Origin of the sequence: Nocardia sp. GCM10030253 (assembly GCF_042675075.1) — a bacterium.
In the GTDB taxonomy this organism is placed as follows: domain Bacteria; phylum Actinomycetota; class Actinomycetes; order Mycobacteriales; family Mycobacteriaceae; genus Nocardia.
Genome location: NZ_JBHTDL010000004.1, coordinates 57141 through 287826 on the forward strand (window position 1 = coordinate 57141; position 230686 = coordinate 287826).

The window sequence follows — 230686 nt, forward strand, 5'->3', positions numbered from 1 at the left end:
GCCGAATAACCTCTACCAGCTCCACGGCGGCGTCGGACGTCCGGGAATGCCGATGATCGTGTGCGTCGAACTCCGTGGTGCTGATCACACCATGGGAGGGTGCGGCCATCTCCGCGCGTTGAGCAGGTTTCCCCGTCACGGGTGGGGAAGCGAAACTCTCTGCTGTGTAGCAAATTTGGACATTCGACCGATAGGGGACTCGGGTGCGGCGAGCGCGCTTATCTTGAGTTGGAGGTCAACGATGTCTCATTGGAGGAGAAGTCCGCGCACGGTTCGACAGTCGGTCCTGCTGGCCGCAGTCGCCGGGACGGTGGTGCTTGCTCCGGCCGCGCTGGTCATACCTGCATTCGCAACCCCTGATCAACCCCCGGCTACTACCGCACCTGTCACCATCGCGCCCGTGACGACGGTGCCGCCCGTGACGACCGCGCCGCCGGTCACCACCATGCCGCCGGTGACGACCACGCCGCCGGTCACCAGTGTTCCGCCGGTCACGACCGAACCACCCGTGACGACTCCGTCATTTCCGAAACCTGTTGAGCCGGAAGACCCCTACGGCCCCGACGGCTTCGATGTCTGGGGCTACGACCGGTGGGGTTACGATCGCTGGGGTTACGACAGGTGGGGCTACGACCGGCAAGGCTACAACGAACGGGGCTACACCTCGCAGGGCTGCGCCCGTTCCGGCGAGGACCGGCCGGACGCCGACCGGCTGGCCTGCGAACTGCGCAGGGCGCGACCTTCCACCGGCAGCGCGGGCAGCTGAAACCCATACCGCTGCTGTTCAACACCTCGCACATCGACTCGTAGCGCAGAAAACCGCGCCGCGGGTCGATGCGCGGTTAACCGATGCCAGCTGTGCAGTTCGGCGAGGAGATCATCGAGCGCCTTGTGGAGTTTCTCGGAGTTGGCTGGATCGAACTACGAGAACACCCAGACCGGGCCGCACCGATAGACGTGAGCTCTGCCGAGGGAGAGCGCGGCAGTTCCATCCGATCGAGCTCTGCGCGGACGGCCGTTCCGAACGCACGCAGATCAGCGTAAGTCGTTTTGTGTCAAGTGGTTCGGTCGGTGCCTCGTCCGTCGTCGTCCCTGCATAGCGGTGATGGGGTTAGCCCCGGCAGCGTGTAATCGGGTTGAGGTGACGACGGTCGGGGCTGCCCGTGATGTGCGTCGAGATCACGGTGTGTCTCTATGCCGCGTGGGGCTCGCCCCGACCGGCCACTCGGTAGTTCGCCGAAATATTCAGGCGGCCACCGTGATTGGGTGCTGGTTGGTCGTGTGCCGGGTTGTAGCGGTCCCCAGGGTGGCCGACTGGACAGTCCCGACGGGATTCATCCTGCGGTTCTTGGAGCGGGCTGCATTGTGTTGGTACAGGTTAGGGCTCGAGCACGATTTTGCCGTGGGTGTGTCGGCGTTCGAGTTCGGTGTAGGCCCGGCGGACCTGTGTCAACGGGTAGACGTTCGCGATAGGAACTTCGAGGTGTCCCTCGGCGATCAGGGCGGCCAATTCGGCGAGTACCTCGGCGCCCGGCCTGGCGTTGGTTCCGGGTTCGGTCTTGACTCCGTACTTCGCGGCCGCTGCGAAATCGGCGATGGTGTCGATCTGCTCGACCGCGACGCCAAGGGCAAGGGCCAGTTCGACGTACCCGCCGCCGTGGGTGTCGATGAAGGCGTCGATGCCGCCCGGTGCGGCGGCCTTGATCCGGTCGATGGCGCGGTCACCGTATGCGACCGGGATCACGCCGTGGCTTTGCAGCCACTCGTGGTTGTGATGGCTCGCCAGGCCGATGACCGTGGCTCCGGCACGGCGAGCGAGCTGGACGGCGAGCGAGCCGACTCCTCCGGCTGCTGCGGAGACGACAACGGTCTCCCCCTTGTCGAGTTGCACGGAATGTACTGCCCCCCAAGCGGTCACCCCGGCGACGTACAGGCCGCCAGCCACCTCCCAAGGGACGCCGTTCGGTTTGGGTGTGAGGTTGTCGACGTCGACCAGGACCAACTCGGCCTGGGCGGCCCGCTTCTCGGAGAACCCGATCACCTCGTCGCCGACCGAGAATCGGTCGGCTCCGACGCCGACCTCGGCGACAACCCCGGCGAGATCGCTGCCTTGCCCGGACGGAAACGTCGAGGGAAAGATGCCGGCCATCGCGCCGGTTCGAATGGCCGCCTCACCGGGGTTGATGCCAGCCGCCTTTACCCGAACCAGGACCTGCCCGTCGTCAGGTACGGGGCGATCGACATCGTCGACCCGCAAGACCTCGATTCCGCCGAACTCGTCGTATCTGACTGCCTTTGCCATGGTCTTTCTTGTCCTCCGATGTGTGACGCGCGGCTGATCTCGAGAACGGGAATGGTGGCGCCGGTGTGCCCGTCACCAGGGCACCGTTCCGGCGTCGTCGAAGAATCCGCCGGTCGGTCCGTCGTCGGGCAGGGTCGCGAGGCGAATCGCGATGGCCGCACCCTGTCGCGGTGTACGGACGCCGCGAAAGCCGTTGAGGTCGGTGGCGGTGAAACCGGGACAGCCGGAGTTGATCAGGATGTTGGTATCACCCAGTTCCTTGACGTATTGGATAGTGAGGGCGTTGAGGAAGGTCTTCGAGGCCAAGTAGGCGGCGGGAACCTGGCCCATGTCGATGCCGGGCGTGGTTTGCAGGGCGAGCGAGCCGACGCTGCTGGACATGTTGACGATCCGCGGTGAGGCCGAGGCGCGCAGCATCGGCAGCATCGCGTTGGTGACCCGGATGACCCCGATCACGTTGGTTTCCACGACAGCTCGCACGGTCGCGGGATCGACCGTGGTCGGCGTCTGCGGCATACCGCCGGTGATCGCGGCGTTGTTGACCAGAACATCGAGCCCTCCGGCATGGTCGGCGATCAATTCGGCCGCCGCGGCCACACTTGCGTCGTCGGTCACGTCGAGCGGCACACCGAACGCATCGGTCCCGGCCGCGCGCAGCTTCTCCACCGCGGTGTCGCGGCGTTGCCGATCGCGCGCACCCACACCGATTCGCCAGCCGAGCGCGCCCAAGCCAGCGGCGATCTCGTATCCGATTCCCTTGTTCGCGCCGGTCACCAGCGCAATCGCCTGTTCACTCACACCTCCGATCCTGCTGCGGCTCCGGGTGCAGCGTCCAAGACCGATCGGGTGGGCGGCGATACCGCACGGGTATTGGTCGTGGTCATCGCCGGATACCATGACCTGGTGGAGACCCGGGAGATGCGATACTTCGTCGCTGTCGCCGAGGAGTTGCACTTCGGGCGGGCGGCACAACGGCTCGCGATCGCGCAACCACCACTATCGCGAGCCATCCAGCAGCTCGAACGGCGGCTCGGAGTCGTCCTGCTGCACCGCACCGCTCGCGCAATCATTTTGACCGAGGCCGGGGCGGTGCTGCTGCGGGAGGCCCGGACCGCGCTCGACGCGGTCGAAGCCGCCGAGCGGCGAACCCGCCGTGCCGCTGCCGACCAGCCCGGGGTGGTGCTGGCCACCAAGGCCGGAGCGTCCAGCGAACTATTGTCGAAGCTGCTGCACGCCTACGCCGCCGAACCGGGCGCCGTGGCAGTCGAGGTGATGCTGTGCGGGCCAGGCCAGCCGGAAAGTCTGCTGCGCAACGGGCGTGCCGACGTTGCTCTGCTCCACCGGCCTTACGACACGACAGCCGGATTCGACACCGAGGATCTGCACACCGAACAGCAGGTCGTGGTCCTGCCCGCGGGTCATCCCCTCGCCAACCGGACGCATGTGCCGTTGGCCGAGGTCAACACCCTGACGAACCTGCCCCTGCCGCGCTGGCCTGGACGGGATGGCAGCTATCCGGACGGCCCCGGCCCGCAGGTGCGCGACCATACCCAACTATTCCAACTGATCGCGCTCGGACTGGCCTGCGCGGTCGTGCCCGAGTCGCTGCGAACCCAGCTACGCGACGATCATGCCGTCGTGCCCGTGCCAGACGCACCGGCCGTCACGACCGTCATCGCTTGGCCACCACACAGCAGATCCAAAGCCGTTGCCGACCTCGTCCACACCGCGACACGCCTCTAACCGACACCACTGTTCGCCGGCCGTATCGAGCATCACCAATCTTTCGGGATACATCCGGATTCGGGGATACATCCGGAAATGCCGCGGGGCGCGCGTTCTCGAACGTCCGCAACTGCCGATGACCGCGCACGCAGAAGGGCCGCCGTCTCGGGATCGGTGTACCGCGGCCTGGCGCCGTGACAGGGCGCGAAACCACAGAGATCTCTCACAAGTCATGGGAGCGACGCCCGACCCGGCCCGGTAGCGTCCAGGGCGAACGAAGGAGATCGAACATGACTGGTGGGCGCAACGGATTCCTGCTGCTCGGTGGTGCGGCGTCGGTCGGGGCGGGTGCGTTGCACCTGTTCGCCGCGGGACTGCATACCGAGCACGCCACCCTCGCCCGGCTGATGGTCGTGCTCGCGGCAGCACAATGCGCGGCCGGGCTGCTGGCGTCGGTGAGCACGCGAAAGGCCATGCCGGTCACGGTGATCGGGGCGAATCTCATCGCGGTGGCGATCTGGGGGTACACCCGGTTCGCGGGGCTGCCGTGGCCCGACGGCCTCGGCACGGCGGAGGCGCCGCAGTTCCTCGACAGCACCTGCGCGGCACTGGGGGTGCTCGCGATTGCCGGTGCAACCGTCGCCCTGGCGCGCCCTGGCGCGTCATTGCCCACGGCATCGACCGCGACCGCCGCGGGTCTGGCCGGCGCCCTCGCCGTCGCGGCGATGCTCGGCGGCGCCGGACATGTGCACAGCCACGACGAGGGCGACCACACCCATGCCGCAGGCGGCGACCACACCGACCACACCGACCACGGGACCGGCACCGCATGGCCGCGGCCGTGGGATCCGGCGACCCCGATCGACGTGTCCGGCGTGTCCGGCGTGACCGCCGCGCAGGAGCAGCGCGCGACCGCTCTGATTCGCAGCACCCTCGACCAGCTGCCCGCGTTCGCCGACGTCGGTTCCATCGGTGCACTGGGCTTTCGCTCCATCGGCGACTCGGCCACCGGTTACGAGCACTACATCAACACCGGCTACATTCGCGACGACCGATTCCTCGACGCCACCCACCCGGAGTCGCTGGTCTACCGGGTAGACGGAGCCGGTCGGACCCTGGTCTCGGCGATGTACATCGCCAAAGGCAAGAAGATCGACGACCGCGAGCTGGTGGACTACGGCGGGTCCCTGATGCAATGGCACGTCCACGACAACCTCTGCTGGAAGGCCGGCGCCGACGGTCCCCAGGTCGCCGGTGTCACCGACGCCCAGGGCAACTGCCCGCTCAACTCGATCAACCCCGGCGCGGGCAATCCGATGGTCCATGTCTGGATCACCGCCAACCAGTGCGGACCGTTCGCGGCCCTGGAAGGCCACGGCGCAGGGCAGGCGGCCACCACCGTGGACGGCCGCCGCACCGACACCTGCTCCCACGATCACACTGGCGGGCACCGCTGAGCCGCCCCGCGCCCTGGCGTGAACTCGTGTGCAGCCCGTTCCTCCCGAAAAGGCCAGCGCTGCTGCGGAACTCACTAGATCAACGAATGACAAGCTGTCGGCGTCGCCTGCAGCGGAGCACGACAGAACTCGCCAGAGTCGTCGAGGCTCCGCTCGGCGCGGTCTCCGTACACGTCCAGTTCCACGTATCGTCCCTGGCCGGCGAACCGCACCGTACGGCCCTCGACCGAGGACGACATCCACTCGGACCGCTCGACCGTCCACTGATCGGCCAGCGCTTCGCGGATCGGGATCGGTAGCGGGCGGGGGATGTGGCTCAGCACGAAGTCGCGGCCCCATTCCTGCGCGAGTGGCGAGTGCGAGGTGATGTAGGGAAGCTCGCCCTCGTCACGCACTTCGGCCGTCACCGGTGTGCCGAGTACGTCCCACGGTTGGATGATGTTCGCGAGCGTGCCGCTGACGCGCAGGTTTGCGTACGCGGGGCTGTCCCACACCTGGAAGGCCCGCTCGGCGTCCGCGCCGCTGATCTTCATCCACGACCCGAACACCAGCTCGACACCGCCGGTGAGGCGGACCGGCAACAGACAGCGAAGGAAAGCGCCATGGCCCTTCGCCAGGATCATGTCGGCGATCGGCGACACCATGTCCTTGTCGGGCAGGCCGATCAACGCCTCGGGACGAAGCCGACGAATTACGTTCGGCGACAACGGAAACACAGCGCACAGCGAGGAACTCCCGTCAGGACGAACTGCACGGCCTCCCCACCGGGCCACCCCGAACGCACCCCCACAACGGATACTCAACCCACAATGACCCGCTCGTCAGAACATCAAGTCGACCGGCGGCAACCCAGCCTCACGGCCCACCGCGTCCAAGACGGTCCGTGACACCCGAGCAGACGACTGAGCAGGAAAAGGCTACGCGACCGACGATGCCCCTTCGGCTCCGCGAGCAGTCCTCCCCCTGTAGGCACCCCACATCGACGTCACATCGATGACTAAAGAGTGGGGTAACCGTGGGGGCCAGCTCAAGTCTGCGCCCACACCCGTGAACCGCCACCAAACGATACGCAACCCGCACCGATGAGCGGATACGGGCTGATCCGGCGTCAGGGCATGGGCTGGGGCCCTCGTGCTGGTCGTCAGCAGCTTGTGTTTGCGGCCGTGCCTGCGATGAGAACGAGGAGATACCCGGCCACCATGACGAGGATCCCGGTGTTGGTCAGCACGAGTGATAACGAGTTGACGCGGAGGTGATTCGTCCACAGATAGATCAGCAGGAACAATCCGACCTCGAGCATGATTATCGAGCCCGTGGTCTGAATGCCCTCGAGTAGCGCGTAATCCCGGTCTCGCTGCCCGGAGCTGCCGTGCGGGCTCACATCGCAGTAGTCGCCGTTGGCCGGGGTGATCACGTATCCGGCCACGGCGATCGCCGGTCCAATGAAGATCGAGCCGACGATGTAGATCACTGCAAACAACAATGGCCGGTTCTCGGTCATGGTGTCAGACAATAACCATCCACTAAGGCGGCCCTGCGGTTGTCGTGTGGAGGTTCTGTGTCCGGTAAACATCCGCAACTGCCGCATATCGCGCTGTTCGGACCTGGGCTGGCCGAATAGCGTGGTCGGTGTGCCTGCGCTTAGGCTGCTGCCAGCGACGAGAGGATGCAGACGGGTACTTGGGAGCACGGGCCCGTTCGACAACGATTGTGCCGCCGATACCCCGACCTGTGGCGCTGCCGTCGGCTAGTCGTCGGGGGAGGCGCGGCGGTTGCGTTTGGTGACGCCTCGCCGCTTCTTCGCGGCAATGCGACGTTCCTTCGCTCCGCGCGAGGGCTTGGTGGCGCGGCGAACGGGTGGCGGGGCGGCAGCGGCGTCACGCAGTAACGAGGCCAGGCGTTCGCGGGCGGCCGCGCGGTTCTGCAGCTGTGCGCGTTGCTCTGATGCGGCGATCGTGAGCACCCCGTTGACCAGGCGGGTGGCCAGGCGGTCGAGCATCCGGGTGCGCAGCCACTCCGGCACGGAGGGCGAGTTGGCGAGGTCGAACGACAGCTCTACCCGGCTGTCGGTGGTGTTGACGTGCTGCCCTCCGGGACCGGACGACCGTGAGAACCGCTCGCGTAACTCGGACGCGGGTATCACCAGCACCCGAGTCACGGTCAGGTCCTCTGCCATGATCCGACGCCGCTCTTTCCGATCCGCGAGTCGACTTGGCCACGTCGGTCTAGTTGCGACTGAACGGTGACCTTGTCGTTCACGATAGCGATGACCTTGTCGACGTGTAACAAGCAGGCCGTCCGCACATGCCGCTGGGCGGGCGACTGGTGAACGAGACGCGCCGCGGCTCGAGACATCCCATAATGCCGATTACCGCGTCCTCTACGGCTGCTGGCAGTACCGGCGCCAGACCGTAGTTTCGGAAAGTTATGCCCGACTCTCACCGCGACAGCGATAACCACCGTTACGCCGGTCGGCCCTGACGGCCCATGCCAGTGCAGCGCAGAGGCCGCCGAACATTATCACTCCAGCCAGCAAGATTCCCACGCCGACGATGGCGGTAGCGAGCGCAGGAACGCCGAAGCCGAAGTACACGGCCAACGGACTCGACAGCATTGCGCCGATGAAGCCCCCGATCAGGGCCGCGACGAGGACAGGCCGACGTTTCATGAATCCGACTCTAGCCTTCGAGCAGTCGATCGCTCCGTCCACGACGCCAGCATCACAGACATCCGCTCATGGCTCCCCTTTATGTCAACCCGTTGAAGCGGGTGTGGGGTTAGCCTGTTTGGTGGGTCCGGGTTGTGGTTTGTCCGAAGGATCGGTGTTGGGGTTGGAGCCGGTCGCGCTGGAGTCAGTAGTCGTTCCCGATTGCCCTCCCGGGCCCGCCAATTCGCGGCGTTGCTGGTCAGCGAGCATGCGGGTGTAGACGACGTTGGAGAGTCGGCGCTTGAGTGCGCGCATCGCCTCCATCGATGTTTTCCCGCCCGCCTTGCGGGCGTCGTAATAGACCCGACCCGCGGTCGGGTTGCGCAGCTGGACCACGGCCATGATGTGCAGGACTCGGTTGATCTTGCGGTTGCCGGCGCGGGAAAGCCGATGCCGCTGCTGATCTCCGGAGGAAGCGTCCAAAGGTGCGGTGCCGTTCCAGGATGCGAATCGGTCCCGGGTGCCGAAACGGTGGATGTCGGCGGTATCGGCCAAAAGCCTTGCCGCCGAGGAGGGTCCGATGCCATGTAGATCCATCAGGGTGGAACCGTGATCGGAAACCAGCTGCCGCAATTCCTTGTCCGCGGCCCTGATCTTGCGATCGATGGTCTCCAGTTCCTCGATCAACTCGATGACCAGCCGCGACTGGACCCGACCGACCGGATCTTGTGGCCGCAGGGTGGCGATCAGGTCGCGGGCCTGGGTGGCGGACAGGAATTTCTTGGCGCCGCCTGCGATCAGTTCGAGCAGCAAGCGGTGCAGGCGGTTGATTGTTTCTGTGCGGGCCCGGCCGAGCCCATCACGGCGGTCGGCGAGCAAGCCCAGCGCCACGAGTTCTGGATCGGCGTGGACGCGGCGCAGATCAGGTGCGTGCAGCGCCGCCAGGGCGACCGAGTGCGCGTCGACCGGATCGGTTTTGCGACCATTGCCGGTGGAGAAGACCCGCACCTGCGCCGAGAGTTTCGCCGGGACATCGATCACTGTTTCGCCGTCGTGGACCAGGCGGTGCGCCAGGTGGCGGCCGATGCCGTTGCAGCCCTCGATCGCCCAGATCCGATCACTGAATTCTTTTGTGGCCGTGAGCATCTCTGCATATCCGGTCGTGTCGGTGGCGTACCTGCCGGTCCTCAGGACCCGCCCGGATCGGTCGATGATTTCGATGGTGGCCGAGCGTTTGTGCGGGTCCATGCCGATGATGACGGTCATCGGTATCTTTCCTGCCTCGCTGTGGATGGTGTCCGTGCGAGGAGGGCACCGCTACTTCGAGCCGGGCAGACCCCTTTCCAGCCACTCCCGCACGGCACCCGGTTGAGAGGCAAGCCATGAGAGAGCCACACCGATCACGATGGCGGGCAGCCGCATTGGGGGAGCATCTCACCGGGCACCTGAACCGAATCCTGGCCGGGACCCGGTCCTGACACCAGTCTTAAGTAGCCGCATACCGCGCGGTCGATTCGACGCGGCACCGATGAATTTCGGGCGGATCCGTCGTCAATGTCTCTGGATATACCGAACGGGATGATCATGTGCCTTCCCTCAGGAGGGGCTGCCCGGTGATCTCGTCGACGCAGAGAGGAATCCAGGCATGACGAGACTGTTTCGATTCGGGGTCGTTGCCCCACTCAGAACTGACCTGCCGACGTGGCGAGATCGCGTGCGCCGCATCGCCGACAGCGGCTACTCGACGCTGCTGGTGCCCGACTTCCCGCAGATGCAACCGGCGCCCGGTCCCATGCTGGCCACCGTCGCGGCCCTGACCGACCTGCGCGTGGGAACGTGGGTGTACGCCTCTCCGCTACGCCCGGCCTGGCTGACGGCGTGGGAAGCGCACTCGCTGTCGCTTCTGACCGAGGGTCGCTTCGAGATGGGCATCGGCACCGGCAGACCGGGAATCGAGGACGAACTCCGCGAAAAGGGACTGCCCGTCGTACCGCCGCCGAACGAGCGGCTCGCCCAGGTACGTGAGACCGTCAGGACGCTGCGAGAACTCGACGGTCCCGACCTGCACACGCCCGTGGCGATGGCCGTACTCGGTCCGAAGGCCCGTGCGCTGGCGGCCGAGGTCGCAGACACGGTCACCTTCGCGCTGGGGGATCAGCCTCGGGGCGAAGTCGAGCGGCTGGCACGCGACTTCCGCACCATCGGGGACGTCGAGCTCGCGCTCGCCGTGCCGGTTATCGGTGACGCTGTCGCGCCGCACATGGCGCGCCCCGACACCGACCCTGCTGCGCTTCGCGCGGCGGACGCACTGACCGTACTTCCGGATGATCCGGCGGCCGCCGCCGAGGAAATCCAGCGGCGACGGGAGGAGATCGGCTTCTCCTATTTCATCTTCGGCGCCGACTTCGCCGACAGGTTCGCTCCGGTCGTAGCCGAGCTCGCCGGACGGTAGTCGGGCGTCGATGACGCGAGCCTGGCGGCACGGCTCGAATACGCGCGCCCAGGCGACGCCGTCGTCCTTGGCACCGAACATCCGCTCATGCCTGCTCCGCCGGGGATCAGTTCCAGCAGTAGCCGGTGCAGGCGGTTGACGGTGTCGGTGCGAGCTCGGCCGAGCTCGTCACGGCGATCGGCCTGGCGTCAGCGCGACCAGTTCCGGATCTGCTTGCACGCGGCGCAGATTCGGTGACCGCAACGCGGCCATCGCGACCGAGTGGGCGTCGACGGATCGGTTTTGCGGCCGTTTCCTGTTGCGAATACCCGGACCTGTGCAGACAGTTTTGCGGGCACGCCGATCACGGTTTCTCCGTCGTGGACCAGCCGGTGGGCCAGATGGCGGCCGATGCCGTTGCAGCCCTCGATCGCCCACACCTGGTCAGTGAATCATTGTGCGGTGGTGAGCATTTCGGTAAGCCAGTGGTATCGGTGGTGTATCGGCCTGTACCCAGTATCTTCGCGTCGCGGTCGACGATCTCGATTGTGGCGGTGCGTTTGTGTGGATCCATTCCGATGATGACCGTCATCGATGTGCCCTCCCGGGGTCGGCGTGTGGTGTCCGTGCGGGAGGGCACCGCTACTTCGAGCTGGGCAAACCTCTAGTGGTGCAAGGGAATTGTGCCGTCAGTGACCGATGGTCCTGCTGAATCAGATCCCCACTACCGTAGCGAAGGTCGGCGTAACCGATGTCGTGGTGCCCGGTCTCACTCGACGCGGTCCATTCCGCTCACTGCCGGAGGGTCGGTGACGGCCTTTCTTGTGGGATCGCCCACGATGCCTGACTACTCGGCGCCGCGACTGGTGAAGTCGAAGGATCCGCCGTCGATGCCCCAGGAGATGACCCGTTCGGGGTGAATTCGGATGACCGCGCGTTCCTGGGGTTGGAACGGTGGCTCCTCGTCATCGAGCGCCTCGGCCGTGCCGCGTACCTCGATGCCGCGAATCACGTATGGCTCCAATGAAACCTGCTGGTCGATGACGAACGACACCCGGCTGCCCGCCTCGACATTGCGGTACTTTCGACTGGCACGCATCCGCATGCCCCCGATGTCGATCGTGCCGTCGGCGTTCACCCGATAGCTGGTCGGGTTATTCTGCACAACGCCGTCGGGCGACACCGTGGCCAGCCGACCGATCCCGGCCTCCGCGAGGAACTGCTGTTCATTGATGGTGAAGGTCATGTCAGTTACTCCTCAGTGAATTCGATATCAGGTGTGCCCCCGGCGATCAGCCGGAAGTTGTTGGGTGCGGGAAGCGCAAGCTGTTGCCTGCCGCGTCCCGCGCGTCTTGCGTCGGCGGTTCAGCGGGACCGCGACATCGCGCGACACCGCCTACCCCGTGCTCTGAGATCAGAACAGGATCAGCGCGGCGCACAGTCCGGCAATGGCAATGAACTGCAGGGTGACCCGGTACTTCAGAATGCTGTCCCACTTGTCCTGCAGCGCACGGGCATTGGCCGGAATGATGCCGCTCTGCGCAGCGGCGGTCTGCTGGGAATTGATCGGCTTGGCGATGCGGAAGTAGAAGGCGAGCCAGGTGAGCAGTGCCGCCACCGTGATGCCCGCCGCGACAGCGGCGCCGATCTGCCCGGCCAACAGCGCGATCAGCAGCGTGAGCACCGCGGTGACCACACCGCCCACACCGACAACCGGCATGCGCTTATCGCCGTAATAGTGACCCCATCCCGCCTCATGGTCACGGCCGCATCATCGAGCTTGCGGTACACCGACCGGGTGATCACGGCCCCGCAGACATCGGTGCCATAGACGACGGCATTGGCGAGAACGGCGACGGCGGCAATGATCTGGCCGGTGATGATGAGCATTTTTCGGCTTCCCTTCCTAAATTCTAGCAGCGCTAGAAGCTGAAGCAACGATAACATTCGCCCGATAGCTTGTCTAGCGTTGCTAGATTTCAGATCGCTACCGCGGGATCGCGCTCGGATCAGCACGCTGCACATGCCCGTTCCGGCCGAGCGGACGCTGTCGCCCGGCAAGCCGGTGACCGAACGCTGGATCTTCGGCCTGCCGGTTCCACTGGTGGTGCTGGGGCTCATCGCGGTCCCGGTCCTCGTCGACCGGGGTTGCGGGCAGCCTGACCGCGTCGGGGTCGGCGATCGGCGGCGCCTGGCAACCCTCGCCTTGACTGCGGTGAGCCGACCTGCCGCCCATCACTGCCACGCACCGAGGCCACCCGCAGAAACGCACTCATCTGCCGCGTGGCGCGCGGTTCGTCCGGCCACGCGGCGCACCCCAAGGATCAACGGGCCGTGACTATCTCGGTATCGGCAGCGCACTGAGTGCCGAATTCCGTGCGCCACACGTCCCATCGCCTACAGAGCCATCGCTACACATGGCACTACAGTGGCGGTCGATCGTGGCATGGACTCGCCGCGGCAAGCCAGAGCCGCAGCACCCCGAGTGGAGTTCCGAAGCGGAATAATCTCTGCCGCAAGGGCTTTGTCTTCGTCGCCGGGGCATCAATCCGCCTTCGACTGGGTGCGACGGGCATACGCGCGGGCGGCACGGACGCGGTCGCCACAACGAGTGGAACACCAGTGGCGGCGGCCGTGGCGCAGCAGGTACCGATTGCAGGGGGCGGAATCGCAGGTGGTGAGGCATTCGGCATCGGGGCCGGTGAGGAGGTCGGCCGCGTCCGCCGCGAGGGTCGCGAGAGCGCGGTCGAGGATCTCGTTGGGCGGACACACCGCCATGCGATGGGGGCCGTTCTTCTCGTCCCAATACAGCAGAGCAGCCGTAGGGACCCGGCTCAGCGCGTCATTGACGGCGGACAGCGCAGCGGGTACGGGGGCCAGCCCGGCAACACGGGCGGCGAACAATGCCCTGAGGTGTTCGCGCAGCACGCGCAGCTGCGTCGCGCACATCTCCTGCACGCCGGCGTCGGCCGGGGCGAGGTCGCGATTCGCGAGCCACTGATTCGTCGCCTCGGGAGTGCCGAGGAGATCGAGGAATTGCCCACCGGGCAGCGCGATGGCGCTGTTGACGAAGTCGAGAGCGAGATATCGCTCCGCCCCTGGTGCGGGCGGCAGCACAGACTCGGCAGCCAAGGTCTCGCTCATGACTCTCATGTTACAGCTTGCATTTATCCGTGATAGATGCTTACTGTTCTCACGGATGTACAAGCTTTCTTCCGTGAGGAGTTCTCGTCGTGGCTGCTGCCGACACCAACCATGCGCAAATCCCCGTCCGCGTCTTCGGTGGCCCGACCGCCCTGTTCGAATACGGCGGGTTGCGGTTCCTTACCGACCCGACCTTCGACGCTCCGCGCGAGTACCAGCAGCCGGGCGGCGTGCTGACCAAGACGGCGCCCGCCGCACCGGCCGACCTCGGCCGCATCGACGTGGTCCTGCTCTCCCACGACGAGCACCCCGACAATCTCGACAATTCCGGTCGGGCCCTGCTTGCCGAGGTCCCGCTCACCCTCACCACGCCCGGGGGCGCGCAGCGCCTGGGGAATGGGGCCAAGGGGCTGGCAGATTGGGAGTCGATCGAACTGGACCGCCCCGGCGGCGGCACGATCACGGTGACGGGCGTGCCCGCCATCCACGGGCCCGGCGCACGCGAGGAGGTCGAACCGATCACCGGTCAGGTAGTCGGATTCGTCCTGACCGGTACGGACCTGCCCACGTTCTACGTCAGCGGCGACAACGCTTCGCTCGAGGCGGTTCAGGAGATCGCCGATCGCTGCGGCCCGGTGGACACCGCCATCCTCTTCGCCGGGGCTCCCCGCTTCCCCATCCTCTTCGACGGCGCGCCGATCGTCCTCGACAGCGGCCAGGCCGCCAAGGCTGCCGAGATCCTCGGCGCGCGCCGGGTAGTTCCCGTCCACTACGACGGTTGGGCCCACTTCACCGAGGGCCGAGACGAACTGGTGGCCGCTTTCACCGACGCCGGGCTGGGCGACCGTCTGGACCTGGGCGACCTCGGGTGACCGGGCATCGATGGAACTCTCTCGTGACAACTTCCGCGGCTGCCCGGATCGAGGACCTCCCGCACCCACAGGCGCAGCGCCGCGTCTTGATCGTCTTGGTCGCCGCTCAGGTCCTCAGCGGCGCCGGACTGGCGGCCGGGGTGACCGTCGGCGCCCTGCTCGCGCAGGACATGCTCGGCTCCACCGGTCTTGCCGGTCTGCCCAGCGCCCTGGGCACCGCCGGTTCCGCGCTCGCGGCCGTCGCCGTCGGCCGCATCTCACAAGTCCGCGGCCGCCGCCCCGGCCTTGCCGCCGGGTATCTGACCGGCGCCGTCGGCAGCGCGGGCGTCATCGCGGCCGCCGTCGCGGGCAACATCGTCCTACTGCTCCTCGCACTGTTCGTCTACGGCGCGGGCACAGCCACCAACCTGCAGGCTCGTTACGCCGGAGCCGATCTGGCCGCCCCCGCCCACCGCGCCCGCGCCATGTCCACCGTGCTGGTCGCCACCACTCTGGGCGGCGTGGTCGGCCCCAATCTCACCGCGCTCACGGGCGACCTCGCGCAAACCCTTAGAATCCCCTACCTGGCCGGGCCATTCCTGCTCGCCGGGACCGCCTACGCGATGGCCGCATTGGTGCTGGCCGTCTGGCTGCGCCCCGATCCATTGCTGTTGGCCCGCACCCTCGAGGACGAACGCACCGCCGCGGCGGACACGCGGCCGGGCGATGCCGGCCCACTGCAACCCGCGACCGAACGGCGCCGCTCCGGCGTGCTGGTCGGTGCGCTGATCATGGTGCTCACCCAGCTGGTCATGGTGGCGATCATGACGATGACGCCCGTCCACATGCACGACCACGGCCACGGCACCGCCGCAGCCGGCCTTGTCATTGCCATCCACATCGGCGCGATGTACTTGCCCTCACCCCTGACCGGCTGGCTCGTCGACCGCTACGGCCGACTCCCGATCGCCGCCGCCGCCGGATTGACGCTGCTGGCCGCCGGGATCGTTGCCGCCGGCGCCCCCGACGACTCCATCGCCCCGTTCGCAGTGGCCCTCGCGCTATTGGGTCTGGGCTGGAACTTCGGTCTCGTCACCGGCACCGCGATCATCACCGACGCAATCCCGCTGGCCACCCGCGCCAAAACCCAAGGTTTGGTCGACGTCTCCATCGCCATCGCCGGCGCCACGGGTGGCATGGCTTCGGGTCTCGTCGTCACTGCCGCAGGCTTCCCACTCCTGGCCCTCGGAGGCGGCATCCTGGCGCTGGCCATCCTGCCGACAGTCGCCGCCGCCGCACGCCGCCGATGAGCGCCGCCCGCGCGAGCGCCGGGCTCCCGCGGCGTCGATCGAAGGGGCGAAACCGCCGAAAGTCGCCCGGAGCCGATCTACCCTCCTGGCAACGAACGGCTTCCACCCGATGCGGAACCACAACTTCTGAACGTCGAGTGACGAGAAGCCCAAGGGCTCGGGCTGCGTACAACCATTCACACGCCCTGGCTGAGGCGATTGTGGAGCGAAGTGGTTGTCTTCCGGTTCACCGTTGGCTTCTGCACCCGCTGTTGAACGGAATCGTCGAGCTCGGTGCTGCACATCGGCAGGCGTTGAACGTAATCATGGGGTTGGAACCGGGGGCGATGCCATCGCAGCTGATCGCGGGCGCGGCGACGCTGGCGCTGCTGCGAGCGGCAGCGGGACAGGGAGCTGCGCTGCTGATCGTCGACGATGTGCAGTGGCTCGATCTGTCCAGCACGATGGCGTTGAGTTACGCGGCCCGGCGCTGGACAGGCAGCGACATCCGAATGGTCGTCGCGGTGCGCGTGGACTCCGATGATGGCTTCACCCGCAGCGGTTTCCGTGTCCATGACCTGGTGCCGCTGGACGACAGCAACTCCGACGCGCTGCTACGCACCGCGTATCCGGCGCTCACCGCGAATGTGCGTCGACGCTTACGCGCCGACGCACACGGTAATCCGCTGGCGCTGCTCGAGTTGCCCATTGCGTTCGAGAATGGCAGTCCCCCGGCCAATTTGCCTGCGGTGTTGCCGCTGACCGACCGGTTGCAGAGATTGTTCGCCGATCGTCTCGCGGGGTTGTCGGAGGGAACGCGGCGGATGTTGTTGTTCGTCGTTCTTGCCGGTGCCGAAAACAGCATGACCCTGGATGACTGTGCACCCACACCGGAGGGGCTGGCCGATCTCCCGCCTGCCGAGCGCGCGGGGATTGTCCGCGTGAACCCTCGCACAGGCAGGTTGGAGTTCCGTCATCCGCTGATTCGCTCGGCGGTCATCGAACAGTCGACGAGCGAGGAACGCCGCCAGGTCCATCGCACCCTCGCCGAGGCCTTCGCCAGCGAACCACAGCGACGGGCCTGGCACCTCGGACAAGCGGCGGTCGGTCCCGACGACGAGATCGCCGCGTCGCTGGAAGCGTTGTCGCAGCAAATGATTCGTCATGGCGACAGCAGGCGCGCGACAGCTGCGATGCTGCGGGCCGCTGAACTGAGCACCTCGGATTCCGATCGCGCCCGGCGCACCGCTCGCGCGGCCTATCTGGGGACGCTGATCACCGGCGACATCGCCGACACATCCCGCTTGCTGCTGGATGCGAACCGCACCGAGGTCGGCGAAGCACCGTCGTTGGAAGCGGCGGTCGCCGCGGCCTCCCAGCTCCTCAACGACGAAGGCGACGCCACTACCGCAGGCAGGTTGTTACTCGCGACTATTCGAGTTCACGATCGTGATATCGATTCTGGCGATGACACCATGATCGAGGCCTTGCACACGCTGCTGTATGTCGGCTTCTTCAGCGGACGGCCAGAACTCTGGGACGACATCAGCAAGGTTCTCGAGCGCGCCGAGCCACAGCCGACGGATACGCTTTCGTTGCTACACAACATCTTCGTCAACCCGGTCGGAGCCACGCAGGAAACTCTGCGACAGCTCAGCGACGCACTCGACGGATTGCGCTTCTCCTCCGATCCATTGCGGATCATCCGCGTCGCGACTGCGGCCGCCTACGTCGATCGCATCGGTGTTGCCCGCGAAGCTTTGTGGCGAGTGATCGCTGACGGTCGCCGTGGCGGTGCGATCGCCAAGGCTATCGAAGCGCTGTTCTTGATCGCACAGGCCGATTTCTTCGAAGGCGACTGGGATGAACTGCTCGAGGTCACCGATGAAGGGCTGCAGTTGTGTGACGAGCTCGGCTACACATTGCTCGCGGGACCCGGCCGATTCCTGCGCGCACTCGTCGACGCGGCCCGTGGCCATACCGACACCGCCGACCTTGCCGCCGAGGAACTGCTGCTCTGGGCCGCGCCACGGCACCTCGTGACTTATGCCGCCTACTCATCCCACATTCGATGCTTGTCCGCGCTCGGTCGCTCGAGTTTCGACGAGGCGTACCGGCTCGCTGCGTCGGTCAACGCAGCAGGGCGTTTTTCGCGCTACACGCCACACGCGGTGTGGCTGGTGCTCGACCTCACCGAGGCAGCTGCCCGCAGCGACAGGGTTGTCGAGGCGCGAGCCCACGCCGAGGCTGCTGTCGCGGCTGGTTTGCCCGGGCTTTCCTCCAGGCTCCGGATGCTGACCAACGCCGCGCTCGCCCTCACCGATCCACACGACTGGCGCAGACTATTCGAGGACGCGCTGGCCACTCCCGACAGCGATCGGTGGGCATTCGACCGTGCCCGAATAGAACTGCTCTATGGGCAACAGTTGCGTCGAGAGCGCGAACCAGCGACAGCCCGAGCCCATTTGACCACTGCGGCGCAGGCATTCGAACGGCTGCAAGCGATTCCATGGTTGGAACGGACCCGGTCGGAACTGCGAGCGGCCGGCGAGCCCGCGCCCGCCGAGATCCGTGACTCTGTGCTGACACCACAGGAGCGTGTAGTCGCCGAACTGGCGGCATCGGGACTGACGAACAAGCAGATCGCCGAGCGACTGTTCCTCTCGGCGAGGACGGTTTCCACCCACCTGCACCGCGTGTTCCCGAAACTCGGCATCACCACCCGCGGCGCACTGCGCGACGCGATGAGCAGACATCCCGGCTGATCTACGTCAAATGACGGATTCACCATCCCTGCCACGAACCTAGATTCGGTTGTGCCGAACAGCAATTCAGTGCAGAGGAGACCCGGAATGAGTGCGAAGAACAAGACCGTCGTCCTGGTTCACGGAGGTTTCGTGGACGGGTCCGGATGGCGGGCGGTCTATGACGAGCTCACCCGAGACGGAACCAGCGTGCGCGTCGTGCAGAATCCGACCAAGTCGCTCGCCGACGACGCCGCAACCACCCGACAGATCCTCGACGACATCGATGGCGAGGTCGTCCTCGTCGGACATTCCTACGGCGGAGCGGTCATCACCGAAGCAGGTACCCACGACAAGGTCGCCGCCCTCGTCTACATCACCGCTTTTGCCCCCGATAAGGGAGAGTCGGTGAACACACTCATCGCCGGCTTCCCCCAAGACGGGCCTCAGCCCCCGATCCTGGCACCTCAGCAGGGATACCTGTTCCTCGACAGGACAAAGTTCCACGAATCATTCGCCGGAGATCTCTCCCCGCAGGAAGCGGCGTTCCTGGCCGACTCCCAAGTTCCGTGGGGCTTGGACGCGCTCGGCGGGACTGTCAGTGAGGCCGCCTGGCGGCTGAAGCCCAGCTGGTATCTGCGAGTCACCGAGGACAAGATGATCCCGCCCGCAGCGCAAGCCTCGATGGCCGAACGGATCGGGGCGACGGTCATCGAGACCCCGGGAAGCCACGCCGTTTATGTCTCCCGCCCCGACGTGGTCGCGAACATCATCCGAACCGCAGCGGGCGCGGCCTAGCCTCGAACAGAGGCTCTGCGCGCGCGTCCGCTCGGCACCCCGCCGGTGGCACGGCGCAAGGCTTGCACGACTCCCCGTACCTGCTCAAACCAGGGCGGCACGGCCTCGTGCGTACGCGATGAGATTCTCTGCGTAGGCCGACGAGTCCCGCTCCCCGGGGCACGCCAGGAATTGGGTGAAGGCGTCGTCCAGTTGCGGTCCTGGTCCGCGCTCCGCGAGCAGGACGACGATTGCCTCCCAGGTCTCGATCTGCGGATCCGGGTGGGCCAACAGTTCGTCGAGGTACCGGCCCGGTTCCAGCAGCCGCAGCGCCCGGCGCGCATAGGCGTGCACGCGCCGGGGCAGCTCGGCACGGATGGCGTCGACGTCTGCCTGCAGCACGTGCCGGCCCGGTTGTGTCGGGTCGAGCCGCAGGGACCACAACTCGGTCAGGTCATCCGGCATGCCGTGGTCATTGATCAGGCCGGGGCCGGTCGCCTGCTCGAGCGGCGTGAGCGGGAGACCCAGCTGCGCATTGCGCCAGTTACGGAATTCCCACCAGGCGGTCGGTGTAGCGCTCAGGCCCAGGCCGAATCTGAGCACCTGCTGCCCGCCGGTCCAGGTGCGCAGTGTCCGGGTGCGGCCGACCGACGCCACACCACCCGGCACGACTCGCACCCACATAGCCTCCGAGCCGTGAAAGCCATACGGTTGCAGCAGCTTCCCCGCCTCGCGCATCAGTCGGCGCAGCGCCGAGTCCGGTCCGACCATGCCAGCAGACTAGCGGCACGCACCGACACGAACGGATCAGCAAGCATCCCACTATGTTTCGCCGCCACACTAGTGATTGAGGACCGCGCTCAATCGCTCGCTGGAATTCTGGATGACCTTCCAGACCCGCTCGTTCGGGTCGGTCATGCCAGTAACCGGATTGATTTCATAGCCGTCAGTGCGCTCGGCTGATGTCATTCTGGTGACATTCACGCCTCGGCGGCCTGGATTACAATACCTTTGGTAGAACCATTACCGCCGATACCCACGACAGTCGGCCGTCGCACTCTAAGCTCCTGGGGAATATCGAGCTCGGCGAATTCTGCTAGCACCGTTCGACGGATGGCGCCCTCGATCCGCTGCAATGTTTGCTCGTCGAGTTCCAGCTCTAGCGCAGGAACCCGCTGTCACGTGGTAATTGATTGATCTGGCGCGCGGTGCCGCAAGCGTTTCTTCCGCGGTGATGTCTTGACCGGTGTCCCTTACCTCGCCAGAAAGTGCCAGCCGAGCCACGCCCAGGCGAGCACGACGACAATCCTCACAGCTCGAGTCCGGGCGAGGTATGCGATTGTGTCCCCGAGGGGAGCGACCAGATCTCGGCGCAGGTGCGTGATCACGACCGCGCCGAGCATTGCCACCAGCAGCAGGGCGAACCCGAGGATGATGACCGCTCGATCGCTCATCGGGAGACCAGCCACCAGCCGACGCCCAGCCACACCAGCCAGCCCGCGAACCGCAGCGGCCACTGCTCGAGCGCCGGATCCAGGAGCGTGGACAGCGTTGGGTGCGCGGCGCTGGGACGGGTCCAGTCCGGTTGCCGTACGAACGCATACGCCTCCCACGCCGACACCGCGACCAGTAGCACCGACCACACGGCCGTTCCCCTCCGGAGCCGGGCGGTGCGGGGTATCCGCGACGGTGTCGGGCGGATCGTCAGTATGAGGACCACAGCGGCAGGGACAAGCACCAGCGTTGTCGCCACCCAACTGAACGGTTGGGTGGCGGCCCCGGCCGCGGCCAGCACGGCACCGGCGGCGACCAGCGTCGCCCACCGTCGTATCGGTGGACGAGCCGAGTCCGTCGACTCCCTTGTCACAATCGCAGAATACGACCTCGGGCGGGAGAAGGCCTCGAGCCCTCCTACGGTCGCGCCTGCGAGAGTAAACAACCACCGCGCGCCAGGGTGGGCGCGGTGAGAAACATCCCCGCCGCGGTGGCTGGTTGGTTGCTGCATGACGTGCGGGCGTTGATGTCCGGCGGTACACTCCCGCTGGGCAGCGGGCAGGCCGGATGCGTTATGGATTGATGAGGGAACGGATTTGGTTATAGGCACGGACACGGCTTGGGTGCTGTTGTCTTCCGGGCTCATCTTCCTATGGGCACTTGTACTCGGCGTGTGGAAATGGCTGGCGATGACCACCTCGCCGGACGGACTGGCGCATCCCTACGTCGACATCGCCCACCGAGCCGCATTGCTGTACTCGTTCGCAACCGGGTTGATCGCGGCATTCGTCGAACTGTCCGGCTGGCCGACCGCGGTGAATTCCGCTGCGGCCGCGACGATTGTCCTGCTTTTCGTGGTGACCATAGCGAACTATGTTCGGCTCGGATTGACGCGCGAAACCGATAATCAAATGCACAATCCGCCGTCCGCGATGCGTTTCGTCCTGGCCGCCCTGATCATCGGCCAGATCGGCGGCTTCAGCGTCCTGCTCGTCGGCTTCGCCACAACGCAGCTGTAGCCCGCGATGCACAGCCACGCGCAATACGGTTCGCCGATCGGCACTGACGGGCCGCGGATCTCGATCTACGCACCGGAGTTCGCGGCGGATCCGCATTCCGCCTACGCGGCGATGCGGGAGCAGTATGGGGCGTTGGTGCCGGTGGATTTGGCGCCGGGGGTGCCTGCCACGTTGGTGGTCGGGTATTACACCGCTGTCCGAATCTTGAATGATCCCGACCATTTTCCGGCCGATTCGCGTGGCTGGCAGGAGAATGTGCCCGCTGACTGTCCGGTGTTGCCGATGATGGAGTGGCGGCCGAACGCGTTGCGCACCGCGGGGCTCGAGCACGCGCGATACCGGCAGGCGAATATCGCGGGGCTCGGCAAGGTGGATCAGTACGGGCTGCACGACACCGTGGAGCAGATCGCGGTGCCGCTGATCAATTCGTTCTGCGCGGACGGAGCCGCCGATCTGGTGCGGCAGTACGCGTTTCCGCTTGCCTTCGCGGTACTGAACGCGCTACTCGGTTGTTCGGCCGAGATCGCGGAGCAGTCCGCGAGGGGGATGGCCGCGATCTTCGAGGGCGTCGACGCCGAACGCGGAAATACGATGCTGCTCGACGCAATGCTGAGGCTTGTCCTGCTCAAGCGGGCCGAACCCGGCGACGACATCACCACCCGATTGTTGGAGCACCCGTCCGGACTCGACGATACGGAAATGGTGCATCAGGTGGCCACGCTGTACGGCGGCGGCATTGAGCCGCAACAGAATCTGATCGTCAACGCGCTGCTGTTGATTCTCACCGACGAGCGGTTCGCCGGAGAAGTGCTGGGCGGGAGCCTGTCGACCAGGGACGCGCTCGACGAGGTGCTGTTCAACGATCCCCCGATGGCGAATTTCTGCATCAGCTTTCCGCGGCAGCCGATTCTGATCGACGGCGTGTGGTTGCCCGCGCACCAACCGGTGGTCATCAGCATGGCCGCGTGTAACAACGATCCGCAGATCATCGGAAATCACCATGCGGGCAACAGATCTCATCTCGCATGGGGCGCCGGGGCGCACGCCTGCCCCGCGAGTTCGATAGCCTACCTGATAGCTCAGGCCGCCATCGACCAACTGCTCGACGCACTACCCGAGCTACGCCTGGCCGTGGCACCCGGCGAATTGGCCTGGCGGCCAGGACCATTCCATCGAGCACTGAGCACCCTGCCGGTTGTCTTTCCGAAATCGCCACCATTACCTCAGCACTGACGCACCACGGTGCTGTCCGAGCCTGGAGCCATGCCGGTACCACCGAACGTGCGCACAACCTGCTCCGGCAACCGACCGGAAGGAAACCGTAAACCCTTGTCGGCACAGTTGGGTCAACGCACCGAACACACCCGATAAAGGACAGACCAATGCGCAAACTCATCGAATCCACCTTCGTCACCACCGACGGCGTCATCGCCGAACCGCACAGGTGGGGCGCCCCGTACTGGGACAACGAGCATGCCGACTACGCCGCCGGACTGCTCTTCGCCTCCGACGCACTCCTGCTCGGCCGCGAAACCTATGCGGGCTTCGCCAGTGTTTGGCCGACCCGGCCCGCAGGCGACGAGTACACTGACCGGATCAACGCCATGCCCAAATACGTTGCCTCACAAACCCTGCGGCAAGAAGATGCGACCTGGAACGCGACCATCCTGCGGGGCGACGTCGTCGAAGCGGTCCGCACGCTGAAAGAACAGGACGGGGCCGACATTCTCAAATTCGGCACCGGCTCTTTGTCGCACACCCTGCTCGACAACAAGCTCGTCGACGAATACCACTTCTGGATCTTCCCGGCCATCGCGGGCGCGGGCACCCGCCTCTTCGAGGGCCGCGACGTCGCCCACCTCGAACTGCTCGACACGACCACCTTCAAGTCCGGCATCGTCGTCCACCGCCTCGCCCCGCGCTGAACAGCCCGAAACCCTGAGGCCCGGCCCCATGTGGACCGGGCCTCGCGCACTGACGATTTCGCCACCTGCGACGTCGGGGCCGGCAGGCCCCGACGGACGCGAAGGGCACCTGAGCCGAGTTCAGGGAGTGTCGTGCAGCGGCTCCGCGCGTCCGCCGACCGTCACGAGGGCGAGCGTCGGTTTCGGTGTCCAGTAGATTCGGCCGTTTTCGAACTCCTGGTAGGTCCCGGTGTCGAAGGGGATTTCGTCGGATGTCGGCCAGCCGAGGGGCCCGTTCTCGAATCCGCTTCGGTTCCATCGCTCACGGATTTCGCCGTGCACGCGGTGCACCGGCCGACCGTTGCGCCGGTAGAGAGCCCCGTTCTGAAAGCCCTGCACCTCGCCCCATACTTCGTCCTTCGGGTCGCGCAGCACGGTGTGATCGGTAATCGGATAGCCCAAAGGTCCTGCTTCCCAACCTGTTTCCGCGTACTTCTCGAATAACGACCCCGGGATCGGATGCGCACCGGTGGACGGATGCCAGTAGATGTATCCGTGCATGAACTGAACGAATCGGCCCACCCCGTCAGCTGTCTTCATTTCCCCCTCCGGGCCCAGCCGCGGGCCCAGCCAGGGCGATGCGGCCGCCTTCGCGCCGATTTCTCCGGCTATCGGTGTGCCACCGGCGAACTCTCGGACGTGGCTCTCGAAGACACCCCATGGAAAGTTCCAGCCAACGTCGGTATGAGTGCCGATCCCGAGGCACTCGGTCACGTATTTATGATCGGAGATGCCGTCCCTGCGCGTATACGGCGGGGCGATGACATCGGAGGCGAAGCCATACTTCTTCGCGTCCTGAACGGCCAGCCAAGCGGCTATCCGAAGGTCATCCTCGATGGCCAACCAGTCGTCCCTCGACCAGGACGCCCGGCTGCCCGCGAAGCAGAGATTGATCGTATGGCTGTTGGCATCCAAGACCGACCACGACGCGTAATCGGTATCGACGACAGCGCAGACGATCCCGTCCCTGAGCGTGTAGTGATACGAGACGTCGTTGGCTGTGTTGTTGAGATACGCCGCGAGCGATTCGGCTGTGCCGTTGCCTTCCTGGGTGTGCAGCAGGAAGTTGGTGACACGAGCTCCCCAGCGCTCCGAGCGGGAGTTTCCCATTCTGTCGAGTTCGGTGTATGCGGGAGCGTTCACGATGTGTTCTCCTTGCGTCGCAGCGCGAACGATGGACCACTGCCCGAAGTCGGCAGCCAAGATGTCGTTGACGTCGACCGAGCTACCGTCGATGAGCGGGCCCGGATTGGACGGGGTGTCGATGACGCGTTGATACAGGACGGCCTCAGGGGTATCGAGCCGGTTGCCGGACCATGCGCGCGTCTGCCAGGCCCAGTACCGGCCCTCGGAAGTCCGACCGATCACGCCGTCTTCGATGGCCCAGGCGCACACCTTCGACGAGCCGTAGATGCCGGTCCACTCCCCCCCGATCGAGTCGTTGACACCCCGGAAAAAGTCGACTGCCCGGTCGTTCCATTCGTTCAGCCCGATGTCCTCGTCCACCGCGAAGAAGATCGGGCACCGGTCGGACCCGCCGGCAGCGGAATGAATCTCCCTGGCCTGACGGCCCATCCGATGCCCGCCGTCGTAGCCCGTGGTCCAGTCCGAGGGTGCCTGGGCATTACCGGGCTTGCCGTACTGCCATATCGAAACAATGTCGAGGCCAACGGCTTTCAGGCGATCGGCATATTCCTTGGTCACCGGCTTGGCGCCGAAACCGGCTCCGGGTCTGCTCGGTGATACGTAGACGAGGACAGCACTATGACCGGCAGCCTTGATGGCCACGGGGTCAATCAAACGTGCGGCGAAATCAACTGCCGTCGACATGCGGGAACCTCCATTGGTCGAGGACGGTGGGTCCACGGCTTCGGCCAGCAGCGGCAACGGGTCGAGCCGGTCCGATCCGGGCGGTGCCCAGGAGTGCCGATGCCATTCGAAGTGCAGGTGCGGGGCGACGCCGCCGTTGGATATGTAATCCGGGTTGATCCGGGCGATGCGCTGCCCGGCTTCCACCCGATCGCCCACTGCGACTTCGCGAATCACGTGTCCGTACACGGTCGCACCGCCGCCGTCTTCGGTGGGATGGTCGACGACGACCCAGCCCGCTGGGTCGGGCCCGCCGAACCCGGATGCCGGACCCGCGAAGGCCACCGTGCCGGCTTGGACCGCATAGACCGGTACTCCGCCACTGCCGTCCGGCCGGCCGAGATCGACACCCCAGTGGAAATCGTCGCCACGGGAACCGAATCGGGAGGTGACGATTCGGCCACGCGGCAAGGGCCAGTATCTGGTCATGTCGGGCCCGCAAGAATCCGGTTGTCGGATGCCTCAATCACGATGCCCTCCAGGAAGACACAGCCGACCGGCTGTAGCGAAGCGGTTGCCCTACCGAGTAGAGCAGGGCTCGTGACGCGGTTCCTCATCTGAACGGATGAGAGCGCGGGCCCTGTCGATGACGTTCAGAGAGTAGAATCGAGTATCGGATTACTCGTGTGACGTGCCTCCCGAACACCTATCATCAGCACCCATGTTCAACTCTGGATGATTGCCGTTTCTCTTGAGCCGCAGGTCATTTCATATGGCGATGACAATCGAGAGGTTCTCCGCGATCGTTGCGCGAATCAACCGCGCGGCGCTGCATCCCCGTGACTGGTCGCAGGCGGTGCACGATATCGTCACGGCGCTGGGCGCGAACCACGGCGGCTTGGTCGTGTCCGGCTCGAGTAGCCGGCGGATGACCGCCTGTTCGCTCGGGGCGGACGATCTGCGCCGCAGCTACAACGCCCGATTCTGGCGTATCGATCCGATCGTGCGTGCGCTCGAACACGAACCCGCCGGTGTCATCACGACGTACGAAGAGCTGCTTGGGCCGGATTACCTGCGCCGGCATCCATTCTTCCGCGACTGGATGGTTCCACACCGGCTCGGCAACGGGATGCTCGCGCTTCTCACCAGTGGCGCCAGTACATCGTGGATCGGGGTGTATCCCGATCCGGGCCGCGACCTCGACCGATCACAGGCGACATCGACAATGCGCCTTCTGCTCCCACATCTGCGGCACGCACTGAACGTCCAGTCCTGTTTGACAGACGTCCAGAACGAGCGTGACCAAGCCATCGCCGTGCTCGCTGTGCACCGGCACGGGCTGGTGATCGTGTCGAGTTGCGGTGCGATCAGCTACGCGAACCCGGCGGCATTGTCGATCCTGGAATCACGAGACGGCCTCGGTATGGGACGCCGCGGCCACCTCGAATCATCGGACAACCGATCCGCGGTCGGGCTGCGCGCCATCATCGATTCGGCACTCCGCGAATACCGGCCGTACGTCGGACGGCGCGCCCTCATTCCGCGGCATAGCGGTGGCAGCTCGTACGCACTGCTGGTGGTGCCGCTGGATCCGAAGGTCGGGTGTCGCGACGAGCGCACGCCGGCGGCACTCGTCGTCATCGTCGACCCGGATCAGGAAACATCGGGAGGACCGAAGGCGCTGCGGCAACTATACGGGTTGACCGCGGCCGAAGCGCGCGTCGCGGCGGCGGCACTACGCGGCGAAGGGCTGCGCTCGATCGCGGAAGAACTGGCGGTCTCGGTGAACACCGCGCGCACCCACCTGCAACGCGCCTTCGAAAAGACCGGAACGCATCGGCAGGCCGAACTGGTTCGGATGCTGACAACGGTGCTGTCCGGAACCGGCCAGTTCGAAGGAACTGCGAATCACGGTATGCGCGCCACCACCCCCGGTCCTCCCCTACAACCCGAGTCCGACGGGAGGGCTGGACACGACGAGGGAGGCAGCGTCGAACACGGCAAGGACCGACCGCAGTCGGGATAGGGCAGCGCCGACCGTTCATCCGCGAGAAATCCAGTGTTGCGCTGACCCATTGAGAGCGCAGACTCGAATGCGTTTCGGATTATTGTTCGTTATTTCCCAACGCTTTTGGGAGAGCACGAGCACAATTGCATGTGCTGCTGTTGCGATTCTGATCTGGCCGGACCTGCCGGGTCTCGGCCATCCAAGCGTCGAGCGCATAGAGGGGCAGAAATTCATGACAGCCGATAACGCACATATCGAGGGGCGACCATGGCGGCTGCTACGCAGGCAGGCTGTGCCTGTCCGCGTATCGCGGGTCGGCGGTCTCTGAATCCGCGTAGTTCGGTACGCGGGTGCGGAGTACGCGAGGCAGATACGTTCTGTTCGATCAGCTGACAGTTCCGTTCGGGCGGCAGCTGAGGGCATCGGGGAGATCGCATGAACGGACATCCGCTTTTGCCCGCGCCGCGGCTGTCGCAGACCGCCGCAGACAAACGTTGTGTTTCCGTGGCCGAGGTTCGGCCCGAGACACCTTCTGGTGAAGACTCGACTTCTGGTGGGGAGACACCACGATGCCTGACCTGATCATCCTTCGGCTTTTCCCGGCCAAGCCGATGGCACCGGCCGACTTCACCACCATATTGACAGGCCTGAAGATCACGGCCAACGACCTGACCTTCGCCGACAGCGTCGATGGTGTGGAGCTCGGCTCCGCCTCCGGCCTTGCCGACCCGCATCTGGGCAGCACCACGAACAATCAGGTCAACATCAACAACACCAAGCTGCTCCAGCACTACATCGACGTCACCGACCCGCTCGGCACCACCACTCGGGAGCTGGAATCGGTGGCCACCGCGGTGATCGTGGTCAACACCCCCGGCGGGCACACCGAGTATCCGACGCCCACCTCGTTCGACCTGCGGCTCGAGCTCACCAAGGGCGGATTCACTATCCCCCACCACCGACTGCACTACAACGTCGAAGTCACCACGCGGCCGAATCTGTCGAACAGCCAGAAGATCTACTTCGGCATGGCGACCAGCGCCTACGTCACCCTGCCCGCCACCGACGCCGGACTCGACCCGAATCTCGCCTTCGTCGACCTGCCCGCCAACGGCCAGCCACCCGCCTTCGCGCAAGTGGTGCGCGCCATCGACACCGTGCTGGCCGACGACCCCGGTGGCCCGAACGGCACTCTGATCCGCCGATCGCCGCTCACGGTCGCCGAGAGCCGCCAGGTCGCCGCCGAGATCATCTGGAACCGCACCGCATATCCCCCGCCGACGCCGGATCCACGGCTCGGGATCGACCCGTTCGGCGCGCTCTACACCGACCCGCCCGCCGAAGATCTGCTCGGCGCCGACGATATCGAAAAGGCCCGTGCCCGCTTCGAAGCCGAACTGAATGGCTACTACGGCACACACGAGGCCGAGGCGCTGCGGCTGGCCGGGTTCGTGTACTCCGCATCGGCCGCGGTCGCCCAAGAGGTACTGAGCATCACAGCCCAGCGGGCCCGCTTCGACTTCCCGTTGATCACCGCCGCCGCGTCACCGACCACCAAACAAGCCGCGGGGGTCGTGCTCGTCGAAAATGGCGGTCTCACACCGGCTTACGTGGTACCCGCGGCGTACTTCTATGCGCTCGGAGCGCAAATGCCCGGGCAGGTCGGCCCGCAGCAGCGTTACGACATGGCCCGATTCGCGCTGGAACCGCAGGTGCTTTCCGCCTTCGAGACAGCAGTGGACGGCGGCGTGATCACCGTACCCGCCACACCGTTGACGGTGGCCGGGCCCGCGGTCGCGGCGACCCAGGCGGCGCGGCGGCTGCGCGCACTGGGGGCGGCGGCGAACACGCTGACCGAGGTCCCGCTCGTAGCGCCGATCGAAACCCTGGTCGCCGACTGGCTGGCGCACACCGGCGCGAGCGCCTCCATCAATACCGACTTCTGGGCGCCCGAGGTCGCCGCCCGGCCCGGGCCGTACCTGGAACTGTTGTTGCAGGGCATCACCGCCAATTCCGGGCCATTGATCGCCGCGATCAAGGCGCCGCCGCTGAATGTGGCGACGGTGGCCGATCTCGTCGCCGTGAACGATGAACAGTGGCGCGACCTCTTCGCCGCGAATCCTGCTCTGCTCCCGCCGTTCACCGTTCCCGGCACGCCCGCCGAACGCACCGAAGCCTTCATCCGGCACCTGCGCACCTTCTTCGACGTCCAAGCCGACCCGGGCACCGGCGCGCCACCGGTGGTCGGTGCGCCTCCGGAGCTGACCCGCTCGCACAGCGACGTGTTCGAGGATTTCATGACCGCCTACCCGGTGTACTCCGGCGGCGTCGACTTCAGTTTCGCGACCGATCCGGATGCGGCCGCCGTCATAGCGGCGGTGACCGAGGTATTTCCGGACGACCAGGAGGCGCGGCAGTGGCTGTTCTTCGCGCTCAACGCGATCCGCGCGCTGTGGGTGGTCACCGACATCGGCGCGGGTGAGCTGCGGTTCGCACTAATCGAGGCGCTGTATGCCCGTGGGTTCACCGCGGCCGCACAGATCGCCGCGCTGTCGGCAGCGGACTTCCGGTACGGGTTGTCAGGGACGGTCGCCTACGGGTACGCGTTCGACATCTACGAGAAAGCCGCCTCCGAACAACCCGATCAGCCCTTGCCGCCCGGACCGTTCAATCCGGTGAATCCGGATGGATCGCTGGTCGACTGTATTCCACCCGAACACCTTTCGCCGCTCGGACCGGCCGCGTACCTGCAGGAAATGTTGCGTGTCTCCGCCGGGTCCAGCTGCGCAGACCCGGTTCCCTATGCCGAGGATACCCTCGGCGGTCTGCTCGGCGCCCGCCGTGGCGACCTCGGCGAGCTGGCGGTGACCAAGGCGAACCTCGCGACCAGGATCCCGGTGATCGACCTGGTCAACGAAAGTCTCGAACAGCTGGTCACCACGGTGCCCGGCGCCACGGCAGGCGCCGTGCACGACACGGCGACCTACGAACTCGCCGGGCACCGGCTCTCCCATGACGGCACCGTTGGCGGCCACCCGTTGGCACACGATCCGCAGACCTTGTTCGCCACCGTGCCGGAGCACTCCTCGCCCGCCACTCCGGTCGCGGTGCCCGCCGCTTATGACGCGCTGCGCACCGATTTCACCCATCCCGAGCTGCCCTACCCGCAGGCGCTGGATATCAACCGCAGCTATCTGAAAGGGCTTGGCGCCAGTCGGTTCTCGGCCATGCGGCACTTCCGCGAAGACATCACCGAGTTTGCCGTCGACGCCGCGCACGAGCCCGCTACTTTCCGCTCACACTATTGGCGCTACCCGCTGCGGCTGCCGATCGCGCTGGAGTACCTGCGGATCACGCCGGAGGAGTACGAGCTGCTCTACAGCCACGACATCGGCACCGAACCGGCCGAGGGTCGATTGGTGCTGCATGAGGTGTACGGCTATCCGCAGCCGGAGATCGGTGGGCGCTCCTGGACCGAATTCGTCCGGGTGGTGCCGGAATTCCTGCGCCGCACCGGACTGGACTACTGCGAATTCCTCGAACTGTGGCGCAGTGGCTACGTGCCGTTCCGGCGTGAGTACGACGGCGGGGAGACCGATTCCGATGCGTCGGAGGGTGGTGGATTCCCGGACTGTCTGCCCTGCTGTCCGGAAGACCTGGTGATCGATTTCGGCGAACTGGACACCTCGGACGCACTGCGCCACCTGGCCGTATTCATCCGATTGTGGTGCCGACTGCGCGAACATCCTTGCGAGGCTGTCACTTTCGCGCAGCTGACCGACATCTGCACGACCCTGGAGCTGTTCCGCGCCGGCGCCGTCAACCCGGACTTCGCGCGGCAGCTCGGCGCACTGTTCGTGCTGCGGGAATTCCTGTGCCTGCCATGGGAGGATCCCGATGCGCCGGACCCGACCGCCGAATCCAGCGCGCCCCGAACGCATCTGCTTGCCCTGTGGATCGGATCCGCGTCCCCGCATTGGGATTGGGCAGTGCGCACCCTCATCGAGCGGATCGACGCGACCGCCGAACGCCTGCACCCCGAGTTGTCCGCGCAACCCGAACTGGCCAAGCTGATGGCGCAGAACCTCGACGCACTGTCCCGGCTGGCCGGATTAGACCCCAACACCGCGACCGACACCTGGCATCGGCAACCGACCAGCACAATCCGTTTCGCCGAGGTGCTGCTGAAGATCTACCTGTCCGAGTTCACCGTCGGCGAGGTGTTGTTCTTGTTCGCCGATGCGCATCTGCGTGGCGACGATCCGTTCCCGTTGCCCTCGGCGAACGAGGCGATGGACAACCCCCTCGGCCTGCCCGACGACGACGATGAACACGGTCTGTGGGCGCTGCGCCACAAACTGCTCGACGCCACCGCCGAGGATGTCCAGACCTGGAGCTGGGGCCGGATCACCGATGTGATGGAACGCGAATTCGGTTATCTCGCCACAACTCCCGACGACGCACTACAGGCAGTGGGCGAGCATTTCTTCCCCTCGGTGCTGGAGCGCGAGGGCATTCCGGTCACCGCCGACCGGCGTCGGTTCAGCGCGCCGCTGACGGCGGCCGACACCACACCGGCGATGTGGAACTCGCCGCCGGACGGACCGTTCCACTACGACCGAGCCGGCCAGACCCTGTGGACCAGGCTGCCGCTCGACGACATCGCGGTCGCCGAGCGACTGAGCACCTTGCGTCCGCTCACCGCGGTCGAGCAACAGGCCGTCCAGACGCTGTACTTCGCGCCACGCACGCTGCTGGCGCCGTTCGGACTGATCTTCAGCGGGTTCGAGGCAGCTGTGGAGCGCCTGGTACAGGAGCCGGACGAGCAGGAACGCTTCGACTTCGTGCAGCAGGAGTTCGCGCTCTTCTATCGCCGCACCCGGATCATCGTCGAACATCTCGCCGAGCACGTCCGCGGCGCCGCGCCGCAGCGCGATCCCGGCCTGAGCCCGCGCGAGGTGGCCCGGCTGCTGCGCTCGCTGTGGGGCGACGAGAACGCCGGGACGACGCCATGGGAGGACGACTCCGGCACACCGCCTGCGGTCACTTGGCCGACCGCACCTACCGGTGGCGCATTCGCCGCGCTGCTCGGGTTGGTCGGTACCGGGCTGGCCGGCGAGTTCGCGGTGGCAGGTCTGGATCCGGCGTGGCGGGAGCTCAGTGGACCGCTCACGGTGTTCGGTTCCGACCGCAACACCTGGAATGCGCCCGCCCCCACCGTCATCCCGGAGATGGGGCTGACCCTGACGCCCAAGCAACTGCGTCACGTGGCCGTGCGCAACGGCTTCGCGCTGCGCGACCTCGACGGCGAACCATTACTCGGCGCACAGCCTTTCACGGTCACCTGGTCCGGCGCGCTGCTCGTGGAAGCCAGCGGCCGCTACGAGTTCGCCGCAGGCGATCCCACCCCGGATGGCGACGAACCCGACTGCGAACGCTGTGAGGACCACCGCTGGCGGATCACCCTGCGGCGCGGGCAGCGGTCGTGGATTCTGTTGAACCGCAACTGGCCCGGTGAGAACGCACCCGACTGCCACTCGGCGCCGATCGAGCTGCGCAGGGGTAGCTACGAGATCACCGTCGAGCTGCGGCAACCGGAGCCGATATTCGACCGTCCGGAAGAGGTTCGGCCGCGGCACACCGGGTTCCAGGTGAAGTACACCGGTCCCGACACCGAAGACCGCCTCGTCGCCGTACCCCATCGGCGGCTGTACCGCATCCACGTCGAAGCGCCGCTCGACGTCGGTGTCGTTGTGGGCGATCCGGCGGCGGCGTACCTGCGGAGCCGGTATACCTCCAGCCTGCGCGATATCCGGCGTACCTATCAGCGCGCGTTCAAGGCGGCCCTTCTCACGCATCGATTGCGCCTGTCGGCGGCGACCTTGCCCAGGGAGCCCCAGTCGGAACTCGGCTACCTACTCGACCACGCGGAAGGCTTTGCCGGGCAGAGTCATCCGCGCACCGGGGCGACCTCGTTCGGCACCCACCGTGCCTGGTTCGATCCCGATCTGCTGCCCGTCGCCGACCCGTTCGACACCCCGGCCGCCGACCAGCGGTCCGCGCCGAGCGCCGCCCGCCAAGCCGCGCTCTTCGATGGGTGGGAACGGCTCTACGACTACACCGCGCTGCGCCAGGAGACCTGGACGGCCCGGGAAAAGCCCGCATGGCGTGTCTTCCACGAGGCCTCCGAACGCCAGCCGGACGATCCGGCACAGCTGGTGCGTCATCTCGGCGTGGACGTCCGGCACGCACTGCTCGTCCTGACCTACTTCGACTACGTCGTGGGCGTGCCGGATCTGGAGAACGAGGCGTGGGCAATTCGTGCCTGGCGTTGCGAGATGTGGCTGGATCGCCTGGAACGGTGCTTCCGGGTGCTGCACATCGACGCGGCGCTGCCACACCGCTGGGCCGCCGACCGCCCCGAACTCGGCCCCGACGCCGGTAACGAGAACCTGACCAGCTTCGTTCGCGACGGATCCTTCGAGAGCGGGGCTCCCCGGCGATATCTCGACGTCCAAACACTCAACGACGGATTACGCGTGCGAGCTCGCGACGCGTTGGTGACTTGGCTGTGCGGGATGCAGCGGGTGCCGCTGCCGTTCGATCCGGGCCGGTACGCAGTCCGCGCAACCGATCTCAGCGACCTGCTGCTGCAGGATGTGGCAACCGGGACGTGTGCGCGTGCCAGCCGGATCGAGGATGCGATCAGCGGCGTGCACGGCTTCGTACAAAGGGCCCGGCTCGGCCTGGAACCGGATCTCCCGGTCTCCGCGCCGTTCGCGCAATTGTGGGACGGCCGCTACGAGACCTTTCACACCTGGCAGTGCTGCGCCGAGCGAGAGGTGTACCGGGAGAACTGGATCGAGTGGGATGAACTCGACAAGGCCCGCCGGGTGGAGGCTTTCGTCTTCCTCGAGGACCGGCTGCGCCGCGGGAGGCTGACCACCGCGGTACCCGGTGGGCTGGAGTGGTGGCCCAACCGCCGCCCGCCTGCCCACCCCGGGCTCACGGTGCTGCAGGAGGCCGAGCCATCGGTAATCCACGCGTTGCTGCCGGGGCCGGTCCCGGAAGGGATGGATCTGCAAGGCACCCCGCAGACCGACGCCCAGCCGTCCTGGCTGGCGCCGCTGCGCCGGATCACGCACACCGACGACGGCGAACCGACGGACAACGACAACGGTGACGGTGACGGTGACGACAACGACGACACGGATCCTGTGGTCGTACACTCCGCGGTCGCGCACGAACTCGCCACCGCCGACCGCGATCGGTTGCCGTTGTGGATCCAGACAGCCGTCCGCTTGGGCGCTCGCTTCGTCCGGGTCGCCGCGGCGGGTACCCCACCGGCCGCCGCCGGTTTCAGTCCGTGCGTCTACGACGAGGACGCTTGCTGCTGCGGTTGCGGACGCGACCACGAGCCGCTGGTCGACGAGTACTACTTCTGGCTCGAGCACGGTGTGGTGTACGAGCCGGTAGTGCAGTCGGCCGAGGCCGGCCGGACCACGGCGGACGAGATCTCCGACTGGCACCGTCCGGACAAACTGCCCACCGTCTTGCATTGGCCCGCTGTACCGGTCGTGCACCTGTGCTGGTCGCGTCAGCGGGGCGGGCGGTTCGAGCCGCAGCGACGTTCCGGGCAGCCTGTCCGGGTGCAGTCGGCGGCGCACGCTCAGCTCGAGTTCAAGGGCCGGACAGTGGATTCTCTGCGGTTCGAGATCATCGGTGGCATCCGGCCGACCGGCTACGACGCCGACCCGACGCCGCCCGGTTTCCGCTACGACCTGGCCACCGACAGCACAACCACGCTGCCGCTGATCGTCGCACCGCCGCCGCCGGAAGTCTCGGTCGGTGGGCTGGACGCCTATCCCTTCTTCGCTTACGTATGCCCCGGTGCGCCGCTGGAACCGCTGTCGCTGTTCTCGGTCGCGCTCACCGTGGGCGCGACACTGCGCACCCACTGCCGGTACGAGGCGGCGTTGAAGTGGTATGAGCTGGCGCAACGGCCCGGCACCACGGATAACGCGTGGACCGAGTGCCGCCGTACGCCACCGCCGACCAACGGCAACGGCAACGGTGACGGTGACGGTGACGGCAACGGTGACGGTGGTGTCGTCGTCGTCCTGGTCGAATCGGCCGACGTCGACGTCGACGCAGCGATCGCCGACCACCGCCGTGAGGGCGACGTGGCCTGTTGCTCGACCACCGCGATCGATGACCGGCGGGCGCGCGAACGTGCCCTACTGCTGCGCTATCTGGAGACGATGCTCGATTGGGCCGACACCCTGCTGTGCCGGAGCACGCCGGAGTCGATGCGGCGCGCCGACGTAGTGCTTGCCCAGATCGACCGGATACTCGGTGCCCGTCCGGATACTGTAATGGGACAGGATGATTGGTACGAACACACGGTGTCGTCGTTCGTACCCCGCGAGGCGCCGCTCAATCCGCGGCTGACGGTGCTCTACCAGCGCACCGCGGACCGCCTTTCCCTCATTCAGCACTGCGTAGACGGACGTCGTCTGCCCACCGGACGGGCCGGCGTCGACCGGCCGTACTTCGGCGCCGACCCGCGACCCGACGGCTGGTGCGACGGTGACTGCGGTTGCGGTGACGACTGCTGCGGATCCTGCTGCGACGCGTACCGTTTCACCGTCCTGGTCCGGCAGGCGAGGGAGCTGGCCGGTGACGTCCGTTCGCTCGGCGCGCAATTGCTGGCCGCCTACGAAAAGGGCGACGCCGAATACCTGGCGGCGCTGCACTCGACGCAGGACCATCAGCTACTCGAGCTCACCGTCGAGCAGCGCAGGCACCAGTGGCGCGACGCCGACTGGCAGGTACAGGCGCTCGGCAAGACGAAGGAAGGCGCGCAGGCGCGACTGCGCTACTACCAGAACCTGATCGCCAACGGCCTGAACGCGGGTGAGATCGGCTACGAATCACTCACCGGCGTCTCGGTCGGATCGCGCGTCGCGGGCAATGTCGTGGAGGCCATCGCACAAGGCATCGGGATGACACCGGACTTCTGGATCGGTGTCGCGGGCATCGCCGGGTCACCGTTGCAGTTCAACCAGATACCGATCGGCAACAAGCTCGCCTCCGGATTCGCCACCGCCGCGCGGATCATGAACGGGCTCAGCGAGATCGCCACCAGCGGTGCCAACCTGAGCAACCAGGAGGGCACGTGGGACCGCCGGTTGGCCGAATGGCGGCACCAGGTAGACACCATCACCATCGAGCTCGAACAGATCGAGCGCCAGATCCTTGGCGCCGAACGCCGCCGCGATCTCGCACTGGGGGAACTGAACAACCATCAGCGACAACTGGAGAACTCGGCCCGCGTGCGGGACTTCCTGCGCGACAAGTTCACCAACCACGAGCTGTACCTCTACCTGCAGCAGGAAACCGCGGCGCAGTACTACCGGATGTACGAGTTGGCGCGCTGCGCGGCACGCAAGGCCGAGCGGGCATTCAACTACGAGCGGGGATATACCGCACGGAAGTTCGTCGGCGCCGACGACTTCGACACCCTGCGTGAGGGTTTGCTGGCGGGCGAGCGGCTGCACGTAGCAGTGGCACGCATGGACAAGGCCTATCTGGACGAGAACTGCCGGGAATACGAACTCACCAAACACATCTCGATGCGCTTGTGCTTCCCGCTGGCCTACCTGCAGCTACAGACCACCGGATCCGCCGAAATCGAAGTACCGGAATGGATGTTCGATCTCGACTATCCGGGGCACTACATGCGCCGGATCAAGAATGTCTCGGTCACCATCCCGTGTGTGGTCGGCCCGTATACAGGCGTGCACTGCCGTCTGACGCTCCTGAGCAGTTGGACGCGAGTCGATCCCCGCCTGATCGATCCGCCGAACACCTGCTGCCACGAGCCGCCGCGATCCGGATGCTGTTGCGCGGCGGCACCGAACGGCTACACCGCAACCGGAGACGACAGCCGGATGGTGCGCTCGTACACGGCGACCGAGGCGATCGCGACCTCCACCGGCCAGAACGATTCCGGCATGTTCGAGCTGAACTTCCGGGACGAGCGGTATCTGCCGTTCGAGTTCGCCGGTGCGATCAGCCGCTGGCGCATCGAATTGCCGCCGGAGACGAATGCTTTCGACTTCGCGGCGCTCGGCGATCTGGTGATGCATTTCAACATCACGGCGTGGGAAGGCGGGGAACCGTTGCGCGCGGCCGCGCTGGCGGCGGCCCGGTGCCGGTTGCCGGGCGACGGATTGCGTCTGCTCGATGTACGGCGCGACCTGCCCGATGCCTGGTCCGGCCTGCGCGTGCCGCGCCAAGGGGGCGGCCCGTGGAACCGGCGGCTCGACCTGCGATTGTCCGGCGCGATGTTCCCGTTCGTGCCGGTCCGCCGAGTGCGGTGGGTGGATTCGCTCCAATTGTTCGTGCAGGCTCCATGCGCAGAACCGAGCGCCTCCGTTGTCGTCCGGTTCCGACCGGTCCGCTATGACCGATGCGCATGCGAGTGGATCGACGTGCACTGCGTGGCAAGCAGCGAATTCCCCGGCCTGTACTGGGGTGTGGTCGACCTGGACGGAACCCGGCTCGGCCCACTCGACGACGACAGCGCCGAACGGTTGGGCGCCTTCGAGTTCCCGGACGAACTCGGCGAAATCTGTGAGGCATACCTGGTTTTCGGGTATTGCGCGGAAACGGCGCGGTCGTGTGGCGGCGATACCCGGTGCGACTGCCGCGAATCCGAGTGCAGCTGCGTGGAGGGTCCGCGATGACTGCGAGCCCGAGCGATACGGTGCGGGGGTGACGTGATGGACGCTGGTTCTCCCGGTCGCACCGCACCCGACGACCCGCCGCATTCGCCGACCGAGGATGAGGGATCTGCTCCGGGCGGCTGGTTCGGCAGCGCCACCGATGGTCGTCCGCCGGTGATCTCGCTGCCGAAGGGCGGTGGAGCCATCCGAGGGATCGGCGAGAAGTTCACCGTCAACGCCGCCACCGGCACCGCTTCGGCGAGTATTCCGCTGGGTGTGAGCCCTGGCCGTCGCGGCTTCGGCCCCGCATTGTCGCTGAACTACGACTCCGGGATCGGGAATGGTCCGATGGGGTTGGGATGGCGGCTCGGCTTGTCTGCGATCACCCGGAAGACGGATAAGGGGATACCCACATATCGAGACGGCGGCGAGGTCGACCCGGGCACAGACTCCGCGCGGGATGGCGCGGCCGATACGTTCGTGCTGTCGGGCGCGGAGGATCTGGTGCCGCGACTGGCGGAGCGAGACGGGCAATGGCTGCCGGTCCATAGCCCGCGCGTCGAGTCGGGACGAGAATTCACCGTGTATGAGTACTGTCCGCGCGTAGAAGGGTTGTTCGCCCGTATCGAGCGATGGGTGGATGCCGGGACCGGGCAGTCGCATTGGCGGTCCATCGACCGGGAGAATGTGACGACCACATATGGTCGGGATGCGAACAGTCGTATCGCCGACCCACGAAATCCGGCGACGGTGTTCAGCTGGCTCATATGCGAGACCTACAACGATATCGGCGACATCATCCGATACGAGTACAAAGCCGAAGACGCCGCCGGTGTGGGTGTCGACGCCGTCAATGAACGGAATCGAGATGACGCCGACCGGTCGGCACAGCGATATCTCAAACGCATCCGCTACGGCAATCGGATCTCACGATGGTTGAATCCGGAACCCGCCGCAGATGATTGGCTGTTCGAGGTCGTGCTGGATTACGGCGAACACGATCCGTCCGCGCCGACCCCGGCCGAGGAGCGGCCGTGGACGTGCAGGCTCGACCCGTTCTCGAACTATCGCGCCGGATTCGAGGTTCGCACCTACCGCCTGTGCCGACGCGTGTTGATGTTCCATCACATCGATGAGCCAAACGTCGGTGCCGACTGCCTGGTATCGGCGACGGAGTTGACCTATCGGGGTGAACCGACCCGGGGTGAATCCGTCGTGTCGGTCATCGATTCGGTGTGCCAGCGAGGATTTCGGCGGCGCGCGGGGGGCGACTATGTGACGCGAGCGCTGCCGCCGGTGCAATTCACCTACAGCGAGGCATGCATCGACACCTCACCCCGCACACTCGATGCGGAGAGTTCGACCAACCTGCCGATCGGACTGGCCGGATCGAACTATCGGTGGGTAGATCTCGACGGCGAGGGCTTGTCGGGAATCCTGACCGAACAGGCACACGCCTGGTACTACAAACCCAATCGTGGCGACGGCCGATTCGGTCCGCTGCGTACGGTGGCGCGCCCGGCGCAAGCCGCACTGGGTAGCGGGCGTCAGCAGTTGCTGGACCTGGATGGCGACGGGAACCTCGAGCTCGTCGAGTTCTCCGACGCCACATCGGGTTTTACCGAACGATCACCGGATGGCGGTTGGACGGTGTTCCAGCCCTTCCGGCGCCGCCCGACTATCGACTGGACCGATCCCAACCTGCGGTTCATCGACCTGAACGGGGACGGCCATCCCGATGTTCTGATTGCCGACGACCAGGTGCTCAACTGGCACGCCGCCTTGGGGACAACGGGATATGGTGCCGCGCAACGGGTCCCGACGGCCCGCGACGAGGAACGCGGCCCCCGCGTGGTATTCGGCGACGGCACCCAGTCCGTCCAGCTGGCGGATATGTCCGGCGATGGGCTGACCGATCTGGTCCGCATCCGCAACGGCGAGATCTGCTATTGGCCCAATCTCGGTTACGGCCGATTCGGCGCGAAGGTGGCGATGGACAACGCCCCCTGGTTCGACAGGCCCGACGCATTCGACCCTGGCCGCATCCGGCTGGCCGACATCGATGGCTCCGGTACCACCGACGTGATCTACTTGCACGCCGACAGCACCCGTCTCTTCGTCAACCGCAGTGGCAATAGTTGGAGCCCGGCACACGATCTCGGCGTCGCGTTCCCCCGGCTGGACAGCGGAACGACGGTGACGACCATCGATCTGCTCGGGAACGGGACAGCCTGTCTGGTGTGGTCCTCTCCGCTGCCGAGCGAGTCCGGACGGCAGCTGCGATACCTGGACCTGATGGGTGGACAGAAGCCACATCTGCTGGTGGAGATGCGAAACAATCTGGGGGCGCACACCCGGGTGAACTATGCGCCGTCGACCCGCTTCTACGTCGCCGACGCCGATGCCGGTAGACCATGGGTGACACGACTGCCCTTTCCCGTCCACGTGGTGCATCAGGTGGAGACGGTGGACGCGGTGGGCCGCAACCGCTTCCACACCCGCTATGCCTACCACCACGGCTATTTCGACGGCGTCGAGCGAGAATTCCGCGGCTTCGGCATGGTGGAGCAGTTCGACACCGAACACCTTGCCGCGCTGGGTAACAGTGTGCCACCGGATAACTCGCACAACTGGGACGAACGCACGCTGGTCGCGCCCGCCGTGACGAAGACGTGGTTTCACACCGGCGCGATGCTCGACGACCGTGGAATCTCTCGCCAGTTCGCAGACGAATACCATCCCGATGACCACCCGTTGCCCGACTCGACCGTGACGAGCGGACTTACCGCGGATGAGAAGCGGCAAGCCGCGCGCGCGTTACGTGGCAAACCGGTGCGACACGAGGTGTACGCGCTCGACGGCAGTGCCGCACAGGATATTCCGTATCAGGTGACCGAACACAACTACACCGTCACCATGCGGCAACCGGCACGCCGCGAGCCCGACTCCGCCGGATTGCGCAACGCCGTATTCCTGGCCTCGCCTCGCGAAACCCTCACGGCCCATTACGAACGGCAGGCCGACCCTCGGATATCGCACGAGGTGGTGCTCGCGGTCGACGATTACGGCAACGTCCTGCGATCCGCGGCAGTCGGCTACGGCCGCCGCCATCCCGACCCCGACCCCGCGCTGACGGATATCGACCACGCACAGCAACGGCGGCACCATCTGGTGCTGACCGAGCACGACTACACCAACCGCGTCGAACTGCCGGACGCCCATCGCGTTCCGCTGAGCGCCGAGACCCGGGTATTCGAGGTGCTGGCGCTGTCGCCCACGAAGCGACTGTTCGGATTCGCCGAACTGCGCGCCGGTCTCGACGACATCCAAACAACGGTGCCCTACGAGGTCTTCGATCTCGACCCCGGCGAACTGCCCCGTCCGGCCCGCCGTCTCGTCGAACAGACACGTACCTTGTTCCGTCGCGACGATCTGTCCGGGCCGTCGCCCGCGGGCGTCCTCGAGTCGATGGCCCTGCCCTTCGAAAGCTACCGCAAGGTGTTCACGCCGGGACTGCTCGACGCCGTCTACGGTGATCGCATCGATGCGACCGTCCTTGCCGAAGCGGGCTACCTCGGAATGGACGACGATTGGTGGATTCCATCAGGGCGGATCTTCTACTCGCCCGAAAAGACTCCCGGGCCTGCTGAATTGGAGTTCGCCCGCGAGCACTTCTTTCTGCCGTACCGTTTCCGGGATCCGTTCGGCGCGGTCACCTCGGTCACCTACGACCGATACGACCTGCTGGTCACCGGCACTCGCGACCCGCTGGGCAACCAGATCACGGTCGGAGAACGCGATGCGGCCGATCGCCTAATCAGCAATGGGAACGACTACCGGATCCTCGCGCCCGGTCTGATCACCGACGTGAACCGCAACCGGCGCGCGGCCGCCTTCGACGCGCTCGGGCGATTGGCGGGGACCGCGGTGATGGGTAAACGCGAAGAGAGCCTTGGTGATTCACTCTCCGCATTCGACCCCGACCCACCTCCCCGCGATATTCGAGACTACTTCGACGATCCGCTCGCCGATCCGGCCCAGCTCCTCGGCTCGGCGACCACCCGAATTCTCTACGACGAACTCGCGTACTGGCGCAGCCGCGATCACGCTCGGCCGCGGCCGACAGCGACGGCGACCCTCGCCCGGGAAACGCATGACGATCAACTCGCCGATGGCGATATCGCCCGGATCCAGCACAACCTGTCCTACTCCGACGGATTCGGTCGCGAGGTACAGCAGAAGGCGCAGGCCGAGCCGGGACCGCTCGCCGATGCCGCGATGAGTCCCCGATGGGTCGGCAGCGGTTGGACGATCTTCAACAACAAGGGCAAGCCGGTGCGCAGTTACGAACCGTTCTTCACGGCGAGTCACCGGTTCGAGTTCGCCACGATCGTCGGTGTCAGCTCGGTGTTGTTCTACGACCCACTGGAACGGATCGTCGCCACCGTCCACCCCGACGGCACCTACGCGAAGACCGTATTCGACCCCTGGCGTCAGGACAGTTGGGACGGAAACGACACCGTATTGCTCGATCCGCGAGACGATCCGGATATCGGCGACTTGGTCCGGCCTTACCTCGACAGCCTGCCCGGCCGGCGCACGTGGTATCTGCGGCGGATCGACGGCGCGCTCGGACCCGCACACCAGCGCGCCGCCCGCCTCACCGCCGCGCATGCGGCAACACCGTTGCGGGCCTGGTTCGACACCCTCGGACGCACCTTCTTGTCGGTGGCGCACAACCGTTTCCGACGCGGTGATCACGTCGAGGACGAGCGATACGCCACCCGGACCATGCGGGATATCGAGGGCAACGAACGCGAAATCCGCGACGCCGCGGACCGCGTCGTCATGCGCTACGGATACGACATGCTCGGTCGCCGGATCACCCACGCGGGCATGGACACCGGCGGCGGACCGGCATTGCCCGACGCGCTGGACAACACCGTCTACCACTGGACGGCGCGCGAGTTCCGCTTCCGCACCGAATTCGATCGTCTCCGGCGGCCGGTGCGTACCTGGATGCGCGGGCCCGAGCAGACGGAGGAATCGCTGTACCTGCGTACCGAGTACGGCGAAGATCAACCGGATGCGGCCACCCACAACCTGCGCGGTCAGATGTTCCGGCGGTTCGACCAAGCGGGCGTGAACATCCACGGCGACTACGACTTCAAGGGCAATCTCGTCGAAGTCGGCAGGCAACTCACCGTCGAGGATCGTGAGGTCGTCGACTGGAGCGATGACGTGCCCGTGGAGGAGCACGTCTACCGCGGACATACTCGCTACGACGCGCTGAATCGGCCTACCGCGGTCACCACGCCCGACGGCAGCGTCGTCTATCCCGGCTACAACGAAGCCAACTTGCTGGAGCGGATCGACGTCGCGCTGCGAGGCGCGAGCGAATGGACAACCTTCGTCGCCAACCTCGACTACAACGCCCGTGGCCAGCGCACCCTGATCGACTACGGCAACGGCGCGAGTACCGGCTACGAATACGACCCGGCCACCTTCCGGCTGGTCCGGCTGACCACTCTGCGCGCTGCCACGCGACTGCAGGATCTCGACTACACCTACGACCCGGTCGGGAATGTCACGACGCTGCGTGACGACGCCCAGCAGACTGTCTTCTTCCGCAATCGCGTCGTGCATCCCCGCGCGGAATATGTGTACGACGCGGCCTACCGGTTGATCGAAGCGACCGGCCGCGAGCATGTAGGGCAAGGCTCTGCCACTCCCCCGGATGCCGCCGACGCACCACGGGAAGGGGTGAGCCACCCGGCCGACGCCGCGGCCATGGGCCGATACCTCCAGCGGTACTGCTATGACGCCGTCGGCAATATCCTGCGCATGGCCCACCGAACCGACGACCCCGCTCGTGGCGGATGGACCCGCGACTACCTCTACACCGAACCGAGCCTGCTACAGCCCGACCGGGCGGGCAACCGACTCTCGGCCACCGCGACGCCCGACCAGGTGACCACACCAACGCCGTTCCACTACGACGTCCACGGCAATATCACCGCGATGCCGGAACTTCCCACGATGCGGTGGGATCCGGACGATCACCTGCAGGACACCGCACGCAGCACCGGTGGCGAAACCACCCGCTACACCTACGATGCCGCGGGAACGCGGGTGCGCAAGGTCTCCCGGCACGCCGACGGGCGGCGCCGGTCCGAGCGAATCTACTGGGGCGCCTTCGAGATTCATCGTGAATACGGCGCCGACGGCGCGGTGACGCTGGCGCGCGAAACCCTGCACATCGTCGACGACAATCAGCGCATCGCGGTGGTGGAAACCCGCACCGAGGGCACCGACAACGGGCTGGCGCAACTCGTGCGCTACCAGTTCGCGAATCTACTCGGTTCCGCCGTGCTTGAACTCGACGGCACCGCGCAGGTCATCACCTACGAGGAGTACTACCCCTATGGCAGCACCTCGTATCAGGCGGTCCGATCACAGACGGAAACACCCAAGCGCTATCGATTCACGGGTAAGGAGCGCGACACCGAAACCGGGCTGTACTACCACGGCGCGCGTTACTACGCTCCGTGGCTCGGCCGGTGGACGAGCCCCGATCCGGCGGGTGTGGTCGACGGCCCGAATCTCTATGTGTACGTCCGGAACAACCCCGCCAAGCTCACGGATCCGACCGGCCACCTGAGTTGGGGCCAATGGGCGGGAATCGCCGCGGCGGTGGTGATCGGCACCGTCGTCACCGTCGCGACCGCAGGCCTGGCCGGTCCCGTCGTGGGGACGGCCGCCGCCGCGGTCATCGGTGGAATCGTCGGTGGCGCAGTGGGTGGCGGTGTCGGCGAAGCGCTGGAAGCACACATCGACAAACGGGAATCGCATATCCTCCGGTCGGCGATCATCGGCGGCGTTATCGGCGGCGTCTTCGCCGGTGCGGGAGCCGCCATCGGCGCCGTCGCGAAAACCACTGTGGCACAGGGAGTTGCCAACCGGTTCGTCTCTTCGGCGGCCGCCCAGTTCGTGCGGTCCGCGGCGGCAAGGATCGGCCAATCCGCGGCCGGGCAGGCCGCGCGCCGTGCCGGGACCAAGCTGGGTGAATCGTCTGTCGGCAAGGCGACGGCGGGGGCAGCCGCGCGAGTGGGTAGCGCGTTGCGTTCGGTGCACGAATTCGGCGAACGCGGGGGCTCCAAGATCGCCGGCCGGTTGGCGGGCACCCCGGCGGAGAAAATCCTGCCCGCGCCGGTAGTACCCGGCGTACGGCCCGGTGAGGGGGCCGGTATCGCACAGAACTTCAAACGAAGCTTCGGCGAGAGCCCGGAGGCCATCGACGTGGTGGGTAGTCGGGCCGAGGCCCAGGCGACCGGGAATTGGCCCGACGGTTCCGGGCCGGCCGCGAGCGATATCGACGTCGTGATAACGACCAAACTGCCCGATCTGGACAAGGCCTCGGGAGCGGGCTTCGAATTCTTCAAGCAAGTCAATCCGGGAAAGGTGCCGACGGGCGTGACGGGAATCGGCTACGGGCCCGACAAGGCGTACATCGGACCCGGCCAAGGCGCCATCCCCAAAGGCGGGACCATCGACCCGTTCTTCAGCCCGACCGGTGCCGATACCACGGTGGGACCGGCGTACCGGATCTGGCCTACGCCGATTACCCCACCGACCGGAGGCGTCGGTGCGGGCGCAACCTTCTTCGGCGGTCAACCGGATAAGCCTGCGGTCCTGCCGGGGCTGACAGTTCGCTTCTGATCCCGGTCGCTGCCCGCACGATACGCCCGTCACCGCTCGGGCCCGGGCAACGCACACCACGATCCCGTGTGGCGGGATCAGTCCAGATGGGCCGACAGCAGCCAGGCCGGAACCGACTTGCGGCCACTGGGCTCGTCGCGCATACCCTCGAACCGGAAACCCGCGTCCGCCGGCAACACCGCAGGCAGATTGCCATGAATTCGCGCCGGCCTGATCTCATCGATCACCCAGTACTTCGACACCACCTCACGAAGCTCGTCGGCGGTGACCGGCGATGGTCCCGGTTCAGGCACTTCGGGCAGAGCGGCCCGGTCGAACACCAGCACGAAATACGCCGCGCCCGGCGCGGCGGCGCGCACAATCGACTGCTGATAGCCCTCCCGCGACTCGACCGGGATCGAATGGAACAACGTGCTGTCGACGATGGTGCCGAAACGGTCGTCGTAGCCGGTGAAGGAGGCGATGTCGGCGACCTCGAAGGAGGCGTTGACCAGGCCGCGCCTGGCGGCCTCGACTCGGGCCAGCTCGACCGCGGTCGGCGATAGATCCAAGCCGACGGTGGTGAAACCCCGCTCGGCCAGATACAGCGAGATCGCGGCCTCTCCGCATCCGACATCGAGGACATCGCCATGGAATCTGCCCTGCTCGATCAGTGCGGCGAGTTCCGGCTGGGGTTCCCCGATACTCCACGGCGGCTTGACGCCCGGCCCGAACGGGCCCCCTGTACCTCGGTAGATTTCTTCGAATTCGAAATCATGAGGGGTAGTCATAGCCCACAAATATCAGGGAACCTGATATATGTTCGGGACCTGGCCCGCGACGCGCTCGAACTGCTCAAGAGTCGGTGTGTCAACTCCGGTGCAAACGTGACCCGTATCTTCCGGGGCAATCGTGACCCCGGCCGCCTCAGTGAACGTCCGCTTAAGTAGCCGAAGAGCGTGCGTGCATGGCGTCCGCCGACGAGTGTGCAGCATGTCGGTACCGGCAGACACAATGGCGGACATGGAAAACGGTGATGACAACGACGCTGCCCAGCCCTCCCCGGCTGTGAACAGATGGATGGTGGGTCTGACCTGCGCCGCGATCGTCGCGACCGGCTACCTCATCGCCTGGCTGGTGCACGAGCCGGAGCCGTCGGGGCCCACGGCTCGGGCCGAAAACTCCTATGTCACTCCGCCGGTCGCGTTTCCGGTGCAGATCCCGGGTTGCGATGTCGTAGAACCTCCGCGGGAAGGGCAAACGTTCGGGATGGTTCACTCCGTCACATACGAATACGATAATCCGTCCTATCCGTGGTTCTCCGGTCCCAAGGCGGTCGCGATGACGCAGGCGCTGCAGGATGCGCTGCCCGGTGATGTCGAGATCGCCTTCGCCCCGGTAACGCGCTCGCTGGTGTTCCAGCCGATCCTCGGCGATGCCACGCAGAACAAGGGATTCGGCGGTTGGACCAGGGCGAACGCCACGCTGCTGCGCGGTGACCGAGAGGGCGCGCTGTCGGTGACCGTGCGCCAAGCCACCAAGCCGATTCCACCGTGCGTCGCCGGCGAACTCGACGAACGGCGCCACCTTCCCGATGGCACGATCGTCGATACCGATGACACCTGGTATGAGATCGAGGGGGTTCGCACCCTTACGCGCGACGCCACCGCTTATCTGCCCGACGGATCCGTCGCCCACGCGAACGCCACCGATCAAGCCGCTGAGGGCAGCGGCCGTCCCCGAGCCGTCCCCTTGGCCATCGATGAACTCGTCGCGCTCGTGACCGATCCCGAACTACGCATCAGCGCGCCGGTTCCGCCCGGAACGTCGAGCCCGCCCGAGGTCTGCCTGCCCTTCTCGAAATCCGGCGCGGTGATCGATCAGGCCCATGCTCGTCGATGGGGTGCGGTGCTGGCGCAGATCCCGCTCGACGGTGTGACCCTGGACCGGCCATTGGGGGCGCTGCTGCAAGGAGAGAGGGGCGGCGGCGTGTGCCAGGCGGTTCAAGTAACCACGCCCGGCCGGCAATCGCGGTTGGCCATCGTGATCAGCACCGAGCAACCCCTGCCGCAGGAGCCCGATACTTCCTCTTACGGCGGCGCGAGGCGGCGGCTGCCGGACGGGACTGTGGTCGAGACCCACGAAGAGCGAAGTGCGGCGCTGGCGTCCACGCCGCGAACTGACCGTACGGTCACCGTCACCCGCCCGTCCGGGACACAGATCGAAATCTCCTTCGCCGACGCACCCGCCGAGCTTCTGCCGTTAGCGCTGCTCGAGGAGATCGCCCTGAATCCGGGACTCGACGTGTCGTGATGAGAACGATCCGTGCTGACTTCAGTCAGCGCGAGTGAGCGATAATGGCTCCCCTTTATGTCAACCCGTGGATGCGGGTGCGGGGTTAGCCTATTGATTGGGTCCGGGTTGCGGTTTGTCCGAAGGATCGGTGTTCGGGTTGGAGCCGGTCGCGCTGGAGTCAGTAGTCGTTCCCGATTGCCCTCCCGGGCCCGCCAATTCGCGGCGGCGCTGATCGGCGAGCATTCGCGCGTAGACGACGTTGGAGAGCCTGCGCTTGAGTGCGCGCATCGCCTCCATCGAGGTTTTCCCGCCCGCTTTGCGGGCGTCGTAATAGGCGCGGCCGGCGGTGCGGTTGCGTAGTTGAACGACGGCCATGATGTGCAGGACCCGGTTGATCCGGCGGTTGCCGGCGCGGGAAAGCCGATGGCGTTGCTGGTCTCCAGAAGAGGCATCCAGGGGTGCGGTGCCGTTCCAGGACGCGAACTGGTCGCGGGTGCCGAAGCGGTGGATGTCGCCGGTGTCGGCCAAAAGCCTTGCCGCAGAAGAGGGGCCGATGCCGTGCAGTTCCATGATTGTGGAACCGCGGTCGGTGACGAGCTGTCGTAATTCTTTGTCGGCAGCCTTGGTTTTCCGGTCGATGGCTTCCAGGTCCTCGATCAATTCCAGAACCAGCCGCAACTGAACCCGACCGACCGGATCGGGTGAACGCAACCCGGTGATCAGGGTGCGGGCCTGGGTTGCAGACAGGAATTTCTTGGCGCCGCCGGGGATCAGGTCGAGCAGGAGCCGGTGGATGCGGTTGAGAGTTTCGGTGCGGGAACGGCCGAGTTCGTCGCGGCGGTCGGCCAGCATGCCCAGGGCCAGCAGTTCCGGATCGAGTTGGACGCGACGCAGATTCGGGGCGTGCAGTGCGGCCAGGGCGACCGAATGGGCGTCGACGGGATCGGTTTTGCGGCCGTTGCCGGTGGCGAAAACACGCACCTGCGCCGAGAGTTTCGCCGGCACGTCGATAACGATTTCGCCATCGTGGACCAAGCGGTTTGCCAGATGTCGCCCGATGCCGTTGCATCCCTCGACCGCCCAGACCCGATCACTGAATCCTTTTGCAGCCGTGAGCATCTCCGCGTAGCCAACGGTGTCGGTGGCATATCGGCCCGTCTTCATGGGCCGCCCGGATTGGTCGACGATTTCGATGGTGGCTGAACGTTTGTGTGGATCCATTCCGATGATGACCTTCACCGGTAGCCCTTTCTGCCTCGCAGTAGTTGGTGTCCGTACGAGGAGGGCACCGCTACTTCGAGCCGGGCAGACCCCTTTCCAGCCACTCCCGCACGGCACCCGGTGAGAGGCAAGCCATTATCGAGCCACACCGATCACGACGGTGGGCAGCCGCTGTGGGAGAGCATCTCACCGGGCACCTGAACCAGATCCTGGCCGGGACCCGGTCCTGACACCAGTCTTAAGTAGCCGCGGGGCGCGGGTTCTCGAACGTCCGCAACTGCCGATGTGGGTGCGATCAGTGAATGTTTCGAAGCGCTTCTTCGCGGTGTTATATCGGTCCTGATGCAGGTGGGCGTCGTGCGCAGCGCGATCATCGGCGAATACCCGGCACTGCGCGCTCTGCTCGGCACCATCTCCGAGCGCCTCGCCGACCAGCTCATGCAGGACCTCAACTGCCGCGTCGACATCGACGGAGAAGACCCCGCCGATGTCGCCTACGACTGGCTCCGCAGCGAAAAGCTGGTCGAATAGCGGAGCTGCTAGAGGGCGCAGCCGATCACACGGGCATCCTCGAGCGGAACACCGTGCCTGTTCACACAGTCGATTGCGTCGTCGACCCCCATCAGGCGCCACCCCACCGGTGCGGAGTACTTGAACATGTACACGACCGGGTGCAGGGTGCCTTTCGGTTGGCTCAGCGCCGTCGCGTAGTTCCCGCTGCACCGCGCATTCTGGAGATCGGCCAAGGGAATGTCGGGCGATGCCGTCATTCGCAGCGTGGTGATGAGGTATTCGCGGGTTACCACCGCGCAAGGTTCGGCCGTCGTCGGTGCGGCCGTCGTCGGTGCGGCAGTCGTCGGTGCGGCAGTGGTCTCCGGCGCCGGCGAGGTAGCCGGCTCCGGCTCCTCGTCGGCAGGTGATGTGGTGTCGGTCGTGGGCGCGACGGTTCCGGGGGCGGGGGCTGTGCCCCGAGCGGATGTGGAAACGGTGCTCGATGCCGAAGGGGCGGCATCGGAGGCGCCCTCGCCACCGCACGCCGTGAGAGCCACCGCGAGGGTGGCCGCCGCGGTCGCGAGCAGAACAGATCGGGTCATATTTCCTCCGCACTAGAGGCCGCCCAACTGGCGGCCGCTTCCAGATCATCTGAGCGCGTGAAGATTTCATTACAACCGCGAACTATGGTGGAACTCACAGGACGAATCCGAAGGGGGACACCTTCGTGAACACCGACATGCGAGAGCGTGGCCGGGTGGTGCCGACCGCTCAGCCGCGACTCTGACGCGGCGAAGGTCGCTTCGAAGGTTGAGCGTCCGCGAGTGCACTGACCATGTTGCCCGGCAGGGCATCTTCGCCTGCCGGGCAAAACCCGCACCGCATATCGCGCGTTTAGTCAGTCGTTGGTCTTGGCCGCGGGAACTCGGCCGAGTTTGATCAGCTCTGCCTGCAGTTTTCCGGCCTGGTGTGACTCAGCGAGGCGGGCGACCCATTCGGCGGCAGTCGCGAACGCCACTCGATGCCCCGCTTGGCACGCGCGGATACTGAGCCCGATCGACAGATGTGTCTTGCCGGTTCCGGGTGGGCCGAGGAAGACCACGTTGTCGCGGGCGGTGATGAAATCCAAGGTCCCGAGGTGGGTGATGGCATCACGTTTGAGTGAACGTTGATGGTCGAAGTCGAACTCCTCCAAAGATTTCCGTGACGGAAAGCGAGCGGTGCGGATGCGGCCCTCACCACCGTGGACTTCGCGGGCAGCGACCTCACGTTGCAAGCACGCGGCCAGGAACTCCTCATGGGTCCAGCCTTCCGAGCGAGCACGCTTGGCGAGCCGGTCGTTCGTCACAGGGTGGGTCAGCGTTCGCCCGGAACTACCGGGTCAGGATCGCACCGGAACCGACACGGTGCGCCGTTGTGGGCACGAACTGTTCAGGTGGCGACTATCCCGGAAGGCGTACCGCAACTGGACCGATGCGCTCAGCCTGGCCGTTCACCTCGTTTGTGAGCAGCGTTTCATCCCCGCGTCGATGCCGGTGGTGAAGTTGTCGCCGCGTTCCGGATTCCACCATGTGTCGAGCGGGTACAGCGACGGTATGTCCGCGTGCGCGACGGGTGCGGCAACGAGAGTAGGCCCATCCTTTCGTGTCACGTGTAGGCGCCGCCGCGAAGCCAGTCGGACCAGGGGATACTCCAATCGCCGTTCTGCCAGATGTCGAGGGGGTCACCGCCGGTGTTGCGGACCTCGACGACGTCGCCGGGGATGACGAAGTCGTAGAACCATGCGGCATCGTCGGGGGAGATGTTCAGGCAGCCGTGTGAGACGTTGGTGTTGCCTTGGGCCCACATGCTTGCGGCCAGTTCGTGCACGAAGATTCCGTCGTGGCTGATGCGGACCGCGTGGTTGATGCTCGTGCGGTAGCCGCCAGCGCTGGTCGGCAGGCCGTAGCTGGCGGAGTCCATGATCACCGGGTCGTTTCGGTCCAGCACGGTGTAGATGCCGGGGCGGGTCCAGAACGACAGATATCTGGACCCGACGGCCGTGGTGCCGCCCTTGCCCATCGATGTGGGCATGGTTCGTACCAGGTTCCCGTTCTCGAAGACCTCGATCTGTTTGGTGTCGTCGTCGGCGATCGCGACGTGCGCGGGGCCGATGATCACCGACACCCGTTGGTCGCGCAGGCCGTAGCGGCCTTCGCCGAGCGCGAGGCCGAACAGTTCGGCCGCGATCGTGATCCTGGTTCCCGGTGCGTGATAGTGCTCGGGTCGCCAGTGTGCGTTCTGATCGTCGAGCCAGTACCAGACACCAGTGACGGCGGGCTGGCTGGTGACCTTCAGGTGGCGTTCCGCGGCCGCCCGATCGACGGGCTGGTCGAAATGGGCGACGAGCACGAAACCCACTCCGTAGGTGTCGTTTTCGGCCAGCTCGACGAGGTTGGCGGAGCGCAGGGAGACGTCGACGAGCTGTTGCGGTTGTACCGTGGTGCAGGTTGTCGTCGTGGTGACGTCGCCGGTTTCGCCGTGCGCCACGGCTTTCGCGGTGTAGGTGTGTCCGTAGCCGAGTGGTTCGGCGCTGGTCCAGGTTCGATGATCAGGTGCCCATGCGCCCGGCAGTGGTCTGCCCGTTTCGTCGATCCATTCGACCAACCGCAGCGTCCCGTCGGTGACCGTGACTCTGCCGGGACTGCGCGCATCGACGTCGTGGGCGCCGGGTGGGGGATCGAATCGGATCATGGCGGGTTCAGGGGGCGCGGGTTCTCGCTGCCCGCATCCGGCCAAGGCGAGGCCACCCGCACCGGCGAAGCCGATGAGCAGCCGACGACGTCCCAATGCCACCGAGTATCTCCCTTCGCTGGGTGCAGGGCCGACCTCTGTCCGCCAGCATGTGGCAGCTACGCGCCAGCCGAGGCAACAACGAGCGGTATCTCCACCGATCCGTCGCACAACCGACACCGTTCTGCGATCGCTCCGAGTGCTCGTCCACGACGGTCAGGGTGGTCTGCAAGACCCCGGACATCACACGTGCCGCTGGCGCGAACTGGCAGCCGAAACCGGCTCAGGGCCGCACGACGGCGACGCGGTTGTTCGATTGCTCTGCGGCAGGCGTGTGGCCGAGGTCGCGGATGTAGTGGTGAGGTACACGCGCTCGCCGGTCCACCCGCGGTCGGTGAACCATTCGGTGACCTCAGTCGGGCAGTCCTGCTTGGGCGACAACGACTTTCGCAGCTGCGGTTGCCACCCGGCGGGTCACGTCGATCCCGGTGAGAATCCGCTAGCGGCGGCCCAGCGTGAGGCGCGCGTGAGGCGCTCCCGGCAACCCGGCGGGGCCGCGTAGAACTCGACCCGGCCGCCAGTCGGAAGATCGTCGCCAATCCTCGCGCTAATCCCGCCAGACGGGTGGGCGCTTGGCTAGGAAGGCCGCCATCCCTTCGCGGGCGCCGGGAAGTTGCGCGGCGGCGGCCATGACTTCCAGGGCGAGGGCGTAGGCATCTGCTTCGGGGCGGTCGAGTTGCGCGTAGAGGGTTCGTTTGCCGAGTGCCTTGCTGGCCCGGCTGCCTCGGGTGGCGCGGGCGAGCAGCTCGTCCACTGCGGTGTCCAGCTCGGCGTCTGGCACCGCTCGGTTGATCAGGCCCCACTGTTCGGCGGTGCGGGCATCGATCGGGTCGCCGGTGAGGGCCAGTTCCATCAGGCGTTTGCGGCCGACGGCGCGGGCCACCGGCACTGCGGGGGTGTGGCAGAACCAGCCACCTTTGCCGCCGGGAAGCGCGAACCCGGCCGATTCGGCGGCGACGGCCAGATCGCACGAGGCCACCAGCTGGCAGCCGGCTGCCGTGGCCAGACCATGCACCCGCGCGATCACCACCTGCGGCACCGACTCGATGGTCGACATGAGCTCGGTACACAGTGTGAGCAGTTCCCGCACGCCGAGCAGGTCGCGCGCGGCGACGTCGGCGAAATCATGTCCTGCGGAGAACACCGGACCGTGCGCCCCGAGAACTATCCCGGTGGCGTCGGTCTCGCTGGCGGCCCGGAACGCGGCGAGCAGTTCGGCCAGATGCTCGCTCGACAGCGCATTGCGCCGCTCCGGCCGGTTCATGGTGATGCGCAGAGTGTCGCCATCCCGCACGACCATCAAATGCCGATACTCCAAGGCGGTCATATCTCCACCGTAGATCTCTACGGGCAACGACACGACACCTCCGGAGTGATCCAGAACAGCCCGCACGGCTCATGCCCTCTACCGGAGGCACCGACTAAGTGCCGTACGTGTTCACGGTGTAGGCCGACCCAGCCAACCGAAGCTGGACCCCGATTCCACATGCACTCGACTCCTTCGCGACAACCGATTGTTTGGGTGCTTGAATCACATCAGCTGTACCTGAGCATGATCAAACAACCGGTTCCCTACGAGCCACAACGATCAGTTGGGTATGTATAGGATGGAGCAATGGATACCGAGGCGGTGCGATCGTTCGTCCGCGCGGCCGAGCTCGGACAGCTCCAACACGCGGCCGACGAGCTGGGCGTGACGCAGCAGGGGGTCTCGAAGCGGATCGCCGCCCTGGAGCGCGAGCTGAAGGTCCGCCTGTTCACCCGGACCTCCCGAGGGGTCGAACTGACGCTCGACGGCCAGGCATTCCTCCCACACGCACGCAGCATCGTCGCGGGCGTCGAGCGCGCCATCACCGCGATCAGACCGAACTCACGGGCATTGCGGATCGACGTCCTCGGGTTTCGAACTGGGCAGGCCGTCATCCTCCACGACTACTGGCGGTCGCATCCCGAAACCGACCTCGACGTGGTGACCTTGAAAGCCAGCGACCCACGCGTGGCGGTCGCTGCCATCCAAGCAGGCGATATCGACGCCTCGTTCCGCACCGTCACCGACCCGGCCACGCTGCCACGCGACGTCCAAATGACCCATGTGCTCGACTTCCCGCTGGAGCTTCTCGTCGGCCCGAGACATCCGCTCGCTCCCGCGCGAACGCTGACACCAGCCCAGCTACGCCAGCATCGAATCTGGGTGCCAGGCATCGCACCCCGAAGCGAATGGGCAGAGTTCTACGACCAGCTCGCCACCGAGTTCGACCTCCGCATCGACGGTGCAGGCCCGAACTTCGGTGTCGAAGCACTCCTCGACACCCTCGCGGACTCCGCAGACGTGGCCACCCTCGTCAGCACCCGCGACCGCCTCATCTGGCCGACCACCTACGACCTACGCCGCATCCCGGTCGTGAATCCCACGATCGCATACCCGCTATCGCTCATCTTCCCCAAGACGAATCCACACCCTGGCCTGCGAGCGATCATCAACCACTTCGCAAGCCTGACAACGCTCTCCGACACGACCTGGCTCCCATCCTGGACAACGACGCCACGGCGCATCGGAGGCGACATCGTTTCAGTCGGCGCGTTACCGGGCTGACGCGACAGTCCGGTCTAATGTTGTTGCCGGCCAACCGTTCCGGAGTGAGCCAGATGATTGGCGGAATGCCTGCTCCGCGGCGATACAGTACTCCGGCACGCGAGGATCACATCATCTGATGCGGTCGCCCGCCGCGCGATGCGGGCTGAGCGGACCGGTGCCACCCATCGGTTCGGCTTGCCGAATCAATGTGTGGGTATGAGTGGTCGTAGCGCCTGGGCGATGAGTTCGATGGTGTCGGGTTGGTGGCCGTTGACCGGGGCTGCGGCGGTGAATCCGTTGATCCCGGCGGCCAGGACGCGGGTGCGGACTTGTTCGGCGACATCGTCGGGCGTGCCGACGAAATGGGTGGAGGTGATCATTGCTTTGTGGTCGTCGGACAGGGTGTCGAATCCGCGGGCGTGCATGTAGTCCTGGTGGTGCCGGTGAGCGGTGGTGCGGTCGGCGGCAATGAACACGGTGCCGAAGACGCTGGTGGTGAGAGTGGAAGGGTCGCGGTGTTGTTCACGGCAACGTTGGTGGAGCGCCTCGAGTTTGCGGGGCAGTTCCGCTGGCACGGCCATGATGTCGACATGGGAGGCGTGCCGCGCAGCCAGGGCGAAGGTCTTCTTCTCACCACCACCGCCGACGAGGATGGGCAGGTTGTCGCGCAGGCGCGGCTCGTTGATGGCGTTGTCGGTGTCGTACCAGGTTCCGGTGAAGCTGGAGCGTCCGGTGCGCAGCATCTGCTCGATGATCTGCAGGGCTTCGGCGAGTCGCTCGAATCGCTCGCCGGTGGTGCCGAAGTCGTAGCCGAGTTGCCGGTGTTCGAGCTCGTACCAGCCTGCTCCGATGCCGAGTTGCGCGCGGCCGCCGCTGATCACGTCGAGGCTGGTGACCATCTTGGCCAGCAGGGCCGGGTTACGGTAGGTATTGCCGGTCACGAGGGCGGTCAGTTGCACCGTCGAGGTGGCCGCCGCCAAGGCTGCCAGGGTGGTATAGGACTCCAGGATCGACGCGTTGGGCGGGCCCCAGTGCGGGATTTGGGAGAAGTGGTCGATCACGGCGACGGTATCGAAGCCGGCGGCCTCGGCACGGTGTGCTTGCGCCATCACCGTCGGGAAAAGGTCTTTCACCGGTACCGCATAGTCGAAGGCAGGAATGACGTAGCCCAGCTGGATTGCCATCGTTCTCCTCGGATCGATAGTGGGGGGCCGCCGGAGAACCGCGCCGACGCATCAACGCATCCGGACAACCCCATGTTGACCAGCAGAATGAAATCAGGCGATGCACCAGGCAATCAAACAACCAATCCTCGGCAAGCCACAGCGATCGGTTGTGTGACCAGATCGTGTCGGCACCTGTGATGTGTTGGGACACATGCTGATCGAACGGCTACCACCCCACCCCACCCGCGACGACTCGACCGCTCGCGGCGTCGCCTGCACCCACCCCGCCACCGCCTACCTCTTCGGTCACGAACCAGACGGCTAACGCAGGCACAGGCAGTTTCGTCTCCTACGTGGGCATGAGCAAGACATTGCCCGCAGCAGGTGTGGGGCCGAAGGCCAAGCTCAATGCGGGCCAGACGCTGTACATCTACACCAAGAAGTGCGAGCCCGAGGACATCGACACTTCGACCGAACCCGTGCCGCCGACCACGACCACCCGCGCCGCGCCGCCCTCGTCGACGACGAAGCCGCCCACCACCACATCGCGCACCGGTGGCTGACAACGCACCCGGCAACCGGCAGGTCGGCCGCGAATCGTCGTTCGCCGATCTGTCGCAACTGGCACAGCTGATCGCGCAGTTCGTCGCCCCCGCAACGCTATTGGCGGGGTTGTTGTACTACTGGGGGTTCTTCCATGCCAAAGGCTTCTGCGCCCATTTCGGGGTGGAGTCGACATCGCTGGGGTTGAGCACCACCGACTATGTCATGCGCAGCGCGGACGGTTTGTTCGTTCCGCTCGCGACGTACGCGGTGGCCGCGCTCGCGGTCATGTGGGGACGGGTGGCGCTGCCACAACGACTCCGTGAGGGTCATCGACCACGGTGGCTGATGATCACTGCGACCGTTGTCGCGACGCTATTGCTGCTGAACGGATTGTCCCAGTTGTCGTTCGAAACACCGATGAATCGCGGGCTGGGAGTCGCACCCTTCTGCGTGATCACCGGAGTGCTGCTGTTATGGGCAGTCGTGCGCGCACGGCGACGACAGCTCACGACAGGAGCGACCACAGCCCCACCGGTGACGACGCCGCTCGAGTGGGTATTGGTCTTTCTCCTCGTCGCGGGCAGCTTCTTCTGGGGCGCGACGGCCTACTCCTTGGCGGTGGGCAAGGGGCGGGCGATCAAGTTCGAACGTTCTCTGCCCAGCGCCGCGGTACTCACTCTCTACACCGAGAAGGCGCTCGATCTCAATGTCGGCGGCGTGCGGAAAGCAGCATGCACCGATCCGGGCTCTGCCTACCGTTACCGCTACGACGGCCTGGTTCTGGTGATGAGCACCAGCGAGAACTACGTCATACTCCCACGGACCTGGACCTACAAACAGGGCACAGCGATTGTGCTGCCACGGAATGGACCGGGAGCGCACCGACTGGAATTCGCCCGGTCGGTACCCGACGCAACACCGCCGGCCTGCTAACCCCAGGCGGAGGATTCATGTCCGTCGGCGGAAAGGGACGTACGGTCGCCCGTCAGCCGAAAAGCATCGACAAGCTCACCGATGCTCGAGCGTGCGGCGATCCGTTGTCGGGTGGCACCGGTGCCGTGACGATGCAACGCGGTCAGCAACTGTCGTGTGACGGCGGTGTCATCGGCTTCCTCTATTTCGTCGGCGATCCAGGCGATCAGCGAGTCCAGCATGTGCATAGCGGGGACCCGTACCTGCGCTATCGGATCGATCGCAGGCCCGGTCAAGCCGTATCTGGCCGCGGACCACACCGCGGCCGCGCCCACCTGATCGTCGATACGCGGTCCTTCGATTCCCTCTGCCAGCTTGCGCAACGCCGTTTGCACCAGGCCCCGGGTGAGCACCGCTTGCAGCACCGCGTCCTCGACGGTCGCGGCGGTGTCAGCCGCTCGCACCTCCACAGTGGGATATTTCTCGGAGGGACGGGCCAACCAGAACGACATGTGCTGGTCGATGAACACACCGCATTCGACGAGGGTCGCTACGCGATTGTCGTAGTCGTCAGCCGAACGAGCGTATGGTGGCAGGCCCCATCCGGGAAACCGTGCTTGTTCAGCGACCCGCCATGAGCTGTAACCCGAGTCGCGCCCGTCATGGAACGGTGAGTTGGCGCCGACTGCGATCAGGGTCGGCAACCAGGGTCGCAGGTGGTTCACCACCGCGACGGCCTGATCCAGATCGTCGACGCCCACATGCACGTGCGCCCCGCACGCGGTATAGGTCCGTGTCATCTCCCGATATCGGTCCGCGATCAGCGCATACCGGCCGACCCCACCGATGCCACGGTCTGCGCCGTAGTGGGTTGGTGCGGATCCGACCGGTAGCACCGCCAGTTTGCAGTCGTGTCCGGCCTTGGCCAGCCTCCCGCGTGCGGTGCTCAAATCCGTTCGCAGCGCTGCGATGTTCGTGTGCACGAGGGTGACCGCTTCCACCTGGAACGGTTTCAGCTCGGGTTTGAATCGGGCGGAATCGTCGGCCCCGAGATGGGCGTGGAGCCAGCTCAGTACCTCATCGGCCAGGGGAAGCGGCGCGCCGTCGACATCGACCAGCAGAAACTCTTCTTCGAAACCTACCGTGAGCATCGGAACCGCCCTCTTCCTCGACCTGAGCCATGTCGACATACCCATAGGCCGATCTTGGAAACAGCGGCTCACCGTGCGATTGGCGCCTCGACTTACGGACTGGGTTGCGGAACGTTGCAATCGGTGACCTTGGGGTTGACCCCCGCATAGTTCAAGGGCCCGGCGATGACCGTGACCGCGATGGTTCCCACGCTTGCGCAGTTCTGCTCCCGGTCGGTGAAATATCCACGCTGACCCGCCGCGATCACCCCGATGATCAACCACACGAGCACCAGCAATGACACTAAACGACGCATCACCCACCTCCCCCGGACACTGGTCGAACGCCACCGCCATTCGCTCGAGCGGTATCTCGCATTCGCTTCTCGCGGATCGCGTCCGTCTCGATCCGGTTGTCGAGTGCAGATCGCTTCATCTGTTTCCTCCTTCGTTCACGCGCCACAACGGATAATCGCGGGCACGGCCGATGTCGACCGGCAGTGTATCGATCAGTAATAGTGGCGTCTGCCGCCGACGGGGCGACCAGCCATACCAGCGATCATCAACACCACACCGATGAGTAGGACAACTACTCCGACAGTGGTCAGCAATGGAATTCCGAGCAGAAATCCGACCACCAGCAGGATTACTCCGAGAATGATCATGAGAAACACCTGATTTCAAAATACGCTGATACGACGCAGCTACCACCGCCGGTCGACACACGATCGTCGATAGATCGAGACGAACCCGCTGATTCAGTCCCGCAGAGCGTTCTTGACGTTCTCACCGGCGTTCTTCACATCGCCCTTGGTTTCCTGGACGCGACCCTCGTTGGTCTTTCCTTTGTCACCAGTTACCCGGCCGACCTTGTTCTTGATATTGCCGAGGAACTCGTCGGCTTTGTTCCTCGCTTTGTCGATGGCACTCACTGTGCCTCCTCACATAGGCGACCATGCCGTTTCGGCGCGGTCAACAAGTGACTTCCCCGGTGCTGCTGTTCGAAACAGGTCGGGCGATACCGCGGACGGCGACGCCGCGGCGGTTACAGCAGACGGCGACAGTCGAGGTCGAGCCGATTTCGATCCGCGACCTGGGCACGCAGGACCAGAAACACGACGTAATCGGCGACGACCCCGTTCTCGTGCGGGATCGATGAGGGCGGCAGCGATCGTGGACGATCGACGACGCGATCAGCCGATCGTCACGCAAGAGGCAGCGGCCAGAGGGCGGGCACAGGCACACGTTGACAGCAGAGACGGCTCGCGCATACTTAAGCTTAGGCGTACTGCGTACGCCTAAAGAAGGAGTTATGACCGGATGCTGACACGATGATCACTCGCATAGCAGCGCCGGCAGACCTGCGAGTGGGAATTCTCGGTCCCCTCGAGGTACTGGCCGGTCCAGCAACCATCACGGTGGGCGGAGCGCGGCTACGCATGCTATTGACGCGACTGGCCCTCGACGTCGGCCGCGTGGTGTCGGCAGACGCGCTCGCCGAGGCGGTTTGGCCGAGTGGCACAGGGCCCACCGACCGGGTGAACGCCCTACAGTCGTTGGTGTCTCGACTGCGCCGGACACTGCCGAACGATCGACTGCGGTTGGAGATCGGAGGCTACCTCCTCGACCTGCCGTCCGATGCCGTGGATGCTCACCGATTCGAAAATCTCGCCACCGAGGGGCGCCGCGCGGTGACGAACGGGCGGCCCGAGTCTGCCCTTCGCCTCCTCGACGAAGCCCGGAGCTTGTTGCGCGGCGAGTTCCCTTCGGAGGTACCAGACTACGCACGACAACGACTGGAGGAGCTGCGCCTGCAAGCAGCGGAGGATCGCGCGGATGCCGCCATCACTGTGGGTCGCCGCGATGGCGTTGCAGCAGAAATCGCACAACTCGCCGCGGCGCATCCATTTCGGGAACGGTTGCACGCATTGCACATTCGAGCGTTGCAGGCGGACGGTCGCCGGGCGGAGGCGCTCGTCGCGTTCGAGCAGATCCGGGCCGTGCTCGCCGATGAGCTCGGCGCCGATCCAGGCCAAGAACTGCACGCCGCGCACCTCGCCGCCGTCCGGGGAGCAGGACCATCCGCACGGCCACGCGGAAATCTACGCGCCGCTCTCACCAGTTTTGTCGGCCGTGATGCGGAGCTGGCACGCCTTCGCGAGCTGCTCGAAAACAGCCGTCTCGTCACTTTGACCGGCCCTGGTGGCGTGGGGAAAACCCGTCTCGCCCTTGCCATCGCCGCCGAAACCACAACCGGGGCATGGCTGGTGGAACTGGCTGCCGTACACAGCCCTCAGGAGGTGGTCCGGGCCGCGACATCTGCTCTCGGAATCGGCGCATCGGGCCTGCTCGAACCACCGCCGGATCCGATCGAGCGCTTGGTCGATGCCTTGGCCCGCGCGGATGCGGTACTGGTCCTGGACAACTGCGAGCATCTGATCGATGAGGCCACCCGGTTGGCCGTCGAACTGCTCAGCCGCTGCCCGAGATTGCGGATCATCGCGACTAGCCGAGAGCCGTTGGGGCTCGCGGGCGAGCATGTCTGCCCAGTGTCCCCGCTGCCGCTGGACGCGGCGACGCGACTGTTTGCCGACCGCGCCCATGCTGTGCACCGCGATTTCGAGCTCGACGCGGACATGATGGCGAAGGTCGAACAAGTGTGCTCGAAATTGGACCGACTGCCGCTTGCCATCGAGTTGGCCGCCGCCCGACTTCACGCTGTTCCCTTGCAGGAGTTGACTGTTCGGCTCGATGCTGGGTTCGCGCTGCTGGCTCGAGCAGATAGGGCGGCCGAACCCCGGCACCGCACGCTGCGCGCGGTGGTCGCGTGGAGCTGGAAACTGCTCGATGCCGAAGATCGTGCCGCCGCGCAGCGGTTGGCCGTCTTCCACGGTGTTATCAGCGTGGACAGCGCGGCAGCCGTGGCAGGAGCGGGATTGGACCGGCTGGCCCCGCTCACCGACAAGTCCCTGCTGCAGTTCGATGGGCAGCGTTACCGAATGCTCGAGACCGTTCGGAACTTCGCCCTCGAGGAACTGACCGTGGCCGGAGAACTCGCCACCGCCCGAACTGCACATGCCCACTTCTTCCTCGCTCTCGCCGAACAAGCCGAGCCCCACCTCCGCGGCTGCGGCCAGCGGCCATGGGTCGCCCGGCTGGAGTCCGAACGCGATAATTTCTCCGCTGCGCTCCGATATGCGCGCGACGCGGGCGACGCCGACACCGCTGTCCGACTGTGTGCGGCCCTAGGTATGTTCTGGCTGATCAGAGGCGATCAACAGGCCATGACCCATTGGCCACGGACAGCTCTGGCGATACCCGGGAAAGCCTCCGAGCAAGCCCGGGCAGCCACGATTGCGCTCGACCTGCTGGCGACCGGGATCTGGATCGGTCGTGACGTCGATCGAAACGTGATGGCCGACCTCGCGAGGTCGGCCGCGACGCATCCGCTCATCACCCTGATCGAGCCCTGTCTTGCTTATGCCGGTCAGCATGTGGACGCGGGCTTGGCCGTCATCAATCGACGGTCACCGCACCCGGATGGGTGGACCGAGGCCATATTGCGGTTGATGCGAGGAATGCTGCACGGTAGCGCAGGCAACTTGGCCGCGACGCGGTCCGACCTCGAGGCCGCCCATTCCGGTTTCCGAGCAGTGGGTGACCGTGCTGGACTGTCCTGGTCCCTGACCGCCCTGGCAGACCTACGGGCCACCTTCGGCGAGTTCGACCGTGCCATCGAAGATCTCACCGAGGCGGTACGGCTGATGGACGAGCTCGACCCCACCGATACGGCAGTGCTGCACCGGGCACGGATTGCGGCACTGCAGGCCCGGATGGGCGACACCGATAGAGCCCGAGCCGATTTGGAACAGCTCCTACGCACCGCCGGGATGCCGGGTGCAGGCGACTACCTGGCATTCGCCCACCTCACCCTTGCCAGTCTTGCCCGCGACGCGGGCGACCGGGCCGAGGCCACCTACCAGGTCCGGCTGGCCGCCGACGGACTGGACGGGACGCTGTGCGTCGCGCCGCTGTACCGAGTCAGTCTGGATTGCGCACGAGCAGATCTGGCGATGGACGTCGGTGATATCGCCACCGCGCGTCAGCACCTCGCGGCAGCGTTCGAGCAGGCAGCAACGACGGCCGACGGTCCGCTGGCAGGCCTTGTCGCCGCTCGATTGGCGCGATGGCGATCCCTCGCTGCGGATACGGCAGGCGCCGCGGAACTCGTCGGCACCGCCCACGCCCTGGTCGGCGCGCTCGATGCCCGAAACTCCGACCTGGTGCGGCTGGCGCTCACCCTGCGCGACACGCTGGGCGAGCACCACTACGCCGAGGCCTACGCCCGCGGCCTCGACCGTGACACCGCCATCATCCGGATCGCTGCCCAGCTTCGCACTGTTGTTGTCTAGAGAACGAGCAACTCCAGCACGATCACGACGACGACAGCGAGCGTCGCGAGCGCCAGTCCTGCTTTGACCGTAGGAGATTGGCGGTCGAACCAGCGACGGGCCCGGATAGTCTGCCGCTCCACCCACCCCTGTGCCCTGGTCGCCCATTCGAATTCGAGAGCGAGCAGGCGAAGGCTGACCATCACCAACGGCAGACCGAATTCCGGAATCAACAGCAGTGGCACGCCGGCAATCCCCAGAACCACACCAGCACCAGCGACCGGTACCCGGATGAGCCACGATCGTTGCCGGTGCTGTTGGCGGCGTGCGGCTACACGACGAGCGGCCGTTTCCCTATCGACGTTCCTATCGAGCGAGGTCAACGAAAACCCTTCCAGTTGAGTAGATTCTGCGGCTCAACTCGAACGTGCTGCGTTCATCCATCCGCCATCGGCAAACGAACCGTGCCATTGGTGACGACATCGCTCATGCACCTTCCGCCACTGCGGTGAACACCCAGCTCGGACCACTGAGCCGTACCGCGCCATCAATCTCGAAGGTGCGCAACGCATCCGCCACGCTCTCCCGCGCTGCTGCGACGTCAGCCGACGATGCGTTGCGCAGCCAGTGCCTGACCGGGCCCCAGCCGAAGATGAACGTCGTGGCATCCTCGGCGTCTCGGCCGAATACCGAAACACTCTCCCTCGGTTCAGCGGTCACCTGGGCGAACCCGGCCTCGGTAAGCACCGAGGTGATCTGGCCGGAATTGGTGAAGTTCACCGGCCCCGGCGCGTTGTCCTCGGCTGGATCGGGCAGCTCGACATGCCGCATCATCGCCTCCCAGATGCGGTCGAACTCGTTCTCGCCGTAGTCACGACCACAGCCGAAGACGAGGCGTCCGCCGGGCACGAGCGCGCGCCCGATATTGGCGAACGCAGCCACCGGATCGGAGAAGTACATAATGCCGCCCCGGCTGATCGCTAGATCGAATCCCGCCGTGGGAAACGAATGCACCTGCGCATCCGCCTGTTCGAAGGTGACGTTGCTGATGCCTTCCTCGGCTGCGATCCGACGCGCCCGATCCAACATCGGTTCGGAGAGATCGACTCCGACCGCGTGCCCCTGCGACGCCAGCCCGGCAGCCAGCCGAGTGGTCTGCCCGGCGCCGCAGCCGATATCGAGCACCCGGTCGCCAGGTCCTACCTTCGCTACGGCGAATAGATGCTTGTTCAGCCCGCTGACCAGTGTGTTGTACCGGTCGTGATTGTCGGCCCAGTGCTGGCCTTCGTAACCGTTCCATGCCTGCGCCTGATGGCTATTGACGATTTTCATACCGACGACGATCTCAACGTGCCCTGTCAAACTGCGCACAAACAGCTGTCCCCCGCCGCACATACCACCGGAGACGTAAGACGATGGTGCCGCCAGCAGCAGTGACTAGATCGCCCTAACGAGCCACCACCGCTTCGACGCGGTTCGTAGAGGCGGATGGCGTACGTTGTCCCCGCGTAACCGGGTGCGTTGTGGGTATGCGCCGAGCATGATCGACATCGAGTTCCCGTCCCTGCCGCCGCCGCGCGGGCCGCTTTCGCGCGCGGTCGTGGACCTGCTACGCGGGCGAACCGGCGCCCCTATCGCCGTCGCCTCCGATGACGCTGATCCCTACGGCGAAGATCTGCAGCTGGCGCTGCATATCTGTTACGAGCTGCACTACCAGGGCTTCGAGTCGGTTGATCCGGCCTGGGAATGGGACCCCAACCTGCTTGGGTTCCGCGCGGAACTGGAGCACCACTTTTTGGCGGCTCTCCGGCGGGACGTCGCGGGCGGCCAGGAGCTGAAAGAGGAGCTGGAGGGCTTGCTCGTGGAGCCCATCGACCCGGCTGGAGTCAGTCAGCACCTACGCGAGGACGGCGAATGGTGGCATGTCTGTGAATATTTTGTGCATCGCTCGATCTATCACCACAAGGAGGCCGACCCACACGCTTGGGTGATTCCGCGGTTGCGCGGACAGGCCAAGGCATCACTGGTCGCTGTTGAATTCGACGAGTTCGGCGGCGGGCGCGGCGAACGAATACATGCCCGGCTGTTCGCGGATCTATTAGCGGGCGCCGGACTTGCATCCGGCTATCTCTATTATCTGAATGTCGTTCCCGCTCCAATGCTGGCGGTGGTGAACATGATGTCGCTCTTCGGGCTGCATCGCGACCTGCGCGGAGCATTAGTCGGTCATTTCGCCACGGCGGAAATCCTCTCGTCACCCGGAGCACGGCGGATGGTGGATGCACTGGAGCGGTTGGATGCAGATCCTGCATGCGTGCGGTTCTACACCGAGCATGTCGAGGCCGACGCTGTACACGAACAGGTCATGCGCCGCGACGTCATCGAGAATCTACTCACTCAGGAACCTGAACTGACAGCATCAGTTGTCTTCGGCATCCAGGCAACGAATCTGCTGGAGGATCGATTCGCAGGCCACGTGCTCGGAAGCTGGCAGTCCGGGCACAGTTCCTTGCGCGAGCTCGACCCCGGTTGTGCCGAGATGTCCAGTGACTAAACCGATACGGTGCAAGAAGCGGTGCATTTTCAGTCCGCGGCAGGTTTGCTTCGATGCTTGCGATGACTGGTATCGCAGAACGGATAGTTGCCTGATCGGCGGCACATGCAGATGGCGACCAGGAACCGGTCGGACGTGACAGTGGTGCCGTCATCCATGACCAATTCCACGGGACCTTCGATCAAAGCGGGCCCGTCTCGAGTGAGGGTCACCCTGCGGCGCTCACGATTGTGTTCGGTCGGCACGGATCACCACCAACTCTTCGTGTCGTTGTCCTGGCTCGATGAGTCCAGCCGATTCCAGCCAGTTCACGCGTTCACGCATTACTGGCCCGAAAGCCACCTTTTCGCGTGCCATCACCGCAGCTTTGAGTCCACCCTCGCGGAGCTGAGACAAGGTGGCCTCTGGCCCGCAAAGCGCCGAATGGACTATCAGACCGATGCCGTGGCTATCGAGCATGCGCGGCATCATCCGGCACAGGACATCCAGCACAGCTCGGCCTCCTGCTCCAGCTTCCCATGCTCGTGCAGGACCACGGGAGGGAACTTCTTTCGGAGAAGGCACGTACGGCGGATTGACAACCACCAAGTCGAATAACCCGCGGTGCAGAATCCGCGCAAACTCCCCGTGCAGCAATTCCAGTCGGACACCGCGTGCTCGACTATTGAGCCACGCCGAAACGATAGCGGGCCACGAGGCGTCCACGGCTGTCACACTGCGAGCGCCCGCCATCGCTGCTCGAATGGCCAGAGCGCCTGTGCCGGTACACATATCGAGGACTCGTCCGTCGAGTGGAATCCTGGCAGTGAGCATTGCCTGCATCAGCAAGGTCGTATCGGCCTGCGGTCGATACACACCTGGCATCCGTATGAGCATCACAGGACATGGATACCCGCTCACGGCAAGTTAATCATCGGCAATATGTTTGCTCAAACAGGCCAGCTAGCAGGATCGCCTGGCAGGTCTGAACGCCGTGCTGAAAGTCGACCACCAGGGCCGGACGGTGTCGCCGCGCCGATGGAAAATCCGCTCGGCGACACCTCGCGTCGCCCGGCCGCGAACAGCTTCCTTCCTCTACCGTTCGACTACCTGTGTTCCCAGCGCATACACGCCCCGTTCCGGGGTATTCGGACGAATGCCCTGTTCGACGGTTCGATCCGAAAGGACACACTATGCACGGCGAACCGAACGATTCGAGCCGAAACAACGCCATCGACCGGCCCGAACACGATTTTCCCGACGACTCACGCACCACGAGAACCCATGCCGGTGAATCCATAGCAGATACCCGTAACTGGCCGGGAATCATCCTCTTCGGCGTCGGTCTCGCCTTAGTAGCGCTCACCCTCACCGCCGCGGGATACGGATTTGCCGGCTGGGCGGTTATCGGCGGTATCGCATGCGCCCTGTGCCTGGCAACAGGTGCGGTTCTGGTGATCGCCGAGCACCGGCGGGTCAAGAACCAGGAAGGGCTCGGCCTCAGCGAACCACGCGGCCATTGATCTCTATTCTCGTCAGGAGAATCCGACATGAGAACAACCGAACGACCCAACAGGGTGGCGATCGCCGCGTTTGCGGTCGCCGCCGCGACCGCCGTGTTCACCAGCGGCTGCGACGAGGCGAAGAAGGCAGTCAACGCCGGCGGCGACACACCGTGCAACGAGTTCGTCGCGCAGGACAAAGACAAACAGCGCGTCACCGTGACCAAGTTCCTCGAGCAGGAACGGAGCGACAAATCCGCACCGACGAACGACCAGACGATCGGCGCCGCGATTGCGTCCATCGAATTGATGTGTAAGGCGCAGGCCAATCCGGATACGCCGATCAGGAAAGCCGATCTGACGGGCATATTCGTTCCCAAGTAGAATACTGACCGCGTTGATACGCGCGCTGACGCTGTTCGTCCACAGTAGCTTTGGCACGTTCCGCGAATAGCCGCATCGAGGAGATGCCGGTCGAGCTGACCAGTACCTATTTCGACACCGCCGAGCGAGACCTGCTCGCCCACGACCTGACGTTGCGTCGCCGTGAGGGCGACGACGAATCCGGCTGGCAGCTGAAGGTCCCCCACTCGCGTGGTCGCGTCGAAGTAACCGCCCAGCTGTCGAAGTAACCGCCCAGCTGTCGGACGAGCTGCCGCACGAACTCGCCGAGGTCGTCAACGGCGCTGCGCTGCTGGCTCGGCAGTTGCCGAGCCGCAATGCTCTCGCTGAGGCAATGAACCCGCCCCGCTACCTGCGACTGCTCGCGACCCTGCAGACATGGAAATCACAGCCGCCGTTCGAGCGACGGATCCGGGGGCGCCAACTCGTGAAGCGGGCCCGTCGGGCCGCGGGCAAAGCCGACCGCCGGTTAGTGACCGGTTTGCACAACCACCGACACGAATCGCTGCACCGCGCGCGTAAAGCCGCCAAACGCGCACGCTACGCCGCCGAATTACACAAACCCGTTCGAAAGCCCGCGCGTGCAAAGTCGAACATCAAGTACTACAAGAAGATTCAGCGCCTACTCGGCGACTACAACGACAGCGTCGTGTCGACCGAATTCCTGCGGCGAACCGCTACAGCAGCGGGCACGGCAGGCGACGAGAACGGTTTCACCTACGGCCTGCTCTACGCGAACGAGATGCACGCCACCGAGCGCGCGCCAGAGTGTCACGGCAGTTGCCGCAGGCGAATAGATACCGGCCACCGCCTGCCTCCTGCGGGTTCGATGGTCGTCCGCTTGTTCCTTGGCTCTCAGGTGACCGACCGCTTCACTCGACCGACCACTGACGCCAGTGAAATCCATCGACGCCCTGCTGCCACATTCCCTGGTCAGTAGTAATGGCGTCGGCCGCCGACGGCCCGGCCCATCGACCCCAACAGCAGTAACACGAGCCCGATGACGAGCACCACGATCCCGATGGTCCAGAGGATCGGGATACCGAATATGAACCCAACGACAAGAAGGATGATTCCGAGAACAATCATGGCCAGCTACCTGGTTTCGCTGCTGTATTCGAAGGGCCGAGAAGCCCTCCAGTGCTCCTATTTGATCGTGTGCGCAATGTCAGCACCAGTCACGACGCCCACTCAACCACGGCCACGGGAAGACCAAAGCCATGATGATCAACCCGATGTCCTGCATATTCCAGTAGACGCCTCAGGAACAGGGATGTACACCCCCTGTTTTATCGAAGTCGCAGCTCGACAGTGTTGCGCCGCGTGTTGTTCCTGGCGATAGGTCTGGAACCTGTCGCGTCGTGTCGTGGCTGGTTCAGCCATGGTTCCCGCGATGGGCCGCAGTGACCGCAGTAGTCGGTGGCGATCGGCTTGCTGGCACTCGCTTCCATCTCCAGGATCGAGTCCAGGAAGGGCTCGGGTCCGCCCTCGAAGCTGGCCGGAGGACATCCCGGTCGCTGCCGCGGAGCTGCTGATCGTCGATGAAACGGTGTTGCCGTCTCGGGACGAGCGTCAGCTATTCGGGTTCGGCTCAATGTGGGCGCGGCGCGGGCAGACCAACGCGACAACGGTCGATGCGGACTCGATCCAACCTCTCTGGGTGAAATACGCTGGTGGACAGCGGGATCGACGTGCGTCGAGCGGATGACCTCGGAGGGTCACCCGCTCGCGATCGACGCTGGCGAGCGTCGAGTCAGTGGCGGAAGGCGTCCTTGACCTTCTCGCCCGCACCCTTCAGGTCGGACTTGGCCTGATCGGCCTTGCCCTCGTGCTGCTTGTTCTTGTCGTCGGTGGCCTCGCCGAACTTTTCTTTGGCCTTACCGGCGAGTTTCTCGGCCTTGTTTTTTGCCTTGTCTACACCGCTCATCGTGCGAGCCCCTTTCTTCGAAGGTGCCCGGCCTGCGTTTTCAGCCGGTCCTCTTGCGAATAGCCCGCATTTGCGCCACCAAACAACGGTGCAAGGACACGACCGAGTGACGGTGCGCACCTCTGCACACGGTGGCACAGGCCGAGCAGCTTGCCCAGCAGGCGCACGCGCATCGCAGCGAAGCGGCGGATTCGCGAACCGAGCTGTTGCCTTCAGCGGTCGGCGTGTGAAGGCGAACTGGAGATCCTCGATTGGTCGTCCGAATACCGGGTAGGAGCCAGCTATGGAACTACTTGTGATCATCGGTATCGCGTTACTCGTCGGTGCAGTAGTGCTGTACCGCAAGCTCGCGGGCAAAGGCGGGGACACGCCCCTGTCTACCGGCAACCCCTCGGCCAACGACGAGAGAACCGACGGGAGATCTCCATGAGTCAGCAAGTTGGTGACTATGTCCTGCAACGATTGCGCGAATGGGGTGTGCGCCAGGTTTCGGATATCCCGGTGATGGCATCAACGGTGGTCGCCGGAAATGGCGGCCTTCCAGGCCACCGGCTACGCCAAGTTCAGCGGCTGCGTCGGCGTCTGCATGGCCACCTCCGGACCCGGCGCGATCCACCTGCTCAATGGTCTCTACGACGCCGAACTCGACCATGTTCCTGTCGTCGCGATCGTCGGCCAGACTGCACGTAGCGCAATGGGCGGCAGCTACCAACCGTCGAGCCCACCGGCGATCTCCGCGTCGGCTACGGTCACCGCACCCCGTGCCACCGATCCCGCCCCACGCGACGTTCGAGCAAATGAAAGATACCGCGGAGGCCGTCCTGCGCGGTGATCCCAGAGCCTGGCACCGCATGGCTCAGGGCACCAAAACAAAAGCACAGGAATTCATTCCGCGCATAAGCGAAAGGAACTCCTCATGACCACCGAACAACATCAGGATGTCGTCGAGCTGCTCACCGCACAGCACGAACAGATCAAAGATCTCTTCGCCCAGTTGAAGTCGGGCAACGGTGACAAGCAACAGCTGTTCACCGAACTTGTGCGACTACTCGCGGTCCATGAAAGCGCCGAAGAAGAAGTGGTTCATCCGGTAGCCGCCCGTGCCCAATTCGGGGCTGACCACTTGGTGGCCGAAAGACTGGAAGAAGAAAACAAAGCCAAACAAGCACTGGCAGAACTATATTCGCTCGGAGTCGACCACCCGGACTTCGACACCGAACTGGCCGAATTCGCCGAGGCGGTGACCGAACACGCGACTCACGAAGAGAACGAGGAGTTCTCGCTGTTGCGCAGACAGTACTCGGCAACCCAGCTGGAGCACATGGCCGGTTCAGTTCGTGCCGCCGAAGCGATCGCCCCGACCAGACCGCATCCGCACGCGGGAGAATCGAGGTTGGCGAACCTGCTTACAGGTCCGCCCTTGGCATTGTTCGACCGTGCTCGCGACGCGGTGCGCGAGTGGCATCGAAAAGACGGCAGGTGATGGGGGAAGTCGGTGCATGGCGGGCGATACTGGTTGCTGCTGTAGACGTAGGGCACCCGAATCGGATAGCCAAACCCTGCTCACTCAGCAGGCCCAAATCGGTCGCGGCTACGGCGAATCCAACGGTCCGGCCCAGTCATTGTCGTCGAAGCCGGATCTCGATCGGCGGTGCGCGTCGCGCAACTGGTGCTCTGCCTTGATCGACATCGGATGATCCGAAACGAGGGCGCGCAGGCAGCTGGCGTGGGTTGCCATATACCAGTACAGAGCTTCGTCCTGCTGCCCCGATACCCAGCACGCATCGGCGAGTATCAACTGGGCCCCGAGCGTGCGCGCATCCTCCGCGCCGAACGCGTCGATACATTGACCGACTTCCCACCGGCGCTGGGCAACATCTGGATTCGCTGTCGGCGCGCGCTCCGCCGCCGCCGTTCGCACACCCAGCCGGTTACCGAACCACCACGCGATTACACCGACGACCCCGGCTGCCGCATAGGCACGCCAGTAGCCGTTGTCGGCAAACCACGATCCGACCGCGAAGATCGCGCAGTACACGGCCACCCCCACCCCAATCCTGCTACCCCAGAACCAGAACGCCGACCTGCGCATTGATCTCCTTCACGACGGGTAATTGGTGCGTACTACGCATCTGTTCGTAGCCGAAGGGGCTCACGATTGGTGCCCACACCGACGTATCGCTGGGCCAGCGGCTCCACCCCGACCGCTGCGGACCGCGACGGGCATCGAGTCGATCTGCACCGCACTCACCGAACGCGGCGTCGAAGCCAGGCGGGATGAAGGCAGGTACCGAGGACACACTGGAGCGTCTGCTGAAAGAGCCGATTCGAAGGAACTGCGAATCACGGTATGCGCGCCACCACCCCCGATCATTGCCCGACAGTGCGGTTCGGGCTTGCGTGCCGAGCTGGCATCAACGATCGGCTCGCCGTCGTCCACGCCCGACGGCGCAGCCTGTGCGCCACTATGTCATTGATCTGTGGCGATGGAATTGCGGAATCACGGCTCGGTAATTTCGGCACGGAGGTCGTTTTTGTGGCGACAGCAGCAGAAATCTGTTGCCGACAAGACGATCGAAGCGGTCGGCTCGGCGAACGATGTGGCTTCGAAGTGCCCGGACTCTATCCGCGTCGGCGCATCGAAATTACGTATTCCGTTGTGGCACACAGAAATAACGGAACCGCAAATTCGGCCCGATCCAGGCGTCGGTCGCTTCATGTCTGGCCGAACACCGCCCGCCAGCGCATTTGGATCAGATACGAATCGGTGCCGTGGAACTGACATGCCGGGCTTTCACAGAATCTCGGTGACATGTGATGGCCGTGCGGGCCAGCAGGCCGGGTTGCGATCCGGGCGGAGAGCCCGGAAGAAACAGGGTAGGGACTTCTTCACCCTTGGGTGGCTATCTCCGTGGGCGCAGGTCTCCGACTATTAATACACCGCCGCAGAGCGCGACGGAAACAGAGAAAGGAATAAACGATATGAACACCATCGAAATGGCCGAGGTTGTCGACGTCGAAATCGCGTTGGAGTTGGACGCGCTCGAGGAACTGCTCGCGACTCCCGCACTCGACCCGGATCGGCGTGGCTACATCTTCTCCTACAGGTACTGATCCATAAGCCGGTTTATTCCGGGGGCGAAGCGGGATGCTTCGCCCCCGAACCAGAAGGAGCTGTGCATGAGCCTCGGACGTGCCCAATCCGTCCAGCAGCTGGCCGACTGCAAGTATCTCGTTTCAGGGTATTCCGACGCGTTGACGGTGCTTGCGGACCGGCGACTGTCCAACGACCCGTCCAACGGCGAGATTTTACACCCGGAGATCGCGTCCCAGATGGTGGCGAACCAGCGCCGCAGCACCAGCATGCAGCTGTGTGATGCCCCGCGTCATCCTCAGCTTCGGCGGGCGGTCGCCCCCACGCTGACGCCTCGTCGATACGACGTGCCGCTGGCGCGGATGGAAAAGGACGCCGAGGAACTGCTGGACGCGCTCTTCGCCCGCGGTGCGGGTGATCTTGTTTCCGAATTCGTGCTGCCACTGGTCTTCTCGGTGATCTGCGACCTGCTCGGTGTGCCTGCGGAGGACCGCGATCGCGTGCTTGCCTGGTCGGAGGCCTCGACGATGCCGGACCCCACGGTCAGCGGGGACGGTGGCAGCGCCCTCGACGAATACCTTGCTTCGTTGCTGACTGCCAAGTCCGAGCAACCGGACAATGACTTGTCCAGCGAGCTCGCCGCCGCGCGGCAGGCCGGGCAGCTTTCGGACTCCGAAGCGGTGGGCACCGCCTCCCTGATGATGGTCGCGGGATATGAGACAACAGTCAGCTTCCTCAGCACGAGCGCTCTCACGCTATTGATGGCTCCACGGCTGCAGCAGCTGCTGGCGCAGCGACCGGAGTCGCTCCCATCGGTAATCGAGGAGCTGTTCCGCTACATCACACCCACCCGAGGTGCGTGGACACGTTTTGCCATCGAGGACTTGCCGATCGGTGGCACCGTCATTCCGGCCGGCAGCGCCGTGACGGTGGATCTTGCCGCAGTCAACCGGGACCCGCACCGTTTCGCTGGACCGGATCGCCTCGACCCGTCCCGTGGCGACAAGAAACATCTGGCGTTCGGGCATGGTCCGCATTACTGCCCGGGAGCCACCTTGGCTCGTCGGCAGGCTCAGATCGTATTGCGGGTCCTGCTCCCGCGCATGGCCCAGCTGAAGCTCGCAACTCCGATCGACGAACTGCGCTGGCACCAGAACCGATTCAGCCGACGACCACAATCGTTGCTGGTCACCGTGGTCGACTCCAACCCCGAGGTCACCGCGTGAACGCGAACACCAAGACGCTCACCCGCCGCTATGTCGTGCTCAACGTGCTCGGCTGGCTGCCGACCGGGCTGTGCGCCCCCGTTCTCGTCCTGCTGTTGGCCGCGCGCGGGATCGATGTGGCCACCATGGGCACGCTGCTCGCCGCATACGGGCTGACGGCGGCGTGCCTGGAACTGCCGACGGGCGGGATCGCCGATGTCCTCGGCCGCCGTCCGGTGCTTGTGGCCGCGTCGGTGCTGTTCCTGCTTGCCACGCTCCTCGTGGGGCTCGGCACGAGCATCCTCGTCATCGCCGCAGGAATCCTCCTCGAGGCTGTCGGCCGGGCACTGGACTCGGGCCCATTGCAGGCCTGGTACGTCGATGCCGTCCGGGCCGTGGACAAAGAGGCAGACCTCACCGCCGCGTTCGCAAAGGGCCGAGCGGCGGGATCGGTTGCGCTGGCGATCGGGGCGCTGGTGGGTGGTGGGGTGGCAGGCGGAGCTCTGGCGGGGTGGATGCCGTTGCCCACGGGCGGCGACGCGCCGATACTCGCACTGTCTTTGCCCTATCTGTTGGCCGCGGGGATCGTCGTGCTCCGCGCACTCACCCAGGTGGCGTGGGTTGCCGAGGCGGAACGCCGCCCGCGTGCCGTGCTCCGCACCGTACTCGCCGATATCCCGCGGACAGTGCGCGACGGGGTCGTGATCTGCACCCGAAACAGCGTGCTCCGCCGGATAACAGTCCTGTGCGGTGTGATCGGCGTCGTGCTCGCAACGGTCGAGTTGCTCGCTCCGCTGTGGATAGCCGAACTCCTCGGTGGGAACGGCCGGGCCGTCGTTGCCTACGCTGTCTTCACGGCGCTGGGAGGTTTTGCGATGGCAGCCGGTGCGTCGATGTCGCCCACGCTTACGCGGTTCCTCGGATCTGTCCGTCGCACGGTGGTTGCGGCGCTGATCGTGGCCGCGATCGCCGTTGCCGCACTGGGCGCCCCGATTTTTCCTCTGGCCGCCGCCGGCTACGTCTGCGTGTACCTCGCACTCGGCGCCCCGGAACCGTTGTTGGATGCGTTCACTCACCGCGCGGCCACGTCGCGGGAACGCGCGACGGTGCTTTCGGTGCAGTCGCTGGCCATGCGGCTGTGCGGCAGCGCCGGCGCGTTGGTGGCGGGGCTGCTCGCGGCGAATACCTCCATCGTCTACGCCTGGGCGCTTGTCATAGGTGTACTCGGGGTCGGAGCGCTTGTCGCAGTAGGGCTTTCGAGCAGCGATCGGTCATCCGACGAGCCAGCCAATGCATCGGCCGAGGCCGACGCGTACCCCAGCCCGGCGCTCGAGCGCGTGTAACCGAGGTATGACGCACTCCGCGCACAGCACAGCACCGCATCGGACATCGTCTCGCATCCGTGGTGGAAGCCGAATCTGTTGCGGATGACAGGCATAAACATGGCGACCGGCAGGTTTACCGTCGAACTCTCGCCTATCCGCGATGCATACGCCATGATGAGAGAGCGAATATGAGCTCTCAATCGACGACGGGGTTTCGAGGTGGCACTGTTCCGCACCCTCACCCAGCAGCGGGCAGAACTGGAAAAGGAATGGACCCGTTGGGCGATGGCGCCGACCGCGGCGGCGGAAATTCCTGCGGAAACCAGCCTGCTGCGCGCTGAGGTCGCGCGATCTTGGCAGCGTTCACTGCACACCGTCGACCCAGGCCGCACCGGGGCGCCCGGCCTCGACGATGTCGGCGACCGCTGGTCGGAATCATCTTTGCGCGCACCGATCACCGAACTGGCAGGCCAACTGCGCAGCATTGCCGAGGAGGCGGGTTATGTCGCCGCCGTCACCGATGAATCGGGCACCATTCTGTGGTCCTGTGGCGATCGCGCGGTCCGGCGGCAGGCCGAGCAGGTGAACTTCGCCCCCGGCGGTTGCTGGGACGAAAGCCATATGGGCACCAACGGTTTATCGCTCGCGCTGCACGACGACCGCCCGACCACCGTGTTCTCCGCCGAGCACCTGGTCGCCGCACTGCACGGCTGGGTCTGCTACTCCGCACCGATCCACGCGCCCGACGGCAGACAGGTCGGCGTGCTCGATTTGTCCAGCTCCTGGAACCGCTCCCATCCGGCGGTCATGACCTCGGTGCGGGCCCTTGTCACCGCGGTCGAGACCATGCTGCGCGCCGCGGCGCCGAGCTCGAAGCCGGGGGTGCGACTCGAATGCCTCGGCGCCGCGCGACTCTTGCGCGAGGGCAGACCTGTTCCACTGCCGCCGCGCCAACTCGAAATCCTGGCCCTGCTCGCGCTGGAGCCCGACGGCTTCACCCCCGAGCAACTGCACGCCGCCGTCTACGGCGATCGCCCTGTCTCCACCAACACGCTGAAAGCCGATGTCTCGCACCTGCGCCGGACCACCGGCGGCGAGATCACCAACCGCCGCTATATGCTCACCGGCGCGTTGTCCTGCGACGCGGTGGACCTGCTTGCCGCGATCGCGGCGGGCGACGCGACCTCGGCGCTGTGGCTGTATCGCGGACCACTGCTGCCCGGATCGGACACGCCCGGCGTGGTGGAATGGCGGGCGTATCTGGATGTCGGCGTGCGCACGGTGGTACTGGCGAGCGACCGCGCCGAGCATGCCGTGGCGCTCGGCGAACGCGTCCCCGACGACATCGAAGTACATGAGCACGCGCTGCGATTGCTGCCCGCCGACGACGTGCGTCGCGCTGTAGTCGCCGCCCGCCTCTACACCGCGCTACACGCTTAACTTTCGCGATTGATCGCCACCAACCTCGCACCAACCTTCGCGGGTCATAGTGGCTCCCGCAGAGGAAGATTCCGCGAGGAGTGAGCCATGATCTACGCCAAACCAGGGTCCGATACGGGCATCGTCAGTTACGCCGCCCGGTATGACAATTTCATCGGCGGCGACTGGGCGGCTCCCATCGAGGGACGGTATTTCGACAACCCCTCCCCCGTCGACGGTGCGACATTCTGCGCGGTTGCCCGGTCCACCGCCGCCGATATCGACATGGCGCTGGAAGCCGCACACCGCGCCGCCGAGGGTTGGGGAGCGACCTCGGTCACCGAGCGCGCCAATATTCTCAACAAGATCGCCGACCGGATCGAGAACAGTATCGAGCCGCTCGCGGTCGCCGAATCCTGGGACAACGGCAAGCCGGTACGCGAAACCCTCGCCGCGGACCTGCCTTTGGCGGTCGACCACTTCCGATACTTCGCCGGTGTCATTCGTGCCCAAGAAGGCAGCATCGCCGAAATCGACTCGGACACCATCGCTTATCACTTCCACGAGCCGCTCGGCGTCGTCGGGCAGATCATCCCGTGGAACTTCCCCATCCTGATGGCGGCGTGGAAGCTGGCGCCCGCGCTCGCGGCGGGAAACTGCGTGGTGCTCAAACCGGCCGAGCAGACACCGGCCTCGCTGCTGTTGGTGGTCGAGCTCATCGCCGACCTGCTGCCGCCCGGTGTTCTCAACGTGGTCAACGGTTTCGGCGTCGAGGCGGGCAAGCCGCTGGCCTCCAGTCCGCGGGTGGCGAAGGTCGCCTTCACCGGTGAGACCACCACCGGCAGGCTGATCATGCAGTACGCCAGCGAGAACATCATTCCGGTCAGCTTGGAGCTGGGTGGCAAGAGCCCCAATATCTTTATGCCCGATGTGATGGCCGCCGACGACGACTTCCTGGACAAGGCCGTCGAGGGTTTCGTGATGTTCGTGCTCAACCAGGGTGAGGTGTGCACCTGCCCGTCCCGGGCGCTGATCCACTCGTCGATCTACGACGAATTCCTGGCCCGCTGTATCGAACGCACCCGGGCCATCAAGGGCGGCAACCCGCTCGACGAAACCACCATGATCGGAGCACAAGCCAGCAACGACCAATACGAAAAGATCCTGTCCTACATCGACATCGGCAGGCAGGAAGGCGCCCGCGTGCTCACCGGAGGGGAAGCACGGAAGGTGGACGGACTACCCGGCGGGTACTACATTCAGCCGACGATCTTCGAGGGCAACAACACCATGCGGATCTTCCAGGAGGAGATCTTCGGACCGGTGGTCTCGGTGACCCGGTTCGACACCGTCGAGGAAGCGGTGCGCATCGCCAACGACACCCTCTATGGACTCGGCGCCGGTGTATGGACCAGGGACATCAATACCGCATACCGGATGGGCCGAGCGATTAAGGCAGGACGAGTATGGACCAACTGCTTCCACGCGTACCCGGCACACGCCGCGTTCGGCGGCTACAAAAAGTCCGGCATCGGACGCGAGAACCACAAAATGATGCTCGATCACTACCAGCAGACCAAGAACCTGCTGGTCAGCTACACGCCAACCAGACTCGGGTTCTTCTGATGCAAAACCGGGTCCATCGTGTCGCCATCACCGATCGGGCACGAATCGTGTTGCGACGGTTGATAGAACAGAACGGCCCGGTGCTGTTCCATCAGTCCGGCGGTTGCTGTGACGGCAGCTCTCCGATGTGCTTCCCGGTCCGCGAGTTCCGCATCGGCAGCGCCGACGTCCTGCTCGGCCGACTGCCGTGGCACACCGAATTCTGGATCAGCGGCGACCAGTACGAGCGCTGGAAGCACACCCATCTCACCGTGGATGTGGTCAGCGGCCGCGGCAGCGGCTTCTCCCTCGAAGCACCCGACGGCGTGCGCTTCATCATTCGGTCTCGGCTGCTGACCGACGAGGAATCGGCTGTGCTCGCAGCCGGGCCACCACCGCACACCGGAGCCGACCGGATGACCTGAAACCACCAGAACGGGTGACGGTCCGGGGATCCGCAGCCCTTGGCCGGCACCGCACGGCCTCGTCGTCCCGGTATTGCGCCGGGGCGACGAGGTGCCGTTTTCCGCGAAGTCGTCAGCGACCGGGCAGGAACCGGAAACTGCGCGCGAGAGTCATCAGCAATCGCTGCCACTTGTCCTGCGAAATCATCCGGGGCGCATCCAGGTTCATGAATCGAGTGACGACCACCGTCTGCGGTTCGGTGAACTTCAGCAGCCCGTCCGGGCCGTGCCTGCGACCGACACCCGAGATCCCCATACCGCCCATCGGCGCCGCGGTGGTGCCCCAAGCCGGTGCGTATCCCTCGTCGACGCACACGGTGCCGGCATGCAGTTGCTGAGCGATCTGCTCGCCTTCGCTCTTACTCGCCGCCCACACACTGGCGTTGAGGCCGTACTCGGTGTCGTTGGCCAGGCGGATGGCTTCGTCCACCGTGTCGACCGGGTAGATCGATACCAGCGGGCCGAAGGTTTCGTCGCGGCCGCATTCCATCTCGTCGGTCACATCGGCGAGCACAGTCGGCTCGAAGAACAGCGGGCCGAGATCCGGACGCGCCTTGCCCCCCGCGAGCACCTTCGCGCCCTTGGACGTCGCGTCGGCGACGTGCTTGGTCACGGTCTCCAACTGCGCCTCGGAGATGAGGCTGCCGATACCGGCCGAATAGTCGTAGGCAGCACCGAGTTTCGCGGCCTGCACCGCGGCGACGAACTTCTCGGTGAACTCCGTGGCGACCGACCGCTCGACATACAGTCGCTCGATCGAGATGCACAGCTGCCCGGCATTGGAGAAGCACGCGCGCACGGCCGCCTTGGCGGCCTTGTCCAGCTTCGCACCCTTGGTGACGATCATGGGGTTCTTGCCGCCCAATTCCGCAGAGAACCCGATCAGCCTGCGCCCGCACTGCTCGGCGAGCGCACGGCCGGTCGCCGAGGAGCCGGTGAACATCAGATAGTCGCAGGCATCGACGATCGCGGTACCGACAACGGTGCCGGGCCCGGTCACTACCGCGAGAAGGTCACGCGGCAGCCCGGCCCGATACAGCAGTTCCGCGCTTGCCAAGGAGGAGAACGGCGTTTGGCTGTCCGGCTTCACGACCACGGCGTTGCCCGCGAGCAGCGCGGGGATCGAGTCGCCGATGGACAGCAGCATCGGATAGTTCCACGGTGCGATGACGCCGACAACGCCCTTGGGATGGGTGCGCACCGATGCCCGATTGAGCACGGGGAAGGCGCCGGGTACCGAGTGCGGTTCGAGTAGTCCGGGCGCCGCCTTCGCGAAGTAGCGCGCGGCGAACATCAGGCCCAAGATCTCTTCTTGCGCGGCCCACCGCGCCTTGCCGGTCTCGGCCTGGACCACGTCCATGAGGAACTCGCGGTGCTCGACCACCAGCGTCCGATACCGCTCCAGCACGGCGGCGCGCTCCTTGGCCGAACGCGCGGCCCACCGTGCCTGCGCCGCCCTCGCCCTGTCGAACGCGGCCGTCACGTCTTCGGCGGTGCCCACCGGCACGGTGCCGAGCGGCTTACCGGTGAAGGTCTCGACAATCGTCTTGGTCGAACGGGCCTCGGGGCTATCGATCGCGGCCAGGGCGCTCAGACGAGCAAAAACTTCGGCTTCCGGCGCGGGCATCGTTGCCTCCTACTTGTGAGTAACCGCGGATTACACACAATCTACGCCGCTGCGCGCCCGCACCGCACACACCCGGCCGGGTTCGGCCGCTCATACCACCGATTCGGCGGAAAGTGTCGGCTTCGCGTCTGTGTACGGAACGGTCCGAGCAGGGGCGGGCTCCGAATGCCGGATGACTACCGCAGAAACCAAGGCGTCCAGGGGAATTCATCGCTGCGGCGTAGCAGCCTCAGATCTTGCTCCAAATGTCAAATCGAGTCTCGCTCAGCGGGACCCGATCGCCGTACTGGTCGGCATCTCGATTAGGTTGTGCCGATGTTCAGAGCGAGGCTCGGTGTCCGAACACGGATACTGGCGATCGCGCTCATCCCGAGCCTGACTCTGCTCGTGGTCGGCGTGGGTGCAGCGGGATACCTGGTAGCCCAGGGAAACAAGGCCCAGGATTGGGCGTCGCAGAATCAGCAGGCAATCCCGCCGACCAGGGAGTTGCTCGAGGCCGTCCAGCAAGAACGTCATCTGACGATCGCCGCACTGACCGGCGACGATTCGGTCACGCCGACACTCGGCGCGGCGCGGGTGCGGCTCGACAGCGCACTACGCGGACTGATCGAGGCCTCGGCGGGTCTGCGCGAGGTCGATGATTCGAAGATCGGCGACGATGCCGCGAACTTCATGACGCTCGGCGCCCAGATGACACAGGTGCGCACCGCAACCGACGCGGGCCAGCTCCCCGTGCCCGACGCCTACATGTTCTATAACCGCCTGCTCGACGTCATCACTTTCGGCACCCAGATCGCCGAGCAGACGGCTCCCGACGCGGAAATCGGCGTGCGCATCGCCGACGGGATGCGAATCTTCCTTGCCACGGAAGCGATGTCGCGCAGCAACGCGCTGGCGGACATGATCGCCAACGCGAACGGACCCACTCCCATCCCGATGGAGGAGTTCCTGCGCCAGATCGGCTTCTACCACACCGAAGTCGCGAATCTGACCGCCGAACTCGACCCGTCGCTCCGCGACCGGTTGCATGCACTCACCAACAGCACCGCGTGGCAGCAACTGACCGCCGTGGAAAATGCTCTCGCCCAGCGCAATACGACCAGCGCCGCCAACTCCTCCAGTTCGTCGAGTTCGACGAACAAGCAAACCACAACCCCGGCCTTGCCGGTGAACGACCCCGAATGGCACAACGCCGCCGCCGAGGTGAACCGCGGACTGATCGACGTCTGGATCGCGCAGAACAAGCACGCGCAGAAACTGGCCGAGGACAAGGCCGCCGACTCCGCGGAGACCTCCGCGTGGGCAGGCGGCGGCGTCGTCGCGGTCAGCGTCCTGGCGTTCTTGATCGCCCTGCTGCTGGCCAACCGCATTATCCGCAGGCTCAAGCGTCTGCGCGGGGAAACCCTCGCACTTGCCGACGAGCGACTGCCCGAGACCATGCGGCGGCTGAATGAGGGCGAGATCATCGATCCGGCCACCGAATCGCCGACCCTCGACTACGGCCACGACGAAATCGGTCAGGTGGCCAAGGCATTCGAGCACGCGCACGCCGCGGCCATCGCCGCCGCGGTGAACGAGGCCCGCACCCGGGAGGGCGTGAAGGCGGTGTTCCTCAATATCGCCCACCGCAGCCAGATCGTGGTGCATCGGCAGCTGGAGATTCTCGACGAGGCCGAGTCGAAGCAGGAAGATCCGGCCATGCTGGACACCCTCTTCCGGCTCGACCACCTGGCCACCCGCGAACGCCGCAATGCCGAGAACCTCACCATCCTCGGCGGCGGGCAGCCGGGCAGACAGTGGCGCAACCCGGTGCCGCTGATCGACGTGGTGCGCAGCGCCGTCAGCGAAACCCTCGACTACACGCGGGTTCGGGTCGCCAGACTGCCCGAAACGCACGTCATGGGCACCGTCGTCGCCGACCTCATCCACCTACTCGCGGAGCTGGTGGACAACGCGACCGCCTTCTCCCCGCCGCAGTCGCGGGTCGAGGTGACCGGCAATGTGGTCGGCAAAGGCATCGTCGCCGAGATCAGCGATCAGGGCATGGGCATGTCGGATGCCGATATGGCCAAAATGAACGACATGCTGCGCAACCCACCGGATTTCGGTGTCGCGGCGCTGTCCGCCGATTCCCGGCTCGGCCTGTTCGTCGTCGCACAGCTGGCCACCCGCCACGGCATCTCAATCCGGCTCGCGGAGTCCGACTACGGCGGGATCCGGGCCATCGTGCTCATCCCCACCGCCCTGATCGCCAGTGAAACCACCGCGCTCGCATCGGGATCCGAGACCACCGACGCCGGGCGACGGCGGCGCCACCCGGTGCCGTTCGTCGAATCCGCGGCGCACGGCGCAGTCGAACCCGAATCGGCGGTGCTGACCGCGCCACCGGAGGCGCCACCACTGGTGGAACCACCGCGGCCGACTCCCGCGAACGGAGCACGGCCGAGCGCACCGGCGCCGCACGCGGGACCCGAGGGCAGACCAGCCCTGCCGCGCAGGAACCGGCAGGCCAGCATCGCACCGCAACTGGCGCAGCCAGCTCCGCCCGAGCCGGTCGCCGAGCCGAGTACGAAGCGGGCGCGCACCGCCGAACAGGCCCGAGATCTCATGTCCGCCATCGAGATCGGCACGAAGCAGGGCCGCCGGGCGGTGCCTGAGGACCGACGCAGCGCCGTCCCCGATGAGCTCCCAGCTACCGCGGCCGCCAAATCCGCGGACGAACAGGAAGGCAATGGTGACTTCTTCCAACACCGGTGATCTCAACTGGCTGCTCGACGATCTGGTCGACCGGCTGGCCGGCGTGCGTCACGCGGTGGTGCTGTCCACCGATGGCCTGCTGCTCGGCAGATCCACCGCCATGACCCGCGAGGACGCCGAACATTTCGCCGCTATGTCCTCCACCCTCTATGGATTGGCGCGTAGCGCCGGCAGTCGTTTCGACGGCGGCGGAGTCCGGCAGGCGGTGATCGAACTCGATCGCGCGGTGCTGTTCGTGACCTCGGCGGGCGACAACGCCTGTCTCGCATTGCAAGCGGCCGAGACGGCGAATCTCGGCATGGTGGCCTACGAAATGAACGTCACCGTCCAACGTGTCGGCACCTACCTCTCCACCCCCGCGCGCCTGCCATGACACGCAAGGGTGAGCCGTGGTTCGACGAGGCCGCCGGTCCGCTGGTCCGGCCTTACGCGGTGACCCGTGGCCGCACCATCGGTGCGGGTCATGATCTGGACATGCTCACGGTGGTGGTCACCGCCGACCGCGCGCCCACCCTGCGGCGGACCGAACCCGAGTACACGGACATCGTTCGGCTCTGCCGCGTCCCACAGTCGGTCGCCGAGGTGGCGGCCCATGTGAAACTGCCCTTGGCGGTGACCAAGATCCTCGTCGGCGACCTGATCGGCGAGGGACATCTGATCTTCCGGGCTCCGGTACAGCCGGAGGCCGGCCCCGGTGATCTCAACATATTGCGAGCGGTACTCGATGGCATCCGAAAACTCTGACCCGCACTTGGCCGCCTCGGTCAAGATTCTCATCGCCGGTGGGTTCGGCGTCGGCAAGACCACCATGGTCGCGGCGATCAGCGAAATCACCCCGCTGCGCACCGAGGAACTGATCACCGAGGTCAGTACCGGCGTCGACGATCTCTCCGGCGTCGAGCAGAAGACCACAACCACGGTGGCGCTGGACTTCGGCCGCATCACTATCGACCGCGATCTGGTGCTGTATCTATTCGGCACGCCGGGACAGGATCGGTTCTGGTTCCTGTGGGACGAGCTCGCCCGCGGCGCGCTCGGCGCGGTCGTGCTCGCCGACACCCGCCGCCTGGGCAATTCCTTTGCCGCCGTGGACTTCTTCGAGCGCCGTGGCCTCGCGTTCACGGTCGCGGTGAACTGCTTCGACGGCGCGCCCGTCTACACCGTCGACGAGGTCCGTGACGCACTCGACCTCGACGACCACATTCCGGTGCTGCTGTGCGACGCCCGCAGCCGGGAATCCTGCAAGGACGTGCTGCTGAACCTCGTGCAGCACCTCATCGAACGGGCAGGCAGGCCGACCGTCACCACTTGAGCGTCCGCTGTTGGGCCCTCCGGCTCCAAGGCTCCACTCTGCTGATCGGCTTCATACCTGGTGTAGCCACGAGATGAAGAGCAGGACGCCCGAGGCGCCCAGCACGAGGGACACCGGGACCGGCCACCACGGCCCGGTGCGCCCGAGTAGCTGACGACTCAATCGCACTTGCACCACGCCGAGCCCGGCCAGCAAGGCCAGCCACGCGGGCAACGACACCACAGCCAGCGCGTGCACCGCCCACGCTCCCGCCAGCGTCGGCCCGCCCCAGGAATGTTCGAGGTCGTTGTCCCCGATCAGCGGATAGGCGATCCCGCGCACCGCGGCGAGCGTGGCCAGAAACGCCAGAAACCAGCTCAGCACGCAGACGATGATCGCGAGCACGGAGTGCACAGCGGCACGAAGACCGGACCGAGCACCCATCGGGAAGGAAACACCGAGCATCCGGCGTGGCACCCGCAACCTGACAGCCACCGGCCGGCACGCGAGCGGACCCGCCATCAATGCGTAACCGGCCCAACGCAACAACGAACGCACCGACTTCATACAGGCGACCGTATCGCGGTGCATGGTCGCCGTGGCACCGCGCCGGCCGATGACACGTCGAACCGCGGCTGATCCGAGTGATCAGGCCAGTCGCCCCGCGTCGACGAGATCGTCGAACAGCAACTGATCGACCGGCGGCACCAGGTCACGATCGGCGTAGCTGAACCAGGCGACCTCCTCGATCTCGCTGCTCGCCGCGAGTGTGCCGTGATAGTCCGCCGTGTAGCAGCTCATCCGCACCACCACACCGCTTTCGGGTCCGTGCACCGCCGCCTCGTAGGTGCCGACGTGCGCGACCGTCTCGGGAAGCAGCGCGACGGTCAACTCTTCTTCGATCTCACGCAGCAGCGTCTGCAGATCGGACTCGTCACCCTCACGCTTGCCGCCGGGAATGTAGAAGATGTCCTTCCCGCGCGGCCGCGCGCAGAGGATGCGCCCGGCTTCGATGCGTACCCACGCGACCGTATCGATCAACTGCCCCACTCGCCCATCCGCCACCGCCGCAGCCTAATGCAGTGCCGCGCGGCCGGACGGTGTCAGCGGGCGGTGGGAATCAAGGAGGGGCCTCGAACTCCCGGGCCGTCGACCGGCCGGAGGTCGCGACCGTGCACCCTTTCGCCGCATTCGGAGCACACCGGCGCGAGCACGGTGAGGTGACCGCAGGTCTTGTGCAGGGACTGCACCGGTGGGCCGTCCGGCGCGGCCCATTCGTCACCCCACTGGCGCATCGCGGTGAGTACGAGCCATAACGAACGCCCCTTGGGGGTGAGCCGGTAGTCGTAGCGGATCGGGTTCTCCTGATACGGCACCTTCACCATGATGTCGTGGGCGACAAGGTGTTCCAGACGCTGCGTGAGCACATTGCGGGCGATGCCGAGACGTTCGCGGAAGTCGTCGAAGCGCGTCACCCCCATCAGCGCGTCGCGCACGATCAGCAGGGTCCACCACTCGCCGACCACCTCCAGGCACTGGGCAATCGAGCAGTTCATGTCCTCGAAGCTCGTCCTCCGCATCACCCCAGCATAGTCGGTTGCTTCAAAGAACTCACTAGCTTAGGGTTCGTTGCATGATGCAACTCACTCATCGGCTCGGCGACGAATTCGCGCTGACCGAGCTCGACTACCGCGTCTGGCGGGCACACGTCGACGACAGCTGGCGAGGCTGGACCGGGCCACACGGCGGCGTCATCGCCGGTCTGCTGATCGAGGTCGCACGCCGCGCGGCAGCCGGTGACCTGCCGGTCCGGGTGGTCGACCTACGCTTCCTCGGCCGACCCACCGAGGGGGACTTCACCTTCCGGGCAACCGAGCATCCGGTGGGCCGCAGCACCACCATCGTCGATGTCGTCGCCGATCAGGAAGGCGTGCTCGTCGCCTCGGCGGCGGTCACCTTCGGGCGGACCACACCTACCAAGCTGCCCGAGCGCAGCGCGACGCACGCCCCGCAGGTCCCGCCGCCCCACGACTGCCAGATATTCCACCTACCACCCGAAATCGTGCCGGTCGGCGCCCATTTCGAGATCCGTCCGGCCGCGGGCCCACTACCGCTGAGCGGGTCGGACGAGGCGTGGATGTGCGCGTGGATCTCGCTGATTCCTGGAATGCCGACCGACGCCGCGGTGCTGGCGGTGCTCGCCGATGCGCTGCCGCCGGGCTTGTTCCCCACCCTGACCACACCGGTCGCGGTGCCCACCGTCGCGTTCTCGATGCACCTGCACACCGCTGGCGACTGCTTGCAGGTCGCTGGAAATGGCACCGATCGCGCCCGGCCGGTATCGCAGGAGGTGCTCGTGCGCGCCAAAAACGTCAGCACCGGCGGCGGCTGGTCGGTCGACGACGTCGAGATCTGGGACCGCGGCGGCCCGCTGCTCGCCACAGCCCGCCAAACTCGCCGAGTTCTCGGCTGAATCGGAGAACTCCTCGTGAATACCGTTGTGACAACCAAAGATCGCCCGGGCGTCGATTCGCGGATGGTACTGGCCATTGTGTCGGTCGGCGTGCTGCTGTCGAGTCTGGATCTGTTCATCGTCAATGTCGCCTTGCCGGATATGGGGAAGGATTTCGGCGACACCCAGCTGTCTGGACTGTCCTGGGTGCTCAATGCCTACGCGATCGTGTTCGCCGCACTGTTGGTGCCTGCGGGGCGGCTCGGCGATCGCGGCAGCAACCGGACCACCTTCCTGATCGGCCTCGCCGTGTTCGTGCTCGGCTCGGGGCTCTGCTCGGCCGCCTGGAATGTCGAGTCGCTGGTCGCTTTTCGGGTGTTGCAGGCGGTGGGCGGCGCCATGCTGACCCCGTCTTCGCTCGGCCTGGTGCTGGCCGCGACCCCGGCCGAACGCCGTCCGATGGCCGTTCGGCTATGGGTGGCCTTCGGTGGCCTCGGCGCCGCGCTCGGGCCGGTGGTCGGCGGACTGCTTGTCGAGATCGACTGGCGCTGGGTATTTCTCGTCAACGTGCCGATCGGGATTGCCGCGCTGGCCCTCGGCGTGCGCCTGCTGCCGCGCACCCGCGGCGACGGTGGGCCGCTGCCCGATGTGTTCGGTGCGATCATGCTCATCGGCGCGATCGCCGCGTTCATCCTCGCCTTGGTGAAAGGCGAGGACTGGGGCTGGACTTCGGCAGGTGTCCTCCTATCCTTCGCCGTTGCGGCGGTACTCGCGGTCGCCTTCGCGATCTCCTCGGCTCGTCACCACAGCCCCGTTGTCGATCCCGCACTGCTACGCGCGCCCAATTTCGCACTGATGGCAGGTAATTCGCTGTTCTTCCAGATCGCTTTTGCCGGCATGCTGCTGTCGGTGGTGCTCTGGGCGCAGAACGTCTGGGAATGGTCGGCCTTGCGGACCGGGCTGGCGATCGCGCCGGGACCACTGGTCGTGCCGGTCGTCGCCATCCTCGCCGGTCGGCTCATCAACCGGGTCGGTGCCGGTCCGGTCATCGCCGCCGGTGGTGTCGCATTCGCCGCGGGCATGGTGTGGTGGGCCGAGGCCATCACCCTCGAACCCGATTATGTGAGTGGCCTACTCGGCGGAATGGTCATCAGCGGCCTCGGCGTCGGGCTCACACTGCCCACCGCATTCGCCGCGGGCAGCGCGGGTCTGCCACCACAACGATTCGCCACCGGGTCGGCGGTGCTGAGCATGTCCAGGCAGATCGGTCTCGCCGTCGGCGTCGCCGTCGTGGTGGCAACCCTCGGCTCCCCCACCGGACCGCAGGAGACACTCGACGCCTTCCATCGCAGCTGGTACGTGACGGCAGCCGTCGCGCTGGTCGCCGGACTCATCGGCCTCGCGGCCAGAATGCCGCGTCCCGCTGTCGCACAACCGAATCCGGTAGGCGACACCGACGCCGTCTGACTCGCCGACGCACCACAGTGCCCGGCATTCCGCGGAATGCCGGGCACGTGTCCATGTCAGCGGCTCAGGCGCTGGAATCGCCGCACCGCCAGCGGCAGGAAGATCGCCGTGAGGATCAACGGCCACACCATCGCCATGAGCAGTGCGTGTTGTTCGATCCACGAATCACCGCTACCCACCGGGGTTCCGAACAATTCACGGGTGGCAGCCACCGTGGACGAAATCGGGTTCCATGCGGCGATCGCACCGAGCCAGCTCGGCATCAGCTGCGGTGCGACGAAAATGCTCGAGATCATCGTCAGCGGGAAGGCCACCGCGAACAGTCCACCGGCCGCTTCCGGATTCGGCACGAGCAGTCCGAGCCAGACGCCGACCCAGATCAGGGCGAACCGCAGCAACAGCAAGAGCCCGAAAGCCGCTAGGCCGTTGAGGATTCCACCGTCCGGCCGCCAGCCGATCGCCAGTGCGGTGAGCATGAGGATCGTCAACTCCACACAGGCCAGAATCAGATCGGTGACGCCGCGCCCGGACACCACTGCCGACGACGCCATCGGCATGGAGCGGAATCGGTCGATCACGCCGTTGGTCGCGTCGTACACGACCACCGTCGCGGTGTTGATGAACCCGAACGCCATCGTCATCGCGAACATGCCCGGCATCAGGAAGCTCCGGTAGTCGCCGCCGCCGGGCACGCTCATCGCACTGCCGAACACATACCCGTACAGCAGCACCGACAGGATCGGGAAGCCGAGCTGCCAGGCGATATTCACCGGCTGGCGCTGATAGTGGGTCAGCCCGCGCCGCACCACATTCCAGCAATCGGCGACGGCCCAGAATGCCGGCGAACGGGTCGGTGTCACATCAACGGTGCTCATCAGGCAGCCTCCTCGGCAACAGTGCGGTGTCCGGTCAACTGCAGGAAGACGTCATCGAGGCTCGGCCTGCGCAAGCCGATGTCCTCGACGCCGATCCCCTCGTCCTGCAGGGCGCGTGCCACCTCGGTGAGCGCGGCGACGCGGTCGGTGACCGCCGCGTGCACGCGGCGCTCGAGGTCGTCGGTCTCCGGCTCCCCCGCGCAGACCCTGGCAACCACCTTGGCGACGGCGGGCAGGTCGGCGACCTCGGCGGCGACGACCTCGATGAGATCGGCGCCGACGGTGTTCTTCAGCCCGTCCGGTGTGTCGTCGGCGATGGCCCTGCCCTGATCGATCACCGTGATGCGGGAGGCGAGCTTGTCCGCCTCCTCCAAGTATTGGGTGGTCAGCAGCACGGTGGTGCCGTCGGCGACCAACGCCCGCACCGACTCCCACACCTCGCCGCGGCTGCGCGGATCGAGACCGGTGGTCGGCTCGTCGAGGAAGAGCACGTCGGGCGACAGGATCATCGATGCCGCGAGGTCGAGCCTGCGCCGCATACCGCCGCTGTACTTGCCGACACCTTTGTCGGCGGCATCGGCGAGATCGAAGCGCTCGAGCAATTCGCTCGCCCGCTGCCGAGCCCGGCGTCCACCGAGATGAAAGAGCCTGCCGAACATTTCGAGGTTCTGGCGCCCGGTCAGCACCTCGTCCACCGCGGCGTACTGCCCGGTGAGCCCGATGCGCGAGCGCACCAGCCAGGGTTCGCGTGCCACATCGAGCCCCGCGACCTTCGCCTGCCCGCCGTCCAGCCGGACAAGTGTCGACAAGATCCGCACAGCCGTGGTCTTGCCCGCGCCGTTCGGGCCGATCAGTCCGTGCACCGTCCCACGGCGGACGGTCAGATCGAAACCGTCCAACGCCCGCTTGTCCCCATACCTCTTCTCGAGCCCCTCGGCCCGGACCGCGTACTCGTCGCTCACTGTCGTCCTCCGCATCGCACTTCGATTTCCTAACTGGGTACATCGTACCCTAATTAGGGTACAACGTACCCAATTTTTCGCCAACCGGTTAAGCTGAGTCTCATGACGAGCACGGAGGCCAGCGGCAGCGGCGATATCGCCCGCACTCTCGACCTGCTCTGGGACACCGGCCCGCGGCCGAGTCGTGGCCCCAAACCGGCACTCACGCTTGACCGAATCGTCGAAGCGGCGATCACGGTGGCCGACACCCAGGGCTTGGAGGCGCTCACCATGCGCCGCGTCGCCACCGAGCTCGGCACCGGCACCATGTCGCTCTACCGGTATCTCCCCGGCAAGGCCGAACTACTCGACGTGATGCTGGATCGCGTGCAGCGGCCGTCCGCCGATGCCTACCGTGGCGATGGCTGGCGTGGCGCGTTGGAGGCCATGGCCTACCAATCCCTCGCCCTCTTCCGCCGCCACCCATGGCTGCTCCAGGTCAACCAGTCCCGACCGGTGATGGGTCCGAGCGCTGTGGAAGGCATGGAGCTCGTGGTCACGCGCATCAAGCCGATGGGCCTGACCGACCCCGAGCTCGTCTCCGTGGTCATCCTGGTCAGCGACTATGTCGCGGGCGCCGCCCGCACCCAGCTGTATCAGAAAGAGGTAGAACGCAAATCCGGCATGACCGACGCGGAGTTCTGGCAATCTCAGATTCCGGTCCTGGAACGCGCCATGGCCAGCGGCCGCTATCCGACGATGGCCGCACTCTCCGATGAAGCATTCGATCCCGGATTCGACCACTTCGGATTCGGCCTGGCGCGGATCCTCGACGGACTCGAAGTCCTGGTCGCCGCACGCACCGCGGCCGAATAGCCGCTACTGGGCTCGGACGGACGCGATGTCCTGTCCGAGCGCGACGGCCAGGTGGTCGGCCGCCGTGGCGAGGTGCTTCTTCGGCGGTGCGGCGCCGTCGAACATCGCGACCACCAGGTCGCCGTCGACGATTTCCCAGGTACCCGCGATACGGCCGCCCACAACGACGATCGGGGAGATCCAGCCCGCCGCCCGACTCACCTTCGACCGATGTTCGGCAGGCAGCAACTCGGAGTCGGAAGTGCCTGGGCCGAGGACGTATTGGTCGAAGGCGCCGAGCAAGTGGACCGAGGCGACGGGTTGGGTGGCGGCCAGTTCGTCCGCGTGCTCGGTGAGCACATAGGCGCGGCGGCCTGCCACCTCGACCTCGGTGAGGGCGTCCCCCAGCTCCGCGAACCACTTACGGACGATCGTCTTTCGCAGGCTGTTGCGACTGAGCCATGCATCGAACGACTCAGGAGTGGCCGGGCCGTAGGCGCGCAGATAGCCGGTGATCGCGATCGGTGCGGCGGCGTCCGGCTCAGGGAGCCCGCGCCACCCGGAAACCTGATGCGCCGGAGTGGTGAAGGTGATCCGATTGCCTTGGGCTGGACCGTGACACAGTGCTCCCTGCCAGGCCAGCGGCTTGAGCAGTGCACCCCAACCGGATCGCAACTCCTCGCCGAGGCGGTGCAGCGCCGGATCGGCGACGAGTGCCTCGACAAGCTCGTCGCGGGTGAGCACGGCGCCGTCGAGTATGTTCGACACCGACTCGACCAGCGCGGCGACCTCCGCGGGCGACGCACCGAAATTGCGCTGCCACACGGGTTTTTCCCAGGTGCGAGCCGAGGCGATCACGGCGAGAGCGGCGGCCGCGAAGTCAGGAGCAAGCGCGTGCAGGGTGCCACGCATCGCCCAGGTCTTGATCAGTGTGCCCGAATTCAGCTCACGCACCACCGCATCCGGCTCGGGTTTGCCTCGGCGCAGTGCCACCGCCAGCTCTGCCGACGAGGTGACCTGGGCCTGCACTCCGCACAGCCGATCGACGATCTCGGGAACGCCCGCATCGGTGCGTGGTGCGACGAACTGCCGACCCAACCGCCATGCGAAGACCTGATCCCACGTGAGCTGCACCGCCCGCCTCCTAATCCACGAAATGCATTGTTGCCCAGACTGCCGTGCACCGGTCGGTGCGCGATGATTCTCGTCCTCGATGTCGGCCTCAGCCGAGACGATCCAACTGCAGATCAACAATCCGGCGGCGACCTCGAGCATGCCCGTCATCGTCACGGTGATCACGCCGAGCAAATGCGGTGCGGTTGGTCGCCCTGCGTACCGCGCTCGCCGGTGACACCAGCCGTTCGACTCGGGCCACCACCGCGGTGCCCGCGGCACCCATGGCATTCGCCGGGGTATCCGGAGCAAGCGCGTCCAGTGCCGCGCTGGTGACGACGATCGCGTCCGGCCGACCAGCGACGCAATATGCCTGCGGTTCGGCCGAATCCAGCATGACTACGCCGAGATCGAGCATCGCACGCCCAGCAGGCAGATGGCTACGTTCACGGGGCTTCGGGTGGCTTGTGCGCGGTCAGTCTGCGCAGCGCCGCGCGCAAACCCGCCGATTCGTCGGCGCTGATGCGGTCGACGAAATGGCTGAGCACCAGGTCCGACCGGCCGCCGGAGCCGAGCGCCTCCAGCATCAGCCGCGCGCTGTGCTCCTCGCGGGTGAGAGTCGGCCAATATCGGTAGGCCTTGCCCGCGCGCTCGCGCGCCAGCCAGCCCTTGCGATGCAGGTTGTCCATGGTCGACATGACCGTGGTGTAGGCAATGCCGCGTTGGGTCGCCAGTTCGTCGAAGATTTCGCGGACCGTTGTGGTCTGCGCGTCCCGATCCCAGATACGGTCCATGATCACCGCCTCCAGGTCCCCGAATCCACGCACCGTGCCGACTCCTCATCGCTACTCGTCCAACAGGCGTCCCAGGATAACGGCTTCGCCCGCTACCTACGTAGGTAGGCCGTAGATTTTGTCAGCGACGACCGCGGCAGGTCCTGCGGAGATCATCGACCCACAGGTCGGGGATTTCCCACGGGATGAAGTGACCGCCCTGGTCGTGGACGGTCAGGTTGACGTGGTTGTACCAGGAGGCGCGGTCGCTGTCGAGGAAGCTCTGGACCCGGCGGTCGGTGCTGACACCGGGTGGGTTCTCGTAGCCGACGAAGGTGATGCCGGTCGGCGCTTCGATCACCGGCTGTCGGTCGTGCGACGGCGTCCAGGGGTAGCGATTGTTGTTGGCATAGGTGCGAATTGATGTGCTTATCGAGTTGGTGACCCAGAAAATCATGGCGTGGGTGAGCAGATCGTCTTTGGTGAAGACGGTCTCGATGTCGCCGCCGTTGTCGCTCCATTTAACCCAGCGTTGCAGTACCCAGGCGAGCATCCCGGCCGGCGAGTCGGACAGTCCGACGGCGAGCGTGCTCGGTTCCAGCACGTGCGCGGCGAGGTGGACCGCAAACCGCCGTTCCATCTCGATGATCCGGTCGCGGACATCGGCGGGCAGACCGTCGGGAATTGGCCTGCCGCCGCTGACATCCCAGGCCCGGTCGCCTTCGAACAGACTCAGCTTCTGGCCGGAACCGATGTGGATCGCATGCAGCTCGTCCGCGTACTTGTGCCCGAGTTGGCCGGTGACCAACGCTCCGACGTCACAGCCCGCGGCGGCGTACTTGGCGTAGCCGAGCGTCTCGGTCATGAGGGTGTGCCAGAGGTCGGCGACCTTCCAGAAGTTCATGTCCGGGTTGTTCGGGAGCGGTGCGGAAAACCCGAAGCCGGGGAAGGACGGAACGATCACGTCGAACGCGTCGGCCGGATCGCCGTCGTGCGCGCCCGGGTCGGCCAGCTGGTCGACAACCTTGGACCAGTGCCAGAACGTCCACGGCCAGCCGTGCGTGAGGATCAACGGCGTCGGGTTCGGGCCGACTCCTGCCTTGCGCATGAAATGTACCGGTACGCCGTCGACCTCGACGCGATAGTGCTCGTAGGCGTTGATCGCAGCTTCGGCCTTGCGCCAGTCATAGCCGTCGCGCCAATATTCGACGAGTTCCCGCAGGTAGCCGCGGTCGACGCCGTAGGACCAGTCCTGGTTGCCCGCGTCGACCGGCCAGCGGGTCAGGTCGAGGCGCTGCCGAAGATCGGCGAGCACGCCATCCGGCACGCCGACTTACCTCGATAGCGGCACTCGCCCTTCACTGAATCGAACACATGTGCGAACATTGGAGTGTGTCCCACTCCGCATCCGCAGCCACTCGATCCGGCAGACCCCGGATCGAAGCGCGCGCGGAAGCGTCGATCCTGCATGCCGACCTCGATTCCTTCTACGCCTCGGTAGAACAGCGCGACGACCCGCGACTGCGCGGTCGCCCCGTCATCGTCGGCGGCGGCGTCGTACTCGCCGCGAGCTATGAGGCGAAGGCGTTCGGTGTGCACACCCCGATGAACGGCGGCGCCGCCCTGCGGCTGTGCCCGAACGCGATCGTGGTACGACCACGCATGTCCGCCTATGCCGAGGCGAGCAAGGCGGTGTTCGAAGTCTTCCGCAACACCACACCGATCGTCGAAGGCATCTCCATCGACGAAGCCTTCCTCGATGTCGGTGGTCTGCGTCGGATCGCGGGCGAGCCCATCGATATCGCGCACCGACTGCGCGCCGACGTCCGCGATCAGGTCGGTCTGCCCATCTCCGTCGGCATCGCCCGCACCAAGTTCCTCGCGAAAGTGGCCAGCGCCGTGTCCAAACCGGACGGCCTGCGCCTGGTCCCGCCGGACGGCGAACTCGACTTCCTGCACCCACTGCCCGTCGAAAGACTCTGGGGAGTAGGCGAAGTCACCGCGCGCACGCTGCGCGACCACGGCATCACCCGCGTCGGCCACCTCGCCGAGCTCGGCGAACCCATGCTGCGCTCGATCCTCGGCCCGGGCGCCGCCCGTCACCTGTACGCCCTCTCCTGGGCTCGCGACCCGCGCCGCGTCGAGACCGGACGCCGCCGTCGATCGATCGGCGCCCAACGCGCCCTCGGCCGCCACCCGCGCCCGCCGGACGAAATCGAGGCCTACCTCCACGGCCTCACCGACCGCCTTGGCCGCCGCCTCCGCGCCGCCGACCGAGTGTGCCGAACCGTGGTGCTACGCATGCGCTTCGACGATTTCACCCGAGCCACCCGCTCCCACACCCTCCCCGAAGCGACCGATCACACCGAAACGATCCTGCGCGCCGCCCGCACCCTGCTTGCCACCGCCATGCCGATGATCCAAGAACGTGGGCTCACCCTCGTCGGCCTCGCCCTCACCAACCTCGAGAACGCCGACGCCGTCCAACTGACCCTCCCCCTCGAGCACCGCGCCACCAACACTCTCGACTCGACCCTCGACGACCTCCGCCAACGCTTCGGCTCCAGCGCCGTAACCCGCGCCGCCCTCATCGGCCGCGGCGAGGGCCTCTCGGTCCCTCTACTCCCCGACTGACCGGCGAGTTTCCAGCCGTCGAGCTGCGCGAAAGGATGAGTGTCGACCAGCCGGCAAACACGAGTGGCCCCATCGAGGCGGTATTCCGCACGCCGCAACGCGACATGACCGACCTACGCCGAGCCCGCCTATTACAAGTCCGCCTATTACAGCCGCTCGATGATGGTCGCGTTGGCGAGGCCGCCTGCCTCGCACATTGTTTGCAGGGCGTAGCGGCCGCCGGTCTGTTCCAGGTGGTTGAGCATGGTGGCGAGGATGCGGATACCGGAGGCGCCGAGGGGGTGGCCGAGGGCGATGGCGCCGCCGCGAGGGTTGAGTTTGGCCGGGTCGGCGTTGAGGTCGTCCTGCCACACCAGTGGGACGGGAGCGAAGGCCTCGTTCACTTCGTACGCGTCGATGTCGTCGATGGTGAGGCCGGCCTTGGCCAGGACCTTGCGGGTGGCCGGGATGACGGCGGTGAGCATCAGCAGCGGATCGTCGCCGGTGACCGCGAAGGAGTGGAAGCGGGCGCGGGGACGCAGGCCGAGGGCGTTGGCCTTCTCTTCGCTCATGATCAGTGCGGCCGAAGCGCCGTCGGTGAGCGGGGAGGAATTGCCAGGAGTGATCGACCATTCGATCTCCGGGAACCGCGCTTTGAACTCGTCATCGGCGAACGCGGGCCGCAGACCCGCCAAACCCTCCGGGGTGGTGTTGGCACGAATCGTCTCATCGGCGGTCAGCGTTCCTGCGGCGACGAGCTCATTGTCGAAGCCGCCTGCCGCGGCGGTCGCGGCGGCCAGCCGATGTGAACGAGCGGCGAACGCATCCAACGTTTCCCGATCGAGCTTCCATCGTTGGGTGATGATCTCCGCCGCAATGCCCTGTCCGATAAGGCCTTCCGGGAAGCGATGCGCGAGCGGACCGCGATTCGCATCCTTGCCTTGCGCATTGGAGAACATCGGCACCCGACTCATCGACTCCACCCCGCAGGCGATCGCGATGTCATAGGCCCCCGCGATCACTCCCTGCGCCGCGAAGTGCGCCGCCTGCTGACTCGACCCGCACTGCCGATCCACCGTCGTCGCGGGCACCGTCTCGGAGAACCCCGCCGCCAACACCGCCGTCCGCGAAATATTGAACGCCTGCTCACCACTCTGCGTGACACAACCACCGATCACATCATCGACAAGTACCGGATCCAGACCATTCCGCTCGACAAGCGTCCGAAGCACATCCGCCAACAGCGTGGCCGGGTGAACTTCCGACAGCCCACCACCCGCTTTCCCCTTCCCAGAGGGCGTGCGCACCACATCCACAATGACCGCGGAAGTCATAACTACTCCTTGTCAGTATCAGCAATCATCACGTGAACGACGATTAACTTATGACACTGTACGCCGGACGACCACTCCCCCGCGACCCCCGGTCCCGTGCGACAACGACCGAGAAGATCTACCGTCATGCCCCATTCGGCGATGGGTTGGCCGCTTGGGTGGAGTACGACGAGTGATCATCGAGAACGTTTGGGGCGCTTGTCCATCAGACGCAGGATCAGTGGCGTGAAGATCAGTTGCATGGCCAGTTCCATTTTGCCGCCGGGGACGACGATGCAGTTGGGGCGGGACATGAAGGAGTCATGCAGCATCGATAGGAGGTAGGGGAAGTCGATTACCTTGGGGTCGGCGAAGCGGATGACGACGAAGCTCTCGTCGGCGGTGGGGATGGTGCGGGCGATGAAGGGGTTCGAGGTATCCACGGTGGGCACTCGCTGGAAGTTGACGTAGGTGTGGGAGAACTGGGGGCAGATGTACTTCACGTAGTCCGGCATGCGCCGCAGGATCGTATCGATGACGGCTTCGCTGGAGTAGCCGCGCTCGGTCTTGTCGCGGATAACCTTCTGCGTCCACTCGAGGTTCACGATCGGCACCACGCCGACCAGCAGATCCGCGTGTTGCGCGACGTTCACCGAGTCGGTGACGGCAGCGCCGTGCAATCCCTCGTAGAACAGTAGATCGCTGCCGGGAGTCAGATCCTCCCAAGGCGTGAAGGTGCCAGCGGGCTGTCCATAGGGTTTGGCTTCGGAGTCATCGTGCAGATACTTGCGGACCGAACCGACCCCGGTTTCGCCGTAGTCCCGGAAGAGCGTCTCCAGCTCTTTCAGCAGATTCGCCTCCTCACCGAAGTGCGAGAAGGTGAGATTGCCGTTCTGTTCGGCCTCCGCCATCGCGAGCTTCATCTCGTTGCGGTCGTAGCGGTGGAAGGAATCCCCTTCCACCACTACCGCATTGATGCCCTCGCGGCGGAATATCTCCTGAAAAGTCCGTGTGACGCTGGTCGTTCCCGCACCGGATGATCCGGTGATGGCGACGACGGGATGCTTGACCGACATGGCACCTCCTCGATTCTCAATGCGGAGCAGGCCGGAACAGCGACCGGGAACCGAACAACGAGCTGTCGAAGCTCGGTCCTTCGTCGGGCTCACTGTGATAGCGCTCGATCCGCTCGACCTCGTTGCGCGAGCCGAAGATCAACGGCACCTGATGGTGCACATGCTCCGGCGGCACCTCGAGCACCCGCTCGCCGCCCGTGGTCGCCCAACCACCGGCCTGCTCGACAATGAACGCAATCGGATTTGCGCCATATAGCAACGCCACCCGTCCTGGTCGCAGCGGCGGCCGGGCGTCGTGGGGGTACAGGTAGACCCCACCGCGCGTGAGAATATGAAAGGTGTCGGCGACCAGCGACGCCACCCAGCGCATGTTGAAGTCCCGGCCACGCGGCCCGTCCACGCCGTCGAGGCATTCGTGCACGTATCTGCGCACCGGCCGCTCCCAGAACCTTTCGTTCGCGGCGTTGATCGCGAAACCCGAAGTGTCCTCGGGGATTCGCATTCGCGGATGCGTCAGCACGAACGCGCCGATCTCCCGGTCGAGGGTGAACCCGTCCACGCCGCTGCCGGTGGTGATCACCAGCATCGTCGCAGGTCCGTAGAGGGTGAACCCGGCGCAGACCTGCCGCACCCCGGGTTGCAGGAAGTCGTCGGCGATCGGCGCGGCGCCGCTGCCGGACGCGCGCACCCGCTCGGGCGCCCGCAGCACGCTGAATATCGTTCCCACGGGCAGATTCACGTCGATATTCGAGGACCCGTCCAACGGATCGAACGCCAGCAGATACTTCCCACGCCGGTGCACATCGGGCACCGGACGGATGACGGTCATCTGCTCCGACAGCAGCGCAGACAGATGCCCCGTCCACTGGGTCTCCGCCACCATGATGTCGTTGGCGATCGCATCGAGTTTGCGATGCACCGTCGGTGGCAGGTTGTCCGGCTCCGCGGCGCCGAGCGAGCCGACGATGGCTCCCCTCATCACCTGGTTGGCGATGATCTTCGTCGCCGTCGCAACGACATTCACCAGGGCGGAGAACTCACCGGACGAGCCCGGGTGCCGGTGCTCCTCCTCGATGGTGTAGCGGGTGAGGGTCTTCAGTCCTTCTGGCATGGTGACTCGATCTCGTCAGGCGGGGGCCCTTGCGGTCGGCCCGTCCGGCAGCTTTGCGGCCCCGAACACGCTGCTGCCGTATATATCTCGGTCGGTCAGCGTGATCAGGTCGGTCTTGGTGAGCGGTCGCCGCAGCTCGACCAGGCGTTTGGCCTGGCGCAGTCGGCACCGATCGAGCGCGTTGCGGACGCTGCGCGCGTTGGAGAACCGCGGCCTGCGCATGCGCAACGCGAGGTATTCGGCGAAGGCCGATCGCGCGGGCTCGTCGAATTGAAAGTTGTCCCGCGCCACCATGATCTCGGCGATCCCCAACAGCTCATCGTGGGTGTAGTCGCTGAATTCGAGATGATGCGCAACCCGCGACGACAGCCCCGGATTCGCGGAGAAGAAACGCTCCATCCGATCCGCATAGCCCGCGAAAATCACGACCAGACTCGCACGTTCGTTTTCCATTTCCTGCAACAGGATCTCGATAACCTCTTGCCCGTAGTCCCGTTCGTTTTCGGGACGGAACAGGTAGTAGGCCTCGTCGATGAACAGCACACCCCCAGCCGCCTTCGCCAGTGCCTCTTTCGTCTTCGGTGCGGTGTGCCCGATGAACTGACCGACCAGGTCGTCTCGGGTTACGGTGTGCACCTTCGGTTTACGGATGTAGCCGAGGGCGTACAACATTTCGGCCATCCGTAGCGCGACGGTGGTCTTGCCGGTGCCAGGCCCCCCGGTGAAGCTCATGTGCATGGTCGGCCGCGACGCCCGCAGCCCGAATCGCTGACGCGCCCGGTCGACCAGCAGCAGCGCCGCGATCTCCCGGACGCGCAGCTTCACATTCGCCAAGCCGACCAGCTCCGCGTCGAGCCTGGTCAGTACGTCCTCGACGTCATTGCCCGCGATATCGGTCGACAGGTCGAGCACCGCGGCATCGTCGAGGACCTCGGCGTCCGCGTCTTCGAGCGTTACTGCCTCGGGCGGCACCGCCCGAACCGGCCTGGGATCGTCGACCCCAGGCCGGTGCAAACGGAAACCGCCGGCCCGCTCAACCGCCATACCGCGTCCCAGGACGGTCGTTGGTGGCATAGGAATGCAGACCGTAGGTCTGCCGCCGATCGGCTCCTTCGTTGCGGGTCAGCAGGAACCCCGGCTCGTCGGCGGGCCGCTGCACCAGGAAGCTCAGTGCCGTGGTCTGCCTGCCGTAGCGGGCGTCATAGGCCAGCAGCCGAATATAGTGTCGCGGAAAGGTTTTCCGGCAGGCGTCGAGCTCGACCAGCACGCCGTCGGGCTCGTCGAGATCGAAAAGCGGCAGCCCCCACATTTCCCAATAGGCATTGCGCGGATGCGGGTCATCGGTGTATTCGATGGACACCGGCCAGTTGTTCAGCAGCGCGTAGCGCACCTGCGCGGCGATCTCCGCATCGGTGAGTTCGGGCAGGTACGAGAAGGTTCCCTGACGCAGATACATGGCACGTCCTTCGGAGATTTCGGCCTCAGTGGCTTGCCGTCGGCACGGCGTCCGGGGCATCGGTGGAGGTGTAGTCGAAGGTGACATCGCCCCAGGTCGCCAGCGCGACATCGAGGGGCCGACAGGATTCGGCCGCCTTGCGCAGCACATCCGGGCCTTCCTTCAGCAGATCGCGACCCTCGTTGCGAGCCTTGACGATTGCTTCCAGCGCCACCCGGTTGGCTTCGGCGCCTGCCGCGATGCCGAGCGGGTGACCGATGGTGCCGCCACCGAACTGCAGCACCACATCGTCACCGAACAGATCGACCAACTGATGCATCTGGCCCGCGTGGATACCCCCGGAGGCCACCGGCATCACACCGGGCAGGCTCGCCCAATCCTGATCGAAGAAGATGCCGTTGCCCAGGTTGGCGGGAATGTGGTTCTCCCGCAACGTGTCATAGAAGCCGCGGGTGGTGGCCGGATCACCCTCCAGCTTCCCGACCACGGTCCCCGCGTGCAGGTGGTCGACCCCGATCAGCCTGCACCATTTGGCCAGTACCCGGAAGCTGACACCGTGCGTCTTCTGCCGTGTGTATGTCGAATGACCGGCCCGGTGCAGATGCAGCAACAGACCGTTGCGCCGCGCCCAGTGCGACATGGACTGCATAGCGGTGTATCCCACTGTCAGGTCCATCATGATCACGACACTGCCCAGTTCCTTGGCGAACTCGGCGCGTTCGTACATGTCCTCCATCGTCGCCGCGGTGACATTGAGGTAGTGGCCCTTGATTTCGCCGGTCTCCGCCATGGCACGGTTGACGCCCTCCATGGCGAACAGGTACCGATCGCGCCACCGCATGAACGGCTGCGAGTTGATGTTCTCGTCGTCCTTGGTGAAATCGAGGCCACCCTTGCACGCCTCGTAGACCACTCGGCCGTAATTGCGTGCAGACAGACCGAGTTTCGGTTTCACCGTCGCACCGAGCAGCGCTCTGCCGTATTTATTGAGGTATTCCCGTTCCATGACAGTGCCGTGCGGCGGACCCTGGAAGGTCTTGACATAGGCGACCGGAATGCGCATGTCCTCCAGCCGCAGCGCCAGCAGCGGTTTGAAGCCGAATACGTTACCGATGACGGACGAGGTGAGGTTGGTGATCGAGCCTTCCTCGAACAGGTCGAGGTCATAGGCGATGTAGGCGAAGTACTCCCCCGGCCGTCCTGGCACCTCATCGATCCGGTAGCACTTGGCCTGATAGCGCGAGTGCGCGGTCAGCCGGTCAGTCCACACCACGGTCCAGGTTGCCGTGGATGATTCGCCCGCGACCGCGGCCGCCGCTTCGATCGGATCGACGCCCTGCTGTGGCGTGACCCGGAAGACGGCGAGGACATCGGTGTCCTTCGGCTCATAGTCCGGCGCGTAATACCCCATCGATGCATAGGATTGGACACCCGGATCCCAGCGGTCCCGTTCGGTTTCCTCGGCCATCATTCCTCCAGATCCTGAGGGTGTGCGCCTTGCGATTTCCAGGATGACGGGGTGGACGACGACAAACAATTTGATTGTTTCTCCGAATACTCAACGGTTTCTTTGAGTTTGGTACCGTGGAATATGGGTATGGTGAGTGCGTCGCGGATGGAAACATTCCTGGCCGTGTCTCGCCAGGGCAGCATCCGCCGCGCCGCAAGCCAGCTGCACATCACCGAGGCGGCCGTGTCCGCGGCGGTCGCGCACATCGAGAAGCAACTCGGCGCGAAGCTCATCACCAAATCCGGTCGCGGCATCATGCTCACCGAGGCCGGGCGGGTCTACGCCGAGTACTGCCGCACCATCCTCGGGCTCATGAAGGAAGCACACGCGGCGGTCCGCCGCGCCGAGACAGGGCGGCTACGTATCGGAGTCGTCGCCACCGCCGGTGAATACGTGCTGCTACGACTGCTCGCGTCTTTCCGCAACCGCTACCCCGACATCGAGCTGAGCCTGTCGGTCCACCCCCGCGATGTCCTCTTCCTCGAATTGCACCACCACGAAACAGATCTCGTCATCGCAGGCCGTCCCCCACGCGACACCGGCCTCGTCATCCGTGGCCGGCGAGCCTGCCAACTCGTCGTGGTCGGCGCCCCCGAACACTGCCCCGACCCACTCCGCAGCACCTGGCTGCTGCGCGGCCGCGGCTCCGGTACCCGAGACGCCACACTGAACCTGCTCGACCGACTCGAAATCACGCCACCCACTCTCACCCTCGGCAGCCACGGCGCAGTCCTTGCCGCAGCCCGCGAGGGTCTCGGCGTCACCCTCATGCACAGCGATGCCCTCGTCGGTGACCTCGAAACTGGTCTGCTGCAAGCACTTCCGGTACAAGGCACTCCACTCGACCGTCCATGGCACGCCATCACAACCCGAACCCCCACGCCAACCACTCGACTGTTCCTCGCCCACATCCTCGACCCGGCAGAGGTCGGCGCAGCCGCCTTCCACCCGGGGTGAGGTCACGACATCGCTGCGTTACCGGTCTCGGACCGACATCCCCAGCTTCTTCGCACCGGAAAGGCAGCACCGGTGCCATATGTGAGCATGAATCCATGAGCAACCGGGCGAGCCTCGTCAGCGAACAGACCGCGGAGCTGGCGATGGACTACGGGCAGTTCCTTATCAGTGGCGGCGCGGGCGATCTGGATAACCGATCTGATTACTACGAATTGGAACTGCTCGACCAAGCGATGGCATCGCGACCGTGTGCGGGAGACGGCATCACGGTGATGGTGCTCAGCCCGCACCAGAACAATTTCGCTATGCCGGTGACGGTGCAGGTATGGGACGCCCGCCCACCGGCCGATCGTGACGCCTGGCAGCAAGTGTGCGAAGCGCGGTTGCAGATCGGCGATGTTGGAACGCTGTTTCTCGAATCACCGACCCTCGATATGATCGACGCTGCCCAGGTACCGGAGGGCGCGTATCTGCTCGAGGTCAGTGGGACCGGCTTCCTGAACTACGGGTGGCCGGGAAGCACCACTCCCGGGGACCGATGGCGGATCCGTCTTTGGCCCGACGACGGCAGCGATCCATTGCCACCGCAGCTGTGGAGCATGCCCGGATACGGTGTACCAGAGAATATTCCGATTCCGGAGCACACCTCGTCGACGGACGACGAGGAATCCACCGTCATGGTCGAGGTCGAGCGCATCCCCGAACTGAAGGCGCACATCGAACTGAAGGCGCACCTGCACGCACCGCCCGCAACCACCCGCGAGCAACAGGAATAACTCCGCGTCGAGCGGGGCCGGAGCGCCGCGCACCCTTGGGTGCCCGGCACTCAGCACGGCCGAATTCTGACCGATCCGAGCACATGAGGGCGGTGGCTGCGAACAGCCGCCGCCCTCAACGTTTTTCGCGCCTATTTCGCCGTGGGCGCCTCGTCGGGATCGACCAGGTTACACACACAGAGCTGGACGTTATGAGCCAGGATGCCACCGAAGTAGGTGTTGCAGAACTCGAGGTACCCGACCGGGTCACACTGATGCGCATGCCACGCCGAATCGACCTCGAGGTCGTCGGGGAGGTAGTTGCCCTGCATGCCGCTCGCGCGGTACCGCTGCAGCGACGCCCGGTAGCGCTCCACCCGATCGGCAATCTGATCCTCGGTCAGCGCCGAGGAACCGGGCCAGAACAGATGCCCCCAGCGCAGGTTCTCCTCGAGGTTGGTCGTGTCGAAGTCCGCGGGCGGAGCCTGGGTCGGATCCGTCAAATCCGCCTTGGGTGCGTTGATCATTGCAGTCATGTTCGTACCTCGATTCGCAACGGACATCCACCGGGGCCGGTCGACCCCGGCATAATGTTGTTCCTGCATCAGATTCGATCTTTTGCCATCACGCGTCAACCTCCCAATTCCCCAGTCTGGGAACATATTTCGAACTCACCGGTAGGTACTTGATCGATCTTGACACCAAGCGTCGGTGTGGTCTACAACGCACTCTCTCGCGCGCTGTTGCAGTATCGACCGGCGGGCTGTGTCGCCAGCATGGTTCAGATCCATTGCCGCGCTTGGACATAAGAAAACGAAGGTGCCAAATGGGAGCCGAAGCTACTGCCATGCACCATGATTGGATGATCGAGGAGCGCTGGTGCGCCCGTCAGGAGGCGGCACCGCGGCAGGCGGTTCGCGTTTACCCGGCTCGACCCGCGGCGCACCGCACTGATCCTCGGCGCGCGATGCGAGCACGCTCGGATTCCGGTGGCGGACGCCGATGCCGCGCCACGCGACTACGAGCACAACGCCACACTGCACACCATCTATCGGTCATTCGGAGATGTGCGCCCGACATCCGAGGTACTCGAGCTCATCGAAGCGGGCCACGAATGATCGGGCGGTGAGGTCCGGGGGGCGTGCACATCCCGGACCCCACCCGATCGGCGATCCAGCGACTATGAAGTCGTCGGGTTGCGAAGCCTGCTGTGACGATTGTGGACCACATACGGCCTGAGCAGCGGGGTTCGCTGTTACAAGCCGGTGAATATCCGTGTCGGATCGTTAACGCGGGTAGCGGTGTGGCCTTCCCCGGGTCCGGCACCGTGCTGTGCAAGACTGCCCGCATGGCTGGCGAGGACCCGCTGATATCGAACGTGTCCGATACCGCGCGTTGGGTGGCGGCGTATCGCGCTGTCGAGAGCGCGCGACCGGATGCCCTCTTTCGCGACCCGCTCGCCGATCGACTGGCCGGAGAACGTGGACATGCCATGGCGGCGGCCGCACCACGGATCATGCGCAATGGCTGGCCGGTGGTCACTCGGACCAAACTCATCGACGATCTCATCGCGACCTCGATCCAGCAGGGCTGCGATCGGGTGTTGAATCTCGCCGCCGGTCTCGACACTCGGCCCTATCGCCTGAACCTGCCGGAAGACTTCGTGTGGGTAGAGGCTGACCTGCCGGCGATAACCGCGGAAAAGGGCACCGCGCTGGCCACCGAGACGCCCCGCTGCGCTCTGATTCGCCGCGGAGTGGATCTTGCCGACACCGACGCTCGCGCGAAGTTCCTCGACGAGGCGCTCGGTCCGCTCGGTCCGAATGCCGCGACCACCACCAAGGCACTGGTGCTGACCGAGGGTTTGCTGATGTACCTCGACGAGGACACCGTCGCCGATCTGGCCCGCGCATTGGCTCGCCCCGAGATTGCCTGGTGGCTGGCCGACATCACCGTCGGCATGAAACGCATGCGCAGCAACGCGTCGATCTTCGAGAACGCGCCACTGCGTTTCGAACCCGCGAACGGCATCGCGTTCTTCGACGACCTCGGCTGGCAATCGCTCGAGGTCGAGCACCTATTGGTGCACGCCCGAAAGTTCCATCGGGCGCCATGGTTCCTGCGGCCGTTCACCTACCTGCGGCAGCCGGACCCGCGCAAGCCGGGTCGGGCACCGTGGTCCAGGGTTGTGCGGATGCGGCACCGCGCGGCTCAGAACTGAGTGTGCTGTGAATCGAACGTCAGCACGCGACCGCCGAGCAGTACCTGCGCGCCGGCGACGAGCGTGGTCGGATGTCCCTGAATCGTACGGGTCCACTCCTGTTGGCCGGGCCGCCTGACGAAGGTCCCGTTGGCGGAGCCGTGGTCGACCACGGTGACGTCCCAGTTGACGAGTCGAATCTCCGCGTGCGCCCGCGACATTCCACCCGAGCTGTCCGCCAGCCGGATCGGCCGCGCGCCCCGCGCCACCGCATCGGCATGCTCCGGTTCCCGGCCGAGCACGCAATCGGTGTCGAGCACGATCGAGGTGCCGTCGTCGAGCAGCAGCAAGCCGAGCGGCGGCCGGACACCGTCGGTCAGCACGCAGGTCAACTGATCCATCCGGATCCCGCAGACAGCACAGAACGACACCCGCGGATCGTTCAGATGATGACGAGAACACTTGAAGCCCTTGACGACGGCGCCGGGGCCGACTCCGCGGGCCGCCTCGGCAACGGCGCGAGCCACCACCTCTGCGGCTGGCACCAAGGTCTCCTCGAAATCCTCCTCGAACACCGGGTCCGGTCGAGTAACGGGCTCGGTGTCCAAGGCGGACGCCGATCCCGCCGGGGCCGCAGGCGACACCGCCTCGACGGGTTCCGCTGCGACAGCCTGACGTTCGTCCTCGGCCGCCCGCCCAGTGCCCTTACGCAGCACCGGCCGCTCCGACGACGCGGCATTCCCCGCCACACCGGACTCCCCCGACCACAGCACCACCCCGGCTCCCGGCACCGTCCCCGCACCCAACGCGTAGATTCCCCGCCCACCAGGCAGCGACTCCCGACTCGCCCCACCCTCGTCCACGAACACCCCGACCCCGATCGCGGGCGCGGGCATCACCACACGATCGACCGTGAACCCGGCGTCTCTGCCCCGCAACACCTCCGACCGATCGGCGCCGACGACCACCGCTGTCACCCCGCCGTGCAGGAACACCGCAAGCCCGGTCTCACTCGGGGTCAGCACCCCGAACTCCACCGAGTCCTCATCGTCCAGCCCCATCAACCAGTTCGTGGCAAGCCGCGCAAACACACGCCCGCTGGGCCGTTTCTCCTTGCGCCCAGCCTCGTCCACCAACCCGAGCAGCGCCGTCAATGCCTGCCCCGCAGGCGATGCCACCGTGGCAGGCGTGTCGAGACGATGCGCGACAACGATGATCACCCCGTCGGAATTCGCCACCAGGTGCGCACCGCCCGGCAGCACTTCCAGCTGCGAGGTCACAGGAATCGCCCGCCCTGCAACCGCCACCGGTGGAACACCAACCGCATCGGCCCGTTCACGATGAGCCAGAACACCATCCACGTCACGATGAACTGGAGGAGAAACGCCGCGAGCGACGGATGCAGATTTCGTGGCAGCACCAGCGTCGTGGAGTGCACAAGGAACCACATCAGCGCACCCTCGTTGACGATGGTGACGAATCCGAACAGCGTGGGCCAGTCCTTCTCCCACCGGAACTGTTGCAGAAAATGGTAGAGCAATTCCCACAGCACGCCGACGAGAACGGTGCCGAGCAGCACCGACAGCGTCACCCGATAGGCCTGTCCCAGCGACAGCGAACCGGTCGGCAACACCGGTGTGATCACCAGAGCGACGACGAATCCGATAATGCCGAGCGAGAGAATACGGGTCTGGATTCGCCCGTTCAGGGTAGGAAGCATTGTGTCAAATCTTCTTGTTCGTCACCCATGACCACCACTGACGCGTCGACCGCAGCGGACCCATGCGATGGCAGAATCCCACCGCGGCAAGGTCGTCAGCGATCTCCTGCGCGGCGATCTGCAAGCCGAGAAAGGTATCCACCCCGACGAACGGACCACCCAGCGTCGCGGAACCCGATGCATAAACGCGTCCGGTGCCACTTCGCGTGCCGATGAGCTCGAAGGTGGTGTCCACATCGAGCCTGCCGACCGGATTGCGTCCCGCCCCGGCATGGTCGAGCAGATCCGCCAGCAACCGATGCTCCCGGATATCGGCCTCCAACCCGGTGCAGTCGATAATGTAGTCCACCGTCATATCGAACGGCCGGGTCGGCGGCGGGAACGGCAGCGGCGCGTTCGGATCCGGATCGACGGTGGTGACCACGCCGGGCCGCCCCGGTGCGGGCCGCAGATCCCGGGCCGTCCCGGCCATCACCTGGTACCAGCCTTCCTTCCGGCCGCGCCGCAGCTGTTCCTGCCACGAATCCCGGATGGGCGTATTGGTGCCGCTGAACTCCTTATATGCGCGGGCGCGTTCTTCTCCTTGCAGCGCGCGCATTTTTGCCTTCAACTGCCCGCCCCATACCGATTTCGGATAGTTGAAGCCCTGATACGCCCAGCCGTCACCGCCTCGTCGCCTGTTGAAGACATTCGGGCCGTGCGCCCCGGCCACATAGGTGCGGAACAAGTGCAGGATTTGCGTATTCAAACGGAACTTGTCGCGGTCGTCGATGAGCCGCTGCAGTACTCGGCTGGCCACAATGCCGCTGCCCCTGATCATCACCGAGCCCGCCCTGCGCTGCAAGGCCTGATAGACGTGCTCGTGCGGCTCGTAGGCATTGACCACCCGAGTCGGATCGCGATATGTCTCCCGATACTCCTGTAGATCCGGCAGCAGCTTCAAACCCGGATATCCCACACCGATATGGACATAGTTGCTGCGAAAGGCCAGCCGCTTGGTCGGCGTCCGGCCCGATGGCGGGGTGAGGATCGTGAAATAGCCGCCGCCGTTGCGTTTGCGCACCATGCGAACGTGCCCTTTGTGTAAAGAGCTCGCATAATCGATGCGATGGAATTCGCGCTCCATCGCCACGAACGCCTGCCCCGCCTTCGGCGTGTAGTAGTTGGCGAAAATCGGCTCGACAAACACATTCCAGAGCGGTTTGATCGATCTGTCCGCGATCGCCTCACGCACCGCGTACGAAGGGAAACCCCACATATTGTCCGGCGTCGAGCTGGAATCGCTGCGCAGCCGCTCACCGCGGGGAATCTGCGAGACCCGCGTGAGGTACTCGTAGGACGACCACGGCACCTGCTGTGGGCCGAGTACGGCCATCGATGCGGCAGGCACCCCGTAGATTCGGAGTGCGTCATAGGTGACGAATGATCCGATCCCGCTGCCGATGGTCACGAACGGTACGTCGATCACCGGGATCCCGGCGGCGCCGATCATGTCGTCGGTCCAGACGTCGGTATCGACGAGGGCCTGGGTGATATCTCCCCGCATGTGTCGGAGACTACCGGCGGGCACTTATGAAACTCTTGCGATCCGCAACCTCTCGCGACGCGCGAAGCAATCTATGCCAACCTGCCACGGCGGGCGCCCTCTCCGACGTACTATCCCCTCCGTGGCCGATACGGTTCGTTCGACCCCGCTGCGGGTCCTGGTGTACAGCAACGACGCCGATACTCGGCGCCAGGTCATGCTGGCGCTGGGCAAACACCCCCACCCTGAGCTACCCGGACTGGAGTACCTCGAGGTCGCCACCGCGCCGGTGGTGATCGACCAGATGGACGCGGGCGGTATCGACCTGGCCATCCTGGACGGCGAGGCAGCGCCGGCAGGCGGGCTCGGCATCGCCAAGCAGCTGAAGGACGAGATCGACCGGTGCCCACCGGTTCTCGTGCTCACAGGCCGTCCGGACGACGCCTGGCTCGCGAATTGGTCACGAGCCGAGGCGGCCGTCGCGCACCCGATCGATCCGATCCGGCTGACCGAGGCCGTCGTCGCGCTACTGCGCAACCGCTCCGCGGCCTGACCCGAACCACACCCCGTAGTCCCGGCAAGCGCCGGGACTATTTTTTGCATCCCTGAATCCGGCATCCGCCGAAATACCAGGTGAAGCCCTCATTACGGTGCACTGATTGTCACGTGACGACATCTCGATTACCCCCGTGTCAGTCATAAATAGCAGTCGCGAATTCGATCAAAGACCGCTTCGAAACAGGGCTCACCCAGGTGCGCCAGTTGTAGTGTGTGCCCTAGCTCACATGAGTGCGGACGCGGCATGAGACCCGCTACGGCAGGTCTCTACCCACCGAACCCGCGCTCACCCGACACGCTGACTCCAGCTCGCAGGAGGGGAAGTGCAGTAGTGAATATCGAAATGCCGACGCTTGTGCTCGGCGCGATCGGCGCTGCGTTCGCGGTCTTTTCCATAGTGATGGCCGCCCTTATCGGCCCGAAACGCTACAACCGGGCCAAACTGGAGGCGTACGAGTGCGGCATCGAGCCGACACCGCACGCCGTCGCGGGCGGGCCGGGAAACATTACCGGACAACGCTTTCCGGTGAAGTACTACCTCACCGCGATGCTATTCATCATCTTCGACATCGAGATCGTGTTCCTCTACCCGTGGGCTGTCCACTTCGATGCGCTCGGTCTCTTCGGTCTCGCCGCGATGGCGCTGTTCATCTTCAACGTCTCCGTCGCCTACGCCTACGAATGGCGTCGCGGCGGTCTCAGTTGGGACTGATACCGCGTCGGTCGTCTGCACGCCGTCAAGTCGACACAGTGGAAGTGAGAAGTAGTCCAATATGGGTCTCGAAGAAAAACTGCCCAGCGGCTTTCTGCTGAGCACGGTCGAGGATTTCGCCGGATATCTGCGCAAGGGTTCGCTCTGGCCCGCCACCTTCGGTCTCGCCTGCTGTGCGATCGAGATGATGGCCACCGGCGCCGGACGTTTCGATATCGCCCGCTTCGGCATGGAGGCCTTCCGAGCCTCCCCACGGCAGGCCGATCTGATGATCGTCGCGGGACGGGTCAGCCAGAAAATGGCGCCGGTGTTACGTCAGGTCTACGACCAGATGACCGAGCCGAAATGGGTGCTGGCGATGGGTGTCTGCGCGTCGTCGGGCGGCATGTTCAACAACTACGCCATCGTGCAGGGCGTCGACCATGTCGTGCCCGTCGACATCTACCTGCCCGGGTGCCCGCCGCGCCCTGAGATGTTGCTCAACGCGATTCTGGCACTGCACGCGAAGATTCAGGAGATGCCGCTCGGCGTCAATCGCGACGAGGCGGTCCGCGCCGCCGAGCAGGCCGCGCTGGCATCGACACCGACCATCCGGATGGAGGGTCTGCTGCGATGACCTTCGACTCCCCGGACAATACCGAGACCCGTCCATCGGAAGACCTGGCGGGGGGCGGGGCCGCTGGGCCGGAAGACACTGTCCCCGACGAAGAGTCGGCGTCCGCGGGTGCCGAGGTGATCGGCGTGCGCCGCGGCATGTTCGGTGTCAGCGGCAGCGGTGACACCTCCGGCTACGGCAAGCTGGTCCAGCCGGTCACCCTGCCCGGCAGCACCCCGGCACCGTACGGCGGCTACTTTGACGAGGTTGTCGACGCGCTGCACACCGCGCTCACGGCGACCGGCCTCGGCTTCGAGACCGCGATCGAGAAGGTGGTCGTGTTCCGTGGCGAGCTCACGGTGCACGTGCGCCGCGAACACCTGCCCACGGTCGCCCTCGCGCTGCGCAACGACGCCGCGCTGCGTTTCGAACTCTGCCTCGGCGTCAGCGGCGTGCACTACCCCGATGACGAGGGCCGCGAACTGCACGCGGTCTACCCGCTCATGTCGATCACGCACAACCGCAGGCTGCGCATCGAGGTGTCCGTACCGGACGCCGACCCGCATATCCCGTCGCTGTACAGCGTGTACCCGACTACCGACTGGCACGAGCGGGAAACCTACGACTTCTTCGGCATCATCTTCGACGGCCACCCCTCGCTCACCCGCATCACCATGCCCGATGACTGGCGAGGCCACCCACAGCGCAAGGACTACCCGCTCGGCGGGATCCCGGTCGAGTACAAGGGCGCGCGCATCCCGCCGCCCGACGAGCGGAGGACGTACAGCTAATGAACGAGACCGACATTCGGCCCGACGTCGCAGATGACGCCGGGCAAGACCCCGCTGAAGGAACAGCGCCGTCGCCTGCTGAGCCAACCGTGGTCACGGTGGCCGGACAGGATTGGGACCAGGTCGCCGAGTCCCTCGACGGTGCGGGCGAAGAGCGCATCGTCGTCAATATGGGTCCGCAGCACCCGTCCACGCACGGCGTGCTGCGGCTCATCCTCGAGATCGAGGGCGAGACGGTCACCGAGGCACGCTGCGGAATCGGCTACCTGCACACCGGAATCGAGAAGAATCTCGAGTTCCGGAACTGGACGCAGGGCGTCACCTTCGTCACCCGCATGGACTATCTGTCGCCGTTCTTCAACGAGACGGCGTACTGCCTCGGCGTCGAGAAGCTCCTGGATATCACCGAACAGATCCCCGAGCGGGCCACCGTCATCCGGGTCATGCTCATGGAGCTCAACCGCATCTCCTCGCACCTGGTTGCGCTGGCCACCGGCGGCATGGAGTTGGGCGCGCTGACCCCGATGCTGTTCGGTTTCCGAGAACGCGAACTGATCCTGGACGTCTTCGAGACCATCACCGGCCTGCGCATGAATCACGCGTACGTCCGACCTGGCGGGCTCATCCAGGACCTGCCGGACGACGGCGTCACCAAGGTCCGCGAGCTGCTGGAACTGATGCCCAAGCGGCTGCGGGACATGGAGAAGTTGCTCACCGCCAACCCGATCTGGAAGGCGCGCACCCAGAACGTCGGCTATCTGGATCTCACCGGCTGCATGGCGCTCGGTATCACCGGTCCGGTGCTGCGTTCCACCGGGCTGCCGCACGACCTGCGCAAGGCCCAGCCCTACTGCGGCTACGAGACCTACGAATTCGACATTCCCACCACCACCGGCTGCGACTGCTACGGCCGCTACGTGATCCGGGTGGAGGAGATGAAGGAATCGCTCAAGATCGTCGAACAGTGCCTCGACCGGTTGCGGCCTGGTCCGGTGATGGTGGACGACAAGAAGATCGCCTGGCCCGCCGACCTCTCGATCGGCCCGGACGGTCTCGGCAACTCCCCCAAGCACATCGGCAAGATCATGGGCACGTCCATGGAGGGACTCATCCACCACTTCAAACTCGTCACCGAGGGCATCCGAGTCCCGGCGGGGCAGGTGTACACGGCCGTCGAATCGCCGCGCGGCGAACTGGGCGTGCACATGGTCAGCGACGGCGGCACCCGACCCTTCCGGGTGCACTACCGCGACCCCTCGTTCACGAATCTGCAGGCGGTGGCGGCAATGTGCGAGGGCGGCATGCTCGCCGACGTGATCGCGGCGGTCGCCAGCATCGACCCTGTCATGGGCGGAGTGGACCGATGAGTGAGATTCTGTTGAAGCTGACCACTCGGCCCGAGCCGTTCCCGCCCTATGTGCGCGAACGCCTGGATGTCGACGCCAAGGAAATCATCGGCCGCTATCCGCACCCACGCTCGGCGCTGCTGCCGCTGCTGCATCTGGTGCAGGCCGAAGAGGGGTACGTCACCGGCACCGGCATCGAATTCTGCGCCGACCAGCTCGGATTGACCGGCGCCGAGGTGACCGCGGTGGCCACCTTCTATTCGATGTACCGGCGCACCCCGACCGGCGACTACCACGTCGGAGTCTGCACCAACACGCTGTGCGCGGTGATGGGTGGCGACGCCATTCTCGCCACCCTGCAGCGGCACCTCGGCATCCAGCACGGTGAAACCACGCAGGACGGTTCGATCACGCTGGAACATGTCGAGTGCAACGCGGCCTGCGATTTCGCGCCGGTCGTCATGGTGAACTGGGAGTTCTTCGACAACCAGACCCCGGAATCCGCCCAGGCACTGGTGGATTCGCTGCGCGCGGGCGAGCAGGTGACCCCGAGCCGGGGCGCGCCACTGTGCACGTTCAAGCAGACCGCGCGCATCCTGGCCGGATTCCCCGACGAGCGACCCGGCGCCGTGGACGGCCCGGCGGGCGAGGCCACCTTGGCCGGCCTGCGCGTCGCCCAGGAACACAACATGAATCCGCCTGCGCCGCAACCGAATATGGAGGGCGCCTGATATGACGTTGACTCCGGTACTCACCCGATACTGGGACGACCCGCGGTCGTGGACGATGGACACCTACCATCGCTACGACGGCTACCAGGCGCTGCGCAAAGCATTGCGGATGGAGCCCGATCAGGTCATCCAGACCGTCAAGGACGCGGGCCTGCGCGGCCGCGGCGGTGCGGGCTTCCCGACCGGCATGAAGTGGAGCTTCATCCCGCAGGGTCCCGGGCCGGACGGCACCATCAAGCCGCACTACCTCGTTGTCAATGCCGATGAGTCGGAACCCGGTACCTGCAAAGATATTCCGCTCATGCTGGCCACCCCGCACACACTGATCGAGGGTGTGATCATCGCCGCGTACGCCATCCGCGCGGCGCATGCCTTCATCTATGTGCGCGGCGAGGTGGTGCCGGTGCTGCGTCGCCTGCAGGCCGCCGTGGCCCAGGCTTACGAGGCCGGATACCTCGGGCGCAATATCCTCGGCACCGGCTACGACCTCGAACTGATCGTGCACGCCGGTGCCGGCGCCTACATCTGCGGCGAGGAAACCGCGCTATTGGACTCGCTGGAAGGCCGCCGCGGCCAGCCTCGTCTGCGGCCCCCGTTCCCTGCCGTCGCCGGGCTCTACGCCTGCCCGACCGTGGTGAACAATGTCGAATCCATTGCCAGCGTGCCGCCGATCATCCTCAACGGCACGGCCTGGTTCCGGTCCATGGGCACCGAGAAGTCACCGGGCTTCACGCTGTACTCCCTGTCGGGCCATGTCGCCCGACCCGGCCAATACGAGGCACCGCTCGGCATCACCCTGCGGGAACTCCTCGACTACGCCGGTGGCGTGCGCGCCGGACATCGAGTGAAATTCTGGACGCCGGGCGGCTCGTCGACACCGCTCTTCACCGACGAGCACCTCGATGTGCCCCTCGACTACGAGGGCGTCGCGAGTGCCGGATCCATGTTGGGCACCAAGGCATTACAGATCTTCGACGACACCACCTGCGTGGTGCGCGCCGTCCTGCGCTGGACCGAGTTCTACGCCCACGAATCCTGCGGCAAGTGCACGCCATGCCGCGAGGGCACCTACTGGCTCGTGCAGCTGCTGAAGCGCATCGAGGCGGGCCGTGGCACCGAATCCGATCTGGACAAGCTCCTCGATATCAGCGACACCATCAACGGCAAGTCGTTCTGCGCCCTCGGTGACGGCGCCGCCAGCCCGATCATCTCCTCCCTGAAGTTCTTCCGCGAGGAGTTCATCGACCATCTGCGCCTCGACGGCTGTCCGTTCGATCCCGCGCGCTCGACCGCCTGGGCCGAAGGAGTCCGATGACTGCCACCGTGAACGCGAATACCAGCGGGGTGGTCCCCGCCGACCTGGTGACCGTGACCATCGACGGCACCACCGTCAGCGTGCCCGCGGGCACGCTGGTGATCCGGGCCGCCGAACTGATCGGCATCCAGATCCCGCGCTTCTGCGACCACCCGCTGCTCGACCCGGTCGGCGCCTGCCGCCAGTGCATCGTCGAGGTGGAGGGCCAGCGCAAGCCGGTCGCTTCCTGCACGATGGCCGTCACCGACGGCATGGTCGTGCGCACCCAGCTCACCTCCGCCGTCGCCGACAAGGCGCAAGAGGGTGTGATGGAGCTGCTGCTCATCAACCACCCCCTCGACTGCCCCGTCTGCGACAAGGGCGGCGAATGCCCCCTGCAGAACCAGGCGATGTCGAGCGGTCGGCCCGAAACCCGGTTCGACGGCGTGAAACGCACCTACCCGAAGCCTATTCCGCTGTCCACGGCCGTGCTGCTGGACCGGGAACGCTGTGTGCTCTGTGCCCGCTGCACGCGCTTTTCCCAGGAGATCGCGGGTGATCCCTTCATCGAGCTCATGGAGCGTGGTGCGCTGCAACAGGTCGGCATCGCACAGGCCGAGCCGCTCGACTCGTACTTCTCCGGCAACACCGTCCAGATCTGCCCGGTCGGCGCGCTCACCGGCACCAGCTACCGGTTCCGCGCCCGCCCGTTCGACCTGGTGTCGAGCCCGAGCGTCTGCGAGCACTGCGCGTCCGGTTGCGCGCAGCGCACCGACCATCGCCGCGGCAAGGTGCTCCGCCGCCTTGCGGGCGACGACCCGCAGGTCAACGAGGAATGGAACTGTGACAAGGGCCGCTGGGCATTCGCCTATGCCACCGAACGCGACCGGCTGACCACACCGCTGGTGCGCGGCTGGGACGGGAACCTCGCCCCGGCCTCCTGGTCGGAGGCACTCGCCGCCGCCGCGGAAGGCTTGGCCGCCGCGTTCGGCAGCGCCGGTGTGCTAATCGGTGGCCGCGTCACCGAGGAAGACGCCTACGCCTATGCCAAGTTCGCGCGAATTGCCCTCGGCACCAACGACATCGACTTCCGCACCCGGGTGCATTCGGTCGAGGAGGCCGATTTCCTTGCCGCCCGCATCGCCGGGCAGGGCGTCACCGTCGACTACGACAGTATGGAAAAGGCACCGATCGTCCTGCTGGCCGGCTTCGAGCCCGAAGAGGAATCACCGATCGTCTACCTGCGGCTGCGCAAGGCTGCCCGCAAGCGCGGACTGCCCGTCTACTCGTTGGCCGCCTTTGCCTCCCGCGGTCTCGACCGCATGTCCGGCACCCTGCTGCAGGCGATGCCCGGCGCCGAGCCGCATCTGTTCGACACACTGCGCACCGGCGAAATCGCCACCGCCGGAATCTATTCCGCGCAAGTGACCGAGGCGTCGCGGCTGCTGCGGCAGCCGGGCGCGGTGATCATGGTCGGCGAGCGGCTCGCCGGAATCCCCGGTGCGCTCTCGGCCGCCGTCCGGCTCGCCGACGAGACCGGCGCGGCCCTGGCCTGGGTGCCGCGGCGCGCGGGTGAGCGCGGTGCGGTCGAGGCGGGCGCACTGCCCGGCCTGCTCCCCGGCGGCCGCCCGGTCGTGGATCCTCGTGCTCGCCAACAGGTTCGGGCAATCTGGAATGTGCCGGACCTGCCGGTGACCGTCGGGCGTGACACCGCCGCCATCCTGGAGGCCGCGCCCACCCTCGGCGCGCTCGTCATCGGCGGTGTCGACCTCGCCGATCTGCCGGACCCGCAGGCCGCGCTCGCCGCCGTCGACGCCGCCCGATTCGTGGTCAGTCTGGAACTGCGCCACAGTGCCATCACCGATCGCGCCGACGTGGTGTTCCCGGTGGCGTCGGCGATGGAGAAGTCCGGCACCTTCCGTTCCTGGGAGGGCCGGGCGCGGCCGTTCGACGCCGCACTGCGCGACTCCACCGTGCGCCGCGAGGCGGCGCCGCTGTCCGATCAGCGGGTGGTGCAGGCGATCGCGGACGAGATGAAAGTGCCTCTCGGCCTGCCCGATACCGCCGCCGCACGTGCCGAACTCGCCGAGCTCGGCGTCTGGGACGGCCCGCCCGTCGCGCCGCCCGCGCATCGCGCGCACCCGGTCACCCAGCCCGAACCGGGCACGGCTGTCCTCGCGGGCTGGCGAATGCTGTTGGACCAGGGCCGGATGCAGGACGGCGAACCGAATCTGGCGGGCATCGCGCGCCCGCCGGTGGTGCGCCTGTCCCCGGCCACCGCCGCCGAAATCGGTGCCGCCGAAGACGATCCGATCAGCGTTGTCACCGACCGCGGCACCGTCACACTGCCGCTGATGATCACCGACCTGCCCGACCGGGTGGTCTGGCTGCCGCTGAACTCGCCGGGAAGTTCGGTCTTCGAACAACTCGCCACCCAACCGGGCGGCGTGGTTCATCTGCGACGTGCGGACGAGAGGATGAAGGAACACCGTCATGAGTGATCTGTCCCTCTTCGGTCACGACCCGCTGTGGCTCGTGATCGGAAAGTCCCTCGCCATCTTCGGCTTTCTGCTGCTCACCCCCTTGATGGCGGTTTATCTCGAGCGAAAGATCGTCGCGTGGATGCAGATGCGCGTCGGCCCGAACCGGGTCGGCCCCAAGGGCACGCTGCAGGCCATCGCCGACGGCGTGAAGATGGCGCTCAAGGAAGACATCATCCCGACGATCGTGGACAAGCCGATCTTCATTATGGCGCCGATCATTTCGGTGATTCCCGCCGTGATGGCGTTCGCGGTCATCCCGTTCGGGCCGGAGGTGTCGATCCTCGGACATCGCACCGCGCTGCAGCTGACCGATATGCCGGTCGCCGTGCTCTACATCCTCGCCATCACCTCGGTCGGCGTGTACGGCATCGTGCTGGCCGGTTGGTCGTCGGGCTCGACCTACCCGCTGCTGGGCGGTTTGCGCTCGACGGCGCAGGTGATCTCGTACGAGATCGCGATGGCGCTGTGCTTCGCGACGGTCTTCCTGCTCAGCGGCACCATGGCCACCTCCGGCATCATCAAGGCGCAGGAGGGCACCTGGTACGTCTTCTTGCTGCTGCCGTCGTTCCTCATCTACTGCGTGTCGATGGTCGGCGAGACCAACCGGGCGCCGTTCGACCTGCCCGAGGCCGAGGGCGAACTCGTCGGTGGCTTCCACACCGAGTACTCCTCGCTCAAGTTCGCGATGTTCATGCTCGCCGAATACATCAACATGGCAACGGTTTCCGCGCTGGCGACCACGCTGTTCCTGGGCGGCTGGCGTGCACCGTGGCCGCTGAGCATGTGGGACGGCGCCAACTCCGGCTGGTGGCCGGTGCTCTGGTTCACCCTCAAGGTGTGGACATTCCTGTTCGTGTTCATCTGGCTGCGCGGCACGCTGCCGCGGTTGCGCTACGACCAGTTCATGAATCTCGGCTGGAAGCTGCTGATTCCGACCTCGCTGCTGTGGGTGATGCTGGTTGCCACGGCCCGCGTATTGGAGGCCGAGGGCTACCACGTCCAGACGCCCGCGCTGGTCATCGGCGGGCTGATCATCTCCGGGCTGATAGTGGGAATGTTCCTGCGGGCAGGGCGCGCGGGCGGCATGCCACCGCCGGAGGAGGAACCGAGCCCCGAGGTATCCGGCGCGAGCGGATCCGCGGTATTCCTCGGGTTCCCGACACCGCCGATGCCGGACCCGTCGCTGGCGCAGCCCACCCCGAAACCCGGACTGCTTGACCCGCTTGCCGGGTTCGTTGTCACCGCCTCGACGATGTTCAAGAAGGCCAATACCGAGTTCTACCCGGAGCAGAAGGTGCCGACCGCGCCGCGCTATCACGGTCGCCATCAGCTCAACCGGCACCCCGACGGACTCGAGAAGTGCATCGGCTGCGAGCTGTGCGCCTGGGCCTGCCCGGCCGACGCCATCTACGTCGAGGGCGCGGACAACACCGAGGAGGAGCGCTTCTCCCCCGGTGAACGCTACGGCCGGGTGTATCAGATCAATTATCTGCGCTGCATCGGCTGTGGTCTGTGCATCGAAGCGTGCCCGACAAGGGCGCTGACGATGACCAACGAATACGAGATGACCGACGACAATCGAGCAGATTTGATCTACGAGAAGGATCAGCTGCTCGCCCCGATGCAGCCGGGCATGAGCGCGCCACCGCACGCGATGTATCCCGGCGCCGACGAAGGCGACTACTACCGAGGCAACGTGCCGGGTGGCGCCGCCGAAGCGGAACCAACTCCCCCGAGGCTGCCCGCCACCGCGGGCGCGGAAGGAGGCGCGCTGTGAACGAGTTGATCCTCGCCGCCGAGCCACTCACCCGAGTTTCCACCGGTGAGGCCATCAGTTTCTGGATCCTCGCCCCGCTGGCGGTGATCGGCGCGCTCGGCATGGTCTTCGCGCCAAAGGCAGTGCATTCGGCGCTGTGCCTCGCGTCGACGATGATCGCGCTCGCGTGCATGTACATGGCCCAGGACGCCCTGTTCCTCGGCGTGGTGCAGATCGTCGTCTACACCGGCGCCGTGATGATGCTGTTCCTCTTCGTGCTGATGCTGGTCGGCGTCGACTCGGCCGAATCACTGCGCGAAACCATTCGCGGGCAACGGCTTTCCGCCGCCGCGGTCGGTCTCGGCTTCGGTCTGCTGCTCACGAGCGGCATCGCCTCCGGCATTCGCAACTCCGGAATCGCCTATCCCGCCACCGGATTCGCTGGCCGTGACGTGATCGGCGAACTGGCCGAGTTGATCTTCGTCCGCTATGTGTGGGCCTTCGAGCTCACCGGCGCACTGCTCATCGCCGCCACCATCGGCGCCATGGTGCTCGCGCACCGCGAGCAGTTCGGGCAGCGCCTCGGTCAGCGCGAAATGTCCCAGCGCCGGTTCCGCAGTATGGGTGACCCGCTGCATCCCTCCCGCCGCGCGACCCCGCTGCCCACGCCGGGCGTCTACGCCAGGCACAACGCGGTCGACATTCCGGCAAGGCTGCCGGACGGGTCCTTCGAAGAGTTGTCGGTCAGCACCATCCTGCGCCACCGCCGCACCCGCGCGCTCACCGAAGCGGCCGTCATCTCGGTCGGCTCGACGAGCAAACCCGACGGGACCGAAAACCACGCGCCCGCCGACGATTCCCCACAGAGCTGACGAGGAAGGCATACGGTGAACCCCCAGAACTACCTGTTCCTGTCCGCGCTGTTGTTCACAATCGGCGCCGCGGGAGTCCTACTGCGGCGCAATGCCATCGTCGTATTCATGTGCGTCGAGTTGATGCTCAACGCGGTGAACCTCGCCTTCGTCACCTTCGCAAGGCTGCATGCGAATCTGGATGGTCAGGTGTTCGCGTTCTTCACCATGGTGGTCGCCGCGGCCGAGGTCGTCGTCGGTCTCGCCATCATCATGACCATCTTCCGCGCCCGCCGCTCGACCTCGGTCGACGACGCCAACCTGCTGAAGTTCTGACATGGACAGGGAAAATCTCTGGCTGCTGCTGCCCGCGCTGCCACTGGCAGGCGCCGTCATCCTGCTGCTCGGCGGGAAGTACACCAACAAGTGGGGTCACCTGCTCGGCACCCTCGCGGCACTCGCGTCGTTCGCGGTCGCCGGGGTGGCGTTCTTCGACATGCTCGACCGCGCCGACGCCGAACGGGCTATCCACAAGGACCTGTTCAGCTGGGTGCCGGTGCCCGGGCTCGAGGTCGACTTCGGGCTCCAATTGGACCAGCTCTCGATCTGTTTCGCGCTGCTGATCACCGGAGTCGGATCGCTGATCCACATCTATTCCATCGGCTATATGAGCCACGATCCATCGCGACGACGGTTCTTCGCCTACCTCAACCTGTTCCTCGCGGCCATGCTGCTGCTGGTGCTCGCGAACAACTATCTGGTGCTCTACGTGGGCTGGGAGGGCGTCGGCTTGGCGTCCTATCTGCTGATCGGGTTCTGGCACGAAAAGCCCTCCGCCGCAACGGCGGCCAAGAAGGCGTTCGTGGTCAACCGGGTCGGCGACATGGGGCTGGCGATCGCCATGTTCACCATGTTCACGACCTTCGGCTCGATCAACTTCGCCGATGTGTTCGGCGCCGCGCCCGCCGCGAGCGAGGGAAAGCTCACGGCGATCGGGTTGCTGCTGCTGCTCGCCGCGTGCGGCAAGTCCGCACAGGTGCCGCTGCAGTCCTGGCTCGGTGACGCGATGGAGGGCCCGACCCCGGTGTCGGCGCTCATCCACGCAGCGACCATGGTCACCGCGGGCGTGTACCTGATCGCTCGGTCCGGCCCGATCTTCGACCTGGCGCCCAACGCCAGGCTCGCCGTGGTGCTGGTCGGCGCGGTGACGTTGCTGTTCGGTGCGATCGTGGGTTGCGCGAAGGACGACATCAAGAAGGCGCTCGCCGCCTCGACGATGAGCCAGATCGGCTACATGGTGCTGGCCGCCGGACTAGGCCCGGCAGGCTATGCCGTCGCCATCATGCATCTGCTCACCCACGGCTTCTTCAAGGCCGGATTGTTCCTCGGTGCGGGTTCGGTCATGCACGCGATGGACGATGAGACGGATATGCGGCGCTACGGCGGATTGCGCACGCTGCTGCCGATCACCTACGTCACCTTCGGCCTCGGCTATCTCGCCATCATCGGGGTGCCACCGTTCGCCGGGTTCTTCTCGAAGGACCGCATCATCGAGGCGGCGTTCAACCAGGGCGGTATCAACGGTTTGGCGCTCGGCACGGTGACGCTGCTCGGGGCCGGGCTGACCGCGTTCTACATGACGCGGGTGATGCTCCTGACCTTCTTCGGCAAACGCCGCTGGAAGCCCGACACCCATCCGCACGAGTCTCCCGTGGTGATGACCGGGCCCATGATCCTGCTGGCCGTGGGATCGGTCGCCGCGGGCGGGCTGTTCGTACTCGGGTCGTCGCTGCAGAACTGGCTGGAACCCGTCGTCGGAGCGCATCACGGCGAGGAGGCGGTTCCCGCCGCGGTCGTCACCGCGCTCGCGCTCATCGTGGTCGCCGTCGGTGTCGGTGTCGCCTACCGCCAGTACGCACAGCGTGAGATCCCCGAGACCGCGCCGGAAACGGTGACCGCACTGACCGTCGCGGCGCGCAAGGACCTCTACGGTGACGCGCTCAACGAAGGCGCGTTCATGCGTCCCGGCGCGTACCTGACGCGGGTACTCGTCTTCCTCGACAACCGCGGCATCGACGGGATCGTCAACGGCACCGCCGCGCTGATCGGCGGTCTGTCCGGCCGCATCCGGCGAGTCCAGTCCGGATTCGTGCGTTCTTATGCCCTGTCCATGTTCACCGGCGCGGCCCTGGTGGCCGCAGCCCTGCTGGCGGTGAGGATCTGGTGACCGATTTTCCCTGGTTGACCATTCTGTGGGTGTTGCCCGCGGTCGGCTCTGTGGCTGTGCTCGTGCTGCCTGCTGCACAACGCACGCTGGCCCGCTGTTCGGCGTTCGCCATCTCGATCGCGGTGCTCGTGGTCGCCGTCATGGTGGCGGTGCGCTTCGATCCCGGTGGGGCGCAATATCAGTTCGTAGAGGATCACGAGTGGATACCGGCCTTCGGCGCCGGATACACGGTGGGCGTGGACGGGATCGCACTGGTGCTGGTGCTGCTCACCACGGCGCTGGTGCCACTGCTGATCCTGGCGGGCTGGAATGACGAACGCGAAGTCGCAAGCGGTGCCGTTTCGAGCGACCCGCAAGCAGTCGCAAGCGGTGGCCGCCGTGTAGTGCACACCTACGTCGCGCTCAGCCTCATGGTCGAGGCGATGGTGCTGGTTTCCTTTGTCTCGCTGGACATCCTGCTGTTCTACGTGTTCTTCGAGGCCATGCTCATCCCGATGTACTTCCTCATCGGCGGCTTCGGACCACGCAGTGCGGATGTGCAGCTGCGCCAGCAGCGGTCGCGGGCGGCGGTGAAGTTCCTGCTCTACAACCTGTTCGGCGGGCTGATCATGCTGGTCGCGGTGATCGGGTTGTATGTGCTCACCGCGCGGGAAGGGCTCGGCGAGGGTTCGGCGGGCACCTTCGACTTCCGCGCCGTGGTCGCCGCCGCCAATGCCGGACAGCTCGGCGCCGGTCCAGCCGTGCTCAACGCGCTGTTCCTCGGGTTCATGTTCGCGTTCGCGGTGAAGGCCCCGCTGTGGCCGCTGCACACCTGGCTGCCCGATGCGGCGGTCGCGGCGACTCCGTCCAGTGCAGTGCTGATGATGGCGGTGGTCGACAAGGTCGGCACCTTCGGCATGCTGCGCTACTGCCTGATGCTGTTTCCGGATGCCTCGGGCACTTACGCGCCGCTGGTGATCACCCTCGCGGTGGTCGGCATCATCTACGGTGCGCTGCTTGCCGTCGGCCAGACCGACGTGATGCGGCTGATCGCCTACACCTCGATCTCGCACTTCGGATTCATCATCCTCGGCATCTTCGCTATGACGAGCCAGGCGCAGACCGGGGCGACGTTGTATATGGTCAACCACGGCATTTCGACCGCCGCACTGTTCCTGATCGCCGGATTCCTGGTCTCGCGCAGGGGAACCCGCGTAATCGCCGAGTACGGCGGGGTGCAGAAGGTCGCGCCGGTGCTTGCTGGCACCTTCTTCATCGCCGGTCTCGCCACCCTGTCGCTGCCCGGTCTCGCGCCGTTCGTCAGCGAATTCCTGGTCCTGGCCGGTACGTTCAGCCGCTACCAGGTCGCGGCCGTCATCGCGACCGGTGCGCTGGTGCTCGCTGCGCTGTATGTGCTGTGGCTCTATCAGCGGATGATGACCGGCCCGGTGAAGGAAGGCAACGAACGGCTCCACGATCTGGTCCCTCGCGAACTCGCCGTGGTGGTACCGCTGATCGCCGCGCTGCTGTTCCTCGGCGTCTACCCGAAACCGGTGCTGGACTTCATCAATCCCGCGGTCGGGCAGACGCTGACCACCATCGGCCACCACGATCCCGCGCCATCGACACCGTCGCAGCCCGAAGCGGGCGCGGAAGGACGGCATAAGTGACTTCCTACGAATACGGAACTGTGCTCGCCGCGACGGTCCCCGCACCGAGCATCGAGTACAGCAAGCTCTCGCCGATGCTCATCGTTTTCGGTGTCGCGGTGGTCGGGGTTTTGGTCGAAGCGTTCCTGCCACGGCCGTATCGGTACGCGACGCAGGTGGTGCTCGGACTCGCCGGTTTGGTAGCGGCACTGGTTGCCGTCGTTCGACTCTCGGGCACCAACGCCACCGTGATGGTCGGTGCGGTGTCGGTCGACGGTGTCACGCTGTTCCTGCAGGGCACGATCCTTGTCGTCTCGATCCTGGCGCTGCTGTTCATCGCCGAGCGTGGCGCGGAGCCGCGGCCGGAAGGACGTTCCGGCCCCGGCACGTGGAGTCTGGCGGCGGCGACCGTCGGGCGCGGGGTGGACGCGTTCACTCCGCAAGCCTCCGCGGTGCCGGGCAGTGCGGGCGAAATGGCGGCCATCCGAGCGGGTGTCGCGACCACCGAGGTGTTCCCGCTGACCATACTGGCGATCGGTGGACTGCTGCTCTTCCCGGCGTCCAACGATCTGCTCACCATGTTCGTCGCGCTCGAGGTGCTGTCGCTGCCGCTGTATCTGCTGTGCGGGCTGGCCCGCCGCAGGCGGCTGCTCTCCCAGGAAGCGTCGCTCAAGTACTTTCTGCTCGGCGCGTTTTCGTCGGCGTTCTTCCTCTACGGTGTCGCGCTGCTCTACGGCCAGGCGGGCACCGTCCGATTCGGCGGGATCGCCGAATCGATAGCGCAGCACCCGGAGAACACCACTCTCGCCGTGCTCGGTGTCGGTCTGCTCGCGGTCGGACTGCTGTTCAAGATCGGCGCGGTGCCCTTCCAGTCCTGGGTGCCCGACGTGTACCAGGGTGCACCGACGCCGATCACCGGATTCATGGCCGCCGCAACGAAGATCGCCTCGGTCGGCGCCCTGCTGCGCCTGCTCCAGGTCGCCGTCCCCGGTCTGCGCGACGAATGGGGGCCGATACTCGCCGCCATCGCCATCGCCACCATGCTCATCGGCGCGGTCATGGCGATCACCCAGACCGATGTGAAGCGAATGCTCGCGTACTCCTCGGTCGCCCACGCCGGCTTCATCCTCATCGGCCTGGTCGCCTCCAACGACGCGGGCGTCTCGGCCGTCCTCTTCTACCTGCTGGCCTACGGCATCGGCACCGTCGGCGCCTTCGCGGTCGTCAGCCTGGTTCGCGAAAGTTCCGGAGACGAAGCGACGGCCATGTCCCAATGGGCAGGTCTCGGGCGCCGATCACCCGCCCTGGCAACGGTGTTCGCCCTCTTCCTGCTCTCCTTCGCCGGCCTCCCCCTGACCAGCGGCTTTGTCAGCAAGTTCGTCGTCTTCCAAGCCGCGGCGTCCGGCGGCGCCACCCCCCTGGTCATCATCGGCGTCATCTCCAGTGCCATCGCCGCCTTCTTCTACATCCGAGTCATCGTCCTGATGTTCTTCACCGACCCACCGACGGATGCCCCCGTGGTCGTCACCCCATTCCTGACCACCACGGTCGTCACCTTCACCGCCGGAGCCACCATCCTGCTCGGCATCCTTCCTCAGCCCCTGCTGGATATCGCCGAACGCGCGGCCACCTTCGTCCGCTAGTTCCGCACCGACCAGTACCGCCGCACGTCATCGTGCGGCGGTACTTTCGTATCGGCGGCAGTTCCTTGGACGTCAGTGCAAGTACGAGGCGCCGTTGACGTTCAACACGGCGCCCGAGGTCCAGGTCGCTTCCGGGGAAGCGAGATACCGCACTGCCGAGGCGATTTCCTCGGGTTCGGCGACTCGGCCGAAGGGGCTTTGGGCTCGGACCTCGTCGGTGACGCGGTGCACGACTCGTTCGGTCGCTACGAAACCGGGTGCGACCGAGGCCACCGCGATGCCGTAGGGAGCAAGGTAGACCGCCAGCGACTGGCCGAGCGCGTGCACCCCCGCCTTGCTCGCGCCGTAGGCGGGGTAGTCGGGCTCGCCGCGGAAAGCGCCGCGGGAGCCGAGGTTGACGATGCGGCCCGCGACACCCCGGTCGATCATGTGCCTGGCGGTGCAGTAGGAGACATTGGCCGTGCCGAACAGGTTGACATCCATGGTCTGACGCCATGCCTGCTGCCAGTCCGCATAGGTGGTCTCCGCCAACGGATGCGGGATGTTCACCGCCGCATTGTTGACCAGAACGTGCACGGTACCCAGCCCCTCGACAGCCTCGGCGACGATCGACTCGGCCCCGTCCGGTGACCCGATATCGCCGCGGACCAACACATGCCCCGCTCCGGGCAACCCGCGCAAGGTCTCTTCGGCGTCGTCCTTGCCGGACGAGTAGTGCACTGCCACCCGGTCCCCGTTTTCGGCAAACGCTCGCGCGATCGCCCGTCCGATCCCCCGCGACGATCCCGTCACCAACACGCCACGACTCATTCGTTCATCACCACGCCCCAAGCCTGCCATCACCACTGATCGTCGACACAGCCCGCCCGCAGGCCACGGCAAATTCCCCGTGTGATCGATAGCAGCTCAGCATATTCGCGAGCCCGTACACATCCCGCATCGATGGCACGCACTGTTACCGCATCGAGAGATACTTGCCTGCAATGCTGCTAATCTGGGCCAGTCGTCGGGTTTCGGGCGGCTGGAAGGGCTTGCTTGTTCGGTCGGTGATTGTCGAAATCATCTGTCCTGCAGGGACTGTGAGGGTGGCGATGGTGAGACTGCGAGTGGCCTCACCAGTACCCCGGTCCTCGACACTGACCTCATTGCCGGGGTCACGATGGTCGGTACTGCGAGGAAGGCTGAACGAAGCGATGTGGCGGGAGGCTGTAAGTCGATGAACGAAGAGCGCAGCGCGCCATCGGAACCCCGGCGCACCTCTGACCTCGCTCGGCGCATCGTGATCGAGACGCCTGCCCGCGTTCACTGATCATTCGTCGAGTTCGTTCCATCGTCTGGAGTCCACGCTTTGACCACGCCACATTCGCCATTGTCGGCCGCGCCCAACGCAACCACGACCGGAACCTGCCCCGTCGCACACGGCTCACCGATCGATTCCGACGGCCGCCCTCGCGTCTCACTGAATACCCCCGAGTTCGCCGCCGATCCGCACCACGCCTACCGCGACATGCGCAGTAAGTACGGCTCGATGGTGCCGATGGAGCTGGCGCCGGATGTGCCCGCCACCTTGGTGATCGGTTACAACACCGCACTGCGGATCCTCAACGACCCGGACCACTTTCCGGCCGATCCGCGGACCTGGCAGCAGCACGTTCCCGACGACTCCCCCATTAAACCGATGATGGAGTGGTATCCGAACGCACTGCGCAACAGTGGGGCGGCGCACGCTCGCTATCGGCAGGCATACACCGCGAGTATCGACGGGATCGACCTGCATGCGCTGCATTCCACCGTCGAGAAGATCGCTGTCCCGCTGATCAACACCTTCTGCGAGACCGGTTCGGCCGATCTGGTGTCCCAGTACGCGCTTCCGCTGGTCTTCGAGCTGCTCAACCAGATGGTCGGCTGCTCGACGGAGCTCGGACAGCGGGTCGCGACCGGAATGGCCGCGCTCTTCGATACGGTCAACGCAGCGTGGGGCATGCAAACGCTCAGCGAGGCGCTGATGGAGCTGATTCACCTGCGCCGCGCGGAGCCCGGCGACGACGTCACCTCACGCCTTGCGCATCACCCTGCCGAGCTCGATGACACGGAGATGCTCTCCCAGCTGATCAGCTTCTACGGTGCGGGTATCGAGCCGCAGCAGAATCTGATCACCAACACCCTGCTGCTGATGCTCACCGATGACCGGTTCGGCGGCGAAGTCCTCGGCGGCAGCCTATCGACCCGCGACGCGCTCGATGAGGTGCTGTTCAACGACCCGCCGATGGCGAACTTCTGCATGAGCTACCCACGGCAGCCGATCCTGATCGAAAACACCTGGCTGCCCGCACATCAGCCGGTCCTCATCAGTCTCGCGGGCTGCAATAACGACCCCGAGATCCGCGGCGGCGACCGCGCCGGTAATCGGTCGCATCTGGCGTGGAGCGCCGGACCGCACGCCTGCCCGGCCAAGTCCGTGGCGTACCTGGTCGTGCAGGACGCCATCGATCAACTGCTCGACGCTCTCCCCGAAATGCGACTAGGCGTGCCGCAAGACGAGTTGGTCTGGCGGCCAGGTCCTTTCCACCGGGCGATGGCCGCGTTGCCGGTCGTCTTCCCCAAGTCCCCTCCGTTGAACCTGGTGTAAGGAGCGTCTGATGGAGCATGAACCGATCGTCCTCGACACGAGCGGTGCCGATATCCAAGGCGAGTCCGCGCGAATCCGTGCGCGTGGACCTGTCGCGCTGGTGGAGTTGCCCGGTGGCGTGCCCGCGTGGTCGGTGACCGACGCCGTCGTGCTCAAGAGCCTGCTGGCCGACCCCCGGGTGTCGAAGGACGCTCGGCAGCACTGGGCGGCGTACCTGAACGGCGAGATCACCGAGGCCTGGCCACTGCTGCCGTGGGTGGCGGTGGACAACATGTTCACCGCGTACGGCGCCGATCATCGACGCCTGCGGAAGTTGGTCGCACCCGCGTTCACCAATCGTCGCACCACCGCGCTGCGTCCGCGCATCGAGGCGATCACCCAAAACTTGGTGGAGGAAGTGTCGGCGACGCCGCGCGGTGAATCTGTCGATCTGCGAGCGCGATTCGCCTATCCGGTGCCGATCCGGATCATCAGCGAACTGATGGGTGTGCCGGACCACCTCGGCTCCGCCATCCACAAGTGCGTCGACGGGTTCTTCGACACGTCGTTCACCCCGGAGCAGGCGCAGGCCAACTACCTCGAGATGTACCGGCTCATCAGTGAACTCGTGGCCTACCGGCGCGAAAGGCCCGGCGACGACATCACCAGCGTGTTGATCGCCAACCGCGACGAGGACGACGGCTCGCAACTGACCGAGAAAGAACTTGTCGATACGCTGATGCTGGTCATCAACGCCGGCCATGAGACCACTGTCAACCTGCTCGACCAGGCGATCTTCGCGCTATTGACCCACCCGCAGCAGCGCGCCGACGTGGTCGAGGGCCGGGTGCCCTGGTCGGATCTGGTGGAGGAAACGCTGCGCTACGAGGCGCCCGTCGCGCATCTGCCATTGCGCTATGCCGTCGACGACATCGACATCGACGGCATCCGCATCCCCAAGGGCGACGCGATCCTGGCCTCGTACGCGGGCGCCAGCCGCGACCCGAAGGTACACGGCGCAACAGCCGACGAGTTCGATGTACGCCGCGTGACCAAGGACCAACATGTCGCCTTCGGCCACGGCGCCCACCATTGCATCGGCGCCCCCCTCGCCCGGATGGAGGCAGCGATCGCGCTCCCCGCACTGTTCAACCGTTTCCCGAACCTGAGTTTGGCGGTGGACCCGGCGGAGCTGGCGCCTATAGGCAGCTTCATCTCCAACGGCCACGCAAAGCTCCCGGTATACCTGGATACGGCGGAGTAGATCTCTGCCGAGTGGGGTGTCGTCCGCGAGCACCCCACTGAATCCGTGCAAGCCGAATTCACCCGCAAGGGCCAAACCGGTCGACGCGTTGGCGGCAGCCGCCCTGGTGCACGAATTCGGCTGCACGGCAATGAATCCCAGCCCATCGGCACTGTCCGTGCCATCAGCACCCACCTTGTGGGTCCCGGATGCCCGTGGTTCGATTGACGTTCGTGGATTTCTGCGACGTCGACCCGGAGGCCCGGGCGACGGATGTCGGACCTCCCCAGATCTTGGTGTCCACGGTGCCCTCGACGATCGCCCTGGCGAGATCGGACAGGCGTATGTTGTTGCCGCGGGCATGTTCTCGCAGGCGGTGGAATGCCTCGTCCATATCGAATCCGCCGCGTTCGGCGAGCACACCCTTGGCCTGTTCGATGACTATCCGGGTATTCAGCGCCACCTGCAGTTGCCGATTGACCGCTTCGGTGCGGGTCAGCACACGCTGATGCAGAATCCCGATCGTGGCCATATCGGCCAATGCCTGTGCCACCATCACGTCCCGCGCGGGTAATGCGCCCGCGGCCGTGCAGAAAAAATTCAGCACGCCGACCCGTTCGTCTCGCAGTTGCATCGGGACCGCGCACACCGCATGAAAGCCCGCATCGAGCGCACGCTCGGCAAACGCGGTCCAGCGCGCCATTTCTGCCGTGAGGTCTTCGACGACCACCACCCGGCCGGTGTTGTAAGCGAGCACGCATGGACCCTCCTCGGCCCGCACCTGAAACAGTTCCAGCAGTCTGGCCTGCTCGGTGGTCGAGGCAAGTACCTGCAATCCGACTCCGGGTGCGGCGAGCAGAATGCCTGCCGCGTCGACCGTCAACAGGTGCACACAGTCGTCGACCAGCCGCTGCGCCAGTTCGATGACGTCGTAGTCCGCAACGAGAGTGTCGGCCAGTTCCACCAATGCCCGGACAAGCGGGCCTTCCCGTCTCTCCATCGCATCCTCCTGACGGATGGTCGGCGTCTATCCGACCAGGGGTGTCGCGATGCAGGTTCAGCACGCCGACGCGCGCGACGCCTTTCGGTGGGTCCAGTGCCACACCGAGCAGCCGCCGCCGGCGTGCGGCCAGCGTCATCCGATGAAGACCGACGCACCATATTCGATGCTAATCCCGAGTCGCGCTACTGGCGTCGAGGGCCCTGAGCGGCGGGCCGCTGTTTTCGACTCATGGCAGCAGAGCCCGGTCGCGGACAGCCATAGTCGACACAGGTCAGCACTCGCCTCTGGCGCTGACCCGTCGACGCTGTCCGCCCGTACGCTACGCCCGCAGCACCTCGCGCAAACGGGGGGCGAAGGCGGCCGGGTCCTCCGCGAAACCGGTATGGTCGCCTGGGAACAGCACTGGTTCGACACCGAGGATCTCCCCCAGCGCCTGCGACGTGCGATCGCACAACTGTCCGGCGGAATCGGCGCCGATACCGATCACGATGCGTGCGGCCGTCGCGCGCAATGCTGCCGAATCGGGTTCCCACGAGGTGGTCGCGCGGAGTTCGTGCGCGAACCAGTAACTCTCGCTCGCCTGCTGCCGCGGCTCGCGTTCCCCTCCGAAGATCTGCTCGAGCATCGGCTCCGGCATCTGAATGTTGGCCTGCGCCATAAACTTCCGCCAGGCACCCAAGGTGTCGCCGGCCTGGTAGGTGGCGATGATGTCTTCGGTTTTCGCATGCTGCTCCGCACGGTCGTCGAGCAGCGCGAGCAACGGCGGTTCGTGCGCAACGATCGTCGTGACCAGATCGGGGTGGGCTTGCGCAAGGGCCAGCGCCGTGACGGCACCGCCACTGGAGCCGAACACCACCGCCGGGCCCGCGGCGACGTGGGCGATCAGGCGGGCGAGGTCGTCGGCCCGTAATTCCGGGGTCGAGTCCTGCTCCGGGTCGTCGAGCACGCTGCTCTGGTGGCCGCGCGGGTCGGTGGTGAGGACGGTGTGATCGGTGGCGATCAAGTCCGCCAGCGGCGCGAAGGCCGCCGCATCCATGGGAGCAGCCACCAGCACGACCAATGGTCCCGTGCCACGCAGCTCGTAATACAGGCGGGCGCCGGGTACATCGAGTTCGGCGGCGGTAGCGGAGGCGGTCGAAGTCTGGGTCATCGGTTCTCCTCGAGGAGTAGTCCAGCGTGTCCATATGTTGACTGCGGCCGCCCCGAAAACTCATCGGTCGCGCGAATATCCCCAGGACAATGCCACTTGCACCTAGAGCTATTAGGTTTTAACCTAGGAGTCCTAGGAAGGAGGTGAATATGTCCCCACGCGCCGGTCTCACGGCCGACAAGATCGTCCTCGCAGCGGCCGAGCTGGCCGACGAAGTCGGCTTCGACAACATCACCGTGTCCGCACTGGCACGAAAGTTCGATGTCAAGGACGCGAGCCTGTACTCGCACATCAAGAACATCAAAGACCTGCGCTGCCGGGTATCCATGCTTGCTGCCGAGGAGAAGACCGACCTGATCTCCGCGGCGGTCGCGGGTCTGGCGGGACGCGACGCGCTCGCCGCCTACGCCAACGGCTGGCGCCAGTACGCGCTGACACACCCGGGTCGCTATGCGGCGACCCAGATGCCACTGGATCCCGTCGTGGCCGCGGCCTGGCCCGGCTGGCGCCGCGGCATCGACCTGACCTACGGGATGCTGCGCGCCTACGGCCTCGAGGAACCTGATCTCACCGACGCGGTTCGCTTGCTGCGCAGCACCTTTCACGGCTACACGAACTTGGAGGCGACCGGCGGCTTCGGACATTCCCGCCCAACCGCGGCCTCCTGGGAACGCATCATCGACGCACTGCACATCGCACTCGAACAGTGGCCGTCGACCGACAAGGAGGACCAGAAATAATGCGAAGCGACACCATAAAGGTGCCCGGCGCGACCATCTTCTACGAGGTCCGCGGCAGCGGCCCGGTGCTGCTGATGCTGGCGGGCAGCGGCGGCGATGCGGTCATCTTCGACCAGATCGCCGAGCCACTCGCCGAGCACTTCACCGTCGTAGCTATCGACCCGCGCGGCTATTCACACAGCACTCTCGACAATCCGGAACGCGGCGATCTGACCGCCGAGGTGCTGAGCGACGACGCCTACCGCATCCTCGAACACCTCACTCCCGCAGGCGAAGACGCCTATGTCTTCGGTGGCAGCGGCGGTGCGGCCGTCGCGCTCGACCTGCTCGCCCGGCACCCCGAGCGAATTCGACTGGTGATCGCCCACGAACCACCGTTGTTCGGAATCCTGCCCGACGCGGCGGAGCATCGAGCGTTCGTCGAGGAGGTCTACCAGCTTTTCCGCACGGAGGGTCCCGCGGCGGCGGGCGCCCGGTTCGTCGAAGGCGTCGGTGCCACCATGAAGGGCTTCCCCAACCCTGACGACCTGCCGCCCCGCACAGCCGGGTTGATTCGCAGGATCTTGGCCAACGTGCCATTGATGATGGCGCACGAATTGCGACCGATCACCTCCTATCTGCCCGATGAGGCGGCGTTGGCGGCCGTTTCCGATCGCCTGGTCCTGGGTGCGGGCGATCTGACCCGCGGAAAGCTGTCGCATCTTCCGGCCGCTGCCCTCGCGGCGAACCTGGGTCTGCCGCTGACGGTGTTCCCCGGCGGCCACAGTGGATTCACCGACGAACCAGCGGCGTTCACGCAGCTCATGCTGGACCTGCTGCTCGGTGCCCGCAGCGCCACGAGCTGATACCGGACCGGACCGGTGCTACAGCACCGGGCCGGTCTCGGCTTAGGGTTGCGGTATGCGCGCCAACAAAGGTTTGACCTTCGGCATCTACGCAGCAAGCCAGGTAGGCACCAGCATCGGAGCCCCCGACGAGCCGACGGCGATCGACAAGCTCATCACCGCGCTGCAGTCCGGCAAACCGTTCGTCGTCCGCGAATACCTGCACTACCTGGGCGCCGAACCCGAGCCCGAACGCGTCGCAGTAGTCGATCCGGAACGGGAGCTGCGCACTCTCACCATGCCCGACGAGTGGTACGTAACCCAACGCCGCCAACTCGACCTGGTCCTCAGCTATCTGCCGACCACAGCGGACATCGCCGGCTGGCTGGCGTTCATCGACCGCGCCATCCACCGCTACGGCCCGATCACCCGCTTCCTGCAAATCACCCTGGAACCCAATTTCGCCATCCCCTGGATCGACGGCAGCTCACCCGGCGTCCTCGACGCACTCACCGAGGGCATCGCACACGCTCGCCGCGAACTGGACCGACTCGGACACAACCAGGTCGACCTCGGATTCTCGGTAGCCGAACCACCGGAATGGCTCGGCGGTGACGCGGACTTCTGGCAACACCTGGCCAAGATCCCGACCGCGGAATTCGCCGACTTGATCGACTACGTCGGCCTCGCCCTCTACCCCGACGCCTTCTCCCCCGCGGCCCCCGCGGGCGCACCGGGCAACATCATCGAACTCACCGAACACGCCATCCGCCACCTACGCGAAACCAGCCTCCCCACAGCACATCTGGATTCCGTCGCCCTACACATCGCCGAAAACGGCACCCCGACCGGACCGGACCGATCGCCCCGCCGGCAAGCCGACGGCCTCGAGCAGATGATCGAAACAATCATCGACGTCGCGCCCGGCCACAACGTCACCCACTACGAACTGGTCGGCCTACGCGACGCCAACTCCGCAGCCCCCGAACCCACCAACCAACTGGGCATCGCTACCGATGACTACCGCCCCAAGCCCGCATTCACGCTGTACCAAACACTGATCGACGAACACTCGGTGCACTGAACGACGCAGCGTTCAATCAATCCCTCATGGAGATGGGGCCGTTGATGCGCTTGTACATGTCCTCGAGATAGGCCAGGTCCTCTGCGTAGAGACACTCGATCACCCCAGCACCGACGCTGTCCAGGGTTCCCAGCTTGGTTATAACCGGGGCGATCAGAACCACGGCAAAATAGCCGGGATTGTCACGCATCCGCTGCTTGTCGACTGGCGCGAGCTCATCCTGTGGGGTCGCTCGGCGCATCATCCCGGTCCGGTGCACAACACCCTCGAGGTCGACGTATCCCCGGGGCAGCTCGAATCGGAACTCGGTGGTGCTTGCTGCAGTCATGAGACGGTCCTTTCGAAGTGATCGGCGATTGCACAACTCGACCTTCGACCTACTCAGAACCCGTGCACTCTTCGACAGCGCACACCCCCATCGTCACACGCCGAACCGACTGTGACACCCGAATCAGTGAACGTCCACCATCGCTGAAATACCGGCACGCGATGACGATAATTCTCAGATGCGCGCCGCAATCACCGAAATCATTGCCCGGGCCGTCGTCCGCGAGGGCAACCGGCTACTGGTGGCTCGCGAGCGCGGTAAGCGGTGGGTCTTCTTGCCTGGCGGCCACGTCGAGCCCGGCGAGCCGGTCGAGTCGGCGCTGGCCCGTGAGCTGGTCGAAGAGCTCGGGACAACGGGCCGGATCCTCCGCCTCGTCGGCGTCGTGGAACACGGCTATATCGATGACAACGAGACCACTCGGCACGAGGTAAATCTCGTCTTCGATGCCGAGCTCGACGGCATACCGGCCGGCCGAGAGGAGCATCTCGAATTCGACTGGCTACCAATGGATCAGCTTGCCACGACCGATCTTCGGCCGAACGCGATGAAAGGGGTTGATCGCCAGCGGTGCTGGCTCGCTCTGGCACGGATGGGGCGGCTGACACCAGCCGTCAGGTGAGTTCGTCGACTTCCAGGTAGATCTCCTCGGTGACCTCGACAGCGACAGCGAAACCGTGCGCCCCACCGAGCGACGCGGTCGCGAAGAATGAGCCATGCACGGTTTCCCCGACCGCGAGCCGAGCGCCGGTGAACTCGCGCTGCCCGAGTTCGACCGGTTGCGCGTGTTCGAATCCGCGCTGGCTGAGGTCATCAGGCAGTGGCTTGCCCGCCATGTTCGTGGCGCTGCCGGGAACCAGGCGGGCGGCGACGATGTGATCGAAGCTCGGGCGGCCGTTGATGGCGTGGGCCAGGTAGAGGCGGCCGGGTCTGCCGAAACACAGGTAGGTCAGTGGCTCGCCACCATGTTGTTCGTTCGGATCGAGATCGGCGAAGTACAGGACCATACGAATGGTGGCGAGAACTTCGTCGGCGATCGGGGTGCCGCCGCGCTCGAAGTGACCGCGTACCAGGGTGCCCCGGATGGTCGTGCGCACGGGGCCGGTGCGCGGATCCAGTTCGGCCAAGGGGAATTCCATGGGGTCGAAAGTGTGGATTCCGGCGACCCCGGCTTGCCGGTCGGCGTGCAACGCCGCCGCACCGCGCTCATCGAGCTCGACGTCGAGCAGAACCTGCGCGTTGTGCGGCGCCATGAACATCGGCAGGTGCGAGAAGTACACATCGTCACCGGTCCCGAAGACCAGCATCCCGTGAGTGCCCAGGGTGGCCATCGCGTCGGGTGCGGCGTCGTGGGTATGTGTATCGCTCATAATGACACCCCTTTCTGTGATCGGACGGATTCCGGGGCGGAATCGACCACAGCCAGCGTCGCAAGGAAATCTCGGGCAACCACGAGTGTGCTGCTACCTGATTCACTGTGGAAACGGCGCAGCTACCTGTTCAGGCCATTTTGTTGTGGTGCCGGGCTGCGCCGCCACGACGGAATCGACAGGTAGGTCACGGCGCGCAGCAACCACTCGAAGACGGATTCCCACCCTGGCTGATGGCGCCGATCGCCGCGACCTACGGCGTAGTGACAAGCCGTCAGGCCAGGTCGGCGACCTCCAGGTAGACCTGCCGTTCGACCGCGATCTCGGCGAGGAACCCGTCCGTTTCACCGGCCGACGCCGTCGCATGGAACGCCGCCACAGCGATCTCCCCGGTCCGCAGCCGCTGCCCGGTGAACTCGCGCCGCCCGAGGATGATCGGCTGGGCACGCTCGAACTCCAAATCCCGCACGTCGATCGGCAGCGGCGCACCGAGCATGTCGGTCACGGTGCCCGGGATCAGCCGCGCCACCACGATCTGGTCGAAACTCGGCCGCCGGCCGATCCGGTGCGCCAGGTACAGCCGCCCGGCCCGCCCAAAACACAGGTGGGTGAGCAGCTCGCCGCCGCGGTGCCGGTGTGGATCCAGCTGGGCGAAGGAAACGACCGCCCGAACCGTCGCGAGCACATTCTTCGCGATCGGCACCCAACCTCGCTCGCGGTGGCCGCGAATCAGGGTGCCGCGGAACGCCGTCCGTGGTCGCTCCCGGCGTGGGTCCAGCTCCGCGACGGCGAATTCCTCCGGATCGAAGCAGTGGATGCCGCCGAACCCGATGCGCCGGTCGGCGCCGAGCGCCCTGCGGCCGCGCTCATCCAGCTCGATATCGAGCAGTACCTGAATGTCGTACGGCGACGAAAACATTGGACGATGCGAAAAATAGCAATCAATACCGGTGCCGAACACCACCATGCCATTCGTGCCGGCCGCGGCTGCGGTGTCGCACTTGTCCCCGAACCTCAGCGTGCGGGTGCTGATCCCGTTCATGAGGAGGCTCCTTTCCCTCCAGCCCTTGGCTCAGCATGCCGGGGACCGACCGCGCTGCAACGAGTGTCGAGCTACTCGAATCGGGGCGGGTCGGCTACTCACCAGCCGGGATTCAGCAGTGCGCAGCGGCCCGACGTCGTCGAGTACGGCCGAGGAAGGAGCGATCGACGCTCAGTTGTAGGTCTGCGCGACGCCGTCGAGCAGGTGCTCGAGTGTGTCGTAGGTGGGTGTGTCGATCACGTCGATCAGATCGGCGGGTACCGGGACGTGGTTATCGGCGGTGACCTTGGCGAACGTGGCGGTGTCCCCGGTGCGGAAGCCGTGCTCGGCGGCGAGGCGTTGCAGCTGCGGGTCGGTGGACAGCAGTCGCCCGATCCGGTCACCTTCGGCGTTGAGCGGCACCAACGTGTGCTTGGACAGCACGGTCGGCGACGGGTAGGTCAGCACCATCCCCGGCTTGATCTGTCCACGCGCGGCGGCCTCCACGAACTGGGCCTCGTAGATCAGCACCAGCGGAGTCGGGCCCATGCCAGCAGCGAGGTACTCCTGGAATGGGCCCTCACTGGAGTTCTCGGTGTAGCCCTGGCGGACGAACAGCTTCGATACTGCGGGCAGGACGGCCTGCTCGGCGGCAGGGCCCTGCACGACCGTGTTGTCGTTGGCGACGTAGCTGGCGATGGCGAGGTACATCGCGGCGGAGTTCGAACTGCGCGGGTCGGTCGTGGACACCACGATGTTCTTGCGCACCTGATAGGCCGTGTTGCCCGGCAGGTAATCCCACTGTGTGTCGGTGCGAGCGAGCTCGAGATAGCGGGCCATGTCGAAGGTGGCGACCGGGCCGGGACGCACGACACCCGCCGCGGTCAGTAGGTCCGCGATCGGCTGGAAGGTCGCGATCGCCATGGGCGAGGAGAACGGCGTGTATTTCGCGTTGATGTTGCGGGCGCGCTGGATTCGTTCGGCGGCAGGCCCGCTCGACGGGAACGCGAAATCGTATTTGCTCAGGTCGACCGAAGTGGCGATCTGCCGCGAGCCTGCCGGATCGACCTCGATCCGCACGCCGTTGCGGGCCAGCGCCTCGACGACCTCGGTGTCGGAGAAGAACGCGACCTTCTCCGACCCGACCACACCGCGCAGCGTGGTCACTGATTGCGCGGCGGGCGTCGTGGTGGCGGGTGAATCGGGTTGGCGCACACCGACAGCCACCACGATCGCGGCGACCACAATGGCGGCCGCGACCGACAGCGGCACGATGCGGTTCTTCGTGAAGACCGAGCCGATCGACTGCCGAAGATCCATATTCAGGCGTTGATCTGTCACGGATTGCGGTGTCGCTGACGCTGATTCAATATCGCTGGACGAAGCCACCAGATCTCCGGCCTCAGCCGCTGCCGCTTCCGTCTCCAGTTCGCGTCGGGCAACGCGTTCGACCAGAATGGGAACGAACTCCCGAACAGGATGCCCCTCGAAGCGGCGACGAGCGGTTCCCACCGCGGCCTCGACGCGCTCGACAGGGTAAGTGTCGGTGTAGGTTTCGACCAGATGATCGGTCAACCGGCGGATCGCCTGCTCTTCGCGAACTTTAACGACACCCACCACAATCTCCTCGGCCTCGCATCGGTCTGGAGTCGCGAGAAAGTCACCTGGCCTGCTCGCGCCGCGCCGAACGCTACCGGGATTTCCGAGGCGTCGACACCGAGACATTCACCACGCGTGGCGAGATCCGACTCGATATTTCGTGCTCCGGTACCCCTCCGACGGACCCAGACAGAGCAACTCACCCCAGGTCAGGGCATTCGCACCATATCGATCGCCTGCCCGAACGCCGAAGCGCATCGACAACAGGGCCGCATCCGGCCAGCCCCTGGGGCACGCAAAGTTCAACGCCGCCTAGGAAACTCGCCACCCGATGTTGCCCTTATGTTTGCAGTGCCGCGACAATTCCCACCGCTGCGAGCACCGCGAGGTACATCAGCACAAGCCGGGTGTCGCGCAGCCAGCATTTGCTCCGCCGCAACCCTTTTCGCCACGCCCGCCAGTATCCGACGAACCCGAGGACGGCGAACCCGGTGACCGCCCACGGTCCGATCAGCCAGGTCAGCACTGCGACGGTGGCGACGATGCAGAGGTTCAGCGGATCGTGCGGCGGCTGCCGCGTCGCTTCCTCGTAGTACACGCCGCGACCCTCACGCGCTGTCATCGCACCGTCACCGGCAGCAGCGCCCGATCGACCGGTGCGGCCGCCGACAGTCGCTGCCGAGCCAATGCGGGCCAGGCCTGTACGGCGCAGAACGGGGCGCACTGATCGGCCTCTGATCGCGTCCCCACATGCACACAGCATTGGGTGAGGCGTTCTTCGATCATCGTCGACATATCCATGAACGGTTTGACGGTAATCCGCACGACGCGCTCCCCCAGCAGGGTGCGCAACCGCTTGCGGCGACCTGGCAGCGCCGACGAAGCGAGGGTCAGCAGGGTAGACATGCCGAGATCGCAGTTCTCGCAGATGTTCTGCCACACCCGCCCTATCTCGGGATGCGACAGCGACGACTGCTCCGACAGCAGACCCATCAGCGATTCCTTGACCGCAAGCCGCAATTCCGCTGGCAGCGCGGAATCCGCGATCCGATTCGACACGAGCCCCAACTGATCCTTCAACCGTTCGTGCCCGATCAGCGACACCAGCGACCGCCATTGCCCGGCGTCGTCGCGCAGCAAATACCCGACCGAACAGCAGTGTGGATGCGAGCACGGCAACGCCGTCAGGTCGCGCCAGGTGACAAGGCCGTCGGTCTGCGGCCCGAGGCGGCGCAGCACCCCTGTGTGGGTGAGCCGGTTCATCGGATCGATGGCATTCGAACGGCCCGAACCGAATTGGGGTTGGATCGAGACGCCACCGACGAACGGGGTGTCGAGCGCGACACGCACCACGTCGCCGATTTCACCGTCGTTGATGCCGAGCGCGGTGGTCATCACCAGCGTCGTGAAGACTTGGTTCGCCGATAACCGTTGCAGTGCTTCGTTTTTGCGCCGCCGTAGATCGCCGCCGCGATGATGCCGTGAGGCGGCCGCGGTGACGCCGTCGAACTGCAGATAGACCTCGACCCGCTCTCGATACTCGGTGAGCAGCGCAAGCAGCTCATCGTCCTTGGCGATCCGGATCCCATTGGTGTTGATCAGGATTCGGGTAATCGGTCGCGCCGTCAGCTCGGCCAGCAACTGCGCGAGGGCCGGATGCAGAGTCGGTTCGCCCCCGCTGAGCATCAGCACATCGAGCTTGCCGTTCTCGCGCGCCAGCCGCTGATCCACATTGGCGAGCACGTCGGAGACCGCGACCACGCCGCGCAGATCTGGCGACGAGTCGGCGAAACAGGTGGGGCAACGCAGATTACAGCTTTCAGTGATGTCTTCGAGCAGGATGCAGGTGTGCTGGGTCTGCATTTCGGGCAGGCCGCGCAGATACGCCGAGGGCACCGGATCGAAATTGCCGACCGCATCGGGCAGGTGCGCTTTGGTGGGAGCGGTCCACTGCTCGAGGTACGCCAGGATTTCCGGGTCCTCGTCGTACAGGGTGCGCACCATGCCGTGTCGGTGACAGCCGCGTTCCAGATAGACCTGTCCGCCGCGATCAGCCAGCCAGCCCGACAGCCGCGGCACCCCCGACAACGGCGTGTCCGGTGTCTCGTCGTGGCAGCGCGGGCAGAAAGCGTTGACATAGCGCAGGATTCGATCACCGCGCAGCGGCATACCGGTCACAGCGCTGCCGATCCGTAGAGACCGGGGTTGACACCGGTGCAGAACCCGACAGTGCAGACGGTGACCAGCGCCCAGCCGATCATCAGCCCGATGCCCATGCCCTTGGCGATCGTGTTCCTGGTCAGGATCAGCAGGGTGCCCCCGCCGAATGCCACCAGCGCGCTGCCCACGGCCGCGGTGGCGATGACAGCATTGTTCGTAGTGCTGTCGGCGGCGCTGATCAGCACGAAGAAACCGACGACCGCATTGACGGCGATGAAAAGGGCCGCACCGGTCGCGGCCATACCCGCCAACAGCGCAGCGTTGTCGCCGGGGCGCGGCGGCTGGTTGGGCTGCCAGCCGGGCGGTGGTGGAGGCATGTTCATGCCGCGACCTTTCGTCGTAGGACAACGTCGTAGTGCCCGCGGCGGTGCCCGATCCGCAGGCGGACCACGACCAGCACCAATCCGGGCAGCAGGAACCATTGCGGCCGGGTCAGATCCAGCCACACCGTCTCGTTCGCGCGAGTGAACTCGACCAGGAATCGGAACACCGCATACGCACTCACGTAGAGGGTGAACAGCTCTCCAGGTGCGCTGATCCTGGTCCGCAACCACCACAGCAACCCGAATGCCGCGAGTTGGAAGGCAATCTCGTAGAGGAAGCTCGGATGCATCGCTACCCCGCTCACACATCCCGGGCACGACGGCAAAGTGGTGGGCGCGTGCACCCCCCACGGCAGGCCGGTCGGCCGCCCCGGCGCCTCGGTGAGATGGCAGCCGACGCGACCCACCGCCATCCCCAGCGCGACGGCAGGCGCGAACAGATCACCGGTGCGTTCCCGATACCCGATGATCCGTTTGGCAATCAGCACACCCACATACGCGCCGAGCAGCCCGCCTAGAACGCTGCGCGCCCCGAACATCCAGCTCTCATACGGGTCGAGCGTTTCGGCAATGCTCGACAGCCGCATTCCGATCGCACCGCCGACCAGCGCCCCGGTGACCGCGACAAGCGACTCCTCGCCCAATGCGCCGCGGCGCCGACATTCCAGGACGAACACCGCCGTCGCGACGGCCACACCCAGAGCAACGAAAAACCCGTGCGTCGGGATCCCGAAGATCAGGTTCGGCACCATTGGCTGAGATTAACCGCCGAGCCACGGCCGCAACATGAGTGGAACTACGCGTCGGGCGTCGTTTCGATCAGTGCGCGCAGGTCGGGCAGGGTGCCGATGCGCTGGGTCGCGGGCCGCTGCGGCGCGTCCGTCTGCGGCGATCCGGTCGCGCGCAGTCGCGCTCGGATCTGCGCGGGTGTCTTGCGGCCCGCGCCCGCAGCGGATATGCCCTGGTAGGAGGCGACAGCTCCGACAACGATCGGCGACGCGCTCGAGGTGCCGCTGAAGACGTCGGTGTACCAGAAGTCCTCGTCCGAGCCGCCCTGCAGGTCGCCGTACCCGGTGGTGGTCACCTCGCGCCCCCAGCCTTGCACGTCGATGCGAGAACCGTAGTTGGAGAAGGCGAGTCGCGACCGCGCCGGTCCATGGTCGCGGCCGTGGAAGCCCGGCGGCGGGGCGCCCGCGCCGACGACAATGGCGCCGGAGTCGGCGGAGCCGCCACGGAACGGGTTGCGCCAGGAGATCGGGAAGTCGGCCGGACGGGTGTCGTAGAGCGCATCGTCCAGGTTCTCGGCGCCGTTTCCGGCCGCCTCCACCACGATAACGCCGCGGCCGATGGCGTAGCGGATCGCGGCATTGTCGTCCGGCCACCATTCGATCGCGATATAGCCGCGCTGGTCGGGCCGTCCCGCGTAGTTGAATCGGGGGCCCGGCCGGTGCAGTTCGAGCAGGATGATGTCACCGGCGCTCAGCGCGTCCGCGGCCGTGCGAATCGCGGCCGCGGAGCCCGCTCCGCCGAAGATCGACACCGCCCGGATGCTGGCCTCGGGTGCGATTCCGGTGATGCCGAAGGCATTCACGTCACCGCTGATCTCGCCGGCCACCGCGGTGCCATGGTCACGCCAGCCCAGGTCGCTGGATGGGCTGCCGCCGATCACGCCGCCCTGGTTGTCGAGCAGATCCTCGTGGGTGAACCGCCAGGCGCCCTCGACATCCACGATGCGAATCCCGGTGCCGCGCCCGCCCGGTCGCGTCCAGGCCAAGCGCGCGTCGACGCCCTGCGGCGCCGCATCCAGATAGCCCTGGCGCGCTTCGAAATTCGGAGTTACCGGCGGCGCGTCGGCGAGCGAGGGCGCGACATCGACGCCCGCATCGATCGGCGGCGCGATGGGCGGTTCGGCGGGCGGCTTGACGTAGGCGGCCGCCACCGAGTCGTCCGCGCGCAGTCGCGCGGCGACAGCCTCCGGGTCGGCGACCCCGTGCACCGAAAAATAGTTCAGATAGTCCGCGCCATCCTGCTCCCCTGCCGTGCCAACCAGTCTGCGGTGGAGTCGATTGGCAGGCCCGAAGATTCGGACAATCTCGGCACCCGCGGGCAGTAGGTCGGCCACATGCGATTGGGTGGACCGGCTGGTGTCCAGTGCGATCTGGTCGATAGCCGATATCGTGCGTTCGGTGACGACGATCAGCTCCGCGGCCGATCGAGTCACCCCGGCCTGCGCCGACCCATCCGAACTGTGACGCCGGTGTGTAGATGCCATGTGCAACAGTCAACCTGTTGCACGGCCGACTCGCCAGCTCAGTTGGGCGCCAATGGAACCCGAGCCGCCGCCGGCAGGCTCACCACATCGCCGCGGCCACGGGCTCCAGTGAGGATCTCCAACGCGCCGAGCACCACCAGCAGACCGCCCGCCGCCAGCGCCAGGACGTCCAGCGAATCGAAGGGCACCACGATCACCACAATCCCGATCACCATGGTGAACAGGCCGAACAGCTCCTGCTTGCCACCTTCGGGCAGACCGTCGTGCCACACCGCAACGGTGGCCTGGATGACCCCGCGGATCGCCCAGGCGATGCCGATCCACAACGCAAGCAGCAACACGGAATTCCCGCTGCGGAAGCACAACACCGCCAGGCACACCGACAACGCGCCGCTGACGAATACCAGCACGCGCAGCGGCATCGCGAACCGCGAGCCCACCGCGATGATCAGCTGTAGCGCGCCGCTGAGCACTAGATATAGCCCGAACAGCAGCTCCGCGATCGCCACCGATTTGTGTGGCCACCCCGCGATCACCACACCGAGCATCAACGAGCAGACACCGGCGACCAGCACCACCTGCCGGGTGCCATGAAAAAGCACACCTGCACGCCCCGCACTCTCGTTTTCGGGCATAGCAGCATGATATGACCACGAACTACAGATAGCCGATCGTTTGCGATCAGACTCGCGCGGTAATGACAACCCCGCGCGTGTCGGAGCCGTCCCGAAACTGCCACGGTGCGGTGACGTGCGGGCCCTCCGGCACGCCGTCGGGGCGCAGGACCGCAGTGCTGGTGATGGCACCGCTGGCCGGGGACGTCTGGTGATTCGCCGTCGCTCGCCGGTTATTCGGCGAGTAGCGAAGCGGCCGTGGCCATCGCGCCGCCGGTGAGCTCCACGGACCGCACTCGATCGTCGATCTGCGTGGCGTGGTGAGCGAGGATGAGCTCGTCGGCGTGGATGGAGGCGCCGAAATCCTCCAGGTAGCCACGGACTTCGGCGGGTGTGCCGACGGCGGTGTAGCGGGTCATCGAGGCAAGCTGGCTGCCGTTCGGCGAGGCCAGGAACGCGTCGATCTCCGCGTCGGTGAAGGTATTTCCGCCCGCGCCCCGCGAGACCATCGCCCGGGCTCGAGCCCGGTAGGCGATTGCCTTCTGCGCCACCGCCTCCTCGTGGTCCTCGGCCGTGAACACATTGACACCGGCCATGACATACGGCTCGGCCTGCTGCTCCGACGGCTGGAAGCTGTCGCGGTAGACGGCGACCGCCTGGTGCAGGGCGTCCGGCGCGAAGTGGGAAGCGAAGGCGTACGGCAGACCGAGCTGAGCGGCGAGCTGAGCGCCGAACAGCGATGAGCCCAGAATGTAGAGCGGCACAACACCTTCCGCCCGCGGAACCGCCTGCACGCCAGGTATGCGCGACCTTCCGGTCAGGTATCCATGCAGCTCCAGCACGTCCTGCGGAAAGGAATCCGCCGAGTTCGGGTTGCGTCGCAGCGCCAGCATGGTCTTCTGGTCACTGCCCGGCGCCCGGCCCAGCCCGAGGTCGATCCGCCCGGGAAACAGCGTCTCCAGGGTGCCGAACTGCTCCGCGATCACCAGTGGCGAGTGGTTCGGCAGCATGATGCCGCCCGAGCCGAGCCGAATGGTGTCGGTATGCGCCGCGACATGGCCGATGAGAACACTCGTGGCACTCGAGGCGATGGAGGGCATGTTGTGATGCTCGGCGTACCAAACGCGTCGGTAGCCACTGCGTTCGGCGGCCCTGGCCAGCGCGACGCTGTTGTCGAAACTGTCGCGCGCGGTCTGGCCGGGCGCGATCGACGCGAGGTCGAGGATGGACAATGCGGTGGGCATAACGGCTGCCTTTCGTGGATCAGAGGACGCGGTGGAGTTGTTCGGTGAAGGCGCTGATACGGGCGTCGTCGCGCCGGTAGTACGTCCACTGCCCCCGCCTGGTGGCACTCAAGAATCCGACGCGCTGCAAGATCGCCAGATGCGCCGACATGGTCGACGCCGAGGTCCCCGCCTTCTGTTGAAGGAGACCGACACACACCCCGAGCTCTGCTGTCTCCCCCGCCCGTTCCGGGAAACTCGCATCCGGATCCTTGAGCCACTCCAGGATGCGCAGCCGGGTCTCGTTCGCCAACGCCTTGCACTCGTCGAGCACACCCACCACCCTTCGCCATTTCGCTAATTAACGAACTTACTCCGTGCGCGACCGATGGACACCATGACGCTGCTCACTGGCATGGAGAACAGGCAGGCGGCCCCGCCGGTTCGCACATGTGCAGACCGCGAAGCCCGAGGCAGCGCGGCACGAACGAGAACACCGATCGACTGCTGCGTCAGTACGTGCCCAAGAACGCTGACCTCCGCCGGTATGGCTAGCGGTCGACTGCCGTGGGCAAGGGATGTTCGGGATCCAACGCGGGCAGGCCGTCGATGCTGTGCCCGTTGTCGCCAGCGATCCGCCGGGCGAACTTCTCATCGGGCTGTCTGGCGTGGTAGGCGTCGAGCACAGGGCGCTCGCCGACGAGGTCGTAGTAGGGCACCGAGTACCCGCACGAGTCGGCGATGCGATCCACCGCGATAACAATCGCCATCCGAACACCAGGATGATCACTGCCGAAATGCTGGCGCAGGGTATCGAACTCCGCATCGACGGGCCGGACAACCCGGCCGGTACCGAACAGGCGCAGAATCCGCGAGTTGTGGGTGAACGAGCAGAACATGATGGTAATCCGACCGTTGTCGCGCAAGTGCGCGATGGTCTCGACTCCACTGCCGAACAGATCGAGGTAGGCCACGGTGTGATCATCGAGCACCGCGAAGGTATCGCGGTACCCCTTCGGAGACAGATTCACTCGGCCGCCCGTCGACGGCGCGGTCGCGACGAAGAACATCGCCTGCTTTCCGATGAATTCACGCAACGACTCATCGATATGCGAAAAAACCTTCGCCACCGGGCTCCTCTTCCCACGCCATCCCGATGCAGGACTGCGAACGGAGGCTAACATGCGCCCCGCAGATGGTTTCCGGCGTGGTCCCTGACGGCGACAGTATGCGTAGCCGTCCAAAGGATCGGCGAGGCGGGAGAGCTACCCGCCGCCGCTGCGCGCGACTACGCACAGCTATAGCGCGGGAACCCGCGCGAAACCCAAAGGGGGCGTTGGGTTCGGGCCGGTGCGCAGGACCGGGCGGAACTCTGGGAGTGCGGGTAGGACGTCGACGTTGCGGGCGGCGTAGCAACGGACGTGGGGTAGGGCGCGCTGGACTTCGGCGCGTTCGATCGGCTCCGCGTCGAGGAAACCGATGGTGTCCAGGGTGAGGCCGAGGGTGGTCGCGATTCGGACCAAGGAGGAGGACTTGCGGCCCCAGCCGATTTCGATGGCGGAGAACATCTCGTACAGGCCGTGTCGGTAGAGCTTGTCGAGGGTTCGTTCACGGTCGCTGCGGCTGGCGACGGCATGCCAGATGCCGCGGTCGCTCAGGTTCTGGAGCGCACGCACAGCCTCGGGCCGCGGTGCGGTGCTCGTCGCATCGCACACGACACCGTCCCACAGGGTGTTGTCCAGTTCCCAGACAAGACATCTCAGAGCCGGTCTCATCGGCCTGCCCCTATCGCTCGGTCACCGCTGCCTTTCCCACCGTGCCGAGCACAGCAGATGGGTACTGCACACCATCCAGGGCACGGCACGTACCGGGCAAGCCCCAGGTTTCCTGGGAGCCGTTCCGGCTCAGGCGATACTACCGGTGCCGCTGGTGGTTGCTCCTGTCAAAAACCGTAGTAGCGGAGAACTAAACGTTCATAAACCCTGGCGGGGACGAGTCGGCGGGTCCAGAACGACAGCCGAACATCGCTGCCGCACAGGTAGGTCTGACGTGGTCGGGCCGCCTCGAGAATGCCGCGTACCTTCCTGGCGACCGCGTCGGCGGGCTGGCCGGCCGCGAGATATCCGGTGACCCGCTCGAGCACCGCGCCGCGATCGGGCGTATAGGCGTCGATGGGGTCCGCCACGCGCACCGCCGTATCGATGATCGGTGTCACCGTCCAGCCCGGGGCCAGCACAGAGACGTGGACCCCGAAGGCCGCGGTTTCCATGCGCATGGCTTCACCGAGACGTTCGATCGCCGCCTTGGTCGCCGAATACCAGCCGCCATAGGGTTCGGCGATGGCGCCCGCACCGGAGCTCACCACGATCACTCGGCCGTGGCCTTGTTCGCGCATGATCGGCAGCACCTCGCGCAGCACGCGGTGGGTGCCGATCACGTTGGTGTCGAGGATCGCCGCGGCCTCGTCGGGGTCGGTTTCTTCCACCGAGCCGACCACGCCGTAGGCGGCGAAGGTGACGACGGCGTCGATGCGGCCGTGCTTGGTATGCGCGGCCTTTACCCAGCCGCGGACCGCCTCGATATCGCGGACATCGACGGCGGCTATGCCATCCCCCGCGACCCTGTCGCTGCCTTCGACCGTATAGCCCACGCGCGCAAGGTATTCGACGGTCGCGGCACCCATACCGTTGGCGGCGCCGGTCACCAGAACGACGGTCATGCGGCGCACACCTTCATGGCTCGGGGCAGCACCTCGAGCCGCGCCGATGCGACAATCGTGATTTCGCCATCGAGCTCGAGCGGAGTGGGGTGTGCCGGGCGCAGTGCGACGGTGCTGTCCCGGTAGCAGGTGGCCAGGGTCGAGCCCGAGAATTTCCCGCGGTAGAGACCCGCGATGAGGCCGAGGATTCGGGCGCGGCCCGCGGCTTCCCAGATGTTCACATCGAAGCGGCCGTCGGTGCGGGTGACCGGGGTGTCGTAGTACATGCCGCCCGCGAAGTGCACGCTCTTGAGAACGCCGACATTGGTGATCGGTGCGGTGTGCTCCCAGTCGCCACCGCGCAAGTGGATGGGTAGCGGTCGGTGCGTGGCGATATTGCTCAACGCGGTGGCCACGATGGCGGCCTCGACATTGCGCGATTTGAGCCAGCCGATCAGGCCGCGCGCGTTGTTGAACGAATGATTCCCTGCCGCAACGAGTCCCATGCTGGCGTTGAGCAGGAAGTAGCGAACGGTGCGGGTGCCGTCGGGCAGCAGCATGGTGGCTTTGCCGATGTCGACGAGTTCGGCGCGTTCGGCATCGATACGCACCGGTACGTCGGCGATGACAGCTTCCCGGCGTGCCGGTTTGTGGAAGTCGTTGGAGCTGCCGAGTCCGATGGCGCCGAGGGCAAGGGTTTCCGCGCCGCGGCGCGGCCGATCGGTCTCCGGATCCATGATCGCGTTGAGCACCAGATTGACCATGCCGTCACCACCCGCGGCCACGATCACCTCGGGTGTCATGCCGTCGAGGGCTTCGATGCGGGCGCGCACCAACTTCGCGGCTTGTTCGGCGTCACCGGGCATTTCGACGGTCAGGTCGGTATTACGTCCGCGCAGTGTGCGTTCCACCGGCAGCCATCGTTCCAGTGCCGTCCCGGCATTGGACAGTGGATTCAGGACGACGAGCATGACTCCTCCTCGATATCCAGCCACGCACGCAGCCGGCGCCAGTCCCCGGTGCGGACCAGACCGGTCCGTGCACAGTCCGATGGGACAACGGATTCCGACGCGCCGACCAGGAACACGGGTATGCCGATCCGGGCCGCTGGCGCGTCTTTGGCGGCGTCGTTGCCGATCATCACGCATTCCCCGGGTTCGGCGCCGAGCCGCTCCAGGAGTTCGCGGTAGAACTCGACGCGTGGTTTCGAGCTCCGCATATTTCCCCCGTTGGTGTGGAAGGCGAAGATCTCGGGCTCGTAGCCACCCCAGCGCAGCCGGGTGGTGACAGTGCTCAGCGGCCACAGCGGGTTGGTGGCGACGACCTGCGCTACCCCCGTGGCCTGCAGCAGATTCACCGTGTCGATCGCTTCGCGCTGCGGAGCGAAGCATCGGTGCAGGCGTGGAAAATCGACCTCGGCCAAGCGGTGCAGACGTTGTGCCGCAGTGGACTGTTCGATGCCCATCCGTTCGGCCAGCAGCCGGATCATGAGATCGGTGTTGGTGTGCTCGGTGTCATTGGCACGGACGTTCGCCAGCACACCGCTCAGCATGCGCAGAAACCGGTGCGGCGGCATCAGATCGCGGAATGCGCGCGCGGCCGCCAGCGGCATCAGCACCTTGAACGTACGCTGGCGGAGGCCGACGAGAGTGCCGTCCAGATCCCACAGCACCGTGCGGTAGCCGGTCATTCCTGACTGTCCAGGACCGCTTGTAGGTCGGCGCGGGTCAGGCCGAGCTGTGCCGCGTATTCGTCGATTCCCGGCCGATCGCCGTGGGCTGCGCCGATACCCGCTTTCCCCGCGAGTTCCGAACTGTAGGCGGCGCCGAGGTCGAACACGGTCTTCGCCAGGGCCGCCGGAAACAGCCAGCGGCCGAGGTCGCGCTGGAAGACCCGGGTGAGCCGGTACGGTGCGGCGACCCTGGCGCCGAGGCCGGAGAGCATCGACGGCTCGCGCAGCGAGCTCATCTTTGCCGCTTCATCGGCGGGAACCAGCAGCAGATCCGACCACAATCGACCGAAGGTCGTGCGCTTCTCGTGCGCGACCGCTGTCATGTTGAACTCGGTGTAGGCCTTCTCGATTCGTGAGGTGTGCGTGGACCGGCTACGCAGCAGGGCGTGCATGTCCGCGGTCTTGCGGGCGGTGTCATAGCGGGTGAAGCGGTTGACCCGCGGCGCGATTCGTTCGATCAAGGCAGCGAATTCCGGGATCGGAACCAAGCGGTGAGTCAGCGAGAGCGCGTGGTACATCAGGCTTTCACTGCCTGCCTTGGCAATTTCGGCGGCGAGTAGGCCGTAGTCCAGACCGGACGCGGCATGGCGGGCCAGGTTCCAGATATCGGCGAGTTCGCGGACTCCGGTCTTGTAGTAGGGCAGATGAACACCCAGGTGGTGGAGGTTGTCCTCGTTCGACATGGCCCAGGCGGGCACACCGTAGAAGTCGATGCGGCGCACGCGATCCCAGATCGCGGCATAGTCGATGGTGTATCCGGCCAAGGGGGTAATCAGGCCCCAGTGCGTGCCGACTACGAGCGCGCCGTCCCTGGAGACGAACGACGGGAGGTGATGCGAACGTTCGGCACGCACTTTGGGCGCTTTGCCGAGCAGTTCGGACGTCGCGAAAAGCCCCATCTCCCGGTAGATCTCGATGACGGTGTCCACCTGGTCGAGTTCCACGAGGATGTCGAGGTCGTTCATCCGCTTGTAGCGCGGATCGTGGTAGATCTCCGAGGAAAACAGCATGCCCTTGAGCACGACGCAGCGCACACCGCGTTCGTCGCATCGGCGCAGCAGTTCCAGCGAACCCGTAAGACGCCGATCATTCACGGCGGCAATGTGTTCGGTGATGTGGGCGAAATCCGCACGTATTGTATCGGGGGCGAGGTGGTACAGGTCTTCGGCCGCCAACCGGCGTTGCACCAGCGGCACCGTCGCATTGATCCGCGCGAGCTCGAAAACCTCTGTCCAGTCCGATATTTCATGTGCGCTCTTGGCCATTTCGGCGCGCTCGTCGTTGGTCGGTGCGGCCAGCGCCGCGTGTACAAGCAGCCGTTCGGCGGCAGTGCCGCCCGCCGCGATCTCGGGTCCGGTCATGTCCTGCCTTCCTGTTCGGGGTGGAAGCCGAAGCGGCGAGCGACGGCCGAGATCTTTTCCAACGCGAAGTCCAGTTGCTCACGGCTGAGGGTGGCCATCATGCTGATCCGCAGCCGTTGCTGATCCCGTGGCACGGCGGGGAATTCGACACCGTTGACGAAGACGCCCTCGGCGTGCAGCGCGGCCACAACCTCCGCGACCGCCAAGCGCTGCGGCACCAGGATCGGGATGATCGCGGTCTGCGGGTCGACGGCGAAACCCATCCGGCGCAGTTCCCGCACGAAATAGCCCACATTGTCGTGCAAGTGGCGGATCCGCTCCGGATGCGCGTCGATGAAATCGATCGAAGCGAGCACTGAGGCGACCACCGCGGGCGCCAACGACGCGGAGAACATGTAGGAGCGCGCGAAGAAGCGCAGGGTGTCGACCAGATCGGTGGACCCGGCGACGAATCCGCCGGTGGTTGCGAACACCTTCGAGAAGGTGCCCATGTACAGCTCTACCGACCCGTCGCCCATGCCGAAATGCTCGGCAGTGCCGTGTCCACGGTTGCCGAGCACGCCGGTGCCGTGCGCGTCATCGATGGCGAGCCAGGCGCCGAAGGAATCGCACAGTGCGCGGATCTCCGGCAGCGGTGCGATGTCGCCGTCCATGGAGTACACGCCCTCGACGGCGACCACGATATTCGCGCCAGGATTGCGCCAGCGGATCTGCATCAGCCGGTGGCGCAGATGCCGCAGGTCATTGTGGTCGAAGGCCATCGAGCGCACCCGACCGAGCTGGATGCCGTCGTAGAGACTGGCGTGGCTCTGCTCGTCGTAGAGCAGGATGTCGCCCTTGCGCAGCAACCCGGTCACCCAGCCCACGTTGGCGGCGTAGCCGGAGGAGAACACCAGCGCGGATTCGCAGCCCTTGGTTTCGGCGAGGCGCTCCTCCAGCCGCCGGTGCACCGAGGTGGTGCCGTTGAGCAGTGGTGGTCCGCCACAGCCGATCCCGAATTCGCGGGTCGCTGCGACGGCCGCCTCGACAATCTCGGGTTCGTTGCCGAGACCGAGATAGTTGTTGGAGCCCAGCATGATCAGGTCGCGGATCTCGGCACTGCCCGGATCACGCACCCGCACAACAGCGCCCGCGGGGCCGGTGATCTCGCGCAGCACGAACCCGGTGCCGCGCGCATTGGTGACGTAGGGCCGGAATTCGTCGAAGCGCTGCTCGAAGGTGTGGGCAGCGGGATCGAGGTAGTGCTCTAGGCTGAAATTCTCGCCGTGAACGGCTTCGGTGGAGGTCATGGCCCTTCCTCCTGAACGATGGTTACGGTTCCGGCCTTGCCGTCGAGGATCAGCACGTCCCCGCCGGATACCCTGCGGGTGATGCCCGCGACGCCGACGACAGTGGGGATGCCGAGCTCACGGCCGATAATGGCGGTGTGGGACAGCACGCTGCCCTTCTCGCTGACCAATCCGCCCGCCGCGACCATCAGGAAAACCCAGCCGGGATCGGTGGTCGAGGCGACAAGGATTTGGCCGTCGATGACGACATCCGGGTCCGGGGTCGCGAGGACCAGTGCGGGTGCCTCCACTCGGCCCGGTGCGCAACCGATTCCGCGCAGCACGGCACCGGAGTCCACGTCGGGCACGGGGTGATCGAAGGACGGGTCGTTGATGGTGGTAGCCGCGATTCCGGCGGTGATGATCCGCGACGGCAGGTCCTCGGTGCGCCAGCCTTCGTGGTCACGTTTGCGGGTGGCAACGGTGCGGGCCGCGTTGGTGTCGACCGCGGTGCCGCGGGTCAGCGCCGCGATCTCCTCGTAGGTGAGCCAGAAGATGTCGCGCGGTTGCTCCAGCAAGCCCATCGCGTGCATCTGTCGGCCGTACTCGCGGAACACCCTTTTCACGAGACCGAAGGACCGGCTACGACCCAAGCGCATGTTCTCGCGCTGCTTCACGTGCTCACGGGCCCGGGCCAGCGCGAAACGGAACACCATGCGCTGGGTGAACTTTCCACGCAACAGCGCGGCCGCGGTGTCTTCGGCATCGCGGCGAATAAGCTTTTCCCTGGCCGCCATCTCGTCGATGTTCTGACCGCCGCGCAGGTAGTTGCGCAGCATCGGCACCAGTCGTTCGGGATGTTCGCCGAGCGGATCGGTTTCCAGTTTCAGTTCGTCGACGGTGCGATCACCGAACAGGGCGATGTGCCGCAGGCAGGCGGCACGGAAGTTCGTGAAACCGGTCTGCGCCAGCGCCTTCCACACTTCGAGCGGCTCCAGCGGGCCCTCGAACAATTCGCGCAGGGCCGCATCGTCGCGGACGGTGGCGGTCAGCGTGAGCGCCGATCGAACCGGGTCGACGCTGTCGACACCCTCCTCCCCGCAGAACAGCTCGTTGCGCAGCGTGATCGCTTCCGCCTCGTCGAGCCCTTCTCGTTCCAGCAACAGACCGACAATATGGAACATCTGCTGTGCGATGAAGTCATTGAAGATCTGCACCGAGTACGCGGGCACGAGTTCGTGCAGGCACCGTTCCATCCACTCCAGCAGTGCGTGCGGATCGCGTTCCCGCTCCGGTGTTTCCGGCGCGAGGCGGTGGTCGAGGTCGGCGGTGAACGCGGCGAGTTCGACGAAGAACGCACGCAGCCTGCGTCGCAGCCGCAACCAGCCGAAAGCGACGATCGCGATGACGCGCAACCGCAGCAGGTACATCCGCACCCGTGCCATACCGCGTTTCGGCGCGGCACGGCGCTGGTAGCGGTTCTCGATATTGAGCGCCGCCTCCCAGCCTTCGATGGCGAATTCCATCCCGGGGATCTGCAGGAACAGCCGATACCAATTGCTGATGTTGTAGTAGATGCGACCGTGCGCGGTGCCGACCAGAAACGGGTAGAGGCTCGCGGCGTTGCGTTCCACGATGGTTTCGGTGGCGCCGAAGTCCCGGTGGCAGGCGCGGAATACCTGCTCGTAGGCGGCTCGCAGGATGGAGAACGTCAGCGGGCTGGACATGCCGGGATAGGACTCGGCGACATTGACATTGTCGAAGATGGTTTCGCGGGCCCCGGTCGCGGTGACCGGTCGCGCCTGGAGCAGGAACAGGGTGCCTTCGGCGTCGTAGGCCCACTCGACATCCTGTGGTGCACCGAATGTCTCGGCGAGCCCGGTCGCGACGGCAGTGAGCTCGAGTACCTGAGCGTCGGTCAGTGCCGCGGTGGCGACAGCGGCGGCCAACTGCTCGATCGTGGTGCCGGAATCGGATTCCGGCACGACTCTGCTCCGCTTGTCCGCAACGACGCGTGAGGTGATGGTGCGCGACCCGTTGTCCACGAAAAAGGTGTCGCATTCGACGGTGCCCGCCACCACGCCCTCGCCGAGGCCGAGGGCCGCCGAGACCACAGCCTCGGCAGGGTCTCCGGTCTGTGGGTTGCAGCTGAAAACCACGCCGGACACGGCGCTGTCGACCAGGACCTGAACCAGGACGGCGCAGTCGATGCTCGCGTTGTCCAGGCCGCGATGTGCGCGGTAGAAGAGTGACCGTTCCGAGTATGCCGAGGCGAGTACGTCCAGTACCGCCTGCGCCACGTCGTCAGGCGCTACGTTCAAGAGGGTGTCCAACTGGCCCGCGAAGGAGTCCGTCGCTGAATCTTCGCCACTGACCGAAGACCGGACGGCAAGCCGAATTCCGCCGCCGCGTGCCGAACCTGCTGCGCCGTTGCGGGCTACGACTGCCTCCACACCGGTAGGTATCTCAGGCGCGGCCGATCCCTTGCTCAGACCAAGAGGGGCTCCGGCCGTCTCCGGTGCTGTCTGCACCTCGCGCGCGGTCGATCCCATACTCCTGGCGATGATGGCTTCGACCTCCGCGTCGAGCTCGACGCGGAGGTCGTCCGGGAATGGCTGGGCAGTGACCATCGCGCGGATCGCCGCCGAAACAGTGCGCAACGATTCCGGGGCGGTGTGGTCGAGGGTCGCCAGTAGGTCGGCGATGGAGTCGGCAATAGGGCCGATGATCCGGGCACACGCGTCCGCGTTCAGGACGACGAAGGCAGGAACCCGGTGTCCGGCAGCCAAAAGTCGTCCGAGATTGGCCGCCTTGGCCCCTACCTGAGCGGTATTCGCGTGCGTGGTGGCCGAATCCGCCAGCACGGCGGCGGACACGATCGCGCCGAGAGTTGTTTCGGTCATTGGGCAGCCTCCTGTATCGCCCTGGCCATCGGGACCGACGGCTCGCGCCGGGTCAGCCGCACCAGGACCGGGTCGGGGGTGTTGGAGATTTCCGGGTTCTCCCGTACGCGCATGCCGTTCACCAGCTCGATGTCGTAGCGGGACAGCAGCATCGCGATACCGACGCGCACCTCCATGAGCGCCATGTGCTGGCCGACACACAGGTGTGCGCCCCAGCCGAACGGGAAGTAGCGGAACGGCGGACGGGCCTTGTTCCGTTCTTTGGTGAACCGGTCCGGGTCGAATGTCAGTGGTGAGTCCCAGAATTCGGGCCACCGGTGGTTTACGAACGGGCTGATCACCACGATCGAGCCGGGTTCGAGGTCGAAGCGGTCGAAACTATCCCGCTCGAGCACCGTGCGGCTGAACGCCCATGCGGGCGGGTGTAGACGCATCGCCTCATCGATCGCGCGACCGGTCAGTTCGAGGGACGGCAGCGTGTGTGTGGAGATGCCTCCGACGCTCTCCGACGTTCCGAGCACCGAGTCGATCTCCGCACGCATCTGGCGGAGTACCAGCGGATTTCGACATAGCTCATAGATCGTCCACGCCATCGCGCCACCGGTGGTCTCGTGGCCGGCCAACAGGAAGGTCAGTACCTCGTGGCGCAGTTGTTCGTCGTCCATGGCATGGCCAGCATCGTCGCGGGCCGCGAGCAGCCGGGCCAAGAGTGAGGTGGATTCGGTGGATTCGGCCTGTCGATGCCGTTGAATGACGTCATCGACCACCCGGTGCAACCGGGCGAGCACGCCGTTGAAGCGCCGGTTGGCGGGCGTTGGCACGCTTGGTGCCAGCTGAATGGGCGCGGCCATGTGCCCCATCACCCACGAGACACCCTCGCGCACATCGTCTTCGATCTGCGGCAGTACGCCGTCGATATCGGCGCCCATCACCGCGCGGCAGACCACGTCGGCGGCGAACCCCATCACCTCGGGGACCATGTCGAACACGTCGCCGTGCTCGGCAAGCGCGTCCAGCCTGGTCAGCATCCGCTGCCCGCACTCCACCATCAGCGGTATTTCGGTGTCCACGTGACGGCGGGCGAAGGCCGGTTTGATCAACGCGCGCTGGCGTTTCCACAGTTCGCCGCCGCTGGTGAGCAAGCCGGGGCCGAGCAGGTAGTTCAGGCTCTGGTAGCTGATCCCCTTCTCGTATTTGGCCGCGTTGCCGACCAGCACCTGGTTGATGTGATCCGGCTCGACCAGCAGGTGTACCTGCTGGTGGACCAGCCGCAACCGGACGCTGCCACCGTGAGCGACGGCCTGCTCGTAGAACAGCGTGAGCGGATCGTTGCGGTATTCGAGGTAGGCGCCCAACGGATGTCGTAGCGCCGGGCCGTCAAGACGCCGCGATTTCGCCGATACAGTCACGCCGCACCCCCGGCATTGACCAGACCTTCCTCGACCAGGCTTTCCTGGAGCAAGAACAATCGCCGTGCCTCGGCGCGCTGTACCTTGCCGCTGGTGGTCTTCGGAATGCTGCGCGGCGGCACCACCCGCACCCCGGCGGGCAGCACGCCGGTCCGCTTGCTGACCGCGACTCGTACTGCCCGCCGCAGTGCGTCGTGTTCGGCTGCCTCCGAGCCGGATTCGACGATGAGATGCAGTTCCTCCGACAACCCCTCGGTATCGGCGTGACCGACGGCAGCGACACCGCCGAGCCGTACGCCCGCCACCTCCTGGGCCGCGATCTCGAAATCGGTGGGCAGATAGTTCGCGCCACGGATGATGATCAAATCCTTGTGTCTGCCGGTGATACGAAGGCGTCCGCCGCGCAGGTAGCCGATATCGCCGGTGTCCCACCAGCCGTCGCGGGTGGCCGCCGCGGTGGCATCGGGCAATCGGAAGTAGCCGATCGTGGTGGACGGGCCGCGGAATTGGACGCGTCCGACGATGTCGTCGCCGCACGGCGCGCCATCCGCGTCGACGATCCGCATCTCGGTGCCCACCACCGCCGCACCGCAGTCCACGATCTGCATCGCGTCCGGATCACCGGCCGGAACATCCAGCGCCACGCCATTTCCGGTCAGTGCATCGCGCGACACCGAGTCGAAGGCGACCGGCGCGTGCGGGCGGGCGACGGTGACCGCGAGGGATGCCTCGGCCATCCCGTAGCAGGGCACCAATGCGTCCTTCGGCAGCCCCCATGCGGCGAAGCGGTCCACAAAACGCTGCACGGTCGGCGGGTGGATCGGTTCCGCGCCGCAGAACAGGAACCGCCAACTGGACAGGTCCACGCCGGCCAGTTCCGCGTCGGTCACCCGCGCCGCCGCATAACCGTAGGCAAAATTCGGTGCGGCGGTGAAGGTTCCGCGATAGCGACTGACCGCACGCAACCAATCTCCCGGGCTGCGCAGGAACCTGCTCGGCGGTATCAGGACCGCGTCGAAGCCACGGAACATCGGCGTCAGGAAGCCGCCGATGAGTCCCATGTCGTGGTGCAGCGGCAGCCAGCCGACCCAGGTGTCGCCGCGGCCCATTGCCGCGGCCATGGCGATCTGCTCGCAATTGGCGGCCACATTGCCGTGGGTGATCTGCACGCCCTTCGGTGTTCCCGTCGAACCCGAGGTCGCCTGGATGAAGGCCAGGTCGCCGGGTGCGGGCAGTCGAGGCGGCAGTGCGGGCGCGTCCGGTGCGCAGGCCAGTGCGTGCAGCACTTCGCCGTCGATCGCGGCGACGGTGTCCGGCACCGGTGCGGCGTTCAGCACCGCGGCGCTCGCCACCACCGCCGCCGGTTCGAGATAGGCAAACAAGCGAATGAATCTGTCCAGGAAGATGTCCGCCGATCCGAAACCACCGGGGGTGGCGACCGCGGTGGGCACCGCGCCGAGCAGCAGCGCACCGAAAAACGCGGTGACGAACTGTGGTGATGTGGGCAGGCACAGCATCACCCGGTCTCCGGGCCCGACCCCTTCCGCGGCCAATCCGGCGGCGACACGGGTCGCTGCCGCCGCGAGATCGTCGTGGCGCCACGTCACTTCGCCCGCACCGTCGACTGCGCGCTCCGGGACGAAGATGGTCGACGGTGCGTCGGTCCCGAGTTCGGCATTGGCAAGTAGCGCGTGCACAATGCTGGGCTGCTGGGGATCCAGCCGGGCGGTCATGACTGGTCCTTTACGTAGCGCACGATCTGATCGACCGTGTTCAGTTGCGCTGCGGCGTCTTCGGGGATGTCGATCCCGAATTCCTGCTCCAGCTGGATGGTCAATTCGATGGCTGTCGGGGAATCCAGTCCGTAGTCGATCAATTGCGCGGACGTGTCGAGGTCGTCCGCCGAAACCCACAGCACGGCACCGACGATGGCGCGCACGCGCGCCTCGACTTCGGCGGCCGGGGTTCCCGCGTTGTCGCGAGCCTGAGTGTTCAACCGAGTAACTTCCCTTCCGTCACGCAGGCGCGCACCGACTCCTCGATATCGACACCGTCGCCGGTGTCGACGCGGTGGAATCCCACTTCGGGGAAGGCCGCGGCGAGGGTGTCGCGCACCCGTAGATATCCGTCACGCAGGGCGCCGAGCCGCTCCGCTGTTTCATGGGCCTCCGTTGGCCCGTCCCCCGAGCGTTCGGTGCACCGTGCCGCGGCCTGCTCCGGCGGAGCGTCCAGCCAGAGCACGGCATCGGGCAGCGTGGTGCGAAAGCGGTCGGCGAAACCGGGAACGGACGCGGTCACGTCCCGTCGCACCAGATCCGCGATTTCCGACAGCAGATCCCAGATATCGGGCGAGCTGCCGAGGCGGGTCGACTCCGATCGCTGCCAGGCCAGGATGTCGGCGAAGGTGCCGGGCCGGTGGCGCTCCAGTACCGCGGCGATCTCGTCCTGCCGGTCGTGGCCGTTCCAATCCGGACGCGCCAGGGCCACGTACAGCGGACCGTAGACGAGCAGTTCGATCAGCGGATGCCGTTCGAACACCAGCACATCCGGCGACCAGGTCTGCACGAAATGTCGTTCGACCGGACCGAAAAGCGTCATCTGCAAATACATCGCGGTGGCCTTCATCTCCAGACTGGAGATTTCGTCACAGCCGACGCTGAATGCCTTGAGCTGCTTGGACAGATCCGTCAGCGGCACGTCCCTGGTGTTGTGGAAGTCCGGGCAGGTCATCGATGCGAAGGTGCCGTCCCCAGCAGGTGCGAGCTCACGCAATCGGGCCATCACCGAGGACTTCCCCGCGCCGTCGATACCGACGATCGCGACGCGGCGGGTGGACGTTGTGGTCATCGGTCGTCCTCCCGCAGCTGGGCGAGCACGGCTTTGGTGATCTCGGCCGGTGGCGCAGTGCCGTCGAGACGCACCCAGTCGAACTCCTCCGACAGCGCCTCCAACGCGCAGTGGCTGCGCTGCTGGAAGGTAAGAAATGCCTCTTCGTCGCCGTAGCCGCTTTCATAGTCACTGCGTAACTGTTTGCGGCCCAGCGCATCCTGTGGGGTGACGGTCAAGTAGAAGGTGCGGTCGGGTTCGGGGAAGCCCGCCGTCAACTGTCGCAGAATGGCGGGGTCGCCGCCGTGCGCGACCTCGGTGGCGAAGTACTTGTACCAGTAGGCATTCGCCAGCATGATGTCCACGCCGCGCTCGGCGGCCAGGTCGAACGACAACTGCATGGCGTGGAACAGGAAGTGCGCGCGGCTGAGCGGGGACAGGATCTTCAGGTAGCCATAGATCTCGGAGGGACTGCGCCATGGCAGCTTCGAGGACACCTTCGGGTCGAGGAACGCGTCCCAGATGGTGACCGCGGCAACGCTCTGGCCCTGTGCCTCGAACTCCGCGGCAATCCGGGCGACCTGAGTGGTCTTGCCCGAACCGTCGCCACCGGCGATGCAGATCAGGCGCTTACGTGCGGTCAGTGGTTCATCCCTTCTCGGCGTCGGCTGGGAAGCCGTGGATATCTCCGGTACGTCCGACGCGGACGTGTCCTGCTGCGGCGCCGACGATGCGTTCGATAGGGCCGCCGGTGGTGATGCGGGCGCATCGAGGTCGAGCACACTGACCACTCCGGCGCGGCCGTCGACCCGGATGTGCTGACCGGAGCGAATAGCCGTAGTGGCTCCGGCGACATTGAGCACCGCGGGAATTCCGTACTCGCGTCCGATGACCGCGGCGTGCGAGAGCATGCCGCCGACCTCGGTCACCACCGCGGCGACCAGGCCGAGCGCAGGGGTCCAGCCTGGGTCGGTGAAGCGTGTGACCAGGATGTCGCCCTCGCGCAACTGGTCGATGTCGGCCGGTGACGTGATCACCCGCGCGGTGCCCTCGGCGACGCCAGGGCTGCAACCGAGTCCGGTCAGATCGCCGTCACCGATTTCGCGAACCGCGCCGACGGTGACCCCACCGCCGAGTTCGTGCGGCGGCACGAGATCGCGGTATCCGGCGTACACCGCACGGCGGTAAACGATCTGCGATGTCAACGTCGCGGCTTCGACGCGTCCGGCCGCGAGATCGCTCAGCTCGTGGATGGACAGCTGGAATACGTCATCGGCCCGCTCGAGCGTTCCGGCCGCCGCGAGCCGGACACCGGCCTCGACGACGTAGGCGCGCACGATCGCGTAGCACTGCGAGGAGAATTCCCGCATCCGTTCGCGTGCGACGAGATACCTGCGCATCTGGTCGACCTGTTTGTCCAGTGCCTTGGCGTGCTTGAGTCGAGTCATCGGCTTGGCGCGCACCCGCTCCCGCACCGCCGCGAGCTCGTCCTCGTAGCGTCGGCGCTGATCGACCAGCGTCACATCGGGATCCGCGGGCGGTGTGCCGTGTTCGAGCATCACCGCGATCATCGACCGCACCCGTTCGGGCGCCTCCGACCAGCGCGGGCTGGTGAGATCGAGTTCCGCGTCGGCGTGGAAGCCCTGCTCATCGACAAACGCGTCGAGCGCCTTGGTCCACTCGGCGCTGTCGAGGCCGTGATCGGTCGCCACCCGATGCAATTCGACGATGCCGCGTTGCAGCTGCATGTGGCTGATGTCGGCCAGGCCACCCATCAGATCGATGGCCGAGGTAGTGCCGCCGGTCGCGGCGTCGACCTTGTCGAGGAGCTGTTTGAAATCGGTCTGCACGCTGGAGTTGTTGTAGATGGTTGTGAAGTAGGTGCGTTCGGTTGTGGCGTGGAAGGTGAGCAGACAATCGGCCAGGTCGGCGACGAAGGTGGCCTCATCGGTATGCGGAAGCCCGCGCACCCGATCCCGCCAGATCGCGTACTTCGCAGGCCATTCGGCGGCGAACGCGTCGACCGCGTCGAGCTGGCCGCGGTAACTCTGCTGCACCGCCAGAGCCACCGGCAGCGCGCGGGCAATGGTTTTCGGGTTGTTCGGGGTACGGATGGGGCCGTCGGGACCGTATTCGTTGAGCACGCCGAGGTCGTCGTCGAAGTGCTTTTCGTCGAAGCCGGGGATGCGCACGAAGCACTTCTTCACCGCGCTGACATTCCAGTAGGCGCGGCCGTAATACATGGCCATCCAGTCGGGTTCCGCGCCGGGGTCTGTCAGCTTGAGCCGAGTGAAGAACTGTTGCATCGAATACTGGAAAGCGTTGTCGTACAGCGAGAACATCATCGGCGTGCAGACCCGCGCGGAGACACCGCCGTCACGTAGGTCGGCGTCGGAGAACTGGTCGACATCGGTGCGCCACGCGATCGCGGTGATCGCCCGTGACTGCAGCAGCCACAATTTCCCGTCGCCGTCGATGGCCCACTCGATGTCCTGTGGGCGGTGCCGGTGGGCCTGCACGGCCAACATCAGCGCGGCGAGTTCCGCCGTGGCGGTGGATTCCAGCCCGACGTCCTCGCCACCCGCATCGCGCTCGACGACCTCGCCGCCGAACAGACGCAGCGTGTACCTGGTCGGCGTGACCTGCCCGGAGACGAGGCGTTCACCGAGGCCGTGGCAGCATTCGACGACCGCATGCTCTTCGATACCGGTGAGTGCGTCGATACTGAAACCGACTCCGGCATAGCGGGCGTCGACCATCCGTTGCACGAGCACCGCGACCGATGCGTCGGCTTCGGTGTAACCCTGCCGGGACAGGTAAGCGGCGACGCGTTCGTTGTGCGCCGACTCGCGGCATTGCTCGATGTAGTCACGCAGCGTCGCGACGTCGGTGATGTCCAAGAAGGACTCGTACTGGCCCGCGAAGCTGGCATCGTCGAGGTCTTCGAGTACGCCGCTGGAGCGCGCGGCGACCGGAAAACCGCCCAGCGCCTGCACCCAACGTTGCAGGTCGTCGTCGGTGACCGCGGTGAGGTCGAGATCGGCGGTGACGACGAATCCCGGCGGCACCTCGAATCCGGCGACGATCAGTTCGTGCAGTGTTCCTGCCTTGCCGCCGGCTTTGTCGGCCGCGAAATCGGCTGCGCCCAGGTACATCGGGCCTGGTATCGGCGTGGGAGCGGTTTCGGACACAGTGGGAGCTCCTGTCGGAAGCAGAACCGGGCGCACATCGTGGCGGGCGGCCAGGTCGCGGGCAGCGCGCACGCCTGCCGCGGTAAGTCCGCCGTAGGAGGGGCTCGCCGTGTGCGGTTCGAAGCCGAGCAGAATGGTTTCGGCCATGCACGCGTAGACGACCCCGCCGGGCAACCCGGTTTCGGGAAACGGAGGTGTCTGGCCGAGCGGCAGCGCCATGCGGCCGCCGGCGACCAGGGTGATATTCGGACGGTGGGACACCGCGGGATCCACGTCGCCGGGGACCGCGAGATCGACCACGAGCACCCGATGGTCGTCGGCCAGCGACTCGGCGGTGACCACAGGCACGGCCGAGTTGGTGGCGGTGAGGACGATGTGGCAGTCGCGCAGCGCGGTCAGGTCCTCACTGACCTCGACTGCTGCTCCGTGCAGCGTGGCGGCGACTCGGTCGAGTCGCTTCGCCGATCCGGCGCGCCCGATCAGGATCACCGAATCCGCCAGCGGTGCGATGAGTTCGGCCATCACCGCGCCGATATTGCCGAGCGCGCCGAGAATACCGACCCGGCGTCGTCCCGGCTCCAGCCGGGCGAGCTCAGCGCGTACCACCTCGTAGGCGCAGGCCGCGGTGAGCGAGTTCCCTGAGGTCACCTTCACCGCGTCCTCCACCACGTCGCGCGAGGCGTCGGTGACGATGGAGGTGTAGCCGCCGAGCCCGATCACGGTGGCGCCCAGCCCGATTGCCTGCTCCACCGCCTCCAACACCAGATCGCGCAACCACGCTCGATGCCCGGCGCGCCGGCATTCGATAATCTGCTCCGCCGAGATCGGCACCGCGATCAGGCATACCTCCACCCGGGCGCCGGTCGGCGAGGTGACGATCTGCCTGGTCAGTTCGAACGGCTCGGCCACCCCACGCAGGCGTTCGAACAATGCGGCGAATTGTGCGTCCGACCAGGTGGCGAGTTCGGGAGCGAACCGGCGCAGGTCGGTGGCGTCGGGCAGATTCGCGAGAAAGACCACCCTCGTCGGCGCGCTCCAGTCCCGCGCGACCTCGTGGGTACGCCGGGCCGATGGCGATGTCCGTTCGGGCAGTGGCCAATTCGTTGTGACGGGGCTTGCCAGGTGTGCGAGCAGGGTGGCCAGGTCACCGCGATGCAGCAGTGCTGCCACATCGTCCAGCGCCGTCTCCAGCCGAGCCATATCCGGCTCGGCGAGGAAAGCCGACGGCTGGATCCGCAGGGTGGTCGGTGCGGATAAGGTCGGCAGCATCCGAATGTCGTGGGTGTGCAGGAGGTAGCCCGCGACCACGTACCCGAACATGTCCGGATCGCAGATTTCGCGCAGCAGTGCGGATTCCGGCTTCGGTGGGATCAGTTCGATGCCTTGCAATAGCCCGCGGCCGCGCACTCCCGCGATTGCGCGCGGCCAGCGCCGCGCCACCGCATCCAGTCGGGCCCGCAGTCGAGCACCGGTGTCGGATATCCGAATCTGGCTGTCCCGCAGTAGATCCAGTGCCGATTCGGCGACCGTGCTCGACAACTCGTCGTCGGCGAAAGTCGAGGTGTGATACCTGCCGAAATCACCGATCGACCGGGCTCGATCGACCAGCAGGGCCGAAATCTTCACCAATCCGCCACCGAGCGACTTGGACAGCAAGTAGTAGTCGGCGACCACACCGGAGGGCGCTGATGCCAGGAAGGTTCCGGTCCGGCCCATGCCCGACTGGATCTCGTCGAAAACCAGGGCAGCCGTGTGCAGATCCGCCAACTCACGCAGCGCGCGCAGCGTCTCGGCCGGTACCTCGCGGACACCGCCCTCGCCCTGGATGGGTTCGGCGAATACCGCCGCGATCGGCGATATCGACATCCAGGACCGCATCGGGCGACCCGCGCCGTCGATGATGACCCGGCACACCGGCCGCAGCTCGGCGGCGAACGCGGCCGCCACTTCGCGCGGCGCCCACGTGTCGAGCCGGTGACGTTCCGGACCGGGCACCACCAGATCGGCCGGGGTGTCGGCCTGTTCGGTCAACGCGAACGCGCCTGCTGTCTTGCCGTGGAAGGCGCCGGCCAGCGAGACGAAAATCGGTCCACGACGGCGCATCTCCTCGATCTCCCGCAGGGATTCGGTGAGCAGTTCGGTCACCGATCGCAGGTCGTCGTCGGCGTCCTCGGACCCGGCAACGGAGATCGGGCGAACGTCGTGCAGCCCGTCACGGCGGGCGCGGCGCAGGGTGCGCCGCAGCTCGGTCTCCAGGTCGGTGAGCGCGCGAGCATGCGCGACCGCCGCGTGCCTGATGGCGGCCTCCACCGCATCAGCGCCGGTAGAACCGAGGGTAACCACGTACTCGCGATCGGTGGACGCGCCAACCGACTCGGACAGTCGACGGGCCAGCCGCGCCGCGCCGGGCCGGACACTGCCCTGAGACACAAACGGCGACTGCTGATTCAGCCGCGCCGTCGCCACCCGCACCAGCGCCGGGTGGTTGTGCCCGAACAGGGCCGCGCCGAAGCCGCCGACCAGATCGAGCACGCGGGAACCGTCGGCGCGAATCAACCAATCACCCTCGGCACCGGTGTAAATCACATCGAGGTGACAGGCGCGCAGTAGCCTGGCCAGGCCGGGGCGGTTGTGCCGCGCAAAGTCATCGAACACTTCATGCCCCATCGGGCTGGTCGACGTCGTATCCGAAAACTGAACACTCGGAGTCACGACTACGCTCCGACTCCTGCGCGCCGGACTGTTGTGTGCCCGATCTTCGCCGACACACAGTCGATCACCGCGCGCGCGGTGTGTAGCGTCGAGGTCTCCGCGTCGGAGATCTCGATACCGAAGGCCAACTCGAGATCGATCACGAGTTCGGCCGAACGGACCGAGTCCAAGCCATAATCCAGCAACGGTGTATCTATATCGATCTCGGTCACCTGAAGACCGTGTCTAAATAGTTCACACACGCGCTCGCTCACCATCTGCGATGTCATCATTTCGCACCTCCCGTTGCGCTGAAATCTTCCGCTTCCCCCGTGTGCAGAATGCGGACCGACGGGTTTGCCATCGGCTCGCGGTAAAAGTGTTTCCCCTGGGTAGCGCAGGATTCGGCGCCAGCCGAGACTGCGATCACTTGCCCTCCGATATCGGCAACCAAGACTGTTACGTCTCATATCTCGTCAACCTGCACCACCGTTATCGACAACAGCGGTGCATGCACCCATCTGTACACCGCCGATTTGCGGCCTGCAATCCGAAAATGCCTGTGGCGCAGACAGTCTGACGGATTGGTTACCATTCGGCTAACTCTGTCGAGCAAAGTGCGCGAAACACGTTGTCACGCCCCGGAAACACAGTGTCGAAGCGTCGTGTCTGAGACAACAAATTCTGAGATTCGTTGTCACAGATAATTTCTCGATTCCGCTGCACGAGAGTGGAACATGTCCTATTTTTGTGAAGTTCGCTGTTCACGCGAGGTTCACCGAGCGGTCGACGGCATTTTCGTACCAACCCATCGGTACTTTTCAATTGAATTGGGCGCTAGCACAATTCGAGAAGAATACGAAGTCGCTTAACGGCATTTTTACCTCCCTCCCGGCGACGACAGCTTCAGCGGAAGACCCCGCAAACTTCCGGGCCGACAGCCGGGTGTGACGGCTTTCATTACCCGCCAGTAGCCCCCATGACGCCTGTGGCCCTTCACAAGGGCACACCGACCGGTCTCCCCCGCCGTCACAGAAGATCGCGAATCGGTCCGCGCCCCGCTCCGGACAGTTACTGTGAATGCCCTGCACAGCTATACCCGGGGGCAAAGGAGTCGCCAATGTCCGTCGACAGTTCGACCTGGCCGAGTCTGACCTTGGCGGGTCAGCCCATGTCATCCCCGTTGAAAGATGTCCGGACGCTATCGCGTCAGATGGTTGGTCACTTCGTGGAGAATGTCATCCCCTGCGGCACACTGCCGGTGGATGCCATCTCCGGCGACGTCACCACCATCACCAGGACCTGCCTCGAACTCGCGGTCAGCATGCTCGACGGGCAGGGCATCCCGGAGAAGGTGCAGCGACTCCAGGATGCCGCCGCCGGGTGGGCGCGCGAGGGCGTGCCGATCGATACGATCCACCACTCGATCCACGAGGGCTTCCAGATGGGCCTGAACCTGGTGGTGTCCAACGCGTCCATCAAGGACTACGACAGCCTGGTCGACGGCGCCCACATGGTCGTGCAGATGCTGGACATGATCACCTCGGCGATTTCGGTCGCCTACGTCAGGGAACTGCGCGCGGTAGTCAGCGAGCACCACACGGCGGTCCACACGCTCACCTCGGCACTGCTGGGTGGACACAGCACCTCGACCATGGCGCGCGAATGCGGCATCGCCATCGCCGAGTCGTATGTCGTTGTCGCGGCCGCGATTCCGGCGCATCGCGACGAAGGCAATCCGGCGCTCGACAGTCAGGTCGTCGCCAGGCGCAAACTCCGCAGGGTCCAGGCCGAGCTGGCCACGCGCTGCGACAACAGCGCGCTGTCACTGCTGAGCGTCGATGGCGGCACCATTCTCATTCCATCGACGACCTTCGACAACGATGGCCTCGATACCCTGGTCAACCAGCTCTCGCACGCCGCACAGGTCGGTATCACCACGACGCTGGTCCAGGCCACGCCCGAACAGATCCCCAACGCCGCCGACCAGGCGCATGAATTGCTCGACATGGTGCAGCGTTTGCAGGCGGTACCCGGAATGTACCGATTCGACGAGCTGGCACTCGAATACCAGCTGACCCGGCCCGGCCCGGGACGCGAGTACCTCGGCTCACTGCTCGATCCACTGGACGAGCACCCCGAACTACTGGAAACCCTGCAACGCCACATCGGCAACAACCTCAACCGCCAACGCACCGCCCGAGTCCTGCACGTACACACCAACACCGTGGACTACCGACTCAAGCGCATCGGCCAGCTCACCGGCTTCGACCCCTCCCAGCCCTCCGGCCTCTGGTACCTGCGCTCGGCCCTGGTCGCCCGCACCTACCGAACCGCCTGACGCCACCCGCAACCGGATCGTCCCGGCGGGTGCGTGTCCGCAGGGCAAGGGTGTATGCGCGTCGGAGCTGGGTATGACGGTAGCGAGTCGTCCAGACCCGCGGGCGGTCTTGTCAGATCCGCGATACAGGAGGCTTCCGATGACAACCGCGGCAGAGATCATGACCCAAGGCGTGCAATGTGTGCGATCCACCGATTCGGTGGTGGTGGCGGCGGAGCAGATGGCCGAGCTCAATGTCGGCTCGCTGCCCATCTGCGGCGAGGACAACCAGTTGAAGGGAATGCTGACCGACCGCGACATCGTGGTGAAGGTCATCGCGCAGCACAAGGATCCGCGGGGGGTCATGGCAGGCGAGCTGGGCACCGGAGTCCTTGTCACCGTCGACGCCGTCGACGACATGCGCAAGGTCATGTCGATCATGTCGCAGTATCAGGTACGACGCGTACCGGTGCTCGACGGCAGCCGACTGGTCGGCATCATCGCCCAAGCCGACGTGGCCACCGCGCTGAGCAACGACGAGGCCGGCAGCACAGTCGAGGCGATCTCCACCGACTTCGACAGCATCTGAACGTCGGCGAACCAGCTCTTACCCAGGTCGGCGTCGAGATGGCCAGCACCGGCAGCAATTCCGGCGGTTTCCGGTCGTTACCGCGGCGACTGAGCCACGGCGAGCCCGTCTACTGCGACTACCACCAGGGCTCGCCGTGGCTGCTGTTCGCGCCGCTGGTCGCGGCGGGCCTCGTGGTGCGGGGCGCGGCGTCAGTGCTACGGACCGCGATCACGCAACGCCTGCGTCGCTGGGTGAACGGCTGCTCGTCTAGACCGATACCTGCTGCAGGTCATCAAGTAGCTTGTGAACGATCCGATTGCCCGTCCGCGAGTTCGGCATGCACTGGGCACAGTCGTCGGCAATCCGACAGTGAGGTGGCGCGATGGTGGAGCAAACGGCGATCGGAACGTCGGCGAGCGCTCGATGGGACGAGCACGCGGCCTGGCGCGGACCGGTGCGGCGCGCGGAACTGCCTGGTGGTCAACAGGTTTGGGTGGTCACAGGATACGACGAGGTGGCCGCACTGCTCGCCGATCCCCGACTGAGCCTGGACAAGAAGCACGCAAGCGGAGGTTACGCCGGTTTCGCGCTACCGCCTGCGCTCGATCGAAACTTGTTGAACATGGACGGCGACGAGCACGGCCGGATCAGAAAGCTCGCAGGACCCGCGTTCTCCCGACGTTCCTCCGGAAGTCTACGTGCTGCCGTCGCACGGACAGCCGAAGAGGTGTTCGCTGCTCTACCCGAAAGCGGTAGCGAGACAATCGATCTGCTCGCTGAGCTATGCGTCCCGGTTCCGGCCATGGTCATCGGCGAACTACTCGGAATACCCGCCGACCTTCATTCGCGCCTGCGCGATGCCGCTACCGCCATGGTGACCTTCGATGCCGCATCGAAGGCGTCCGGGCAACGGCTCGTGGCGGCGATCGGCTGGCTGACCGCGACCTTCGCAAGTCTGGTCCACTCGAAGCGCGTGAATCCCGGTGACGACCTGTTGAGTGGGTGGGTCCAGGCCCGCGACGTCGAGGAAACGCTCACTGAGGACGAACTGGTATCCCTTGCTTTCCTGATGATGCTGGCGGGTTTGGAGAACGCAGCGCATATGTGCAGCAACATGATTGCCGCACTCCTCACGTCCGACGATGCCCCCGAAACCCTCGCCGCGTGGCCGACGTCCCGTGGCTTGCTGATGGAACGCGCCAATCCACTGCCGTTTGCCATCCGACGATTCGCGGTCACCGACCTCATACTCGGCGACCACACCATCTCCACCGGAGACACCGTTTTGCTGACACTGTTCGGCGCAGACTCCGACCCTGCCCGCAACGGCAGGCCCAGCCTGATGTTCGGCCGCGGCCCCCACTACTGCCTCGGTGCGCAAGCCGCCGACCTTGTCATCGATGCCGTCGTCCCGCAGTTGTTCGTGCGGCACCCGCGAGCACAGCTGGCTGTTGCGGAATCGGCGCTGGAATACCGGACCTCATGGCGCTCACACGGCCTGGTCACGCTGCCGGTGCTGCTTACGCCGCACTAGATGCGATCGGCGCATGCCGGGCGCATCAACTGTTGAGATCCTCGCCGATCCCGATGGTCATCTCGCCCATCTCGGACCAGCCGGTGGCGTCGATGGCTTGGCTGATAATCCTCGGGGTCGACTCGAGCGCCTGTGGCAACGTGTCCATCGCGGCCTCGAAGTGTGCGCTGCCGACATGAGCGCCGCCAGCGGCTTGATCGCGGAAAGCCTCTACGAGCACGAATTCGGTCGGATCATCGACACTGCGCGACCAGTCGAACCAGAGGTTGCCTTCCTCGGCACGGGTGGCGGCGGTGAACGGGCCGACGAGATCGAGCCACTTCTCCGCCCATTCCGGCTTTGTCTTGAATTTGACGACGATGAAGATCATTGCTCCTCCTACCGTAGGGTCGAGCTGCGACGAACGGCCGCTGACCATCCCTCCGACCTCGGGATGTCGGAAAAATACAATACGGAACATCCGCGATGGCGGAGAGTTTGCTGTATGACTTCCACTGAGATATCTCCTGCCGACCGTTACCGAGATCTCGCCACAACGTTCACCCGTCGCGTCGACGCGGTACCTGCGAACCGTTGGGACTCGGACTCGCCGTGCGACGGATGGACCGCCCGCGACGTCCTTCGCCATGTGATCGACACCGAGCGCGACATGGTGAAGGTCGTCGGGCTGGAACTCGACGCCGGACCATCGGTCGACGACGATCCAGCCGCCGCGTGGGCGACGGTGCGTGACGCTATGCAGCGTGTGCTCGATGATCCGGCGACGGCCACGCTCGAGTACGAGGGCGCCTTCGGACGCACTGATCTTGCGGCGACCGTCGAGAACTTCCTCTGCTTCGACCTGGTGGTCCACGGGTGGGATGTAGCCAAGGCGACAGGTACCGATGTCACGATTCCCGAAGCCGACCTCGAATGGGCGCGTGGCGTGGCCGAATCCCTCGGCGACTCCATCCGGATGCCCGGAGTATGCGGACCACAGCTGCCCGTTCCCGACGATGCCGATCGGCAGACGCAGGTCCTGGCCTACCTAGGCCGCCGAGGCTGACACGCTTCAGCCTCGGCCAGAAGGCGTCGGTTACGGGCAGGCTGGCGTGCGAGCCACGCTATGGCGTATAGCGCAGCATCGCGGCGACCGGCGCCCCGTCGGGTAGATCGTCGGCGCGCACGGCCAGCACGCGGCCGTCCGCAAGCAGGACGCGGCGGCAGATTTCGTCGAGCACACCGGGCGCGTCGGCATCGGAGGCCGGTCCGAAGGTGACGGTGCCATCGTCCGGGGACAGGGTGCCGGGAACGGCGGCATCGATATCCACCAGCACGGAGGCGACGATGCCGAAGGTCGCCGCGCGGGCGATATCGGAGATATCGGTACTGGCGCGGCCCTCGGCGCGGCGTCTATCGAAAACCGTCCGCAGGTCGGCGAGTTGGGCCGCATAGTGTCGATCGAGCACATGGCGGGCACGCGCGGCGAGTTCTTCGTCGGACAACTGTTCCGGGTTGCCGGGTATGCCCTCCGGCAGCAAATGGTGGTAACTATTGACCGAGCGGAACAGCGAATCGGTGGGTTCGGCGGCAGCCAGGATGAGCGGAACATCGCGGCCGGCCAACACATCGCGAAGTTCCTGGTCGATGGCGCGAGCGTACTGGCGCACTCGCATCTTGCGTCCCTCACCGCCCTGAACCTTGCGTTTCGGTGCCCGATCGTTCAGCGAAGCCTTGCGCGCATGATCGACCGCGCTGATGGGCAGCCCGGGAAGGTGCACCTCTCTGGCCGGCTCGTCCGGGGTGATTTCCACCAGCCGCGCCGATCCTTCGGCGAGCGCGAGCACGAACGCCGCCTGCGGAAACGTGATTGCCCGCAACAGGGGTTTCAGATAGAACCGGTCCGCCACCGTCTCGCCTTCGCCGAGCCGATTCGGTACCCGATAGGTGCGCATCCGGGTCGGGGTCGCGTGCACGACCAGGGTCCGGGACTGAAACCGCCAGAACTCCTCGTCGTCGATGAGGTCGTCGAAGTCCCGCTCGAACTCGGCACGCACGGCGGCGTCGGTCACCCGTTCGAGCACGCGACGCACCTGGTTGGCGAACGCGACGCGGTTCTTGTCCGGCGTAGGTGTGTCCGCCTCGGTGGGGGTGTAGATCGACACGCACCACGGATCCGTGAGCGCGGCCAACGCCAGGATCTCGCCTCGGGTGGGTATATCGGTATGCAGCATGATCGCCTCCACGTACTGTTTCGGTTCTCGGTTGCCAGCAACTAGCTGCACCCACATTATCTCGGCATCCTGTCGCCACGTCGGTGCTACACCGATCTGGTCGCAAGCAGGGTGAGACGCGGCAGCGAGTGCGGCAATCCACCCCGCCCATACCACTGGCGGAGCGGCCCCGACCCACCTCGGCCGAATAGCGACACACGAATCCGAGAAGAAGGAGCAGATTCCATGACGATCGCGCCCGAAGGTAGGCAATGGCAGTCCAGCACTTGACAACGGGGCGGCAGACGGTCGCGGGGATGCTGGCCTGGCGAGCCGCAACGACCCCGCACGCGAGTTTCCTGGTCCACGATCGCGATGGCAAGGTCGAGAGTCTGGATTTCGCTGCGACGCAACACCTTGCGCACACCGGCGCAACTGTGCTCCGGACGCACCCGAGAAAGACCGGCCATGGCAGAAGTGAAAGTGATTCCGGAATCCTGACCGGTCGGTTCGAGGCCGGGCATCACCTGTTCACGAACATCCCGTATGCGGCACCTCTGGGCGACAACAGATTTCGTCTGCCGCGGCCCGTCGGGAAATGGCCGGGAACTCACGACCGAGGTCGGCTTCCGCTCTCCGTCCGAACAGGACTCGGGGAGACAGGGTTCGCCCGGCCCGGCGGGGTGCACGATCTGGCGGGTATTACAGCGATCCACCACCGCCGATCACCCACGGGTTGAAGGTGCACTCCAGGTTCGGGTGCCCGACGGGGTCCAGCGCGCGCAACGCAATCGACAGTGCGCGTGGCGAATACAGGATGGTCAGGTGGTCGGAGAGGTCCTGTTCGCACCCATCCTGCAGAGTGATGTTCTGCACCGTCGCACCCGGTCCCGGCCTCAGGAACGTCAGATCGTACGGGTTGGTGATCTCGTCGTAGCGAGTGCCGACGACGGTGTAGTCGATCCCGGCGATGGTGTCGCCGTTGGCATTCAGCTTGTTCACGAAATCCGAGCCGATGGTCTGCTGAATACCGGCGTGACCGACGAAGATCTCGATGAAGCCGAGGATGTCGATGCCGAAGTTGTTGATGGCCCTGCCGAGTGCGCCGATGCCGTCGAGGCTGGTGCCGTGATGGGTTGCGCCATAGGTGATCAGGTTCTTGACCTTCGCCGCGCCACCCTCGAACTTCGTGTAGTAGTTCGACATCGAGCCGCCCTGCGAGTGCGCCACGAGATCGACTTCGCTCGCGCCCGTCACGGTGAGCACCCGATCCACGAACGTCGCAAGCTGTTTCGCCGAATCCTCGATATAGCCGGTGCCCATCACGCCGGGCAGCACTGAACCGAGACCACCGCCCTCCAGCATGTTGGAGCGACCGTAGTTGAAGGTGAACGTGCAGAATCCGGCGTCCTTGATCGGCTGGCCCAGGTACGCGAAGCCGTTGTACGCGTTCATCCAGGTGCCGTGCACCATGAGCACCGGACGGGGATGTTCCGCGGTCGGCTTACAGTTCCAGTCGTTGGACCCCGGCGGCGCCGCATCCGGGTTCAGCAGGCCGTAACCGAACGCGGCCAGCCATGAGGTCATCGGTGGTCCGTAACGGACGGTGTCGGAGGCGTAGCCGCCCGAGGAACCGGAGCTGCTGCCCGAACCGCCGTAGCAGTCGCCGGACCCATTGCCCGATCCGGCGCCGCTGCCCGAGGTACAGGCGGAGCCGGAGCTGCCCGCGCTGCCGGAGTCGGCGACTGGCGCCCCCTTCCGGCCCGCGGCGATGTAGTCGGCCAGGTTCTGTTCCGTCGGCGCGGGCCCTGGGGCCGCGGCGGCGACGATGCCCGTCATGCTCATCGTGAGCACCGAGACACCCATCATTACTGCGCGCAACGACCGGCCGCAGGTACTTCGTTTCATTACATGCCTTCCTGCAGAACGACAACGTTCGAGTGACAGTGCCGAGGTATGCCGGTCGACGGCGCTGAAACTGCGCCAACGCTAAGGCGGTCGAACGCCGAAACCCATGTGACAGAACGGCATCTGGACACCTCACCAACGCACCTGGCCGCAAATAGGGATCCGACACAATCGCGGCCGCCGAGCGAAATTGGTCGAGGAAGGGTCACAACACGATGCGCAAACCGCAGGTGCTGTTCACAACGCTGCGTGCGCGCCACCAAAGAGATGGACCGGTATCGGTGAATTCTCCAGATAACCGATCGATCACAGAGAAAACGGGACTTCCGGACGAATGATTGACCCACGTTTTCTCGCCGTCGACGGCACTTCGATGGCTGATTTCGGGCCGACACCGTATGCCACCACGCAAACAGGAGCAAATATGAGTGACATCGTCGTCGATCATGTGAACGCCGCGGCTCATGCACAGGCGATGGTGCGTCATCGGTATCGATCGCCGGCCCGCTATGAAGTCGGGCGCGAAAAGATCCGCGAATTCGCACGTGCCGTGCAGGACTATCACCCGGCGCATTGGAGCGAGAACGCGGCCGCCATGCTCGGATTCGACGGGCTGATCGCGCCTGCGACGTTCGCATCGATAATCTTGCAGCGGGTCCATCGCGAAATACTCGACACGCTGATCACCGGATACGATTCGACCCGAATTCTGCACGCGGACCAGGTATTCGACTTCGGCCGACCGCTGATTGCGGGTGACCGGCTCACCTGCGACATCTATTTCGAATCCTTCCGGAATTTCGCGGATTACGACGTGCTCGCGGTCAAGAGCGTGCTCACCGACCAGCACGGCACGGTCGTGCAGACCGGGAACACCGCGCTGCTGGCGCGCACCGGTAGCACGGATCCCGGCCTCGCCGAAACAATGCGCAAACTGGCCGTGCGGGGATTCTGCCCGGCCGAGCCCACGCGGTCAGCGGACATCGTGATGGCGACGCATTCCGACAAGATCATTCCGGCGCGGACGAGCCGAATACCGCGCACGACAGTTGATCTCGATGCGTTGGCGGTGGGAACCGAGCTGCCCGTTCGCGTGGTCCACCTATCGCGGGGCGACCTGGTGAACTACGCCGGGGTAACCGGCGACGGCAATCCGGTGCTGTTCAACGAGCAGGTCGCGACCGCGGCGGGCCTGCCGACCGTGGTGGCGCCCGGCATGCTCAAACTCGGCCTCGCCGCGGGTTTCCTGAGCTCGTGGCTCGGCGACCCGGCCGCGGTCACCCGCTTTCGCGCCCAGTTCGCGCACTACACGCACTATGCCGGGATCCCGGCGCTGAATACCAGCGCGATCGAGTTCCGCGGACGGGTGACCTCGCTGGACCCACGGCGGCGCAGGGCGACCGTCGCCGTCGAGGCGCGCGCCGACGGCCGCAAGCTCTTCGGCTACGCCGCGGCGGAAGTGCGATTCTCCGAGCGAGATCGAGTAGCGAAGCCCAATCCGGTCAGCTGGGCGAGACGGCGGTGCGATTCCAGTCGCGCCGCCCGATCGTAAGTGCTGGTGTGCACCAGGATCTCATCAGCGCCGGTACGGGTTACCAAGTGCTCCAACGCCTCCGCGACCTCGTCTTCGGTGCCGTGGATGTGGTCGCGCAGCGCCTCGTCGAACATCCGACGTTCCCGCTCGGTCATGTCCAGGGTCTCGATCTCCTCGGGCGGGATGAGCACGGGGAACTCGCCGCGGGTGCGTGAGTAGACGTTCGACCACGCCTCCGGCAGCAACAGCCGGTGTGCCTGCTCGGTGGTGTCGGCAATGACGACCGCACCCGAGACGACGACATACGGCTCCGCGCCGAAGGCCGTCGCGCGGAACGCATCGCGGTAATGCTCGATCGCCTCGACCATCCGGTCCTCACCCGCGACCGCGGCGATCACCAACGGCAACCCGAATCGCGCCGCCCGTTCCGCTCCCGAACCGGTGGCCAGCAGGAACGCGGGCACCTGCAATCCATCCGCAGGCCAGGCGTGCACGCCCTGACGACCGTGCCCGAAATATTCGAGCACCTCGGTGAGCTGAGCGTCGAAATCGTCGGCGTCGCTCTTCCCGTGCCCGAGTGCCCGCCGCACACCGTCGGTGAATCCGACCGAGCGGCCGAGACCCATGTCGATGCGGCCCGGATACAACGACTCCAACACCCCGAACTGCTCGGCCACGACGAGCGGCTGATGGTTGGGCAACATCACCCCGCCGGTACCGATCCGAATCCGCGATGTCGCCGCGGCAGCCGCCGCGGCGAGCACCGTCGGAGCCGAGCCGGCCACACCCGGCACGCTGTGGTGCTCGGATACCCAGAACCGGTGGTAACCCCACTCCTCGGCCAGCCGCGCGAACTCGACGGTCTCGCGCAGCGCCTCGGGGTGACTCTGTCCGCGCCGAACGCGGGAACGATCCAAGATCGAGAACTGGACCGACTGAAGTGCCGAAGTCATACCAACGTCAACGCCGACGTCGCCAACTGATTCCGCATGCCGCTGACCAGGGCTTCAAGCGAGGCGGGTGCGCGCTTCCCGCCAGGACAGCGGGATCTGGGCGCGGGTCGCTGTGGAGTCGACGAAGCTGGGGTTGCCGACTCGGCCTGCCATATCGGAAAGCATCTCGGCGTGTGCGCCGCTGCGCACGAAGTTGTTCATCGCCTCCTGGTCGGACCAGGCGGACAAGGTCCAGAACGTCTTGCTGAACAGACGGGCGTCCAACGTGTAGCCGACACAACCGGGAGCGTCGCGCAGCTGAGAACGGATCCTCAGCGTCCAGCGCAGGAACCGCACGACGTCGGAGTAGCGGTTCAGCGGCAGCCGCGAGGTGAGCACTTGCAATTGCTCACCGTCGGTGGGCTCATGAACTCCGGAGGTCCAGGGCAGAGTCGGCATCGTAGGTCCCGTCATCAGATGGATCCCATCAACATGCCATTGTGGAAGGTGAACCGCAACTCGGGACCTGATGTCCGACGCGGAGTGCCGGGCGTACCGCGGTGGCGGCTATTTCGGCTCGGGTAGTCCCAACGCGGGAGCAAGCACCCGCCAGGCGCGCGGCAGCTGTGCCTCGAAATCGGCCCACGTGTGCATACCCGACGGTTGATACTCGACGGTGACCGGGATCCTCAGCTCACCGAGCCGGGCTGCGAACCGCTCGGTGCAGGCCCGCGCCCCGGCCTCCAGGGCCGCGCCCCCGCCCGCCAGTCTGAGCGCGTCGACGACGGTCGGTGAGTTGGCGACGGCAACGAGATCGGCGGCGGTCGGCAGGCCGGGGGCGGCCGAGAGATAGATGGTCGTCCCGCGCAGGCCCTCGGCGCCGAGCACGCTGTCGTGCGCGACCCATTCGGGTGAGGACGGTGGGCCCCATAGGTTTTCGACATTACCGCCGCGCGAGGCAACCGTGATGGTAGTGACGGCATGACCCAAGGGGTCCGCGGTCGAATAGCATCCGCTCATCCCGGCGACGGCACGAAAAAGGCCGGGGTGGCGCTGAGCGAGCATCATCGCCGCCTGCGCACCCATCGACACACCGGCAATCGCGCGCCGCCCATCGGACTTCAGCAGCGACTCCACGATCGGTGGCAGTTCTTCGGTCAGGAAGGTCTCCCACCGGTTCAACCCGAGCGCTGCGTCGTGGCGATCCCAGTCGCTGTACATACTTCCGGTGCCGCCACTGGTCAATACGACATCAACCGGCTTGTCGGCGAAGAATTCCGCCGCCTTGCCCTTGCTGAGCCAACCCGAGGTGGGTTCGCCGTCGACTCCGTCGAGCAGATACAGCGTCGGACGCGGTCCGGTGCCGGTGCCGCGCAACACGTCGACGGTGATCACCCGCCGCATAGCGGCGGAGGCGATGTTCAGACGTTCCCGGCGTGGGCCGAGCCGCTCCTGACTGATCAACCCGGTTCGGGTCATCGCGGGGTCTATCGGCGGTGGAGATCCAACGACCACCTCGTCGGCAAGCACGGGCGCAGCACTCACCGCGGCGATGGCTACCATCGCTACGGCGGTGATCGGCACGCGTAGATTCATCCTGCTGCGGCGACTCGCTCTGCCAGGCGGGCGGCGGCCCGGTCCCGCTGCTCCTCGAAACGCGTTGCCTTGACTTCCAATTCGTCGAGGTAGGCAGCTAAAATCTCGCGCGCGCGTTCCCCGTCGCCGGATAAGTCGGTGCGGTCGAACACGTTCCACGCTCGCAACACCGGACGAACTACCACGTCGAGGTGCTGACGCAGGTCGTAGATTCCGTTCTTCGCCAGCACCACCGCGTTGCGACGAAAGTTGGGCTGGGTGAGGCCGGGCATCTGGAACCGGGTCACGATATCCGCGACAGCACACAACATCGCGTTGGGCGTCAGGTCCAGCGCTGCGGCACTCAGGTTGCGATAGAAGATCATATGCAGGTTCTCGTCGGCGGCAATCCGCTGCAGCATACGCTCGGCGATGGGTTCGCCGCACGCGGTTCCAGTGTTGCGATGACTGATCCGGGTCGCCAACTCCTGCAGCGTGACGTAGGCCATAGAGCGCAGAAACTGCGACCCCTTCACCGGTTTCGCTACGCCGGTAGTCATATGCGCCATCCGCGCCGCCTCCAGGGCCACCGGATCGACCGCGCGGGTAACGACCAGGTAGTCCCGCAGCACGATCGCGTGCCGGTTCTCCTCGGCGGTCCAGCGCCCGACCCAGGTGCCCCACACGCCGTCCAACGAGAACGAGTCGGCGATCTCCCGGTGATAGGACGGCAGGTTGTCCTCGGTGAGCAGATTGGTCACCATCGCGGTCTGCGCGACCTCCGACAACACCGATTGTCCTGGCTCCCAGTCGATTCCACCCATGGCGGCGAAGTTGCGGCCGTCGTCCCACGGCACATAGTCGTGCGGATTCCACGGCCTGGCTTTGCGAAGGTGGTCATTGAGATTGCGTTCGGCGACCGGTTCCAGTTCGCGCAGAATGTCGATATCGGTCAACGCGGTTGTCACTCGCAACTCCTTCGTTGCCCCTGAATCGAGGCGAATTCGACGATAGGGCCGGATATTCACGCCGTGCGACCGATTCGGCGATCGTTGGGTGAGGTGACTACGGGTCTGTGAGCCTGCTGGGGTTTGTCATAACCCGCCGTGTCACAGCCGATTGCTTCGAGCAGGTCGGCCATCGGATAGAGGCCGGGCGGGCGGCTCGCGACGAGCAGCCGCTCGAGCAGCTCGTGCGCACGAGCTGCCAATTCGGGAATCCGAACGGTGTCGCCGGTGCCGACGGTCGCGGTGACCGGCACCTCGGCGGCCTCGCTGAGCAATTCCAGCACGTCGGCGGTCATGGCCAGCGGTGTGCGGACCGAGGCGTCATCGATCGGCACCAGCACCGTGCCGCCATCGGTGGACAGCAGCGAAAGGGCACGAGACCCGAGCGGTGTCGCCAGCGCGGCCTGGACGCGGCGCAGCTTGCGGCGCGCCGCGGACGGCGTGGCGATGCCGGGTCTTCGTTCGTCCGCGTGCGGTGGAATCGATAACGCGACTACCTGATAGGACGATGCGATGGCGATCCCGGTCTGCCTGGCCAGTTGGGTCACGCCGTAGCCACTGAGCAGCGCCGACACCAAGGTCTGTGCCGCGGTCTGCTGTTCTCTTGCCACCTGGCGGTGCTCGTCGACGTAGGCCGCCGATGCCGCGACCGTCACGGTTTCCAGCACCCGGACCATCAGCCGTGCGCCGGCCATGACCTGATCAGCGTCGGTGGCCTGCTCGGCGAGGAATTCGAGGCCGGTACGGATGCCGTCGTGATAGGCGCCGAGGACAGTTTCCAATGCGACGCCTTCGCGCGCCCAGCGGGTCGCGGAGCCGGTGATGTCGGCCTGCGGCGATCCGCTCGCGGCAGCGGCGACGAGGTTTCTGGTCGTGGTCGCCAGGTCGCCGTGCGGCGCGCCGCGCGCGCGATATCTCAGATGTTCGACGAGTTTCGATTCCAAGCTCGTGGCGCCCGAGCCGGCGTGTGTGCCCACCATGATCGAGGAAGGCTAGTGACCCGCCGCGCCGAAATGCGGTGGCGAATACAGAATTAGGGATGTCATGAGCCGACACTCCGACCGTTGGGCGAAATCACAAGTGACAAGCAAACTTTCGAAGCACTGGCAATCGCGGCGCCGAAGATTTCCCGCGGCGGCGGCGAAGTTCGAGACGCAGCGCCGACCGCGCAAACCGGCGCTGCGTCTTCGTCACCCTACGGTCGGCAATCCGCGTCGAGGTCGTCCTTTGGACTGCTCATCGGTGGTCCTGCTGTCACCAGGGACAAACCACAACGCGCCGGCGGTCAGGCTCCGTGGTCCCCCGGGATGCGGGTCCGGCCTCTCCTGGGATGATGGGTGGGGCGACAGACGACCAGAGCGGACCCGTCTACCCTGTGAGCTGTCCCATGGGAACGGTTGAAGATGTGTGCTTTGGGTCATATCCCGGATAACATCGAGCGCCGCACCCCGTACGACGAAATCGGCGACGCAACGGCGAAGCGAGCGATCGAAGGGCATCATCACACATGAGCGGTACGCGAGAGAAGCTGGAACAGCTGCAGGGCATCCTGGAGCTCGCCCAGGAACCGGCCGGCGAAGCCGGGATCGCGAAACGCAAGGCCAAGGAAATACCCAGCGCCCGCGAGCGGGTCCGCATGCTGCTCGATGCGGGCAGCTTCATCGAGCTGGGCGCGCTGGTGCGCCAGCCGGGAACACCGGGCGCCATGTACGGCGATGGTGTGGTGACCGGGCACGGCCGCATCGACGGCAGGCCGGTGGTGGTGATCGCACACGACCAGACCGTCTTCGGTGGCTCGGTGGGCGAGATGTTCGGCCGCAAGGTCGCCAATGCGCTCGACTTCGCGCTGAACAACGCCTGCCCAGTGGTCGCGATCAATGATTCCGGCGGCGCCCGGATCCAGGACGCGGTGGCCTCACTGGCCTGGTACGCCCTGATGAGCAGGCGCCAGGGACCGCTGTCGGGCTTCGTCCCGCAGGTCTCGATCATGCTCGGCAAGTGCGCGGCCGGATCGGTCTACGCGCCGGTGAACACCGACATCCTCATCGCGACCGAGAACTCCTACATGTTCGTCACCGGGCCCGAGGTCATCAAGGACGTGACCGGCGAGTCCGTGACAATGGAGGAGCTGGGCGGCGCGCATGTACAGGCAGCCAACGGCACTGTCCACCACGTCGCCGCGACCGAGCAGGCTGCCTTCGACTGGGCCAGGAACTACCTCAGCTACCTGCCGTCGAGTGTCATGGAGCAGGGCCCCATCGTGAACCCGGGCCTGGAACCGGAGATCACCGCCTCCGATCTGGAGCTGAACTCGATCATCCCGGACTCCGATCGCGCCGGCTACGACATGCACGACATCCTGCTGCGCCTCTTCGACGACGGTGACTTCCTCGAGATCGGCGCGGCCACCGCCCAGAACCTGATCACCGGCTTCACCCGTGTCGATGGACGCAGCGTCGGCGTCATCGCCAACCAGCCGATGGCGCTCGGCGGCGCCATCGACGCCAAGTGCTCGGACAAGGCGACCCACTTCATCCGCCTGTGCAACGCCTTCCGCCTTCCGCTGGTGTTCGTCGTGGACACCCCCGGTGTACTGCCGGGTGTCGAGGAGGAACGCAACGGTGTCATCAAGCGCGGCGGGCGTTTCTTCCGTGCCGTGCTCGAGTCGACCGTGCCGATCGTGACCGTCGTGGTGCGCAAAGCCTATGGCGGTGGCTACGCGGTAATGGGCTGCAAGCAGCTCGGCGCCGACATCAGCCTGGCTTGGCCGACCGCGCGGATCGCGGTGATGGGTGCCGAGAGCATGGTCACCGTCGTGGGCAAGCGTCAGCTGGCTCAGGTGCCCGCCGATCAGCGGGCGGCGGTACGGGACTACATGATCAACCAGTACAACGAGACGGTCGCGACCCCGTGGATCGCGGCCGAACGCGGTTACATCGACGCCGTCATCGAACCGTCGCGCACCCGCTTGGAAATCCGCCAGGCACTGCGACTGCTGCGTGACAAGGAAGCCGCGGTCGAACCCGAGAATCGCAAGCACAGCCTGTTTCCGGTGTAAGCCGTCGATTGTGCTGCGTCACAACACAAACCGACAATATTGGTGGGATGCGCCGATGTTTGTCACCCGCCGCGCGGCGGTCTGTGCGAGTGCCTGACGTTGTCGATGTGCCAGGCCCTCGTTCGCCGCGTAGCGGCCGGGCACGCGGTGTGCCCGCCGACTTTGTCCCTACCCTTAGTCGGTGGGCACACCGCACTCCGGACGGCTTTGCGGCCCCGAACGACCTTGCGCGCTAGCTCTGGTCGGGGCGGGTGCCGTGGTTGCCCCAGGTGAGTCCCACAGTGGCCCACTCGGTTTCCCACAGTCGCGAGCGCCTGCGATCGAGTCCGCGGCGCAGCAGGGCATAGCAGCTACCGCAGCAGGCGAGGACCGCCAACACCGCGCCGGTGGTGATGAGCACGGCCTTGCTGAGTGCCCGGGTTTCCGACGGTGGGTGGGCGACGTTTCCCGCACTGTCGAGCCAGATCTTCACGGTGGCACCGGTTTTGATGATTCCGGTGCCCTGGTAGTCGCTGGTGTGGGTGGTCCCGTCGGGATCGCTCCACGTCACCTTCGCGGGCGTCACCGGCGCGTAGAGCGGCGTCTTGCCGACCTCGATCACTGTCGCGTCGATCTCGTGCAGCTGCGCCGCCTCCGCTTGCGCGACAAGGGTTTCCGTCTCATAGATCCGGACGCCGATGGTCATGGTCGCCACCGGAACGATGACAAGGAACAGCAGCAGCAATAGCGCACCTGCCACCGATTGGAGGCGATCTTCCCGTCTGCGCATCGGATTACGGTCCAACCCGACGCGTCGGCAGGTCCGACGGACAACATTCGTATTCACCGACCCTGTGGTCATGACGGTGACTCCTCGTGTTGGATATCGCTGGTCAGCCCGGCGAGAATGGCGAAGAATCCTTCGATGAGCTCGGGCAGGCTGGTGGGATCCGTCCCGAAAGCCCACGCCTGCAACGCCGCGATGAGCATCGCGGAGCCCGCGGCAACGGCCGCGGCCGGACGCAGATCCACTACCGGATCTGTACCCAGCCGGGCGGCGATGATGCGCACCGACTCCTGTTGCCCCGCAAGACGGATACGCTGATAGCCCGCGAACAGCGCTGGCTCGTCGTCGAATCGCTGGAACAGCTCCCAGCGGCGAACGAGCAGCTCTGCACGCGGGCCACTGTATTCGGCATCCAGCCAGTCATGAATAGCATGGCGATAAGCAGCCAGCGGCGGCTCGCCAACCGGCCGCGCGCACAACGCCTCGTTGAACAGGTGCACATCCTGATCGAGATCGGCGAGCACAGCCTCCTCGATCGACGAGAAGTGCCGACTGAAAGTCCGCCGGGTCACCCCCGCGCGCACGGCGATGTCCTCCACCGCCACCGAGTCCAATCCCCGCTCGGTGAGCAAATCGAACGCAGCAGCCGACATAGCAGCCCGACTGCGCCTCGTGCGCAGCCGCCGGCCGTCCAGGTCGACTTCGGCGTCGCCACCCATACCGACAGCTTAGCAGCTAATTGTCCCACAGGGACAATAGTTGAATCCACATCAAGGTCATCGTCAATCCCGGCACCATCTGGACCGGGCACCCCTCGGAGGAGTCGCCGAACTGCTGGCGATGTACAAGACCCCTCGAGAAGCGATTCTCGACGCTCCGAAGCACGTGAACCTTGCTACAAGTCGTCCGACAAGGGCACGTGATAGTGCTTGAAGTACACGTCGTCATCGTTGTGAATATCGTTGTCGAGCAGGATGAGATGCACGTGCGTTGTGACGCCGTCAAATTCTCTGCCTTCCCAGATGGTGAGGCCTTCGACCTCTTCCAAATCTGGCCAGCCGCTACCTTTCGGAATGACCAGCCGCCCGAAATACGTGCCGTTGAGAACGCTGTAGCAGCGGATGTCGCTGGTGTCGCCGAGTAATGAAGCCTCGAGAGAGGCCGGTGCATTTCGAGCGAGAAGGACGTGGCCGTTCTTGGAGAAAACCGCTCCCTGCACAAATAGCAACGGCTCTGGCAGCTTGATGTCCGCCTCCTTCACATGCACGAAACGCGCACCGTCCGAATCCAATCGATAGGCTATGAGCCGGTCTGCGTGCTTGCTCCGTGTCCCGTTCCAGCTGTAGAGCAATCCGTTCCAGGGGTTCATCGCGCACCACGCGCACCGGGTCTGCGGCGGCGCCCCGCCCGACTCACCCACCAGTGCCACACTTCGCCATCCAGTGAACGGCGGAGTGTCGATGACTACGATCTTCGGGGGATCCGCCGGATCTTCCATCGCGCAATAGATGCGGCCGTCGTGATAGTCGATATGCCCCAGGTGTTCGCTCCCGTTACCCGCCAGCTTGACGTGGTCGACGACGTCGCCATCTGGTGAAAGGCGGTAGACGCGTTGCTTACCGGCATGGTTGCTGGACACGTACCAGTAGAACTGGTCGTGCGTCACTCCCTGGCACTCCTCTGTCCAGTCCTTGTTGGAGAAGACTCCCTGGTTCGTTTTCGTCCACTGCTCGGGCTTAGGAGACCGCATCGCCTTCATGAGGTCCCGCAAGCGACCCGACGGCGGACGAGACTGAAAATCCCCCGGAATTCGCATGCCGGCGGTCGACTTTGGCTCGCCGATCTGCGCAAGGTGCCATCTCAGGCTGAGTTCTACCATCGCGCTTCACCTTTCGTGACTGTGAATCTCTCGCACGGTCGCCCGCGTTCGTCGGCAAGAGGCGCACTGACAGGCACAACCAACGTGAATGTGCAAGGCTCGTATCACCGTCCTATTGCAGGCTGATGAGAATCGGCACCAGGCCCGCGCCTTCATGCAGGGGCTCGAGGGCCTTGCCGATGATCGTTCCGAAGGCGCGCCCCCGATCCTCAGCCTTCATGGCGCATCCCGGGCTAGGCGATGTCGTCAGCAGATCCCCGACGCGGATGCTGCCGTAGCCCGCGTCCGCGCGGCATGCCACCTTGCCCATGACCGAGATAGGCACCCGGTGATCGTCGGACTTCTCCCCTCGGTCGAACACGATCCCCGGTCGATACCCGCCGGTGCCGGACACGACGCCCACCACCGTCTGGTCATAGCCGCTGGAGCAGGGAATGTGTTTGCCGTCCTGCCCCAACACCATGACCATCCCCGCAGCCAGTTCCGCAGCATCAGCGACCTCGAAATCCTCGGCAGCGTCCGCATTGCTGAGGATGATGTCCCCCTCGCCGCCCACCAGCTTGATCCGCTGCTTGTTCGCCCCGTCGCGGACCACGAGACTACCCGCTTTGCCAGTACCGCCGATATCGAGACTGGCGCTTCCACTGACGAACCTGAACACCTCATTGCCATCCGCGTCCTGCACCCCGATGTCGCCCTCGCGACTGGACAGCCTCACCCTGTCCTTGTTAAGCGCGTCGCGAAGGATAAGACCACTCCCCCCAGCGCCCTTGCCGCCGAGATAGAGGGTCGCGGCCACATTGCTATAGCGGAACAGCACATTGCCGGCGGCATCCTTCACCGAAATGTCACCGTGGGCACCGTCCAGCTTGATCCGCTCCCTGAAGGGGTCCACCTCAATGCCGGTGCGGGGCGGCCGGGTGCCGAGATGGAGCGCGCTGCTGTTGACGTCGAACTGGAACAGCAGGTTACCGGCAGCGTCCCGCACCGCGATATTGCCCTTATCACTCAACCGGACGCGCTCTTTGCCAGCGGCATCCCTCACCCAAATGTGGCCAGCGCCGCCGTCGAGCTTTATCCGCTCCTTGTTGGCCTCGTCGCGGATGATGAGATCGCCCTCGTTGCCTTGACCGCCGAGATAGAGTGCAGCGTCCACGCCGTCGAAGTGGAGCCGCAGTTCGCCGACAGCATTCTTCACTCGGATATCACCCTCGTTACCGATGAGGGTGATCCGCTCGTTGTTCGCCCGGTCGTGAACGATGACTTCGCCCTCGAAATCAGCCATGGCGTCCTCTCCTGTCAGTTCAGTCCTGCTTCGCGTGGTTGCACTCGGGGCAGGCATCAAGAAATCAGGACGAGCTAGCGATGAGCCGAGCCGTGTCACAATCGAATTGTCCACCGAAGCAGCGGTGCCTGGGGCCGGCTATCGCAATATTCGATTCCCCTTCAGGTTGTCTCGACGAAGGCGTGGCCGCGCGATATGCCGTAAATGCCAAGTGACGAGACCGCCACATCTGCCCAGCGGCACCCAAAATCCACCATGAGCCTTCCGGAGCAGACGACACGGCGGGCGGCAGATAGCAGGCTCGCTAACGGATGCGATCGAGGTCAGATCGATGGACCGATTCGGGGCACACTCAGCCTGATCAGCAGCGCCGCAACAGCTTCCACACCTGTGGCGCAGCGGAAATTGCTTGTCGTGACATCGTCCAACTCCCCTCGGTCGACGCTGTGAGCTGCACAAGAGGCCGTGGAATCGCTCGATCGTAGATGTCGCGATGGATAGCGTCGGCCGTAGGACGACGAGGTCGAAAGGCGGCATCCGGCATGACAAGCACGGGAGACAAGCTGGAGTGGGTTGTAAGCAGCTCGGGGCCGACATCAGCCTCGCGTGGCCCACCGCGCGGATCGCGGTGATGGGCGCGGAGAGTGCGGTCGGGATAGTCGGCAAGCGCCAATTGGCCCAAGTCCCCGCCAACCAGCGGGCCGCCGTGCGAGACTTCATGATCAGCAATTACAACGCAACTGTCGCTACACCGTGGATCGCCGCCGAACGCGGCTACATCGACGCCGTCATCGAACCCGCCCGCACCCGATTGGAAATTCGGCACGCGCTGCGGCTGCTCAGGGAGAAGGAAGCCGGAGCCGAACCAAACCCTCGCAAGCACAACCTGTACCCGATGTGACCGCGGCGCCGGACCCGCAAGTGTTCGACACCGCCTGCCAGAATTGCACGTAGTTGGTTACCGATGTCATCGATGTAGTCGCCGAATTCGCGATCGCCCGCAAAGCTGTGTGGGATCTGCTCCTGGATCCGCAAACCTATCCACGAATATTCGAAGGCGTCGGCGCCTGCGAGCCCTTGGAGACCGTGGCGGGCCATCCGGTGCTGCTGGTGCGGGTCGGCTCGGCGGATGCCGGAATCCGTTCCCACACTATGCAATTGATTGTCGGTCAGGAACTGGAGAGCTTCGAGCTGCGCTTCCCCATGCTGGGCAGCTTTGCCTCGGTGCGACTGCTCGGCGACCAGGAACAGACCAGGATCTGCGTCACCTACTTCGCTCCAGGCCGGGTCCATCCACACCTGGCCGAGCTGTCCAATGCCGCGATCACCGACTGGACAAGTGCCGGACTGCGGCTGCTCGCCGACCTCGTCCTCGCCGCGCCGACCTCGGTGATCGTCAACGGCGAGAACTCGCCGATGCGGCGCAGGGCCGGAGTCGCGAAACAGATCATGAGGTCCGGGGTCGGACGCACCTATCGTCCGGACACGGCCATCAGACAGTTGCGTCGCCTCGCCGAATGGGGATTCAACCTCGCCGGTGGCTACGCGGCCGCGGCCGTGCAATCGCCGCACCGTACGGCCGTCATCGACGGTGGAGCGCAGCGCACCTTCGCCGAAATGCATCACCGCACCCAGGCCTTGGCAGGCGCGATGTCAGCGCTCGGACTGAACGCTGGAGACGCGGTCGGGCTGCTGGCGCGCAATCACGCGGGAATGGTCGAAACCATGGTCGCCGCAGGAAAACTCGGTATCGATGCAGTGCTGCTGAATACCGGGCTGCCGGCACGCCGGATCGAAGAGATCGTGCAGCGCGACAAACTGTCGGCCTTGTTCGTGGACGCCGAATTCGATCCGCTTGTCCAGTATCTACACGCCGATATCCCCCGCTACACCACCGACGCCACGCCGCCGAAACCGGGCGGAACCACGATCGAAGATCTGATAGCGAGGGGGCACACGGACTTTCGCAAGCCTACGCAGCCGGGCAAACTGATCGTGCTCACCTCGGGCACATCCGGCACACCGAAGGGCGCGCGGCGCCCGCACCCGAAGGGCTTCGGCACCATCGCCGCCCTGCTGTCCCGGATTCCGTTCCGGATGAACGACACCATGCTCATCCCCGCCCCGCTGTTCCACACCTGGGGCCTGGCGGCCCTGCAGATGAGTACTCCGCTGCGCGCGACGGTGATACTGCCGGAGCATTTCGACGCCGAAGACTGTCTGCGCCTGATCGCCGAGCATCGCGTGACGACGCTCATCGCGGTTCCGATCATGGTGCACCGGATCCTCGAGTTACCCGCACCCGTGCGTGCTCGCTATGACACCTCCAGCCTGCGGGTCGTCGCCAGCTGTGGGGCACCGCTCGCGGCCGCGACCGTGCTGAACTTCATGGACACCTTCGGCGACATCCTCTACAACGTCTACGGCTCCACCGAGGTCTCCTGGGCGACCATCGCCGTCCCGGACGATCTGCGGGCCGCCCCGACCACCGCGGGCCGTCCGCCGCTCGGCACCAAGATCGGCGTCCTCGGGCCCGACCTGCGCCCGCTACCGGTCGGTGCGACCGGGCATATCTTCGTCGGCAATCACATGCTGTTCGACGGCTATGTCAATGCCGCACCGCCCAACGAGGCCGACGGCATGCTCGATACCGGCGACCTCGGCTACCTCGATGCCGCGGGACGGCTGTTCATCGCGGGCCGCGACGACGAGATGATCATTTCCGGCGGCGAGAACGTCTTCCCCCGGCCCGTCGAGGAGGCCCTATCCCATCTCCCTCAGGTCAGCGAGGTGGCGGTGGTCGGCGTGCCGGATAACGAATACGGGCAGCGGCTGGCTGCGTTCGTGGTGAAAAGGGAAGGCGCAGGACTGGATTCGGATATGGTCCGCAGCTATATCCGACACCGCCTCAGCCGGTTCTCGGTGCCGCGCGACGTCACCTTCCTCAACGACCTGCCGCGCGGCGAGACCGGGAAGATCCTCAAACGACTGCTCGGTGGGCCTGACGCGAACGAGGCAACGTGAGCAGGCTCATCAGTGCACCCACCGCCTTCCCAGATGCGCGGACCTCAGCACACGCCCGGTCCACCGCTGGTCCAGGCCGTTGTCGACCGCACGATCGCCAGGGCCGTGCCGCGCGACGGTGGTTAGAGCCGACCCTCGGTATACGACGGCCGATCGAGCGTCCGCGGTAGCCGCTCCCGCAGTGCCTCGAGCAGGCCGACGGTGTATTCCGGCGGCGCGGCATGCACCGACAACACGTTCACCACCCGAAGATAGGCATCGAGGTCGGCTCGCTTGTCCAGGTACAGGGCGCTGGTCAGTTGCTGGAGATAGACGATGTCGGGTAGGTCGGGCTCCGCGAAGCGCAACATGGTGAAGGCGCCGTCCGCGATCGCGGGTCCGCCGACATGATCGGCGAGCAATTGGACACTGATGTGCGGTTGCGTGGCGAGCCGTACCAGGTGGTCCAACTGGTCGCGCCACACGGTCGAACCGCCGATCGGACGACGTAGCGCCGCCTCGTCGACGATCACCCAGAAATGCGGAGGATCGTGGCGCTCCAGGATCTGCTGCCGGCGCATTCGCAACGCCACCCGTCGATCGATCGCCTCGTCCTTCTCATCCGGATGCGCGAGCGTCAGCAGGGCCCGGGCGTAGTCGGCGGTCTGCAATAGCTCGGGCACCGCCCTCGGCTCGTAGCAGCGAATCAGCCGCGCGGCCTGTTCCAGACCGAGATAGGTGTCGAACCACTTGGGCAGCCAGTCGGTGTCACGGTGCCACCAGCCCGAAGCGCTGGCCTGCCGCGCCAGCTCGATGAACTCCGCCAGCTCCTCGGGATCGGTGACCCCGTAGAAGGCGAGCAGATCGACGAGATCGCGCTGTCGAAACCCGACCCGGCCCAGCTCTAGACGGCTGATCTTCGAATGTGATCCGCGAATGGCATCGCCCGCGTCCTCACGGCTGATCCCGCACGCCTCCCGCAGCCGTCGCATGCGGCCACCGAGAATCATGCGAAGCACCGTGGGTCCGCCGTCGGCGGCCACACTTCCGGCAAACGGGGCGCCATCCCCTTGTCGTACCTCCGATGCGGGCATGCACTGAGTCTGCCATGCCGCGACCGCGACTTTCTACGGCCAAAGTGCCTCAACCGCACAGATATTCGCACAGCTGCACGTGCACCCGGCCCGCCGCAAATATGTCGCCCACGAAGCGGGTGACCACCAGGTTCGTTGTGACAATTCCACGCAAATCCCCAGCGGCGCTGGATATCGGACAGTTCCATCGCCGAAGCCTCTCGATCGGCGCGCCGGACGAATACGCTCAGCTCACGGCTTCGACACCGGCCTTCCCGCAGAGGCCTACCCAGTGGACGAGGGGAATCGAAGCCGCACCCGAGGCCGCCCCGGTTGCGCACCCACGCGCCTATGTCGCGAAGCACCGCCGGGGCGGCCTCCCCCGATCTCGCCACCGGCCGTCGTGGATCAGCGCAGGAGGACTTCCGCCGTCGCGCGCCCGAACAACTTCCTGCCACCGCAAGTGGCGGTGAGGGCGATGGTCGCCGCGCGACGGCTCGGATCGAGCGATTTGATCCGGCCACCGAACTCGATCCGACTGTGCTGGGTCTGCGCGACCGGAGCGAACCCCGCGAACCGAACCCCGTATTCGGTAACCGCGGCCGGATCACCCACCCATTCGGTGATATATCCCGCGCCCAGGCCCATGGTCAGCAGTCCGTGCGACACCACATCGGGTAGGCCCGCGGCGATCGCGACGTGGTCGCTGAAATGGATCGGATTCGAATCACCCGACACCCCAGCGTAATTCACCAGATCTCCGCGGGTGAACGACACGACACGGGTGGGTAGTTCGGCGCCGACCCGCAGCTCGTCGAAGGAGGGGCCGCTGGACGGTACCCGCACCTGCGTCTCATCGACCGATCTCGCGGGCAGGTCGTCGAAGCATTCGACGATGCCGGTGTCCGCCATCAGTGATTCGCGCGGCTGGGCCGCGCCGCGCCGATCGGCGAGCGCCTGGCCGCTCATGATGACGCCGTCGACCACCGCGGCGATATGGGGGCCGACCTCGGTGCCGGTGCGCGCCACCACCGTGGTGCACGCGGTCTGCAGCAGTTCCTTGTGCTGGTTGGTGAGGACGTTCTTGGTCACCATGAAATCGTTGTCGCCGAACTGTCGAAACGATTCGATGAACGAGTCGCAGCGCAGCTGGTCACCGGCGACGAGCGGCCGATGCATCTGAATGGTCTGCTCGGTCTGCAGAATTTGGCTGATGTCGTAGCCGGTGATCACGGACTCGAACATCTTGCGCTGCATCAGCAGCCAGACGATCGAGGGAAAGGTGAGCGGCGCGATCAGCGCGTCGTAGCCCAAATCCCACGCCGCCGACTCCTGCCAGTGTGCGGGGTGGTAGTCCTGCACGGCGCGCGCGAATTCGCGGATCTTCTCCCGTCCGACCTCGTAGTGATCGGTCAGCCGATAATGGCGGCCGACCATTGCCCTGGCCTGTTCCGATGCCTGCTCCGACCCAACGGTCACGGTGTTGTTCATCTGCCTCTTTTCGCCGATCCGGCAATACCGTCACGTGTGATAGATCGCAGATACCGCGGCAAGCGCAACGAGAGGGGTCCGGCAGATACACAGTTCTCAGCATTCGTCGGGCGCGGGCACACCCTGCAGTCGCTGATCCAGCCAGCCCATTGCCTCCGGATAGCCGAGGCCCCCGGCGATGACGTGCTCGCCGAGCACGCTGCGATAGACCGCGGGGACACCGAGCTCGCACTGCTCACGATAGAGATTGCGGGCGCCCTCGGCCGGAATCCAGAATTCCTGCTCGCCGTTGTAGATGTAGAGCGGCGTCGCCGATTTCATGCCTTCCATCCTGGTCACCCGGTAGATCGCCGCGGCGAGCTCGGAGTGCAGCGGGTCGGCGAAGTTCGCGGCGACATCGATCGGCAGCATCAGCACCCCGACGATGCCGAAGCCGCTGCCACACAAATCTTTCAGCGGCGAGGTCGTCACCCACTGCGCCAGATTGTTCATCCTGGCCAGGATCTCGGGGCGTTCCCGGCCGACGGCGAAGGTCGCGGCCATGAACACCGCCGAGGCGAGATTGCCGTTCATGCTCCGCGCGAGGATCTCGAAATCGGCGGGCACCCCACCCAGCGCCGCACCGACGATCACCTCGGCCAATTCCGGTGCGTAACTGTCGATCAGCTTGACCGCGCCATGGGTGGCGATCGCGCCACCGGAGTACCCGGTCATGGCGAACCTGCTCTCCCCGAATTCCTCCGGCCGCAGTCCACGCACCGCGCGGATCGCGTCGAGCACGGCATGACCGGCCACATATGGCTCCGCGTAGGCCATCCACGGTCCCTCATGGTCAGGAATCAGCACGGCATAACCGCGCAGCACCGCTAATTGTGTTGTCGGCGGGATGAAGTCGGTGAGGCTGGTCTTCGTCGAAAACCCGTGCGCGAAGCTGTAGCCGGGCGTGCAGTCACGGCCGAGCGCATTGATCGGCAGGTTGTTCACCACCACCGGTCTGTCGCCGGGGCCGGGCCACGCCGTGGTGGGAACAACCAGCGTCGCGGTCGCGTAGGACGGCAGCCCGTGGGCGTCGGTGGTGCGGAACTTCAGCAGCAGCGCCTGCCGGATCGGGACGAGCATCATCGGCGCGGCGGAGGGGGTGATGTCCCTGACCTCGAGCACCTGGCCCTCGCCGAATGCTTCCAGATCCACCGGCCACGCGTCGAAGATCGGATCACCGACCGGTGCGGGCAACACCGCCTGCCGCAGTGCGGCAAGCGCGGGTGTCAAACCCACGCTCGATTGCATCGGGGCAGGCGGGGACGGCGCGATCGGTGGCGGCGGCACCACCCGATCGATCCATTCGTGCAGGCCGGGCAGGATGGAGCCGTTCACGTCCGGAATCAACAGTCCGGGCAGTCGCGAAGGATCGGGCAGCCAGGGCGATCCTGGCGGAGCGGGCGGGTCCGGTGGCGGCTGCGCGGCCGCCTGCCCGACCATCGGCGGGCACGTGAGTAACAACACGAAGAAGAAGGCACGCAAAAATCTCATGAACACGCCTCTGGGTGCGACGTCGGTTACCTGACCCCCGGGGAGATGGTGCGGCTCGTCGACCCCCGAAATGCCCCCTGTCGTACCGGGGCCAGAGGGCCAGGCTAACCGCCGTGCTCGGCCGGAGACGTCACTATGCCCGAGTTGTGTGTATCACGTCGCCATTTCGCAACAACCGAGCCGAATGCGATCCGCTGGAATCGCATTCGGCTCGATGGCAGCTCCAGCGCGCCCTCAGCAGTTGCTCGGCGCGGGCTCACCCTTGAAGCGGGCGTTCAGCCAGCTGAGCGCCGCAGGGAGGCCGAGCACCGCCGCGGTCAGGTGATCGGGCACCGGCGTCACTTGTGCCTCCACCCGAGCCCCGGCCGCGCACCAGCGGCGGTCGGTGTTGGTGATCGCGTCGACCGGGATGAGTCCGTCGATCGGCGAATGCCATTCGAAGACCGGCGCTTTCGGCACGCCGTCGTAGAGCTCGAGGCTGTTCTCCTCCACGACCGCGCGGGCGTCGCCGTCGTCGATCATCGACGTTGTCTTCGCGAAGTCCATCGCGCCGTGTCCCGCACCCGCGGCGAGGATGTCATTGGTGCAGCTGTTGGCAATGGCCGCGCGTGCGGCGAGCCCGCGATCGTTCAACTGCTCGCTGAGCGGGAACCGATCGGGGTACTCGCGCTCCAGGCCGAGTCCGGCGGCCAGCGCCAGCCCGAACACCGGGTGCGAACCGAGACCGAGGGATTCGAGCATCTTCACCAGGTTCATCGGCACGCCGCCCATCGCCGCGCCGACGATGTCGAGTTCCGGCGCATACCGTGGTGCCAGCGCGGCCGCCCACGCGGTGGCCATGCCGCCGCCGGAATAGCCGACCATCCCCACCTGGCTGTTCTCCACCTGCAGCTCGGAAACCTGCTTGACGGCGCGCACCCCATCCAGAGTGATCTGGCCACCCAATTTCGCTGCCCCATAGGCGAATTGGGGACCGAGATGATCAGGCAGCGCGACCGACCAGCCCTGCTGCAGCAGCACATTCCACGCGGGCGCCTCGCGCACCATCAGGTTCGGGTCGTCGGTGTAGAGCACCCGCGACACCGAGCATTCCGCGCCGAGACCGTTGATGATGTGCTGGTAGGACAGCAGCGGGCCGTCCTTCTTGTGTCCGCGCGGCGTCAGCACCGTGGTGATCGCCGCGATCGGCTTGCCCTGGGAGTTGGTCGACCGGAACCGCACCACGGTCACGGTGGTGTCCGGGAAGATCATCAGCGGCGGCATCGTGCGCGTACCGATGACGTCGCCCGGCTTCATGTCCGCGAGATTTTGTGGAATCGCATAGAACGGATCCGGGTCCGCCGCCGGATAAATCGGTGCGCCGTGGCCGGTCCCAGCGACCGCAACCACCATCAGCAGACCGACGGCCATCGCGCCTACTGTGCGTACCACCCCCCTGCCGGGTCTCTTCTTGCTCATAGAACGTAGGGCCTGCCTCATCGACGATGCCTCCAGAATGGGTCCAACGTTGTGACCATCGTTTACAACAACGGACCAGAGTGACACATTTGGAGCGAAACATTTTGACAATTCACAAGTTTCGGGTGGCCGGCCTGTGACCATCTGGCATCGGTCCTGGTGACACGCCCTGACCACCCAGCACGTGATCTGTGACATGTCCAGCCACCGAGACTGAACATGTTCCCCACAATGGTGGGGACTTACCGTCACATATACCGGCGCCATTCGCCGTGGCGGAAGGAGACAGTGGCATGGACGGCACTGCGCGAAAACTGACCTCCCGGGAGTACGCCGAGGAGGCGCCGACCCGTCGGATCACCGTCTATTTCGACGGACCGACGCCCGCTGACGCCCTGATCCTCGAATACGCGGCCACCCGAGCCGAGGCGTGGGAATTCACCTCGGCCGCGGTGCACGCCGGGCTGGTGGTCACTGTGGACAGCAAGGTGCGGCCCGAGCTTCGGCCGCTACCATGCCGTTCGCTGTGGCACTGATATAGACCCGCCGGCGCCGAACCCTGGTCACGGCTGGTCGAGCGCCCGGTGCGGGAAGTCGAGCACCTCCGCGGCAAGATCTGGCCCTCCGTCGGAATACGCGGCATCGCCCGCACGGCGTCTCCAGCGCCGGACCCGACAGCTGCTTGCTCAGCAATTGTTCACACACGCTGCGCGCCTGCGAAGGACCATCCAGATACGGATGCGTGCCCGCCGTACGAGTCCGCATCCTCGAGAGATGATTGCCAGGTAGGCCGCCACCGGGGCAAGACACCACAATCGGCGCGGGGTGCGGGTCGAATGCCGCTTGGGTGGAGCTTGGCTACGCTCGTTGGCAACGACCATGCGGGAGGAACGGCAGTGGCACAGCGGAACTCGATTTCGCCGAACCCCGGCGGGCGCCTACCGCGCCCGTCTGCGCGGTCCGGCGCGGTGGTCGTGCTCTGCGCAGCCCTGCTGCCCATAGCCAGCGGCTGCGGAAGCGATCAGCCGACCTCGGCGGCCGGCACAACAACCGACATTCCCACTACGACCTCCGTCGCCACCACGGCACCGTCGATCTCGCCGCCAGCGGCCACGGTGCCCACCGTCGATCCCTATGCTGGTCAAGCACTCATCGACCATGTCGAGTGGACAGCGGCCATCGATGGCCCCCGGCTACTCGTCTTCCCGACACCGGCCGGGCGGCAAACCACCTTCCCCGGCTCCGAGGAACGCGCATGGCAGGAAGTGCTCGCGCAGTCCACGGACGCCGACGCTCCCGGCATGCACGACCAGTTCGTGTGTCACTGGGATTGGGCCCGCATGGTGGCACCGAACAAACCGAGCTGGAATCTGGAACCCTGGCGTCCGGCCGTCGGCCACCAGGCCACCGTCCAAGCCAGTTGCAACCCCGGCGGCCCCGAACGCTGACCACGGCACCGAACACCGAGCGGCACCGACCAGAAAGGACCACCGATGCGCGTCGTCATCGCAGGCGGCCACGGAAAGATCGCATTGCTGCTCGCGGCATTGCTCACCGAACGTGGTGACAAGGTCGACAGCCTCATCCGCAAACCGGAGCAGGCAGGCGACATCGCCGCCACGGGGGCCCGCGCCGTCGTGCTCGACCTGGAACACGCCGCCGTCGGCGACGTGGCCGCGGCCATCCAGGGTTGCGACGCCGTGGTTTTCGCCGCGGGCGCGGGGCCGGGCAGCAGCGCGGAGCGCAAGTACACGGTGGACAAGGGCGGGTCGGTGCTGCTCGCCGCCGCCGCCGAGCAGGCAGGTGTCCGCCGTTTCGCGCAGATCTCGACGATGGGCGCCGGAGCACCGCCCGCGGCGGGCACCGACGAGGTTTGGGCGGCCTACATCGATGCCAAAACCCAAGCCGAGGACGACCTGCGTGCTCGCAATCTGGACTGGACGATCGTGCGCCCCGGCCATCTCCTCGACACCCCCGCCACCGGCCTTGTCGCGCTCGGTCCGCCGCCGCTGCCCCGCGGCAGCATTCCGCGTGTCGATGTCGCCGCCGTGCTTGTGGAGATCCTGCACGCCGCATCGACCGCCGGCATGACGCTCGAGCTCATCTCGGGTGACACACCGGTGGCATCGGCGATCGAAAATTTAGATAACCAGTCGGTCGCCGAAGGCGGTGCCGCCCCCGCCGACTGACTTGTGCACATCCCCGATTGGAGTCCGTCACTGTGTTCAGCCGCATCGTTTCCATGAAGATCCGACCCGGCTCTCGCTCCGAATTTCTCGCCGCCGTCGGCCGCAGCGCCACGGCATCGGTGCGCGATGAGCCGGGTTGCCTGCGGTTCGATGTCTGCGCCGACCGCGTGGATCCGCACCGGTTCTTCCTGTACCAGGTGTATGTCGACGACGAGGCAGCGGAGGCCCATCGATTCACTGAACATTTCATTGCCTGGCGCAGCGCGGCGGACCGATATGTGGAGCCGGGGACCCAGGTTCACTACAGCACCGACGTCCTCGTCAACGCCAACTGAGTTACCCGGCAGATCGCGCTCGGCTACGTGTTCGCGGGCGGTTAGCAGACACGAAATCCGCTCTGCGCACACACAATCGATCGTGCAGATGCACTTGCATCTGAAAGGCGCACCGCCCTAAACTCAGTCCCGCAACGCTTTATAAACGCTATATAGGGGACAACCAGGGGAGGCCGCGTGGGCGAGCCAAAGGCCAATGTCGCCGTGGGTTTGCTGCCGCCAGACGTCAGGGGCGTTCGAATGGACCAACCACTTCACAGCGGCCGGCTCGGAATTGCCGACGCCGCACTGGCCGACCAGCCAGCGAACGGTAAAACTATGAGCACACCTTCGGTACGATCCGGCCAAAAGACTACCGCACTCACGCGGGAAACTGCCGTCGCGTTCGTCATACACGCCGTCGAATCCACCGGTGCGGCAACCCGCCACGATTTCGACATCGACCGGATCGTCACCACCGCACACGCGTTGGCCGACGACTGGGATCTCGAGGTCCTGCAGCCGGATACCTTCTGGCGCATCGCCTCCACTTTCATCAAACAGTGAGGTAAGGCGCGCTCTATGTCGGGCACCGAATACCGCTGTGCCATCAGACAATACTGAGCGCTCCCCCGCCCTGCGGTGCGCGCTTGTCCAAGGTGCGCTCTCGCCGCGTTGCGCCATGTGCGACAACATCCGAACGTACGTGCACGCGACCGATCATTCCATCCGAATGACTCTGCGCCTCAGCTGACTTCGCACGTATCCGCGGTCGACACACGCAGCTGCGCCAAGTCGTAGGTATGCCCGAAACCTGCCCGAGGCGCCAATTTGCCAGGCCATAACACAGGGCCGTGCGACAGCCATCGGTCGGCTCCCCGCCCAACGCTCGGTCGGCCCGGGGTCGAAGCACCTGCGACCGTCACTCCCCTTTGGCGTACTCTCCGAGAATCTGCACGGACTTCTCCGGACGCTCGGACTGCACACTGAGGCGGTCCATGACCGACAGGTACGTTGCCAGGTCCTGCCGACGGTCCAGGTACAGCGCGCTGGTGAGGTGCTCGAGGTAGACGATGTCGGGCAGTTCGGGCTCGGCGAACCGCAGAATGCTGAATGAGCTACCGGCGGCCGCGTGCTCCCCTGCCGCGTACGGCAGCACCTGAATGGTGACATTGGGCAATCCGGCGAGCTTGATCAGATGCTCCATCTGCTCGCGCTGGACTCGCGCGCCACCGACCGGCCGATGCAGGGCGGCCTCATCGATCACGGCCCACACGATGGGCGGATCCTGCCGGTGCAGGATCTCCTGCCTGCGCTGCCGCACTGCGACCCGCCGATCCATGTCAGCGTCCTCGTAACCTAGCGACACGACGGCCCTGGCGTATTCGGGGGTTTGTAGCAGTCCAGGAATCAGATTCGCCTCGTAGGTACGAATCTTATTGGCCGCCTGCTCCAAACCGAGATAGGTGCCGAACCAGGACGGCAGCAGATCGTTGTAGCGATGCCACCAGCCCGGTTCGTTCGCTTGCCTCGCCAGGTCCAGGAATCGTCCATGCTCCTCGACGTCGCTGACGCCGTAGAGGGTCAACAGGTCACGGATGTCGCGTTCTTTGAAGCCGGTGCGGCCCAACTCGAGCCGACTGATCTTGGCGTGCGAACCACGGATGGCGTCGCCCGCAGCCTCCCGGGTGATATTCGCCTTCTCCCGGAGCTTGCGCAATTGGCCGCCGAGTGCAATCCGAAGCACGGTCGGACCACGTTCCGCGACAACCGATTGCACACGACCGTCGTCATCGGGTTCTGCGATCATGAAGTCATCTCCGATACTCGGGTTTGACCACAGTGTGTCACAAACACCCCTGCTCGAAAACACACCGCACCGACCGCCAATGTTACCGCTCAGCTAGTCAGATCGTCGAACTCGCCGGCCTTTGCGCCGCGGACGAACGCATCGATCTCCGGACGGGTATAGAACAGCACGCCACCTTCCGGGTCCCGTGAGTTCCGAACGGCTACTAGACCATTGGTCGCCTCTGCTACTTCGACGCAGTTCCCGCTCGGGTTACTGAACGAGCTCTTGCGCCAGCTGCCATCGATCTTGTTCGTGGATGTGTCCGACATTTCCCCACTCCTCAGTTACGCCAGTGGATCAACTCGAGTCAGTTCTTGCAGATGCACTCTCAAACGTTCTTGCATATGCACTGACAATGGGGACGATAGCACGAAGTTCACCCTCGCGCGTCTACAATTTCGGACCCGCCGGTCCGCTCTGTGACGCCGTCCGGCTCGACCAGCGAAATACCGTGCTCAGCTCGCCGATCCCGGCTGTCTCCCAGGCGCGAATCTTGTACTGTCACAGTGCACATCGGATGTACCAGTCATTAGCGACACCCGCCGCGCCAGCTCGCCCCGCGTGCCGCACCCGCTTGCTGAGGAGCCCACTCTCATGCCCGACGACCACAGCCCGTTGATCCGGACCGACATTCCACATTCGGCGCGAATCTGGAACTACTGGATGGGCGGTAAGGACTACTACGAAATCGACCGGATCGCCGGTGACGCCGGTGTCGAGGTCGACCCGGACATCACCACCATGGCAGTGCAGTCCAGGCAGTTCCTGATCCGCGCCGTGCGATACCTTGCGGGTGAGCAAGGGATTCGCCAATTCCTGGACATCGGCACCGGCCTACCCACCATGCAGAACACCCACGAGGTCGCCCAGAGCGTCATACCCGAGGCGAAAATCGTTTACGTCGATAACGATCCGCTGGTGCTCACACACGCCAGGGCGCTATTGACCAGCACTTCCGACGAGGGAGTGACCACCTACATCGACTCCGACTTCCACAACCCGGAGCAGATTGTCTCCGACGCGAAGAACGTGCTGAACTTCAACGAGCCGGTCGGCGTCATGTTCATGGGCGTCCTCGGCCACGCGAAGACCTACGACGAACTGCTGCGGATCGTGCGCACGGTCCTGGACGCGGTGCCCTCGGGAAGTTACCTAGTCATGTGGGACGGCACCGACGACAGCCAGGCCTACGTCACGCTGTGCGAGAACTACACCGGCACCGGCGGCGACCCCTATGTTCCACGGCCCCAGGCACAAATCAAGGCCGTCTTCGACGGCTTCGAGATGGTCGAGCCCGGTTTCGTCTCCATCACGCAGTGGCGGGCGGGCGAAACCGAGGTGGGCGAAACTCGGCCCATCTCCGCGTATTGCGCCGTTGCGCGCAAGCCCTAGCCGGTCTCGAAACGGTAGTTCCGCACCGGCGGACATTGGCCCTTCGACCAATGTCCGCCGGTGCTTTTCTGTCTGGCGTTCGTGCAAATGTACTTGCATCTGTAAGCGACAGCGGCCTAAACTCAGAGCCACAATCCGGGAGGTACGCAGGGAGTTCGCGCCGGCGTCGCCACAACCAACCTCCCATAGCCATACGCGAGGGGCGGTCGATGAGTCAGCCATTCCGAACTCCCCACCGGGTCGCGATCGCCGGCGCAACCGGGATGGATATTCTGCGGCCACGTGCGGTTCCCGACTTCGCGCCGCCGGACTGCGGCACCGAACCGCGCGGCCTCACCTACCGGCAGGCCCGCGAAATTCTGCACATCCACGATGTCCACGGGCCGCAATGTAGGCAGTGGCTCGCCGCGGCCGCGTACCTCTCGGCCGGGCTCGACGACGAATAGTCGCCATATCGGTTGGCATGCAATAAAAACAGACCGGCCGGGATATATTTCACCCGCAATCGGCGGTCACACAACGGATCTCAGAGATCGCTACCCACATTCATCACAATTTCGTATAGTGATGCACACGATTCGGGCTCAGTTCTATTACGCCCGACGTGGTACTGGAGCGACGCGTATGACCTTTTCGACGCTGGACCTGTCTATCAACACGCCTGATACGGCGTTGGAAATCGGCGGGCAACCGGCGTCGGTTCCGTTGCAGAACACCGACCGGGTGGCCTCGCGCATGGTTGGCTACTTCGCGACCTGTATGGCTCCTTGTCGCACCCTGCCCGGCGAGCAATTGCGCGGTGATGTCACCAAACTGACCCGCAGCTGTCTCGCGCTGGCCGCCGAAATGTTCGACAAGCGCGCGGTTCCCGACGACGAGCAGCTGAACGAGGTCCGCGAGGCGGCGGCGCAGTGGGCACGCGAAGCCGTGCCGCTCGGCACCATCCTGCGTGCCTATCACGAAGGACTACGCATCGCGTTCGGTCTTGTCACCGCGCGCGCCAAGGCCGACGACATCGACGAGTTGCTGGTCGCCACCGATCTGATGCTCGAACTCCTCGAAGCCATCACCGCCGCGGTGTCGGACGCCTACGTGGACGAACAGCATCTCGTTGCGCGCGAACACCAAACCGCCGCACAGACATTGGCCTCCGCGCTGCTCAGCGGACGCGGTAGCTCCGCACTGGCCCGCCAGGCGGGCATCCCCATCGCCGCGTCGTACCAGGTCGTAGCCCTGTCCATTCCGGAACATCCGGACGAGCGCGACGCGCGGGTCGATACGCAGGTGGCCGCCCGTCGCAAGCTGCGCCGGTTGCAGTCGGAACTGGCCACCGTCTTCGACGCTCGCGCGCTGGCCCTGCTCAGCACCAAGGGCGGCACGCTACTGACCCCGGTCGACGAAGGCTCGGTCATGCTCACCGTCGAGGTACTCGGGCTGCTCACCGAGGCCGCAGGGGTACCGCTGACCGCGACCCTGGTCATCGGTGACACCGATCAGATCCCGGAGGCCGCCGATCAGGCGCACGAGCTACTCAATCTGGTCCGTGTAGGCGGCCGGGCGCCAGGCCTGTACCAGATGGCCGACCTGGCCGTTGAGTACCAGCTCACCCGCGGCGGCCCGGCGACCCGCCGCATCGCCACCATCCTCGAGCCCTTGGACGCACACCCCGAATTGTTCGACACCATGCGCGCCTATCTGGGCAACGATATGAACCGCCAACTCACGGCGAAGCAGCTGTATGTCCACCCGAACACCGTCGACTACCGACTGCGCCGTATCTCCCAGCTCACCACCATCGACCTGGCCACCTCGGCGGGTATCTCCCAGGCGGCGATCGCGCTATTGGCCCGCGATCTCGACCGCAGCGTCGCGCGGCGTCTGTAAGTCCCCGCGGCCTCGTCTCGAGACCTTGTTGCGACCTGATGCGGATTTGTGCTGGTCACACGGTCACGAACGAGAGATCCTTAGAACTGCCGCGACATCTGGATGGGTGGAAATCATGCGAATTGCGGAGATCTTGCGCAGAAAAGGCACCGAAGTGGCCACCGTGCCACCCGATACGACAGTGCGCACCCTGCTCGCCACGCTCGCCGAACACAACATCGGAGCGGTGGTCGTGTCGCCGGATGGCAGCCGGATCGACGGCATTGTCTCCGAACGCGATGTGGTGCGCAGCTTGCACGCCCGCGGCGCGGCCCTGTTGGATACCCCGGTATCGGAGATCATGACCGCCGATGTGCGCACCTGCGCGCCGAACGACCGGGTCGACGGACTGCGCGGCACCATGACCGAGCATCGGATCAGACACCTGCCTGTCGTGCACGACGGCAAGCTGATCGGCATCGTCAGCATCGGCGACGTGGTCAAGAGCGCGATCTCCGAGCTCGCCACCGAGCGCGAGCATCTCGTCGACTACCTGCAGGGCAGATACTGAACGACCGCCGTGCCCGTGGCGCGTGAAAGACGTTGTGTGCGAGAAACCTTCGAACACCTTTCGTAAAGTGCGTATCGTTGGTGGCGTCCAGCGCTTCTCGGAAGGGGGCGGCACGTTGCGTGCATCTGCGTCCGGGTCGCACCTCACCCGGCCTGCGGCCACCCGGTCGCTCGTACCGGCTACGCCGGGTCCGCCGATGTCCACTCCAGCCGCCGTTCGCCGACTCTTTCCCGCCCTCGCCGAATCCACCGAGGTCTACCTGGACAGCGCGGCCACCACGCAGAAACCCGTGCCGGTCATCGACACCATCCACCGGTATCACAGCTCACGCACCGCGAATGCGGGCCGTGGCACCTATCCGTGGGCGACCAGTCTGACCGGGCAGATCAGCAGAATTCGGGCGAGAACCGCCGCGTTCATCGCCGCCGAACACCCCGACGAGGTCGTCTTCACCGGTGGCGCGACCGCCGCGCTCAACGCCGTCGCATTGTCCTGGGGGCTCGGCGCGCTGGAGGACGGCGACGAAATTCTTTACAGCCCACGCGATCATGCCTCGAATGTCCATCCATGGCACCACCTGCGCCGAGTGCTCGCCCGGTTCGGTCGGCACATCGATTTGATCCCCTATCGGGTGACCGAGCTCGGTGAGGCGGACACCGCCGACATTTTGGCCAAACTCACCCCACGCACTCGGTTGATCACCACCAGCCACCTGCATCATGTCTTCGGCGGCCTGACCACCCTGGAGGAGCTGCGCGGCAGGCTCGATCCCTCGGTACTGCTGTGTTTCGACTGCAGCCAGAGCGGCGGGCACCTGCCGGTGGATGTGGCCGAACTCGGCGCCGACTTCGCGGTGTTCGCCGCGCACAAGATGTTCGGCGCGCCCGGAACCGGAATCCTGTACTGCCGCCGCCGAATTCACGATCAGCTGCTGCCGTTCCTGCCGGGCGGCAACTCCGGGGTGCAACTGACCGACGCCGGACTCGTCCCGACCGATATGCCGGATCTCCTGGAGGGCGGCACCCAGAACATCCCGGGCATACTCGCACTCGGCAGTGCGCTGGAAGTCCTCGAGTCGTTCGATATCGGGGCGATCGCCGCGCACAATCGGGAGCTCACGCTGCGCCTCATCGCCAACCTGCGCCAGGTGCCCGGCCTGGAATTCCTGCCGGGGCCCGCGCACGCGCCGTGTGCGATCGGCTACGGGATCCTGTCGTTCACCCTCGCCGGAATCTCCTCGACCGACCTCGGATTCGTGCTCAGCGAGCTCGGTTTCCTTGTCCGCACCGGCGCCCACTGCACACCGGCGGCCGCCGCCGACGACGCAGCCGACTCGGTCCGGGTCAGCACACACATCTACAACACGGTCGAGGAGATAGACCGCTTCACGGAATGTGTCATGACCATCGCCATGGAGGTCCGATGAGTATCGACGGCATCCCGCGCTACGACCGGCGGGCCGCTTCCCGGGTGCTGGCCGGACTCGCCCAGCCGGGGTTGTTCGCAACGCCCATACCCGTTCCGGCGAGAACCAGGATCGAATACACCTGTGCCACATTGCGTCCCGAACCGAACAGCCATCTCACCTTCTCGCAGCGGCTGTATCTGGAGCGGTTCATGCGCCCCTGTCGTCCCTACCAGGTCACCAGCGCCACCCACCGGATCGCCTGGACCGACAGTGACGGGATACCCAACACCGGGCACTTCCGGTCCGACGGACTCGGGCCGCTGATACCGATCGCCATGCGGGAAACCGTACTGACGCTGTGGCACGCCTTGGCCGCGAATTCCGCTCTCGCCGAACGCATCAGGGCACTCGGCCCGCGCGAGCACGCGGTGCTGGAGGCTACCACCACCGACCACGAGCCGATGGACATCCTCCGTGTCGGCGTCGAAGCGATCGGGCGGACGCTGGCCCAGCACGCGTTGCTGGCCCGGCAGACGCCGTATCGCAGCGCGGCCGAATTGGCCGAGGGGATGCGCGATTCCGGCCTCTTCGCGGCGGTCGCCACCCGCTGGTACTGGGAGCTGCAAGCCTCGACCTATCGGCGCGGAATGATCCCGGTAACCCTGGCCACGCAGCCCGACGGGACCGTGCGCTACACCGCGGACAGCGTGGCGACGCTGCGCGCGATGAAAGACGCGACCATCGAGGACGCGCACAATGTCATGCGGCGCGCCACCAGGGTAGAAGGCTTGAGCGTCGAGGACGCGATCGCCAAGTACCACGACGATCTCGACCTCATATCCCGCCAATACGCGCTGCTGCCGTCCAATACTCGACCCGCCTGCCTGGCCGCGATGCCGCACCACCTCGGTGGCGGGCACTACAGCCTGCTGCCGCTGGTGGTGGACCAGTTCGTCACGGTCTTCGGCCAGCTGGCCGGGCGCTGCGAGATCACCGAGGTGAGCTCGGAGCTCGACGAGCTGACTGCCGATGGCGAGGCCACCGCCGAGGACCAGGTGTTCTATGTGCCGGACATGAACTGCAAGCACTGTGTCCGTACGATCACCGGGGTGCTGGAGTCGATGGGGATCAAGGTCGTCGACATCGATCTGATCAGCAAACGGGTCGTCGCCGAATTCCGCAGCCCGCGCAATCGGCTCCGTGCGTTCGAGGCCATTCGCGACGGCGGCTACAACCCGGCCGCGGACAGGCCGGCGGCCTCGACCACCGAACACTCGGAAACTGCGGTATGACGGCGCCACTACCGGCGCTACCAGCAAAGATCCATCCGCTGGTGCGCGCCTTCCTCGACACCCGCGACGCACTCGAAGAGACCATGGTTCGCTTCGGGTCGCCGATACACCTGGTGTTCCCGCAGGTATACGCCGAGAACCTGAAGCGATTCCGCGCTGTTCTAGACCTACACCTTCCGCGATATCGAATCTGCTACGCGCACAAGGTGAACCAGTCGCGCGCGTTTGTCCGCACCGCCGAGTACGCCGGCATCGCCATCGACGTCGCCTCGCCACAAGAGCTGGGCAGCGCCATCGGTGCGGGGTTCGGTTCGATGCGCATCGAGGTGACCGGGCCGAAAGGTGAAGCTTTCCTGCGGGATCTGATCGACTGCGGCGTCACCATCAATGTGGACAATCTGTGGGAGCTGCGCCGGATCGCTGAACTGGCCGGTGATCGCGCGAAAGTACCTGTACTACTGCGTGTTTCCGGGTTCGACGATGGGTCGGTAAGCCGGTTCGGCGTGCCACTGGCGCATATCGACCGCGCCTTCGATCTGCTGTCGGCGAATCGTAGCCGAATCTCCTTCCTCGGCTTCGCCTTTCATATCGACTCGGGCGAGCCTGCCGAGCGTATTCGGGCCATCGACGCCTGCCTGGCATTGGTCGAGCAGGCCTACGGCCACGGTCTGATGCCGTCGGTACTGAATATCGGCGGCGGATTCCGGCAGGTCTTCACCTCCGACGCGGATCGCTTCGACGGATACGTACTCGCATTGCGCGAGGCACTGCTCAGCCGCGGCGAGCAGATGAGCTGGGGGAACAATACCTTCGGCTATCACGTCGACGGCGGTGCCGTGCACGGGATTCCGGTGTTCCACAAGTACGCCAACACCGTTCCCGCGACCAAGATGCTCGCCGACCTGCTCGCCGCGCCACTGGAGCGCCACGGTGGGCGCACGGTGGCGCAGGTCGCCGGGGACAATATGCTCGAGTTGTGGCTGGAGCCCGGCAAAGCTCTGGTCGACCACGCCGGAGTGACCGTCGCGAGAGTCGAATTCGTGAAGGAGCTCGCCGACGGCACCGTGCTGGTGAATCTCGATATCAGCCGTGATTCGGTGACGCCCGCGGATCAGGAGGTCATGATCGACCCGATCGTGCTGTCGAGCAGTGCGCACGACTCGGACGCGCCGGTCGGCGACGGTGCGGTGACGCCGCTGCGCAGCGCCGCCGACACCGCGCCCACCCCGCATCCCATGCACGAAACAGGCCCGGTGGCCGTGTATTTCGCCGGTCGGCTGTGCTTGGAACGAGATCTGATCACCAATCACAAGGTGTGGCTTGCACAACGGCCCCGGCCCGGCGATCTGGTGGTCTTCCCCAATACCGGCGCCTATCACATGGATCTGTCGGCAGCGACGGCGTCGATGCATCCGGTGCCGATGAAACTCGCCGTCGCACACCGGGCAGGCAGTTTCCAGGTGTATCGCGACGGCGACTACGAACCGCACGTTTCGGTGGGCCTACCGCCGGCACGCCGGACTCCCCCACGCGGCCCGCACCGACCGCCGGTGCCGCGCCGACCTTCCCACGTTGACAACGAGGGAGCGCCGTAATGCGCTACGACCACATCACCGAACTCATCGGGAACACTCCGCTGCTGCGCCTCGATCCCGCCGTGCACGGACTGGAGAACGTCGAGCTGTACGCGAAACTCGAGTCGCACAATCCGTTCGGCTCGGTCAAGGACCGGGTGGCGTGGGGCATGATCCGCGACGATCTCGACGAGATCCGGGCGAACGGGCAGACGCTGATCGAGGCGTCCAGCGGCAATACCGCCAAGGCACTGCGGATTCTGGGCGCGGTGTACGGCGTCGGGCTGCGCGCGGTGACCAACCGGATCAAGGTCGCCGAGGTACGGGATCTGTTGCAGCTGTTCGGCACCGACATCGTGGAGCTGCCCGGACTGTCCGAATGCCCGGACCCGACCACGCCGAACGACGTGTACTCGGTCATCGAGGCGACGATCGCCAAGGATCCTGACACCTACTTTCACGCCTCGCAGTACACCAACGAGAAGAACATCGAGGCCCACCACCACGGCACCGGCCGCGAAATCCACGAGGACCTTGCCGCCGACGGCATCACCCGCGTCGACTATCTGATCGGCGGCCTCGGCACCACCGGATCCACCCGCGGTACCGCCACCTACCTGCGCAAACATAATCCCGAATTACGGACCATCGCCGTGGTCTCCGATCGCACCGACTTCATCCCCGGCATCCGCTCGGAAAGCGAAATGTGGGACGTCGGCCTGTTCCAACCCGACTTCTACGACCGCATCGTCACCGTCGACGCGCCGAGCGCCGTCGACGCGACCTTGTCCCTGGCCACCGGTTATGGCATTCTGGCCGGCCCGACCAGCGGCGCCAGTTATGCCGCGGCACTCGAAACCTTGCGCACCACAGCGGCTTCCACCAACGACGGCCCGCTCGTCGCGGTCTTCATCGTCTGCGATCGCTTGGAACCGTATCTGTCCTACATCAAGAAGCGCAGGCCGGATCTCTTCGACCGCACCGACCGTCGCACGCCGCCCACCGCGACCGAGCTGGCTGCGACACCGACACTATCCCCCGACGAACTCGCCGACCTCGACCGCACCGACCGCCCCACCATCGTCGACACCCGTGGCGCCATGGCCTACCGCATCGGCCACGTTCCCGGCGCCATCAACATTCGCGACGACCAACTCGACGACATGTTCACCCACGGCATCCCCTTCCCCCGCTCCCGCCCCGTCGTGTTCGTGTGTCCCGTCGGTGAGCTCTCGCTGCGTTTCGCCACCTCCGCACGCACGGCCGGCTTCGATGCCTACAGCCTCGCCGGTGGCATCGTCGCCTGGCGCGACACCGGCCTCCCCCTCGAGCGGGGCACATGAGTCGGCCCATTACTCGTGTGTCCCCGACCGACCACGTCTCCACCAACGCCACCGTCGGGACCGGTACGAACCTGGGCGTGGCCTGCGTCGTCCTGCCCTGAGCAACGGCCGACCCTGCCGACCTGCGGCACATTCCAGACACCCTGACAGCCGCGAAAGACGCCTTGCGGTCGACGCCTATTAATGTAGGGCGGTGCAGACAGGGCAGGAATCAGACGACGACGCCGGTCCCCGGATCTGGGGCGGTACGACGCTCACCGAGCGCAGGGAGGCGCGGCGGGCCGCGTTGCTCGAGGCCGCGCTCGACCTGATCGGTGAATCCGGCGCCGCCGGAGTCACCATGCGCGCGGTGTGTCGGCGGGCCAATCTCACCGATCGGTATTTCTACGAGAGCTTCGCCAGCCGCGACGAACTGCTCGACCTGCTCTATCGCCAAGTCGCCGACGAATTCCTCGAGCCGATGACCGCGTTCGCCGCCACGGACAATCCGTCCCGGGACCACGCACTGTCGGAAGTGCTCGTCGACAAGGTGCTCGCGGATCCGCGCAAGTCGCGACTGTTTCTGGTCGAGCCGTATTCGAGCACCGGCCTCGGTCAGACCACCATCGCCGTCATGCCGGTCTTCACCCGCTTGATGCAGGACCACCTGTTCGCCCACATCGAGAACCCGGTACGGCGCCGCTTGGCTGCCGTCACGATGGCCAGCGGCAATGCGGGCATGTTCTCCGCGTGGCTCAACGGTTCGCTACGTGCCACCCGCGAAGAGATCATCGACCACTGCGCCGAAACCATCGCCGCCTACCGCTCCCTGTATCGGTCTTGAGCCGCGAAAGCCCACCACACACAGCAATAGACCCGCCCCACCCGGATGCTGGGCCAGCCACAGTTGGCGATGAATCCTGGAAGCGCCTGGACGGACGAATGTCCGGACGTCGCACATTCGGATTGCCAATACTTCCGGTTGGGTGTTTACTGGCCAACGCAAGGTGCCGATCGTTCGCTGAGGCTCCTTCACGGATACAGGCCAGCGACCCCGAACGTCGAGAGACGCCCCGGGTCAGGACAGGTCTCCCCGCTCGAGGGGTGATCCCGATTGGCTCCCGACGACTGCCGGGTTTACGCCGTGAAGTGTCAAAGGTCTTACGAGGAGGGCTCCCACCGGTGGTTTTGCCGGGATCCTCATACATGCCCTGCCACGATTGCGATGCCGCGCTCGGCTTTGCCGTGCGCACAACAGCCGAAGGAGGTGAGCCGGATGCCCGGCGGAGATAGTCCCGAAACTCTGTTAGCCAATTATTCACCCGGCGACACCTCAACAGCCGATTCGCGAGCGGGACAACCCTCGTAGCCTGCTGTTCGATGGCGCGCCGACCAGTCAGGGAGTGCGTGATGTCAACGGTAGAAATGGTCATTCGGCTGCTCGCCGGCGTCGGCCTCGGCACGGTGATCGGCTTCGAGCGGCAGTATCGGGCCAGGGGCGCGGGCCTGCGCACCAACGCCCTCGTCTCGGCGGGCGCCACCCTGTTCGTTCTGCTGTCGGCCAACGGGTTCGAGGGCGCCACCGCCGATCCGACCCGGGTCGCGGCCCAGATCGTGTCCGGAATCGGCTTTCTCGGCGCTGGCGTCATCATCCGTGACGGGCTGAACGTGCGCGGCCTGAATACCGCTGCGACCCTCTGGTGTTCGGCGGCCGTCGGTGCGCTGTCCGGAGCGGGAATGCTCACCACCGCGCTGGCGGGCACCGTGGCGGTCGTCGTGGTCAATATTGCCTTGCGGGCTGCCGGGCGGGCGGTGGATCGGCAGCCCGACGCCTCCGATGAGCAGCCCGCGTCGTATGTCTTTGTCGCGGTGACCGATGACGAGCAGGAGGCGCATCTTCGAGCGCTGCTGGTGCAGGCGTTGACTCGCACCGATTTCCGACTGGTTTCGGTGGCCAGTGCGAATACCGATGTTCCCGGTCGGGTGGAGGTACGGGCTGAGCTGACCGGTGACCAACGCGATGACCGGCAGATGGAATCGGCGGTGAGCAGGCTGAGCTTGGAGCCGTCGGTGACCAGCGTCGGCTGGCACATTTCGGTCCCCGAGACGGCACGCGGTGCGCACGCATGACCTTGTTGCGCTGCTACTCGCCGTGCTGGGCGCGCCAGTAGTCCAGGTTGCTTCGGGTGAGTTGGGTGTGGGCGTTGTCGGGGCCGAGGATTCGTTCCTGATCGGCGAGTAGTTGTTCGTATTCGGCGATGGCGCCGGTGATGTCGCCCGCTTCGCCGTGGCAGGCGGCGAGGCAGTTGCGGGTGTAGAGGGTATCGGGGTGGTCGGGGCCGAAGATACGGATCTGGTCGGTGAGTAAGGATTCGTATTCGGTTACTGCCCTGGCTGTTTCGCCGCCTTCCCGCAACCAGCGGGCAATGCTGTTGCGGGTGCGCACGGTTTGGGCGTGGTCGCGGCCGAGCATATGCATCTGATCGGCGAGCAACAGTTCGAATTCGGTGAGGGCGCGGTCGATTTCGCCCGCCATCGCTCGGCTTCTGGCGAGATCGTGACGAGCGCGCAGGGTTTCGGGGTCGGCGGTGCCGAGAATTCTCGACTGGTCGATGATGATCTGCTCGAATTCGAGGATGGCACGGCGCAGGCTGCCTCGTTCGCTGCGCCAATAGGCCAGGCTGTTGCGCGCCCGCAGGGTCCACGAGTGGTCGGCGCCGCACACGCGGATGTGATCGATCACGAGCCGTTCGAGTTCGGCGACAGCGCGCTCCAGACGGCCGGTATGTCCGCGCCAATCCGCGGTGTCGAGGCGGGTGGTTAGGGTGTCGATATGCTGGTCACCCAGCACTTGCGCCTGGTCACGGGCCAGTTTCTCGAGTTCCTCGATGGCGGTATTGATGTCACCGCTGCGACCGCGGCTGTTGGCAAGGCGGTGTCGCACACGGAGGGTGTCGCGATGCTCCGCGCCCGTGACGGCGGTGAAGCTCGGTAGCCACGCCGACCACAGGTCACGATTGTCCGCCGCGCGCGGCGTCTGGAGCTGCTCGAGAAAGTCGAAGGCAGCCGAAGAATGGCCGAAGGCCAGGTAGTGCCGGACGGCCGCACCACGGGCATAGGTGGTGGCACTCTTGCTGCCGTTGTCTTCGATCGCCGCGATGATCGCCCGGTGGCCGTCTTCGAGTTCCACTCCAAGCCTGAGGCATTCGGCACGCAGCCCGGCCAGCAGCGCGGCATGGGTCACACCGACCGCCTCACGAACGGTGCCGGGACGACTGCGGGTGACCAACGAGCCCAAACCGACCGTGAGGTCACGCAGGCGAGCGATCTTCGTCTCGTACCCCATCCACTGCATCGCCGCGTCGAGTAGTTCGATCGGCAGCGCTGGACCGACGCCGGCCGCCGCGAGGATACCGAGCAGCGCGCCGATGGTCCTTGCGGTTGCCGGGCCTGCGACCTGCAGGGCGGCACCGACACGTAATGCCACCACACCGTCGAGGTCGATGTCCTCCGCCATCGCCCGATCGGCGACAGTCCCGGGGATTTCGGTCAACAGCCGCGCCATCAGCCAGCCTGCCGTCACCGAGTCGGAATCACCACGGGCTGAGGGTGTTTCGGCCAACAACACATCCGTCCATGCCGTCCACTCGCGCTCGTCGAGCATCATACGACTGTCACGCGCCGACTCCACCGTCGCGGCGATGTCCTCGGCAACCGGCTCGGACACCATGATGCGATGCATGTGGGAGAGCGCGGGATCATCCTCGATTCCCATGCCCTGGCGAATGCCGAGGATGACCCGCACATGACGGAGCTCGTCACTGCGCGTCATGTCGGCGAGAACATCGATCAGCAACTGTCGGGTGCCGACTTCCGGATGGTTCAGCCCGTCCACGATGACGGTGACTCGCCGACCGTCTTTTCCCAACCGCGCCAGCGGATGTCGCACCTCGATATCGAATACGTCGTGCGCGGTGCCGTTGTGCTCGTCGAGTTCGCGCGCGATCTTCGCGGCCGCGGCGAACCCGGGCAACCTGGCACTCAACTGAGCCGATAGCTCGGCCGCTACCGCGTCGACGGAACTGTTCACCGTCAAAAAGATGGCGGCGGTGATGTATTCGGGTGAGATCGGCAAGGTGTCGACGAGGCTGGGCCGGATGAGCATGGCCAGCAGCGTCGACTTGCCGACGCCGGGTGGGCCGATGACGCCGCGCAAACGGTTGCTGCCGGATTCGATGATGTCGTCGAGTGTCTCCCGAACCGCGGCGGTGAGCAACAACCTGCTCGTCAGCTGGTCGACGAAACCCGCTGCCGGGCGGTCGGTGACGGCATCCCGGCGACGCGCGATATTCGGCACCAGCCAAAGGCCGGCGTCGCCGCCTTCGCTCGAGGTGACGGTGCCCGAGGTGAACGACAGATGCTCCGGCTGCTGCCGGGTGCACACTGCCGCGATGGGATCGACCAGATCCGAAGGCAGCAGGTTCTCGCCACGCAATGGCAGCCCGGAGGCAAAGGTGGACAGCAGTGTTCGGGTGAAGCATCCCGCATATGCCGGGCCGTCGCCCGCCGCGACCAACAGCTCCATCCGACCTGCCGCCCTGGCGAGCAATTCGGGCCATCGGCGGGCCGCCCCGAAGACACCCTGCTCGGTTTCGCATGCGTCCACCAGGACCACCAGCCCATCGAGCGCCGACCTGTTGAGCCGCTCTCGAATTTCCTGGGTCAGATGAAATGCCGTGTGGGAGTCGGGCATCGACGGCGAGTCCTGGCCGAGCAGGAAGAAGTCCTCCGCACTGGTCGCCGTCCCGTGCCCGATAAACCCGATCAACAGCGTGGCCTGCTGCTTCGCAGCCGCCGCGAATGCCTCACCCACCGCCGAACTCAGTTGTGCCGCAGTTGGATTGAGCAGCGGACCACCCGTGGCCGTGGCCGCCTGCCAACCACCCGTGGCCTTCAAACTGTCATACAGCCCGGTAGCGAGTTCACCGGTGAAACCAAGTTCCCCCAGCGCCCCGCATTCGGACCCGACGACCAGCGCGAGCCTTCCTCCCATTCAGGCAACCTACCTTCCCTCCGAATGCCGGAACCACGCAATGCCCAACTTCCACAAGACAATTCGGGCCGACCGAACGCTCAGCCGCGCCATTGCCCACGCCAGTACGCGAGATTGTCGCGGCTGCGCAGCAGATCCGGATGACCTGCTCCCAGCACGCGAAGTTGCACGACGAGCAGCCACTCGTACTCGGCGATCGCGCCCGCCAGATCTCCGCTCGCGCCACGGGCGAATGCCAGATGACCTCTGGCCGCCAAGGCATCCGGGTGGTCTTCGCCGGAAACCGCCGTAATCGAAGGCAGCCACGCGGTCCACAGATCGCGGTTGTCCGCGGCTCTCGATGTCTCGAGATGCACGAGGTATTCCACCGCCGCCGCGGTGTCTCCACACGCGAGATAGTGGCGCGGCGCCGATCCCCGCGCGTATCGCGCGGCCCGATCTGCGCCGGTGCGCTCGATCGCCGCGAGTATCGCTCGATGCGCGTCGACAACGGTGACACCGAGACGGTCGCATTCGATCTGGAGCGCCGCGACCAGTCGGCCATGCGTCACCCCGAGTGATTCGTGCGACGTGCCGGGGTCGCTGCGGCTGACCAAGACGCCGAGGCCGACTGTGAGATCGCGGATCCGGGCCGACTCGAGGGCGACGCCCATTGCTGCCATCGCGGCCTCCAGTAGCTCGAGCGGCAGCACCGGACCCACGCCCGCTGCGACCAGAACAGCGAGCAACGAACCAACCGCACCGGCTATTTCCGGATCCCCCGATCGGATCGCGGCGCGAACCCGCTGCTCGACCGCCACGTCGAACTCCGTGACACCGTCGGTCGCGGCAGGTCCCAGCTCGATCAGCAAGCGCGCGAACAGCCATCCGCCAACCGCGGACGAACTGTCCTGCACGACATTCCGACTGAGCCGCACATCTGCCTCGTCGGTAGTGTCCTCGTCCGACAGGTCCCTCATCGGCGCTTTGTCGTCCGCCTGCACATCGCCGTCGGAAATCCACGGCGGCAGCGGCGGGATATCTCGGTGCTCGCGCTGCTCAGGCCCGGGCTCGCGCCCCCAGCGCCTGCCACGTCTATTTCGGTCGGCCCGGGGTGGCCGACCCGAGCCCGTTCGGTGGTCCTGCGGATCCGCGGCGGGCGGGACCGTGGGCGGGACCGAACCAAACGAGCCAGGCGGCGTACGCCAGCCCTGGGGTTGAAACGCGATACTGGGCGCCGTGGGCTGCCGAACTACATCGCGCCCCCGCTCCGGTCTCACGAGCGCGGGAGCATGGGCTCTGGAAACGACGCCTTCGCGGGTAGCTCCCACGATGGTGGCGACGTCTACAGCTGCGGGCTCCGCCAGCTCGATGCGGTGCATGTGGGTGAGGTCGAGGGCGGACTCGACGCCGCTCCCCTCGCGGATCGATGCGATGACGCGCACATGGGGCAGGCGCTCGTACCGGGTCAGATCGGCGACCGCGGCGATCAGTAGTCGTCGACTGCCTTCCTCCGGCTGGTCCAATCCGTCCACCACAATGGTGATACGGGTGCCGATTCTGCTGACGGCGATCAACGGCTGCCACACCTCGATATCGAAGATGTCCAGGTGTGATCCGTTGGAGCCGAACAGCTCTCGGGCCGCGCGCACCGCCTCGGCGTAGCCGGGAACACGGGCGGTCAGCTGCGCGGACAGCTCCATCGCTACGGTCTCGATCGAGCTGTGGACAGTGAGAAATATTGCCGCACTGACATATTCGGGTCCAATGGGTAGACCGCGAACTAGGCTCGGGCGAATCAGCATGGCCATGAGGGTGGACTTCCCGCAGCCCGCGGGTCCGACAACTCCGCGTAGTCGGTAGCTACCCGACTCGACGATCTCGATGAGTCGCTCGCGGATCGTGTCCGTCAGGACCAAGCTGCGGGTGAGGTGGTCGACGAAGCCGGATGCCGGACGACCGCTGACCGCGTCGCCGCGTCGCGCGGTATTCGGCACCAGCCAGAGACCAGGATCCCCGCCGGGCACCGCCGAGACCGTGCCCGCTGTGAACGAGAGGTGTTGCGGGCGTTGCCGAGTGCAGGCGTCGGCAACGGGACCAACCAGGTCGGACGGCAACAGATTCTCGCCACGCAGCGGGAGCCCGTCGGCAAAGGTGGCGAGAATGGTGCGGGTGAAACAGCCCGCATAGGCAGGCCCGGAGCCTGCGGCGACCAGCAACTCCATTCGTCCGGCGGAGTCGGCGAGTACGTCGGTCCATCGCCGAGCGGCGCCGCGCACACCCTGTTCGGTTTCACAGGCGTCCACCAGCACGACCAGTCCGTCCACGGCGGATTCATTGAGCCGCTCCCGAATACCCTGGGCGAGGTGAAACGCCGTGTGCGAACGAGGCATCGCCGGAGAATCGTGCGCGAGCAGAAAGAAGTCTCCGTCACCGGTCGCGATGCCGTGCCCGACGAAGGCGATCAGCAGCGTCGCCCGCGCCGCGGAAGCGACCTGGAATGCATCGTCTATCGCTGAAACCAACTGCGCGGCTGTGGGATTGAGCACGGCACGGTCTTCAACCATGGCCGATTCCCAGCCACCGACCTCGCGCAGCGCGGCGTACAGCCCGCCCGCAAGGTCACCGGTGAACCCCAGCTCCCCGAGCGCCACGCACTCGGATCCGACGACAAGCGCGAGCCTTCCTCCCATGCCAGCAACCTACCGTCCCTCGGAACCCGACCATTGGACGTCACCTTTTCGCCCGGACGGCCCACCGCGGACTTCCCGCCGTGATAGGAACGTACTAGAGCGCCACACCGTGGCGAGTGACGACCGGGGGCCGCGAATGGCAGCGATAGTGCTGGTGCACGGAATCGCGCAGGAACAGTATGCCGCGGATGTGTTGGAAGCTCAGTGGATTCCCGCACTGGCGGGCGGGGTTCGCGCTGCCGGGCATCCCGAGCTGGCGGATCGGTTGTGGCGCGGGCCGCTGCCGGGAGCGCCCGAGGTCCGAATGGCCTTCTACGGCAACGCTTTTCTGGATCCCGGTGCGCAAGGTGGTACCGCTCCTGTCGACGACGACGATCCGGAACTCTCCGAAAAGCTCGCCGGTGAATGGCTTGCGACGGCAGCAGCACATGCGAACGACCTGCGGGACCAGGTGGAGGCACAGCGTTACCTCGACAATGCGGCGCTCGGCGACAAGGGCGAACAGGGGGTCATGGCAAAGGCCAGGCTCGCGGCCAACGCGCTCACCAGGCTGAAGTGGTTCGCGCCCTTCGGATTCGGACTCGCCGGAAAGTTCGTCAATCGGTCGCTGGCGCAGGTCACCCGATACCTCTCCGACGACACGGTGCGCAAGCATGCCCAGCAGCAGGTGCTCGACCTGATAGGACCCGAGACCCGGCTGGTCATCGGGCATTCGCTCGGTTCGGTCGTCGCCTACGAGGCGCTGCACCACACCCAGCAGCCGATCACGCTGATCACGCTCGGTTCCCCGCTCGCATTGCAGTCGATCATCTATCCGCGCCTGCGTCCCCAACCACCGACCGTACCGCCCGCACTCACCCGGTGGGAGAATATGGCCGACCGAGACGATATCGTCGCCGCACACCTGGACCTGGCGCCGTTCTTCCCGCCCGCGCCCGGACGCGTGGTGGTGCCGACTACGCATCCAGCCATCGACAACGGTGCCCAACCGCACGACGCCGCCCACTATCTCACCAAACGATCGGTCGGTCGGATCGTCGCCGAAGCGCTCGCCGACCAGCAGCCCTCGTAGTCGTCGGCCCGACACCGAATTGCCCTTCGCCGCGTACGCTGACAGCCCTGGCGTCTAATCCGAGGAGTTCACCGAGATGACCGACCCCGTACGGGGTTTGACCGGTACGCTTACGTCGGCAATTCGGGGTGCCGGAATGTTGGGTGAGGTATTGGTGGCGATTCGTGGGGGGACGGAGTTGTATATCGCGCGGGCGGAGGAGCCGATTTCGGCCGGAGCCACCGTGTTGATCATCACCGTCAATCCAGGGCGCATTGTCGATGTTGTTCCGTGGATTCCGTTGGAGACGGATCTACCCAGGAAAATGTAAAAGAGTAGGGAGCGAACGTGCTGGGGTATCACGTACCTGATCCGGACGAAGCAATGCTGGTCAGTGGCGCCAAGAGCAAGGACGATGTGCCGTTCGGCGTGGTGATCGGGCGCGGCAAATGGGTGATTCCGTTCTTCCGCAAGGTCAGCTATCTGTCGCTGGCGATGTTCGAGGCGGAGATCAAGGAGCGGTGCGTCACCAAGCAGGCCATCCAGCTCGAGGTGCGCGCGGTGATCGCGTTCAAGGTCGCCAACGACGAGAAGTCGATCGTCAATGCGGCACAACGGTTCCTGTCCGAACAGGAGCAGGAGATGTCGGTACTCACCGGACGCATCTTCTCCGGTCATCTGCGCTCGATCGTCGGTTCGATGACGGTCGAGGAGATCATCCGGGAACGGCAACGCCTCGCCGACGAGGTGCTGGTGGCGTCCAAGGTCGAGATGAGCAATATCGGGTTGTGGGTGGATTCCTTCCAGATCCAGTCCATCGATGACGGCAACCTCGGCTACATCACCGCGCTCGCGGCCCCGCACAACGCCGCGGTGCAGCGTGACGCGCAGATCGCGCAATCGCAGGCCGCTCAGCTCTCCGCACAGGCCGAGCAGGAATCGCTGCGCCGCCAGGCCGAGTACCAGCGGGAAACCGCGATTCTGAAGGCTCAGTACCAGCGCGATATCGACAAGGCCAATGCCGAGGCGGCGCAGGCCGGGCCGCTCGCCGAGGCCAAGGCCATGCAGGAGGTGCTGACCGCGCAGGCCGAGCAGGCCCGCAAGGAAGCCGAGCTGCGCGAACAACAATTGCAGGCCGAGGTCGTGAAACCCGCACTCGCAGAAGCGGAACGGGTACGCATCCTCGCCGAGGCCGAAGCCGACCGGACCAGGATCCAGGCCGACGCGGCCGCCTCGAACAATCGAATCGCTCTGGACCAGTTGCTGATCGAGCAGTTGCCGGAGATCGTCAAGCAGGCATCGAACGGACTCGCGAACGCGAACCTCACGGTGCTCAACGGGCCGGACGGCGTCGGTGAATTGGTCAACGGAATGGTCGGCCAGGGACTCACCGTCTTCAATTCGTTACAAAAGGCGCTTTCATCCAACGACGGGGAAAATGCGAGCTAAAGTGGCCGAATAGCAACGGCGAGGAGCGGGTGTTGGTGTCCATCGGGAAATTGGTGTCGTTCGACAGCTCTCGGGGTTTCGGGTTCATTCGTCCCGATGACGGTGGTCCGGATGTGTTCGTACACGTGAACGACATCGGTCTCGATGAGGACGAGCTGCGCCAGGGTCGGGTGTTCGAATTCGATGTGACCGAGGGCGACCGTGGACCCAAAGCGGTCAATTTGACCGTGGTCGGCGGTCAGCAGGCGCCGTCGGCTCCGCCACCGCCTCGGCACAAGAAGGACCGATCATCGTCCTCGGGCCAGCTGACGGCCGCCGAACACAAACGACAGATCACCGAGCTGCTCTTGGACGCGAGCCCGGCCCTCACCGCTGGCGAGATCCTCACCATCCGGGACCGGCTCACCGCATACGCCGACCAGCACGGCTGGCTCGACTGACCGCACCCGCTCGACGGTAACCACGCTCGAGTGTGCCCACCCGGAGACCTCGGCGGCCCGGTTGCCCGAAGTTCACGATGTTGTCGGACCCGGGACCTACGATCGAGCCGGAGCCTCTGCCGGCCGTCACCGATGAATCTTCGTCGGTTACGGCGTCGATATGGGAGAGGAACAACCCCGAGGAGGAGCGCGTGGACCTACCGGTGATGCCACCCGTCCGGCCGATGCTGGCGAAAACGGCGCCGTCGGTGCCGCGTGAGCCGGGCCTGAGCTACGAACCGAAATGGGATGGCTTTCGCTGTGTCGTTTTCCGCGATGGCGACGAGATCGAACTCGGCTCGCGCAACGACCGCCCGCTGACCAGGTATTTTCCCGAGGTCGCCGACCTGCTGAAGCAGGCGCTGCCAGAGAAATGCGTGGTGGACGGCGAAATTGTGGTGGTCACCGATCAGGGCCTCGATTTCGACACGCTGCAGAACCGGCTACACCCGGCCGCCTCCCGAGTCAACAAACTGGCCAAGGAAACACCGGCCAGTTTCGTCGCCTTCGACCTGCTCGCGCTCGGCGACAAGGATCTGACCGGTGAACCTTTCGCCGAGCGCAGGCGGCTGCTGGAGACCATTCTCGATACCGAGTTCGCCCGGGTGCACCTCACGCCGATCACCGAGGATCCCGATATCGCCGAGGACTGGTTCACCCGGTTCGAGGGCGCTGGCTTCGACGGCGTCATGGTCAAGTCGAACGATCTGGCCTACCTCCAGGACAAGCGGGTGATGCTCAAGGTCAAGCACGAGCGCACCGCGGACTGTGTGGTGGCCGGTTTCCGGTGGCACAAGGACGGCGAGGGAGTCGGTTCACTGCTGCTCGGCCTTTTCGACGACGAAGGGCACATGCATCACGTCGGGGTGGCGAGCAGCTTCACAGCGGCCAAACGCAAGTCGCTGGTCGAGGAGTTGCAACCGTTGCGAGCGAACGCACTGGAAAACCATCCATGGCGGGAATGGGCCGACGCGGCGGCACAGGCGAAGGCCGACGGCAAAATGCCCGGTGGGGTGAGCCGTTGGACCGGTGGCAAGGACCTGTCCTGGGAGGCGCTGCGCCCGGAACTGGTCGCCGAGGTCCGCTACGAGCATGTGCAGTCGGGCCGGTTGCGCCACGGCGGCAGGCTGGTTCGCTTCCGGGCCGACCGCACCCCGGAATCGTGTACGTACGCCCAGCTCGACGAGGTCGCGCCCGCCGAATTGAGCACCCTCTTTACTGAAATTCAGGGAAAATGATGAGCACGTCCGTCGATATCGAGGTGGACGGCAGAACCGTCGCCATCAGCAATCCCGACAAGATCTATTTCACCAAGCGTGGCGAAACGAAGCTCGACCTCGTGCACTACTACCAGGCGGTAGCCGAACCGTTCCTGAACGTGGTCGGCAATCGCCCGCTGTTGCTCGAGCGCTATCCCGATGGCGCGTCGGGGAAATCATGGTTCCAAAAGCGGGTGCCGAAATCCGCGCCGGATTGGCTGCACACCGTCGAGGTCTCCACTCCCAACGGCACCACCAGCGACGCCCTGGTCGCGCACGATCTCGCGCACATCCTGTGGGCGGTGAACCAGGGCTGCTTGGGTTTCCACGTCTGGCCCAATCAGGTGGACGATCTGAAGATCGCCGACGAGCTGCGCATCGACCTGGATCCCTCTCCCGGCATCACCTTCGACGATCTCAAGCATGCCGCCGTGTCGACGCGCGAACTGTTCACCGAACTCGGCATCGAATCGTCGATCAAAACCTCCGGCTCGCGAGGGCTGCACATTTACGTTGCGCTGGAACCGAATTGGGATGGCTACCAGGTCCGCTCCGCCGCCGTCGCCTTGGCGCGCGAGCTGGAGCGCCGCCATCCCGACGAGATCACCGCGCAATGGTGGAAGGAAGAACGCGGCAGTCGCGTATTCATCGACTTCAACCAGAACGCCCCGCACAAAACGGTTTTCGGTGCCTGGTGCGTGCGCCCCAAGGTGGGTGCCCAGGTGTCGACGCCGATCGCCTGGTCGGAGCTCGACACCGTCGTCCCCGACGAGCTCACCATCGCGACCGTGCCCGCGCGGTTGGCCGAGCTCGGCGATCCGTGGGCGGACCGTGCGGCGCAATCGATCGCACCGCTGCTCGAGATGTCCGAACGCGATATGGCCGCGGGTCTGATGGACGCGCCGTGGCCGCCGCAGTACCCGAAGATGCCCAACGAGCCGCCCCGCGTCCAGCCGAGCCGAGCAAAGAAAGCCGAATAGCGGCTAGTCAAGAGCTATTCGGTCCACAGCACCCACACCTTGCTCTCGCACGCCAGCGCATGACCGTCCGCGGTGCGCGCGCTCTTGCTGCCGGAAGCTTCGCACTTCGTCCCGGCCTGCTGCACGGTCGTCGCAATGGTGTACGGGCCGTTCCACTGGTAGCTGCCGCTGCCCGAATTGGCCAGGCATAGCAGCGTGTTCCCATCCGCGCCCGTACCGATGAGCGCGGGGTCGGAGCACACCGTTCCCTTTTTCGGAGTCACCAGGTTGGTCGCCGCCGGCGTCGTCGTCACGGGTGGTGGCGCGACCGTGGTCGGCGCCGCCGTGGTCACGGCGGTGGTCGGCTGGGCAATCGTCGACACTTCGGTGACCTTGTTCGCGCGAGATACCGAATCGGTCAACGCGCTTCCCGACAACACCACGAATCCCGCGATCGCCGTCACCTCGGCCACCCCGATCAGCAGCGCGGACACCGCCATCGCCTTGCCACGAGGATGGCTGAAGGCGATGAAGCCGAACACGATTGCCACCGGAAACAGCCCGAGCAATGCGGCGACCAGCGCGACAATCGCATACGGGTTCACAATGGGCGGAATCTCCACCCGCAGCCGACCGGTCCGACGGCGACCGGGCTGGGGCGGCTCCTGCCAGCGCCCTTCGGCTTCCGCCTCCGGCCAACGCTCCTCGGATTCCGATTCCTGCCAGCTCTCCTCGTGTTGCGCCGCCGGCCAACGCTCGTTCTCACGGCGTTCTGTCCGTGCCATGCCAGTCCCTCTCCACACCGCAAAACCGCGCAAGAGCCTCGGACTGCCCGGACCCGCCCCGATATCGACACAGAATAGGGGCGAACAGCCGCCGGATCATCCGAAACGTCCAATCGGCCGTCATCAAAGCGTAATAACGAACGCGGAGCAACATTTCGCAGCGGTGGGAACAGTTCGGATATCCGCCGCGGCCACCTCGGAATAACAAACCAGCAACCCCCTCGCGGATCGCGGGGCGGAGGTTCATGCTGATCACGAGGTCAAATCGCTGATCATGTGTTGACTCGATAGGAGGGTCCATGTTCGGTAGTACCGATTCGACCGAAGGGCGGCCGTGGCACGCCCACGCCGGTGATCTCCTCGGCGACGACTACAACGTGCCCGGCCTCATCCTGTGCGCCCTCGGCATCGTGGCGATGGCGTGCACGCTGACCGCGGCCGGATACGGGTTCACCGGCTGGACTCAAATCGGCGCGATCGCGACCGCCACGCTGTGGATAGCGGGCATCGGCGCGTTGGTGGTCGAGCACCGCCGGGCGGAAGTGATCGAACTGAAGTACGGCAGACAGGGGCACGCACCCGGACATGTGCGTCACGTCGGCTACAGCGGTGCGCAGCCGGGCATCGCGACCTCCGGCGAGCCCGCCCACGAGCTGCCGCACTAGCACCCCAGCGGGCAGCATGCGCGCTCAGCGCCTGCGGTCCACCTTCGGCATGGTTTCGGTCATCAACGTCATCAGCATGTCCGCGAGCAGCATGTGCACCTGGTCACGGGTGAGTGTGCCGCGAGTGATCCATTCCCGTCCGGCCACTTTCACCAGGCCGCCGAATGCGCGCACCATGGCGCGCAACTCCACACTGTGTGTCGAATCGGCGCGCCCGACCATCAGCAGCATGCGCTCGGCGGCCGCGTCGTCGGCCTGATCGAGGATGTGCTGCACCTCAGGGTCATCGCCGACGCCCTCGTGGCTGGTCACCTTCACCCAGGTGCTGCCATGTTCGGAGATCACGTCCAGCAGCCAGTGCACACTCGCGTCCACGCGTTCTCGATCGGTGCCGCTCGGCGTGACCATGTCGTCGAGCCGCGGCAATGTCACCATCCGGCGCACCACCGCAAGGTAGAGGTCGCGCTTGTTTCCGAAGTAGTGATTGATCAGGCCGCGCGCGACTCCGGCACGCTGGGCCAGCTCGGCGGTGGACACGGCCGCGTATGGACGCTCACCGAACATATCGATCGCGCAGGCGAGGATCTGCGCGCGCCGCTCGTCGGGTTCCAGCCTGCGCCTGCGCGGCTGCACTTCGTCGGAGGACGGGTCCGCCGACGAAGCCGTCTCGCTCCGTATATCAGAGAGACCGGGCAATGAGATCCTTCATCACCTCGTTGCTACCCGCGAGGATGCGCAGGACGCGGGCGCCGGTGTAGAGCTGGGAAATCGGATACTCCGTCATGTAGCCGTAGCCGCCGAACAGTTGCAGGCAGCGGTCAACCACGATACCCAGTTGATCGGTGAGCCAATACTTGGACATCGCCGCGGTTGGGATGTCCAAGTCCCCGCGCAAGTGCTTGACGATGCAGTCGTCCAGGAAGGTGCGGCTCACGGTGGCGATGGTGGCGCACTCGGCCAGCTCGAACTTGGTGTTCTGCATGGCGAACAGCGGCTTGCCGAACGCCTCGCGACCCTTGGTGTAGTCGACGGTCAGCCCGACGGCCTTCTCCATCATGGCCACCGCGATGATCGCGGTCACCAGACGCTCCTGGGCCAGCAGCCGCATCATTTGGTAGAAGCCTTGCCCCTCGGCCTCGCCGAGCAGGTTCGACGCGGGCACCCGCAGGCCGTCGAAGAACAGTTCCGCGGTGTCCTGGGCCTTGCCGCCGATCTTGTTCAGGATGCGGCCGCGCGTGAAGCCCGGGGTGTCGTCGCCGACCTCGGCGAAGATCAGCGAGACGCCCGCCGCGCCCTTGGTGGGGTCGGTCTTCACGGCGATGATGATGCCGTCGCAGAGCCAGCCGTTGGTGATGAAGATCTTCGAGCCGGTGATGACGTACTCGTCGCCCTCGCGGACCGCCCTGGTCTTGATGTTCTGCAGGTCCGAGCCGGTGCCGGGTTCGGTCATGCCGATCGACAGCACCATTTCGCCACTGGCAGCCTTGGGCAGCACCCGCCGCTTGAGCTCCTCGGAGCCGAATTCGTTGAGGTAGGGCGCGATGATCGAGCTGTGCACAGGCATGCCGAGGGCGCCGTCACCGGCGAACGCCTGCTCCTCGATAATGGCCGCGTCGTGCGCGAAAGTGCCGCCGCCGCCACCGTATTCGCTCGGCAGCGCGGTACACAGCAGACCGAGCTCACCGGCCCGGTTGTACAGCGCGCGGTCGGGATGTCCCTGAGCGACGAACTTCTCCTCGTGCGGGACGACTTCCTTTTCGAAGAAAGTCTTGGCCAGGTCCCGTACCGCCTCGACCTCGTCATCACTCCACGCGGCGCGTGCCATCGTCGGATCCTTTGCTCGCCTCGGCCGGCCTCGCCGCCGGCTCCTCGTCATCAGATTCCACCACTATTGGCATGATGTCAACAAGCCGGGCACACGTCAGGTCAACCGGCCGATACGGAGGCTGTTTTCGCGGGGACGCGGGTCAGGTCGAAGACTGTTGCGACTGGTTGACCGCCGCCAAGGAAGTGAAGATCGGTGTGTCCGGGTCGGCCGAGATGCCCTGGCGGCGCAGGAACCCATCGATGAGGCCCCAGACGAACTCGGTGGCTTGGTCGACGAATTCGGCGGTCGTCACCGGGCGCGGCGCCTGCGAGTCCCCCAACCACAGATCGGTGATCGAGACGACCACCCCCGCCACCGCACGGGCCAGGTAGTCGATACCGGTCGCGTCGATCGGGATGGATTCGGCGACCTCGCGCGCCTGTGTGGCGAAGCGGCCCGCCGCGGCGCGACCGAGGTCGAATTGAAGTACCGAACCGTCGGCGTGCTGCGTGACGTGCGCCTGGCCGAGGAAGCGAAAAACGTTGGGGTGTTCCAGAATGCTGTCGGCGTACCCGGTCAGGATGCGGCGCAGCGCGGTGCGCGGGGGTTGGAGCATGAGGGTGAGATCGTTGCCCGCCGCGGCCCCGGCAGCCTTGGCCATCCGATTACCGATCTCGGTATACAGATCCGCCTTATCGGCGAATTGGCGATACAACCGAGGTTTGGTGATGTGGGCCTCGCGGGCGATGTCGTCCATGCTCGGCCGCGGGCCGTCCCTATCGATCACCCGAATTGCCGCGTCGACGATCTCCTCGCGGGTGATCGTCCTCGCAGCGGATCTGGTGTCGGATCTGGGCACAGTCGGGAGCTTACACGTACCGACAGTACGAAATGAGATGCGCAGGCAAGACCAGACAGAACTGGCAACTTTGGCGCACTATACGTGACTTACCTCATATTCATCGACAGCCATGCCCATTGATTTCCAGTACTTCGTACTGTCAGTATCGGATCACGTACCGGCGGTACATCAGCATCTGCGACAGCTCATCGATCGAGGCGCGAACATGACCGAACAGCCCGACAGCACCGACCCGACCGACATCCGGCGACCGGACCGACAGTCGACCGTGCCCGTCGAGAGTGCCGAGCTGGCCGTATTCGAATGGGGCGATCCCGCCGCCGAACCACTGGTGCTGGTGCACGGCGTCACCGACACCCACCGAGCCTGGGCCAAGGTGGCGGCGCTGCTGGCCGACGGCTTCCGCGTGATCACCTACGACGTGCGTGGCCATGGCCGGTCGGCGAAACCGACTGCGGTGCCGGACTATCGACTCGAGCGGCTCGCCGCGGACTTCTACGCGGTGATCGACGCGGTCAGCCCGCGCACTCCGGTGCATGTGTGCGGCCACGGCTGGGGTGCGGTGCAGGCGTGGGAAGCGGTGTGCGATTCACGCGCGAATACCAGGATCGCATCGTTCACCGCCATCTCCGGTCCCAATCTCGACCATGTCGGAATGCTGTTGCGTGACATGGCATCTCCGACACGCCACCTGCGCAGGCTGGCCACCGACCCGATGTGGTGGCTGCGCGGTGCCGGGTCTGCGCCCGCCGCCGCGCAACGGATCGCCTACCCACCACGGGTCCGTTCCTGGCTGATCGAGCAGCTCGGCGGAGTCCCGCGCGCGTATGCGCCGATCGCCGCCACCTGGCGCACCGACCTGCTCGCCGGGACCCGCATCGTCCGGGCCAACCTGCTGCACCATCTGCTGCGGCCGCGGGACCGGCAGACGGCGGTGCCGGTTCAGTTGGTGGTCGACACCACCGACGTGTTCGTCCCACCGTTCCTCTACGACAGCAGCGCCCCGTGGGTGGATCGCCTGTGGCGCTGCGCAATTCCCGCCGACCACTGGCTCCCGGTGACCGAGCCACTGCTCGTCGCCGAGGCCATCGCCAACTTCGTCGAAGACCTGCACGCGGCCGACGCGACGATCCCGCGCCGGTAACCCGCCGCGCGTCGCGGCCGCTCCAACAGATCGCCGCCGCCACCTTGGTACCGACCGCGATCAGCGCCAAGGCCGCCGAGCGTGCCACCGCGTGCGGTCGGGTCGACCTGGCTCGAGTGCTACACGGGTAACGAGCTTCCTGGACGGTACTCCCGGGGTGCGACCGGCGGGCTGAGCCGTCGATGCGACAATGGATGCGTCAACCGCCCCAGTTCACGAAGGATAAGCTCGCATTCCGATGGCCGAGAACACCGCGTCGACATTGCCCGATACCCAGGCCATCGACCCGGCCGAACTGGCCATCTGCCTGCGTGTACTCGACCAGGCGGGGCAACTGGACAAGGACGACCCCAACTCCATCGCCGTGCAGCGCGCGGTCGGGCACATGTTCAAGAAGCTCAAGCTGCGCCGTCGCAGCGAGGCAAGGGACGCGGTGGCAGCCGCGGATCGTGCGGTAGTCGCGGCGACGGCGACCGGCTCGCCGAATCGGATCGATGACGAGACCGCCGGTATCCCACTGACCTCCAACGCCGCGGGCGCCAGTGCGGGCACTCTGCTGCGGGCGCGCCCCTGCTATATGTGCAAGCAGCGCTACACCCGCGTCGATGCCTTCTACCACCAGCTGTGCCCGGAGTGTGCCGCCAACAGCCATTCGAAGCGGGACGCCCGTACCGATCTCACCGGCCGCCGCGCCCTGTTGACCGGAGGCCGTGCCAAGATCGGCATGTACATCGCGCTGCGACTGCTGCGCGACGGCGCACACACCACCATCACCACGCGCTTCCCCAACGATGCCATCCGCCGCTTCGCCGCCATGGACGACAGCGCCGACTGGCTGCATCGGCTGCGTATCGTCGGCATCGACCTGCGTGACCCCGCCCAGGTGGTCGCCCTCGCCGACGACGTCGCCGCGCAAGGCCCGCTCGACATTCTCATCAATAATGCCGCGCAGACCGTGCGCCGCTCCCCTGGCGCCTACAGCGCGCTCGTCGACGCCGAGTCCGGCCCGCTGCCCGCGGGCGCGCTGCCGGACGTCGTGAGTTTCGGCAAGACGATGCAGGCACACCCGACCGCGCTGACCGCCTCGCTCGCGCCGAGCTTGACCGCCGCGGACGTCGCCGAATTGGCGTTGGTCGCGGGATCGGCCACACCGGAACGCATTTCACGTGGCGTCGCGATCGACGCCGGCGGTTTGGTGCCGGATCTCGCGCACACCAACAGCTGGGTGCAGACCGTCGCCGAGGTCGACCCCACCGAACTGCTCGAGGTGCAGCTCTGCAACTCGGTCGCACCGTTTATTCTCGTGTCCCGGCTGCGCCCGACCATGGCCGCGTCCCCGGCTCGGCGCAAATACGTCGTCAACGTTTCCGCCATGGAGGGTCAGTTCTCCCGCGCGTACAAGGGCCCCGGCCATCCGCACACCAATATGGCCAAGGCGGCGCTGAACATGCTGACCCGCACCAGCGCCAGGGAAATGCTCGAGGAAGATTCGATCCTGATGACCGCCGTCGACACCGGCTGGATCACCGACGAGCGCCCGCACTATACGAAGCTGCGCCTGGCGGAAGAGGGCTTCCACGCGCCGCTGGACCTGGTCGACGGCGCCGCTCGCGTCTACGACCCGATCGTCCAGGGTGAGCGCGGCACCGACCTGTACGGCTGCTTCCTGAAGGACTACCAACCTTCTCCTTGGTGAATCGCCGCCGAGTAACCCCCACTGCGGGCAGAATCGCATCGAACTCGATACGACGACCGGAAGGGGCACCATGGCGAATCACGGCGGGCTCGGCGCGCTGCTGCGCGACCGGTTGCCGTTCCTGCGCTGGTCGACCATCCGCTTCGCACTCGGCGGGGCACACTTGCTGCGCACCGGGCAGGTCGGTGACGGGCGCGAGGCAGCGCTGCGCGACCACGTCCTCGGCCACGCCACGGCGGGCGATCCCGAGAGTGTGCTCGCCGCCATCGATGACTTCGCCCGCAACCGCAGCATCCTGATGAATGTCGGGGACGAAAAGGGTCTGCTGCTGGACGCCGCGGTCCGGCGGGCCGAGCCGAAACTGCTGCTCGAACTGGGCACCTACTGCGGATACAGCGCGGTGCGCGCGGGCAGGCTGATGCCAGCGCGCGCCCGGCTGGTGTCGGTGGAGGCCAGCCCCGCCAACGCCGAGATCGGACGAGCGGTCATCGAACACGCCGGTTTGGCGGACCGGGTCAGCGTCGTGGTCGGTAAGATCGGCGACGGCGGTGCAACGGTGCAACGGCTGATCGACGAGTACGGATTCACCAGCGGGTCAGTGGATTTCGCATTCATCGATCATTGGAAGACCGAATATCTGCCGGACCTGGAGACAATCATTTCGGCGGACTGGCTGCATCCCGGATCGATTGTGGTTGCCGACAACGTGAAAATGCCTGGCGCACCGGCTTATCGGCGCTACATGCGCGAGCAGGAGGGCATCTCCTGGCGCACCATCGAGCACAAGACACATGTCGAATACCAATCACTGCTCACCGATCTTGTGCTCGAGTCCGAATATCTGGGCTGAACTTCCGTAGCCTCGCTCGCCCCTTCGAGCGCGGCAGGCAAGATGCCGCCCGCGCCGCGTCCGCGAGCGATTACGCTGGAAAAATGCTGTACCGGCTGCTTGCAGATGCCACCGCCACCGTGCACTTCGCATTCGTGACCTACGTGGTGATCGGCGGATTCCTCGCGTGGCGCTGGCCGCGCACCATCTGGCTGCATCTGATCGCGTTCGGGTGGGGCTTCAGCACGATCCTGCTCGGGGTCGATTGCCCGCTGACCTATCTGGAGGACTGGGCACGCCATCGGGCCGGGATGGCCGGGCTTCCGTCGAGCGGGTTCATCGACCACTATCTGACCGGGGTGATCTACCCGGAAAGTGCGCTGGGGTTGGTGCGGGTGCTGGTTGCGGTGTGTGTCGCGGTGTCCTGGGTAGGGTTCGTATGGTTGTCGCGACAGCGGGCGGGTAGCCGGGTCCGCGCGTCCGGGTAGGCGTGCGCCGCTTCGATCCGAACCGGCTCGCCCTGAGCGGGACTCACGGCACGGAATGGTGTCGTGCCAGGCTCTGTGTGAGGAAGTCGGCTACCTCGGCCACCTTCTCATCCAGGTAGAAGTGACCGCCGGGGAACACCGCGCGCTCGAAATTGCCCGTGGTGTGGTCGCGCCATTCGGCGGCCTGCTCCGGGACCACCGTGGGGTCCTCGGTGCTCACCAGTGCGGCGATATCCCCGGCAAGCGGGTCACCCGCGAGGTAGACGTATGTCTCCACCGCCTGGTAGTCGCTGCGGACGGCGGGCAGCACCAGCTCGGCGAGGCTGGGTTCGTCACGCAATATCCGCACCGAGGTCGGATCGGTCGCCAATCGCTCCAGATCACCGATCAACTCGTCGTCCGACGCGAGGTGCAGGCGACCTGGTTCCATGAAAGTCGGTGCGGGACGGCCGGAGACGAACAACGTCGTCACCGGCTGCCCGGCGCGCTCCAGGCGGCGGGCCGTTTCGAAGGCCACGGTCGCGCCCATGCTGTGGCCGAACAGCGCCAGCCGTTCGACCGGCCCCTGGCGCAGGATTTCGTCCGCAATCCGACCCGTGAGGGTGTCCATATCCGAGATCGCGGGTTCGCCGAGCCGATCCTGCCTGCCCGGATACTGCACGGCGGCAACGGCGATCCCGGCACCGAGTTTCGTGGCCAGCGCGCGATAC

Annotated in this window: 207 protein-coding genes, 5 pseudogenes and 1 riboswitch (1 of these 213 running past the window's edge); of the genes and pseudogenes, 102 read left to right on the forward strand and 110 right to left on the reverse strand. The window is 65.6% G+C overall.

From position 1 onward, the window contains the following. Nucleotides 1-360: 360 nt before the first annotated feature. Entirely contained in the window at nucleotides 361-495 is a 135-nt protein-coding gene (locus ACFQZZ_RS04300; protein WP_378674238.1) for a hypothetical protein, read from the reverse strand. A 13-nt stretch (nucleotides 496-508) separates the two neighbouring features. Between ACFQZZ_RS04300 and ACFQZZ_RS04305 the strand changes: the two genes are divergently transcribed. Next, nucleotides 509-766, forward strand: coding sequence for a hypothetical protein (locus ACFQZZ_RS04305; RefSeq protein WP_378674241.1), 258 nt, complete (start codon nucleotides 509-511; stop codon nucleotides 764-766). A gap of 612 nt (nucleotides 767-1378) precedes the next feature. Here the strand turns inward: ACFQZZ_RS04305 and ACFQZZ_RS04310 are convergent. Then, nucleotides 1379-2302, reverse strand: a complete 924-nt coding sequence (locus ACFQZZ_RS04310; RefSeq protein ID WP_378674244.1) for an NADP-dependent oxidoreductase — start codon at nucleotides 2300-2302, stop codon at nucleotides 1379-1381. Nucleotides 2303-2374: 72 nt separating this feature from the next. Then, the gene (locus ACFQZZ_RS04315) at nucleotides 2375-3100 is read right to left on the reverse strand and encodes an SDR family NAD(P)-dependent oxidoreductase (RefSeq protein ID WP_378674247.1); all 726 of its coding nucleotides are present in this window, start codon (nucleotides 3098-3100) and stop codon (nucleotides 2375-2377) included. Between the two features lie 48 nt (nucleotides 3101-3148). Here ACFQZZ_RS04315 and ACFQZZ_RS04320 point away from each other — a divergent pair, with 48 nt between their 5' ends. After that, nucleotides 3149-4045 (forward strand): LysR family transcriptional regulator, encoded by an 897-nt coding sequence (locus tag ACFQZZ_RS04320; RefSeq protein WP_378674250.1) that lies wholly within the window; start codon nucleotides 3149-3151, stop codon nucleotides 4043-4045. A 272-nt stretch (nucleotides 4046-4317) separates the two neighbouring features. Further along, nucleotides 4318-5484 carry a hypothetical protein gene (locus ACFQZZ_RS04325; RefSeq protein WP_378674253.1) on the forward strand — a complete coding sequence of 389 codons (1167 nt, stop codon included), beginning with the start codon at nucleotides 4318-4320 and terminating at the stop codon, nucleotides 5482-5484. A 74-nt stretch (nucleotides 5485-5558) separates the two neighbouring features. Here the strand turns inward: ACFQZZ_RS04325 and ACFQZZ_RS04330 are convergent, their stop codons facing one another. The 5 genes from ACFQZZ_RS04330 to ACFQZZ_RS04350 form a co-directional block, all read right to left on the reverse strand. Further along, nucleotides 5559-6191 carry a DUF2199 domain-containing protein gene (locus tag ACFQZZ_RS04330; RefSeq protein ID WP_378674256.1) on the reverse strand — a complete coding sequence of 211 codons (633 nt, stop codon included), beginning with the start codon at nucleotides 6189-6191 and terminating at the stop codon, nucleotides 5559-5561. 434 nt (nucleotides 6192-6625) lie between these two features. Further along, nucleotides 6626-6985, reverse strand: a complete 360-nt coding sequence (locus ACFQZZ_RS04335; protein WP_378674259.1) for a hypothetical protein — start codon at nucleotides 6983-6985, stop codon at nucleotides 6626-6628. 246 nt (nucleotides 6986-7231) lie between these two features. Beyond that, nucleotides 7232-7660, reverse strand: a complete 429-nt coding sequence (arfB, locus tag ACFQZZ_RS04340; RefSeq protein ID WP_328393583.1) for an alternative ribosome rescue aminoacyl-tRNA hydrolase ArfB — start codon at nucleotides 7658-7660, stop codon at nucleotides 7232-7234. A gap of 249 nt (nucleotides 7661-7909) precedes the next feature. Next, nucleotides 7910-8152: a hypothetical protein gene (locus tag ACFQZZ_RS04345; protein WP_378674263.1), complete on the reverse strand. Its 243-nt coding sequence runs from the start codon at nucleotides 8150-8152 to the stop codon at nucleotides 7910-7912. Nucleotides 8153-8236: 84 nt separating this feature from the next. Further along, a complete protein-coding gene (locus ACFQZZ_RS04350) occupies nucleotides 8237-9397 on the reverse strand; it encodes an IS110 family transposase (protein WP_378674266.1) in 1161 nt (386 codons plus the stop codon). Between the two features lie 379 nt (nucleotides 9398-9776). Here ACFQZZ_RS04350 and ACFQZZ_RS04355 point away from each other — a divergent pair, with 379 nt between their 5' ends. Beyond that, nucleotides 9777-10583, forward strand: a complete 807-nt coding sequence (locus ACFQZZ_RS04355; RefSeq protein WP_378674269.1) for an LLM class flavin-dependent oxidoreductase — start codon at nucleotides 9777-9779, stop codon at nucleotides 10581-10583. 826 nt (nucleotides 10584-11409) lie between these two features. Here the strand turns inward: ACFQZZ_RS04355 and ACFQZZ_RS04360 are convergent. The 3 genes from ACFQZZ_RS04360 to ACFQZZ_RS04370 form a co-directional block, all read right to left on the reverse strand. Next, nucleotides 11410-11808, reverse strand: a complete 399-nt coding sequence (locus ACFQZZ_RS04360) for a PPOX class F420-dependent oxidoreductase (RefSeq protein ID WP_378674272.1) — start codon at nucleotides 11806-11808, stop codon at nucleotides 11410-11412. 168 nt (nucleotides 11809-11976) lie between these two features. Further along, the gene (locus tag ACFQZZ_RS04365; protein WP_378674275.1) at nucleotides 11977-12282 is read right to left on the reverse strand and encodes a hypothetical protein; all 306 of its coding nucleotides are present in this window, start codon (nucleotides 12280-12282) and stop codon (nucleotides 11977-11979) included. Continuing rightward, nucleotides 12231-12452, reverse strand: a complete 222-nt coding sequence (locus tag ACFQZZ_RS04370; RefSeq protein WP_378674278.1) for a hypothetical protein — start codon at nucleotides 12450-12452, stop codon at nucleotides 12231-12233. The genes ACFQZZ_RS04365 and ACFQZZ_RS04370 overlap by 52 nt, the downstream gene beginning before the upstream one ends. Nucleotides 12453-12585: 133 nt before the next feature. Between ACFQZZ_RS04370 and ACFQZZ_RS04375 the strand changes: the two genes are divergently transcribed. Continuing rightward, nucleotides 12586-12900, forward strand: a complete 315-nt coding sequence (locus ACFQZZ_RS04375) for a hypothetical protein (protein WP_378674280.1) — start codon at nucleotides 12586-12588, stop codon at nucleotides 12898-12900. 206 nt (nucleotides 12901-13106) lie between these two features. On the opposite strand, the gene ACFQZZ_RS04380 is transcribed toward ACFQZZ_RS04375, so the two are convergent. Further along, entirely contained in the window at nucleotides 13107-13706 is a 600-nt protein-coding gene (locus ACFQZZ_RS04380; protein WP_378674283.1) for an ABATE domain-containing protein, read from the reverse strand. A gap of 89 nt (nucleotides 13707-13795) precedes the next feature. On the opposite strand from ACFQZZ_RS04380, the gene ACFQZZ_RS04385 reads away from it, so the two are divergent. The 4 genes from ACFQZZ_RS04385 (at nucleotide 13796) to ACFQZZ_RS04400 (ending at nucleotide 19388) form a co-directional block, all read left to right on the forward strand. Then, nucleotides 13796-14578, forward strand: coding sequence for an MBL fold metallo-hydrolase (locus ACFQZZ_RS04385; protein WP_378674286.1), 783 nt, complete (start codon nucleotides 13796-13798; stop codon nucleotides 14576-14578). 23 nt (nucleotides 14579-14601) lie between these two features. Beyond that, a complete protein-coding gene (locus ACFQZZ_RS04390) occupies nucleotides 14602-15867 on the forward strand; it encodes an MFS transporter (protein ID WP_378674289.1) in 1266 nt (421 codons plus the stop codon). Between the two features lie 326 nt (nucleotides 15868-16193). Further along, nucleotides 16194-18611, forward strand: a complete 2418-nt coding sequence (locus tag ACFQZZ_RS04395) for a LuxR C-terminal-related transcriptional regulator (protein WP_378674292.1) — start codon at nucleotides 16194-16196, stop codon at nucleotides 18609-18611. Between the two features lie 87 nt (nucleotides 18612-18698). Further along, nucleotides 18699-19388, forward strand: a complete 690-nt coding sequence (locus ACFQZZ_RS04400) for an alpha/beta fold hydrolase (RefSeq protein WP_378674295.1) — start codon at nucleotides 18699-18701, stop codon at nucleotides 19386-19388. An 84-nt stretch (nucleotides 19389-19472) separates the two neighbouring features. On the opposite strand, the gene ACFQZZ_RS04405 is transcribed toward ACFQZZ_RS04400, so the two are convergent. The 4 genes from ACFQZZ_RS04405 to ACFQZZ_RS04420 all read right to left on the reverse strand — a co-directional run bounded on the left by ACFQZZ_RS04405 (nucleotide 19473) and on the right by ACFQZZ_RS04420 (nucleotide 21234). Next, a complete protein-coding gene (locus ACFQZZ_RS04405; protein ID WP_378674298.1) occupies nucleotides 19473-20138 on the reverse strand; it encodes a hypothetical protein in 666 nt (221 codons plus the stop codon). 69 nt (nucleotides 20139-20207) lie between these two features. Continuing rightward, complete coding sequence (locus tag ACFQZZ_RS04410; protein WP_378674300.1) at nucleotides 20208-20336, reverse strand: hypothetical protein; 129 nt, start codon at nucleotides 20334-20336, stop codon at nucleotides 20208-20210. A gap of 284 nt (nucleotides 20337-20620) precedes the next feature. Then, nucleotides 20621-20821, reverse strand: coding sequence for a DUF6186 family protein (locus ACFQZZ_RS04415; protein ID WP_378674303.1), 201 nt, complete (start codon nucleotides 20819-20821; stop codon nucleotides 20621-20623). Next, nucleotides 20818-21234 carry a hypothetical protein gene (locus ACFQZZ_RS04420; protein ID WP_378674306.1) on the reverse strand — a complete coding sequence of 139 codons (417 nt, stop codon included), beginning with the start codon at nucleotides 21232-21234 and terminating at the stop codon, nucleotides 20818-20820. Before ACFQZZ_RS04420 ends, ACFQZZ_RS04415 begins: the two co-directional genes overlap by 4 nt. Nucleotides 21235-21463: 229 nt before the next feature. Here ACFQZZ_RS04420 and ACFQZZ_RS04425 point away from each other — a divergent pair, with 229 nt between their 5' ends. From ACFQZZ_RS04425 to ACFQZZ_RS04435, 3 genes are all read left to right on the forward strand, one after another. Further along, the gene (locus ACFQZZ_RS04425; protein WP_378676356.1) at nucleotides 21464-21880 is read left to right on the forward strand and encodes a hypothetical protein; all 417 of its coding nucleotides are present in this window, start codon (nucleotides 21464-21466) and stop codon (nucleotides 21878-21880) included. A gap of 6 nt (nucleotides 21881-21886) precedes the next feature. Continuing rightward, complete coding sequence (locus ACFQZZ_RS04430; protein ID WP_378674309.1) at nucleotides 21887-23113, forward strand: cytochrome P450; 1227 nt, start codon at nucleotides 21887-21889, stop codon at nucleotides 23111-23113. Nucleotides 23114-23262: 149 nt separating this feature from the next. Continuing rightward, complete coding sequence (locus ACFQZZ_RS04435) at nucleotides 23263-23805, forward strand: dihydrofolate reductase family protein (RefSeq protein WP_378674312.1); 543 nt, start codon at nucleotides 23263-23265, stop codon at nucleotides 23803-23805. A gap of 120 nt (nucleotides 23806-23925) precedes the next feature. Here the strand turns inward: ACFQZZ_RS04435 and ACFQZZ_RS04440 are convergent, their stop codons facing one another. Further along, complete coding sequence (locus tag ACFQZZ_RS04440) at nucleotides 23926-26142, reverse strand: glycoside hydrolase domain-containing protein (protein ID WP_378674315.1); 2217 nt, start codon at nucleotides 26140-26142, stop codon at nucleotides 23926-23928. A 289-nt stretch (nucleotides 26143-26431) separates the two neighbouring features. On the opposite strand from ACFQZZ_RS04440, the gene ACFQZZ_RS04445 reads away from it, so the two are divergent. The 3 genes from ACFQZZ_RS04445 to ACFQZZ_RS04455 all read left to right on the forward strand — a co-directional run bounded on the left by ACFQZZ_RS04445 (nucleotide 26432) and on the right by ACFQZZ_RS04455 (nucleotide 46110). Beyond that, nucleotides 26432-27679: a helix-turn-helix transcriptional regulator gene (locus ACFQZZ_RS04445; protein ID WP_378674318.1), complete on the forward strand. Its 1248-nt coding sequence runs from the start codon at nucleotides 26432-26434 to the stop codon at nucleotides 27677-27679. 551 nt (nucleotides 27680-28230) lie between these two features. Then, complete coding sequence (locus tag ACFQZZ_RS04450; protein WP_378674320.1) at nucleotides 28231-38412, forward strand: neuraminidase-like domain-containing protein; 10182 nt, start codon at nucleotides 28231-28233, stop codon at nucleotides 38410-38412. 36 nt (nucleotides 38413-38448) lie between these two features. Continuing rightward, nucleotides 38449-46110 carry a SpvB/TcaC N-terminal domain-containing protein gene (locus ACFQZZ_RS04455; protein WP_378674323.1) on the forward strand — a complete coding sequence of 2554 codons (7662 nt, stop codon included), beginning with the start codon at nucleotides 38449-38451 and terminating at the stop codon, nucleotides 46108-46110. A gap of 77 nt (nucleotides 46111-46187) precedes the next feature. On the opposite strand, the gene ACFQZZ_RS04460 is transcribed toward ACFQZZ_RS04455, so the two are convergent. Beyond that, the gene (locus ACFQZZ_RS04460; RefSeq protein ID WP_378674326.1) at nucleotides 46188-46880 is read right to left on the reverse strand and encodes a class I SAM-dependent methyltransferase; all 693 of its coding nucleotides are present in this window, start codon (nucleotides 46878-46880) and stop codon (nucleotides 46188-46190) included. A 121-nt stretch (nucleotides 46881-47001) separates the two neighbouring features. Between ACFQZZ_RS04460 and ACFQZZ_RS04465 the strand changes: the two genes are divergently transcribed. After that, complete coding sequence (locus tag ACFQZZ_RS04465) at nucleotides 47002-48402, forward strand: hypothetical protein (RefSeq protein WP_378674329.1); 1401 nt, start codon at nucleotides 47002-47004, stop codon at nucleotides 48400-48402. A gap of 90 nt (nucleotides 48403-48492) precedes the next feature. Here ACFQZZ_RS04465 and ACFQZZ_RS04470 read toward each other — a convergent pair whose 3' ends face one another. Next, nucleotides 48493-49623: an IS110 family transposase gene (locus tag ACFQZZ_RS04470; protein WP_378674332.1), complete on the reverse strand. Its 1131-nt coding sequence runs from the start codon at nucleotides 49621-49623 to the stop codon at nucleotides 48493-48495. A gap of 336 nt (nucleotides 49624-49959) precedes the next feature. Here ACFQZZ_RS04470 and ACFQZZ_RS04475 point away from each other — a divergent pair. Beyond that, nucleotides 49960-50136, forward strand: a pseudogene (locus ACFQZZ_RS04475) (glycine betaine ABC transporter substrate-binding protein); the annotation flags it as partial. Between the two features lie 8 nt (nucleotides 50137-50144). Here the strand turns inward: ACFQZZ_RS04475 and ACFQZZ_RS04480 are convergent. The 3 genes and pseudogenes from ACFQZZ_RS04480 to ACFQZZ_RS04490 all read right to left on the reverse strand — a co-directional run bounded on the left by ACFQZZ_RS04480 (nucleotide 50145) and on the right by ACFQZZ_RS04490 (nucleotide 52932). Then, nucleotides 50145-50699 carry a hypothetical protein gene (locus tag ACFQZZ_RS04480; RefSeq protein ID WP_378674335.1) on the reverse strand — a complete coding sequence of 185 codons (555 nt, stop codon included), beginning with the start codon at nucleotides 50697-50699 and terminating at the stop codon, nucleotides 50145-50147. A 317-nt stretch (nucleotides 50700-51016) separates the two neighbouring features. Next, nucleotides 51017-51436 (reverse strand): annotated as a pseudogene (locus ACFQZZ_RS04485) (ATP-binding protein); the annotation flags it as partial. Between the two features lie 308 nt (nucleotides 51437-51744). After that, complete coding sequence (locus tag ACFQZZ_RS04490; protein WP_378674337.1) at nucleotides 51745-52932, reverse strand: Ig-like domain-containing protein; 1188 nt, start codon at nucleotides 52930-52932, stop codon at nucleotides 51745-51747. Here ACFQZZ_RS04490 and ACFQZZ_RS04495 point away from each other — a divergent pair. Next, nucleotides 52904-53431, forward strand: a complete 528-nt coding sequence (locus ACFQZZ_RS04495; protein WP_378674340.1) for an NUDIX hydrolase — start codon at nucleotides 52904-52906, stop codon at nucleotides 53429-53431. The genes ACFQZZ_RS04490 and ACFQZZ_RS04495 overlap by 29 nt on opposite strands. Before the next feature lie 45 nt (nucleotides 53432-53476). Here ACFQZZ_RS04495 and ACFQZZ_RS04500 read toward each other — a convergent pair whose 3' ends face one another. Then, nucleotides 53477-54256, reverse strand: coding sequence for an enoyl-CoA hydratase-related protein (locus ACFQZZ_RS04500; protein ID WP_378674343.1), 780 nt, complete (start codon nucleotides 54254-54256; stop codon nucleotides 53477-53479). Between the two features lie 288 nt (nucleotides 54257-54544). Here ACFQZZ_RS04500 and ACFQZZ_RS04505 point away from each other — a divergent pair, with 288 nt between their 5' ends. Further along, nucleotides 54545-55522, forward strand: coding sequence for a LysR family transcriptional regulator (locus ACFQZZ_RS04505; RefSeq protein ID WP_378674345.1), 978 nt, complete (start codon nucleotides 54545-54547; stop codon nucleotides 55520-55522). A 185-nt stretch (nucleotides 55523-55707) separates the two neighbouring features. Here the strand turns inward: ACFQZZ_RS04505 and ACFQZZ_RS04510 are convergent, their stop codons facing one another. Then, entirely contained in the window at nucleotides 55708-56688 is a 981-nt protein-coding gene (locus ACFQZZ_RS04510; RefSeq protein WP_378674348.1) for a TIGR03560 family F420-dependent LLM class oxidoreductase, read from the reverse strand. A 341-nt stretch (nucleotides 56689-57029) separates the two neighbouring features. On the opposite strand from ACFQZZ_RS04510, the gene ACFQZZ_RS04515 reads away from it, so the two are divergent. Together ACFQZZ_RS04515 and ACFQZZ_RS04520 are read left to right on the forward strand one after the other, a co-directional pair. Further along, nucleotides 57030-57233: a hypothetical protein gene (locus tag ACFQZZ_RS04515; RefSeq protein ID WP_378674351.1), complete on the forward strand. Its 204-nt coding sequence runs from the start codon at nucleotides 57030-57032 to the stop codon at nucleotides 57231-57233. Further along, on the forward strand, nucleotides 57226-58149 hold the full coding sequence (locus ACFQZZ_RS04520) for a hypothetical protein (protein WP_378674354.1): 924 nt from the start codon (nucleotides 57226-57228) through the stop codon (nucleotides 58147-58149). Before ACFQZZ_RS04515 ends, ACFQZZ_RS04520 begins: the two co-directional genes overlap by 8 nt. Here the strand turns inward: ACFQZZ_RS04520 and ACFQZZ_RS04525 are convergent. The 4 genes from ACFQZZ_RS04525 to ACFQZZ_RS04540 form a co-directional block, all read right to left on the reverse strand. Beyond that, nucleotides 58146-59279: a YbdK family carboxylate-amine ligase gene (locus ACFQZZ_RS04525; RefSeq protein WP_378674357.1), complete on the reverse strand. Its 1134-nt coding sequence runs from the start codon at nucleotides 59277-59279 to the stop codon at nucleotides 58146-58148. The two genes, ACFQZZ_RS04520 and ACFQZZ_RS04525, sit on opposite strands and share 4 nt — an antisense overlap. 92 nt (nucleotides 59280-59371) lie before the next feature. Continuing rightward, nucleotides 59372-59575: a hypothetical protein gene (locus ACFQZZ_RS04530; protein WP_378674359.1), complete on the reverse strand. Its 204-nt coding sequence runs from the start codon at nucleotides 59573-59575 to the stop codon at nucleotides 59372-59374. 192 nt (nucleotides 59576-59767) lie between these two features. Next, nucleotides 59768-59923, reverse strand: a complete 156-nt coding sequence (locus tag ACFQZZ_RS04535) for a DUF6131 family protein (protein WP_378674362.1) — start codon at nucleotides 59921-59923, stop codon at nucleotides 59768-59770. A gap of 93 nt (nucleotides 59924-60016) precedes the next feature. After that, the gene (locus ACFQZZ_RS04540) at nucleotides 60017-60190 is read right to left on the reverse strand and encodes a CsbD family protein (RefSeq protein WP_378674365.1); all 174 of its coding nucleotides are present in this window, start codon (nucleotides 60188-60190) and stop codon (nucleotides 60017-60019) included. 399 nt (nucleotides 60191-60589) lie between these two features. Between ACFQZZ_RS04540 and ACFQZZ_RS04545 the strand changes: the two genes are divergently transcribed. After that, the gene (locus tag ACFQZZ_RS04545; protein ID WP_378674368.1) at nucleotides 60590-63670 is read left to right on the forward strand and encodes a BTAD domain-containing putative transcriptional regulator; all 3081 of its coding nucleotides are present in this window, start codon (nucleotides 60590-60592) and stop codon (nucleotides 63668-63670) included. On the opposite strand, the gene ACFQZZ_RS04550 is transcribed toward ACFQZZ_RS04545, so the two are convergent. Both ACFQZZ_RS04550 and ACFQZZ_RS04555 read right to left on the reverse strand, forming a co-directional pair. Further along, on the reverse strand, nucleotides 63667-64032 hold the full coding sequence (locus ACFQZZ_RS04550; protein ID WP_378674370.1) for a PGPGW domain-containing protein: 366 nt from the start codon (nucleotides 64030-64032) through the stop codon (nucleotides 63667-63669). The two genes, ACFQZZ_RS04545 and ACFQZZ_RS04550, sit on opposite strands and share 4 nt — an antisense overlap. A 103-nt stretch (nucleotides 64033-64135) precedes the next feature. After that, nucleotides 64136-64981 (reverse strand): class I SAM-dependent methyltransferase, encoded by an 846-nt coding sequence (locus ACFQZZ_RS04555; protein ID WP_378674372.1) that lies wholly within the window; start codon nucleotides 64979-64981, stop codon nucleotides 64136-64138. A gap of 208 nt (nucleotides 64982-65189) precedes the next feature. Between ACFQZZ_RS04555 and ACFQZZ_RS04560 the strand changes: the two genes are divergently transcribed. Then, nucleotides 65190-66203, forward strand: a complete 1014-nt coding sequence (locus tag ACFQZZ_RS04560; RefSeq protein WP_378674375.1) for an iron-containing redox enzyme family protein — start codon at nucleotides 65190-65192, stop codon at nucleotides 66201-66203. Between the two features lie 29 nt (nucleotides 66204-66232). Here ACFQZZ_RS04560 and ACFQZZ_RS04565 read toward each other — a convergent pair whose 3' ends face one another. The 3 genes and pseudogenes from ACFQZZ_RS04565 to ACFQZZ_RS04575 all read right to left on the reverse strand — a co-directional run. Further along, entirely contained in the window at nucleotides 66233-66448 is a 216-nt protein-coding gene (locus ACFQZZ_RS04565) for a CDGSH iron-sulfur domain-containing protein (protein ID WP_378674378.1), read from the reverse strand. After that, the gene (locus tag ACFQZZ_RS04570; protein WP_378676483.1) at nucleotides 66426-66695 is read right to left on the reverse strand and encodes a hypothetical protein; all 270 of its coding nucleotides are present in this window, start codon (nucleotides 66693-66695) and stop codon (nucleotides 66426-66428) included. Before ACFQZZ_RS04570 ends, ACFQZZ_RS04565 begins: the two co-directional genes overlap by 23 nt. An 81-nt stretch (nucleotides 66696-66776) precedes the next feature. Continuing rightward, nucleotides 66777-67079, reverse strand: a pseudogene (locus ACFQZZ_RS04575) (methyltransferase); the annotation flags it as partial. Nucleotides 67080-67375: 296 nt separating this feature from the next. On the opposite strand from ACFQZZ_RS04575, the gene ACFQZZ_RS04580 reads away from it, so the two are divergent. The 4 genes from ACFQZZ_RS04580 to ACFQZZ_RS04595 are packed head-to-tail and all read left to right on the forward strand — an operon-like array spanning nucleotide 67376 to nucleotide 69026. Then, nucleotides 67376-67705: a hypothetical protein gene (locus ACFQZZ_RS04580; protein WP_378674380.1), complete on the forward strand. Its 330-nt coding sequence runs from the start codon at nucleotides 67376-67378 to the stop codon at nucleotides 67703-67705. A 54-nt stretch (nucleotides 67706-67759) separates the two neighbouring features. Further along, nucleotides 67760-68068, forward strand: coding sequence for a hypothetical protein (locus ACFQZZ_RS04585; RefSeq protein ID WP_378674383.1), 309 nt, complete (start codon nucleotides 67760-67762; stop codon nucleotides 68066-68068). A 50-nt stretch (nucleotides 68069-68118) separates the two neighbouring features. Further along, nucleotides 68119-68316, forward strand: a complete 198-nt coding sequence (locus ACFQZZ_RS04590) for a CYTH domain-containing protein (protein ID WP_378674386.1) — start codon at nucleotides 68119-68121, stop codon at nucleotides 68314-68316. A 20-nt stretch (nucleotides 68317-68336) separates the two neighbouring features. Then, nucleotides 68337-69026, forward strand: coding sequence for a CHAD domain-containing protein (locus ACFQZZ_RS04595; RefSeq protein ID WP_378676359.1), 690 nt, complete (start codon nucleotides 68337-68339; stop codon nucleotides 69024-69026). Here ACFQZZ_RS04595 and ACFQZZ_RS04600 read toward each other — a convergent pair. Together ACFQZZ_RS04600 and ACFQZZ_RS04605 are read right to left on the reverse strand one after the other, a co-directional pair. After that, the gene (locus tag ACFQZZ_RS04600; RefSeq protein ID WP_378674389.1) at nucleotides 69020-69175 is read right to left on the reverse strand and encodes a DUF6131 family protein; all 156 of its coding nucleotides are present in this window, start codon (nucleotides 69173-69175) and stop codon (nucleotides 69020-69022) included. The two genes, ACFQZZ_RS04595 and ACFQZZ_RS04600, sit on opposite strands and share 7 nt — an antisense overlap. A 664-nt stretch (nucleotides 69176-69839) precedes the next feature. Beyond that, nucleotides 69840-70013 (reverse strand): CsbD family protein, encoded by a 174-nt coding sequence (locus ACFQZZ_RS04605; RefSeq protein WP_378674391.1) that lies wholly within the window; start codon nucleotides 70011-70013, stop codon nucleotides 69840-69842. Nucleotides 70014-70296: 283 nt separating this feature from the next. Between ACFQZZ_RS04605 and ACFQZZ_RS04610 the strand changes: the two genes are divergently transcribed. The 3 genes and pseudogenes from ACFQZZ_RS04610 to ACFQZZ_RS04620 all read left to right on the forward strand — a co-directional run bounded on the left by ACFQZZ_RS04610 (nucleotide 70297) and on the right by ACFQZZ_RS04620 (nucleotide 71496). Beyond that, nucleotides 70297-70443, forward strand: a complete 147-nt coding sequence (locus ACFQZZ_RS04610; protein ID WP_378674394.1) for a hypothetical protein — start codon at nucleotides 70297-70299, stop codon at nucleotides 70441-70443. After that, nucleotides 70440-70725 (forward strand): annotated as a pseudogene (locus tag ACFQZZ_RS04615) (thiamine pyrophosphate-binding protein); the annotation flags it as partial. The gene ACFQZZ_RS04610 and the pseudogene ACFQZZ_RS04615, both read left to right, overlap by 4 nt. A 204-nt stretch (nucleotides 70726-70929) precedes the next feature. After that, entirely contained in the window at nucleotides 70930-71496 is a 567-nt protein-coding gene (locus tag ACFQZZ_RS04620) for a hemerythrin domain-containing protein (protein WP_378674397.1), read from the forward strand. A 108-nt stretch (nucleotides 71497-71604) separates the two neighbouring features. On the opposite strand, the gene ACFQZZ_RS04625 is transcribed toward ACFQZZ_RS04620, so the two are convergent. Then, nucleotides 71605-72105, reverse strand: a complete 501-nt coding sequence (locus tag ACFQZZ_RS04625; RefSeq protein ID WP_378674400.1) for a hypothetical protein — start codon at nucleotides 72103-72105, stop codon at nucleotides 71605-71607. Nucleotides 72106-72995: 890 nt separating this feature from the next. Between ACFQZZ_RS04625 and ACFQZZ_RS04630 the strand changes: the two genes are divergently transcribed. The 6 genes from ACFQZZ_RS04630 (at nucleotide 72996) to ACFQZZ_RS04655 (ending at nucleotide 79086) form a co-directional block, all read left to right on the forward strand. Further along, nucleotides 72996-73127, forward strand: a complete 132-nt coding sequence (locus tag ACFQZZ_RS04630) for a hypothetical protein (protein ID WP_378674403.1) — start codon at nucleotides 72996-72998, stop codon at nucleotides 73125-73127. A 66-nt stretch (nucleotides 73128-73193) separates the two neighbouring features. Beyond that, the gene (locus ACFQZZ_RS04635; RefSeq protein ID WP_378674406.1) at nucleotides 73194-74333 is read left to right on the forward strand and encodes a cytochrome P450; all 1140 of its coding nucleotides are present in this window, start codon (nucleotides 73194-73196) and stop codon (nucleotides 74331-74333) included. Then, on the forward strand, nucleotides 74330-75655 hold the full coding sequence (locus ACFQZZ_RS04640) for an MFS transporter (RefSeq protein ID WP_378674408.1): 1326 nt from the start codon (nucleotides 74330-74332) through the stop codon (nucleotides 75653-75655). Before ACFQZZ_RS04635 ends, ACFQZZ_RS04640 begins: the two co-directional genes overlap by 4 nt. 201 nt (nucleotides 75656-75856) lie before the next feature. Next, nucleotides 75857-77077, forward strand: coding sequence for a transcriptional regulator (locus ACFQZZ_RS04645; protein ID WP_378674410.1), 1221 nt, complete (start codon nucleotides 75857-75859; stop codon nucleotides 77075-77077). A gap of 87 nt (nucleotides 77078-77164) precedes the next feature. Next, nucleotides 77165-78682 carry an aldehyde dehydrogenase family protein gene (locus ACFQZZ_RS04650; protein WP_378674413.1) on the forward strand — a complete coding sequence of 506 codons (1518 nt, stop codon included), beginning with the start codon at nucleotides 77165-77167 and terminating at the stop codon, nucleotides 78680-78682. Further along, nucleotides 78682-79086: a DUF779 domain-containing protein gene (locus ACFQZZ_RS04655; protein WP_378674416.1), complete on the forward strand. Its 405-nt coding sequence runs from the start codon at nucleotides 78682-78684 to the stop codon at nucleotides 79084-79086. The genes ACFQZZ_RS04650 and ACFQZZ_RS04655 overlap by 1 nt, the downstream gene beginning before the upstream one ends. Before the next feature lie 112 nt (nucleotides 79087-79198). Here ACFQZZ_RS04655 and ACFQZZ_RS04660 read toward each other — a convergent pair whose 3' ends face one another. After that, nucleotides 79199-80752: a succinic semialdehyde dehydrogenase gene (locus ACFQZZ_RS04660; RefSeq protein ID WP_378674419.1), complete on the reverse strand. Its 1554-nt coding sequence runs from the start codon at nucleotides 80750-80752 to the stop codon at nucleotides 79199-79201. A 315-nt stretch (nucleotides 80753-81067) separates the two neighbouring features. Between ACFQZZ_RS04660 and ACFQZZ_RS04665 the strand changes: the two genes are divergently transcribed. From ACFQZZ_RS04665 to ACFQZZ_RS04680, 4 genes are read left to right on the forward strand one after another with little or no spacing between them, the layout of a single operon-like run. Further along, nucleotides 81068-83509, forward strand: coding sequence for a nitrate- and nitrite sensing domain-containing protein (locus tag ACFQZZ_RS04665; protein ID WP_378674422.1), 2442 nt, complete (start codon nucleotides 81068-81070; stop codon nucleotides 83507-83509). Beyond that, nucleotides 83484-83882 (forward strand): roadblock/LC7 domain-containing protein, encoded by a 399-nt coding sequence (locus ACFQZZ_RS04670; protein ID WP_378674425.1) that lies wholly within the window; start codon nucleotides 83484-83486, stop codon nucleotides 83880-83882. Before ACFQZZ_RS04665 ends, ACFQZZ_RS04670 begins: the two co-directional genes overlap by 26 nt. Then, nucleotides 83879-84253 carry a DUF742 domain-containing protein gene (locus tag ACFQZZ_RS04675; protein WP_378674428.1) on the forward strand — a complete coding sequence of 125 codons (375 nt, stop codon included), beginning with the start codon at nucleotides 83879-83881 and terminating at the stop codon, nucleotides 84251-84253. The genes ACFQZZ_RS04670 and ACFQZZ_RS04675 overlap by 4 nt, the downstream gene beginning before the upstream one ends. Continuing rightward, entirely contained in the window at nucleotides 84234-84821 is a 588-nt protein-coding gene (locus tag ACFQZZ_RS04680) for an ATP/GTP-binding protein (protein WP_378674431.1), read from the forward strand. The genes ACFQZZ_RS04675 and ACFQZZ_RS04680 overlap by 20 nt, the downstream gene beginning before the upstream one ends. Nucleotides 84822-84872: 51 nt before the next feature. Here ACFQZZ_RS04680 and ACFQZZ_RS04685 read toward each other — a convergent pair whose 3' ends face one another. The 3 genes from ACFQZZ_RS04685 to ACFQZZ_RS04695 form a co-directional block, all read right to left on the reverse strand. Next, nucleotides 84873-85367 carry a hypothetical protein gene (locus tag ACFQZZ_RS04685; RefSeq protein ID WP_378674434.1) on the reverse strand — a complete coding sequence of 165 codons (495 nt, stop codon included), beginning with the start codon at nucleotides 85365-85367 and terminating at the stop codon, nucleotides 84873-84875. 81 nt (nucleotides 85368-85448) lie between these two features. After that, nucleotides 85449-85865 carry an NUDIX domain-containing protein gene (locus tag ACFQZZ_RS04690; protein WP_378674437.1) on the reverse strand — a complete coding sequence of 139 codons (417 nt, stop codon included), beginning with the start codon at nucleotides 85863-85865 and terminating at the stop codon, nucleotides 85449-85451. A 38-nt stretch (nucleotides 85866-85903) separates the two neighbouring features. Then, nucleotides 85904-86380, reverse strand: coding sequence for a winged helix-turn-helix transcriptional regulator (locus ACFQZZ_RS04695; RefSeq protein WP_378674440.1), 477 nt, complete (start codon nucleotides 86378-86380; stop codon nucleotides 85904-85906). Between the two features lie 53 nt (nucleotides 86381-86433). Between ACFQZZ_RS04695 and ACFQZZ_RS04700 the strand changes: the two genes are divergently transcribed. Next, nucleotides 86434-87273: an acyl-CoA thioesterase gene (locus tag ACFQZZ_RS04700; RefSeq protein WP_378674442.1), complete on the forward strand. Its 840-nt coding sequence runs from the start codon at nucleotides 86434-86436 to the stop codon at nucleotides 87271-87273. 27 nt (nucleotides 87274-87300) lie between these two features. Next, a complete protein-coding gene (locus ACFQZZ_RS04705) occupies nucleotides 87301-88719 on the forward strand; it encodes an MFS transporter (RefSeq protein WP_378674445.1) in 1419 nt (472 codons plus the stop codon). 56 nt (nucleotides 88720-88775) lie between these two features. On the opposite strand, the gene ACFQZZ_RS04710 is transcribed toward ACFQZZ_RS04705, so the two are convergent. Next, nucleotides 88776-89594, reverse strand: a complete 819-nt coding sequence (locus ACFQZZ_RS04710; RefSeq protein WP_378674448.1) for an ABC transporter permease — start codon at nucleotides 89592-89594, stop codon at nucleotides 88776-88778. Next, nucleotides 89594-90556, reverse strand: a complete 963-nt coding sequence (locus tag ACFQZZ_RS04715; protein WP_378674451.1) for an ATP-binding cassette domain-containing protein — start codon at nucleotides 90554-90556, stop codon at nucleotides 89594-89596. The genes ACFQZZ_RS04710 and ACFQZZ_RS04715 overlap by 1 nt, the downstream gene beginning before the upstream one ends. Nucleotides 90557-90658: 102 nt before the next feature. Between ACFQZZ_RS04715 and ACFQZZ_RS04720 the strand changes: the two genes are divergently transcribed. Next, nucleotides 90659-91411: a TetR/AcrR family transcriptional regulator gene (locus ACFQZZ_RS04720; RefSeq protein WP_378674454.1), complete on the forward strand. Its 753-nt coding sequence runs from the start codon at nucleotides 90659-90661 to the stop codon at nucleotides 91409-91411. A 3-nt stretch (nucleotides 91412-91414) separates the two neighbouring features. Here the strand turns inward: ACFQZZ_RS04720 and ACFQZZ_RS04725 are convergent, their stop codons facing one another. From ACFQZZ_RS04725 to ACFQZZ_RS04740, 4 genes are all read right to left on the reverse strand, one after another. Continuing rightward, nucleotides 91415-92524: a winged helix DNA-binding domain-containing protein gene (locus tag ACFQZZ_RS04725; RefSeq protein WP_378674457.1), complete on the reverse strand. Its 1110-nt coding sequence runs from the start codon at nucleotides 92522-92524 to the stop codon at nucleotides 91415-91417. A gap of 88 nt (nucleotides 92525-92612) precedes the next feature. Beyond that, nucleotides 92613-92921: a hypothetical protein gene (locus ACFQZZ_RS04730; RefSeq protein WP_378674460.1), complete on the reverse strand. Its 309-nt coding sequence runs from the start codon at nucleotides 92919-92921 to the stop codon at nucleotides 92613-92615. Nucleotides 92922-92949: 28 nt separating this feature from the next. Further along, complete coding sequence (locus ACFQZZ_RS04735) at nucleotides 92950-93330, reverse strand: BlaI/MecI/CopY family transcriptional regulator (protein ID WP_378674463.1); 381 nt, start codon at nucleotides 93328-93330, stop codon at nucleotides 92950-92952. An 88-nt stretch (nucleotides 93331-93418) separates the two neighbouring features. Further along, nucleotides 93419-94603 (reverse strand): epoxide hydrolase family protein, encoded by a 1185-nt coding sequence (locus ACFQZZ_RS04740; protein ID WP_378674466.1) that lies wholly within the window; start codon nucleotides 94601-94603, stop codon nucleotides 93419-93421. A 47-nt stretch (nucleotides 94604-94650) separates the two neighbouring features. Between ACFQZZ_RS04740 and dinB the strand changes: the two genes are divergently transcribed. Beyond that, on the forward strand, nucleotides 94651-95910 hold the full coding sequence (gene dinB, locus ACFQZZ_RS04745; RefSeq protein ID WP_378674469.1) for a DNA polymerase IV: 1260 nt from the start codon (nucleotides 94651-94653) through the stop codon (nucleotides 95908-95910). Between the two features lie 146 nt (nucleotides 95911-96056). Here dinB and ACFQZZ_RS04750 read toward each other — a convergent pair whose 3' ends face one another. The 6 genes from ACFQZZ_RS04750 to ACFQZZ_RS04775 form a co-directional block, all read right to left on the reverse strand. Then, entirely contained in the window at nucleotides 96057-97223 is a 1167-nt protein-coding gene (locus ACFQZZ_RS04750; protein ID WP_378674472.1) for a thiolase family protein, read from the reverse strand. 176 nt (nucleotides 97224-97399) lie between these two features. After that, nucleotides 97400-98278 (reverse strand): phosphoribulokinase, encoded by an 879-nt coding sequence (locus ACFQZZ_RS04755; RefSeq protein ID WP_378674475.1) that lies wholly within the window; start codon nucleotides 98276-98278, stop codon nucleotides 97400-97402. 16 nt (nucleotides 98279-98294) lie between these two features. Beyond that, a complete protein-coding gene (locus ACFQZZ_RS04760) occupies nucleotides 98295-99389 on the reverse strand; it encodes a class 1 fructose-bisphosphatase (protein WP_378674478.1) in 1095 nt (364 codons plus the stop codon). 15 nt (nucleotides 99390-99404) lie between these two features. Next, nucleotides 99405-100433 carry an AAA family ATPase gene (locus ACFQZZ_RS04765; RefSeq protein WP_378674481.1) on the reverse strand — a complete coding sequence of 343 codons (1029 nt, stop codon included), beginning with the start codon at nucleotides 100431-100433 and terminating at the stop codon, nucleotides 99405-99407. Next, entirely contained in the window at nucleotides 100423-100845 is a 423-nt protein-coding gene (locus ACFQZZ_RS04770; protein WP_378674483.1) for a ribulose bisphosphate carboxylase small subunit, read from the reverse strand. Before ACFQZZ_RS04770 ends, ACFQZZ_RS04765 begins: the two co-directional genes overlap by 11 nt. A gap of 25 nt (nucleotides 100846-100870) precedes the next feature. Further along, entirely contained in the window at nucleotides 100871-102313 is a 1443-nt protein-coding gene (locus ACFQZZ_RS04775) for a form I ribulose bisphosphate carboxylase large subunit (RefSeq protein WP_378676362.1), read from the reverse strand. 129 nt (nucleotides 102314-102442) lie between these two features. Between ACFQZZ_RS04775 and ACFQZZ_RS04780 the strand changes: the two genes are divergently transcribed. Next, complete coding sequence (locus ACFQZZ_RS04780; RefSeq protein ID WP_378674486.1) at nucleotides 102443-103312, forward strand: LysR family transcriptional regulator; 870 nt, start codon at nucleotides 102443-102445, stop codon at nucleotides 103310-103312. Between the two features lie 95 nt (nucleotides 103313-103407). Further along, nucleotides 103408-104088 carry a hypothetical protein gene (locus ACFQZZ_RS04785; protein ID WP_378674489.1) on the forward strand — a complete coding sequence of 227 codons (681 nt, stop codon included), beginning with the start codon at nucleotides 103408-103410 and terminating at the stop codon, nucleotides 104086-104088. A gap of 131 nt (nucleotides 104089-104219) precedes the next feature. Here the strand turns inward: ACFQZZ_RS04785 and ACFQZZ_RS04790 are convergent, their stop codons facing one another. Continuing rightward, nucleotides 104220-104603, reverse strand: a complete 384-nt coding sequence (locus tag ACFQZZ_RS04790) for a hypothetical protein (protein WP_378674491.1) — start codon at nucleotides 104601-104603, stop codon at nucleotides 104220-104222. A gap of 453 nt (nucleotides 104604-105056) precedes the next feature. Here ACFQZZ_RS04790 and ACFQZZ_RS04795 point away from each other — a divergent pair, with 453 nt between their 5' ends. Both ACFQZZ_RS04795 and ACFQZZ_RS04800 read left to right on the forward strand, forming a co-directional pair. Continuing rightward, a complete protein-coding gene (locus tag ACFQZZ_RS04795; RefSeq protein WP_378674493.1) occupies nucleotides 105057-105185 on the forward strand; it encodes a hypothetical protein in 129 nt (42 codons plus the stop codon). A gap of 230 nt (nucleotides 105186-105415) precedes the next feature. Next, a complete protein-coding gene (locus tag ACFQZZ_RS04800) occupies nucleotides 105416-106288 on the forward strand; it encodes a class I SAM-dependent methyltransferase (RefSeq protein ID WP_378674495.1) in 873 nt (290 codons plus the stop codon). On the opposite strand, the gene ACFQZZ_RS04805 is transcribed toward ACFQZZ_RS04800, so the two are convergent. Genes ACFQZZ_RS04805 through ACFQZZ_RS04815 form a run of 3 tightly spaced genes read right to left on the reverse strand, consistent with a single transcriptional unit; the run spans nucleotide 106279 to nucleotide 109533 of the window. Then, nucleotides 106279-107547 (reverse strand): FHA domain-containing protein, encoded by a 1269-nt coding sequence (locus tag ACFQZZ_RS04805; RefSeq protein WP_378674497.1) that lies wholly within the window; start codon nucleotides 107545-107547, stop codon nucleotides 106279-106281. The two genes, ACFQZZ_RS04800 and ACFQZZ_RS04805, sit on opposite strands and share 10 nt — an antisense overlap. Next, nucleotides 107544-107987, reverse strand: a complete 444-nt coding sequence (locus tag ACFQZZ_RS04810) for a hypothetical protein (RefSeq protein ID WP_378674500.1) — start codon at nucleotides 107985-107987, stop codon at nucleotides 107544-107546. Before ACFQZZ_RS04810 ends, ACFQZZ_RS04805 begins: the two co-directional genes overlap by 4 nt. 4 nt (nucleotides 107988-107991) lie before the next feature. Further along, nucleotides 107992-109533: a hypothetical protein gene (locus tag ACFQZZ_RS04815; RefSeq protein ID WP_378674503.1), complete on the reverse strand. Its 1542-nt coding sequence runs from the start codon at nucleotides 109531-109533 to the stop codon at nucleotides 107992-107994. 196 nt (nucleotides 109534-109729) lie between these two features. On the opposite strand from ACFQZZ_RS04815, the gene ACFQZZ_RS04820 reads away from it, so the two are divergent. The 14 genes from ACFQZZ_RS04820 (at nucleotide 109730) to nuoN (ending at nucleotide 126187) form a co-directional block, all read left to right on the forward strand. After that, nucleotides 109730-110065 carry a hypothetical protein gene (locus ACFQZZ_RS04820; protein WP_378676365.1) on the forward strand — a complete coding sequence of 112 codons (336 nt, stop codon included), beginning with the start codon at nucleotides 109730-109732 and terminating at the stop codon, nucleotides 110063-110065. A gap of 348 nt (nucleotides 110066-110413) precedes the next feature. Continuing rightward, a complete protein-coding gene (locus ACFQZZ_RS04825) occupies nucleotides 110414-110782 on the forward strand; it encodes an NADH-quinone oxidoreductase subunit A (protein ID WP_378676367.1) in 369 nt (122 codons plus the stop codon). A 61-nt stretch (nucleotides 110783-110843) separates the two neighbouring features. Beyond that, nucleotides 110844-111398 (forward strand): NADH-quinone oxidoreductase subunit B family protein, encoded by a 555-nt coding sequence (locus ACFQZZ_RS04830; RefSeq protein ID WP_328402372.1) that lies wholly within the window; start codon nucleotides 110844-110846, stop codon nucleotides 111396-111398. Beyond that, on the forward strand, nucleotides 111395-112168 hold the full coding sequence (locus tag ACFQZZ_RS04835; RefSeq protein ID WP_378674507.1) for an NADH-quinone oxidoreductase subunit C: 774 nt from the start codon (nucleotides 111395-111397) through the stop codon (nucleotides 112166-112168). Before ACFQZZ_RS04830 ends, ACFQZZ_RS04835 begins: the two co-directional genes overlap by 4 nt. Beyond that, complete coding sequence (gene nuoD / locus ACFQZZ_RS04840; RefSeq protein WP_378674510.1) at nucleotides 112168-113535, forward strand: NADH dehydrogenase (quinone) subunit D; 1368 nt, start codon at nucleotides 112168-112170, stop codon at nucleotides 113533-113535. The genes ACFQZZ_RS04835 and nuoD overlap by 1 nt, the downstream gene beginning before the upstream one ends. After that, nucleotides 113532-114245: an NADH-quinone oxidoreductase subunit NuoE gene (gene nuoE, locus ACFQZZ_RS04845; RefSeq protein WP_378674513.1), complete on the forward strand. Its 714-nt coding sequence runs from the start codon at nucleotides 113532-113534 to the stop codon at nucleotides 114243-114245. The genes nuoD and nuoE overlap by 4 nt, the downstream gene beginning before the upstream one ends. 1 nt (nucleotide 114246) lies before the next feature. Next, on the forward strand, nucleotides 114247-115560 hold the full coding sequence (gene nuoF, locus ACFQZZ_RS04850) for an NADH-quinone oxidoreductase subunit NuoF (protein WP_378674516.1): 1314 nt from the start codon (nucleotides 114247-114249) through the stop codon (nucleotides 115558-115560). Beyond that, nucleotides 115557-118040, forward strand: coding sequence for an NADH-quinone oxidoreductase subunit G (locus tag ACFQZZ_RS04855; RefSeq protein WP_378674519.1), 2484 nt, complete (start codon nucleotides 115557-115559; stop codon nucleotides 118038-118040). Before nuoF ends, ACFQZZ_RS04855 begins: the two co-directional genes overlap by 4 nt. After that, complete coding sequence (gene nuoH / locus ACFQZZ_RS04860) at nucleotides 118033-119859, forward strand: NADH-quinone oxidoreductase subunit NuoH (RefSeq protein ID WP_378674522.1); 1827 nt, start codon at nucleotides 118033-118035, stop codon at nucleotides 119857-119859. Before ACFQZZ_RS04855 ends, nuoH begins: the two co-directional genes overlap by 8 nt. Beyond that, on the forward strand, nucleotides 119856-120710 hold the full coding sequence (locus ACFQZZ_RS04865) for an NADH-quinone oxidoreductase subunit J (protein WP_378674525.1): 855 nt from the start codon (nucleotides 119856-119858) through the stop codon (nucleotides 120708-120710). Before nuoH ends, ACFQZZ_RS04865 begins: the two co-directional genes overlap by 4 nt. A 15-nt stretch (nucleotides 120711-120725) precedes the next feature. Then, nucleotides 120726-121025 (forward strand): NADH-quinone oxidoreductase subunit NuoK, encoded by a 300-nt coding sequence (gene nuoK / locus ACFQZZ_RS04870; RefSeq protein WP_218468988.1) that lies wholly within the window; start codon nucleotides 120726-120728, stop codon nucleotides 121023-121025. Nucleotide 121026: 1 nt separating this feature from the next. Beyond that, nucleotides 121027-122916 carry an NADH-quinone oxidoreductase subunit L gene (nuoL, locus tag ACFQZZ_RS04875; RefSeq protein ID WP_378674528.1) on the forward strand — a complete coding sequence of 630 codons (1890 nt, stop codon included), beginning with the start codon at nucleotides 121027-121029 and terminating at the stop codon, nucleotides 122914-122916. Next, nucleotides 122913-124565, forward strand: coding sequence for an NADH-quinone oxidoreductase subunit M (locus tag ACFQZZ_RS04880; protein ID WP_378674531.1), 1653 nt, complete (start codon nucleotides 122913-122915; stop codon nucleotides 124563-124565). Before nuoL ends, ACFQZZ_RS04880 begins: the two co-directional genes overlap by 4 nt. Beyond that, nucleotides 124562-126187: an NADH-quinone oxidoreductase subunit NuoN gene (nuoN, locus tag ACFQZZ_RS04885; RefSeq protein WP_378674534.1), complete on the forward strand. Its 1626-nt coding sequence runs from the start codon at nucleotides 124562-124564 to the stop codon at nucleotides 126185-126187. Before ACFQZZ_RS04880 ends, nuoN begins: the two co-directional genes overlap by 4 nt. 72 nt (nucleotides 126188-126259) lie before the next feature. On the opposite strand, the gene ACFQZZ_RS04890 is transcribed toward nuoN, so the two are convergent. Continuing rightward, nucleotides 126260-126997, reverse strand: a complete 738-nt coding sequence (locus ACFQZZ_RS04890) for an SDR family NAD(P)-dependent oxidoreductase (RefSeq protein WP_378674537.1) — start codon at nucleotides 126995-126997, stop codon at nucleotides 126260-126262. A 538-nt stretch (nucleotides 126998-127535) separates the two neighbouring features. Between ACFQZZ_RS04890 and ACFQZZ_RS04895 the strand changes: the two genes are divergently transcribed. Together ACFQZZ_RS04895 and ACFQZZ_RS04900 are read left to right on the forward strand one after the other, a co-directional pair. After that, entirely contained in the window at nucleotides 127536-128816 is a 1281-nt protein-coding gene (locus ACFQZZ_RS04895) for a cytochrome P450 (protein ID WP_378674540.1), read from the forward strand. A gap of 10 nt (nucleotides 128817-128826) precedes the next feature. After that, complete coding sequence (locus tag ACFQZZ_RS04900; protein WP_378674543.1) at nucleotides 128827-130059, forward strand: cytochrome P450; 1233 nt, start codon at nucleotides 128827-128829, stop codon at nucleotides 130057-130059. A gap of 163 nt (nucleotides 130060-130222) precedes the next feature. Here ACFQZZ_RS04900 and ACFQZZ_RS04905 read toward each other — a convergent pair whose 3' ends face one another. After that, entirely contained in the window at nucleotides 130223-131038 is an 816-nt protein-coding gene (locus ACFQZZ_RS04905) for an ANTAR domain-containing protein (RefSeq protein WP_378674546.1), read from the reverse strand. A 322-nt stretch (nucleotides 131039-131360) separates the two neighbouring features. Then, nucleotides 131361-132191 (reverse strand): alpha/beta fold hydrolase, encoded by an 831-nt coding sequence (locus tag ACFQZZ_RS04910; protein ID WP_378674549.1) that lies wholly within the window; start codon nucleotides 132189-132191, stop codon nucleotides 131361-131363. A 149-nt stretch (nucleotides 132192-132340) separates the two neighbouring features. Here ACFQZZ_RS04910 and ACFQZZ_RS04915 point away from each other — a divergent pair, with 149 nt between their 5' ends. Genes ACFQZZ_RS04915 through ACFQZZ_RS04925 form a run of 3 tightly spaced genes read left to right on the forward strand, consistent with a single transcriptional unit; the run spans nucleotide 132341 to nucleotide 134839 of the window. Further along, on the forward strand, nucleotides 132341-132931 hold the full coding sequence (locus ACFQZZ_RS04915) for a TetR/AcrR family transcriptional regulator (protein ID WP_378674552.1): 591 nt from the start codon (nucleotides 132341-132343) through the stop codon (nucleotides 132929-132931). After that, nucleotides 132931-133776: an alpha/beta fold hydrolase gene (locus ACFQZZ_RS04920; RefSeq protein WP_378674555.1), complete on the forward strand. Its 846-nt coding sequence runs from the start codon at nucleotides 132931-132933 to the stop codon at nucleotides 133774-133776. The genes ACFQZZ_RS04915 and ACFQZZ_RS04920 overlap by 1 nt, the downstream gene beginning before the upstream one ends. 55 nt (nucleotides 133777-133831) lie before the next feature. Next, the gene (locus ACFQZZ_RS04925; protein ID WP_378674558.1) at nucleotides 133832-134839 is read left to right on the forward strand and encodes a hypothetical protein; all 1008 of its coding nucleotides are present in this window, start codon (nucleotides 133832-133834) and stop codon (nucleotides 134837-134839) included. Nucleotides 134840-134855: 16 nt separating this feature from the next. Here the strand turns inward: ACFQZZ_RS04925 and ACFQZZ_RS04930 are convergent, their stop codons facing one another. Then, a complete protein-coding gene (locus tag ACFQZZ_RS04930) occupies nucleotides 134856-135167 on the reverse strand; it encodes a phage tail assembly protein (RefSeq protein WP_378674561.1) in 312 nt (103 codons plus the stop codon). Between the two features lie 178 nt (nucleotides 135168-135345). Between ACFQZZ_RS04930 and ACFQZZ_RS04935 the strand changes: the two genes are divergently transcribed. Continuing rightward, the gene (locus ACFQZZ_RS04935; RefSeq protein WP_378674564.1) at nucleotides 135346-135786 is read left to right on the forward strand and encodes an NUDIX domain-containing protein; all 441 of its coding nucleotides are present in this window, start codon (nucleotides 135346-135348) and stop codon (nucleotides 135784-135786) included. Here ACFQZZ_RS04935 and ACFQZZ_RS04940 read toward each other — a convergent pair. The 25 genes from ACFQZZ_RS04940 to ACFQZZ_RS05060 all read right to left on the reverse strand — a co-directional run bounded on the left by ACFQZZ_RS04940 (nucleotide 135779) and on the right by ACFQZZ_RS05060 (nucleotide 166355). Continuing rightward, on the reverse strand, nucleotides 135779-136534 hold the full coding sequence (locus tag ACFQZZ_RS04940) for a hypothetical protein (protein WP_378674566.1): 756 nt from the start codon (nucleotides 136532-136534) through the stop codon (nucleotides 135779-135781). The two genes, ACFQZZ_RS04935 and ACFQZZ_RS04940, sit on opposite strands and share 8 nt — an antisense overlap. A 274-nt stretch (nucleotides 136535-136808) precedes the next feature. Continuing rightward, nucleotides 136809-137576, reverse strand: coding sequence for a hypothetical protein (locus tag ACFQZZ_RS04945; RefSeq protein ID WP_378674569.1), 768 nt, complete (start codon nucleotides 137574-137576; stop codon nucleotides 136809-136811). 171 nt (nucleotides 137577-137747) lie between these two features. Next, the gene (locus ACFQZZ_RS04950; protein WP_378674572.1) at nucleotides 137748-139172 is read right to left on the reverse strand and encodes a three-helix bundle dimerization domain-containing protein; all 1425 of its coding nucleotides are present in this window, start codon (nucleotides 139170-139172) and stop codon (nucleotides 137748-137750) included. 322 nt (nucleotides 139173-139494) lie between these two features. Then, nucleotides 139495-139776 carry a hypothetical protein gene (locus tag ACFQZZ_RS04955; protein WP_378674575.1) on the reverse strand — a complete coding sequence of 94 codons (282 nt, stop codon included), beginning with the start codon at nucleotides 139774-139776 and terminating at the stop codon, nucleotides 139495-139497. Further along, complete coding sequence (locus ACFQZZ_RS04960) at nucleotides 139773-141323, reverse strand: radical SAM protein (RefSeq protein ID WP_378676370.1); 1551 nt, start codon at nucleotides 141321-141323, stop codon at nucleotides 139773-139775. The genes ACFQZZ_RS04955 and ACFQZZ_RS04960 overlap by 4 nt, the downstream gene beginning before the upstream one ends. A 5-nt stretch (nucleotides 141324-141328) precedes the next feature. Further along, complete coding sequence (locus ACFQZZ_RS04965; protein WP_378674578.1) at nucleotides 141329-141697, reverse strand: hypothetical protein; 369 nt, start codon at nucleotides 141695-141697, stop codon at nucleotides 141329-141331. Beyond that, nucleotides 141694-142449: a prolipoprotein diacylglyceryl transferase gene (locus tag ACFQZZ_RS04970; protein WP_378674581.1), complete on the reverse strand. Its 756-nt coding sequence runs from the start codon at nucleotides 142447-142449 to the stop codon at nucleotides 141694-141696. The genes ACFQZZ_RS04965 and ACFQZZ_RS04970 overlap by 4 nt, the downstream gene beginning before the upstream one ends. Nucleotides 142450-142493: 44 nt before the next feature. Beyond that, nucleotides 142494-143969: a S8 family serine peptidase gene (locus tag ACFQZZ_RS04975; RefSeq protein ID WP_378674584.1), complete on the reverse strand. Its 1476-nt coding sequence runs from the start codon at nucleotides 143967-143969 to the stop codon at nucleotides 142494-142496. Between the two features lie 38 nt (nucleotides 143970-144007). Further along, on the reverse strand, nucleotides 144008-144604 hold the full coding sequence (locus ACFQZZ_RS04980) for an HdeD family acid-resistance protein (protein ID WP_378674587.1): 597 nt from the start codon (nucleotides 144602-144604) through the stop codon (nucleotides 144008-144010). A 212-nt stretch (nucleotides 144605-144816) separates the two neighbouring features. Continuing rightward, a complete protein-coding gene (locus tag ACFQZZ_RS04985) occupies nucleotides 144817-145827 on the reverse strand; it encodes an LLM class flavin-dependent oxidoreductase (RefSeq protein WP_378674590.1) in 1011 nt (336 codons plus the stop codon). A gap of 19 nt (nucleotides 145828-145846) precedes the next feature. Beyond that, nucleotides 145847-146146, reverse strand: coding sequence for an ArsR/SmtB family transcription factor (locus tag ACFQZZ_RS04990; RefSeq protein ID WP_378674593.1), 300 nt, complete (start codon nucleotides 146144-146146; stop codon nucleotides 145847-145849). A gap of 211 nt (nucleotides 146147-146357) precedes the next feature. Beyond that, the gene (locus tag ACFQZZ_RS04995) at nucleotides 146358-146936 is read right to left on the reverse strand and encodes a pyridoxamine 5'-phosphate oxidase family protein (protein ID WP_378674596.1); all 579 of its coding nucleotides are present in this window, start codon (nucleotides 146934-146936) and stop codon (nucleotides 146358-146360) included. Between the two features lie 168 nt (nucleotides 146937-147104). After that, nucleotides 147105-147581 carry an HAD-IIIC family phosphatase gene (locus ACFQZZ_RS05000; protein WP_378674599.1) on the reverse strand — a complete coding sequence of 159 codons (477 nt, stop codon included), beginning with the start codon at nucleotides 147579-147581 and terminating at the stop codon, nucleotides 147105-147107. A 167-nt stretch (nucleotides 147582-147748) separates the two neighbouring features. Beyond that, a complete protein-coding gene (locus ACFQZZ_RS05005; protein ID WP_378674602.1) occupies nucleotides 147749-148525 on the reverse strand; it encodes an SDR family NAD(P)-dependent oxidoreductase in 777 nt (258 codons plus the stop codon). Then, nucleotides 148522-149475, reverse strand: a complete 954-nt coding sequence (locus ACFQZZ_RS05010; RefSeq protein ID WP_378674605.1) for a diacylglycerol/lipid kinase family protein — start codon at nucleotides 149473-149475, stop codon at nucleotides 148522-148524. The genes ACFQZZ_RS05005 and ACFQZZ_RS05010 overlap by 4 nt, the downstream gene beginning before the upstream one ends. Beyond that, nucleotides 149460-150194 (reverse strand): HAD family hydrolase, encoded by a 735-nt coding sequence (locus ACFQZZ_RS05015; RefSeq protein WP_378674608.1) that lies wholly within the window; start codon nucleotides 150192-150194, stop codon nucleotides 149460-149462. Before ACFQZZ_RS05015 ends, ACFQZZ_RS05010 begins: the two co-directional genes overlap by 16 nt. After that, nucleotides 150191-151597, reverse strand: a complete 1407-nt coding sequence (locus ACFQZZ_RS05020; RefSeq protein ID WP_378674611.1) for a nucleotidyltransferase family protein — start codon at nucleotides 151595-151597, stop codon at nucleotides 150191-150193. Before ACFQZZ_RS05020 ends, ACFQZZ_RS05015 begins: the two co-directional genes overlap by 4 nt. After that, nucleotides 151594-152886 (reverse strand): aminotransferase class I/II-fold pyridoxal phosphate-dependent enzyme, encoded by a 1293-nt coding sequence (locus ACFQZZ_RS05025; protein ID WP_378674614.1) that lies wholly within the window; start codon nucleotides 152884-152886, stop codon nucleotides 151594-151596. The genes ACFQZZ_RS05020 and ACFQZZ_RS05025 overlap by 4 nt, the downstream gene beginning before the upstream one ends. Further along, nucleotides 152883-155768 carry a PEP/pyruvate-binding domain-containing protein gene (locus ACFQZZ_RS05030; RefSeq protein ID WP_378674617.1) on the reverse strand — a complete coding sequence of 962 codons (2886 nt, stop codon included), beginning with the start codon at nucleotides 155766-155768 and terminating at the stop codon, nucleotides 152883-152885. Before ACFQZZ_RS05030 ends, ACFQZZ_RS05025 begins: the two co-directional genes overlap by 4 nt. Next, complete coding sequence (locus ACFQZZ_RS05035; RefSeq protein ID WP_378674621.1) at nucleotides 155765-157177, reverse strand: cytochrome P450; 1413 nt, start codon at nucleotides 157175-157177, stop codon at nucleotides 155765-155767. Before ACFQZZ_RS05035 ends, ACFQZZ_RS05030 begins: the two co-directional genes overlap by 4 nt. Next, nucleotides 157174-158910, reverse strand: a complete 1737-nt coding sequence (locus ACFQZZ_RS05040) for a fatty acyl-AMP ligase (RefSeq protein WP_378674624.1) — start codon at nucleotides 158908-158910, stop codon at nucleotides 157174-157176. The genes ACFQZZ_RS05035 and ACFQZZ_RS05040 overlap by 4 nt, the downstream gene beginning before the upstream one ends. Next, the gene (locus ACFQZZ_RS05045) at nucleotides 158907-159173 is read right to left on the reverse strand and encodes an acyl carrier protein (RefSeq protein WP_378674627.1); all 267 of its coding nucleotides are present in this window, start codon (nucleotides 159171-159173) and stop codon (nucleotides 158907-158909) included. Before ACFQZZ_RS05045 ends, ACFQZZ_RS05040 begins: the two co-directional genes overlap by 4 nt. After that, a complete protein-coding gene (locus tag ACFQZZ_RS05050; RefSeq protein ID WP_378674630.1) occupies nucleotides 159170-160024 on the reverse strand; it encodes a hypothetical protein in 855 nt (284 codons plus the stop codon). Before ACFQZZ_RS05050 ends, ACFQZZ_RS05045 begins: the two co-directional genes overlap by 4 nt. Next, entirely contained in the window at nucleotides 160021-165849 is a 5829-nt protein-coding gene (locus ACFQZZ_RS05055; protein ID WP_378674633.1) for an aminotransferase class III-fold pyridoxal phosphate-dependent enzyme, read from the reverse strand. Before ACFQZZ_RS05055 ends, ACFQZZ_RS05050 begins: the two co-directional genes overlap by 4 nt. A gap of 59 nt (nucleotides 165850-165908) precedes the next feature. Continuing rightward, complete coding sequence (locus tag ACFQZZ_RS05060) at nucleotides 165909-166355, reverse strand: acyl carrier protein (RefSeq protein WP_378674636.1); 447 nt, start codon at nucleotides 166353-166355, stop codon at nucleotides 165909-165911. Between the two features lie 650 nt (nucleotides 166356-167005). On the opposite strand from ACFQZZ_RS05060, the gene ACFQZZ_RS05065 reads away from it, so the two are divergent. The 3 genes from ACFQZZ_RS05065 to ACFQZZ_RS05075 all read left to right on the forward strand — a co-directional run bounded on the left by ACFQZZ_RS05065 (nucleotide 167006) and on the right by ACFQZZ_RS05075 (nucleotide 170310). Next, entirely contained in the window at nucleotides 167006-168226 is a 1221-nt protein-coding gene (locus tag ACFQZZ_RS05065; protein ID WP_378674639.1) for a PucR family transcriptional regulator, read from the forward strand. 139 nt (nucleotides 168227-168365) lie between these two features. Beyond that, entirely contained in the window at nucleotides 168366-168794 is a 429-nt protein-coding gene (locus ACFQZZ_RS05070; RefSeq protein ID WP_378674642.1) for a CBS domain-containing protein, read from the forward strand. A gap of 364 nt (nucleotides 168795-169158) precedes the next feature. Further along, nucleotides 169159-170310, forward strand: coding sequence for a cytochrome P450 (locus tag ACFQZZ_RS05075; protein WP_378674645.1), 1152 nt, complete (start codon nucleotides 169159-169161; stop codon nucleotides 170308-170310). A gap of 25 nt (nucleotides 170311-170335) precedes the next feature. Here the strand turns inward: ACFQZZ_RS05075 and ACFQZZ_RS05080 are convergent, their stop codons facing one another. Further along, complete coding sequence (locus tag ACFQZZ_RS05080; protein WP_378674648.1) at nucleotides 170336-170680, reverse strand: putative quinol monooxygenase; 345 nt, start codon at nucleotides 170678-170680, stop codon at nucleotides 170336-170338. 114 nt (nucleotides 170681-170794) lie between these two features. Between ACFQZZ_RS05080 and ACFQZZ_RS05085 the strand changes: the two genes are divergently transcribed. Beyond that, nucleotides 170795-171355, forward strand: a complete 561-nt coding sequence (locus ACFQZZ_RS05085; RefSeq protein ID WP_378674651.1) for a TIGR03086 family metal-binding protein — start codon at nucleotides 170795-170797, stop codon at nucleotides 171353-171355. A 58-nt stretch (nucleotides 171356-171413) separates the two neighbouring features. On the opposite strand, the gene ACFQZZ_RS05090 is transcribed toward ACFQZZ_RS05085, so the two are convergent. Continuing rightward, nucleotides 171414-172523, reverse strand: a complete 1110-nt coding sequence (locus tag ACFQZZ_RS05090; protein WP_378674654.1) for a hypothetical protein — start codon at nucleotides 172521-172523, stop codon at nucleotides 171414-171416. 681 nt (nucleotides 172524-173204) lie between these two features. After that, entirely contained in the window at nucleotides 173205-174371 is a 1167-nt protein-coding gene (locus ACFQZZ_RS05095) for an esterase/lipase family protein (protein WP_378676373.1), read from the reverse strand. Between the two features lie 463 nt (nucleotides 174372-174834). Between ACFQZZ_RS05095 and ACFQZZ_RS05100 the strand changes: the two genes are divergently transcribed. Beyond that, complete coding sequence (locus ACFQZZ_RS05100) at nucleotides 174835-175962, forward strand: fused (3R)-hydroxyacyl-ACP dehydratase subunits HadA/HadB (RefSeq protein WP_378674657.1); 1128 nt, start codon at nucleotides 174835-174837, stop codon at nucleotides 175960-175962. Here the strand turns inward: ACFQZZ_RS05100 and ACFQZZ_RS05105 are convergent. The 5 genes from ACFQZZ_RS05105 to ACFQZZ_RS05125 all read right to left on the reverse strand — a co-directional run bounded on the left by ACFQZZ_RS05105 (nucleotide 175854) and on the right by ACFQZZ_RS05125 (nucleotide 180438). Further along, the gene (locus tag ACFQZZ_RS05105) at nucleotides 175854-176897 is read right to left on the reverse strand and encodes an LLM class flavin-dependent oxidoreductase (protein ID WP_378674660.1); all 1044 of its coding nucleotides are present in this window, start codon (nucleotides 176895-176897) and stop codon (nucleotides 175854-175856) included. The two genes, ACFQZZ_RS05100 and ACFQZZ_RS05105, sit on opposite strands and share 109 nt — an antisense overlap. A gap of 54 nt (nucleotides 176898-176951) precedes the next feature. Continuing rightward, a complete protein-coding gene (locus ACFQZZ_RS05110; RefSeq protein ID WP_378674663.1) occupies nucleotides 176952-177350 on the reverse strand; it encodes an antibiotic biosynthesis monooxygenase in 399 nt (132 codons plus the stop codon). 93 nt (nucleotides 177351-177443) lie between these two features. Continuing rightward, nucleotides 177444-178460, reverse strand: coding sequence for an alpha/beta hydrolase (locus ACFQZZ_RS05115; protein ID WP_378674666.1), 1017 nt, complete (start codon nucleotides 178458-178460; stop codon nucleotides 177444-177446). Between the two features lie 8 nt (nucleotides 178461-178468). Beyond that, nucleotides 178469-179419, reverse strand: coding sequence for an acyl-ACP desaturase (locus ACFQZZ_RS05120; RefSeq protein ID WP_378674669.1), 951 nt, complete (start codon nucleotides 179417-179419; stop codon nucleotides 178469-178471). Between the two features lie 56 nt (nucleotides 179420-179475). Next, nucleotides 179476-180438 (reverse strand): transcriptional regulator, encoded by a 963-nt coding sequence (locus tag ACFQZZ_RS05125; RefSeq protein WP_378674672.1) that lies wholly within the window; start codon nucleotides 180436-180438, stop codon nucleotides 179476-179478. A gap of 527 nt (nucleotides 180439-180965) precedes the next feature. Between ACFQZZ_RS05125 and ACFQZZ_RS05130 the strand changes: the two genes are divergently transcribed. Continuing rightward, a complete protein-coding gene (locus ACFQZZ_RS05130) occupies nucleotides 180966-182516 on the forward strand; it encodes an acyl-CoA carboxylase subunit beta (protein WP_378674675.1) in 1551 nt (516 codons plus the stop codon). Nucleotides 182517-182748: 232 nt separating this feature from the next. Here the strand turns inward: ACFQZZ_RS05130 and ACFQZZ_RS05135 are convergent, their stop codons facing one another. From ACFQZZ_RS05135 to ACFQZZ_RS05150, 4 genes are all read right to left on the reverse strand, one after another. After that, complete coding sequence (locus tag ACFQZZ_RS05135) at nucleotides 182749-183285, reverse strand: hypothetical protein (protein ID WP_378674678.1); 537 nt, start codon at nucleotides 183283-183285, stop codon at nucleotides 182749-182751. Between the two features lie 68 nt (nucleotides 183286-183353). Then, nucleotides 183354-184001, reverse strand: a complete 648-nt coding sequence (locus tag ACFQZZ_RS05140) for a TetR/AcrR family transcriptional regulator (RefSeq protein ID WP_378674681.1) — start codon at nucleotides 183999-184001, stop codon at nucleotides 183354-183356. Between the two features lie 176 nt (nucleotides 184002-184177). Next, nucleotides 184178-185161 (reverse strand): hypothetical protein, encoded by a 984-nt coding sequence (locus ACFQZZ_RS05145; protein ID WP_378674684.1) that lies wholly within the window; start codon nucleotides 185159-185161, stop codon nucleotides 184178-184180. Between the two features lie 112 nt (nucleotides 185162-185273). Continuing rightward, nucleotides 185274-186446: a hypothetical protein gene (locus ACFQZZ_RS05150; protein ID WP_378674687.1), complete on the reverse strand. Its 1173-nt coding sequence runs from the start codon at nucleotides 186444-186446 to the stop codon at nucleotides 185274-185276. A 562-nt stretch (nucleotides 186447-187008) separates the two neighbouring features. Between ACFQZZ_RS05150 and ACFQZZ_RS05155 the strand changes: the two are divergent. Further along, nucleotides 187009-187347: pseudogene (locus ACFQZZ_RS05155) on the forward strand (carboxyl transferase domain-containing protein); the annotation flags it as partial. 53 nt (nucleotides 187348-187400) lie between these two features. After that, nucleotides 187401-189470, forward strand: coding sequence for an AMP-binding protein (locus tag ACFQZZ_RS05160; RefSeq protein ID WP_378674690.1), 2070 nt, complete (start codon nucleotides 187401-187403; stop codon nucleotides 189468-189470). A gap of 122 nt (nucleotides 189471-189592) precedes the next feature. Here the strand turns inward: ACFQZZ_RS05160 and ACFQZZ_RS05165 are convergent, their stop codons facing one another. The 4 genes from ACFQZZ_RS05165 to ACFQZZ_RS05180 form a co-directional block, all read right to left on the reverse strand. Further along, nucleotides 189593-190543, reverse strand: coding sequence for a helix-turn-helix domain-containing protein (locus tag ACFQZZ_RS05165; protein ID WP_378674692.1), 951 nt, complete (start codon nucleotides 190541-190543; stop codon nucleotides 189593-189595). 387 nt (nucleotides 190544-190930) lie between these two features. Next, nucleotides 190931-192013, reverse strand: a complete 1083-nt coding sequence (locus tag ACFQZZ_RS05170) for a fused (3R)-hydroxyacyl-ACP dehydratase subunits HadA/HadB (protein ID WP_378674694.1) — start codon at nucleotides 192011-192013, stop codon at nucleotides 190931-190933. 96 nt (nucleotides 192014-192109) lie between these two features. After that, a complete protein-coding gene (locus ACFQZZ_RS05175) occupies nucleotides 192110-193543 on the reverse strand; it encodes a lipase family protein (RefSeq protein WP_378674696.1) in 1434 nt (477 codons plus the stop codon). 234 nt (nucleotides 193544-193777) lie between these two features. Continuing rightward, nucleotides 193778-194953 carry a lipase family protein gene (locus tag ACFQZZ_RS05180; protein WP_378674699.1) on the reverse strand — a complete coding sequence of 392 codons (1176 nt, stop codon included), beginning with the start codon at nucleotides 194951-194953 and terminating at the stop codon, nucleotides 193778-193780. Nucleotides 194954-195294: 341 nt separating this feature from the next. On the opposite strand from ACFQZZ_RS05180, the gene ACFQZZ_RS05185 reads away from it, so the two are divergent. The 5 genes from ACFQZZ_RS05185 (at nucleotide 195295) to ACFQZZ_RS05205 (ending at nucleotide 198071) form a co-directional block, all read left to right on the forward strand. Further along, the gene (locus tag ACFQZZ_RS05185; protein WP_378674702.1) at nucleotides 195295-195537 is read left to right on the forward strand and encodes a hypothetical protein; all 243 of its coding nucleotides are present in this window, start codon (nucleotides 195295-195297) and stop codon (nucleotides 195535-195537) included. A gap of 360 nt (nucleotides 195538-195897) precedes the next feature. Then, nucleotides 195898-196449: a DUF2599 domain-containing protein gene (locus tag ACFQZZ_RS05190; protein WP_378674704.1), complete on the forward strand. Its 552-nt coding sequence runs from the start codon at nucleotides 195898-195900 to the stop codon at nucleotides 196447-196449. 45 nt (nucleotides 196450-196494) lie between these two features. Next, nucleotides 196495-197190, forward strand: coding sequence for an SDR family oxidoreductase (locus ACFQZZ_RS05195; RefSeq protein WP_378674707.1), 696 nt, complete (start codon nucleotides 196495-196497; stop codon nucleotides 197188-197190). A gap of 53 nt (nucleotides 197191-197243) precedes the next feature. After that, complete coding sequence (locus ACFQZZ_RS05200; RefSeq protein ID WP_378674710.1) at nucleotides 197244-197525, forward strand: putative quinol monooxygenase; 282 nt, start codon at nucleotides 197244-197246, stop codon at nucleotides 197523-197525. A gap of 318 nt (nucleotides 197526-197843) precedes the next feature. After that, on the forward strand, nucleotides 197844-198071 hold the full coding sequence (locus ACFQZZ_RS05205) for a hypothetical protein (RefSeq protein ID WP_378674713.1): 228 nt from the start codon (nucleotides 197844-197846) through the stop codon (nucleotides 198069-198071). Nucleotides 198072-198426: 355 nt separating this feature from the next. Here ACFQZZ_RS05205 and ACFQZZ_RS05210 read toward each other — a convergent pair whose 3' ends face one another. Both ACFQZZ_RS05210 and ACFQZZ_RS05215 read right to left on the reverse strand, forming a co-directional pair. After that, the gene (locus tag ACFQZZ_RS05210; RefSeq protein WP_378674716.1) at nucleotides 198427-199314 is read right to left on the reverse strand and encodes a helix-turn-helix domain-containing protein; all 888 of its coding nucleotides are present in this window, start codon (nucleotides 199312-199314) and stop codon (nucleotides 198427-198429) included. 89 nt (nucleotides 199315-199403) lie between these two features. Continuing rightward, entirely contained in the window at nucleotides 199404-199625 is a 222-nt protein-coding gene (locus tag ACFQZZ_RS05215) for a DUF397 domain-containing protein (protein ID WP_378674718.1), read from the reverse strand. Nucleotides 199626-199950: 325 nt separating this feature from the next. On the opposite strand from ACFQZZ_RS05215, the gene ACFQZZ_RS05220 reads away from it, so the two are divergent. The 10 genes from ACFQZZ_RS05220 (at nucleotide 199951) to ACFQZZ_RS05265 (ending at nucleotide 210908) form a co-directional block, all read left to right on the forward strand. After that, on the forward strand, nucleotides 199951-200748 hold the full coding sequence (locus tag ACFQZZ_RS05220; RefSeq protein ID WP_378674721.1) for an SAM-dependent methyltransferase: 798 nt from the start codon (nucleotides 199951-199953) through the stop codon (nucleotides 200746-200748). A gap of 209 nt (nucleotides 200749-200957) precedes the next feature. Continuing rightward, nucleotides 200958-201194 carry a hypothetical protein gene (locus ACFQZZ_RS05225; protein WP_378674724.1) on the forward strand — a complete coding sequence of 79 codons (237 nt, stop codon included), beginning with the start codon at nucleotides 200958-200960 and terminating at the stop codon, nucleotides 201192-201194. A 178-nt stretch (nucleotides 201195-201372) separates the two neighbouring features. Beyond that, the gene (locus ACFQZZ_RS05230; RefSeq protein WP_378674727.1) at nucleotides 201373-202632 is read left to right on the forward strand and encodes a PucR family transcriptional regulator; all 1260 of its coding nucleotides are present in this window, start codon (nucleotides 201373-201375) and stop codon (nucleotides 202630-202632) included. Nucleotides 202633-202747: 115 nt separating this feature from the next. Further along, on the forward strand, nucleotides 202748-203182 hold the full coding sequence (locus tag ACFQZZ_RS05235; protein WP_378674730.1) for a CBS domain-containing protein: 435 nt from the start codon (nucleotides 202748-202750) through the stop codon (nucleotides 203180-203182). A gap of 196 nt (nucleotides 203183-203378) precedes the next feature. Further along, a complete protein-coding gene (locus ACFQZZ_RS05240) occupies nucleotides 203379-204608 on the forward strand; it encodes an aminotransferase class V-fold PLP-dependent enzyme (protein ID WP_378674733.1) in 1230 nt (409 codons plus the stop codon). Further along, entirely contained in the window at nucleotides 204605-205882 is a 1278-nt protein-coding gene (locus tag ACFQZZ_RS05245) for a heavy-metal-associated domain-containing protein (protein ID WP_378674736.1), read from the forward strand. Before ACFQZZ_RS05240 ends, ACFQZZ_RS05245 begins: the two co-directional genes overlap by 4 nt. Further along, nucleotides 205879-207477, forward strand: coding sequence for a decarboxylase (locus ACFQZZ_RS05250; RefSeq protein ID WP_378674739.1), 1599 nt, complete (start codon nucleotides 205879-205881; stop codon nucleotides 207475-207477). The genes ACFQZZ_RS05245 and ACFQZZ_RS05250 overlap by 4 nt, the downstream gene beginning before the upstream one ends. Further along, entirely contained in the window at nucleotides 207477-208799 is a 1323-nt protein-coding gene (locus tag ACFQZZ_RS05255; protein WP_378674741.1) for a pyridoxal-phosphate dependent enzyme, read from the forward strand. The genes ACFQZZ_RS05250 and ACFQZZ_RS05255 overlap by 1 nt, the downstream gene beginning before the upstream one ends. Nucleotides 208800-208992: 193 nt before the next feature. Then, complete coding sequence (locus tag ACFQZZ_RS05260) at nucleotides 208993-209622, forward strand: TetR/AcrR family transcriptional regulator (RefSeq protein ID WP_378674744.1); 630 nt, start codon at nucleotides 208993-208995, stop codon at nucleotides 209620-209622. A gap of 162 nt (nucleotides 209623-209784) precedes the next feature. Then, nucleotides 209785-209955: riboswitch (M-box (ykoK) riboswitch) on the forward strand. A gap of 233 nt (nucleotides 209956-210188) precedes the next feature. Further along, nucleotides 210189-210908 carry an MgtC/SapB family protein gene (locus ACFQZZ_RS05265; RefSeq protein WP_378674746.1) on the forward strand — a complete coding sequence of 240 codons (720 nt, stop codon included), beginning with the start codon at nucleotides 210189-210191 and terminating at the stop codon, nucleotides 210906-210908. Between the two features lie 13 nt (nucleotides 210909-210921). On the opposite strand, the gene ACFQZZ_RS05270 is transcribed toward ACFQZZ_RS05265, so the two are convergent. Together ACFQZZ_RS05270 and ACFQZZ_RS05275 are read right to left on the reverse strand one after the other, a co-directional pair. Next, nucleotides 210922-213831, reverse strand: coding sequence for a tetratricopeptide repeat protein (locus ACFQZZ_RS05270; protein WP_378674749.1), 2910 nt, complete (start codon nucleotides 213829-213831; stop codon nucleotides 210922-210924). Between the two features lie 80 nt (nucleotides 213832-213911). Further along, nucleotides 213912-216503, reverse strand: coding sequence for a hypothetical protein (locus tag ACFQZZ_RS05275; protein WP_378674751.1), 2592 nt, complete (start codon nucleotides 216501-216503; stop codon nucleotides 213912-213914). Between the two features lie 136 nt (nucleotides 216504-216639). On the opposite strand from ACFQZZ_RS05275, the gene ACFQZZ_RS05280 reads away from it, so the two are divergent. From ACFQZZ_RS05280 to ligD, 6 genes are all read left to right on the forward strand, one after another. Beyond that, nucleotides 216640-217575, forward strand: coding sequence for a hypothetical protein (locus ACFQZZ_RS05280; RefSeq protein ID WP_378674753.1), 936 nt, complete (start codon nucleotides 216640-216642; stop codon nucleotides 217573-217575). Nucleotides 217576-217651: 76 nt separating this feature from the next. Continuing rightward, nucleotides 217652-217885, forward strand: coding sequence for a hypothetical protein (locus ACFQZZ_RS05285; protein ID WP_378674756.1), 234 nt, complete (start codon nucleotides 217652-217654; stop codon nucleotides 217883-217885). Between the two features lie 17 nt (nucleotides 217886-217902). Further along, nucleotides 217903-219003 carry an SPFH domain-containing protein gene (locus ACFQZZ_RS05290; RefSeq protein WP_378674758.1) on the forward strand — a complete coding sequence of 367 codons (1101 nt, stop codon included), beginning with the start codon at nucleotides 217903-217905 and terminating at the stop codon, nucleotides 219001-219003. Nucleotides 219004-219032: 29 nt separating this feature from the next. Beyond that, nucleotides 219033-219443 (forward strand): cold-shock protein, encoded by a 411-nt coding sequence (locus ACFQZZ_RS05295; protein ID WP_378674760.1) that lies wholly within the window; start codon nucleotides 219033-219035, stop codon nucleotides 219441-219443. Between the two features lie 191 nt (nucleotides 219444-219634). After that, entirely contained in the window at nucleotides 219635-220720 is a 1086-nt protein-coding gene (locus ACFQZZ_RS05300) for an ATP-dependent DNA ligase (protein ID WP_378674762.1), read from the forward strand. Next, on the forward strand, nucleotides 220720-221721 hold the full coding sequence (gene ligD, locus ACFQZZ_RS05305) for a non-homologous end-joining DNA ligase (RefSeq protein WP_378676376.1): 1002 nt from the start codon (nucleotides 220720-220722) through the stop codon (nucleotides 221719-221721). Before ACFQZZ_RS05300 ends, ligD begins: the two co-directional genes overlap by 1 nt. 14 nt (nucleotides 221722-221735) lie before the next feature. Here the strand turns inward: ligD and ACFQZZ_RS05310 are convergent, their stop codons facing one another. Further along, entirely contained in the window at nucleotides 221736-222485 is a 750-nt protein-coding gene (locus ACFQZZ_RS05310; RefSeq protein WP_378674764.1) for a DUF4190 domain-containing protein, read from the reverse strand. A 299-nt stretch (nucleotides 222486-222784) separates the two neighbouring features. On the opposite strand from ACFQZZ_RS05310, the gene ACFQZZ_RS05315 reads away from it, so the two are divergent. Further along, the gene (locus tag ACFQZZ_RS05315) at nucleotides 222785-223150 is read left to right on the forward strand and encodes a hypothetical protein (RefSeq protein WP_378674766.1); all 366 of its coding nucleotides are present in this window, start codon (nucleotides 222785-222787) and stop codon (nucleotides 223148-223150) included. Nucleotides 223151-223174: 24 nt separating this feature from the next. On the opposite strand, the gene ACFQZZ_RS05320 is transcribed toward ACFQZZ_RS05315, so the two are convergent. The 3 genes from ACFQZZ_RS05320 to ACFQZZ_RS05330 all read right to left on the reverse strand — a co-directional run bounded on the left by ACFQZZ_RS05320 (nucleotide 223175) and on the right by ACFQZZ_RS05330 (nucleotide 225816). Beyond that, a complete protein-coding gene (locus tag ACFQZZ_RS05320; RefSeq protein WP_378674769.1) occupies nucleotides 223175-223846 on the reverse strand; it encodes a TetR/AcrR family transcriptional regulator in 672 nt (223 codons plus the stop codon). Then, nucleotides 223830-224975, reverse strand: coding sequence for an acyl-CoA dehydrogenase family protein (locus ACFQZZ_RS05325; RefSeq protein WP_378674771.1), 1146 nt, complete (start codon nucleotides 224973-224975; stop codon nucleotides 223830-223832). The genes ACFQZZ_RS05320 and ACFQZZ_RS05325 overlap by 17 nt, the downstream gene beginning before the upstream one ends. A 142-nt stretch (nucleotides 224976-225117) precedes the next feature. Beyond that, entirely contained in the window at nucleotides 225118-225816 is a 699-nt protein-coding gene (locus ACFQZZ_RS05330; RefSeq protein ID WP_378674774.1) for a TetR/AcrR family transcriptional regulator, read from the reverse strand. A gap of 208 nt (nucleotides 225817-226024) precedes the next feature. Between ACFQZZ_RS05330 and ACFQZZ_RS05335 the strand changes: the two genes are divergently transcribed. The 4 genes from ACFQZZ_RS05335 (at nucleotide 226025) to ACFQZZ_RS05350 (ending at nucleotide 229976) form a co-directional block, all read left to right on the forward strand. Continuing rightward, nucleotides 226025-226963 carry an alpha/beta fold hydrolase gene (locus ACFQZZ_RS05335; protein WP_378674777.1) on the forward strand — a complete coding sequence of 313 codons (939 nt, stop codon included), beginning with the start codon at nucleotides 226025-226027 and terminating at the stop codon, nucleotides 226961-226963. Between the two features lie 238 nt (nucleotides 226964-227201). Next, nucleotides 227202-228659 carry an SDR family NAD(P)-dependent oxidoreductase gene (locus tag ACFQZZ_RS05340; protein WP_378674780.1) on the forward strand — a complete coding sequence of 486 codons (1458 nt, stop codon included), beginning with the start codon at nucleotides 227202-227204 and terminating at the stop codon, nucleotides 228657-228659. A gap of 70 nt (nucleotides 228660-228729) precedes the next feature. Next, nucleotides 228730-229509, forward strand: coding sequence for an O-methyltransferase (locus tag ACFQZZ_RS05345; protein ID WP_378674782.1), 780 nt, complete (start codon nucleotides 228730-228732; stop codon nucleotides 229507-229509). A gap of 83 nt (nucleotides 229510-229592) precedes the next feature. Continuing rightward, on the forward strand, nucleotides 229593-229976 hold the full coding sequence (locus ACFQZZ_RS05350; protein ID WP_378674785.1) for a DUF2784 domain-containing protein: 384 nt from the start codon (nucleotides 229593-229595) through the stop codon (nucleotides 229974-229976). Between the two features lie 43 nt (nucleotides 229977-230019). Here ACFQZZ_RS05350 and ACFQZZ_RS05355 read toward each other — a convergent pair whose 3' ends face one another. Beyond that, a protein-coding gene (locus ACFQZZ_RS05355; protein WP_378674788.1) for a thioesterase II family protein crosses the window boundary here: on the reverse strand, nucleotides 230020-230686 show its 3' portion. Its footprint extends 107 nt past the window's final position; the window shows 667 of its 774 coding nt (coding positions 108-774); its start codon lies beyond the right edge, outside the window; its stop codon occupies nucleotides 230020-230022.

Coding starts and splice junctions, on each gene's coding strand:
- ACFQZZ_RS04355 (WP_378674269.1), top strand. CDS start 9,777: ATGACGAGACTGTTTCGATTCGGGGTCGTTGCCCCACTCAGAACTGAC.
- ACFQZZ_RS04405 (WP_378674298.1), bottom strand. CDS start 20,138: ATGGTCGGACCGGACTCGGCGCTGCGCCGACTGATGCGCGAGGCGGGG.
- ACFQZZ_RS04530 (WP_378674359.1), bottom strand. CDS start 59,575: ATGCGTCGTTTAGTGTCATTGCTGGTGCTCGTGTGGTTGATCATCGGG.
- ACFQZZ_RS05200 (WP_378674710.1), top strand. CDS start 197,244: ATGAAGATCCGACCCGGCTCTCGCTCCGAATTTCTCGCCGCCGTCGGC.
- ACFQZZ_RS05195 (WP_378674707.1), top strand. CDS start 196,495: ATGCGCGTCGTCATCGCAGGCGGCCACGGAAAGATCGCATTGCTGCTC.
- ACFQZZ_RS05080 (WP_378674648.1), bottom strand. CDS start 170,680: ATGATCTTCATCGTCGTCAAATTCAAGACAAAGCCGGAATGGGCGGAG.
- ACFQZZ_RS04835 (WP_378674507.1), top strand. CDS start 111,395: ATGACCTTCGACTCCCCGGACAATACCGAGACCCGTCCATCGGAAGAC.
- ACFQZZ_RS05135 (WP_378674678.1), bottom strand. CDS start 183,285: ATGCGCAGACGGGAAGATCGCCTCCAATCGGTGGCAGGTGCGCTATTG.
- ACFQZZ_RS04965 (WP_378674578.1), bottom strand. CDS start 141,697: ATGAACATGCCTCCACCACCGCCCGGCTGGCAGCCCAACCAGCCGCCG.
- ACFQZZ_RS04460 (WP_378674326.1), bottom strand. CDS start 46,880: ATGACTACCCCTCATGATTTCGAATTCGAAGAAATCTACCGAGGTACA.
- ACFQZZ_RS04760 (WP_378674478.1), bottom strand. CDS start 99,389: ATGCCAGAAGGACTGAAGACCCTCACCCGCTACACCATCGAGGAGGAG.
- ACFQZZ_RS04650 (WP_378674413.1), top strand. CDS start 77,165: ATGATCTACGCCAAACCAGGGTCCGATACGGGCATCGTCAGTTACGCC.
- ACFQZZ_RS05235 (WP_378674730.1), top strand. CDS start 202,748: ATGCGAATTGCGGAGATCTTGCGCAGAAAAGGCACCGAAGTGGCCACC.
- ACFQZZ_RS04455 (WP_378674323.1), top strand. CDS start 38,449: ATGGACGCTGGTTCTCCCGGTCGCACCGCACCCGACGACCCGCCGCAT.
- ACFQZZ_RS04695 (WP_378674440.1), bottom strand. CDS start 86,380: ATGCGGAGGACGAGCTTCGAGGACATGAACTGCTCGATTGCCCAGTGC.
- ACFQZZ_RS05100 (WP_378674657.1), top strand. CDS start 174,835: ATGAGTGACATCGTCGTCGATCATGTGAACGCCGCGGCTCATGCACAG.
- ACFQZZ_RS05280 (WP_378674753.1), top strand. CDS start 216,640: ATGGCAGCGATAGTGCTGGTGCACGGAATCGCGCAGGAACAGTATGCC.
- ACFQZZ_RS04435 (WP_378674312.1), top strand. CDS start 23,263: ATGCGCAAACTCATCGAATCCACCTTCGTCACCACCGACGGCGTCATC.
- ACFQZZ_RS04380 (WP_378674283.1), bottom strand. CDS start 13,706: ATGAGCGAGACCTTGGCTGCCGAGTCTGTGCTGCCGCCCGCACCAGGG.
- ACFQZZ_RS04790 (WP_378674491.1), bottom strand. CDS start 104,603: ATGACTGCAATGATCAACGCACCCAAGGCGGATTTGACGGATCCGACC.
- ACFQZZ_RS04450 (WP_378674320.1), top strand. CDS start 28,231: ATGCCTGACCTGATCATCCTTCGGCTTTTCCCGGCCAAGCCGATGGCA.
- ACFQZZ_RS04940 (WP_378674566.1), bottom strand. CDS start 136,534: ATGAGCGATACACATACCCACGACGCCGCACCCGACGCGATGGCCACC.
- ACFQZZ_RS04655 (WP_378674416.1), top strand. CDS start 78,682: ATGCAAAACCGGGTCCATCGTGTCGCCATCACCGATCGGGCACGAATC.
- ACFQZZ_RS05310 (WP_378674764.1), bottom strand. CDS start 222,485: ATGGCACGGACAGAACGCCGTGAGAACGAGCGTTGGCCGGCGGCGCAA.
- ACFQZZ_RS04620 (WP_378674397.1), top strand. CDS start 70,930: ATGACCACCGAACAACATCAGGATGTCGTCGAGCTGCTCACCGCACAG.
- ACFQZZ_RS05270 (WP_378674749.1), bottom strand. CDS start 213,831: ATGGGAGGAAGGCTCGCGCTGGTCGTCGGGTCCGAATGCGGGGCGCTG.
- ACFQZZ_RS04335 (WP_378674259.1), bottom strand. CDS start 6,985: ATGACCGAGAACCGGCCATTGTTGTTTGCAGTGATCTACATCGTCGGC.
- ACFQZZ_RS04545 (WP_378674368.1), top strand. CDS start 60,590: ATGATCACTCGCATAGCAGCGCCGGCAGACCTGCGAGTGGGAATTCTC.
- ACFQZZ_RS04605 (WP_378674391.1), bottom strand. CDS start 70,013: ATGAGCGGTGTAGACAAGGCAAAAAACAAGGCCGAGAAACTCGCCGGT.
- ACFQZZ_RS05075 (WP_378674645.1), top strand. CDS start 169,159: ATGGTGGAGCAAACGGCGATCGGAACGTCGGCGAGCGCTCGATGGGAC.
- ACFQZZ_RS05005 (WP_378674602.1), bottom strand. CDS start 148,525: ATGACCGTCGTTCTGGTGACCGGCGCCGCCAACGGTATGGGTGCCGCG.
- ACFQZZ_RS05125 (WP_378674672.1), bottom strand. CDS start 180,438: ATGGTGGGCACACACGCCGGCTCGGGCGCCACGAGCTTGGAATCGAAA.
- ACFQZZ_RS04720 (WP_378674454.1), top strand. CDS start 90,659: ATGACGAGCACGGAGGCCAGCGGCAGCGGCGATATCGCCCGCACTCTC.
- ACFQZZ_RS04635 (WP_378674406.1), top strand. CDS start 73,194: ATGAGCCTCGGACGTGCCCAATCCGTCCAGCAGCTGGCCGACTGCAAG.
- ACFQZZ_RS05230 (WP_378674727.1), top strand. CDS start 201,373: ATGACCTTTTCGACGCTGGACCTGTCTATCAACACGCCTGATACGGCG.
- ACFQZZ_RS04935 (WP_378674564.1), top strand. CDS start 135,346: ATGCGCGCCGCAATCACCGAAATCATTGCCCGGGCCGTCGTCCGCGAG.
- ACFQZZ_RS04675 (WP_378674428.1), top strand. CDS start 83,879: ATGACACGCAAGGGTGAGCCGTGGTTCGACGAGGCCGCCGGTCCGCTG.
- ACFQZZ_RS04560 (WP_378674375.1), top strand. CDS start 65,190: ATGATCGACATCGAGTTCCCGTCCCTGCCGCCGCCGCGCGGGCCGCTT.
- ACFQZZ_RS04815 (WP_378674503.1), bottom strand. CDS start 109,533: ATGCGGGGAGATATCACCCAGGCCCTCGTCGATACCGACGTCTGGACC.
- ACFQZZ_RS04945 (WP_378674569.1), bottom strand. CDS start 137,576: ATGAACGGGATCAGCACCCGCACGCTGAGGTTCGGGGACAAGTGCGAC.
- ACFQZZ_RS05325 (WP_378674771.1), bottom strand. CDS start 224,975: ATGGCACGCGCCGCGTGGAGTGATGACGAGGTCGAGGCGGTACGGGAC.
- ACFQZZ_RS04610 (WP_378674394.1), top strand. CDS start 70,297: ATGGAACTACTTGTGATCATCGGTATCGCGTTACTCGTCGGTGCAGTA.
- ACFQZZ_RS04680 (WP_378674431.1), top strand. CDS start 84,234: ATGGCATCCGAAAACTCTGACCCGCACTTGGCCGCCTCGGTCAAGATT.
- ACFQZZ_RS04535 (WP_378674362.1), bottom strand. CDS start 59,923: ATGATCATTCTCGGAGTAATCCTGCTGGTGGTCGGATTTCTGCTCGGA.
- nuoF (WP_378674516.1), top strand. CDS start 114,247: ATGACGTTGACTCCGGTACTCACCCGATACTGGGACGACCCGCGGTCG.
- ACFQZZ_RS04665 (WP_378674422.1), top strand. CDS start 81,068: ATGTTCAGAGCGAGGCTCGGTGTCCGAACACGGATACTGGCGATCGCG.
- nuoL (WP_378674528.1), top strand. CDS start 121,027: ATGGACAGGGAAAATCTCTGGCTGCTGCTGCCCGCGCTGCCACTGGCA.
- ACFQZZ_RS04360 (WP_378674272.1), bottom strand. CDS start 11,808: ATGACCTTCACCATCAATGAACAGCAGTTCCTCGCGGAGGCCGGGATC.
- ACFQZZ_RS05210 (WP_378674716.1), bottom strand. CDS start 199,314: ATGATCGCAGAACCCGATGACGACGGTCGTGTGCAATCGGTTGTCGCG.
- ACFQZZ_RS04365 (WP_378674275.1), bottom strand. CDS start 12,282: ATGCCGGTTGTCGGTGTGGGCGGTGTGGTCACCGCGGTGCTCACGCTG.
- ACFQZZ_RS04410 (WP_378674300.1), bottom strand. CDS start 20,336: ATGACATCAGCCGAGCGCACTGACGGCTATGAAATCAATCCGGTTACT.
- ACFQZZ_RS05255 (WP_378674741.1), top strand. CDS start 207,477: ATGCGCTACGACCACATCACCGAACTCATCGGGAACACTCCGCTGCTG.
- ACFQZZ_RS05095 (WP_378676373.1), bottom strand. CDS start 174,371: ATGATGGGTGTCTCGGTGCTCACGATGAGCATGACGGGCATCGTCGCC.
- ACFQZZ_RS04955 (WP_378674575.1), bottom strand. CDS start 139,776: ATGACAGCGCGTGAGGGTCGCGGCGTGTACTACGAGGAAGCGACGCGG.
- ACFQZZ_RS05350 (WP_378674785.1), top strand. CDS start 229,593: ATGCTGTACCGGCTGCTTGCAGATGCCACCGCCACCGTGCACTTCGCA.
- nuoH (WP_378674522.1), top strand. CDS start 118,033: ATGAGTGATCTGTCCCTCTTCGGTCACGACCCGCTGTGGCTCGTGATC.
- ACFQZZ_RS04630 (WP_378674403.1), top strand. CDS start 72,996: ATGAACACCATCGAAATGGCCGAGGTTGTCGACGTCGAAATCGCGTTG.
- ACFQZZ_RS04750 (WP_378674472.1), bottom strand. CDS start 97,223: ATGACTTCCGCGGTCATTGTGGATGTGGTGCGCACGCCCTCTGGGAAG.
- ACFQZZ_RS04660 (WP_378674419.1), bottom strand. CDS start 80,752: ATGCCCGCGCCGGAAGCCGAAGTTTTTGCTCGTCTGAGCGCCCTGGCC.
- ACFQZZ_RS05345 (WP_378674782.1), top strand. CDS start 228,730: ATGGCGAATCACGGCGGGCTCGGCGCGCTGCTGCGCGACCGGTTGCCG.
- ACFQZZ_RS05165 (WP_378674692.1), bottom strand. CDS start 190,543: ATGCCCGCATCGGAGGTACGACAAGGGGATGGCGCCCCGTTTGCCGGA.
- ACFQZZ_RS05130 (WP_378674675.1), top strand. CDS start 180,966: ATGAGCGGTACGCGAGAGAAGCTGGAACAGCTGCAGGGCATCCTGGAG.
- ACFQZZ_RS05030 (WP_378674617.1), bottom strand. CDS start 155,768: ATGACCGAAACAACTCTCGGCGCGATCGTGTCCGCCGCCGTGCTGGCG.
- ACFQZZ_RS05145 (WP_378674684.1), bottom strand. CDS start 185,161: ATGGTAGAACTCAGCCTGAGATGGCACCTTGCGCAGATCGGCGAGCCA.
- ACFQZZ_RS04785 (WP_378674489.1), top strand. CDS start 103,408: ATGAGCAACCGGGCGAGCCTCGTCAGCGAACAGACCGCGGAGCTGGCG.
- ACFQZZ_RS05315 (WP_378674766.1), top strand. CDS start 222,785: ATGTTCGGTAGTACCGATTCGACCGAAGGGCGGCCGTGGCACGCCCAC.
- ACFQZZ_RS04775 (WP_378676362.1), bottom strand. CDS start 102,313: ATGGCCGAGGAAACCGAACGGGACCGCTGGGATCCGGGTGTCCAATCC.
- ACFQZZ_RS04920 (WP_378674555.1), top strand. CDS start 132,931: ATGCGAAGCGACACCATAAAGGTGCCCGGCGCGACCATCTTCTACGAG.
- ACFQZZ_RS04510 (WP_378674348.1), bottom strand. CDS start 56,688: ATGGCAATCCAGCTGGGCTACGTCATTCCTGCCTTCGACTATGCGGTA.
- ACFQZZ_RS05340 (WP_378674780.1), top strand. CDS start 227,202: ATGGCCGAGAACACCGCGTCGACATTGCCCGATACCCAGGCCATCGAC.
- ACFQZZ_RS04960 (WP_378676370.1), bottom strand. CDS start 141,323: ATGCCGCTGCGCGGTGATCGAATCCTGCGCTATGTCAACGCTTTCTGC.
- ACFQZZ_RS04325 (WP_378674253.1), top strand. CDS start 4,318: ATGACTGGTGGGCGCAACGGATTCCTGCTGCTCGGTGGTGCGGCGTCG.
- ACFQZZ_RS04905 (WP_378674546.1), bottom strand. CDS start 131,038: ATGGAGAGACGGGAAGGCCCGCTTGTCCGGGCATTGGTGGAACTGGCC.
- ACFQZZ_RS05150 (WP_378674687.1), bottom strand. CDS start 186,446: ATGGCTGATTTCGAGGGCGAAGTCATCGTTCACGACCGGGCGAACAAC.
- ACFQZZ_RS04400 (WP_378674295.1), top strand. CDS start 18,699: ATGAGTGCGAAGAACAAGACCGTCGTCCTGGTTCACGGAGGTTTCGTG.
- ACFQZZ_RS04625 (WP_378674400.1), bottom strand. CDS start 72,105: ATGCGCAGGTCGGCGTTCTGGTTCTGGGGTAGCAGGATTGGGGTGGGG.
- ACFQZZ_RS04925 (WP_378674558.1), top strand. CDS start 133,832: ATGCGCGCCAACAAAGGTTTGACCTTCGGCATCTACGCAGCAAGCCAG.
- ACFQZZ_RS04980 (WP_378674587.1), bottom strand. CDS start 144,604: ATGCCCGAAAACGAGAGTGCGGGGCGTGCAGGTGTGCTTTTTCATGGC.
- ACFQZZ_RS04915 (WP_378674552.1), top strand. CDS start 132,341: ATGTCCCCACGCGCCGGTCTCACGGCCGACAAGATCGTCCTCGCAGCG.
- ACFQZZ_RS04345 (WP_378674263.1), bottom strand. CDS start 8,152: ATGAAACGTCGGCCTGTCCTCGTCGCGGCCCTGATCGGGGGCTTCATC.
- ACFQZZ_RS05060 (WP_378674636.1), bottom strand. CDS start 166,355: ATGAGACGTAACAGTCTTGGTTGCCGATATCGGAGGGCAAGTGATCGC.
- ACFQZZ_RS05025 (WP_378674614.1), bottom strand. CDS start 152,886: ATGACCTCCACCGAAGCCGTTCACGGCGAGAATTTCAGCCTAGAGCAC.
- ACFQZZ_RS04800 (WP_378674495.1), top strand. CDS start 105,416: ATGGCTGGCGAGGACCCGCTGATATCGAACGTGTCCGATACCGCGCGT.
- ACFQZZ_RS05180 (WP_378674699.1), bottom strand. CDS start 194,953: ATGGCCGTCGGTCTGCTGATGGTGGTTGCGGTCGCTGGGACCGGCCAC.
- ACFQZZ_RS05245 (WP_378674736.1), top strand. CDS start 204,605: ATGAGTATCGACGGCATCCCGCGCTACGACCGGCGGGCCGCTTCCCGG.
- ACFQZZ_RS04600 (WP_378674389.1), bottom strand. CDS start 69,175: ATGATTGTTCTCGGAATCATCCTTCTTGTCGTTGGGTTCATATTCGGT.
- ACFQZZ_RS04525 (WP_378674357.1), bottom strand. CDS start 59,279: ATGCTCACGGTAGGTTTCGAAGAAGAGTTTCTGCTGGTCGATGTCGAC.
- ACFQZZ_RS05170 (WP_378674694.1), bottom strand. CDS start 192,013: ATGAACAACACCGTGACCGTTGGGTCGGAGCAGGCATCGGAACAGGCC.
- ACFQZZ_RS05015 (WP_378674608.1), bottom strand. CDS start 150,194: ATGACCGGCTACCGCACGGTGCTGTGGGATCTGGACGGCACTCTCGTC.
- ACFQZZ_RS05275 (WP_378674751.1), bottom strand. CDS start 216,503: ATGGGAGGAAGGCTCGCGCTTGTCGTCGGATCCGAGTGCGTGGCGCTC.
- ACFQZZ_RS04440 (WP_378674315.1), bottom strand. CDS start 26,142: ATGACCAGATACTGGCCCTTGCCGCGTGGCCGAATCGTCACCTCCCGA.
- ACFQZZ_RS04500 (WP_378674343.1), bottom strand. CDS start 54,256: ATGACCGCCTTGGAGTATCGGCATTTGATGGTCGTGCGGGATGGCGAC.
- ACFQZZ_RS04830 (WP_328402372.1), top strand. CDS start 110,844: ATGGGTCTCGAAGAAAAACTGCCCAGCGGCTTTCTGCTGAGCACGGTC.
- ACFQZZ_RS05225 (WP_378674724.1), top strand. CDS start 200,958: ATGAGTCAGCCATTCCGAACTCCCCACCGGGTCGCGATCGCCGGCGCA.
- ACFQZZ_RS04975 (WP_378674584.1), bottom strand. CDS start 143,969: ATGGCATCTACACACCGGCGTCACAGTTCGGATGGGTCGGCGCAGGCC.
- ACFQZZ_RS04445 (WP_378674318.1), top strand. CDS start 26,432: ATGACAATCGAGAGGTTCTCCGCGATCGTTGCGCGAATCAACCGCGCG.
- ACFQZZ_RS05090 (WP_378674654.1), bottom strand. CDS start 172,523: ATGCTGCATACCGATATACCCACCCGAGGCGAGATCCTGGCGTTGGCC.
- ACFQZZ_RS04700 (WP_378674442.1), top strand. CDS start 86,434: ATGATGCAACTCACTCATCGGCTCGGCGACGAATTCGCGCTGACCGAG.
- ACFQZZ_RS04515 (WP_378674351.1), top strand. CDS start 57,030: ATGAGCAAGACATTGCCCGCAGCAGGTGTGGGGCCGAAGGCCAAGCTC.
- ACFQZZ_RS05040 (WP_378674624.1), bottom strand. CDS start 158,910: ATGACCGCCCGGCTGGATCCCCAGCAGCCCAGCATTGTGCACGCGCTA.
- ACFQZZ_RS05215 (WP_378674718.1), bottom strand. CDS start 199,625: ATGTCGGACACATCCACGAACAAGATCGATGGCAGCTGGCGCAAGAGC.
- ACFQZZ_RS05250 (WP_378674739.1), top strand. CDS start 205,879: ATGACGGCGCCACTACCGGCGCTACCAGCAAAGATCCATCCGCTGGTG.
- ACFQZZ_RS04395 (WP_378674292.1), top strand. CDS start 16,194: ATGCCATCGCAGCTGATCGCGGGCGCGGCGACGCTGGCGCTGCTGCGA.
- ACFQZZ_RS04430 (WP_378674309.1), top strand. CDS start 21,887: ATGCACAGCCACGCGCAATACGGTTCGCCGATCGGCACTGACGGGCCG.
- ACFQZZ_RS04765 (WP_378674481.1), bottom strand. CDS start 100,433: ATGGCGGTTGAGCGGGCCGGCGGTTTCCGTTTGCACCGGCCTGGGGTC.
- ACFQZZ_RS04910 (WP_378674549.1), bottom strand. CDS start 132,191: ATGACCCAGACTTCGACCGCCTCCGCTACCGCCGCCGAACTCGATGTA.
- ACFQZZ_RS05185 (WP_378674702.1), top strand. CDS start 195,295: ATGGACGGCACTGCGCGAAAACTGACCTCCCGGGAGTACGCCGAGGAG.
- ACFQZZ_RS05140 (WP_378674681.1), bottom strand. CDS start 184,001: ATGGGTGGCGACGCCGAAGTCGACCTGGACGGCCGGCGGCTGCGCACG.
- ACFQZZ_RS05240 (WP_378674733.1), top strand. CDS start 203,379: ATGTCCACTCCAGCCGCCGTTCGCCGACTCTTTCCCGCCCTCGCCGAA.
- ACFQZZ_RS04780 (WP_378674486.1), top strand. CDS start 102,443: ATGGTGAGTGCGTCGCGGATGGAAACATTCCTGGCCGTGTCTCGCCAG.
- ACFQZZ_RS05265 (WP_378674746.1), top strand. CDS start 210,189: ATGTCAACGGTAGAAATGGTCATTCGGCTGCTCGCCGGCGTCGGCCTC.
- ACFQZZ_RS04495 (WP_378674340.1), top strand. CDS start 52,904: ATGAGCAGCCGACGACGTCCCAATGCCACCGAGTATCTCCCTTCGCTG.
- ACFQZZ_RS04580 (WP_378674380.1), top strand. CDS start 67,376: ATGCACGGCGAACCGAACGATTCGAGCCGAAACAACGCCATCGACCGG.
- ACFQZZ_RS05105 (WP_378674660.1), bottom strand. CDS start 176,897: ATGACTTCGGCACTTCAGTCGGTCCAGTTCTCGATCTTGGATCGTTCC.
- ACFQZZ_RS04855 (WP_378674519.1), top strand. CDS start 115,557: ATGACTGCCACCGTGAACGCGAATACCAGCGGGGTGGTCCCCGCCGAC.
- ACFQZZ_RS04505 (WP_378674345.1), top strand. CDS start 54,545: ATGGATACCGAGGCGGTGCGATCGTTCGTCCGCGCGGCCGAGCTCGGA.
- ACFQZZ_RS05175 (WP_378674696.1), bottom strand. CDS start 193,543: ATGAGATTTTTGCGTGCCTTCTTCTTCGTGTTGTTACTCACGTGCCCG.
- ACFQZZ_RS04710 (WP_378674448.1), bottom strand. CDS start 89,594: ATGAGCACCGTTGATGTGACACCGACCCGTTCGCCGGCATTCTGGGCC.
- arfB (WP_328393583.1), bottom strand. CDS start 7,660: ATGGCAGAGGACCTGACCGTGACTCGGGTGCTGGTGATACCCGCGTCC.
- ACFQZZ_RS04900 (WP_378674543.1), top strand. CDS start 128,827: ATGGAGCATGAACCGATCGTCCTCGACACGAGCGGTGCCGATATCCAA.
- ACFQZZ_RS04730 (WP_378674460.1), bottom strand. CDS start 92,921: ATGCTCGATCTCGGCGTAGTCATGCTGGATTCGGCCGAACCGCAGGCA.
- ACFQZZ_RS04820 (WP_378676365.1), top strand. CDS start 109,730: ATGCTGGCGCTGGGCAAACACCCCCACCCTGAGCTACCCGGACTGGAG.
- ACFQZZ_RS05110 (WP_378674663.1), bottom strand. CDS start 177,350: ATGACGGGACCTACGATGCCGACTCTGCCCTGGACCTCCGGAGTTCAT.
- ACFQZZ_RS04825 (WP_378676367.1), top strand. CDS start 110,414: ATGCCGACGCTTGTGCTCGGCGCGATCGGCGCTGCGTTCGCGGTCTTT.
- nuoD (WP_378674510.1), top strand. CDS start 112,168: ATGAACGAGACCGACATTCGGCCCGACGTCGCAGATGACGCCGGGCAA.
- ACFQZZ_RS05070 (WP_378674642.1), top strand. CDS start 168,366: ATGACAACCGCGGCAGAGATCATGACCCAAGGCGTGCAATGTGTGCGA.
- ligD (WP_378676376.1), top strand. CDS start 220,720: ATGAGCACGTCCGTCGATATCGAGGTGGACGGCAGAACCGTCGCCATC.
- ACFQZZ_RS05285 (WP_378674756.1), top strand. CDS start 217,652: ATGACCGACCCCGTACGGGGTTTGACCGGTACGCTTACGTCGGCAATT.
- ACFQZZ_RS04890 (WP_378674537.1), bottom strand. CDS start 126,997: ATGAGTCGTGGCGTGTTGGTGACGGGATCGTCGCGGGGGATCGGACGG.
- ACFQZZ_RS05335 (WP_378674777.1), top strand. CDS start 226,025: ATGACCGAACAGCCCGACAGCACCGACCCGACCGACATCCGGCGACCG.
- ACFQZZ_RS04670 (WP_378674425.1), top strand. CDS start 83,484: ATGGTGACTTCTTCCAACACCGGTGATCTCAACTGGCTGCTCGACGAT.
- ACFQZZ_RS05220 (WP_378674721.1), top strand. CDS start 199,951: ATGCCCGACGACCACAGCCCGTTGATCCGGACCGACATTCCACATTCG.
- ACFQZZ_RS05085 (WP_378674651.1), top strand. CDS start 170,795: ATGACTTCCACTGAGATATCTCCTGCCGACCGTTACCGAGATCTCGCC.
- ACFQZZ_RS05020 (WP_378674611.1), bottom strand. CDS start 151,597: ATGACCGGACCCGAGATCGCGGCGGGCGGCACTGCCGCCGAACGGCTG.
- ACFQZZ_RS04755 (WP_378674475.1), bottom strand. CDS start 98,278: ATGTCGGTCAAGCATCCCGTCGTCGCCATCACCGGATCATCCGGTGCG.
- dinB (WP_378674469.1), top strand. CDS start 94,651: ATGTGCGAACATTGGAGTGTGTCCCACTCCGCATCCGCAGCCACTCGA.
- ACFQZZ_RS04985 (WP_378674590.1), bottom strand. CDS start 145,827: ATGCCCACCGCATTGTCCATCCTCGACCTCGCGTCGATCGCGCCCGGC.
- ACFQZZ_RS04350 (WP_378674266.1), bottom strand. CDS start 9,397: ATGACCGTCATCATCGGCATGGACCCGCACAAACGCTCGGCCACCATC.
- ACFQZZ_RS04970 (WP_378674581.1), bottom strand. CDS start 142,449: ATGGTGCCGAACCTGATCTTCGGGATCCCGACGCACGGGTTTTTCGTT.
- ACFQZZ_RS05065 (WP_378674639.1), top strand. CDS start 167,006: ATGTCCGTCGACAGTTCGACCTGGCCGAGTCTGACCTTGGCGGGTCAG.
- ACFQZZ_RS05000 (WP_378674599.1), bottom strand. CDS start 147,581: ATGAGACCGGCTCTGAGATGTCTTGTCTGGGAACTGGACAACACCCTG.
- ACFQZZ_RS04310 (WP_378674244.1), bottom strand. CDS start 2,302: ATGGCAAAGGCAGTCAGATACGACGAGTTCGGCGGAATCGAGGTCTTG.
- ACFQZZ_RS04930 (WP_378674561.1), bottom strand. CDS start 135,167: ATGACTGCAGCAAGCACCACCGAGTTCCGATTCGAGCTGCCCCGGGGA.
- ACFQZZ_RS04480 (WP_378674335.1), bottom strand. CDS start 50,699: ATGACCCGATCTGTTCTGCTCGCGACCGCGGCGGCCACCCTCGCGGTG.
- ACFQZZ_RS04810 (WP_378674500.1), bottom strand. CDS start 107,987: ATGCTTCCTACCCTGAACGGGCGAATCCAGACCCGTATTCTCTCGCTC.
- ACFQZZ_RS04375 (WP_378674280.1), top strand. CDS start 12,586: ATGCCCGTTCCGGCCGAGCGGACGCTGTCGCCCGGCAAGCCGGTGACC.
- ACFQZZ_RS04555 (WP_378674372.1), bottom strand. CDS start 64,981: ATGAAAATCGTCAATAGCCATCAGGCGCAGGCATGGAACGGTTACGAA.
- ACFQZZ_RS05205 (WP_378674713.1), top strand. CDS start 197,844: ATGAGCACACCTTCGGTACGATCCGGCCAAAAGACTACCGCACTCACG.
- ACFQZZ_RS05010 (WP_378674605.1), bottom strand. CDS start 149,475: ATGCTCGTCGTCCTGAATCCACTGTCCAATGCCGGGACGGCACTGGAA.
- ACFQZZ_RS04415 (WP_378674303.1), bottom strand. CDS start 20,821: ATGAGCGATCGAGCGGTCATCATCCTCGGGTTCGCCCTGCTGCTGGTG.
- ACFQZZ_RS05050 (WP_378674630.1), bottom strand. CDS start 160,024: ATGACCACAACGTCCACCCGCCGCGTCGCGATCGTCGGTATCGACGGC.
- ACFQZZ_RS04770 (WP_378674483.1), bottom strand. CDS start 100,845: ATGTATCTGCGTCAGGGAACCTTCTCGTACCTGCCCGAACTCACCGAT.
- nuoE (WP_378674513.1), top strand. CDS start 113,532: ATGAGTGAGATTCTGTTGAAGCTGACCACTCGGCCCGAGCCGTTCCCG.
- ACFQZZ_RS04685 (WP_378674434.1), bottom strand. CDS start 85,367: ATGAAGTCGGTGCGTTCGTTGTTGCGTTGGGCCGGTTACGCATTGATG.
- ACFQZZ_RS04370 (WP_378674278.1), bottom strand. CDS start 12,452: ATGCTCATCATCACCGGCCAGATCATTGCCGCCGTCGCCGTTCTCGCC.